Source organism: Pseudomonas sp. LB3P14 (assembly GCF_054898045.1).
This window is the reverse complement of the sequence record NZ_CM142714.1, coordinates 1,118,084-1,348,769: the sequence shown is the minus strand read 5'-3', so window position 1 is coordinate 1,348,769 and position 230,686 is coordinate 1,118,084. Positions and strand designations below refer to the sequence as shown.

General features: G+C 59.5%; 186 protein-coding genes, 13 pseudogenes and 1 riboswitch (2 of these 200 cut by a window edge). Of the genes and pseudogenes, 73 read left to right on the top strand and 126 right to left on the bottom strand.

Annotated elements, in window-relative coordinates; translation table 11 throughout:
• The 4 genes and pseudogenes from ACYZT5_RS06240 to ACYZT5_RS06225 all read left to right on the top strand — a co-directional run.
• Positions 1-53: the final stretch of an energy transducer TonB gene (locus ACYZT5_RS06240; RefSeq protein ID WP_462050291.1), read on the top strand. Its footprint begins 757 nt before the window's first position; the window shows 53 of its 810 coding nt (coding positions 758-810); the start codon falls outside the window, past its left edge; the stop codon is at positions 51-53.
• A gap of 84 nt (positions 54-137) precedes the next feature.
• On the top strand, positions 138-863 hold the full coding sequence (locus ACYZT5_RS06235; RefSeq protein WP_462050290.1) for a MotA/TolQ/ExbB proton channel family protein: 726 nt from the start codon (positions 138-140) through the stop codon (positions 861-863).
• Position 864: 1 nt separating this feature from the next.
• A complete protein-coding gene (locus tag ACYZT5_RS06230) occupies positions 865-1,266 on the top strand; it encodes an ExbD/TolR family protein (protein WP_462050289.1) in 402 nt (133 codons plus the stop codon).
• A 66-nt stretch (positions 1,267-1,332) separates the two neighbouring features.
• A pseudogene (locus tag ACYZT5_RS06225) lies at positions 1,333-1,959 on the top strand (sigma 54-interacting transcriptional regulator).
• A 104-nt stretch (positions 1,960-2,063) separates the two neighbouring features.
• Here the strand turns inward: ACYZT5_RS06225 and ACYZT5_RS06220 are convergent.
• The 18 genes from ACYZT5_RS06220 to ACYZT5_RS06135 all read right to left on the bottom strand — a co-directional run bounded on the left by ACYZT5_RS06220 (position 2,064) and on the right by ACYZT5_RS06135 (position 26,728).
• Entirely contained in the window at positions 2,064-2,426 is a 363-nt protein-coding gene (locus tag ACYZT5_RS06220) for a DUF6124 family protein (RefSeq protein WP_462050288.1), read from the bottom strand.
• 505 nt (positions 2,427-2,931) lie between these two features.
• Positions 2,932-4,758, bottom strand: coding sequence for an ABC transporter ATP-binding protein (locus ACYZT5_RS06215; protein WP_462050287.1), 1,827 nt, complete (start codon positions 4,756-4,758; stop codon positions 2,932-2,934).
• Positions 4,759-4,880: 122 nt separating this feature from the next.
• Positions 4,881-6,245, bottom strand: a complete 1,365-nt coding sequence (locus tag ACYZT5_RS06210) for an MFS transporter (RefSeq protein ID WP_462052200.1) — start codon at positions 6,243-6,245, stop codon at positions 4,881-4,883.
• Positions 6,246-6,333: 88 nt separating this feature from the next.
• A complete protein-coding gene (locus ACYZT5_RS06205; RefSeq protein ID WP_462050286.1) occupies positions 6,334-7,542 on the bottom strand; it encodes an acyl-CoA dehydrogenase family protein in 1,209 nt (402 codons plus the stop codon).
• 26 nt (positions 7,543-7,568) lie between these two features.
• Positions 7,569-9,281 (bottom strand): dipeptide ABC transporter ATP-binding protein, encoded by a 1,713-nt coding sequence (locus ACYZT5_RS06200; RefSeq protein ID WP_462050285.1) that lies wholly within the window; start codon positions 9,279-9,281, stop codon positions 7,569-7,571.
• Positions 9,278-10,141 (bottom strand): ABC transporter permease, encoded by an 864-nt coding sequence (locus ACYZT5_RS06195; protein ID WP_462050284.1) that lies wholly within the window; start codon positions 10,139-10,141, stop codon positions 9,278-9,280. Before ACYZT5_RS06195 ends, ACYZT5_RS06200 begins: the two co-directional genes overlap by 4 nt.
• A complete protein-coding gene (locus ACYZT5_RS06190) occupies positions 10,138-11,130 on the bottom strand; it encodes an ABC transporter permease (protein WP_462050283.1) in 993 nt (330 codons plus the stop codon). Before ACYZT5_RS06190 ends, ACYZT5_RS06195 begins: the two co-directional genes overlap by 4 nt.
• Positions 11,127-12,743: an ABC transporter substrate-binding protein gene (locus ACYZT5_RS06185; protein ID WP_462050282.1), complete on the bottom strand. Its 1,617-nt coding sequence runs from the start codon at positions 12,741-12,743 to the stop codon at positions 11,127-11,129. Before ACYZT5_RS06185 ends, ACYZT5_RS06190 begins: the two co-directional genes overlap by 4 nt.
• A 680-nt stretch (positions 12,744-13,423) precedes the next feature.
• Complete coding sequence (locus ACYZT5_RS06180; RefSeq protein ID WP_462050281.1) at positions 13,424-13,906, bottom strand: hypothetical protein; 483 nt, start codon at positions 13,904-13,906, stop codon at positions 13,424-13,426.
• Entirely contained in the window at positions 13,824-15,527 is a 1,704-nt protein-coding gene (locus ACYZT5_RS06175; RefSeq protein WP_462050280.1) for a dipeptide ABC transporter ATP-binding protein, read from the bottom strand. Before ACYZT5_RS06175 ends, ACYZT5_RS06180 begins: the two co-directional genes overlap by 83 nt.
• Positions 15,524-16,399 carry an ABC transporter permease gene (locus tag ACYZT5_RS06170; protein ID WP_462050279.1) on the bottom strand — a complete coding sequence of 292 codons (876 nt, stop codon included), beginning with the start codon at positions 16,397-16,399 and terminating at the stop codon, positions 15,524-15,526. The genes ACYZT5_RS06175 and ACYZT5_RS06170 overlap by 4 nt, the downstream gene beginning before the upstream one ends.
• 33 nt (positions 16,400-16,432) lie before the next feature.
• The gene (locus ACYZT5_RS06165; RefSeq protein ID WP_462050278.1) at positions 16,433-17,482 is read right to left on the bottom strand and encodes an NADP(H)-dependent aldo-keto reductase; all 1,050 of its coding nucleotides are present in this window, start codon (positions 17,480-17,482) and stop codon (positions 16,433-16,435) included.
• A gap of 43 nt (positions 17,483-17,525) precedes the next feature.
• The gene (locus tag ACYZT5_RS06160) at positions 17,526-18,875 is read right to left on the bottom strand and encodes an LLM class flavin-dependent oxidoreductase (protein WP_462050277.1); all 1,350 of its coding nucleotides are present in this window, start codon (positions 18,873-18,875) and stop codon (positions 17,526-17,528) included.
• Positions 18,872-20,185, bottom strand: a complete 1,314-nt coding sequence (locus ACYZT5_RS06155; protein ID WP_462050276.1) for an acyl-CoA dehydrogenase family protein — start codon at positions 20,183-20,185, stop codon at positions 18,872-18,874. The genes ACYZT5_RS06160 and ACYZT5_RS06155 overlap by 4 nt, the downstream gene beginning before the upstream one ends.
• A 25-nt stretch (positions 20,186-20,210) precedes the next feature.
• Positions 20,211-21,143: an ABC transporter permease gene (locus tag ACYZT5_RS06150; RefSeq protein ID WP_462050275.1), complete on the bottom strand. Its 933-nt coding sequence runs from the start codon at positions 21,141-21,143 to the stop codon at positions 20,211-20,213.
• Positions 21,140-22,837, bottom strand: a complete 1,698-nt coding sequence (locus tag ACYZT5_RS06145; RefSeq protein ID WP_462050274.1) for an ABC transporter substrate-binding protein — start codon at positions 22,835-22,837, stop codon at positions 21,140-21,142. The genes ACYZT5_RS06150 and ACYZT5_RS06145 overlap by 4 nt, the downstream gene beginning before the upstream one ends.
• Entirely contained in the window at positions 22,834-24,528 is a 1,695-nt protein-coding gene (locus tag ACYZT5_RS06140; RefSeq protein WP_462050273.1) for an ABC transporter substrate-binding protein, read from the bottom strand. Before ACYZT5_RS06140 ends, ACYZT5_RS06145 begins: the two co-directional genes overlap by 4 nt.
• A gap of 76 nt (positions 24,529-24,604) precedes the next feature.
• Positions 24,605-26,728, bottom strand: a complete 2,124-nt coding sequence (locus ACYZT5_RS06135) for a TonB-dependent receptor family protein (RefSeq protein WP_462052199.1) — start codon at positions 26,726-26,728, stop codon at positions 24,605-24,607.
• Between the two features lie 455 nt (positions 26,729-27,183).
• Here ACYZT5_RS06135 and ACYZT5_RS06130 point away from each other — a divergent pair, with 455 nt between their 5' ends.
• The 4 genes and pseudogenes from ACYZT5_RS06130 to ACYZT5_RS06115 all read left to right on the top strand — a co-directional run.
• Entirely contained in the window at positions 27,184-27,912 is a 729-nt protein-coding gene (locus ACYZT5_RS06130) for a class I SAM-dependent methyltransferase (RefSeq protein ID WP_462050272.1), read from the top strand.
• Between the two features lie 60 nt (positions 27,913-27,972).
• A riboswitch (cobalamin riboswitch) is annotated at positions 27,973-28,168 on the top strand.
• 140 nt (positions 28,169-28,308) lie between these two features.
• A complete protein-coding gene (locus ACYZT5_RS06125) occupies positions 28,309-29,322 on the top strand; it encodes an ABC transporter substrate-binding protein (RefSeq protein ID WP_462050271.1) in 1,014 nt (337 codons plus the stop codon).
• Positions 29,319-30,335 carry a FecCD family ABC transporter permease gene (locus ACYZT5_RS06120; RefSeq protein ID WP_462050270.1) on the top strand — a complete coding sequence of 339 codons (1,017 nt, stop codon included), beginning with the start codon at positions 29,319-29,321 and terminating at the stop codon, positions 30,333-30,335. Before ACYZT5_RS06125 ends, ACYZT5_RS06120 begins: the two co-directional genes overlap by 4 nt.
• A gap of 116 nt (positions 30,336-30,451) precedes the next feature.
• Positions 30,452-30,875 (top strand): annotated as a pseudogene (locus tag ACYZT5_RS06115) (ABC transporter ATP-binding protein); the annotation flags it as partial.
• Between the two features lie 263 nt (positions 30,876-31,138).
• On the opposite strand, the pseudogene ACYZT5_RS06110 reads toward ACYZT5_RS06115, so the two are convergent.
• The 7 genes and pseudogenes from ACYZT5_RS06110 to ACYZT5_RS06080 form a co-directional block, all read right to left on the bottom strand.
• A pseudogene (locus tag ACYZT5_RS06110) lies at positions 31,139-31,735 on the bottom strand (methyl-accepting chemotaxis protein); the annotation flags it as partial.
• Positions 31,736-32,044: 309 nt separating this feature from the next.
• Positions 32,045-32,779 (bottom strand): annotated as a pseudogene (locus tag ACYZT5_RS06105) (MCP four helix bundle domain-containing protein); the annotation flags it as partial.
• Between the two features lie 188 nt (positions 32,780-32,967).
• On the bottom strand, positions 32,968-34,287 hold the full coding sequence (locus ACYZT5_RS06100) for an outer membrane protein transport protein (protein ID WP_462050269.1): 1,320 nt from the start codon (positions 34,285-34,287) through the stop codon (positions 32,968-32,970).
• A 137-nt stretch (positions 34,288-34,424) separates the two neighbouring features.
• The gene (locus ACYZT5_RS06095; protein WP_462050268.1) at positions 34,425-36,326 is read right to left on the bottom strand and encodes an acyl-CoA synthetase; all 1,902 of its coding nucleotides are present in this window, start codon (positions 36,324-36,326) and stop codon (positions 34,425-34,427) included.
• Entirely contained in the window at positions 36,326-37,282 is a 957-nt protein-coding gene (locus ACYZT5_RS06090) for a fumarylacetoacetate hydrolase family protein (RefSeq protein ID WP_462050267.1), read from the bottom strand. Before ACYZT5_RS06090 ends, ACYZT5_RS06095 begins: the two co-directional genes overlap by 1 nt.
• A gap of 175 nt (positions 37,283-37,457) precedes the next feature.
• Positions 37,458-38,549, bottom strand: coding sequence for a VOC family protein (locus ACYZT5_RS06085; RefSeq protein WP_462050266.1), 1,092 nt, complete (start codon positions 38,547-38,549; stop codon positions 37,458-37,460).
• 88 nt (positions 38,550-38,637) lie between these two features.
• A complete protein-coding gene (locus tag ACYZT5_RS06080; protein WP_462050265.1) occupies positions 38,638-39,252 on the bottom strand; it encodes a TetR/AcrR family transcriptional regulator in 615 nt (204 codons plus the stop codon).
• Between the two features lie 231 nt (positions 39,253-39,483).
• Between ACYZT5_RS06080 and ACYZT5_RS06075 the strand changes: the two genes are divergently transcribed.
• On the top strand, positions 39,484-40,734 hold the full coding sequence (locus ACYZT5_RS06075) for an NADH:flavin oxidoreductase/NADH oxidase family protein (protein WP_462050264.1): 1,251 nt from the start codon (positions 39,484-39,486) through the stop codon (positions 40,732-40,734).
• A 6-nt stretch (positions 40,735-40,740) separates the two neighbouring features.
• Here the strand turns inward: ACYZT5_RS06075 and ACYZT5_RS06070 are convergent, their stop codons facing one another.
• Positions 40,741-41,388 (bottom strand): TetR/AcrR family transcriptional regulator, encoded by a 648-nt coding sequence (locus ACYZT5_RS06070; protein WP_462050263.1) that lies wholly within the window; start codon positions 41,386-41,388, stop codon positions 40,741-40,743.
• Between the two features lie 2 nt (positions 41,389-41,390).
• Complete coding sequence (gene mhpA, locus ACYZT5_RS06065) at positions 41,391-43,049, bottom strand: bifunctional 3-(3-hydroxy-phenyl)propionate/3-hydroxycinnamic acid hydroxylase MhpA (RefSeq protein ID WP_462050262.1); 1,659 nt, start codon at positions 43,047-43,049, stop codon at positions 41,391-41,393.
• Positions 43,050-43,521: 472 nt separating this feature from the next.
• Here mhpA and ACYZT5_RS06060 point away from each other — a divergent pair, with 472 nt between their 5' ends.
• From ACYZT5_RS06060 to ACYZT5_RS06040, 5 genes are all read left to right on the top strand, one after another.
• The gene (locus ACYZT5_RS06060; protein WP_462050261.1) at positions 43,522-46,419 is read left to right on the top strand and encodes an AAA family ATPase; all 2,898 of its coding nucleotides are present in this window, start codon (positions 43,522-43,524) and stop codon (positions 46,417-46,419) included.
• 120 nt (positions 46,420-46,539) lie between these two features.
• Positions 46,540-46,755, top strand: a complete 216-nt coding sequence (locus ACYZT5_RS06055; protein WP_462052198.1) for a hypothetical protein — start codon at positions 46,540-46,542, stop codon at positions 46,753-46,755.
• A 117-nt stretch (positions 46,756-46,872) separates the two neighbouring features.
• Positions 46,873-48,390: a TolC family protein gene (locus ACYZT5_RS06050; RefSeq protein WP_462052197.1), complete on the top strand. Its 1,518-nt coding sequence runs from the start codon at positions 46,873-46,875 to the stop codon at positions 48,388-48,390.
• Between the two features lie 29 nt (positions 48,391-48,419).
• The gene (locus tag ACYZT5_RS06045) at positions 48,420-49,532 is read left to right on the top strand and encodes an efflux RND transporter periplasmic adaptor subunit (RefSeq protein WP_462050260.1); all 1,113 of its coding nucleotides are present in this window, start codon (positions 48,420-48,422) and stop codon (positions 49,530-49,532) included.
• Positions 49,529-52,624 (top strand): efflux RND transporter permease subunit, encoded by a 3,096-nt coding sequence (locus ACYZT5_RS06040; protein WP_462050259.1) that lies wholly within the window; start codon positions 49,529-49,531, stop codon positions 52,622-52,624. Before ACYZT5_RS06045 ends, ACYZT5_RS06040 begins: the two co-directional genes overlap by 4 nt.
• A 103-nt stretch (positions 52,625-52,727) precedes the next feature.
• Here the strand turns inward: ACYZT5_RS06040 and ACYZT5_RS06035 are convergent, their stop codons facing one another.
• Together ACYZT5_RS06035 and ACYZT5_RS06030 are read right to left on the bottom strand one after the other, a co-directional pair.
• A complete protein-coding gene (locus ACYZT5_RS06035; protein WP_462052196.1) occupies positions 52,728-52,868 on the bottom strand; it encodes a hypothetical protein in 141 nt (46 codons plus the stop codon).
• A gap of 108 nt (positions 52,869-52,976) precedes the next feature.
• Positions 52,977-53,096: pseudogene (locus ACYZT5_RS06030) on the bottom strand (4-hydroxy-2-oxovalerate aldolase); the annotation flags it as partial.
• On the opposite strand from ACYZT5_RS06030, the pseudogene ACYZT5_RS06025 reads away from it, so the two are divergent.
• The 4 genes and pseudogenes from ACYZT5_RS06025 to ACYZT5_RS06010 form a co-directional block, all read left to right on the top strand.
• A pseudogene (locus ACYZT5_RS06025) lies at positions 53,085-53,177 on the top strand (hypothetical protein); the annotation flags it as partial. The pseudogenes ACYZT5_RS06030 and ACYZT5_RS06025 sit on opposite strands and share 12 nt — an antisense overlap.
• A gap of 198 nt (positions 53,178-53,375) precedes the next feature.
• Positions 53,376-54,209: a GntR family transcriptional regulator gene (locus ACYZT5_RS06020; RefSeq protein ID WP_462050258.1), complete on the top strand. Its 834-nt coding sequence runs from the start codon at positions 53,376-53,378 to the stop codon at positions 54,207-54,209.
• Between the two features lie 331 nt (positions 54,210-54,540).
• Positions 54,541-54,867, top strand: a complete 327-nt coding sequence (locus ACYZT5_RS06015; protein WP_462050257.1) for a cupin domain-containing protein — start codon at positions 54,541-54,543, stop codon at positions 54,865-54,867.
• A gap of 60 nt (positions 54,868-54,927) precedes the next feature.
• Positions 54,928-55,422: a YbhB/YbcL family Raf kinase inhibitor-like protein gene (locus ACYZT5_RS06010; protein WP_462050256.1), complete on the top strand. Its 495-nt coding sequence runs from the start codon at positions 54,928-54,930 to the stop codon at positions 55,420-55,422.
• Positions 55,423-55,765: 343 nt separating this feature from the next.
• On the opposite strand, the pseudogene ACYZT5_RS06005 reads toward ACYZT5_RS06010, so the two are convergent.
• From ACYZT5_RS06005 to ACYZT5_RS05960, 10 genes and pseudogenes are all read right to left on the bottom strand, one after another.
• Positions 55,766-57,132 (bottom strand): annotated as a pseudogene (locus ACYZT5_RS06005) (DUF1329 domain-containing protein).
• A 27-nt stretch (positions 57,133-57,159) separates the two neighbouring features.
• Positions 57,160-59,052, bottom strand: coding sequence for a DUF1302 domain-containing protein (locus ACYZT5_RS06000; protein WP_462050255.1), 1,893 nt, complete (start codon positions 59,050-59,052; stop codon positions 57,160-57,162).
• A 165-nt stretch (positions 59,053-59,217) separates the two neighbouring features.
• Complete coding sequence (locus ACYZT5_RS05995; RefSeq protein ID WP_462050254.1) at positions 59,218-60,318, bottom strand: SMP-30/gluconolactonase/LRE family protein; 1,101 nt, start codon at positions 60,316-60,318, stop codon at positions 59,218-59,220.
• A 169-nt stretch (positions 60,319-60,487) separates the two neighbouring features.
• Positions 60,488-61,648 carry an acyl-CoA dehydrogenase family protein gene (locus ACYZT5_RS05990; RefSeq protein ID WP_462050253.1) on the bottom strand — a complete coding sequence of 387 codons (1,161 nt, stop codon included), beginning with the start codon at positions 61,646-61,648 and terminating at the stop codon, positions 60,488-60,490.
• Positions 61,645-63,453 carry an acyclic terpene utilization AtuA family protein gene (locus tag ACYZT5_RS05985; protein WP_462050252.1) on the bottom strand — a complete coding sequence of 603 codons (1,809 nt, stop codon included), beginning with the start codon at positions 63,451-63,453 and terminating at the stop codon, positions 61,645-61,647. The genes ACYZT5_RS05990 and ACYZT5_RS05985 overlap by 4 nt, the downstream gene beginning before the upstream one ends.
• A complete protein-coding gene (locus tag ACYZT5_RS05980; protein ID WP_462050251.1) occupies positions 63,438-64,202 on the bottom strand; it encodes an enoyl-CoA hydratase-related protein in 765 nt (254 codons plus the stop codon). The genes ACYZT5_RS05985 and ACYZT5_RS05980 overlap by 16 nt, the downstream gene beginning before the upstream one ends.
• Entirely contained in the window at positions 64,199-65,446 is a 1,248-nt protein-coding gene (locus ACYZT5_RS05975; protein ID WP_462050250.1) for a CaiB/BaiF CoA transferase family protein, read from the bottom strand. The genes ACYZT5_RS05980 and ACYZT5_RS05975 overlap by 4 nt, the downstream gene beginning before the upstream one ends.
• 22 nt (positions 65,447-65,468) lie before the next feature.
• Complete coding sequence (locus tag ACYZT5_RS05970; RefSeq protein ID WP_150643081.1) at positions 65,469-66,017, bottom strand: 2,4'-dihydroxyacetophenone dioxygenase family protein; 549 nt, start codon at positions 66,015-66,017, stop codon at positions 65,469-65,471.
• A gap of 50 nt (positions 66,018-66,067) precedes the next feature.
• On the bottom strand, positions 66,068-66,793 hold the full coding sequence (locus ACYZT5_RS05965) for a cupin domain-containing protein (RefSeq protein WP_462050249.1): 726 nt from the start codon (positions 66,791-66,793) through the stop codon (positions 66,068-66,070).
• A gap of 618 nt (positions 66,794-67,411) precedes the next feature.
• Positions 67,412-67,543 carry a hypothetical protein gene (locus ACYZT5_RS05960; protein ID WP_462050248.1) on the bottom strand — a complete coding sequence of 44 codons (132 nt, stop codon included), beginning with the start codon at positions 67,541-67,543 and terminating at the stop codon, positions 67,412-67,414.
• A gap of 327 nt (positions 67,544-67,870) precedes the next feature.
• On the opposite strand from ACYZT5_RS05960, the gene ACYZT5_RS05955 reads away from it, so the two are divergent.
• Positions 67,871-68,758, top strand: coding sequence for an alpha/beta fold hydrolase (locus tag ACYZT5_RS05955; protein ID WP_462050247.1), 888 nt, complete (start codon positions 67,871-67,873; stop codon positions 68,756-68,758).
• Here ACYZT5_RS05955 and ACYZT5_RS05950 read toward each other — a convergent pair.
• Complete coding sequence (locus tag ACYZT5_RS05950) at positions 68,745-69,836, bottom strand: DUF3616 domain-containing protein (RefSeq protein ID WP_462050246.1); 1,092 nt, start codon at positions 69,834-69,836, stop codon at positions 68,745-68,747. The two genes, ACYZT5_RS05955 and ACYZT5_RS05950, sit on opposite strands and share 14 nt — an antisense overlap.
• 352 nt (positions 69,837-70,188) lie before the next feature.
• On the opposite strand from ACYZT5_RS05950, the gene ACYZT5_RS05945 reads away from it, so the two are divergent.
• From ACYZT5_RS05945 to ACYZT5_RS05930, 4 genes and pseudogenes are all read left to right on the top strand, one after another.
• The gene (locus tag ACYZT5_RS05945; protein WP_462050245.1) at positions 70,189-70,857 is read left to right on the top strand and encodes a polysaccharide lyase family 7 protein; all 669 of its coding nucleotides are present in this window, start codon (positions 70,189-70,191) and stop codon (positions 70,855-70,857) included.
• A gap of 254 nt (positions 70,858-71,111) precedes the next feature.
• The gene (locus ACYZT5_RS05940) at positions 71,112-71,513 is read left to right on the top strand and encodes a GFA family protein (protein ID WP_462050244.1); all 402 of its coding nucleotides are present in this window, start codon (positions 71,112-71,114) and stop codon (positions 71,511-71,513) included.
• A gap of 55 nt (positions 71,514-71,568) precedes the next feature.
• Positions 71,569-71,775: pseudogene (locus ACYZT5_RS05935) on the top strand (LysE family translocator); the annotation flags it as partial.
• 73 nt (positions 71,776-71,848) lie between these two features.
• Positions 71,849-71,971, top strand: a pseudogene (locus ACYZT5_RS05930) (transposase); the annotation flags it as partial.
• Between the two features lie 18 nt (positions 71,972-71,989).
• Here the strand turns inward: ACYZT5_RS05930 and ACYZT5_RS05925 are convergent.
• From ACYZT5_RS05925 to ACYZT5_RS05880, 10 genes and pseudogenes are all read right to left on the bottom strand, one after another.
• Positions 71,990-73,630 (bottom strand): annotated as a pseudogene (locus tag ACYZT5_RS05925) (potassium transporter Kup); the annotation flags it as partial.
• Between the two features lie 256 nt (positions 73,631-73,886).
• On the bottom strand, positions 73,887-75,107 hold the full coding sequence (gene arsJ / locus ACYZT5_RS05920) for an organoarsenical effux MFS transporter ArsJ (RefSeq protein ID WP_462050243.1): 1,221 nt from the start codon (positions 75,105-75,107) through the stop codon (positions 73,887-73,889).
• A gap of 9 nt (positions 75,108-75,116) precedes the next feature.
• Entirely contained in the window at positions 75,117-76,121 is a 1,005-nt protein-coding gene (locus ACYZT5_RS05915; RefSeq protein ID WP_462050242.1) for an ArsJ-associated glyceraldehyde-3-phosphate dehydrogenase, read from the bottom strand.
• Positions 76,122-76,144: 23 nt separating this feature from the next.
• On the bottom strand, positions 76,145-76,657 hold the full coding sequence (locus ACYZT5_RS05910) for a cyclin-dependent kinase inhibitor 3 family protein (protein ID WP_462050241.1): 513 nt from the start codon (positions 76,655-76,657) through the stop codon (positions 76,145-76,147).
• 12 nt (positions 76,658-76,669) lie between these two features.
• Positions 76,670-77,386, bottom strand: a complete 717-nt coding sequence (gene arsH / locus ACYZT5_RS05905) for an arsenical resistance protein ArsH (RefSeq protein ID WP_462050240.1) — start codon at positions 77,384-77,386, stop codon at positions 76,670-76,672.
• A complete protein-coding gene (arsB, locus tag ACYZT5_RS05900) occupies positions 77,379-78,452 on the bottom strand; it encodes an ACR3 family arsenite efflux transporter (RefSeq protein ID WP_462050239.1) in 1,074 nt (357 codons plus the stop codon). The genes arsH and arsB overlap by 8 nt, the downstream gene beginning before the upstream one ends.
• Before the next feature lie 17 nt (positions 78,453-78,469).
• Positions 78,470-78,940, bottom strand: a complete 471-nt coding sequence (locus ACYZT5_RS05895) for an arsenate reductase ArsC (protein WP_462050238.1) — start codon at positions 78,938-78,940, stop codon at positions 78,470-78,472.
• Between the two features lie 36 nt (positions 78,941-78,976).
• A complete protein-coding gene (locus ACYZT5_RS05890; protein WP_030131004.1) occupies positions 78,977-79,339 on the bottom strand; it encodes a metalloregulator ArsR/SmtB family transcription factor in 363 nt (120 codons plus the stop codon).
• An 8-nt stretch (positions 79,340-79,347) separates the two neighbouring features.
• On the bottom strand, positions 79,348-79,761 hold the full coding sequence (locus tag ACYZT5_RS05885; protein WP_462050237.1) for an arsenate reductase ArsC: 414 nt from the start codon (positions 79,759-79,761) through the stop codon (positions 79,348-79,350).
• Positions 79,762-80,181: 420 nt separating this feature from the next.
• On the bottom strand, positions 80,182-80,679 hold the full coding sequence (locus tag ACYZT5_RS05880; RefSeq protein WP_462050236.1) for a MarR family winged helix-turn-helix transcriptional regulator: 498 nt from the start codon (positions 80,677-80,679) through the stop codon (positions 80,182-80,184).
• Between the two features lie 194 nt (positions 80,680-80,873).
• On the opposite strand from ACYZT5_RS05880, the gene ACYZT5_RS05875 reads away from it, so the two are divergent.
• The gene (locus ACYZT5_RS05875; protein WP_462050234.1) at positions 80,874-82,016 is read left to right on the top strand and encodes an MFS transporter; all 1,143 of its coding nucleotides are present in this window, start codon (positions 80,874-80,876) and stop codon (positions 82,014-82,016) included.
• A gap of 27 nt (positions 82,017-82,043) precedes the next feature.
• Here ACYZT5_RS05875 and ACYZT5_RS05870 read toward each other — a convergent pair whose 3' ends face one another.
• The 10 genes from ACYZT5_RS05870 to ACYZT5_RS05825 form a co-directional block, all read right to left on the bottom strand.
• Positions 82,044-83,465: a mannose-1-phosphate guanylyltransferase/mannose-6-phosphate isomerase gene (locus tag ACYZT5_RS05870; protein ID WP_462050233.1), complete on the bottom strand. Its 1,422-nt coding sequence runs from the start codon at positions 83,463-83,465 to the stop codon at positions 82,044-82,046.
• Between the two features lie 132 nt (positions 83,466-83,597).
• Positions 83,598-84,644, bottom strand: a complete 1,047-nt coding sequence (locus ACYZT5_RS05865) for a mannuronate-specific alginate lyase (protein ID WP_462052195.1) — start codon at positions 84,642-84,644, stop codon at positions 83,598-83,600.
• Between the two features lie 44 nt (positions 84,645-84,688).
• Positions 84,689-86,086 (bottom strand): alginate O-acetyltransferase AlgX-related protein, encoded by a 1,398-nt coding sequence (locus ACYZT5_RS05860; protein ID WP_462050232.1) that lies wholly within the window; start codon positions 86,084-86,086, stop codon positions 84,689-84,691.
• Positions 86,087-86,097: 11 nt separating this feature from the next.
• Entirely contained in the window at positions 86,098-87,615 is a 1,518-nt protein-coding gene (algG, locus tag ACYZT5_RS05855; protein WP_462050231.1) for a mannuronan 5-epimerase AlgG, read from the bottom strand.
• 86 nt (positions 87,616-87,701) lie between these two features.
• The gene (locus ACYZT5_RS05850; protein WP_462052194.1) at positions 87,702-89,090 is read right to left on the bottom strand and encodes an alginate export family protein; all 1,389 of its coding nucleotides are present in this window, start codon (positions 89,088-89,090) and stop codon (positions 87,702-87,704) included.
• 41 nt (positions 89,091-89,131) lie between these two features.
• Positions 89,132-90,532 carry an alginate biosynthesis protein AlgK gene (locus ACYZT5_RS05845; protein WP_462050230.1) on the bottom strand — a complete coding sequence of 467 codons (1,401 nt, stop codon included), beginning with the start codon at positions 90,530-90,532 and terminating at the stop codon, positions 89,132-89,134.
• Entirely contained in the window at positions 90,529-91,743 is a 1,215-nt protein-coding gene (locus tag ACYZT5_RS05840) for a PilZ domain-containing protein (protein WP_462050229.1), read from the bottom strand. The genes ACYZT5_RS05845 and ACYZT5_RS05840 overlap by 4 nt, the downstream gene beginning before the upstream one ends.
• A gap of 117 nt (positions 91,744-91,860) precedes the next feature.
• Entirely contained in the window at positions 91,861-93,342 is a 1,482-nt protein-coding gene (locus tag ACYZT5_RS05835; RefSeq protein WP_462050228.1) for a glycosyltransferase family 2 protein, read from the bottom strand.
• Between the two features lie 63 nt (positions 93,343-93,405).
• Entirely contained in the window at positions 93,406-94,716 is a 1,311-nt protein-coding gene (locus ACYZT5_RS05830) for a nucleotide sugar dehydrogenase (RefSeq protein WP_462050227.1), read from the bottom strand.
• A gap of 553 nt (positions 94,717-95,269) precedes the next feature.
• Positions 95,270-96,226 (bottom strand): AraC family transcriptional regulator, encoded by a 957-nt coding sequence (locus tag ACYZT5_RS05825; RefSeq protein WP_462050226.1) that lies wholly within the window; start codon positions 96,224-96,226, stop codon positions 95,270-95,272.
• 199 nt (positions 96,227-96,425) lie between these two features.
• Between ACYZT5_RS05825 and ACYZT5_RS05820 the strand changes: the two genes are divergently transcribed.
• The 3 genes from ACYZT5_RS05820 to ACYZT5_RS05810 all read left to right on the top strand — a co-directional run bounded on the left by ACYZT5_RS05820 (position 96,426) and on the right by ACYZT5_RS05810 (position 98,511).
• Positions 96,426-97,379 carry a diiron oxygenase gene (locus ACYZT5_RS05820; RefSeq protein WP_462050225.1) on the top strand — a complete coding sequence of 318 codons (954 nt, stop codon included), beginning with the start codon at positions 96,426-96,428 and terminating at the stop codon, positions 97,377-97,379.
• Positions 97,380-97,460: 81 nt separating this feature from the next.
• Entirely contained in the window at positions 97,461-97,892 is a 432-nt protein-coding gene (locus ACYZT5_RS05815) for an MAPEG family protein (RefSeq protein ID WP_462050224.1), read from the top strand.
• Positions 97,893-98,133: 241 nt separating this feature from the next.
• The gene (locus ACYZT5_RS05810; protein ID WP_462050223.1) at positions 98,134-98,511 is read left to right on the top strand and encodes a type 1 fimbrial protein; all 378 of its coding nucleotides are present in this window, start codon (positions 98,134-98,136) and stop codon (positions 98,509-98,511) included.
• Between the two features lie 76 nt (positions 98,512-98,587).
• On the opposite strand, the gene ACYZT5_RS05805 is transcribed toward ACYZT5_RS05810, so the two are convergent.
• The 14 genes from ACYZT5_RS05805 to ACYZT5_RS05740 form a co-directional block, all read right to left on the bottom strand.
• Positions 98,588-98,890 (bottom strand): hypothetical protein, encoded by a 303-nt coding sequence (locus ACYZT5_RS05805; protein ID WP_462050222.1) that lies wholly within the window; start codon positions 98,888-98,890, stop codon positions 98,588-98,590.
• A gap of 841 nt (positions 98,891-99,731) precedes the next feature.
• Positions 99,732-102,143 carry an ATP-binding protein gene (locus ACYZT5_RS05800; RefSeq protein WP_462050221.1) on the bottom strand — a complete coding sequence of 804 codons (2,412 nt, stop codon included), beginning with the start codon at positions 102,141-102,143 and terminating at the stop codon, positions 99,732-99,734.
• Entirely contained in the window at positions 102,140-104,539 is a 2,400-nt protein-coding gene (locus ACYZT5_RS05795) for an ATP-binding protein (protein WP_462050220.1), read from the bottom strand. Before ACYZT5_RS05795 ends, ACYZT5_RS05800 begins: the two co-directional genes overlap by 4 nt.
• Positions 104,536-105,360, bottom strand: coding sequence for a response regulator (locus ACYZT5_RS05790; RefSeq protein WP_462050219.1), 825 nt, complete (start codon positions 105,358-105,360; stop codon positions 104,536-104,538). The genes ACYZT5_RS05795 and ACYZT5_RS05790 overlap by 4 nt, the downstream gene beginning before the upstream one ends.
• 57 nt (positions 105,361-105,417) lie before the next feature.
• Positions 105,418-106,782 (bottom strand): EAL domain-containing protein, encoded by a 1,365-nt coding sequence (locus ACYZT5_RS05785; RefSeq protein WP_462050218.1) that lies wholly within the window; start codon positions 106,780-106,782, stop codon positions 105,418-105,420.
• Between the two features lie 216 nt (positions 106,783-106,998).
• A complete protein-coding gene (locus ACYZT5_RS05780; protein WP_462050217.1) occupies positions 106,999-108,126 on the bottom strand; it encodes a fimbrial protein in 1,128 nt (375 codons plus the stop codon).
• The gene (locus tag ACYZT5_RS05775) at positions 108,123-110,606 is read right to left on the bottom strand and encodes a fimbria/pilus outer membrane usher protein (protein WP_462050216.1); all 2,484 of its coding nucleotides are present in this window, start codon (positions 110,604-110,606) and stop codon (positions 108,123-108,125) included. The genes ACYZT5_RS05780 and ACYZT5_RS05775 overlap by 4 nt, the downstream gene beginning before the upstream one ends.
• A 150-nt stretch (positions 110,607-110,756) precedes the next feature.
• Positions 110,757-111,503: a fimbrial biogenesis chaperone gene (locus ACYZT5_RS05770; RefSeq protein WP_462050215.1), complete on the bottom strand. Its 747-nt coding sequence runs from the start codon at positions 111,501-111,503 to the stop codon at positions 110,757-110,759.
• A gap of 72 nt (positions 111,504-111,575) precedes the next feature.
• The gene (locus ACYZT5_RS05765; protein ID WP_462050214.1) at positions 111,576-112,109 is read right to left on the bottom strand and encodes a fimbrial protein; all 534 of its coding nucleotides are present in this window, start codon (positions 112,107-112,109) and stop codon (positions 111,576-111,578) included.
• Positions 112,110-112,304: 195 nt separating this feature from the next.
• Entirely contained in the window at positions 112,305-113,618 is a 1,314-nt protein-coding gene (locus ACYZT5_RS05760) for a purine-cytosine permease family protein (protein ID WP_462050213.1), read from the bottom strand.
• Positions 113,619-113,910: 292 nt separating this feature from the next.
• Positions 113,911-115,188, bottom strand: a complete 1,278-nt coding sequence (locus ACYZT5_RS05755) for an OprD family porin (RefSeq protein WP_462050212.1) — start codon at positions 115,186-115,188, stop codon at positions 113,911-113,913.
• Between the two features lie 272 nt (positions 115,189-115,460).
• Complete coding sequence (locus tag ACYZT5_RS05750; RefSeq protein WP_462050211.1) at positions 115,461-116,471, bottom strand: ABC transporter substrate-binding protein; 1,011 nt, start codon at positions 116,469-116,471, stop codon at positions 115,461-115,463.
• Between the two features lie 183 nt (positions 116,472-116,654).
• Complete coding sequence (locus ACYZT5_RS05745; protein WP_462050210.1) at positions 116,655-117,962, bottom strand: Rieske 2Fe-2S domain-containing protein; 1,308 nt, start codon at positions 117,960-117,962, stop codon at positions 116,655-116,657.
• 296 nt (positions 117,963-118,258) lie between these two features.
• On the bottom strand, positions 118,259-119,218 hold the full coding sequence (locus tag ACYZT5_RS05740) for a PDR/VanB family oxidoreductase (protein WP_462050209.1): 960 nt from the start codon (positions 119,216-119,218) through the stop codon (positions 118,259-118,261).
• A 291-nt stretch (positions 119,219-119,509) separates the two neighbouring features.
• Between ACYZT5_RS05740 and ACYZT5_RS05735 the strand changes: the two genes are divergently transcribed.
• The gene (locus tag ACYZT5_RS05735) at positions 119,510-120,250 is read left to right on the top strand and encodes a TetR family transcriptional regulator (RefSeq protein WP_462050208.1); all 741 of its coding nucleotides are present in this window, start codon (positions 119,510-119,512) and stop codon (positions 120,248-120,250) included.
• Between the two features lie 470 nt (positions 120,251-120,720).
• Here the strand turns inward: ACYZT5_RS05735 and ACYZT5_RS05730 are convergent, their stop codons facing one another.
• Positions 120,721-121,809, bottom strand: a complete 1,089-nt coding sequence (locus ACYZT5_RS05730; RefSeq protein WP_462050207.1) for a helix-turn-helix transcriptional regulator — start codon at positions 121,807-121,809, stop codon at positions 120,721-120,723.
• A 102-nt stretch (positions 121,810-121,911) separates the two neighbouring features.
• Between ACYZT5_RS05730 and ACYZT5_RS05725 the strand changes: the two genes are divergently transcribed.
• Positions 121,912-122,796, top strand: a complete 885-nt coding sequence (locus ACYZT5_RS05725; RefSeq protein WP_462050206.1) for a hypothetical protein — start codon at positions 121,912-121,914, stop codon at positions 122,794-122,796.
• A 37-nt stretch (positions 122,797-122,833) separates the two neighbouring features.
• A complete protein-coding gene (locus ACYZT5_RS05720; protein WP_462050205.1) occupies positions 122,834-123,196 on the top strand; it encodes a hypothetical protein in 363 nt (120 codons plus the stop codon).
• A 236-nt stretch (positions 123,197-123,432) separates the two neighbouring features.
• On the opposite strand, the gene ACYZT5_RS05715 is transcribed toward ACYZT5_RS05720, so the two are convergent.
• The 5 genes from ACYZT5_RS05715 to ACYZT5_RS05695 all read right to left on the bottom strand — a co-directional run bounded on the left by ACYZT5_RS05715 (position 123,433) and on the right by ACYZT5_RS05695 (position 128,215).
• The gene (locus tag ACYZT5_RS05715) at positions 123,433-124,668 is read right to left on the bottom strand and encodes a saccharopine dehydrogenase family protein (RefSeq protein WP_462050204.1); all 1,236 of its coding nucleotides are present in this window, start codon (positions 124,666-124,668) and stop codon (positions 123,433-123,435) included.
• A 27-nt stretch (positions 124,669-124,695) separates the two neighbouring features.
• Positions 124,696-125,793 (bottom strand): carboxynorspermidine decarboxylase, encoded by a 1,098-nt coding sequence (locus tag ACYZT5_RS05710; RefSeq protein ID WP_462050203.1) that lies wholly within the window; start codon positions 125,791-125,793, stop codon positions 124,696-124,698.
• Between the two features lie 126 nt (positions 125,794-125,919).
• The gene (locus ACYZT5_RS05705; RefSeq protein ID WP_462050202.1) at positions 125,920-126,333 is read right to left on the bottom strand and encodes an arsenate reductase ArsC; all 414 of its coding nucleotides are present in this window, start codon (positions 126,331-126,333) and stop codon (positions 125,920-125,922) included.
• A gap of 63 nt (positions 126,334-126,396) precedes the next feature.
• The gene (locus tag ACYZT5_RS05700; RefSeq protein ID WP_462050201.1) at positions 126,397-127,170 is read right to left on the bottom strand and encodes a ParA family protein; all 774 of its coding nucleotides are present in this window, start codon (positions 127,168-127,170) and stop codon (positions 126,397-126,399) included.
• A gap of 109 nt (positions 127,171-127,279) precedes the next feature.
• Complete coding sequence (locus ACYZT5_RS05695; RefSeq protein WP_462050200.1) at positions 127,280-128,215, bottom strand: Ppx/GppA phosphatase family protein; 936 nt, start codon at positions 128,213-128,215, stop codon at positions 127,280-127,282.
• Positions 128,216-128,702: 487 nt separating this feature from the next.
• Between ACYZT5_RS05695 and ACYZT5_RS05690 the strand changes: the two genes are divergently transcribed.
• Both ACYZT5_RS05690 and ACYZT5_RS05685 read left to right on the top strand, forming a co-directional pair.
• Complete coding sequence (locus ACYZT5_RS05690) at positions 128,703-129,914, top strand: MFS transporter (protein WP_462050199.1); 1,212 nt, start codon at positions 128,703-128,705, stop codon at positions 129,912-129,914.
• A gap of 15 nt (positions 129,915-129,929) precedes the next feature.
• Positions 129,930-131,030 carry a Gfo/Idh/MocA family protein gene (locus ACYZT5_RS05685; protein WP_462050198.1) on the top strand — a complete coding sequence of 367 codons (1,101 nt, stop codon included), beginning with the start codon at positions 129,930-129,932 and terminating at the stop codon, positions 131,028-131,030.
• A 4-nt stretch (positions 131,031-131,034) separates the two neighbouring features.
• Here the strand turns inward: ACYZT5_RS05685 and ACYZT5_RS05680 are convergent, their stop codons facing one another.
• Positions 131,035-131,919 carry a LysR family transcriptional regulator gene (locus ACYZT5_RS05680; RefSeq protein WP_462050197.1) on the bottom strand — a complete coding sequence of 295 codons (885 nt, stop codon included), beginning with the start codon at positions 131,917-131,919 and terminating at the stop codon, positions 131,035-131,037.
• Between the two features lie 168 nt (positions 131,920-132,087).
• Between ACYZT5_RS05680 and ACYZT5_RS05675 the strand changes: the two genes are divergently transcribed.
• The 8 genes from ACYZT5_RS05675 (at position 132,088) to ACYZT5_RS05640 (ending at position 138,676) form a co-directional block, all read left to right on the top strand.
• Positions 132,088-133,188, top strand: coding sequence for an alkene reductase (locus ACYZT5_RS05675; protein ID WP_462050196.1), 1,101 nt, complete (start codon positions 132,088-132,090; stop codon positions 133,186-133,188).
• A gap of 93 nt (positions 133,189-133,281) precedes the next feature.
• Complete coding sequence (locus ACYZT5_RS05670) at positions 133,282-133,905, top strand: cysteine hydrolase family protein (RefSeq protein ID WP_462050195.1); 624 nt, start codon at positions 133,282-133,284, stop codon at positions 133,903-133,905.
• A 66-nt stretch (positions 133,906-133,971) separates the two neighbouring features.
• On the top strand, positions 133,972-134,364 hold the full coding sequence (locus ACYZT5_RS05665) for a tautomerase family protein (RefSeq protein ID WP_462050194.1): 393 nt from the start codon (positions 133,972-133,974) through the stop codon (positions 134,362-134,364).
• A gap of 153 nt (positions 134,365-134,517) precedes the next feature.
• Positions 134,518-135,423, top strand: a complete 906-nt coding sequence (locus tag ACYZT5_RS05660; RefSeq protein WP_462050193.1) for a LysR family transcriptional regulator — start codon at positions 134,518-134,520, stop codon at positions 135,421-135,423.
• Positions 135,424-135,600: 177 nt separating this feature from the next.
• On the top strand, positions 135,601-136,359 hold the full coding sequence (locus ACYZT5_RS05655; RefSeq protein ID WP_462050192.1) for an SDR family oxidoreductase: 759 nt from the start codon (positions 135,601-135,603) through the stop codon (positions 136,357-136,359).
• Between the two features lie 79 nt (positions 136,360-136,438).
• Positions 136,439-136,840 (top strand): nuclear transport factor 2 family protein, encoded by a 402-nt coding sequence (locus tag ACYZT5_RS05650; RefSeq protein WP_462050191.1) that lies wholly within the window; start codon positions 136,439-136,441, stop codon positions 136,838-136,840.
• 160 nt (positions 136,841-137,000) lie between these two features.
• Positions 137,001-137,246, top strand: coding sequence for a cysteine hydrolase family protein (locus ACYZT5_RS05645; protein ID WP_462050190.1), 246 nt, complete (start codon positions 137,001-137,003; stop codon positions 137,244-137,246).
• Positions 137,247-137,542: 296 nt separating this feature from the next.
• A complete protein-coding gene (locus ACYZT5_RS05640) occupies positions 137,543-138,676 on the top strand; it encodes a saccharopine dehydrogenase family protein (protein WP_462050189.1) in 1,134 nt (377 codons plus the stop codon).
• Positions 138,677-138,788: 112 nt separating this feature from the next.
• On the opposite strand, the gene ACYZT5_RS05635 is transcribed toward ACYZT5_RS05640, so the two are convergent.
• Positions 138,789-141,392 carry a helix-turn-helix transcriptional regulator gene (locus ACYZT5_RS05635; protein ID WP_462050188.1) on the bottom strand — a complete coding sequence of 868 codons (2,604 nt, stop codon included), beginning with the start codon at positions 141,390-141,392 and terminating at the stop codon, positions 138,789-138,791.
• Positions 141,393-141,635: 243 nt separating this feature from the next.
• Positions 141,636-142,394, bottom strand: a complete 759-nt coding sequence (locus ACYZT5_RS05630) for an SDR family NAD(P)-dependent oxidoreductase (protein ID WP_462050187.1) — start codon at positions 142,392-142,394, stop codon at positions 141,636-141,638.
• A gap of 230 nt (positions 142,395-142,624) precedes the next feature.
• Here ACYZT5_RS05630 and ACYZT5_RS05625 point away from each other — a divergent pair, with 230 nt between their 5' ends.
• The 3 genes from ACYZT5_RS05625 (at position 142,625) to ACYZT5_RS05615 (ending at position 145,027) form a co-directional block, all read left to right on the top strand.
• On the top strand, positions 142,625-143,812 hold the full coding sequence (locus ACYZT5_RS05625) for a thiolase C-terminal domain-containing protein (RefSeq protein ID WP_462050186.1): 1,188 nt from the start codon (positions 142,625-142,627) through the stop codon (positions 143,810-143,812).
• Between the two features lie 18 nt (positions 143,813-143,830).
• Entirely contained in the window at positions 143,831-144,088 is a 258-nt protein-coding gene (locus tag ACYZT5_RS05620; RefSeq protein ID WP_462050185.1) for a hypothetical protein, read from the top strand.
• 75 nt (positions 144,089-144,163) lie between these two features.
• Positions 144,164-145,027, top strand: coding sequence for an MBL fold metallo-hydrolase (locus tag ACYZT5_RS05615; protein ID WP_462050184.1), 864 nt, complete (start codon positions 144,164-144,166; stop codon positions 145,025-145,027).
• A 26-nt stretch (positions 145,028-145,053) separates the two neighbouring features.
• Here the strand turns inward: ACYZT5_RS05615 and ACYZT5_RS05610 are convergent, their stop codons facing one another.
• Entirely contained in the window at positions 145,054-146,208 is a 1,155-nt protein-coding gene (locus tag ACYZT5_RS05610; RefSeq protein WP_462050183.1) for a helix-turn-helix transcriptional regulator, read from the bottom strand.
• Positions 146,209-146,304: 96 nt separating this feature from the next.
• Here ACYZT5_RS05610 and ACYZT5_RS05605 point away from each other — a divergent pair, with 96 nt between their 5' ends.
• The 7 genes from ACYZT5_RS05605 to ACYZT5_RS05575 all read left to right on the top strand — a co-directional run bounded on the left by ACYZT5_RS05605 (position 146,305) and on the right by ACYZT5_RS05575 (position 154,913).
• On the top strand, positions 146,305-147,321 hold the full coding sequence (locus tag ACYZT5_RS05605) for an AraC family transcriptional regulator (protein ID WP_462050182.1): 1,017 nt from the start codon (positions 146,305-146,307) through the stop codon (positions 147,319-147,321).
• A 114-nt stretch (positions 147,322-147,435) separates the two neighbouring features.
• Entirely contained in the window at positions 147,436-148,971 is a 1,536-nt protein-coding gene (locus ACYZT5_RS05600; RefSeq protein WP_462050181.1) for a DUF1254 domain-containing protein, read from the top strand.
• Positions 148,972-149,005: 34 nt separating this feature from the next.
• Positions 149,006-150,499, top strand: coding sequence for a DUF1254 domain-containing protein (locus ACYZT5_RS05595; RefSeq protein ID WP_462050180.1), 1,494 nt, complete (start codon positions 149,006-149,008; stop codon positions 150,497-150,499).
• A gap of 142 nt (positions 150,500-150,641) precedes the next feature.
• Positions 150,642-151,916 carry an acyl-CoA dehydrogenase family protein gene (locus tag ACYZT5_RS05590; protein WP_462050179.1) on the top strand — a complete coding sequence of 425 codons (1,275 nt, stop codon included), beginning with the start codon at positions 150,642-150,644 and terminating at the stop codon, positions 151,914-151,916.
• A 115-nt stretch (positions 151,917-152,031) separates the two neighbouring features.
• A complete protein-coding gene (locus tag ACYZT5_RS05585; protein WP_462050178.1) occupies positions 152,032-153,600 on the top strand; it encodes an AMP-binding protein in 1,569 nt (522 codons plus the stop codon).
• Positions 153,601-153,655: 55 nt separating this feature from the next.
• Complete coding sequence (locus tag ACYZT5_RS05580) at positions 153,656-154,507, top strand: SDR family NAD(P)-dependent oxidoreductase (protein ID WP_462050177.1); 852 nt, start codon at positions 153,656-153,658, stop codon at positions 154,505-154,507.
• Positions 154,508-154,625: 118 nt separating this feature from the next.
• Positions 154,626-154,913 (top strand): sulfatase-like hydrolase/transferase, encoded by a 288-nt coding sequence (locus ACYZT5_RS05575; protein ID WP_462050176.1) that lies wholly within the window; start codon positions 154,626-154,628, stop codon positions 154,911-154,913.
• Between the two features lie 446 nt (positions 154,914-155,359).
• Here the strand turns inward: ACYZT5_RS05575 and ACYZT5_RS05570 are convergent, their stop codons facing one another.
• The 8 genes from ACYZT5_RS05570 to qhpR form a co-directional block, all read right to left on the bottom strand.
• Positions 155,360-156,328: a WD40/YVTN/BNR-like repeat-containing protein gene (locus tag ACYZT5_RS05570; RefSeq protein ID WP_462050175.1), complete on the bottom strand. Its 969-nt coding sequence runs from the start codon at positions 156,326-156,328 to the stop codon at positions 155,360-155,362.
• 14 nt (positions 156,329-156,342) lie between these two features.
• On the bottom strand, positions 156,343-158,703 hold the full coding sequence (locus tag ACYZT5_RS05565) for an efflux RND transporter permease subunit (protein WP_462050174.1): 2,361 nt from the start codon (positions 158,701-158,703) through the stop codon (positions 156,343-156,345).
• A 64-nt stretch (positions 158,704-158,767) separates the two neighbouring features.
• On the bottom strand, positions 158,768-160,621 hold the full coding sequence (locus ACYZT5_RS05560) for a DUF1302 domain-containing protein (RefSeq protein ID WP_462050173.1): 1,854 nt from the start codon (positions 160,619-160,621) through the stop codon (positions 158,768-158,770).
• Between the two features lie 30 nt (positions 160,622-160,651).
• Positions 160,652-162,016: a DUF1329 domain-containing protein gene (locus tag ACYZT5_RS05555; protein WP_462050172.1), complete on the bottom strand. Its 1,365-nt coding sequence runs from the start codon at positions 162,014-162,016 to the stop codon at positions 160,652-160,654.
• Positions 162,017-162,082: 66 nt separating this feature from the next.
• Positions 162,083-162,466 (bottom strand): hypothetical protein, encoded by a 384-nt coding sequence (locus ACYZT5_RS05550; protein WP_462050171.1) that lies wholly within the window; start codon positions 162,464-162,466, stop codon positions 162,083-162,085.
• Positions 162,463-162,855: a c-type cytochrome gene (locus tag ACYZT5_RS05545; RefSeq protein WP_462050170.1), complete on the bottom strand. Its 393-nt coding sequence runs from the start codon at positions 162,853-162,855 to the stop codon at positions 162,463-162,465. Before ACYZT5_RS05545 ends, ACYZT5_RS05550 begins: the two co-directional genes overlap by 4 nt.
• Positions 162,852-164,309, bottom strand: coding sequence for a flavin monoamine oxidase family protein (locus ACYZT5_RS05540; RefSeq protein ID WP_462050169.1), 1,458 nt, complete (start codon positions 164,307-164,309; stop codon positions 162,852-162,854). Before ACYZT5_RS05540 ends, ACYZT5_RS05545 begins: the two co-directional genes overlap by 4 nt.
• A gap of 190 nt (positions 164,310-164,499) precedes the next feature.
• Positions 164,500-165,510, bottom strand: coding sequence for an AraC-like transcriptional regulator QhpR (gene qhpR, locus ACYZT5_RS05535; protein ID WP_462050168.1), 1,011 nt, complete (start codon positions 165,508-165,510; stop codon positions 164,500-164,502).
• A 481-nt stretch (positions 165,511-165,991) separates the two neighbouring features.
• Here qhpR and ACYZT5_RS05530 point away from each other — a divergent pair, with 481 nt between their 5' ends.
• Entirely contained in the window at positions 165,992-166,540 is a 549-nt protein-coding gene (locus ACYZT5_RS05530; protein ID WP_462050167.1) for a hypothetical protein, read from the top strand.
• Between the two features lie 138 nt (positions 166,541-166,678).
• On the opposite strand, the gene ACYZT5_RS05525 is transcribed toward ACYZT5_RS05530, so the two are convergent.
• The 8 genes from ACYZT5_RS05525 to ACYZT5_RS05490 form a co-directional block, all read right to left on the bottom strand.
• Complete coding sequence (locus ACYZT5_RS05525; RefSeq protein WP_462050166.1) at positions 166,679-167,137, bottom strand: metallophosphoesterase family protein; 459 nt, start codon at positions 167,135-167,137, stop codon at positions 166,679-166,681.
• Positions 167,138-167,357: 220 nt separating this feature from the next.
• A complete protein-coding gene (locus ACYZT5_RS05520) occupies positions 167,358-169,793 on the bottom strand; it encodes an efflux RND transporter permease subunit (protein WP_462050165.1) in 2,436 nt (811 codons plus the stop codon).
• A 36-nt stretch (positions 169,794-169,829) separates the two neighbouring features.
• On the bottom strand, positions 169,830-170,906 hold the full coding sequence (locus ACYZT5_RS05515) for a WD40/YVTN/BNR-like repeat-containing protein (RefSeq protein WP_462050164.1): 1,077 nt from the start codon (positions 170,904-170,906) through the stop codon (positions 169,830-169,832).
• A 78-nt stretch (positions 170,907-170,984) separates the two neighbouring features.
• Positions 170,985-172,346: a DUF1329 domain-containing protein gene (locus ACYZT5_RS05510; protein WP_462050163.1), complete on the bottom strand. Its 1,362-nt coding sequence runs from the start codon at positions 172,344-172,346 to the stop codon at positions 170,985-170,987.
• A gap of 33 nt (positions 172,347-172,379) precedes the next feature.
• Complete coding sequence (locus ACYZT5_RS05505) at positions 172,380-174,209, bottom strand: DUF1302 domain-containing protein (protein WP_462050162.1); 1,830 nt, start codon at positions 174,207-174,209, stop codon at positions 172,380-172,382.
• A gap of 68 nt (positions 174,210-174,277) precedes the next feature.
• Entirely contained in the window at positions 174,278-175,441 is a 1,164-nt protein-coding gene (locus ACYZT5_RS05500) for a thiolase C-terminal domain-containing protein (protein WP_462050161.1), read from the bottom strand.
• A gap of 230 nt (positions 175,442-175,671) precedes the next feature.
• Positions 175,672-176,856, bottom strand: a complete 1,185-nt coding sequence (locus tag ACYZT5_RS05495; RefSeq protein ID WP_462050160.1) for a sugar transporter — start codon at positions 176,854-176,856, stop codon at positions 175,672-175,674.
• A 274-nt stretch (positions 176,857-177,130) separates the two neighbouring features.
• The gene (locus ACYZT5_RS05490) at positions 177,131-177,208 is read right to left on the bottom strand and encodes a hypothetical protein (RefSeq protein ID WP_462052193.1); all 78 of its coding nucleotides are present in this window, start codon (positions 177,206-177,208) and stop codon (positions 177,131-177,133) included.
• A gap of 137 nt (positions 177,209-177,345) precedes the next feature.
• Here ACYZT5_RS05490 and ACYZT5_RS05485 point away from each other — a divergent pair, with 137 nt between their 5' ends.
• On the top strand, positions 177,346-178,113 hold the full coding sequence (locus ACYZT5_RS05485; protein ID WP_462050159.1) for a substrate-binding domain-containing protein: 768 nt from the start codon (positions 177,346-177,348) through the stop codon (positions 178,111-178,113).
• A gap of 7 nt (positions 178,114-178,120) precedes the next feature.
• Here ACYZT5_RS05485 and aqpZ read toward each other — a convergent pair whose 3' ends face one another.
• The gene (gene aqpZ, locus ACYZT5_RS05480) at positions 178,121-178,810 is read right to left on the bottom strand and encodes an aquaporin Z (RefSeq protein ID WP_462050158.1); all 690 of its coding nucleotides are present in this window, start codon (positions 178,808-178,810) and stop codon (positions 178,121-178,123) included.
• 458 nt (positions 178,811-179,268) lie between these two features.
• On the opposite strand from aqpZ, the pseudogene ACYZT5_RS05475 reads away from it, so the two are divergent.
• Positions 179,269-179,406, top strand: a pseudogene (locus ACYZT5_RS05475) (hypothetical protein); the annotation flags it as partial.
• Positions 179,407-179,431: 25 nt separating this feature from the next.
• Here ACYZT5_RS05475 and ACYZT5_RS05470 read toward each other — a convergent pair.
• The 3 genes and pseudogenes from ACYZT5_RS05470 to ACYZT5_RS05460 all read right to left on the bottom strand — a co-directional run.
• Positions 179,432-179,562, bottom strand: a pseudogene (locus ACYZT5_RS05470) (DUF4154 domain-containing protein); the annotation flags it as partial.
• Positions 179,563-179,737: 175 nt separating this feature from the next.
• Positions 179,738-180,073, bottom strand: a complete 336-nt coding sequence (locus ACYZT5_RS05465; RefSeq protein WP_462050157.1) for a YegP family protein — start codon at positions 180,071-180,073, stop codon at positions 179,738-179,740.
• A gap of 698 nt (positions 180,074-180,771) precedes the next feature.
• Complete coding sequence (locus tag ACYZT5_RS05460; RefSeq protein WP_462050156.1) at positions 180,772-181,644, bottom strand: DNA/RNA non-specific endonuclease; 873 nt, start codon at positions 181,642-181,644, stop codon at positions 180,772-180,774.
• Between the two features lie 772 nt (positions 181,645-182,416).
• On the opposite strand from ACYZT5_RS05460, the pseudogene ACYZT5_RS05455 reads away from it, so the two are divergent.
• Positions 182,417-183,069 (top strand): annotated as a pseudogene (locus ACYZT5_RS05455) (glutathione S-transferase family protein).
• 128 nt (positions 183,070-183,197) lie between these two features.
• On the opposite strand, the gene ACYZT5_RS05450 reads toward ACYZT5_RS05455, so the two are convergent.
• Genes ACYZT5_RS05450 through ACYZT5_RS05440 form a run of 3 tightly spaced genes read right to left on the bottom strand, consistent with a single transcriptional unit; the run spans position 183,198 to position 185,745 of the window.
• On the bottom strand, positions 183,198-183,959 hold the full coding sequence (locus tag ACYZT5_RS05450) for a PAS domain-containing protein (protein WP_462050155.1): 762 nt from the start codon (positions 183,957-183,959) through the stop codon (positions 183,198-183,200).
• The gene (locus tag ACYZT5_RS05445) at positions 183,960-184,631 is read right to left on the bottom strand and encodes a response regulator (RefSeq protein ID WP_462050154.1); all 672 of its coding nucleotides are present in this window, start codon (positions 184,629-184,631) and stop codon (positions 183,960-183,962) included. It abuts the gene before it with no gap.
• Positions 184,600-185,745 carry an ATP-binding protein gene (locus ACYZT5_RS05440; RefSeq protein WP_462050153.1) on the bottom strand — a complete coding sequence of 382 codons (1,146 nt, stop codon included), beginning with the start codon at positions 185,743-185,745 and terminating at the stop codon, positions 184,600-184,602. Before ACYZT5_RS05440 ends, ACYZT5_RS05445 begins: the two co-directional genes overlap by 32 nt.
• Positions 185,746-185,968: 223 nt before the next feature.
• Between ACYZT5_RS05440 and ACYZT5_RS05435 the strand changes: the two genes are divergently transcribed.
• From ACYZT5_RS05435 to ACYZT5_RS05390, 10 genes are all read left to right on the top strand, one after another.
• Positions 185,969-186,481: a dimethylamine monooxygenase subunit DmmA family protein gene (locus ACYZT5_RS05435; protein WP_462050152.1), complete on the top strand. Its 513-nt coding sequence runs from the start codon at positions 185,969-185,971 to the stop codon at positions 186,479-186,481.
• On the top strand, positions 186,478-187,407 hold the full coding sequence (locus ACYZT5_RS05430; RefSeq protein WP_462050151.1) for a PDR/VanB family oxidoreductase: 930 nt from the start codon (positions 186,478-186,480) through the stop codon (positions 187,405-187,407). The genes ACYZT5_RS05435 and ACYZT5_RS05430 overlap by 4 nt, the downstream gene beginning before the upstream one ends.
• Before the next feature lie 9 nt (positions 187,408-187,416).
• The gene (locus ACYZT5_RS05425; protein WP_462050150.1) at positions 187,417-188,430 is read left to right on the top strand and encodes a heme-dependent oxidative N-demethylase family protein; all 1,014 of its coding nucleotides are present in this window, start codon (positions 187,417-187,419) and stop codon (positions 188,428-188,430) included.
• 34 nt (positions 188,431-188,464) lie between these two features.
• Positions 188,465-189,595 (top strand): aminomethyltransferase family protein, encoded by a 1,131-nt coding sequence (locus ACYZT5_RS05420; protein WP_462050149.1) that lies wholly within the window; start codon positions 188,465-188,467, stop codon positions 189,593-189,595.
• A 33-nt stretch (positions 189,596-189,628) separates the two neighbouring features.
• Complete coding sequence (gene purU / locus ACYZT5_RS05415; RefSeq protein WP_462050148.1) at positions 189,629-190,495, top strand: formyltetrahydrofolate deformylase; 867 nt, start codon at positions 189,629-189,631, stop codon at positions 190,493-190,495.
• Positions 190,496-190,547: 52 nt separating this feature from the next.
• Complete coding sequence (locus ACYZT5_RS05410; protein ID WP_462050147.1) at positions 190,548-191,915, top strand: NAD(P)-binding domain-containing protein; 1,368 nt, start codon at positions 190,548-190,550, stop codon at positions 191,913-191,915.
• Between the two features lie 15 nt (positions 191,916-191,930).
• Positions 191,931-194,273: a DUF1989 domain-containing protein gene (locus ACYZT5_RS05405; protein ID WP_462050146.1), complete on the top strand. Its 2,343-nt coding sequence runs from the start codon at positions 191,931-191,933 to the stop codon at positions 194,271-194,273.
• Between the two features lie 75 nt (positions 194,274-194,348).
• Entirely contained in the window at positions 194,349-196,028 is a 1,680-nt protein-coding gene (locus tag ACYZT5_RS05400) for an APC family permease (protein WP_462050145.1), read from the top strand.
• 75 nt (positions 196,029-196,103) lie between these two features.
• Positions 196,104-197,012, top strand: coding sequence for a bifunctional 5,10-methylenetetrahydrofolate dehydrogenase/5,10-methenyltetrahydrofolate cyclohydrolase (locus tag ACYZT5_RS05395; RefSeq protein WP_462050144.1), 909 nt, complete (start codon positions 196,104-196,106; stop codon positions 197,010-197,012).
• 123 nt (positions 197,013-197,135) lie between these two features.
• Positions 197,136-198,497 carry an IS4 family transposase gene (locus tag ACYZT5_RS05390; RefSeq protein ID WP_462050143.1) on the top strand — a complete coding sequence of 454 codons (1,362 nt, stop codon included), beginning with the start codon at positions 197,136-197,138 and terminating at the stop codon, positions 198,495-198,497.
• A gap of 180 nt (positions 198,498-198,677) precedes the next feature.
• On the opposite strand, the gene ACYZT5_RS05385 is transcribed toward ACYZT5_RS05390, so the two are convergent.
• A complete protein-coding gene (locus ACYZT5_RS05385; protein ID WP_462050141.1) occupies positions 198,678-200,003 on the bottom strand; it encodes an ammonium transporter in 1,326 nt (441 codons plus the stop codon).
• 280 nt (positions 200,004-200,283) lie between these two features.
• On the opposite strand from ACYZT5_RS05385, the gene ACYZT5_RS05380 reads away from it, so the two are divergent.
• Entirely contained in the window at positions 200,284-201,453 is a 1,170-nt protein-coding gene (locus ACYZT5_RS05380) for an IS4 family transposase (RefSeq protein WP_462046742.1), read from the top strand.
• A gap of 59 nt (positions 201,454-201,512) precedes the next feature.
• Here the strand turns inward: ACYZT5_RS05380 and ACYZT5_RS05375 are convergent, their stop codons facing one another.
• From ACYZT5_RS05375 to glnT, 4 genes are read right to left on the bottom strand one after another with little or no spacing between them, the layout of a single operon-like run.
• Positions 201,513-202,853, bottom strand: a complete 1,341-nt coding sequence (locus ACYZT5_RS05375; RefSeq protein WP_462050140.1) for an FMN-binding glutamate synthase family protein — start codon at positions 202,851-202,853, stop codon at positions 201,513-201,515.
• A 20-nt stretch (positions 202,854-202,873) separates the two neighbouring features.
• Complete coding sequence (locus ACYZT5_RS05370; protein WP_462050139.1) at positions 202,874-203,557, bottom strand: GltB/FmdC/FwdC-like GXGXG domain-containing protein; 684 nt, start codon at positions 203,555-203,557, stop codon at positions 202,874-202,876.
• Positions 203,558-203,568: 11 nt separating this feature from the next.
• Positions 203,569-204,474, bottom strand: coding sequence for a class II glutamine amidotransferase (locus ACYZT5_RS05365; protein WP_462050138.1), 906 nt, complete (start codon positions 204,472-204,474; stop codon positions 203,569-203,571).
• Positions 204,475-204,509: 35 nt separating this feature from the next.
• Positions 204,510-205,844, bottom strand: a complete 1,335-nt coding sequence (gene glnT / locus ACYZT5_RS05360) for a type III glutamate--ammonia ligase (RefSeq protein WP_462050137.1) — start codon at positions 205,842-205,844, stop codon at positions 204,510-204,512.
• Positions 205,845-206,126: 282 nt separating this feature from the next.
• Between glnT and ACYZT5_RS05355 the strand changes: the two genes are divergently transcribed.
• The 7 genes from ACYZT5_RS05355 to ACYZT5_RS05325 all read left to right on the top strand — a co-directional run bounded on the left by ACYZT5_RS05355 (position 206,127) and on the right by ACYZT5_RS05325 (position 213,769).
• Positions 206,127-206,726: a helix-turn-helix domain-containing protein gene (locus ACYZT5_RS05355; RefSeq protein ID WP_046052997.1), complete on the top strand. Its 600-nt coding sequence runs from the start codon at positions 206,127-206,129 to the stop codon at positions 206,724-206,726.
• A gap of 241 nt (positions 206,727-206,967) precedes the next feature.
• Positions 206,968-207,834 carry a formyltetrahydrofolate deformylase gene (purU, locus tag ACYZT5_RS05350; protein ID WP_462050136.1) on the top strand — a complete coding sequence of 289 codons (867 nt, stop codon included), beginning with the start codon at positions 206,968-206,970 and terminating at the stop codon, positions 207,832-207,834.
• Positions 207,831-208,736 carry a bifunctional methylenetetrahydrofolate dehydrogenase/methenyltetrahydrofolate cyclohydrolase FolD gene (folD, locus tag ACYZT5_RS05345; protein WP_462050135.1) on the top strand — a complete coding sequence of 302 codons (906 nt, stop codon included), beginning with the start codon at positions 207,831-207,833 and terminating at the stop codon, positions 208,734-208,736. Before purU (ACYZT5_RS05350) ends, folD begins: the two co-directional genes overlap by 4 nt.
• Positions 208,718-209,959 (top strand): FAD-dependent oxidoreductase, encoded by a 1,242-nt coding sequence (locus tag ACYZT5_RS05340; protein WP_462050134.1) that lies wholly within the window; start codon positions 208,718-208,720, stop codon positions 209,957-209,959. Before folD ends, ACYZT5_RS05340 begins: the two co-directional genes overlap by 19 nt.
• Before the next feature lie 13 nt (positions 209,960-209,972).
• On the top strand, positions 209,973-210,275 hold the full coding sequence (locus ACYZT5_RS05335) for a sarcosine oxidase subunit delta (protein WP_462050133.1): 303 nt from the start codon (positions 209,973-209,975) through the stop codon (positions 210,273-210,275).
• Positions 210,272-213,169 carry a 2Fe-2S iron-sulfur cluster-binding protein gene (locus ACYZT5_RS05330; protein ID WP_462050132.1) on the top strand — a complete coding sequence of 966 codons (2,898 nt, stop codon included), beginning with the start codon at positions 210,272-210,274 and terminating at the stop codon, positions 213,167-213,169. Before ACYZT5_RS05335 ends, ACYZT5_RS05330 begins: the two co-directional genes overlap by 4 nt.
• Before the next feature lie 3 nt (positions 213,170-213,172).
• Entirely contained in the window at positions 213,173-213,769 is a 597-nt protein-coding gene (locus ACYZT5_RS05325; protein WP_462050131.1) for a sarcosine oxidase subunit gamma, read from the top strand.
• 80 nt (positions 213,770-213,849) lie between these two features.
• Here ACYZT5_RS05325 and xylB read toward each other — a convergent pair whose 3' ends face one another.
• The 14 genes from xylB to ACYZT5_RS05255 form a co-directional block, all read right to left on the bottom strand.
• A complete protein-coding gene (xylB, locus tag ACYZT5_RS05320; RefSeq protein ID WP_462050130.1) occupies positions 213,850-215,334 on the bottom strand; it encodes a xylulokinase in 1,485 nt (494 codons plus the stop codon).
• A gap of 28 nt (positions 215,335-215,362) precedes the next feature.
• Positions 215,363-216,361 (bottom strand): LacI family DNA-binding transcriptional regulator, encoded by a 999-nt coding sequence (locus tag ACYZT5_RS05315; RefSeq protein WP_462050129.1) that lies wholly within the window; start codon positions 216,359-216,361, stop codon positions 215,363-215,365.
• Positions 216,362-216,387: 26 nt separating this feature from the next.
• On the bottom strand, positions 216,388-217,329 hold the full coding sequence (locus ACYZT5_RS05310) for an ABC transporter substrate-binding protein (RefSeq protein WP_462050128.1): 942 nt from the start codon (positions 217,327-217,329) through the stop codon (positions 216,388-216,390).
• A gap of 63 nt (positions 217,330-217,392) precedes the next feature.
• Complete coding sequence (locus tag ACYZT5_RS05305) at positions 217,393-218,385, bottom strand: ABC transporter permease subunit (RefSeq protein ID WP_462005785.1); 993 nt, start codon at positions 218,383-218,385, stop codon at positions 217,393-217,395.
• A 46-nt stretch (positions 218,386-218,431) separates the two neighbouring features.
• A complete protein-coding gene (locus tag ACYZT5_RS05300) occupies positions 218,432-219,976 on the bottom strand; it encodes a sugar ABC transporter ATP-binding protein (protein WP_462050127.1) in 1,545 nt (514 codons plus the stop codon).
• An 88-nt stretch (positions 219,977-220,064) separates the two neighbouring features.
• Positions 220,065-220,352, bottom strand: a complete 288-nt coding sequence (locus ACYZT5_RS05295) for a hypothetical protein (protein WP_462050126.1) — start codon at positions 220,350-220,352, stop codon at positions 220,065-220,067.
• 5 nt (positions 220,353-220,357) lie between these two features.
• Positions 220,358-220,498 (bottom strand): hypothetical protein, encoded by a 141-nt coding sequence (locus ACYZT5_RS05290; protein ID WP_462050125.1) that lies wholly within the window; start codon positions 220,496-220,498, stop codon positions 220,358-220,360.
• A 373-nt stretch (positions 220,499-220,871) separates the two neighbouring features.
• Positions 220,872-222,188 (bottom strand): MFS transporter, encoded by a 1,317-nt coding sequence (locus ACYZT5_RS05285; protein WP_462050124.1) that lies wholly within the window; start codon positions 222,186-222,188, stop codon positions 220,872-220,874.
• Between the two features lie 94 nt (positions 222,189-222,282).
• Entirely contained in the window at positions 222,283-223,500 is a 1,218-nt protein-coding gene (locus ACYZT5_RS05280) for a fumarylacetoacetate hydrolase family protein (protein ID WP_462050123.1), read from the bottom strand.
• Between the two features lie 26 nt (positions 223,501-223,526).
• A complete protein-coding gene (locus ACYZT5_RS05275; RefSeq protein WP_462050122.1) occupies positions 223,527-224,585 on the bottom strand; it encodes an Ldh family oxidoreductase in 1,059 nt (352 codons plus the stop codon).
• 16 nt (positions 224,586-224,601) lie between these two features.
• The gene (locus ACYZT5_RS05270) at positions 224,602-226,182 is read right to left on the bottom strand and encodes an aldehyde dehydrogenase (NADP(+)) (RefSeq protein ID WP_462050121.1); all 1,581 of its coding nucleotides are present in this window, start codon (positions 226,180-226,182) and stop codon (positions 224,602-224,604) included.
• A gap of 37 nt (positions 226,183-226,219) precedes the next feature.
• Entirely contained in the window at positions 226,220-227,767 is a 1,548-nt protein-coding gene (locus ACYZT5_RS05265; RefSeq protein ID WP_462050120.1) for a UxaA family hydrolase, read from the bottom strand.
• 164 nt (positions 227,768-227,931) lie between these two features.
• Positions 227,932-228,894 (bottom strand): LysR family transcriptional regulator, encoded by a 963-nt coding sequence (locus tag ACYZT5_RS05260; protein ID WP_462050119.1) that lies wholly within the window; start codon positions 228,892-228,894, stop codon positions 227,932-227,934.
• A 64-nt stretch (positions 228,895-228,958) separates the two neighbouring features.
• Positions 228,959-229,912, bottom strand: a complete 954-nt coding sequence (locus tag ACYZT5_RS05255) for a LysR family transcriptional regulator (RefSeq protein ID WP_462050118.1) — start codon at positions 229,910-229,912, stop codon at positions 228,959-228,961.
• A gap of 101 nt (positions 229,913-230,013) precedes the next feature.
• Here ACYZT5_RS05255 and ACYZT5_RS05250 point away from each other — a divergent pair, with 101 nt between their 5' ends.
• On the top strand, positions 230,014-230,686 hold the 5' portion of the coding sequence (locus ACYZT5_RS05250) for an L-fuconate dehydratase (RefSeq protein ID WP_462050117.1). Its footprint extends 644 nt past the window's final position; the window shows 673 of its 1,317 coding nt (coding positions 1-673); its start codon is at positions 230,014-230,016; the stop codon falls past the right edge of the window.

The following is a 230,686-nucleotide window of genomic DNA, read 5'->3' as shown; positions in this document are numbered from 1 at the left end:
ACGTCGCCCAGGACGGTTGGGTCAGCGTACCCATCGATTTCAAGATCCGATAACCCTCACTGTTCATTGACAACCGCGGGCCACCTGACAGAAGGCGCATCGCTACACGACCTACGTTTTGTTGGAGAGCCTAAACCATGAACCTCATCGCTTCCCCTTTCGATTCCATCGAACACGCCGTCATCTGGCTGCTGATTGTCTTCTCTGTCGCGACGTGGGGCCTGGCCCTGCTCAAGGGTGTGCAGTTCACGCGCCTGAAGACCCAGGATCGCCGATTCCACAAACAGTTCTGGGCTGCCTCGAGCCTCGATTCCGCCGCGGAACTGGCCCACAGCCAACCGGGTGCTGCCGCTCGCGTGGCACTGGCCGGTTACGCCGCGATCCAGGTGCCGGATGGCGCGCAAGCCACCGACCTGAGTCAGGCGATCAACCATCAGGACCGCCTCGAACGCGCCCTGCGCCAACAGATCGTGCGCGAGCGTCGCTCGTTGGAAACCGGTCTGGCGATTCTCGCCAGTATCGGCAGCACCTCGCCCTTCATCGGCCTGTTCGGCACGGTCTGGGGGATCATGTCGGCCTTGAAAGGCATTAGCGCAGCCGGTTCGGCAAGCCTGGAAACCGTGGCCGGCCCCATCGGTGCAGCGCTGGTCGCCACCGGTGTGGGGATCGCGGTCGCGGTGCCGGCGGTGCTGGTTTACAACTACTTCTTGCGGCGCCTGAAGCTGACCGCGGCGGACCTGGACGATTTCGCCCACGACTTCTACAGCCTGGCGCAAAAGAACGCATTCCGCGTGTTGCTGCATCCGGCGCAGAAAAAATCCGGCGCCACCGCGACCGGTCAGAAAGTGAAGGAGGCGTCCTGAGATGGCCTTCTCCACACAAGACAGCGATGAAGTGCTGAGCGAGATCAACGTCACGCCATTGGTGGACGTCATGTTGGTGTTGCTGGTGGTATTCATCGTCACCGCGCCGCTGCTGACCAATTCGATCCCGATCAACCTGCCGAAGACCGAATCGGTGGCGCCGGTTGAACAGAAAGACCCGCTGGTGGTGAGCATCGACGACAAGGGCAAGCTGTTCATCAACAAGGACGAAGTCCAGCCGGACCTGCTGGAGTCCAACCTGAAATCCGCCAAGGAAAAGAACGCCGATGTGCGCGTGCAATTGCAGGCGGACAACGGGGTGAATTACGGCGAGGTGGCCCGGGCTATGGCGTCGATCGAGCGAGCAGGAATCACCAAGCTGTCGGTGATTACCGCGAAGTAACTGATGGCTGGCGCCCTGAGGTTTCAGGGCGCTGAATCTCCCGGACTTCTACTCATAGGGATCAAGATGCAACTGCTGACCTTACCGCCCTCTCCCGCCCTGGCCACTTCAATCCGCGCGACGGCGCAAGTCTTTGAGGACCAAAAATCCAAATCCCTGCTCAAGCATCTGCAACAAGTAGCGCCCAGCGAGGCCAGCGTTTTGATCATTGGCGAAACCGGTACCGGAAAGGAGCTGGTGGCCCGTCACATCCACAACCTCAGCCCGCGCAGTGCACACCCGTTCGTTGCCGTGAACTGTGGTGCGTTCTCCGAATCGCTGGTGGAGGCTGAACTGTTCGGCCATGAAAAAGGTGCGTTTACCGGTGCGCTCACGGCCAAGGCCGGCTGGTTCGAGGAAGCCATGCAGGTCACTTTCGTGAAGACCTGTTTTACCGGCTGGATGTGGTCAATCTGAAGCTTGCGCCACTCAAAGAATGTCCAGGCGACATCGCCCCACTGACACAGCACTTCATCGACACCTACAGCCGCGTACCGGTTTTGCCATCACAACCAGGTGCATACGGCCAATCTGCTGGGGCTCACTCGCAACGGCACTCGGACACTGCTGATCAGCCAAGGCGAATTGACGGTCAACAAACGTCGACCTGCGCCAGCCCCGCAGGACCCACGGGCCATTCAATTGTCTATCTGAGTGCAAAATATTCGTTCCTACGCTCTGCGTCACATCCAGAAGCGGAACGCGGAGCGTCCCTAGCGGCATTCCCACGCAGGAGCGTGGGAACGATCAGGCATCCGTTAGCCCGGCGGATCGAGTTGATCCAGCGCCCGGTTCACCGCCAGCTCGCCGAGCATGATGACTTGCGCAATGCCCAACAGGGAATTGCGACTCGACCCCTCCATATGATCCGCTAGATCCATGGTCATGACATTGGCCGAGGCCAGTGACTCGCAAGCATGGGCCAGCAGGGTTTCGGTATCGAGCTCTGGGTTGACGATGAACATGGTGCCGGGAGTGCGCGGGGTGGCCTGAATGTTGGCAGCCGAATTGAGGTAGTGATCGAGGGCGCGGTCGACAGAATCGTGGAGTTTTTTCGAATCGAGGCTTTCGTACGGGGATGCCGGATCTGTTTCCGGCGGATTGGGTGTGACCTTGAACATAGATGAATCTCCTGGAATGAAAATGAGGAGCCATCACCCTCGCTACCAAACGAAGAGTGGCGGCCATACGCGGGTTGGTAGACCGGTCCAGGAACCCGGCGCGTCCGAAGACGCCCTGCGCATGGCCACCATAAAAAGCAGAGATTAGACAACTCTGCAAAAGGTGGCGCTATGCGCCTGGACATACCGGGCTACCAAACCCGTTCGCTGTTTTTCAGCGACCGGAAAACGATAGAGCCCAGGCCCAAGGCGCACAAGCCGGCGGATTCTGGCGTAACTGTAGGCAACGACGCAAGGTTGTGTAGCTTTCAGGAAGTAAACCTTACCGCCCTTAAACAAACAGGTTAAACAGACAGATTCCTCTCAAAAACACCGCCGTCCAACGATCGTTCCCACGCGCAGCAAAGGAATGCCTCAACGGACGCTCTGCGTTCGGCTCTTTGGGACGCGGAGCGTCCCGGGCTGCATTCCTTTGCTGCGCGTGGGAACGATCACACGTCAGTTACTACGCGGTCGTCACTTCCAGCACCTCATCAAACTGACGATTCCATAACCGATAATACTGCCCGCCCAAACGCAGAAGGTCGTCATGGCTGCCGTCCTCGATCACCCGCCCGTTGTCGAACACCAGAATCCGGTCTAGATGCGCCACCGTCGACAGCCGATGCGCAACCACCACCACAGTTTTGCCGTCCATGATTTCGTCCAGTTTGTCCTGGATGAATCGCTCGGTGATCGAATCCAGGCTTGAGGTCGCCTCATCCATCACCAGAATCGGGGCGTTCTTGAGCAGCACTCGCGCGATGGCAATACGTTGGCGCTGGCCACCGGATAACTTGACCCCACGCTCGCCGACCAGGGATTCATAACCGTGCTCCATGCTATCGATGAACTCACTGGCGCCCGCGCGATGAATGGCCTCGGCCAGCTCCTCCTGGGAGGCATCCAGACGACCGTAATGAATGTTCTCCCGGATGCTGCGATGGAACAGGCCGGGTTCCTGCGGAATCAGGCCGATCTGTTGGTGCAGGGAATGCTGGGTCACCTCTCGCACATTCACCCCGTCGATGAGCACCTCGCCCTGTTGCACGTCGTATAGCCGCAACAGCAAATTGACCAGCGTGGACTTGCCAGAACCGGATGAGCCCACGAGCCCCACTTTCTGCCCCGCCGGGATCACGATATTCAGGTGCTCGAAAATCGCCGGGCCCGAACCGTAGCTGAATCCGACATCGCGGAACTCGATATCACCTCGTTTGACCTGCAGTTTCTTCGCATGAGGACGGTCGATAACCTCATGCGGCCGAATCAGGGTGCGCACGCCGTTGGAAATGTTGCCGGTGGCCTCGAAGAACTCCAGGAATCGTCGTGACAGGTTGCCCACGTCACTGATGATCAGCAGCGACAGGCTGGTCGACATGACGAACGCGGCGATATCGATGCGTTGCGTGCGCCACAGATAAAGCGCCAGCAGGAGCAGGCCCAGTTTGAGCACGACGCCGCAGCTGGTCTGAAACCAGCGAATCTTCTCCATGTACCCGAGCGAGCGATAGGCCGCGGTCACTTCCTTGTCCAGAAAGGTGCCCAGGTAGTTGTGCTCGAAGGCGTGGCGGGCAAACAGCCGGATATTGGCCAGGTTGGACACGGCATCGACAACCTTGCCTGAACTGGTGCTTCGGGCGGCAGAGTACTGTTGCGCCAACGGGTGGCTGCGCCGGGCCAGCAGGTAGCAAACCGCGATGAACACCGCCGACCAGCCCGCCATGAACACCGCCAGCAAAGGTGAGGCCGTCCACAACAGGACCGTGGCCAGGCTCAGCGTCACGAGTAACGGGATGAGGTCGAACAACAGAATACTCAACGTCTGGTTGACGCCCAGTGCGATCTCGGACACCCGGTGCGCCAACGCGCCGGCAAATTCATTGCTGATAAATCGGTGGGAATGCCGTTGCAGATAGGCAAACACCACATGCGTCACGGTGCGCCGCTGCAACGGCAGTACGTGAATGTGGCACCCCGCAGCGGCACGGGTGAACAGGACCTCGAAGACCAGAAGCGTGCCGAACAACGTCAACGGCCACTGCAGCACTTCGAAAGCCCGCTCGGTATCCAGCCCGTTACTGACCGTTCGCGTGATTTGTCCCAACCCCCAGGGAATGAGAATGGTGCAGATCACCGCCGCGATCTGCAGCAGCAGAATCGCCAGATACCACCCCTTGAAATTGCCCACAAAAAACCGCACGAACGCTGCGGGCCTCGCCGGCAAATGCTGGACTTCCCATTGGCCTTGCCGGCGCTCTTGTGGCGCGGAAGACGAAAAAAATGAGCTCATTTAAGAATGTTTTCCTGGATGGCGCCTGTGGCCGCGCAGCTTCCAGGCAAGAATGGGCGCAGCAGCCGCCCGTTTAAAAAATGTGCTTGAAGGTTCCTGCGTAGCGTTTGCCACGTCTGCGATCATCGGGCGCGCCCGGCATATACCGCTGCGCCCGCCTGCGGCGAAAGCTGTCTGAACATCAGCCCCGACAAGGCGCAAACCACTCCGCCCATCACGATGACCAATGCCACATCGCTTTCACCGACGCTGACATGGCCACGCAGTGACATGATCAGGCTCAACAAGGCCGCCGCGATGCCCACCGACAGGCTCATGGTCAGCTGGATGGTCATGGCCGACAGACTGCTGGCGCGGCTTGACTGCTCAGGCGGTACATCGGCGTAGGTCAAAGCGCCGAGGGTGCTGAACTGCAGCGAGCGAATGATGCCGCTGCCGAACAACACCAGGACAACGATCCAGTAGGGCGTCGAAATATCGAATGCCGCACAGGCGATGATCGTCATCCCGGTGAACAGTGCATTGGCGGTCAAGGTACGTCTGAAGCCGAACCGGCTGACAATCCGCACCGCCAGCAGCTTCATCAGGAAGGCGCCGGCACCGCCGGCGAAACTCAACAGGCCGGCCTCCAGCGGATTGAGGCCAAAACATAGCTGGAACAGCAGCACCAGCAGAAACGGCTGCGAAGCACTGCCGATTCGCATCAGGTTACCGCCCCAGAAACTGACGCCGAACGTGGGTATTTTCAGCAACGAAAGATCGATCAGCGGATGCGCGACTCGCCTGGAATGCCTGACATACAACCAGGCACAGAGCAAACCGACGGCGATCAACAGCAGCGCCCAATGCCGTTCCAGCAGACCGTGGCCGAACGCCTCGAAACCGAATACCAGACCGCCCAGGCCAACGCCGCTGAGTATCAGGCCCAGCACATCGAGCGGCCGCCCGCGTACACCGGGATAGTCGGGTATGTAGCGCAGGACCAGGACCAGACCCAGAATCCCGATGGGCACATTGATCAGAAAGATCCAGTGCCAGGACAACAGGGTGACGAGCAAACCGCCCAACGGCGGCCCCAGCACCGGGCCGATCAACGCCGGGATGGTCAGGTAGGACATGGCGCGCAACAGGTTTTCCCGGGCTGACCATCGAAGCAGGATCACCTGCCCCACCGGCACCATCATCGCCCCCGCAGCCCCCTGCGCCATGCGCGCCAGTGACAACTGCAAGAGCGAAGCCGAGCTGGCACAGGCCACCGACGCCAGGGTGAACAGCACGATGGCGCTGACAAACACCCGTCGCGGTCCGAACCGGTCTGCCGCCCAGCCACTGACCGGCACAAACAGCGCGACGGCCAACAGGTACAGCGACACGACCAGGTTCATGCGCACGCTGGGTTCGTCAAAATCCCGCGCCATTTGTGGCAGTGCCGTCAGCACGGCCGTGGCGTCGATCAGCTCCATGAACAGCGCACAACCGATGATCATCGGCACCCGGCGAAAGCTGCTCTCCTTGAGCTTCAATGCGCGGGCATCGGACGGACCGATGACCGCGCCCAGTTCAAGGTGGGTCATGTCAGAACAATCCGGAGGTCGGTGGCGGCGTGCCTTTGAGATGCCAGGCGCCCACCGCGGCGGCTTTCCAGTGCCGAGGATTGTGGTTGGCCACGGTGCGCGCGTTGCGCCAGTGCCGATCGAGGTTATGCGCACGCCCCGTGGTAGAGGCGCCGCCAACGTCGAACACCAGCTCGGCCGCCTTGAGCGCTGACTCCGCCGCAATGTATTGAGCCTGTGCGACATCGACCGCCGCCTGATCCACCGCTTGAGGATCGAGATCCGCCGCCCAGGCCCGGCCGATGGATTCAGCTGCGCGCAACACCACTGCTTCGGCGGTGAATGCACGGGCAGCGATGTCACCGACACTCAGCTCCACATACGGATCATCAACGGAACGCGTGGCCGTGCTGTGCTTGATCGGACGCGCATGGTCGTTGGCAAATACCACGGCATCATTCAGCGCGTTGCGCGCGATACCGGCCTGCACAGCCGCCAGAAACAACTGCAAAAACGGAGTGACGATGGTGCGTTTGCCCTCCTCCACGGTCCGGGTGCGAATTTCATCGGCCTTGACCACCACATCATGCAGGTGCGTGGTGCCGCTCGCCGTCAGCCGCTGCCCCATGGCGTCGAAATCATCCAGCAACTCCAGCCCTTGTCGATCACGCGGCAGGATGAAGGACACCGGCTGGTCGTTTTCGTCCAGGGCAACCGCACTGACCCAGTCGGCATACAAGGATCCGGTGCTGTAGTACTTGCTGCCGCTGGCACGATAATGCGCACCGTCGCGCACGATGCGCGCACTGATCGAACCGTTGGCACCCCCGACCTCCCAACCGGCGTTGCCCAGCACGGCGCCCTTCAAGTAGCGCTCGAACCAGCGCTCACGCTCGCCCTCCGCGCCCTCGGCGCGTGACGCCAACAGACCTTCGACGAACCCGAAGCCGGGGCGCAGCGCCTGGGCCACGTTGGAGTCCACCGACGCGATGCGAATCAACAAGGCAATCACGTCTTTGACTGAGCCTCCGGAACCGCCGTAGCGGCGTGGAATCCGGCAGGTAAAAAAGCTCGCCTGCGCAATCTGCGCCACGGCGTCGAAAGGCAGCTCACGATCACGTTCGCGTTGCGCGGCGCCGGTGGCGATGCGCGGCAACAACTCGTCTGCTTGGGCATTGAGTTGTTCGACCGTGATGACAGGTCGTTCAGGTACAGCGGACAACTGACTCATGACAATTCCTTGTGCAAGGTTCGAACTTAGATGGCGATTTTCCACAAGCGGGTTTCGTCAAACAGCAACACCGCGCTTTCCGGCTCTATCGGCGGTACCACCAGCGTGGCCCCTGCGCCGGGCAGACGTGGCACGGCGCCCAGCAAACGACGGGTGTATTCATGTTGCGGGTTCTGGAACAGCGTCTCGACCGCTGCGCTTTCCACGACCTTGCCGTGCCGCATCACCAGCACCTCGTCGCTGACGTGGCGGATGACCCCCAGGTCATGGGAGATGAACAGGTACGCCAGGCCCAGCTCGGCTTGCAGGTCCGCCAGCAGATCCAGCACCTGGGCCTGCACCGAGACGTCCAGCGCCGAGACGGGCTCGTCGCAGATGATGACTTTCGGATTGCTGGCAATCGCACGGGCGATCGCCACGCGTTGACGCTGTCCACCCGACAGCTGCAATGGTCGTCGTGTCGCCAGCTCGGCCGGCAGGCGCACCTGATGCAACAGTTGAGCGATGCGTGCCGGTTGTTGCTCGGCGGCGATACCGGCGACATCGAGTGCGTCGGCCAGCACCTGCCCGACGCTCCAGCGCGGATCGAAGGAGCTCAGCGGGTCCTGGTAGATGACACTGATATCGCGCCGATACACACGGCGCGCCTTCTCCTCGACCCGGCCGCTGCCGACACCCGCCCAGGCCCAGTCGAGGAATGTCACTTGACCCGCATCCGGTTCCAGCAAACCGAGGACGATCCGCGCGACGGTGGTCTTGCCCGAGCCGGATTCGCCGACGATGCCCAGGGTGCGTCCGGCCCGAAGTTCGAAGCTGACATCGTCGACCACTTGCCGCGATTGCTGGTCAGGCCCGACATAACGCTTGCCCAGCCGTGACGCCCTTAACAGCACAGGTGAATCGACGCCGGGACGGGGCTGCACCGCCCCCGTATTGCGCTCTGGCGACAGACGCGTGCCACGGACATGTTCCGCGGGCACCGCATCAAGCAGCGCACGGGTGTAGGCGTGACGCGGGTCGCGCAAGACCTGCTCCATCGGTCCTTGCTCCACCACCTCGCCATGACGCAGTACCAACACTTCATCCGCGAGTTGGGCCACCACCGCCAGGTCGTGGCTGATGATCAGCAGCGAATCACCACGGGCCTTGATGTCTTGCAGCACGTCGAGAATCTGCGCTTGTACCGTGGCATCCAGCGCCGTGGTGGGCTCATCGGCGATGACCAGGCCGGGGGTCAGCGCCAGCGCACTGGCGATCAGTGCGCGTTGACGAAGTCCGCCCGAGAGTTGATCGGGGCGTTGTCGAGCGCGCAGTTGCGGCTCGGGTACGCCGACCTTTTCCAACAGCTCGATGACCCGTTCTGCGCGCCTGCGACGATCACCCCAACGATGGGTCTCGAGGACCTCGAGAATTTCCTTGCCCACCGGGCGCAGCGGATCGAGAGATACCAGCGCATCCTGCAACACAAAACCGATGCCCTTGCCCCGCAACTCACGCCAGCCACGCTCGGACAGGCTCAACAAATCGTGCCCGTCATAACTCAGGGTGCGGGCCGTCACCTGCGCTCCGGCACCCGCCAGACCGATCAAACTGCGAGCGGTGACGCTTTTACCCGAGCCAGACTCACCCACCAGCGCCAGGGTCTTGCCCGGGTCCAGTACAAACGACAGATTGCGCACCACAGACTGGCCGTCGAACTCGATGGTCAGGTCTTCAACGATCAAACGTTTATCGCTCATGTCAGGCGGCCCTCCAGGCGTTGTTGCAGATAACGGCCGGCGACCGTGGTTGAAAGCGTGGTCAGAACGATGAACAGCCCTGGGAAGAACGTCAGCCACCAGGCATTGGCGATGAAGTCCCGGCCCATCGACAGCATCGTCCCCCACTCCGGCGCGGGTGGACGTGCGCCCAGTCCGAGAAAACTCAGGGCCGAGGCCCAGACAATCGCCTGGCCCACGCCCATCGTCAGGGTCACGATCAGCGGACGCATGGCGTTGGGTAAAAGCTGCCGGAGGATGATCCGCAACGGTGGATGCCCCAATGCCCTGGCGGCTTCGATGTAGCCCGCATTGCGCACCGCCAGCACCTGGCCGCGGACCATGCGTGCGTACCCCGGCGCCCCGCCCAAACCGGTGGCGACGATCAGCGGGCCGATGCCACTGCCGAAGATCGCAACGAACAGCAGCGCCAGAATCAGGCTGGGGAACGCAAACAGCACTTCCAGAAACCAGCCGACACCGCGGTCGATGCGCGCACCGCCCAATCCGCCCAGCAAACCCAGAACGATCGCGATACTCATGGCCAGTGCGGTGGCCGCCAAACCGATCAACAAAGACTGGCGAGTGCCGTAAATCACCCGAGAGAAAATGTCGCGTCCGGATTGATCGGTGCCGAACCAATGCGCCCAACCCGGCGCTTGAAACGCATCGTGTGGAACGATCGCCAGTGGATCGCTATGGGCGAATAGTTGCGGAAGCAGCGCCGCGACGATCAGAAACAGCAGGAACGAGACGGCCAACAGTGGCCCCGGCCGAACTTTCCGCGCCGTGCGCTGGACCCGAAGCGTGGCCAGCGGTGCCTCTAGAGTAAGTTCGCTCATGCCGGATTCCCCTTTTGGCGAGGGTCGATCCACAGGTACAGCAGATCGACAAGAATGTTGGCCAGCACATACCCGGCCGCGACCACCAGACTGATGCCGATGGTCAACGGCAGGTCCTGGGCCTGCACGGCCTGGAATAACTGGCGCCCCAAGCCCTTGCGGGAAAAGATCACTTCGATCACCACGGCGCCGCTGATCAGCGCCCCGATCGCCCAGCCCGACAGGGAAATCCCCGGCAGCACCGCATGGCGCAACGCATGTTTGAAGCGCACAGCAAAATCGCTAAGGCCTCGGGTTCGGGCGGTCAGCACGAATGGTTGATCAAGGGTCAATTCGAGTGATTCACGGGTCACTTGAGCGATGAAGCCCGCCAGCGGAATGGCCAGCGCCACCGAGGGCAGCACCAACGTTCGCCAGCCGTCGCTGCCGGCGGGCGGAAATAGCCGCAGCCCGAAGGCGAATACCGCCAACAGCAAAATCCCGAGCCAGAAGTGCGGTAACGCAGCGGCCAGGGTCTCTGCCAGCGAAGCCAGGCTGCCCACCCAGCGTCGACGACCCGCCGTCAGCACCGTCAGCGCCAACACCAGCACCCACGCCAGCACCAAGGAGGTGAAGGTCAGTTCCAGCGTCGGCCAGGACTGTTCGGCAAGTACCCTGGTCACGGGCAAATGCTGGGAATAGGAAATGCCCAGATCCCCCTGGACCAGCCGCCCCAGATACAACGTGTACTGCACGGCCAGCGGCTTGTCGAGGCCATACTCGCGGGTGGCCTCGGCGATGGTTTCCGCCGTCGGGTTGCCGCTCGGGCCACCGAGAATGGCCAGCACCGGATCGCCGGGCATCAACCGCAAGGCAAAGAAGGTCAGCGTGGCGACCGCCCACAGCACCAGAATGCCGCCGGCAAGACGCCACAGCGCGCGTTGCCCCAACTGTGCAAAACGCTCACGTTGCGGATTGGGTAGTTGATTGGAAAGTGTCGAGCTACTCATTTGTTCACCCATGCGTCATAGAGGTAAGTCACCGCCAACGAAGGGTCCAGGCGGACGCCCTGAGTGGTTTTGTAGATGCCCAGCCGCGTGCTCTGCGGGTAAGTGGTCAGTTGCAGGTATTGCTGCGAGGCCACTTGCTGGGCCTTGTAATAAAGGGCCCGGCGCTGCTCCGTATCCTGCGTTGTCAGTGCCTGCTGGATAATCCCGTCGAAGGCCGGCTCGCTGAACCCGGCGGTGTTCTGGTGATACCCCCCGACCCCGGCCGGGCGAATGAACTCGGAGCTGAAAATGATCCGCAGCACATCGGCGGTATTGGTGTTCCAGTAGCCCAGGCGAATGTCGTAATCCCAGTCCGCCTGACGCTTGGTCGCTTGCACATCGCTCATCTGTTCGACGATCAACTCAAAACCGGCCAGGCGGGTGGTGGCCTGAACCTGCTCCCACAGCGTGTATTCCGACGGTGGCGTGCGATTGCCCATGACCACGTGGACCTGCAAACGCTTGCCGTCCTTGGTCCGATAACCTTCGCTGTCGCGTTGCGTCCAGCCTGCTGCGTCAAGCAGTCGCGCCGCTTTGGCGGGATCGTAATCCTGAGCCTTCTGGAAGTCCGGGCTGTAGAAACGCGTCGCCGGGCTGAGTGGTCCGCCGGCACGGGGGAACTCGTTGAAGTAAACGCTTTTCAGCGCGCCCTCGATGTCGGCGCTACGCACGAACGCTTCACGCACGTTCAGGTCATTGAACGGCGCACGGGTGATGTTCAGCGTGCCGTTGGTGGGGTTGCCCGGACGCTGGGCGATGATCAATGTCAGGTCCGGATTGCGCCGGGCCGCTTCATGGGATTCCGGTGGCAATGTCTCGATCACGTCCACTTCGCCCGCCTGCAAAGAGGCAAACCGCACCGAAGGCTCCTGAATGAATTTCCAGACGATGCGTTCCAGCCATGCCGGTCCCTGATGTTTGGCCGTGGGTGGCGCCGAGTTGTAGTCAGGGTTGCGCACCAGTTCAACGTGGCTTTGGCGATCCCAGCGGACGACCTTGAAAGGCCCGGTTCCGACCGGGCTTTCACAGTTCACATCACGCGGCCGGAGCAGCGCCGTGGGTGACTCGATGCCGAGAAACCCCTGGGCCAAGACCTCCAGAAACGCCGCATAGGGCGTGGCCAGATGGACCACGGCCGTGGATTCATCGAGCACATCGGTGCTGCGGTATTGGCGGATGTAACCACCTGCCGTACTGGACTGAGTTTTTGGGTTGGCCATGTGATCGAGGTTGGCCTTGACCGCAGTGGCGTTGAACGGTGTGCCGTCCGTGAATCGAACGTCATCGCGAAGATGGAAGGTGTAGCTCAGACCGTCGGCGGAGACTTCCCAGCTTTTGGCCAACCATGGGCCTATCCGGCCCTCTGCGTCCATCGACACCAGCGAATCGAGATACTGTTGCGCGATAAACACTTGGGGCATGTCCCCTGCAACATGAGGATCCAGGCACGTTGGCTCGCGGTCCGTGGCGTAGACCAGCGTGCCGCCGCTGACCGGCTGATCGCTGCGCACGACGGTCGAGGTGTCCTGGCCGCAACCGGCCAACACGCCGCAGATCGCGGCGATTCCAATCATTGGAGTGTTCTTGAGCAGCGATCTGTTTCGCGTGCCGTGGGGGCGCAACTGCTGGGGGAGTTCTCGCATGGGTCCTGATATGCCTTGAGTCCGGGAACAAGGTCATTGCACAAGGCATGCCGGGTTTTTCAGCCAATAAAACCGGGGGATTTAGCGATTGAGCGAGAGTGACAAGGGAGCAAATTGTTCAGGGTGTGTTGACTGAGCAACAGTGGCGTTGGCTTGGGATTATCTGTGACTGTGCCGGCCCCTTCGCGAGCCGGCTCGCTCCCACATAGGATCTCGGTCGTACACAGGTTCCGTGTTCACTGAAGATCAAATGTGGGAGCGAGCCTGCTCGCGATGAGGCCCGCACATCCAGCATTGATATCGACTGATACATCGCCATCGCGAGCAGGCTCACTCCCACAGGTTTTGTGGTTAGCTTGAGGTTCGGGTTGTCATACCGAACAGTGTGAGAGCGAGCTTGCTCGCGAAGAGGCCCGCACATTCAACATTAATATCGACTGACACATCGCCATCGCGAGCAAGCTCGCTCCCACAGGTTTTGCGGCCGACTCAATGTTCAGGTTGTCACACCGAACAGTGTGGGAGCGAGCTTGCTCGCGATGAGACCCGCACATTCAGCATGGATATCGACTGATACATCGCCATCGCGAGCAGGCTCACTCCCACAGGTTTCAGGCCTGGCTCAAATGATGTTTGTCAGGACGTTGGATGCGCAAAACGCAGCGGGCTCGCCGGTGAGCGCAATGCCGCCGGATCACGATAACGGGCGCCGAAATGGTCGTTCGGCAGACGTGCCTGCCCGGCTCCGAACAGGCGCTCGCGCAGCGTCTCACCGTCGTGTAGGTCTCGCGAAAGCGCCCTCGCCGGCGCAGTTCCGGTGTCACCAGTTCGATGAAATCACGGGCGGTTTCAAAGGACAGGTACTGACGCAGGTTGATGCCATCAATGCCGTCCTCATCCAGCCATTTTTCGATTTCATCCGCGACCACACTTGGTGTGCCGGCGACAAAAAAGCGCTCGCGGTTAAACCCTCCAAACTGTGCCAATACCGTGCCCACGGTGAACTCCGGGTTAACCCGATGCACCCACAGGCCGTGCACGATATGGCTCACGCAATTCATTTCGAACAGATTGACGTGCAACCGCTTGCTCATCGATGAGCGCTCCTGAGTGTTCGAATTGAGGGATGGCATTCAACAAGGCGCGGGTGTACGGGTGGCGAGGCTGGTCGAACACCTGGCGCACCGGGCCCGACTCGACGATTTCGCCGTCTTTCATCACCAGCACGTGATCGCTGACACTGTTGATCACACCCAGATCATGGGAAATGAACAGGCACGCCAGACCCAGACGTTTTTTGAGATCGGCCAGCAGCTCGAGAATCTGCGCCTGCACCGAAACGTCCAGCGCCGAGACCGGTTCATCGCACACCAACACGTGCGGTTTCGGCGCCAACGCCCGGGCGATGGCGACACGCTGACGCTGGCCGCCAGACAACTCGATCGGTCGGCGTATCAGGAAGCTTTCGTCGAGCCGGACCAGCTTCAACAACGCAACGGCCCGTTCACGACGCGAGCCTTGGTCGGCATGGCTCGTCGCGTCCAGCGCTTCATACAGAACGCGCTCAACGGTGTAGCGCGGATCGAAGGAGCTCAGTGGGTCTTGAAACACCACTTGAATACGCTGACGCTCCTCGCGCCGCTGGCGACTGTCGAGGCTCGACCAGGCTCGGCCACGCAGCAGCACGTCGCCGCTGTCGGGTGTTTCCAGCCCCAGCAACAGGCGCGTCAGGGTGGTTTTGCCCGAACCGGATTCGCCGACGATGCCCAGGGTTTGCCCCGCGCGCAGCTCAAAGGAGGCTTGCGCCACGGCCGTGCGTACTTTGCCGTCCGGCCCTTTGAACGCCTTGCGCAGTTGTTGCGCCTGAACCACTAGCGGCCGGTCAGCGTCGATCGCCTGGGAGGGTTCACTGCGCCGCACATGAACCGAGCGTCCGGCCGCCAGCAGCGATTGCGTGTAGGGGTGCTGAGGATGGTGCAGCACCGCATTCACCGAGCCCTGCTCGACGATGACGCCGTTGTGCATCACCGCGATCCTGTCGGCCAGACGCGCCACCACGGCCAAGTCATGGCTTACCACCAGCATCGCCGTATCGCTGCGGCGCAAGGACTCGAGCAACCGCAGCACTTGATCCTGCACCGTGGCATCCAGCGCGGTGGTCGGTTCATCGGCAATCAACAGGTCCGGTGCGCAGGCAATCGCCGAGGCAATCAACGCCCGTTGGCGCAAACCGCCGGAGAGTTGGTGAGGGTATTGCCTGGCCCGCAACTCGGGTTCCGGAACGCCGACCGAGCGCAACAGCTCCAGCACCTTGAGCTGGCGTTGTTGTTTTGTCAGGTGCTCATGCAAGCGCAACGGCTCATCGATTTCATCGCCCACCCGCCGTAACGGATCGAGGGAACCCAAGGCGTCCTGCATGACGAAGCCAATGCGCGCTCCACGAATGCGTCGCCAGGCGCGTTCGTCGAACGTGCGCAGGTCCAGCCCGTCAAAGTGCAACCGCTGCGCCTGAATGCTTGCGCCCTGCCCGGTCAAACCGGCCAAGGTGCGCGACGTCACGCTTTTACCGGAACCTGATTCGCCCACCAGCGCCAGGCATTCGCCGCGATGAAGGGTGAAGGAAATGCCGCCGATCACCGGTTGTGCCTGACCGGCAAAGTGCACGCGCAGGTCCTGGACGTCGATCAGCGCGGGCCCCTTCTCGAACTGGCTCATGTGCGCTTTCCTTCGCTGCGACGCAACAGCTCACGCCCCAGCGCAGTGATGGAAATCACCGTCAAGGTCACCGCCAGACCCGGCCAGGCCACCAGCCACCAACCATTGGCGAGGTAGTTGCGCCCTGCAGACAGCATCGCGCCCCATTCGGGAGACGGCGGCGGCGCGCCAAAACCGAGAAAACTCAAGGCCGCCCCGGCGGTGATGTTGCCGCCGATGCCGATGGTGGCCAGGACCAGAATCGGTTTGACCGCGTTAGGCAACACGTGGCGAAAGATAACGGCCGTTCGGTGAATGCCCAGGGTAGTCGCCGCCTCGACGTAGGGAGCTGAGCGAACGACCAGCGTCTGGGCCCGCACCATCCGCGCAAAGCGTGGTACACCGGCCACACCGACCGCGACCACCGCGTTGAACAGTCCCTCGCCCCAGAACGTAATGATGACCAGGGCCAACAGCAGATCGGGAAAGGCCAACAGCACGTCCACCAGGCGCATGATCGTGGCGTCGACAAGTCGCGGCCCCAGCCCTGCCAACAGACCCAGGGCGACACCGAAAGCCAGCGCGATGGCGGTCGCCGCCAGCCCCATCAACAAGGAAGGTCGCACCCCATGAATCAGCCGTGTATACAGGTCGCGTCCGTTCTCGTCGGTGCCCAACCAGTGAGCGCCGCCAGGCGGGTGAAACGCCTGGCGTGCGCTGGCTTCCAGCGGATCGCCCGGTGCCAGCAGACCGGGCACCAGCGCGGCGATGATCAGCAGCATCAGAAATACCCCGGCCAGCAGCAATCCGGGGCGCAACCGCCACACTCGCGGCGCGGCCCCCAAGGCCAGCGCGGGCATGTTGCTCAATAAGGTCTTGTTCGCGACAGTCATCCTTTCTCTCCTTCTGGCCTTGGGCGCTCGACGCTAAGGCGCCGGGTTCGGAATGCGCGAGTGAATAGCGTTGATGCGCCCGAGCAATTCGGCGTCGAGTGTCAGCGCCAGGCTGTCGAGGTTTTCCTCGAGTTGATCGAGTCGCGTCGCACCGGACAGCACACTGCTGACAAACGGACGACTCGTGACGAAGGCCAGCGCCAGCTGTACCGGTGACAGGCCGTATTCCCGTGCCAGTTCCACATACGCGGTGACCGCGCGCGTAGCCTCTTCACCGTCGTAGCGAGAGAAACGTCGATAAATCGAGGCCAGTCGCGAGCCCTCAGGCAAGGCGCCATTAAGGTATTTGCCGCTGAGTACCCCAAAGGCGATGGGTGAGTACGCCAACAAGCCCACCTGCTCCCGGTGGCTGAACTCGGCCAGTCCCACCTCGAACTGGCGGTTGAGCAAGCTGTAAGGGTTCTGGATGCTGACAATGCGCGGCAGTCCAAGGCGCTCCGATTGTTTGATGAATTCAGCCGTGCCCCATGCGGTTTCGTTGGAGATGCCGATATGGCGAATCTTGCCCGCCGTCACCAGCTCGGCCAGTACCGAGAGCGTCTCCTCGATGGCGACGCTCTGCTCGCCTTCGACCCAAGGGTATTCGGCGCGCCCGAAGAAGTTGGTGCTACGGTCCGGCCAGTGCAATTGATAGAGGTCGATGTAATCGGTCTGCAACCGGTCGAGGCTGCCCTCCAGCGCAGCAATGATGTTCTTGCGGTCATGCCGGGTCTCACCGTTACGAATATGCGTCTGCTGGGCCGAGCGTGGCGGGCCGATGATTTTGCTGGTGAGGACGATGTCCTGACGACGCCCGGTTTTCGCCAGCCAGGAGCCAATGAAACGCTCGGTGCTGCCCCACGTATCGGCATGGGTCGGCGTCGGGTACATCTCGGCGGTGTCGACTAGATTCACACCGCGTGACAGCGCGTAATCGAGCTGTTGATGGGCATCGGCCTCGCTGTTCTGATGGCCCCAGGTCATGGTGCCGAGGCCGATCAGGCTGACGTCGATATCGGTTTTGCCTAGCTTGCGGTATTGCATGGTGATGATCCTTGGGCGTTGAAGCTGAACGTTGATGGGTTTCTCAGGCACTTTCGCGCTGAGCACGGTTGGCATAACGACTGGTCACCGTCGGCAAGCCCAGGTGGCCGCGCAAGGTGGTTGAGCTGTACTCGTGGCGGAACACGCCGCGCTTGCGCAGCAACGGCACAACTTCGTCAACGAAGATCTCGACGCCCGACGGGAACATGTCCGGCATGATGTTGAAGCCATCGGCAGCCCCGGCCAGAAACCAGTGCTCCAGGGTGTCGGCGACTTGTTCAGGGGTGCCGACGACCAGGCGGTGGCCGACGAGGATGCGCTGCGACAATTGCCGCACGCTGAGGTTTTCCCGACGGGCGAGATTGAGTTGGGCCTCAAGAAAGCCATGGGAACCGGCTTCGAAACTCTCCACCGGGCCAATGCGATGCCAAGGCAGCGGGCCATCCAGATCGAGTTCGCTGGCCGGGATACCAATACGCCGCGCCACCTGATCGATCAGGCCGCCATCGCCATTGAAACCATTGAGCTGGTCGAAGCGGGCCTGGGATTCCGCCTCGGTGCTGCCGATCACCGTTGACAGGCCCGGCATGATTTTCAGGTGTTGAGGATTGCGGCCCCACTGCCGGGCACGGTTTTTCATTTCCTGATAAAACGCGAGGCCGTCTTCAAGCGTGGTCTGGGTGGTGAAAATCGCATCGGCGTAGCGAGAGCCCAGGGCCTTGCCGCCCTCGGATGAACCGGCCTGCACCAGCACCGGATGCCCCTGAGGGCTGCGCGGCACATTGAGCGGACCCTTGACCGAAAAATGCTCGCCCACGTGATCGACCACATGCACCTTGGACGGGTCGGCAAAGCGCCCGCTGATGCGGTCACCGATGATCGCGTCGTCCTCCCAGCTGTCCCACAGTTTGCGCACCACGTCGACGAACTCATCGGCCCTGCCGTAGCGATCGACATGCAGCGGCGCGCCGCGCAAACCGAAGTTCTGCGCCGCGGCATCACCGGCATTGGTCACCACATTCCAGGCCGCACGGCCTCCGCTGAGGTAGTCCACCGAAGCAAGTCGCCGCGCCAGGTTGTAGGGATCGTTATAGGTGCTCGACGCGGTGGCGATCACGCCAATGTGCTGGGTCGCCAGCGCCACCGCCGTGAGCAATACGGTGGGCTCCAGTCGCCCGGCCGGCGAGCTGGAAACGTCCCCGGCCAGGGCCGGGCCGTCGGCGAGGAAGATCGCGTCCAATGTACCGCGCTCGGAAATACGCGCGATGTTGCGGTAGTAATCCACGTCGAGGTAAGCGTCAGCCGCGACCTCACCGACACGCCAGGCCGCCGAATGCGCGCCGAACCCGAGGATGTTCATGCCAATGCTCATTTGCTTTTGCGACGCGCTCATTGCGTTTGCTCCTCGGTGGTTTGGGGGGTGGTTGTCAGGGTGGCGTCGGCGTCTTTTTCGGCCTTGTCTTTGGCCAGTCGCTCGGCCCACGCCTCACTCGGTGTGACGTCGTTCAAGTAGAAATCGCCCAGCGCCCGCTCGCGCAAAATGGCCGGGTTGTGCGAAGACACGGTGCGGGCGTTGCGCCAGTGACGGTCAAGGTGACGCGGCGTGCTGGTGGCCGAAGCCCCGCCGACTTCAAACAGCAACGTGGTGGCTTGCAGCACCAGATCGATCGCGACTTGCTGGCCCTGATAGGCTTTGATCTCTGCCGCGGCGTAAAGCGCTGGGTCGGCGGTGCCCGCCTGATGGGCCTGCCAGACTTCCTCGACACCCGCCGACACTCGATCCACCACGGCTTCGGCGGCGAACGACAGGCTCGACAGGCGACCGACGACGCGCTGGACTAAGGGGTCCTGACGCGGGCTGGACTGCCCTGGCACACCGAAGGTCCGGGTGCGTGCCTTGACGAAGTCCACGGCGTCACGCAACGCGGCCCGGGAAATGCCCGCCAACGTTGCCAGATGCACCAGTTGGTAAAACGCCGTGATGTAGCTCTGACCCTGCCCTTCGGCCGTCTTGAAGCGACGAATTACCTGGTCGTCGCTGATCTGTACGTTGTCGAAGCGCGTGGTACCGCTGCCGGTCAGGCGTTGACCAAAACCGTCCCAGTCATCGAGGCGCGTCACGCCGGCGGCGGTGGTGGAAATCACCACGCTGACATGGTCGTCGCCATCGGAGGTGGAAGCGGCGATCCAGTCGGCGTACAGGGTGCCGGTGCAGTAATACTTCTCGCCGTCGACGCGCCAGTCATCACCGTCTTTTTTCAGGGTCACGCTGTTGCGGGTTTCGCCGGTGCGCTCGGCCATCGCCGCACCGAACAACTCCCCCGCCACCACCCTTGGAAACCAGCGCTGGCGTTGCTCGTCTTCGCTGTCATTGAGTCGGCCTTCGACGAAGCCGAAATGCGCTCGAAGGATTTGTGGCAGATTCGAATCGGCCTCGCCCAGCAACGTCAGCAACCGAAACAGCTGCGGCACCGTCGCCCCGATGCCGCCATACGCGCGCGGCACACGCAGGGCGCCGAACCCGGCAGCACGTAGCCAGCCGACGACCTCGTAAGGCAACTCGCGACGTTCTTCGCGCTGCAGCGCGCCTGCGGCGATTCGGTCGAACACTGGCTGAAAACGGATGAGCAGTTCATCGTCCGTGGGCACGCCACTGACGTCGTGCTGATCCTGATCCACGAGGGAAGCGTTGATTGCGTTCATGGGCGTTTCCTTGAATAACGAAGTTTCATGACTCGACCACGCGGGGGTCGAGAAAACTGTTCAACAGGTCGACAAGCAGGTTCACCAGGACGTAGATCAACGCCACCAGCAACGTGATGCCCAGTACCAGCGGGATATCCTTGTTGGTGGTGGCTTCGATCATCAGTCGTCCAAGGCCCTGACGGGCGAACAGGGTTTCGGTGATCACCGCGCCGCCGAGCAGGCTGGCGAAAATGAAACCGGACAGCGTCACCAGCGGAATCAGCGCATGGGGCAGCGCATGACGCAGACGCACACCGGCTTCCGACATCCCGCGTGCACGGGCCATGCTGATGAAGGGCAGCTCAAGCACATCCTCCAGTTCCTGACGCAGTACCTGCGTCAACACCGCCATGACCGGAAGCGCCAGCGTCAGCGTCGGCAGGACCATGGTCTTCCAGCCTTGGGAGCCGGCCGGCGGGAGCAGATGAAACTGAAAAGAGAAGATCAGCAGCAGGACGATGCCCAGCACAAAGCTCGGCACTGACGTCAGTACCAGTTCGGAACCGGACGACAGTGAACGGATCCAGCGCGCGCGATGCGCAGTCAGCAAAGCCAGGACCAACGCTGCCAGAACCGCCAGCACCGCGGCGCACGCAGCCAGTTGCAACGTGGCGCCGATTTGCTGGGAAATCGCCTTCACCACCGGGATTCGCAACCGGTACGAATTGCCAAGATCGCCCTCGGCCAGACGCCCGAGATAGCGTCCGTATTGCACGATCAAGGGTTGATCGAGGCCGTATTCGGCGCGCACTTGTGCCAGCACTTGAGGTGTCGGCAGTGCATCGGGACCACCTAGGATTGCGAGCGCGGTATCGCCAGCGGTGACATTGAGCGTTACGAAAGACAGGGTCGCCGCGCCCCATAGCACCAAGGCGCCGGCCAGCAGGCGCCAGACAATACGCTTGAGAATTTTCATTTCGACTCCTTGCTGTCGAGCCAGACGCAGGTAAAGAACGGCGTGTTATGGGACGTGTCGAACACCACGCCGTTGACCGAACGCCGATAGGCCAGCAACGTGTGGTTTTCGTACACCGGCACCGCCGGCACCAACTCGGTCAGCCGCTGCTGCGCCTGGCTGTAGAGGACGCGCAGGCGTTCGGGGTCGCGGGTGCGACGGGCATCGCTGAGCCATTGATCGAGCTGAGGGTCCTGCAAGCGCGAGGTGTTCTGCCCGGTGTAGCGCTCAGAGTTGATTTGCAGGCGGTGGTACAGGATGTACAAACCATCCGGTGTGTTGGTGTGCCAGTACCCCGATCCCAAGGCCTGATAGCGATTGGCATTGCGCCGATCGAGCAGTTGCGTGACCGGTAATTGAGCGATCTTCAACTCGAAGCCGACTTTCTTCAGATCCGATTGCACCGCCACCAGATCGATGCCCGGCGACAAGGCTGTTTCGGTGCTCAGCACTTCGGCGCTCAGTCGTTGCCCGGCGCGGGTGCGGTAACCCTCGGTATCGCGTCCGGTCCAGCCCGCCTCGTCCAGAAGCTGGTTGGCGTGATTCACGTCATAGCGCAGCACATTGGCGAATGCCGGGTCATAGTCCGGCGTGGTGGCTGACAGGTAGTCAGTCTTGGTCCGGTACTCCCCGAAGCCGACGATCTGTGCGATGCCTTCCCGGTCAATGGCGAGCGCCACCGCTTTTCTGACACGCACATCGTCGAACGGGGCCTGGCTGACATTGAAGGTCAACACGCGGGTCGGATTACCCAGGTTTACCCGGCTCTTGAGCACCAGATCAGGGTCGTTGCGGATCGAGCCGGCCGTCTGCGGCGGCGCATCGATAGTGAAGTCATATTGCCCGGCAGCCAGCGACGAGTAGCGGATCATTGCTTCAGGCACAAAGCTCAATTCGACCCCCTGCAAGTACGCCGGGCCCTGGTGCTGGATCAGTTCTGGTGCCCAGTGATAGTCGTCGCGACGAGTAAAACTCACGCCTTGCTGGCGCACGTAACGGGTGACCACGAACGGACCGCTGCCCACCGGGTGCTCGGCGAGGGCCGCTGGATTGTCGAGAATGGCCCGCGGCGACATCATGCCCAGCCAGGACTGCGCCAGCACGTTAAGGAACGGCGTGTAGGGTTCGCTCAGGTGCGCTTCGAAGGTGAATTCATCAATCACTTTGCCATCCACGTAAGGCGCGATATACGCCGTGGTCATCGCCGCTTTGGTCGCCGGATCGCGAATTCTCTTGAGGTTGACGCGCACCGCTTCGGCGTTGAACTTGACGCCATCACTGAAGGTGACATCGTCACGCAAGTGAAAGGTGTAGGTCTTGCCGTCAGCGGAAATGTCCCAGGATTTCGCCAGCCAGGGGGTTGCGTTGCCCTTCTCGTCCAGATACACGAGGTTGTCGAAGAGCATGCGTCCCAACCACTTGGGGTTGGTGCCTGTGATCAGGTGAACGTCAAGGCTGCCCATGTCGATGGCAGCCGTAACGCGCAACACCCCGCCCGCCTCGCCCACGCTCTGTTCGCGGTAATCGGCGGCCGGGTAGCTGACCGGTTGGCTGCTGTCGAGGTCAGCCGCTTTCTGCTGCTGATCTGCCGGGGAGCAACCGGCCAGCGCCGCCGCCACGCCCAGTAAAATCAGCGAGCCAAGGAGCGATCTCATGACGCCTTCCCCAACCAGACCGTGGTGAACACCGGCGTGTTGTGCGAGGTGTCGTAGACGATGCCTTTGACACGTTGCCGGTGAGCGCTCAGCGAATAGTTCTCGTAGAGTGGCACCGCTGGAACCAACTCGGTCAGACGTTGCTGGACCTTGCTGTAAAGACCTTGCAGTTGCCCAGGGTCAGTGGCGTGGCGCGCCTGGGCCAGCCAGTCATCCAGCTGCGCATCACGCAAGCGAGCGGTGTTTTGCCCGATACGTTGTGGCGAGATGATTTCGCCGCTGTGATAAAGAATGTACAGACCGTCAGGCGTGTTGGTGTGCCAGACGCCGGAGCCCACCGCCTGAAAAAGGTTGGCGCTACGCCGCTCGGCCAGTTGCAAAGGTGGCAACTGGGCAATGCGCAGCTCGAAGCCAAGTTTCTTGACGTCCGACTGAATGGCGACTGTGTCGGCCACCGGGCTGATGCCTTCGGCCAGCAACACCTCGGCACTTAAACGGTGACCGTCGCGCACCCGATAGCCTTGCGCATCACGCTGACTCCAGCCGGCCTCGTCCAGCAGACGGTTGGCGGTGGCGGGGTCATAAGTCAGTGCGCCGGCAAACGCGGGATCGTAGTAACGCGTGTTGGCGGCAAGAAAATCGCTCTTGGGTGTGTACTCGCCGAAACCACTCATCTGCACGATGCCTTCACGATCGACACCCAGCGCAAAGGCCCTGCGCACCCTGACATCGTCGAACGGCGGTTTGGAGGTATTGAAGGTGATGCCGCGATTGGGGTTTCCCTGCCTGATCCTTCTGTCCATGACCAGTTCCGGGTCATTGCGCATCGCCAGGGCATTCTGCGCGGGCGCATCGACGGTCAGGTCATACTGCCCGGCGACGAGTGAGGAGTAGCGGATCATCGCCTCGGGTACGAAATCGATCTGAATCCGATCCAGATACGCCGGCCCCTGGTGATTGATGAAGTCCGCTGCCCAATGGTAGTCATTGCGCCGCACCAGGCTGATGCCTTGCTGACGGGTGTAACGCTCGACGACGAAGGGGCCTGAACCGACAGGCGCTTCACTCAGCCTGCGCGGATTGTCGGTGATTGCCTTGGGCGACATCATGGCCAGCCACGACTGCGCCAACACGTTGAGAAAAGCCGTGTAGGGTTCGCGCAGGTGCGCTTCAAAGGTGAAATCGTCGATGACCTTGCCGTCGACGTAGGGCGCAATGTACGCCGCCGCCAGGGGTGACTGGGTGGCAGGCGCACGCATGTGTTCCAGATTGATCTGCAAGGCCTTGGCATCGAAGCGCGAGCCGTCGCTGAAGGTCACGTCGTCGCGCAAGTGAAAGGTGTACGTCAGCCCGTCGGGAGAGATATCCCAGGATTTGGCGAGCCAGGGCGTGATGTTGCCCTGCTCATCCAGATACACCAGGTTGTCGTAGAGCAAACGCCCCAGCCACTGTGAATTGGTGTGGGAAATGGCATGCAGGTCCAGCGATCCGGTGTCGGCCGCCACGGACACCCGAAGCGTGCCACCGGACTCGCCCGGCGACTGCTCACGGTAGTCTCGTGCACTGTCGATTTCAGCGATGCTCGTTTGACTGCCGGGCGCTTTTGCAGCGTCGTCCGCCGGTGAGCAGCCACCCAGCATCAATCCAAGGCAAAGCGCCGCCACTGCGCGGAAATACCATTGATTATTCACGCGTTCATTCCATCAAAAAGTTGGGCGCCAGCGCCTGGCAGTGGGCGACCAGGTGGCTGCGCATCTGGGGTGTCAATCAGTTGAAGCGATAACTCACGCCACCGTAGATGCCGAAGCCGTCACTCGGATAAGAGCGTGCACGGTCAACGCCGCCATCGTCGTACGTCGGGCTGACGACCGTCGTGTAGTGGCGGTCGGTCAGGTTGCGTAGATCCAGATAGGTCGCCCAGGATTTCTTGGGCGAGTTCCATCCAATGGTCGCGCCGAAGACGTGATACGGCCTGGTGTAGAAGGAGTTGGCGTAGTCCACCGACATTTTCGAACCGATCTGCGTGTTGACCCCCACGTAAACACCATTGGCAAAGTCGTATTGCAGCTCGCCCTGGTAGTAATGTTTAGGAATGCCCGGCAATTCGTTGGCGTTGAACTTGTCGTCGTTGACGAAGTGGAAATCGCTGTAGGTATAAGCCTGGCGCAAGGTCAGCTTGTTGATATCGCTGCCCTGCCATAGCGTTGATTCGAGGCCGGCTTCCACGCCTTGGTGAATCGTCGCGCTGCCATTGGATTCAGCCGTGATCGCCGCCGTGGTAGTGGTCGCCGGTACGATTTCAACCGAGAGCAACTCATGGTTAACCCTGGAGTAGTAGTAACTCAGGCTCCAGACGTTATTGTCGAACTTGCCCCGTGTCCCCAGCTCAAAAGTGGTTGCCGTCTGATTGACCAGGTCCAGGCCTGCACGGGCGAGACCTCTGGCGGGCCCGCTGGTGAAGCTCGGCGGCGCGGTGAGGATCTGCCAGTCGCTTGGCGGCTCGACCGAACGGCTGATGTTGCCGTACACCTGAAAGTTCGGAGTGAAGTCGTAGCGCAGACCAATACGAGGTGCATAGTCCCAGTCATTCTTTTCAAAGCGATCGTTGGTAACCGGGTACTCCACTTCGGTTTCGCGCTTGGTGTAGATCATCGACAGACCCGTGGTGAGCCACAGGTCGTTGACCAGCTCTGTGTCATTACTGACATGGAAGACGTTATCCATGCCTTCGTAGCTCGCCTCACGGATCAGTGTGCCGACCGGTAACCCCGCCGTGGCGCCTGCCGGAATCCTCACATAGGTCTTCTGGAAGCCCTCACCCGGCAAATGCTTGGTCGACAGCAACCCGACGCGGGTCGTACTGGCATGGCCGAAAATTTCGTCGTCGCGCACGTACTGCACCGAAGCGGAAACATCCCTGTAACCCCATTTCGCGCGGTTCACCCCACCTCTGATGTCGATTGGGTAGTCGTGATACACCGCACCCAGTTCCAGCCGGGAATTGTCGTCCAGATGGATCGTGGTCTTGTTGGCGACCCAGGTCGAACCCGGCTGCTTGCGCGAAGCGTCCTGTGCAAGGTTGGTGGCATTGGCTCGACGTGGGTGATGCGCAATTTCATCGCGCGTCAGTAAGCCACCCGTGTCGTTATCGGTTTCGCGATAACGCAGGTAAAAGCGCGTTTCGATATTGGGATTAAATTTGTAGCCGAAGTTACCGGCGAAGCCCTTGCTCGATCCGTTCGTATGGTCCTGATAACCGTCCTGTTCCGAGTCCGTCAGGCTGAAGTAGTAATCGAAATCACCGAGCACCTGGCCTGACGCAATCTGACGCTTCTGATAGCCATAGCTGCCCGCCTCATAACGCACTTCCAGGGGCGCCGCGTCATAACCTGTTTTGGTGACATAGTTGACCGCGCCGCCCAGCGTCAGCGAGCCGTAATCGAAGCCGTTGGCGCCCCGCAGAATATCGGTGCGCGACAGTCCCAGCGGCTCGAACAACTCATAGGGCGTACCGCCAGGGCCACTGACCGGCAGCCCGTCGAACATTAAATACACACCGGAACGGAAGTAATTGACGCCCTTGTTGATGCCCGAGCCGCGGATGGACAGTTTGATCCCGTCAGCGCCGCCGACTGACTGAGCGTAAACACCCGGCTGGTAAGCCAACACATCCTGGTTGGTCGCGACGCGGCGTTTTTCCACGGTCGCGGAATCCACCTGCGCGGTACCGCCAGGGACTTCGTTGAGCACCTGCCTGGCCTGTTCTTTTTCGCTCAGCTGCTGACCCTGCACGACCACAGTAGCCAGACGTTTTGAATCAGCAGGCGCTGTATTTTCCTCACTTTCGCCCGTTGACGCGGCCCACACGCCCTGATGCGTCCCCAGCAACATAAGGCTCATGCTTAATGCACTAAATACACCCCGATGATTTTTGGGTCTTACGCTTGCGTAAGTTTGCCCCTTTACACGCAAAGATACTTCCAAAGCTCGACTCCCTTACTATGAATACGGGCGAGGCTTATTGATTTTTATATTCCTCAAGGGCGTCATTGCACACGCTATGCCAAACTTAATATTCGTTTTATTTCAATGACTTATTATTTTTAGTCGACAGAATTAAGTGTGATTCTGACGGCACTGTGTTCAGGTGATGTCTTCCAGGCAACAGTGAACACTTACTTATAATCAATGGGCCGTAAAAATGAACATCTGGTTATGAATAGTTGCGCACGGGCTTATAACGCTTTCCATGAAGGTCAAGCGATTCACACGCTTGCTCTAACCTGTCGCCTGCTCGTAGACTTTTTTACTTGAAGCCGACATGCACATACCCAGCGAGATCATCAGTGACCCAGAATATCTACGACAGCCCTGAGTTCTTCGACGGATACAGCCAACTGCCCCGCTCGCTCCAAGGACTGGCCGGTGCCCCGGAGTGGCCGGCGTTGAGATCGTTACTGCCGCAAATGTCCGGCCAGAAGGTCGTGGACCTGGGTTGCGGTTATGGCTGGTTTTGTCGATGGGCCGCCGACCAGGGCGCCGATCGCGTGCTGGGGCTGGATGTCTCGGAAAAGATGCTGGAGCGCGCTGTCGCCACCACACACGACTCACGGGTGATTTATAAGCGGGCCGACCTGGAGGGGCTCGAACTTGCCAAATCCGGTTTCACCCTGGCCTACAGCTCACTCGCGTTTCATTACATCAGTGACTTGGCAGGGCTATTGCGCAACGTACATGACGCACTGGTACCCGGTGCAAGGCTGGTGTTTTCCATTGAGCATCCCATCTATATGGCGTCACGCCGACCGGACTGGATCATAGACGCGCAAGGGCGCAAGTCATGGCCGGTAGACAGTTATCAGGTGGAAGGTCCCCGGTTGACGAACTGGCTCAGCGATGGCGTCGTCAAACAGCATCGAACGCTGGGCACGCTACTGAATCTGCTGATCCAGACCGGATTCACCCTCGATCACGTGAACGAATGGGGGCCGACCGAAGACGATCTTGCTGATCGCCCTGCACTTTCTGATGAAATCGAGCGACCCATGATGCTGATCGTGGCGGCCAGCCGTTGAGCGTCTGAACTGGTTGAATCCACGGCCAAAAGCGCTCAGTGGTGATATTCGGCATGATCGACTACCATGCCGGCCGCCGGTTTCCAAATGGGATTAATAGGGAATCCGAGATGCCTGACACGGCATCAAACGGAACTGCCCCCGCAACTGTAGGTGCTGAGCCTGCTCCTGAACTGCCACTGGGATCACTCCCGGGAAGGCTGGAGCCTGGCGACGACGCATCAGTCAGGAGACCTGCCGGCCAAGCAAATCACTAACCGGCGGGGTGTCCGGGAAGGACATCCTTGCGCCGGGCGTCACCTGAGTGACCGGCACTTCACTGCTTTATTGGCAGCGTTCGATGATGTGTTTCCAGTCCGTACCCCTGCTCTTGTACGGTCACATGGAGATTGCGTCATGCTGCTGTCCCGCCTTGCCACCCTCGTCACCGCCCTGGGTCTGTCCACCCTCGCCCATGCGGCCCCGACCCACTATCCCCTGACTGTCGAGAACTGTGGCAGCACGCTGACCTTTCAGCAGGCACCCAGCCGTGCCGTGACCATCGGCCAGGCGGGCACTGAAATGCTTTACGCCATGGGCCTTGGCAACAAGCTGGTCGGCACTTCGCTGTGGTTCAACGATGTGCTGACCAAGTACAAAACCGAGAACGACATGATCGAACGCCTGGCCGATAACGAGCCGAGTTTCGAGGCGGTGATCGGCAAGCGTCCACAGCTGGTGGCAGTGGAACTGGAGTGGATGATCGGCCCGCAAGGCGTGGTCGGTACTCGCGACCAGTTTCATGAACTGAAGATCCCGACCTACCTGATGCCCTCCGACTGCGAAGCCAAGGACAACCTGGTCGGTGCCGACGGCACACGGCTAGAGGCGTTTCGCATCAACAGCCTCTACAAAAGCATCAGCCAATTGGCTGAAATCTTCGATGTGCAGGAACGTGGCCAGCAGCTGAACGCCCAACTCAAGGCCAGCCTGGCCAAGTCCATTGCCACCGTACAGAACAAGGACCTGAAGCACACCAGTGCGCTGCTCTGGTTCTCCAGCGCCAGTCTGGATATCGACCCCTATGTCGCCGGGCACAAGGGCATCCCCGACTTCATGTTGAACACATTGGGTGTGCGCAACGTGGTGGAGTCCGATGAAGAATGGCCAACCGTCGGCTGGGAAACCATCGCCAAGGCCAACCCGACCTTCCTGGTCATCGCACGCATGGATCGCCGTCGCTTCCCGGCTGACGACTATCAAAAGAAACTGGAATTCCTGCGCAGCGACCCGGTGACCCGCAACATGGACGCCGTGAAAAACAACCGCATCATCATCCTCGACGCCATGGCCATGCAGGCCAGCGTGAGAATGTTCGACGGTCTTGAAACCCTGGCATCAGCCATCAACGGCTACGACCTGCCGAAATGACCGGGACGCTGATTCGTACGCTGCTGGCATTGCTGACACTGCTGTTGGCCGTGATTGCCGGTGTGGCCATCGGTGAAACGAGCATCGAACCGAGCGTGGTGTTCCAGGTGCTGGCCAACAAACTGTGGACGGCTGGTTATGTCCTCGACCCCATAGACGAAGGCATCGTCTGGAATTACCGCCTGACCCGCGCGCTGGTGGCAGCGGCCTGCGGTGCGGGCCTGGCCACCTGCGGGGTGATCCTGCAATCGCTGTTGCGCAACCCGCTGGCCGATCCTTATCTGCTCGGCATTTCCGCCGGCGCCTCGACGGGCGCTGTAATGGTGGCATTGCTGGGCCTCGGGGCGGGCCTGGTTTCGCTGTCGGTCGGGGCGTTTGCCGGCGCCGTTGCTGCCTTCGCCGTGGTTGTTTTGCTGGCCCGCGCCAGCGGTTCATCTGGCGGTACCGGGCAGATCATCCTGGCGGGGATTGCCGGGTCGCAGTTGTTCAATGCGCTCACGGCGTTTCTGATCACCAAGTCGGCCAGTTCCGAACAGGCCCGCGGCATCATGTTCTGGTTGCTCGGCAATCTCAGCGGTGTGCGCTGGCCGTCGGTGTGGCTGTCGGTGCCCGTGGCATTGACCGGTCTCGCGGTGTGCCTGTGGCACCGTCGGGCGCTGGATGCCTTCACCTTTGGCGCCGACTCAGCCGCCTCGCTCGGCATTCCGGTACGCCGAGTGCAATTTCTGCTGATTAGCTGCGCCGCACTGGTGACGGCAGTGATGGTGTCGATTGTCGGCTCCATCGGTTTCGTCGGACTGGTCATCCCCCATGCCGTGCGACTGCTGCTGGGCACCCGGCATGCGCGTCTGCTGCCGGCGAGTGCGCTGGGTGGTGCAGTGTTTCTGATCGCCGCCGATGTCCTCTCCCGGACGCTGATCAAAGGCCAGGTGATCCCGGTCGGCGTCATCACTGCACTGGTTGGAGCGCCGGTGTTCGCGTTGATCCTGATCGGTCGGAGGAATGCCCGATGAATGCTGCCTCGCCTGTTATCGGCGACTCCGTACTACATTGTTCCGGCCTCGGGTTCCATGTCCGCGACGCTGAGTTGCTGCACGGTATCCGCCTGGACATCCGTCGCGGTGAAACCCTTGGCCTTGTCGGGCCCAACGGTTCGGGAAAATCCACGCTGCTCAAACTGCTGGCCGGCGTGCGCGTCCCCAGCCGGGGAGACATCCACCTCAACGGCCAGCGCCTCAAGACACTGTCACGGCGAACCATCGCGCAAACCCTGGCGGTGGTTGAGCAACAGGCCGACACCTTGGATGCCATCAGTGTGTTTGACGCCGTAGCCCTGGGCCGAACGCCGTGGCTGTCGGCCTTGAGCCCGTGGTCGAGTGAGGACGATGCCATCGTCCTGCAGGCGCTGCGCGACGTCGATGCGGCGCACCTGAAAAACCGTACCTGGCAAAGCCTATCCGGCGGTGAACGTCAGCGAGTCCACATCGCTCGCGCCCTGGCCCAGCGCCCGCAGATTCTGTTGCTGGACGAACCGACCAATCACTTGGATATCCAGCATCAACTCGCCATTCTAAATGTTGTACAGGCGCTGCCGGTGACGACATTGATAGCCCTGCATGACCTGAATCAGGCGCTGACCTGTGATCGTTTGGCGGTACTGGAACGGGGGCGATTGGTGGCCCTCGGCAAGCCACTTGAGGTGCTGACACCGCAGCGCCTGCGGGACACGTTTGGCGTGCAGGCGCATTACCTGATCGACCCGTTCGACGGCGCGCAGATCCTGCGATTTCGCTCTGTTTAAGCCGTCCTCAGGACCTTATAGCTTGAACTGCGCTACCAGGGCATTGAAGGAGACGGCAAGCCGCGACAGTTCCTGGCTGGAAGCGCTGGTCTGGTTGGCACCCGCAGCGGTCTGGGTCGAGAGGTCCTGGATGTTCAGCAGATTACGGTCCACCTCACGGGCGACTTGGGCCTGTTCTTCGGACGCCGAAGCGATCACCAGATTGCGCTCGTTGATGGTGACGACCCTGTCTGTAATCTTCTCCAGCGCCGCCCCGGCGCTCTGGGCCAGTTCCTGAGTGTTGGTGGCCAGCGACAGGCTCTTGCCCATGGCAGTGACGGCCCCATTAGCGCCCGATTGCACGGTCCTGATCATGCCTTCGATTTCTACGGTCGAGGCTTGGGTGCGGTGGGCGAGCGCGCGCACTTCATCGGCCACCACCGCAAAACCGCGCCCTTGTTCGCCAGCACGGGCGGCTTCGATCGCAGCGTTGAGCGCCAGCAGGTTGGTCTGTTCGGCGATGCTGCGGATCACGTCCAGTACCTTGCTGACTTCCCGAATATGCCCGGCCAGTTCGGTCACCGTCTCGGTCGACTCGGTGATCTCTTCCACCATGGTGCTGATGCCCATGAGCGTATGGTGGACCTGACTGCGGCCATGAGCGGCGTCTTCGGTCGCGGCATTAGAGGCTTCGGAGGTCGACACGGCGTTGCGCGCCACTTCCTCGACTGCCGCTGTCATCTCATTGACAGCGGTGGCCGCCTGCTGGATTTCATCATTCTGCCGCGTCAGGCCCCGGGTACTTTCCTCGGTGACCGCGCTCAGCTCTTCGGCGGCGGAGGCCAACTGATCCGAGGCGCTGGCGATCTGCTGAAGGGTGTGCTTCAAGCCGCCCTGCATGTCCGCCAAGGCATTGAGCAGTTGCCCCGCTTCATCGCCACGGCGAGTGGAAATGCTCTGTGTCAGATCGCCACCGGCAATTCGCTGGGCACTAGCGACCGCCACCGCCAGTGGGCGAGTGATCATGCGCGTAATTAGAATGCCTAGAGCGACAGCCACCAGAAAGGCGATCACGATCCCGACCAGCAGGATCAGCGTGGAGCTGGCTTCGAGTTCCTGCGCCCCCTCGGCACCTTCTTTGATCTGCCGCTTGTTCGAATCGATCATCACCCGCAGGTAATCGCGGGCTTGAATAAACACGTCAACCGACAACGCGTTCAAACGATTGCGTGCCTGATCAAGATCACCGGCGTCTACCGACTCAAGGACCTTCCCGGCACCTGCCACATAACCGGGCCACAGTTCTTTGTACTTGTCCCCCGCTGTCCGCTCATCAACCGCCAGAGGTGTGGCACGGTAGGTCGCGAAGGCGTCTTCCGCCCGAGCCAGATCCTTCGCCAGGTTCTGGCGAACACGCGTCTTGTCCGCTTCGGACACGTCGCCGGCGTGAGCGTCAAGCAACCGGTAAAGCCCGCGGTTGTGAGCGACCAGGCTGGTCATGGTTTCGTTGATGTTGCCCACTGAGACCAGGCTGTTGGAAAAGGTCAAAGACAGCGCAGTCGCCAAACGGTTGATCCCGACCATCCCCAGCCCACCCACGATTAGGGTGATCAGGGCGCAGGTGACGAACGAGGTCAAAAGCTTGGTCGAAAATTTGGACTGATTCAGAAGGTTCACGTGGCAAACTCGATGGGATTAGAGGTAATAAAAATGGAGAACGACCACTACCGCGAAAGTGTTCGCGGTAGTGGTACTGATTGACAACAAAACTGCATCACCCCGTTGGGATAGTTGATTAAGGATTAAAGGTGAACCTTAAGAAAGGCTCGCGGAAATCGACTCCATTAAAAATGGAGTCCTGTCGCTTAGAACCGATAGGTTGCCTGCACGGAAGCCCCATTCGCACTATTGTCGTAATTGGCACTGTATTCAGGTTGAAGACCAGAGTTGTCCGCCTGCTTCACCGAGACTTTGGAATCCCAGAGATAGCCATAAGCAAAGTCTATCGTCAGGTCGGAATTCGGCGAATAAGCGCCACCCAAGGTCACGGCCTGGCGATTCCCGACCGGAATGCGCACGCTGCGATCGGCATTCCTGATGGGTGATGGATCATAGGCGTAGCCTGCGCGCAGCAGCCATTGCTGGTTCACTTGATAGGAGCCGCCAACTGCGGCGCTCCAAGTGTCGCGCCAGTTCATTTCTTCGATCACAGTTCCCATGCCAGCCGCCTGGCCCACGGGGGAAAGACCGCTGTTGACTGCCTCGACCTTCTGGATCCGGCTCCAACGTTTCCAGGTGGTTCCCAGGTATCCCTTCCAGCGACTATTGAAATGATGCGTGATAGACGTGTCCACGGATTCGGGCATCGTGAGGTCTATCTTGTTGTCATAATTTCCGTCCAGCGGGATAACGCTCGGGGAGCCAGAAACCTCAGTATGCCCCTTGAGTTCATAGTCCACCTTCGAGTGATAGTTAATCCCCCAACTGGTTGCCTCAGTAAAGTCAACCAGGATGCCGACGTTGTAGCCAAGTGCCGTGTCATCGCCTTTGACGGTGACCAGTGTGTCCTCGCCGTTGTTCAGGGCGCCGGTGGCCAGGTAATTCTGAAGCTTGGCATTGAATCGGTTTATGGTCGGTCCGCCACCAATGGACACGTAGTCATTGATCCGATAGGCAATGGTGGGCTGAAGGGTTATTTCCTTGGTCGTGCTATAGGAGCCATGGTAGCGGCCCTGAAAAGTGCTCTCGTAATCATTGATCAGACCACTCGGGGCATAGAGGCCCAGACCAATCGAAAAACGATCATCAAGGGGCGTCGACATGTAAGCAAAAGGTACGACCCCCAAAGGTACCGAATCCCCTTTATTCGTTCCTGCGACACCGCTCTGTGCATCACTGATGTCGTCGCTCACCGAGACGACCGCTGCCCCGCCGGAAATCTCAGGGCGTTTCAGCTTCGTCAAGCCTGCGGGATTTCCGTAGATGGTGCTGGCGTCCAGCGCGGAAGACGACCTTCCCGCATAAGCAGTCCCCGCGCTGCTTGCACTTTGTTCGTTTAATGCAATGCCATTGGCGCTTGCAATTGTAGAGGCGCTGAGGAGTGCCATGGCACTGCTGAATTTAATCCAGACAGCACACTTACGCTGAGTAGATAAACATGGGGTCACCCGGCTATTCAGTTTCATTTTCCACCTCTTGTTTATTGTTTTTGTTGATTGCACGCAGGCAAGGCTTCGCCTTCCCGTGCACTTTCAGTGCTGGTCGGAATTGATCGAAGTTGTGTAAAGGCCCTGACTGAACAGGACCTCGGTGAATCAGGAACTCAATTAAGCCACTCGACTTGAAAGCTATAGCGCCCCAAGAGCGGAGTCAGGACTTCCTGGTTAGCTCCGGCCCGGATGCTGGCGACCAACCCACGACGGTTGTCCTGCACGACTTCAACAGCAATATCCGAAAGCCCCAGGCGCTCCACTTCCTGCTGGACTACTTTGGCAATCTCGCGCTGCTGCAAAGCCGGCTTGAATATCTTGCCCACGGCAGTCAGTGGCAACGCTTCGAGGATTTCAATGCGCTTGGGAACGGCTGCCCGCTCGCTGATGTTGAGTTGAGCGAATGCCTCAAGTTCTTCGGCGCTGCAGGCTTGCCCGGGGCGCAGTTGAACGTAGGCGACCGGCACCTCGCCCGAGTAGGCATCGGGGCTGCCGATTGCAGCGGCCAACGCGACGGCGGGATGCCCCTGCAGAGCCTCTTCAATTTGCTTGGGATCGATGTTGTGGCCGCCGCGGATAATCAACTCCTTCTTGCGTCCGGTCAGCCAGAAGTAACCTTGCGCATCCTGGCGACCCAAATCGCCCGTATTCAACCAGCGCTGACCATCGATATCGATCCAGAGGCCCTGGTTATGACGCTCATCCAGATAGCCTTCGAAGAGGTTCGGACCACTGATCGTGATGAGGCCGATCTCATCCGCGTTGGCGTCGCGCAGGTACTCTCCAGAATCATTGAGCACGACCGCGCGCATGTTCTGGTAGGCGATCCGTATCCCGATGGAGCCAATATGGCGCTCACCATGGGGCGGATTGATTGAGGAAACGCAAGCGCCCTCGGTAAGACCATAACCTTCAAGAATCTTTACCCCGGTCCGGCGCTCGAACTCTCGGAAAAGCTCAGCCGGCATGGGTGCGGCGCCACAGATTGCATAGCGAAGACTGGAGAGGTCGCGGCCCTGCCATTCATTTTGTAAAAGTGCAGCATAGACAGTTGGCACGCCGGAAAAGAGGTTGATACCGAAGTGCTCGACCATCTCCCAGAATCGTGGGATCACCCCCTCACCACGATACCCATTAGGCGTCCCGAGGATCACATGGTCGCCTTGAGTCCATGGCATCAGTCCAGTCACCAGCTGGCCATTGACATGAAATAGCGGCAGGCCACAAAACAGAACCTGGACACCACTGCGTGGCTGCATGTGAGCGTCGATGGCCCATGCATTGAATACTTCAGAGCCATGGGTACGCGCGGCGATCTTGGGGAGCCCGGTGGTGCCGCCCGTGCAGATGTAAGAGGAGGACTCATCCTGACGGATTTGCCGACCGCTCTTCAGGTGTGTGTGCGGCTGAGCATTCATCAGCGATTGCCAATCGTGGATCGCGACGCCGCTGTGTAAGTCTCGTTCCTTCAGTGCCACGGCTTTAAGAGCCCCACGCACAGGTTCGTCGACATAGGGCTCCATGCTGACCCAAACGACAGACCTGATCCCGGGTAACTGATCCAGCTGCGAAGCCAGTTTTGGCCACAGATCGCTGCCTGGAGTCGGCGCGAGCGTCACCACCACGGATGCCTTTGCGGCATTCAACAAGCCAGTGATCTGCTTGGCCTCAAGCAGAGGGTTGATCGCCATGGCGATGCCCGCTGCCTCCCCGCCCCATATAGTGAAGTGGGTTTGCGGCAGGTTGGGCAGGATGAAGGCAATCACCTCACCCGGTTTTATGCCCAGGTCATGGAAGGCGTTTGCCGCGCGGGTGATATCCGCGAAAAGCTGGGAGTAGTTCCACTCGTGGGTGCGCTTGAAATCGCCGGCATCGGCGAAGAAGCTTAGCGCCGGTGCCTCGGGGGTGCGCTCGGCCGCCTGACGCAGCGCTTCATAAGTGCTGCAAGCCAGGCCACGCTCCGACAAGGGGACTCGTTCAAGACTTTCGATGTCATTCAGAGTCTGTACGACCATCAGGCTTCCCCCACGACTCGGTTGCGTTGCACGCCCAGGTCAATCACACCATCGGCGCTGCGAATACGCGCCTCGACCACGTCACCCGCCTTGAGATACTGCGTCCGGCCTTCCTGCGCCTTGAGGAAAAGCTTCCACTTGGTGGCTTCTGGCAACAGGGCTGCAATGCGCATTTTGGCAGGCGAAGGGATCGTCAGGGCACAGCCGGCAGGCGTACCGGTGGCGATCAGGTCGCCAACGGCGAGATCTTGCAAGGCGGAGAGTTCGGTCAGGGTTTCAGCGGGGCCGTAAACCAGGTTGGCCGTGCTGTCGTTCTGTCGCACCTGGTCGTTGACCGTCAGCTTCAGCTGCAGTGCCTTGAGGTAATGCATGTCCTTGGCATCCAGCAGGCACAGGTACGGGCCGACCGGGCCGAAAGTGCGGTAGCTCTTGCCCTTGTAGAACTGCATCTGGGGAATCTGAATGTCACGCGCCGAGTAGTCATTGACAATGACGACGCCTGCAATGAACTCATGCAAATTGGCGTCGGTGACAGCAATAGCGCCGGTGATCGCGCGTTTCATCACAAGGCCCAGTTCGATCTCGTAGTCAAGGAAGCGCACGTGGCGCGGCTTGATCAGGTCGCTGTCAGCCGCCACCAGGCAACTCGTTGCCTTGGTGAAGATCATGTTGAATTTCTTCGCATCCGGGTCCATGCCCGACTCGATCATGTGCTGACGGTAATTGGCGCCTTGGCAAACGAACTGCTGGTTACGGGTCACCGGCGACAGCAGTTTCACTTCGCCCTCCGCAAGCTCCGTACCTTTCAGTTGAGCGAGGTCGTCGATACTGTTCTGGCTAATGAAGTCACCGGTGGTTTCAAAAGTACCGGGGACAACTGTGATACGGCCCTGGCGTAGCACGCCCCAATGGATACCATTCTGAAATTCAAAGCGGACTACGTGTACTGCAGACATTGAAGGCACTCCTGGAGCAGTGTTTTTCCCGTGCTCGATGGCGCGAGAATTATGGTGTTGTTCTGAAGGGGGGCTGGCAACGCTGTAGACCAACGAGCCGCCGGCGATCACAGCGCCGGCTTTGAGCACATCGCGCCGGCCATATCTGGTTGAATTGCCCGACATGGCGGCAGCTCTACCCGAACATCCGCATGAGTGTTATCAACTTGCGAATGGATAAGTCCGGGCTGCGTCGCAGGTTGCGGATCAGCGCACGCACATTCGCGAGGCTCATCTTGGGTTTGGTAAAAGTCTTGGGCATGCGCTGCCCCCACTGCGCCATTGCCTCGGGGCTTACCGGATGAATGCCCGTCGGCCGAGCGGCCGTGAAAATATCCCCGTCGCAGTAATGCTCGTGCTTGTCGCCCCATGGGTCTTGCCAGTAATCGAAGATCTGACTGCCCAGAATGTGTCGGCCGATGCCCCATGAGTGCTCCCAACCGCGCTCGCGCAGGACGCGCTGCCCCATTCCCACGGCGTCTGCATCGACGACCTCATAGGCGCTATGGCTATAGGTCGCCATGAACCCTTGCGCTATCGCGAGCGTATGGTGAGCCGTGGGAGTTTCACCCAGGTCAAGGCGCATGAAGGTGACGATAGGTGTGCCGTCAGGAAGTACCTGCACATCGCTGGGAATAAGCCCGAAATGCTGCGTATACCAGGCACAGGTCGCCTGATAGTCGGCCACTTCGATGACGATGTGGCCCAGTCTAATGACTTCAGGCGGAGCAATTGGCGGGCGCTGCGTGGCGTTGATTCGCGGTTGCTCGTGCGCCAGATTCCAGTGGAGAGGAGCTCTATGCGCCAGCGTCTTGCCTGGAGTCTGGTCGCAAACAGCTTCCACAATGAAACCGGAAGGATCAGTCAGTCTGACGTAATACCCTTTGCCTGGATGTTCGGACGTCTCTAGCGATGACGCACCTGGGATTCGAGTGAGTTTTTTCAGATCCTCTAGAGACTGCACTGCAAGTCCGAACCCAACAAAACGTGCCTGTTCTGCACGATGGACACGGTAACAATATGAAGTGGCTTCGGTGGCACGTAGATAAAGCGTATCGGCGTCCTGCCGACTTACCGTCAGGCCGAAGTCAGTCAGAAAACGCGCCGCCTCGTTCAAGTCCGGCCTTTGAAAGATCAGGTGCGTCAGAGCCTGGGCCTTCACCGTCGGCTGCGGATGCCGGGCGGGTTGTGGTGTCGCCAACCGGTGCAATTCGATTTTGTTGTTCATTGTTCTTGTTTTCCGGGTTTTTAGGGCAAAGCTGTCCCGAACCCCTGAAAAAAAACCAGGGGTTTGTCCAGTCAAGTCAGTTACAAGCTCAGTCGAGAGACGGAAGTGCCGGCAACTCTTTGGTCGCCAGCGCACGAGCCTCCTCTGGCGGCACACCCAATGCCCGCAGTACCAGCTCGGCGGTGTCAGAGCCCGATTCGCGCCACGTTTTGTGCCCTTCCAGCACCAGGAAAATCGAGCCAAGAACACTGCTCGATATGAGCGTCAGTACAGAAAGCAGTTGCTCCTGCTGAAACGTGTACCGGCCACTGGAAAGCCCGCTCAGAAGATCCGTAGTCGCTTGGCTGCTGAACATTTCGCGCAACGAAGAGTTGCTCATGGCGAACTTATGTATGAACGCCCCCCATTGGGACTCCTCGTGCGCTCGACGAATGAAGAATCGAATGCCATTGGCAAGGCGCTGAGCCGGATCGGAGAGGGAATTGAAGCTCTTGTTGACGCGCTCATGCATCTCCCTCGCGAGATGGCTGGCGACCGCCTCGAACAGGCTTTCCATGCTGTCGATGTTGCTATAGACCGTTCCGCGCGCCACGCCGGCCTCTTGCGCGAGGTCGAGGATGTTCACTTGTGAGGTGCCTCTTTCAGCGAACAGGCGAAAGGCGGCTTGATGAATGCGGCGCTGTGTTGGATTTAGGGATTCCACGGTTCTCTCTCCAGGATTACCTTATGACTTGATTGAACACTTGTGTTCATTTTACGTCAACACTATTTTTTAGCCTGTTGGATTTTTTGTCCGAAAACCGGCCTGAAACCTGAAAAATATGGACACCATGATCGATGTCTCCTGGTCAATAAAAGTCCTAGACATTGACACAACTGAACACGCATGTTCAATTATGTGCTGGCCGACTTTATATCAGCTGAAGGACAGAACATGACCGGCTCAAAGCTCTTCAAACCGCTTCGATTGCCTAACGGCACGGTGATTCCAAACCGAATCGCCAAGGCTGCCATGGAAGAGAACCTTGCCAATGAGGATCACGCTCCAGGGGAGGCGCTGGTTAAGCTCTATCGGCGCTGGGCGGAGGGTGGTGCCGGCCTGATCATCACTGGCAACGTCATGGTTGACCGCCACGCCTTGACCGGACCCGCTGGCGTAGTGCTTGAGGACGATCAAAACCTGGCCAAATTCAGGCTATGGGCCGAGGTTTGCCGCAGTCGCGGAGCCCAGGCCTGGATGCAAATCAATCATCCCGGACGGCAGCTATTGGCTTCAATGGGGCAACCGGCAAGGGGCCCCTCCGCAGTTGCGGTCGATATCCCCGGACTATCAAAAGCTTTTGTGCCGCCCAGGGCCTTGAATGAGCAGGAGATCGAGGAGCTGATTGAGCGCTATACCCAAGCGGCGGTGCTGGCGGAGCGTGCCGGATTCACTGGCGTGGAGATTCATGCAGCGCATGGCTACCTGTTCAGCCAATTCCTTTCGCCATTGACCAATCGCCGTGACGACCGTTGGGGTGGCAGCCTGGAAAACCGCGCGCAAATTCTCCTGCAAACCATCGACGCAATACGTCAGCGAGTGGCACCGATCTTTTGCGTCGCTGTGAAGCTCAACTCCGCGGACTTTCAGCGTGGCGGTTTCGATGCTGCGGATGCGGCACGCGTGGTAGAGATGCTCAACGCCAAGGCGGTCGACATGGTCGAGTTGTCGGGTGGCAGCTACGAAAGCCCGGCAATGCAGGGACAGACCCGCGATGGCAGCAGCCTGGCTCGAGAAGCCTACTTTCTCGAATTCGCGGAGAAAATAGGAGAAATAGCGCGCATGCCGCTGATGGTCACCGGCGGCGTGCGTAGAAAGGAGGTCGCGGAGCGAGTGGTTAGCGGCTCAGTGTCGATGGTGGGGCTTGCCACTGCGTTGGCAATCGAGCCGACCCTGCCAAGCCAATGGATGGCAGGCCAGGACACCGAAGTGGAGCCCGTCGTCGTCCGCTGGAAGAACAAGGCGCTGGCCTCGCTTGCAGTGGCGTCGGTGGTCAAGAAGCAGCTCGGCTTGCTGAGTCAGGGGAAAGGGACAAAACCCGGGACGTCACCCCTCATGGCATTGATCGGCAATCAGTTGAAGTCTCGTCGCCAGGCGAAGAGCTATCGGCAATGGATTGATCAAGCCAGACAGATCAAGGATTAAATCAGTTCAGGCCGGTAGCGGCTTGCCGGCGATTCTCCTGGCTCTGGCAGGTGTTACGCCCAGAGCCTGGAGAATCATTTCGGCGACCCGCAGATCGTGCTCCGCCACTGCACGTCCCTCGACAACTGAGCGCATTGCTCCGGTTGTGCACGATAAGACTATGTCCAGGGCGACCCCTTCATCCTCGTAAGCAAGAGTGCCCGCACGCAGCCCCTCACGCAGATCGCCAAGTACATGGGCAGTCAAACGCGAGCGCATTGCCTGGTCGAAATGGATGATGCGCAGCAGCGCATTCGCCCATTGGTGGTCGGCGGCGGCCCGACACACAAACATGCGCACGCCGATCGAAAGCCGCTGAGCACCGCAGCTCACGTCCTTACTCATGGCGGAAATGGCATCGGAGAACTCGGCGGCCATGGCGATGCCCACCGCCTCCAGCACCTCGTCGCGAGTTCGAAAATAGTTGTAGATGGTACCGTTGGATACCGCTGCTTCCGCGGCCACCTCGAGCAGTGCGATCTCCCCCACCTCCTTACGTGCGATAAGACGCAATGCCGCGTCCACCAGACCGCGACGGGTGCGCTCACGCTTCTTGTGACCTCTCGTGAGAGGTTGTGGCGCAGTAGCATCTAAAGGAAGAATGGGGGAATGCATTATCAAGCTCGTAATCTAGTGGGCTCGTTGATGGTAACGGAAACGCTATTGGGAGTGGCGTCTTCGCTCGCTAGCAGGCCCCTGCAGTCTTGAAGGAGACTGCCTGCCTCTGCACCAGGGGCGTGGTGCATGATGATACGGTCGGGACGAACCGCGACGAGCGTTCCTTTGGGAGCCAACGGCAGGATGTCATGGTTCATGTCTTCGATGAAGTCACAGCTGCCGCCGGAGCGTTGGCCGCGTGTTCTGACCTCCAAGAAGTGGCCGCCCATCTTTTCCCAGGAAACGATCTGATCAGTGGTCAGCAGCGACAACGGGTCAACACCGAATCCAACCAGGGTCAGGTGGTCTCCAAGCGCATCGTCGCTCAGTTTGATCTGCTTTTGCATGTTGCGAATCCAGGTTTGGGGAAACAGGCTGCCACGTACCAGCTTGTCGCCCCGACGATGCTGTACGAACAGGCCGTGTTTGAAGGTGTTCTTCGGCTTGATGTCCAACTGTTCGAAGTACTTCCTGGTAGCAGGCGTCAACCCCAGCGAACGCATCAGGCCGTGGATAAAGAAAGCGGCGATCTTGTTCTTGGGCATGACCAGGCGGCCCATGAGTTTCGCCAGATTGATCATCGCCTGGGCATGGGGGCGGCGCTCTACGTCATAGGTATCGAGTATTGCAGGCGCGGCATGGCCGCGAAGGACCCAAGCGAGTTTCCAGGCAAGGTTGGCACCATCTCGAAGTCCCGCTACGAGACCTTGCCCGACAAAAGGAGGCGTGATGTGCGCCGCGTCGCCCGCGAGAAAGACGCGCCCCTTGCTGAATTTGTCGCAGCAGCGCGCGTGGAATCGATACACCGCCTTGCGCTCGATTTCCAGCTCCTGCGGGTTGATCCATGGCGAGATCAGTCGGGCGATGCTTTCCGGGCTTTCCAGCTCTTCCCGGGATTCGCCGGGGTGCAGCATGAACTCCCAACGTTCCCTGCCGCCGGGTGCAGGCATATGCGGCGTTGGGCGCCGCGGATCACAGAGAAACTCAACGTGATCAATCGCTGACTTGTGCCGGTTCTTGACATCGACAATCAGCCAATCCTCCGAATAGGTCTGCCCTTCGAACTCCTGGCCAATCAGTGCTCTGACCCTGGAGCTTGCGCCATCCGCACCGACCAGGTACTGGGCGCGAACGGAATGCGATTGCCCATGCTGATCTCGTACGGAGGCGACGACGCAATCCGACTCCTCGACCAGACTCTCAAGCTCGAAGCCACCAAGACTGGTTACTGACTTCAGCCGGGAGACCTGGCTGCGCATCGCGTGTTCGAGGTCGGGTTGATAGAACGTCACAAGTTTCGGATGGCCATCGATGCACCCCTCAGTATTGGCTCGACCGAACTGCCCGAGTACCGGGGAGTGCATTTTCACTTCAGGGATAACGATCTTCTCGAAAGCGTCTTCCGACAATCCTGCGAGTTGCAGAATGCGCAGCGCCTCGTTGTCCAGAGCAATGGCACGAGGCATCAGTAAGACCTCATGGGTCTTGTCCAGTACCAGGGTCGTTACCCCATAGCGGCCGAGCAGCGCCGCGATTGTCGCACCTACCGGACCATTACCGATGACCAGCACGTCAACGGCGGCGGGAGGCAATTCGGAAACTTTCTTGTTGTTGTTCATCTCGAGCCCTTGTTGTGATTGAAGTCGTGAGACGCGAGGTCTCATCGTCAGGCAATGTGAAAGGTATGCAATATTGAGAGATATTTCAATATTGATGTTTTTGTCATTATTTTTTGGGATCATTGGCAAGCCGCGATGGGCCTAGGGAATGAGGCGAAATGTCAGGCGTCAGCGGACCGCGTTCCGACCGAGTTGGCGAGTGCCGCAGGCGGGTGGCGTGAAGTTGGCGTATGCCAGTTTCCGACCGACGACGCTTGGCTTCAGAGCCGATCAGCGTTGTCATTGGAACAATGGCCAAGAACTGAAGAACGTGACTGGCGTCAAGGGCTCAAGGCGAGCCGAGGCTGGAGAACTGTTGAAAAAAAAGCTGGTCGATAGGACCAGGAAATCGGGCACACACCGGTTTTTAGTATCGAGCCCCATGTGAAGCTTCGCGGCGACATACCCCTGTTTTAGTCTTTAGGAATCAACCGTGGCACGTCCGCAGTCCCATCCGAACCCAGTCTTGCTCTGCTTCGTCGAGTTCGAGCTCGACGAATCCAACGCCTGTTTGTTGCGTAACGGGCAAGCGGTGGCGTTAGCGCCGACTCCCTTCACGTTGTTATGCGTGCTGGCACGCCAGCCAGGATCGCTGGTGACCAAGGATGCCTTGCTTGATGCCGTGTGGGGGCATCGGTTCGTCAGCGATTCGGTGCTGAAGACGGCCATCAGCGATCTGCGCAAGGTGCTGGGAGACGACCCCAGGCATCCTCGCTTCATCGAGACCGTGTCGCGGCGCGGCTATCGCTTCATCGCCCCGCCCTCCTCCGCACCTTCGATGCCGCCTGCATCCGCGACGGTGCCGGCGGCTGGCGCGCCCCCGTCACCGCCATTCATCGGTCGCACCGACGAGGTCTCCAGGCTGCAACGGGCGTGGGAGCGGGCGGATGGCGGCCAGCGTGCCGTGGTCTGGCTCGCTGGAGAACCGGGGATTGGCAAGACCACGTTAATCGAACATTTCCTCGCCAGCCTTGGCGGCATCGCCTGCGCACGCGGCCATTGCGTAGAACACTACGGCACCGGCGAGCCGTACCTGCCGGTGTTGGAGGCGTTAGCCAATCTGTGCCGCAGCGACCCGACCCTGCCGGCGCTGCTGCGCGCCGTGGCGCCGACCTGGCTACTGCAACTGCCGTGGCTGAGTACCGAGCAAGAGCGAGACGCGTTGCGGCGCGAACTTGCCGGCATCGGTCCGGACCGCATGCTGAGGGAAATGGGCGAACTGCTGGACCGCTACACGGAGCATCGACCGCTATTGCTGGTGACCGAAGACCTGCATTGGAGCGATCGGGCGACGGTCCAGTTGATCAACTATGTGGCGCGGCGACGTGGCCGCGCGCGGCTGATGTGGCTGTCGAGCTTCCGTCTCGCGGAGGTTGTGGCGCTCGAGCATCCGCTCAGCTCATTGCGTCATGAACTACGCCTGCAGCGTTTGTGCGAGGAAGTGGTGCTCGACCCATTCTCGGAAACCGAGGTCGCTGACTATATTGCGCTGCGTTCAGCCTCGCTAGCACACGATGAAGCCTTCGTGCGCGCCCTGCACGAGCGCACTGACGGTGTGCCGTTGTTCGTTTCGTCAATCATCAGTGAAGTGATGGACCCAAAGGACGACGAAGCCACCATCGAAGCTCGGCTTGCGGATCTGGCGGTTCCCGAAAACCTCGCGGCCATTATTGATCACTACATTGCCAGGCTTGGGCCGGAGCAGCGTGCACTGCTCTCGGCCGCAGCGGTGTGCGGGGTCGAATTCCGGGTTGAGACGGTTTCACTGGCCCTCGAGCGCGACCTCGCTTCGGTGGCCCACACCTGTGAGGAGCTGATACGCGAGCAGGTATGGCTCATACGGTCGCGGGCCACCGAAGTTGAAGAGACGGTCGAGCTACCCCACTCGTTCCGGCATGCCCTCTTTCGCCAGGTGCTGTATGACCGCACGCCGCGTTCATTGCGCACCCAACTCCATCGCCAGGTCGGCGCTGCCCTCGAACGCGAGCGCACGGCCGGCGTGCCGGTTGCTGCCTCGGAGCTGGCGATGCACTTCGACCGCGCTCGGCTGCCGATGATCGCGCTGCGCTACTACGCCGAGGCCGCAGAAGCCGCGCTACTGCACTTCAGCCCGGACTTGTGCATCGGTCTCACTGAGCGGGCAATGGTCCTGTTGACGCAGGCACCAGAAGGGACGGAGCGCAATGTCCTCGAAATTACCTTGGCCACGCTGCAGGGGGTGTCGGCTTTCCACACGTTCGGTGTCGGTAGCGAAGCCATGAACGCGTTCGAACGCGCGTACACGCTGCTAGCGGATGTACCCGAGCATCCAATGCGCGGGCGCCTGCTGCATGGTTTCGGCTATCTGCTCGGTCTGCGCGGCGACTATGCGCTGGCGCTGGAGGTGGCGGAACGCGCCGAAGCCCTCTCCTGCGACACAAACGATCCGGCGCTCATGCTGGCGGCGTGCATCGTGCAGGGCGAGGTGCATCACCTCCAGGGACGCACACAGACGACCCGCCGTTGGTTAGAGCGCGCCCTCGCGATCGCCGAGCCGCTGGACATCGGGGCAAACAATATCTTTGCGGCTGATCCCCAGGTGATGCTGCACGGCATGCTGGCTATAGAACTCTTGCGTTCTGGTCTGGTTGAGCAAGCTCGAGTCCACCTGCAGCAGGCACGGCTACGCGCGCAGGCGTTGCGCCAGCCCATGACCCAGCTGGTCGCCGCCTGGCAGGAGGTGTTGATCGAGGTGCGCATGGGAAACCACGTGCGTGTGGCTGCGCTGGCCGACGACATGCAGGCGCTGGTCGATGAGTATTCGCTCGCACTGGGGCGTACGGCTTGCCGCTGGTGGCACGGTTGGGCCGACGCGCGCAGCGGCTCCCCGAGCGACGGCTACCGTCGCATCCGCGAAGCCTACGAAGAACACACCGGGCTCGGCATGCGCTCCGGAGCCAGCGAGGTACTCGGCTACGCCGCCGAGGCGCTGCTGCTGGCAGGCGATTGCAATGCAGCACAAGTCGAGCTACAGGAAGCACTTCGGGTGGGCGAGGAACTGGGCGAGCGCGTATACCTGCCGCAGCTATTGCTGCTAGAGGCAGCGATCGCGCGAACGCAGGGTCAGCCCGACGCCGGCAACGCTGCGGTGCGGCGCGCGGTTGAGGAGGCTCGCGCCCAGGAAGCGCCGTGGCTGGAGCTGCTCGCGCTGGTCGAGCTGTGCGAGCACCATGACGCTACGGCCGAGGACCAACAGGCGTTGGCCACACTGGTTGACCAGCTGCCCGAAACTGACGGAACCGAGCTGGTGAAACGTGCGCGCTCGCTGATTCACGCTGCCAAGTTGGCTTGAAGCGACACGATTTCTGTGGGGGGCGGGTGCTGTCCCGACCGAAGTCTGACCTTTCGCTTACGACTCGACGCAAGGAGCCACCTACGCTGTCGTCGAACTTTCTTGAGCCCCTGGTCTGCGATGATCCTGAACCCTGAATCCAAATACCCGAGCCGCCGCTCGTACGTAGTAAAGCTGCGTAGCGATGCCGCGCCGGGGGCCCTGGTGGGCCGCCTCGAAAACCTGGTCACCGGACGACAGCGCGAGTTTTCGTCCGCCGAAGAGCTGCTGGAGTCGATCGCCTCGGACCTCGCGTTGTCAGCCGGCGAGCACACGGCAGATGCCGGCGGCGACTGACGTCTCCAACACGAATGAGCGCTCGATATGGCGACCGAACGGCGACCCTTCGCTGACGACTTCGCGCACACCGGGCCCTACGCTGATGCAACCTCGAATCTTCACGAGTCCAAACCGATGCCGCGACTTCCAACTTCCCATCTGTTGACCCGCAACGCCGGGCAGACGCCCCTGCAACATGCCGAACGCGTGGTCGGCGTCGTCATGGGGGCAGCGCTCGCCGCGTCTGTTGCCCTGATCTTGACCGGTTGCTCCACCGAGGTCCTTAAGCCATCGGTAGACCTGCCGAGCAACTTTTCCACGAGCACGGCCTCCGAAATGGAACCCGAGGCGGCATGGTGGGAGGTCTACCATGACCCGTTGCTGACGGATCTGGTGCGCCGAGCAGCGCGCGAGAATCGCGACGTCAAGATTGCCGCCGAGCGCCTGCGCGCCGCGCGTGCCGGCGAAACAGTCAGCAGTTCTTGGCTGTTCCCGAGTGTCGGCGCATCCGCCTCCGGCAGCGATCGAAGCAGCGGCTACAACTCGGCCACGAAACAGGGTTATCCGGATACCAAGACCACCAGTGTGGGCCTGGACGTCTCGTGGGAGCTCGACCTGAGCGGCCGCCTGCGCGCCGGCGCAGCGGCGGCCGACGCCGATGCGCTGGCCGCGGAGCACAGCATGCGCGGCGTACGCCTTCTGGTGATGAGCGACGTCGTCAGCAACTACTTCACACTAGTCGGCGCGCAACGCCAGGTCGCGACGCTGCGCGCCATCTCAGCGATGCAGGACGAGACGCTGCGTCTGGTTGCCGCTCGCCAGCAGGTGGGGCTGGCATCCGCCTTCGACGTCGAACGCGCACAGACCGACGCCTTGTCGGCGCGGGCGCAGATTCCGCCGCTGGAAACGCAGGTGGCTGTGTCGCGCCATCGTATCGCGGTGCTGATTGCCGACCAGTCCTTCAATACCGCGAACATCCAGACTTCGATTAGCGATGTGACAGTGGTGCCCGAGGCCAAGCCGGGCCAGCCCGCCGAGCTGCTGCAACGCCGCCCTGACGTGCTGGCGCTGATGGCGCAGCTCGATGCAGCCAATGCGCGCCGCAAGCAGGCCGCGGCCGAGTGGTTTCCGCGGTTGTTCCTCGATGCCTCCTTCGGCCGCCAGGGCTTGAGCCTGAACGGTGCCGATCTCGGCGTTGCGCGCTTCACCAACGTGGCGGGCCTGCTGGCGATGCCGCTCTTTAACGCCGGGCGCACGCAAGCGATCAACGACGCTGCCGAAAGTGCTCAAAAAGAGGCGCTGCTGCGCGCCGAAGACGGCATCGTACGAGCGCTCGAGGATGTGGAGAACGCCCTCGTCACGCTGGCGCAGGAGCGGCGCCGCGCCGGGTCGCTGCAATTGGCCGCCGCGTCCGCCGAGGCTGCGCAGAACCGCGCCCAGTCGCTCTATAGCCGCGGGCAGATCGACCTGTTGCCACTGCTGGATTCGCAGCGGGCGCGCTTGGCGGCACGCTTGAACTCCAACGAAAGCAACACCCGCCTGCTGATCGATAGCGTGCAGCTCTATAAGGCATTGGGCGGGGGCTGGCAGGTGTTCGAACAACCCGCTACCCCCACCGCAGCCACCAAAGCCGACCTGCCACCACTTTCCTGAAAAACTGCCGTTTTACTAGAGGAACCGCCTTGAAAACCTCCCTTACTGCGGCCGGCGCCCTGGCCGTCGCCGTCATGCTTTGCGCGTGTAGCCCGGACAAGCCTACCGTGCAGGCGCCACGACCTGTACGCACCGTTGAAATCAGCTACGACAATGCACGCAACATCAGTCGCTACGTGGGCACCGTGCAATCGCGGCATGAAGTCGACCAAGCGTTCCGCGTGGGCGGCAAGGTAGCCCAGCGCAAGGTCGATGTAGGCCAGTTTGTGCGCGAAGGCGAAATACTGGCTGTGCTGGATGACAGCGACTACCGCCTCGCTGAGGAAGCATCGCGACAACAGTGGACGGTTGCTGTCGAGCAGACGCGCCAAGCCGACTCGGACCACCAGCGCTTGACTGCGCTGAAGGCTGACGGCTCAGTCAGTGCGGCCGACGACGAGCGCGCGCATACCAATGCCCAAACAGCGCATGCGACCGCCGAGGCCGAGGCACGAAAGCTTGAGCTTGCACGCAACCGGCTCAAGTACACCGTGCTGCGTGCTTCGCGTAGCGGTGTCGTCACAGCTTTGCGCTTTGAGGCCGGCCAGGTCGTGGCGGAGGGTCAATCGGTTGTCTCGATTGCGAATCCGGATGAATCCGAGATCGTCATCGACGTGCCCGAGGATCAACTGGCCGTCTTTAAGGACGCGCGTTTCAAGGCCTCACTGGCCAGTGCGCCGAGCGAGGTTTTCGATGTCACGCTGCGCGAGCTATCGCCGCAGGCGGCAGCGCAGACGCGCACCTATCGCGCGCGGCTCAAGCCGGTGCAGGCGCTGCCGCTGGGCGCCACCGCCACGGTAATGGCCGAACGCGTGATGACAAGTGTCTCGGTAGCGGCGGTGCCAGCCACGGCACTGACGCAAAGCGGTGGCCAGCCGGCGCTGTGGGTGGTCACGCCCGCGGGCAAGGATCCGGCAGGCATCGTCGAACTGGAGCGTGTGGCCGTTTGGGGCTACCGCAACGACGAGGTGCTCGTCTCCGGGCCGCAGGCTGGCGTATTGGTCGTCACCGCCGGCGTCCAGAAGATGACGTCCGGACTGAAAGTCGCGCTTCCCGGCGCGGCGATTGTTGACGCGAACACCACGCAGCAGGCCGCCCGATGAATAACTTCAACCTCACCGACTGGGCGCTGCGTCATCGCGCCATCGTCCTGTTCATGCTCCTCATTGTCGCGGTGGCCGGCGTCTTCAGCTTCACCAGGCTCGGTCAGCTCGAGGATCCGAACTTTTCCGTGCCCTCCATGACCGCCATGGTCATCTGGCCGGGCGCTACTGCCCAGCAGTTGCAGGACCAGGTGCTCAACCGCATGGAAAAGAAATTCGAGCAGATCGACAATTTCGAGAAGGTGGTCACCTACGCGCGGCAAGGCTACGCAGGCATGACGCTCACCGTGCGTGGCGGCACTTCCAAGGCTGACCAGCGCGAGGCCTGGTACCAGGCGCGCAAAAAACTCAACGACCTGAGCCGCGAGATGCCTGACGGCGTGATCGGCCCGATCCTGAACGACGAGTACGGCGACGTGTATGGCCTGATGTACGCGGTCAAGGGCGACGGCGTCGGCCACGCCGACCTGTCGGACGCGGCCGAGGACATCAAGCGCCAGATGCTGAAGGTGCCGATGGTCAAGAAAATCGATCTCATCGGCAAACAGGCCAAGCGTGTCTACGTCGAGTTCTCGCACGAGCGCCTGGCAGCGCTGGGCATTACACCGCTGGCCATCGCCGAAAGCCTCAAGAGCCAGAACGCCATGTCGCCCGCCGGCCAGATCGACACCCATGGCGACCGCGTCATGGTGCGCGTGAGCGGCCAGTTCGACAGCGAAGACGCTATCCGCAACGTGCCCATCGCCGCGGGCGGCCGGACGATCAAACTCGGCGACATCGCAACCGTTGCGCGTGGCTTCGAGGATCCGCCCACCTACACGGTCCGCCACAACGGCCAGCCGGTGCTGATGCTGGGCATCACGATGACCAGCGACGGCAATATCGTGGACCTTGGCAAAGAAATGGACACGGCAGTCGCCAGGATCCAGTCGGAGCTCCCGCATGGCGTGGAACTGGAACTCGTGGCCGACCAGCCAACCACGGTGAAGGACGCCATCCTGGACTTCGGGCGTGCGCTGGTCGAGGCGCTGATCATCGTGATCGCTGTGAGCCTGGCCAGCCTGGGCTGGCGCGCAGGCCTCGTTGTCGCGGCCACGGTGCCGCTGGTGCTGGGCGGCGTGGCGCTGGTGATGCTGGCGATGGGCTGGAACCTCGAGCGCATCTCGCTCGGCTCACTGATTATCGCGCTGGGACTGCTGGTGGATGACGCCATCATCGCCATCGAGATGATGGTGGCGAAGATGGAAACCGGCATGGACCGCGTGAAGGCGGCCGCCTTCTCCTATCAGTCCACCGCCATGCCGCGCCTGACCGGCGCACTCATCACCGTCGTGGGCTTCCTGCCGATCGGCCTCTCGAAGTCCACCACCGGCGAGTACGCGGGTGGCATTTTCTGGATCGTCGGCGCCGCGGTGCTGTTCTCGTGGATCTGCTCCGGCATCTTCACGCCGTACCTGGCGGTCAAGATGCTGCCCAACGACTTGGGCAAGCACCAGCATGGTGATATGTACGACACGAAGTTCTACCGCAGCCTGCGCCGCCTGATCGACGCCGCCATCGAGCGCCGCTGGGTGGTCATCGGTGCGACGGTTGGTGCTCTGGTACTTGCTCTGGCCTGTATCAAGCTAGTGCCGCAGCAATTCTTCCCCAACAGTTCGCGTCCTGAACTGGTCATTGACCTGCGCGTAAAGGAAGGCTCCTCGTTCGCCGCGACGACCGAGCAGGTCAAGCACATGGAGGAGATCCTGGCGAAGGACGAGGACGTGCGTTTCTATACCGCCTACACCGGCGCCGGCGCACCGCGCTTCTATCTCTCGCTCAACCCCGAGTTGCCGAATCCGGGTTTTGCCCAGTTCGTTGTGATGACCAAGGACCTGGATGCACGCGAGCGGGTTCGTGCGCGGCTGGTGGCCTCGGCTGATCAACAATTCCCGCAGGCGTGGGTGCGCGTGACCCGGCTCGAGTTGGGGCCGCCTGTCGGCTATCCGGTGCAGTTCCGCGTCGTAGGCCCCGATACCCAGGTGGTGCGCAAGATAGCCCGCGACGTGGAGAAGGTGGTTGCGTCCAACCCGAAGGTGCGCGACCTCCAGCTCGACTGGAACGACCCGGTGCGCACGCTGAAAGTGCAGCTTGATCAGGACAAGGCGAGCGCGCTGGGCCTCACCCCGGCCGACGTGTCACTGGCGACCCAGACCGTGATGAACGGCGCAACCTTGTCGCAGCTACGTGAGCACGAGGACCTGATCGACATTGTGGCCCGTGCCGTGCCAGAGGAACGCTTGAACCTCGACACACTGAAAGACATCAATCTCTACACGCGCCAAGGCACGGTGGTGCCGCTGTCGCAGGTCGCACAGGTGCGCTCTGAACTGGAAGAGCCAGTACTGTGGCGCCGCAATCGCGACATGGCGATCACTGTGCGCGCCGACGTGAAAGATGGTGAGCAGGGTGTATCGGTGACGCAGGAAATCCAGCCGTTGCTTAAGGACATCGAAGCCAAGCTGCCGACGGGTTACCGCATAGATGTGGGCGGAGCCGTCGAGGAAAGTGACAAAGCCAACAAGGCGCTGCTCGCGGTGGCCCCGCTGATGCTGATCACCATCCTGCTGTTGCTCATGCTGCAACTGCAGAACTTTTCCCGCATGTGGATGGTGATGCTGACTGCACCGCTGGGCCTGATCGGCGTGGTGCCGGCGCTGCTGGTGTTCCAGTCGCCGTTGGGTTTCGTCGCGATCCTGGGCAACATCGCACTGGGTGGCATGATCATGCGCAACGCAGTGATCCTGATCGATCAAGTGCAAATCGAGATCGCCGAAGGGCGCGACCCGTGGAACGCTGTGCTGGATGCCGCCATTCACCGAGCCCGTCCGGTGATGCTGACGGCGCTGGCCACCGTGCTCGCAATGGTCCCGCTCACGCGCAGTGTATTTTGGGGGCCGATGGCGATCGCGATCATGGGTGGCCTCACCGTGGCGACGCTGCTGACGATTTTCTTCGTCCCGGCGTTGTACGCCGCATGGTTCAAGGTGGGTCGCCAGACGGCTGCTGACACTCAACAAGTGAGGGGTGACGCCGCGCTCGCTTCTGAGTGATGAGTACCGTGGCGTTGTGCCCCCGGACCTCACCGCTATTAGAAAGGCTTGCTCAGCGCCGTTCCTGAAAACAACCGAGGTCAGCCGCGAGGTCCTGCGAACGTTACTTTCTTTCGCCCCCTCGCGGCTCACAGGCCTGGTCTCCAGTAAATATTGCCTCTATCGCGACCTGGGCATGGGGCAGGTAGCGCTCGCCCTCCTCCGATAGCCTCAAGCTTCGGGTGGTCCGCACGAATAAGCGCACGTCAAGCTCGCGTTCAAGGCGCAACACCGAGTTACTGACGAACGACAGACGATGTGCACCCACCCAGTGCGGATGGGCGCACCTTAACCTCCAAACGCTTGCGATCTATTAGGTCTTCTTCACTAGATCCAGTGCCACATCGACAATCATGTCCTCCTGCCCGCCAACCATGCGCCGCTTACCCAGCTCAACGAGGATGTCGAGAGTCTTGAGCCCATATTTGGCGGCGGTGAACATCGAGACCAAAGCACCTTGCTTCCCGAAAGCCTCGACGACTACGTCATTGATACCAATCCGGTGCGTGTAGTCAGCGAGAGACTAGCGCAGCCCGATCAGCCCGATCAGCCCGCTACCCTTGGCGCCCTCGCGGATCGACAGCAGGCGGTCGAGCGCACGACGATGGCAATCCCGCCAAGGGCACGGTCAGCAACCTCACTGCACACAAATGACGGCCAACGCTGGCCCTGCTAACATAAACCTAATGTTAGGCATTTAGTGGAAGACGGCGTGAACAAGCGGATCAATCATGCAGACATCAGGACCGAGCGACCGGAGCTGGGGGCCGAACGCGGCGTTGCGCAATATCAAAGGTTAGCTTCCGTGCTGAGGCACCGGATCGCTAACGGCGAGTACCCGCTCGGCACGCAGCTGCCGCCGATCACGAAACTGGCGCACGACTTGGGCGTCGCTGTCGTGACTGTCCGGCAAGCGTACGAGCTGCTTTCCAAGGAAGGGCTGATCCGCAGCCAACGGGGTGTCGGCACCCACGTGGCTGCGCTGCCTGCCCCCACCATCGACATCGAACTGGCGATCAACGATCCGTTCGCCTCGCCGCAGGCGCTTTCTTTCGAGATACTCGAAGTCCGGCACCACATCCAGTTGCCCCAAGAACTGCTTGGGTCGGACGATCGGCCGGCGGACGACAACGTGTGCGTGCGCAAGCTGCACAGCTATTCCGGCGAGCCGTTCTGCTACGCCGAGATTTACGTGTCGACCGCGGTCTTCGAGTCGCTGCCCAAGGACATCGCCAGGAAAAGGAAGCTGCTCGCCGCAGTGCTCGACGAACTGGGCACGCGCGGCAAACGCGTGAGGCAACGCATTACCGTGATGCCCGCGGATTTTCCTCTGTGCGACCTGTTGAAAATCCCGTTTGCCTCTCCCGTGGCGAAAATGACACGGTGCCTGGTCGACGGCAAAAGCAACGTGCTGTACGCCGGTCTCACCTGGTATCGGGGCGACCGCTACGTCGCCGAGGTCGACTTCCCCGCGTCCACATTGAAGATTATGCCCGGGATGAGCGAACCCCAACGGGACGTGGTGGGTGATCACAAGCGCGATTAAAAGTGCTCGTGCAGACCTCAGCGTAAACCCGGCGCAGTCGCTTGCGCCTTCTTCTTTGAAAAGCAACCGCGAACTCGTCCTGCCGGGTACCCGAGATCTCGTACCGTCCGACCACGATCCTACGGTCACCCCCATGAGGCGCTTGACGAAGGTCTTCTTTCATGTCAAAAACTCCTAACATTAGGTTTTTAGGTTGACGTCATGTCGGAGGTTCGATGCTTACGCAAAACGTTCAGGATCCAGCCGCAATGAAACCCATCCTTATGGCGAGAACCCGGCGCAGACGATCACGGAACCCGACCCCGCGGTCGTTGAGGGCGGCGACGTCAGGATGCTGACCGTCGACGCGGCCGCCACCGGCAGGGTTCCACTTATCGACCGCGACACCGTCGGTGCGCAGTGGGTCGACATCTCGGCGCTGCGGATGCAGGCCGGCAGCGCATTGGCCTGCCCGACCGAGCCAGACGCCGAGCAGGTTCTCTACGTCGAAGACGGACGGATCGAGGCGCACGTCGACGGGCAGGACTTCCAGCTCGCGGCGGGCGACTTCCTGTTTCTTCCATGCGGGTTCGCCACAGCCCTGCGCTGCCCGCCGGAGCAGTCCGCATCCGGCTTTCTCATCAAAGGACGGCTTGCGTCCTCTACTTCAAACCAGTGAACCCTGGCTCCCGGTTGCGAGCTGCCAATCCACTACCAAGATCAAATGAAAGGAAACGGCATGGGTAACTTCACAGTAACATCGCCTGAATTTAAAGATCAGGAACCGCTACAACGGGTGCATGAGTTCGATGGCTTCTACGGCACCGGCCAGAATCGCTCGCCCGCGCTGCAATGGCAGGGCGCGCCGCAAGGCACCAAGAGCTTCGCGCTGACGGTGTACGACCCGGACGCGCCCACCGGCAGCGGCTTCTGGCACTGGATCCTGTTCGACATCGATTCGTCCGTCACCCAGCTCGCCGCGGGCCTGGGCTCCACCGACGCCACTGACCTGGGCGCCAGCGGCACTCAGGTCCCCAACGACTATGGCACCGCGGGCTACGGCGGTCCCTGCCCGCCCGCAGGCTTGCCCGCGCACCGCTACATCTTCACTGTGCACGCGCTGAGCGTGCCCAAGCTGGAGCTGCCGGCCAACCCGACCAACGCGGTGGTGCGCTTCCTGATCCACCAGAACACACTCGCCACGGCCACCCTGACCGGCCTTTACAAACGCTGAATGCACGCCGCCGGTGGTCACCCTGCGCGCGTCCATTCCCGCGCGCAGGGGCTGCGGTTAAGCCGGTTTATCGTATCCATTATCAAGACCCGTCCGAGTCAATCCCACAGCTTCTTCGATAGCGCCTGATTCATGTGTGGCGCTTCCTTCAGATCCGCAGTCACTCACGACACCCTTGCCTCTGGCTAACACTTCCCCTTGCGTGTAGAGAACTTGCACCTCCAAATCACCACTGTGGCTAGCCCAGCCAAGCTGGTTGGCTTGCGCGCAACGCGCCATGCCTGGCGCAATCAATAAAAAGCCGGCCCCGAAGGCCGGCTTCCTAACAAGGTATTGCGCAACGTTAGCGAACACCTTCCTGACGCAGCGCAGCCGGCGTGTAGTCGCTTTCACCAGCGGCGTAGCTGAAGTCGTAGGACTGTTTCTCCTCGTTCTTCATACCCAGCGCTACATAGCGGCCGGACACCAAATCGTAGAGGCTCTCCAGCGTGTACCACGGCACTTGCTTGTCGTAATAATACTGGGCGTGTCCCTCGGCCACGCGCCACAGGGTGCCACGCCCGTCGTAATGGTCGATGGCAGCGGCTTGCCAGGTATCTTCGTCGATGTAGAAGTCACGCTTCTCATAGATGTGGCGTTCGCCGGGCTTCAGGGTGGCCACCACGTGCCACACGCGGTGCAACTCGTAACGGGTCAGGTCCTGGTTGATATGGCCGGCCTTGATGATGTCGCTGTACTTGAGCTTCGGCGAGTCCAGTTTGTAGGCGTTGTAGGGGATGTAGATCTGCTTCTTGCCTTCCAGCTTCCAGTCGTAACGATCGGGAGCGCCGTTGTACATATCGAAGTTGTCGGAGGTACGCAGGCCGTCGGTAGCAGTACCCGGGCCGTCGTAGGAAACCTGCGGGGCACGACGCACACGACGCTGGCCAGCGTTGTAGAGCCAGGCCAGGCGCGGCTCCTTCACCTGGTTCAGGGTCTCGTGCACCAGCAAGACATTACCCGCCAGGCGCGCCGGTGCAGTCACGCGCTGCTTGAAGTAGAACAGCACGTTGCTCGGTTTGTTCGGGTCGTAGTCCTTCAACTGGTCGCTGAAGGTGAACTCATCCTGGAAGTACACCAGGCTGTAGGAGCCGTTTGTCTGCGGGGTCACCTGGGTCACAAAGCGGCTCACGCTGCCACCGCGATAACGGGTGATGTGGTTCCAGATTGCCTCGAGGCCGTCCTTCGGAATCGGGAAGGGGTTGGCGCTATGGAAGTTCTCCAGACCGTTGCCGCCCTCCACCAGTTTGGTGTGGGTGGCATTGTATTTGGTGGCTTCGATTACCTTGGCCGGAAGCGTGGCCGTGCGGTGGGTCTTGTACACCGGTATTTTGTAGGTTTCGGGGTAGCGTTTGAACATCGCCAGCTGGCCGGGGTCAGCTTGTCCTTGTACTGGTCGACGTTCTTCGCGGTGATGGTGAACAGCGGCTGCTCGCTGGCGAAGGGATCGGGCAGGAAGCCCGCGGCGTCGGCGCTACCGGCATTCTGCGGCAGGCCGCCGGTCCACTCAGGGATGGAGCCATCGGCGTTGCCGGCTTTTTCGGCACCTACCGGGGTCAGGCTGGCACCCAGTTTGGCCGCTTCATCGGCAGATACTGCGGCCATGACACTGGAGGCCATCAGGGTCAGCGCCAGGGCGCCGGTTTGCAGCAGACTCTTTGTTGTTTTCATTGTTGTTTCCTCAAGATTCCAGTCCATTTAGAAGTTCACGCCGAAGCTGAGCGCGAGGAAATCGCGGTCGATCGATGTGTTGTACCTGCCGCCGAAGAAGTCGGTGTAAGAGAGGCTCGTCGTGTAGGTATTGTTGTACTCGGCATCCAGGCCCAGGCTGGCTGCCTTGGCGCCTTCGGTGAACAGACCATTCGGACCGTAACCATCGACGTCATGGGACCAGGCAATGCTCGGTTTGAGGTTCACACCGGCGAACACGTCGTTGTAGTCCCACACGGCGCGCATGCGGTAACCCCAGGAAGTGCTGGTGACGAAACCATCGTCTTCGCAGTACTTGCTAACGTTCTGCGCAGTGGCGCTGCCCAGGTTGCTGGTGTTCAGAGCCACGCACGTATTGATTGACCCAGTGGCTGGCAGCGGGCCAGGACCGAAGACCGAGTCACGGCCATAACGGACATCGGAAGTGCTTTCCAGGCCGCCGACATGAACGACGCCGATCTCACCCACCAGGGTCAGACGGCTAGCCCCCATGACTTGGTCGAAGAAGTGCGTGAAGGTAGTCTGGAACTGGGTCACTTCCTTGCGGCGATAGCCGTGCAGGTCCTGCCCCGCAGGGCCTGGCAGCAGCGAAGCGTTGCCGAACAGTCCGCCAAGGGATTCAACGCCCGCGAAGAGGATGTCCGTGGTGTTCAACTGAACCGGCGCGTTCGGACGGTAGCTGAGCTCGCCGCTCCACGCAGTACCGGTGGGCAGCGTGGTGGAGAAGCTCAGGCCGTAGAGGCGAATGTCCTCTGGGTACTCGACGAAGTAGCTCGAGGATCCGGCGACGGCCAAGGAGCGAAGGTTGGCCGGGTTGCTGGCGCCAAGGGCTGGAACGTTCGGCAAACCGGCGTTGATGGCATTCAGCTGCGCCTGGGTAGCGCTCGTGCTGCTGAAAACCGGTGCCCGGCTGTGGTAGTTGATCAAATAGGCGCCGAATTCGGTATTCAACGGCTCGGCGAAGTAGCGCAGAGCCAGGCCGTATTGGCCATCGTCATCCGCATCGCGATCCGGACCGCGGCGAACCAGCACGCCTTCCTCGTTCGCAGTTACCCCAAACTGGCTCAGCCCCCCCAAGGCAGCAGGACTCAGGCTCGATGCCTTCCTCAGGACGCGCAGGTTATCGTCGCAGCCGTCGGCAATCCCGTCAGGCTGGGCGAAAAAGGTGCCGCAGTTGTCCACCACCGTCTGGTCCCACTCCAGCTGGTAGAAGGCCTCGGCCGACAGGTTTTCAGTCAGGCTCTGGGAGACATAGAACATGTTGACCGGAATCAGGCCTTCCTTGATCTCGGCACCCGGACGGCGGAATGCCGATACGTCGATCGGGTTGATCGTGTTGATGCCGCCGCCGATGAAGGTACTTTCACCCCAGCTCACGACCTGTTTGCCCAGACGCACGGAACCCGGCTGATCGGCAATGGCGTAGTTGTGGTAGACAAAGGCGTCGAGGATCTGGCCGCCAGCGGACTTCGCACCTTCCTTACGGTTGTGATCGTCGATGTCCTTGAACAGACGGTGCTCGTCCTTCAGCTCGAAGTCGTACCAATACTTGCCACGGACGAAAACGCCGGTGTCGCCGTACTTGAGTTCGAGGTCATGGATGCCCTTGAAGATCTTCGAAAAGGTCTCGCCTTTCTTGAAGTTCAGGTGGGAATCGTCGGTGGTCTGGGACAGGCCATCGCCACCGTTGTTGACCCCGATGAGGTCCGGATCGGCCCCACGCATGGACCAACTGGCGCCCACGGAAAGCGCGGAGTCGAACTGGCCCTCGATCTCCCCGATGTTGAAGGTAACTCCGAATGCCGGAGCAGCGAGTGTGGAAGCGAGGCTGACGGCCAAGGGCAATCTTGCCGGGCGCCAGAACCAGGTTGTTGTTGTCATCGACGCTACTCCATCTATGTTTTTTGTTATGGATTGGTACGCGCAATACTTTTGCTGGCAGCGCCGACTACGCTCACGACCTAGCCCTCAAATACTTGTTATGAAACTGTCCTCCTGGCTTTGGTCATACTCACGCCGCTCGCAACGCAGTGCGTGCAATGGTTGTCATTCTGTTTTCCCGGCGACGTCCATTCCTGCTGGTATCCGCTTCTTGATTTTCGAGATCGTGTGAACCTTCACCTGGCGAGCCCACGGTCCATCAATGGTCCGCAGAGTCTTGGGCACGAGATGCGTCAAGCCGAGCTCATCGCTAAGCTGCGATAGAACCGTCTCGATATCGAACGAGAGGTTGGTGACAAGAACGTCGTCACCGTGAAATACGAGGCTGTTCGACCAAAGAAAGCCGATGGGCGCCCCGTCGGGACTGATTCCACCGAAATCGCCGAGCTTGGCAATCACACGACCCTGGGTCGGCTCCAGCACGAGAATCTCGTTGGACTGGTTGCACGCGACCCAAAGGTTGTCGTGCTCATCGATGATCAGACCGTCGGGGCCGCCGCCGACACGGTTGACGAAGACTTCAGGCGTGCCAGGCTCGAGCGTTGGGCCTGTCACTGGTATCTTCACAATGGTGTCGTTCGCCGTATTGGCGACGAACACCGCCGTCTTCTGGTTATTGAACTTCATACCATTGGCGCCGATGGTTGGCGGTATACGCGTCGGTTTGAGCAGTGGGCTGCTGACCCATGCCGACGCTTCGCCGCCCTCGGGTCCGACTTTCCAGATGATGCCCTGATGCGCATCGGTCACGTACACGTTGCCGGCGGGGTCGAACGTTATTCCGTCGAGGCCGGGGTGCTGGCCCGTGACCGTCATGAACACGGACGAGGCACCCGACACGGGATCGACGCTCAGGACCTTCGCGGCCTTGAAGTCGACCACGAGCAACTGGCCGGTCCGGGGATGAAAGCCGAGGTCAAGCAACAATCTGCTCGATCCCTTGATGTCGACAGTGCGCAGATGCTTGCCCTGCGGGTCGAACACGAGAAGCGCTCCCTCGCTCGTACTGGGTTTGTCCGCCGCCACCGTGACGACATAGACGTTGCCCTCGCGGCCCACCGTAATCCCCTCGGGATGTGCCTCACCGGCGGGCAACGTGGCGAATGTCTCGACCTTGCCCCGCTCCCAGGCCATTGTGGCGAGCGGTGTCGCCAGGAACGCCAGCGCCAGCAATACCGGTATCGTCTTCGCTTTGTTCATTCTCATGTCGTTCTCATTGTTATATGCGTTTCTGGATGCGCTCCGGGGCCAATGCCGCCTGCGAGCGCTACGACACTTTGCGAGTCAAATCATGCGCACAGGTGCGCCGTAACCCGGGCGACGGCAGCGCCCGCGCACTCAAGCTCTGGATGCGGTTTATCTCGTGTTGCGCAGATCAATACGACTTCGGCAGGCCGAGCGCCTGCTCGGCGACGTAGCAGAGCGCGAGTTCCTGCGTCACCGGCGCGAGCAGTGACAGCACGCTTTCGCGCAAGCCGCGCTCGACGTGATACTCCGTGGCATAGCCGAATCCGCCGTGGGTGCGCACCGCACGCAATGACGTCTCGAAGCTGGCCTCGGCCGCCAAGTATTTCGCCGCCGTGGCCTCGACGCCGCAGGGCTTGCCGGCGTCGTAGAGCGCCGCCGCCTTCCACATCAGCAGCTCGGCCGCTTGCAGGCGCATCCAGCATTCGGCCAGCGGATGCTGGATCGCCTGGTTCATGCCGATCGGTCGCCCGAACACGACGCGTTCCCTGGCATAGTCCGTCGCACTCGTCAGTGCCGTCTGCGCGGCACCGAGCGCAGAGGCCGCGACGAGGATGCGCTCCGGGTTCAGGCCGTGCAGCAGGTACCTGAACCCCTGGCCTTCCTCGCCGATGCGATCCTCGACCGGGATCTCCAGCCCGCCGATGAACAGTTCGTTCGAGTCCACGGCCTTGCGCGCCATCTTCTCGATCTCGCAGATGTGCACATGCGCGCGGTCGAGGTTCGTATAAAACAGCGTGACACCGTCCATTGGCCTCGCACATTCCTCGATCGGCGTCGTCCGGGCCACCAACAGGATCTTGTTGGCGTGCTGCGCGGTCGAGGTCCAGACCTTCTGGCCGTTGACGATGTAACGGTCGCCCGCGCGGCGCGCGAAGGTTCTGATGCGCGTGGTATCAGAGCCGATGTTGGGCTCGGTCACGCCGAAGCAGGCGCGATCCGTGCCTTCGATCAATGGCGGCAGAAAGCGCCGCTTCTGCGCCTCGGTGCCGAATACGACCACGGGCTGCGGGCCGAACAGGTTCAGATGCACCGACGACACCGCCGCCGAGCCGAGCTTGCCGATGGTGCGCATCACCATTGCGGCTTCCGAGATGCCGAGGCCGGCGCCGCCATACTCCTTGGGCATGGTCATGCCGAACCAGCCGCCGCGGGCGATGGTGTCGCAGAATGCACTCGGCCAGCGCCCGTCGCGCTCGTGCTCGAGCCAGTAGTCGGCAGCGAAGTCGGCGCAGATCGCCTCGACGGCGTCGCGGATCGCGAGCTGGTCATCCGACAAATCGAAATTCATGCGGGCAGTTCCTGCAGCAGGCTTTCGGGCACTTCGACCGGCATGTCGAGCAGCATCTGCGCCATGCCCTTGCCGAGCGGGTCGTTGCGCAGCGACGCCATGCCGCCGCCGCCCAGCGCGCGCTCGCACAGGAGGTTGATGGCGTGAATGCCGGGCAGTTCGAATCGATGCACCGGCCCCTGCACCAGGTGGCCGAGGTAATCCTTCACGCGTTCGGGCGTCACCTGCTCGATCAGCACCGGCAACAGCGCCGGATGGCGGGCGATCAGGCCGATATTGGACGTGTCGCCCTTGTCGCCGCTTCGCCCGAGCGCGATGCTCACCAGCGGCACGGTCTGGCGTGGACCGGGGGGCAGCGCATCCTCGATGGGCGCCAGCTGTTCCGGCACCACCTTCGGTGGCGGCGGTGGCAGCGTCACGGTGAACGTCGTTTCACCGAGCGTGACCGTCGGTGTCACCTGCTCCTTCGCAATGAGCCAGGCGAACTGCCGCAAGACCGGCGACACGGAAGGACGGCCACCTGAACCGGTCGTGCCCGGCGACCATGACGTGCCGGGTGCGGCGAACTCGCGGCTGTACATCTCCAGCGCGCGCCGGTCGGCATGCGTTACGGTCAGGCGCAGCACGACTTCGCGCGTCGGAAACCGCCGGGCGAGTGGGCCGTAGGCCGACTCGGTGCCGAGCAGCTCGATGTGCGTCGCCAGGAAGTCCGCGAACCCGTGCTCGCGCAGCAACCGGCGGCCACGCTCGAGCAGCGCTTCGCCGGTGCGCTTGGCTTTTGCGGCGGCATCGATCCCGACGATGGTGAGCTGCCCGGACACCTTGAAGCCCGCCGGCGCAGTGGCGCTGACCTTGTAGGTAGTGGTCGGCGGCAGGCCGCGCGCACCGGTCACCAGCACGCAATGCGGCCCGACTTGCTCCAGGCGCACCTGGCGGAAGTCGCAGACAACATCCGGTAGCAGATAGCAGGCTGGATCGCCGATCTCATACAGGAGTTGCTCGCCGACCGTCCCGGGCGAGACAAGCCCGCCGGTGTCCGCGGGCTTGGTGACGACGAAGCTGCCGTCGTCGCGACACTCCACGATCGGATAACCGATGTTGGCCCAGTCGGGCACCGCGGCCCAATCGGTGTGCAAGCCGCCGGTGGCCTGGCAGCCGCATTCGATGATGTGGCCGGCGAGGCTGCCCGCGGCAAGCCGGTCGAAGTCGTCAGGCGCCCAGCCGAATTCGTGCATCAGCACGCCGAGGGTGACCGCACTGTCGACGCAGCGGCCGGTGATGACGATGTCGGCGCCCGCGTCCAGCGCCTGTGCGACCGGCAGCGCGCCAAGGTAAGCATTGGCCGTCACCAACCGTTCCGGCATCGGTTCGCCGTTGGACATTCCGACCGTGCCGGCCGCCCGCATGGCGGCCGCGAGTGGCAGCACGTCGTCGCCTTCGACGATCGCGATGCGCACCGCCACGCCGAGTTCGTCGGCCAGAGCCTGCACCGCCGTGGCGCAGCCCTTCGGGTTCACGCCGCCGGCGTTACTGACGATGCGGATGCCCTTCTCGACGGCCTGCTTCAGCACCGAGCGCAGCGCCACCGTGACGAAGTCGATGGCGTAGCCTTCCTCGGGACGCTTCATGCGTGCGCCGGCAAGGATCGACATCGTCAGCTCGGCGAGATAGTCGAACACCAGGTAGTCGATGTCGCCCTGGCGCACCAGTTGCATCGGTCCGAGGCAGCTGTCGCCCCAGAAGCCCGAGGCGCCGCCGATGCGCACGAGTTTGTTCGTGGCTTGCGGATTCACTTGTTGGTCCATTGCGGTTTCCTTTTTTCCTTGAATGCGGCGATGCCCTCGCGCGCATCCTGCGTCATGGCCAGCAGGCCGATCTGGCCTTCGCCGAAGGCGATCGCCTCTTCGAACGACATCGAGCGCATCGCTTTCATCGCATACAGGCCGCGGCGTAACGCAGTGGGCGAGTTGCCGAGCAGACGCGACAGCAGGCGCTCGAGCGCACCGTCGAGGTCGTCCGCCACCTCGTTGATCAGGCCGATTTCGCGCGCTCTCGCGGCATCGATCGGGTCACCTGTCAGGCAAAGTTGCACCAGGCAGCGCTGCGGCACCTGAGCCTGCAGCACGGCGAGCACCTGCATCGGGAACACGCCGATCTTCGCCTCTGGCAGGCCGAAGATCGCGTGCGGGGTAGCGATGGCGAGGTCACACATTGCGAGCAGGCCCATGCCGCCGGCCATGCAGGCGCCGTTGACCCGCGCGATGAGCGGCACGGCAAGCGTGCGGGCGGTACGCAGCAGGTCGGCATAGGCGATGGTCGGCGTGGCGTAGTCGAACGCGAAGGCGTCCGCGCCCAGGTCGGCACCGGCGCAGAACGCCTCGTCGCCCGTGCCGGTGAGCACGACAGCGCGGATCGAGTCGTCCGCCCGGGCGCGCTGCAGGGCTTGCTGCAGCGCCGCGATGACATCCGCGTTGAGCGCATTGCGGCGCTCCGGGCGGTCGATGGTGAGAATCAGCCGACCGTCCTGCCGGCTTTCTTGAAGAACCGTCGTCATGTCCTGACCTCCGTTTCCTTGGGTGCCGTCGTCACCTGGGTCACGCTGGTCAGCACCATCTCGCGGATCTGATCGCGCGAGTAGCCAGCCTCCGCAAGCACTTCCTCGCTGTGCTCACCCAAAAGCGGCGGCGGGCGCAACGGCGGCAGCGGCGATTGCGGCCATTCGCTCGGTACCGCCATGGTCCGCAACACGCCCTCGGTGGGATGCTCGAATTGTTGGAAGAAGCCGATGTCCCTCAGGTGCGGATCCTCCAGCAGGGACTCGAAGGTATGCGCCGGGAGCACCGGGATGCCGAGCGGCACCAGCAGCTCTTCCCATTCTTTCGTGGTCTTGGTTTTCAGGTTGTCGGAGAGAATTTCGTACAGCGCCTCGACATGCTGCGTGCGTGATTCACCGTCGGCAAACCGCGGGTCGCTCTCGAACCGCTCGGCCTCGCCGACCACGCGCATGAAGGCCTTCCACTGGTCATCGGTGTAGACGACCAGGCATACAAGACCGTCCTGCGTGGCGTATGGCCGCCGCTGCGGGTTGAGCAGCCGCGGATAGCCGAAGCCTCCGCGCGGCGGGATGAACGTGTGGCCGTAGAGGTGATCACCCAGCATCATCTGCGCGGTCGTCTCGAACATCGGCACATCGACCGACTGGCCGCGTCCCGTGCGTTCGCGCGCCAACAGCGCCGCGCAGATCACACCGAACGCGTACAGGCCCGTCGCCCGGTCCGAGAGGTTGAGCGGCGCATAGCGCGGTACTTCAGAGCCCGCCCGCACGCTGGCCTCGGGGATCGCGACGGCGGCCTGGATCAGATCGTCGAAGGCGCGCGAGGCCGCATAGCGACCACGCTGGCTGAAACCGAAGGTGCCGACATAGATAATGCGCGGGTTCACCTGCCGTACCGCTTCGTAATCCAGCCCGAGCCGCTGCATGGCCTGCGGCCGCACGTTGTAGATCAGCGCGTCGGCCGTCTGCGCCAGTTTCAGCAGCGCCTCCTTGCCGACAGGATTCTTAAGGTCCAGCACGATGCTGCGCTTGTTGCGGTTCAGGTTGAGGAACAGCGGACCGGCGCCAGCGCGGCCACCGGGCCCGGTGGCGCGCAGCATGTCGCCACCGGGCGGCTCCACCTTGATCACGTCGGCGCCAAGGTCAGCCAGCATCTGCGTGGCCGAAGGTCCCATGACGACTTCGGTGATGTCGATAATGCGTAGGCCGGCGAGTGGCCCGCCCTGGCTTGAATTGTTATTCATTGGTCCGTGCTCCTCATTTCGGTCAGGAACCGGCTATGTCGGCGCTGTTGCCGCGGATGTAGGGCACCGGTCCGAGGCCGCGCGCCGCTGCGAGGGTCTCGATCGCGTATTGGACCGACAGCGCGTCATTCATTGAGTGGAAGGTACCGTCCTCGTTGAAGCTGACCTGCGCGCCTTCGATCCAGGCGATGGTGATGGTGTCCTCGGTGTTTTCCTTGGGGGTGTAGAAGGTGTGCACCGAGCCGCCGGGCTCGAACAGGTAGGAACCCGCTGTCTGAGGTTGGTCGGGGTACTCGAGATACTTCCAGCAGCCCTGGATCGTCCACACCTGTGCAGTACCGGTGTGGTAGTGAATCGGCAGGGAGCAACCGGGTTCCACGATGGCCATGATGACCCACTCGCCGCGCTCCGGGTCCATGCGTAGCGGCCGGAGGTGGATGCCCGGGAATACATCCTTGATCAGCGGGATCTGCTCGAGGTTGACGGTCAGCAGAGTGTCCTGCGGGAGGCCGACCAACGGCAGCAACGCGCCGCTGGAAGTGGTTTGCTGCGTGGGAAATTTAGCGTTCATGCGTTGTTTCCTTTTGTTGTTGTGAGTAAAGCGGTGACGGAAGCTGTCCTTTACGGAAGCCGTCCTTTGATGAGAAAGCCAGATGCGGGCTGCTCCGGCGTGCAGCGCAGGGCTGTGGCGAACCCGCATGGAAGAAACAGGAAGTCGCCCGCCGCGAGCTGGAAGTCCTGCCCGTCGACGTGCGCCTCGATCCGTCCGTCTTCGACGTAGAGAACCTGCTCGGCGTCGGGCTCGGTCGGGCAGGCCAATGCGCTGCCGGCCTGCATCCGCAGCGCCGAGATGTCGACCCACTGCGCACCGACGGTGTCGCGGTCGATGAGCGGGACGATCGGGGTGGCGGCCTCTGCGGCGGCAAGCACGCGGACTTCGCCGCGCTCAGTGACCGCAGGGTCGGGTTCCGTGATCGTCTGCGCAGGGTTCTCGCCATAAGGCGGCGTATAGACAACCAGCACCCGTCCGGGCTGGTCGCTGGTCACGCGAAACGAATGGAACACGCCCGCCGGCCCGTAGGTCCAGGTGCCGGGGGCCATCACGTCGACGCGACCCTGGGCTTGCGACTCGCCGGTGCCTTCAATCATGTAGGCGCATTGCTCCAGGTGCGGATGCGCGTGGGGTTGGGCGCCATGGGATTTCACGATCGTGCCGATCAGCACTTCGAGCGCCGTCGCGCCCACGGTCTCGGGGCCGATCACGCGCACATTGGAGGTGCCGGTGTGGTTCGCCGGCGAGTAGGCGGCAAGGTCCGCCGCCCTGATCACAGTGGGGATGGGTTTCATTGCGGCTGGATCCTGAGCGTTTTGCGTAAGCATCGAACCTCCGACATGAAATAAACCTAAAGATCTAATGTTAGGATGTTTTGACATGAAAAAAGACCTTCGTCAAGCACCTCATGAATGTGATCGCGCAGATTCTGGCCGGACGGTATGAGCTCTCGCGTACCCGGCAGGACGAGTTCGCGGCGGCTGTCAAGAAGAAGGCGCAAGCGACCGGAAACTGACTCAGAAAAGGTACAAGGTCTATGCAGTGCCGCATATGACCACAGCTATTGGGCTGGCCAAAGAACCATCTGACGCTTAGTTTTAGGGGCAATGACTAGGCAGAGACGGATCTGTTTTTCCATGGCTTGAACGTCTCCTGTGGGTCGTTTTCTGCCCATCGTGACAGGCAGAAATCGGCCAGAAGCGGTCATCGAGTGTCTAGGAAATCCGGGGCGATTCACGGATTGATCCCGCCGGCCGCATCTCTGAGATGATCTCGGATCTCGGATCTCGGACCTCGGCATATCCGGCTTCTTGACCTGGAACCCCGTTGAGCCGCGCGGTATGAAGCCTTCGACAATTACTCCTGGAGGCAACTCCAAACGCACACCTAGACCACCGTCTGAGGCAGTCTGATTACCTCCCCATGTCACCGCCGCAGCAGACAATCCCCCGACTTACCAACTCGGCCTCGCAGAGACGCCCCACCAACTCTCGCAGATCGAGGTCGTTCAACTGATTAATTTCATCAGCGGTGATGTTGAACATTTTTCCTCGTCTAAGTGGCCAGGGATCATATGGTATTTGCAGTACGGTACCGGCTCACGAGCCCAAGCACCAAAGCAGTCGTGGCCTGGGAATGGGGGATGAGCTTGGGGGCGGATTCGTGTGCCATCACGACAGCAACGATGGCTCCTCGCCATTGGCAGTATGAACCGCGCCGCGCAGATGCCCAGCCCAACGGTACTTTTAAACCGCGCGGAGCCAATCGACGATATCTCGATGATTCGCAGAGCCATGCCAACAAATGTCACCCTTTTTTGCAACGCAAACGCCAGACGCTGTCTTAACAGCGGGTAGGCCAAGGGGGAAACCATGACAACGCACAAATTAACCATTAAAGACTTGCAGTTGAACGTTTCAATCCGCGGCCAAGGCTCACCGCTGCTCTTGCTCAACGGCCTGGGTGGTTTGATCCGTACCTTCGATCCCCTGCGCGATGAACTGGTGGACTACAGGACCATTACGTTGGACGTGCCCGGGGTCGGCAAATCGCAAATGCCCCGCTGGCCGATGCGTCTGCCGCGCCATGCCGACCTGATCGCCGAGATGCTCAAGCAATTGGGAATCGACAAGGTCGATGTGTTCGGCGTGAGTTGGGGCGGTGCGTTGGCGCAAGAATTCGCCCTGCGTTACCCGAGCATGGTGCGCCGGCTGATCCTCGCGGCGACCTCGGCCGGCCCGGCGATGCTGGTGAAGCCCGCCGACATCCTGGATTTTTTTGGCAGGAGCAAAAGCGCCAAACTGCGCAAACAAGAAGGCTCGCGCAATTCGATACAGACGCTGCTGCGCTTCGGTGTGGTGAACGGCATGCTCACGGTCAACCCGCGAACCTATTACCACCAGCTCACCGCCTTGGTCGGCTGGACCAGCCTGCTGCGGCTGTTCCGTTTGCGCCAGCGCACGCTGATCCTCACCGGCGAACGCGACACCCTGGTGCGGCTGTACAACGCGCATATCCTGCGCCGCACCATTCGCCGTGCCGAACTGCACGTCCTGCAGGGCGAGGGGCATTTTTTCGTGGTGACCAGCGCCAGGCGAACCGCCGAAGCGATACGCGAATTCCTCTGCCAGCAGCACGGCGATGAAGACCGACTCGAACTGCAGGGCCAGTGCTGCAAGTCCGAGGGTGGCGACCAGCAGCCCAGGCAAACTGATCTACAGGCCGCGTTGACGTCGATGTGCGTGGCTAATCCAGGATGAACAGGTCCCCTTCCACATCCGTATCGCCGTGTTTACGACTCTGCGCCGCAGAGTCGTAGACGATCATCAGAACCTCCCCAGGCTGCTCGCCCGATTGGAACAGACACATGCCCTCAGCGTGATCGTTGCCTTGCCCGAAAGGCACCTCCAGCACCTTCTCCAATTGATCGGTGAAGACCACGCTTTCCTCGTCGGACGCGAAACCGCCGCGCCAGCGGAAGACCGTTACCGGACCGTCCAGCTCCATGGTGGGGCCTGCCAGGATCAGTAGATCGTCACCGCGGGTGCACAGGTCACGCAAACCCAGGCCATTGAGCGCGAAGAAGTGCTTGCGGTAGCGGCGCCCATCCGGACCGATCTTCTTCAGCACCAGCGTGTCAGACGAGGCGTCGTTCAGCTCGGGTTCGATCTCCAACAACACGGCCCAGCCGCGTAGCACCGGTCCACGCAGCCCCAGCAGAAGGCGCGAGCCGATCATCACCAACCCTTCGATATCGAAGCCGTTGTCCTTACCCGGGATACGCAGGAAGTCGCGTAGCTGAGGATCTTCAGCAATGGCCGCGGTCAGGTCGTTACCGACTTCGTTGCCCTGCAGCTGCGCCGCTGTACGTCCATCGACATCCACTTTCCTGGCGAGTACATAGCTGTCGTTCTGCTGCACCACAGGGATGCGGGCCAGCAGAAAACGATTGCCGTCCGCCTCTACCGTCGACAGGCGCTTGATATTCTTCTGTGCAGAGGTGCCGGCCTCGGACTTCTTGCGCTTCAGGCTATGGGAGCCCACCACCCAGAGGTAACCACTGTCAGGGACATAGGCCAAGCCCTCGATATCGATCTCGGCGTCTTGTTTCGGTATGGGCAGATCCAGATATTCCAGGAGCGGAAACGATTGGTGCTCGTCGCACCTTACGACGCCGCCAGGCGCAGCATCCTGGATTTTCAGGCGTTCCAAGCTCGTGGTTTCGTCGTTCGCCACCCAGAGTGTGTCGTCAATCTGCTGAGCGACCGAAAGGCCATCGCGCAACGACGCAAACGCCGGATCAAAGCTCAACAGCGCAAAATTGCTTCGGTCGCTCATGAGCGGTCTCCTGTCTTTATGGCGCGGCGCGCCGGCTATTCAGAACCAGATTCTGCGCGTGTTCTTCGTCCAGCGCATGTATTCGTCCTGGCCGACCCGTCCACCGCTGATGGCTTAGGTCCCTTCGCTGCAGCAGCTAAGCAACCCGGATTAGTTCCATCAACTCCCAAAATAGCCGACTAACGGTGACCCCCGTAGGCACAAAGCCTGCAATAACCACCTCGACGAACATTTGACGTCAATCTACCGCCATACGGATTTCCTAATCAGCAGACCCAATTGACACAGCTCAATAGCGTCGGTTCGAGCGCAACTGTGGCCGCAACATTCCCCCGCATACAGGATTATTGACATGATCGACCTCGCCACCTGGAATTTAAGCATCCCTGAAGGCAGCCCACCGGCCACCATAGAAACGCCTCGACTGGCGCAAGGCTTCAAGGACCAGTATTTCAGTTCTGAAGCCGCTACCCTTTCCTTCTGGGCACCTGTGACCGGTTCCAGGACGGCCAACGCTATTTACCCGCGCAGCGAGTTGCGGGAAACCTATAGCGATGGAACGCTGCGCAACTGGCAGTATTCAGCGGCGGATAACATTCTGCGGGCGAGTCTGACCGTCAATCAGGTGCCCAGCACCGGCAAGATCGTGATTGGTCAGATTCACAACAAGGACAGCAACAACCCCATGGTGAAGCTGGAATACCAATACAAAACGTCGGCTTCGACGGGAAACATTGTCGCCAAGGTGCGCATGCGCCCCGACGATGAAGAGGGCCAGGTCATTATCATTGCGACGGGTGTGCCGCTCGACCGCAACTTTTCCTACCAGATCCACCTCAGCCCGAAGGGCGCGCTGGGCATCAGCGCAGCAGGATACAACTGGAGAACCACCATCGACCCGAGCTGGAAGACCAAACCACTGTATTTCAAAGCGGGTGCGTATGTGCAGGACAACACCGGCTATCCCACCGAGGGCGGAAAAGTGACGTTCAGGATGCTGGAGATCCAACACAACATTTAGTCGCTTCTTTAGGTCACTACCGTTGGCACGCCGATCCGAAGGGTGAAGACTTTAGTGGGCTTCCTCGTCGATCGGCTACCAAGTGGCTAGCTGTCAGTGAACTCAACCGCGCGGGCGGCAGATGCCCTCGAAGCCTTTCAAAACCATCGCGTGCGCATACAGTGGGATACGCTGCTATCGGCTGAAGCCGCCATTCGACACTGCGCCTGCTCACCGTTTAAATTGTCACGTCTATTTATCAGGCTGCGTAAACAATGACCGGCACGTTCCAAGGCAGTTGTCTCTGCCGCACAGTCAGATACGAAATCAAATCACGCCCCAAAGCACTTTCACATTGCCATTGCAGTCAATGTCGCAAAGGCCATGGAGCCGCGTTTTCCAGCTATGGAAGCGTACCGCGCGCTGATTTGCACCTCCTTCAGGGCGCAGAGCACATCAGTGCTTACCGCTCTTCTGAATCAGTACTTCGTCAGTTTTGCGGCCAATGCGGTTCGTCGCTGTTCTGGTCGAGAAGCCGAGGTGAATACGCTGACTGGATATCCATAGCGCTGGGCACCCTGGACACGTTTTTTACGTCCGATAAACAGCGGCATATCGAAGTGGCGTCCAAAGCTTCCTGGTACGAAATTCAGGATCAGTGGCCACAGTTTCAATGACTGCAATGGGTCGATTGCAGCCCTTGGTGACAGGCAGCAATCGGTCCAGAGTGTTTCAGCAGCAGCCCCCGCCCACGTTTCGCTAGGCACGTTTTCGTCGATGCTGGCAGTTGTAATGGTGGTTTCAATGACCTGGTATGGAATGGTCGCAATCGCTCTTTCGCAACCTAAGATTGCTTCCGCGTATCAAGGGAGGAAAAAAGCAATCGATCGATTGTGCGGTGGTTTGATTTTTTCTCTGGGGATCCGCCAGCTGGTTTAGCAATCCCACGATTGAGTATCTATCTGGATCGAAAGCCCTTGCTATGATTTCTGAGGATTTCATCGCAAGGATCGACCTGGTCACTCTGGGTTTTGACGGCGCTATTCCAGCTGCCACAGGACGTCCTGCTTACCACCCTTCGATCCTGCTGAAGATCTATATCTACGGCTATCTCAACCGCATTCAGTCGAATCGACATCGAACTGATGTGGCTGACCCGGAAGAACCCTTCGCCATAGGCTTCAACCTCAAACCGCCTGTCAGCACTCACGCGAGGACTGTCTTCGGACACCACGGTGAGCAGTACCACTTGCTCATGCAAAACCTGGTTATGCAGGAGATTGTGCAGTAGCGCATGCGGAACAGCATCTGCCCTGGCCGTCAGAAAAACCGCCGTGCCTTGTACGCGATGGGGAGGCTGCGTACGGATGCTGGCGATGAATAGCGGCAGTGGAAGCGCGGTTTCATCCAGCCGCTCAACAATAATCTTCCGGCCCCGCTTCCAGGTCGTCATCAAAATGAACAGACCAATGCCAGCGATCACCGGGAACGCACCGCCCTGAAAAATCTTCGGCGCATTGGCCGCGAAATACAGGCTGTCCACCAGCAAAAATCCGAGCAGCATCGGGATGGCCAGCCAGCGCGGCGTTTTCCAAAGGAGCAGGACGACGGCCGAGGATAAAATTGTCGTGATCAACATGGTGCCCGTCACCGCGACGCCATAAGCGGCGGCCAAGGCACTGGATGACTCGAAACCAATCACCAACAGCACGACACCGACCATCAACGCCCAGTTAACCGTGCCGATGTAGATCTGCCCCTGCTCTTGGCTGGAGGTGTGCTGGATAAACATACGAGGGACGTAACCCAGTTGAATGGCCTGGCGGGTCAGAGAGAAAGCTCCGGAGATCACAGCTTGAGAAGCGATGATGGTGGCCAGAGTGGAGAGCGCGACCATCGGCAACAGTGCCCAGTCAGGCGCTAGCAGATAGAACGGATTGCGCACAGCCTCCGGGTTCTCCAGGATCAAGGCACCCTGGCCAAAATAATTGAGTACCAGCCCCGGCAACACCAAAATGAACCAGGCACGAGAAATCGGTTTGCGACCAAAGTGGCCCATGTCGGCATACAGTGCTTCAGCACCCGTCAATGCCAACACGACAGCGCCCAAAATCGCCACCCCCATTCCCGGATGAACCACAAAGAACTGCATTGCCCAAGCAGGGTTAAGCGCTTGCAGCACTTCGGGACGCTGCAAAATACCGTAGACCCCAAGGGCACCCAACACCACAAACCACAGCACCATGACCGGGCCAAACAGGATGCCGATTCGGGCCGTGCCATGTTTCTGTATCAAGAACAGCGCCACCAGCACGATCACTGACAAGGGCACAACCCAGTGCTCTATTCCGTCAAACGCCAGCTGTAGTCCTTCAACCGCAGAGAGCACCGAAATAGCCGGGGTGATCATGCTGTCCCCGTAAAAAAGTGCCGCACCGAACAGACCGAGCAGAACCAGTACCTTGCTCATGTGCGGATAAGGTGCTGCTGCGCGTCGGGCTAACGCCGTCAACGCCATGATGCCGCCCTCCCCCTGGTTATTGGCACGCAGGATGAACAGAACGTATTTGATCGAGACTACCCAAATCAGTGACCAGAAGATCAACGACAGAATTCCCAGTACTCCATCGTGATTTACCTGAACGCCGTAGTGGCCGGAAAACACTTCTTTCAGCGTGTAGAGGGGGCTGGTGCCAATGTCCCCGTAAACCACCCCGACAGCAGCGACGAGCAAGCCCACTCCTGAGGTTTTGGATGGGGAGTCTTCGTTTGCAACGGTCGCTGTCTCACTCAAGGGGCGCTTCTCTCAATTAGCGGGGAGTCACTGCACGCCATCCTTGGGCAATACATTTTTCCAGGGCCATCGGAAAAGCAAGGCGCATGGACGATCTACAAAATCGCGGCCAGTATCGTTGCGGGCAAAAACACCTACCGTAAAGAAATCGTAAAAATATTACGGCAGATTTATAACTTGCCTCCAACACTGCCTGCCTTACATCAATTGCCTGACGGCTGATGGCGATTGGCTGCAAACCACTTTCAGTGTGGCTTCACATCGCATCGGCATGCCTCGGCAACCCGATAGAAATCAGTGCTGCGAGCAGCACGAAGGCGCTCGATATCCATAAGCACGCCCCCAGCCCATACACCTGATAAACCCAGCCGGAGAGCACCGTGCCGATCAACCGCCCCATGGCGTTGGACATGTAATAAAACCCCACATCCAATGACACGCCGTCTTCCTTGGCATAGGACACGATCAGGTAGCTGTGCAGCGAGGAGTTCACCGCGAACAGCGCACCAAAGACCATCAATCCGCCGAGCAGCACCACCTGTTGTGACAACTCGGTGTTCAGCCCGAGAGCAATTGCCGCAGGCAGGCCCGCCAGTGCAAGTGCCCACAGAAACGCCGCACGACCATCCGGTACATGCCCACGTTTCTTTCCGGTGATGTTGGGCGCGAAGGACTGCACGATGCCGTAGCCAATCACCCAGGCCGCCAGGAAGCCGCCAACCTTCCAGAAATCCCAGCCGAAGACACTGCTCAGGTATACCGGCAAGGCCACCACAAACCAGACATCGCGGGCACCGAACAGAAACATGCGCGCCGCCGAGAGAATATTGATCGCCCGGCTCTTGGATAGAATGTCGCGAAACTTTGGCTTGGCTTTGGCTTTGCCTAAGTCCTTCTTCAACAGGATCAGGCTGCTGATCCAGATCAGCGCCAGTACGCCGGCCATGGCCAGCAAGGCGCCTTTGAAGCCGATCAATGCCAGCAACGCTCCGCCGAGAAAGAAGCCAACACCCTTGAGTGCGTTCTTCGAGCCGGTGAGGATCGCCACCCACTGGTAGAGCTTGCCCTGCTGCCCGTCAGGAACCAGAAGCTTGATGGAGCTTTTGGCACTCATCTTGTTCAGGTCTTTGGCAATTCCCGACAGCGCCTGGGCCCCCATCACCCAAGGGATGGTTAACCAGGCTACCGGAACCGTCAGCATCAACAGCGCCGCGACCTGGAGGCCCAGCCCGATGTTCATGGTTCGGTTCAGCCCCAGCCGGGCGCCGAGGTAGCCGCCCACCAGGTTGGTGATCACACCAAAGAGTTCGTAGAACAGAAACAACGCCGCGATTTGAAGGGGGCTGTAACCCAACGCGTGAAAGTGCAGCACCACCAACATGCGCAAGGCGCCGTCGGTGAGGGTGAAGGCCCAGTAGTTGCCCGTGACGAGCAGGTACTGCCGAACTTCCGGAGCGAGGGCTGACAACGCTTTCATGACCGCTCCTTAGACTGCCAGACCGACCATTCTGGCCAGTTCGACGGTGCGATTGGCATAGCCCCATTCGTTGTCGTACCAGGCATAAAGTTTGACCTGGGTGCCGTTGATGACCATGGTCGACAGCGCATCAATGATCGACGAACGTGGATCGGTACGGTAGTCGATGGACACCAGTGGACGCTCCTCGAATCCGAGAATGTCTTTGAGCTCGTTCTCGGAAGCGTCCTTGAGGAGCTGATTGACCTCTTCGACAGTGGTGGCCCGCTCGACTTCAAAGACACAGTCAGTCAGCGAAGCGTTGGCCAGCGGCACGCGTACTGCGTGACCATTCAGGCGTCCACGCAGCTCCGGGAAGATTTCGGCAATGGCGGTGGCCGAGCCGGTACTGGTTGGAATCAGGCTCATGCCTGAAGCACGCGCACGGCGCAGATCCTTGTGCGGCTGATCGAGAATGCTTTGGGTGTTGGTCAGGTCGTGGATGGTGGTGATCGAACCGTGGCGGATGCCCAGCTTCTCGTGGATGACTTTCACCACGGGCGCCAGACAGTTGGTGGTGCACGAAGCGGCGGTGACGATGCGATGTTCAGCCGGTTTGAATAGCTGATGGTTGACGCCCATGACGATGTTGAGCGCGCCTTTTTCCTTTACCGGGGCGCTGACCACCACACGCTTCACGCCTTGGTCGAGGTAAGCCTGAAGCACAGCGACAGTCTTCATCTTGCCGCTGGCTTCAATTACCAGATCGCAGCCCGACCAATCAGTGTCGGCAATCGCCTTGTTGGCCGTTACCCTGATTCGTTTGCCGTCGATGACGATGCTGTTACCCTCAGAATCGGCCGAGTAATTCCAACGGCCATGAACCGAGTCGAAGTTCAGCAGGTGCGCATGAGTCGCCGCGTCACCTGCTGGATCGTTGATCTGCACGAATTCAAACTCTGGCCAGCTCCAGGCTGCTCGCAGAGCGAGGCGACCGATCCGACCGAAACCATTGATGCCAACTTTGATAGCCATATTGTTGTGCTCTGTATCTGCTGTCAGTGGGAGTTCGACTGGGTGTCGAACTGGCCGATGTATTCGATATGGGCTGGATGCTGAATGGCGCGTGGACGCAACGACTGAACATCGCGGATGGCATCGCTGAAGGGCACACCGCTCTCGATCAACAGTTGAGCGGCGACCAAACCGGTACGGCCCGAGCCGCCCTTGCAATGGATGGCAATGGTTTTCCCTTCGGTCAGCAATTGCTTGAGTCGCGGATGGTGCTGCGCCCATGCGGCTTTGAATGCTTCCCCAGGCGCTTGATCATCATCCACTGGCAGGTGAAACCACTCGATGCCGAGCATTTGGCACTCTTCGGGCAGCAGGTCGACCTCGTTCTGAAGCAGCTCCTCGGTCGGCATCAGCGTCAGCAACGCCGATGCACCTGCGTCCTTGAGGGTTTGCAACGCCTCGAAAGATCGGGTGCCCTTCGTGCCTGGGCACGGCGTGAAGATCAATTGGCCATTGAACTGTGTCAGGGGCAGTACGGAATAGGGGTGTTGTTGCACGGTAAAAAATCCTCAGATGGAGCGCTGATTGACACGTTTCATGAGTTCTTCCGCCGACTCCTTGCGCTCGGAATAACGATCGACCAAATAGTCCTGACGGTCGCGAAGCAGCAGCGTGAATTTCACCAACTCTTCCATCACATCCACGACACGGTCGTAGAACGGAGAAGGTTTCATCCGGCCGTTATCATCGAATTCCATATAGGCCTTCGGTACGGAGGATTGGTTGGGGATGGTGAACATGCGCATCCAACGTCCCAGCACTCGCAGTTGATTGACCACGTTGAACGACTGCGAGCCTCCGCACACCTGCATGACGGCAAGGGTTTTGCCTTGGGTCGGGCGTACCGCGCCCATCGCGAGTGGCACCCAGTCGATCTGCGCTTTGAACACTGCGCTCATGGAACCGTGACGTTCTGGAGAGCACCAGACCTGCCCCTCGGACCACAGCATCAGCTCGCGCAGTTCCTTCACACGGGGATGATCGTCGGGAGCGTCATCTGGCAGTGGTAAACCGGACGGATTGAAAATCCGCGCCTCGGCGCCGAAATGCTCCAGCAGTCGAGCGGCCTCCTCTACCATCAGGCGACTGAAGGAGCGCTCACGGGTCGATCCGTACAGCAGCAAAATGCGCGGTTTGTGGGTCGAGGTCTTCTCAATGCCTAGCTTGTCAGCCGACGGGAGATCAACCAGTTCGGTATTGAGTTGGGGGATAGGGTCATCAAACATAGTCTTTGTCCTGCGCAACGGCGCTCTTGGATTCATCGAACCAACGGCGTTTCAACCAGAGGGCAACACCGACCAGGGAAATCAGCACTGGCACTTCCACCAGCGGGCCAATCACCGTGGTGAAAGCGACCGGGGAAGCCAGGCCGAAGGTGGCAATGGCCACGGCAATCGCCAGTTCGAAGTTGTTGCTCGCGGCCGTGAAAGCCAATGCGGTGGTGCGTGGATAGTCAGCCTTGAGCAATTTGCCCATCCAGAAGCTGATGAAGAACATCACCACGAAGTAGATCGTCAGTGGGATCGCGATGCGCAAAACATCCAATGGCAATTGCAGTACCACGTCGCCCTTGAGGCTGAACATGGCCACGATGGTCAACAGCAGCGCCACCAGCGTCAGCGGGCTGATCCTTGGAATGAAGCGCTCCTGGAACCAGGCTTCACCTTTACGAGCGATGAGGATCTTGCGGGTCAGGAAGCCCGCCAGGAATGGCACACCCAGGTAGATCAGGACCGACTCGGCAATACTGACAAAGTTGGTCTCAATCACACTGCCTTCCAGCCCGAACAGCGGCGGCAACAGTCCAAGGAAGACCCAGGCATACACACTGAAAAACAGGATCTGGAAGATGCTGTTGAACGCCACCAGCCCGGCGACGTACTGATTGTTGCCACCCGCGATCTGATTCCAGACCAGCACCATCGCAATGCAACGAGCCAGGCCGATGAGGATCAGGCCCGTCATGTATTCCGGTTGGTCCCGAAGGAAAGTGATCGCCAGCGCAAACATCAACACCGGTCCGATGACCCAGTTCTGGACCAGTGACAATACGAGGATGCGCTTGTCCTTGAAGACCTCCGGCAGTTCCTCATAACGAACCTTGGCCAGAGGCGGATACATCATCACGATCAAGCCGATAGCGATGGGAATGTTGGTTGTACCCACAGAAAGACTGTTGAGCCACTGCGGCCAGCCTTCGAAAAGGCTCCCCAAACCGATGCCCAAGGCCATGGCGAGAAAAATCCACAGGGTCAGGTAACGGTCCAGGAAGGAAAGGCGGCTTTTACTCATGATCATTGCTCCTGTGGTTACAGCGTGCCAATCAGAGCCAGCTCTGCCTTGAGCTGTTCGGCATTCAGTAGGGAAAGCGGTAAAGCCAGGAAGGCTTCAATACGGGTTCTGATTTGCTCCAAGGTGGCTTCAAAAGCCGCCTCGATTTCTTCTTGAGTTCCGTGGTATTCCGAAGGGTCAGCCAGCCCCCAGTGGGCCTTGGTGGCCGGTCCGAAAAATACCGGGCAGGCTTCACCGGCAGCCTTGTCGCACACCGTGATGACGAAATCAGGAGCCAAGTTCACATGGACATCGCTGGATTTACTGAACAGCCCGAGCGTCGACATACCAGCGTTTTCCAAAGTCTTGAGACTCAGCGGATGCACTTCGCCTTTGGGTTGACTGCCTGCGCTGTAGGCTTTCATGCCTGCCGGTGCCAAGTGATTGAAGACCGCTTCACAGAGGATGCTGCGGCAGCTATTGGCAGTGCAGAGGAACAGGATTTTCATCGAGCGATCTCGTAGTCGAAGGCGGAATCAGGCGATCTAGCTTTCACAGCAGGCGAGTGCCCGTTCAGGACGGTCGCCCATTTCATCAAGACGCTTTGCATCAGGGCTCAACCAATGCTTGTTGCTTTCGAGCACAGTGGTCAGCACTTGATGGACCCAATCCGGGAGATTCGGGTGCAGTCGGTAATAAACCCATTGGCCTTGCCGACGGTCCGACAGCAAACCGCAACTGCGCAGCTGCGCCAGGTGTCTGGAGACTTTTGGCTGACTCTCATTCAACGCGCAGGTCAGCTCACAAACACATAGCTCTCCTTCACGGGTGATGAGCATCATCGTGCGGACCCGAGTGTCGTCAGCCAGGCATTTGAAAACAGTGGTCGGTGTCAGGTGGTCAGCCATATCGGTTCTCAGTGTTTGTTTTTGACCAAGACGAACATCTTGATGCGCTCATGAACTTCGTGAAGGGTGTGACGGAAGGCATCGGGTTTGATGCTGGTGACCGGGTCCTCAAAACTCCAGGCCAATGCCTCACCGGCTCCAGGTAAAGACAGGCATTCCGCTGCGGCTTTATCACACAAGGTGATGACGTAATCGAAACGCTCACCACGGAACTCGTCTATCGACTTGCTGCGCAATCCTTCGGTGCTCACCCCTATGTGTGAGAGCGCCTCAAAGGTGCGCGGATCGACCTGAGTCGGAGCTGTGCCGGCGCTGAACGCCTCGAAATGCTCTGAGTCGGTATGCCTCAGCAACGCTTGGGCCAACTGGGAGCGTGCAGCGTTGGCGGTACAGACGAACAGGACACGGGCTTTGCTGGTCATAGTGAAATCTCAGCTCATATGCGGTTTGCCGAATATATGTTTTTCCGCATGCAAGGTAAAGACTCAGCGGCAAATTAATCCATTAAAGCGATAGGGCTCCGCCGTTCACCTTCACTGAACGCCATGCAAAATGGCGTGATATACGTAAATTGCTTGGCGGGCCGCTGCAAAATATTTGAGGGGCTGTATATATGATTTTTGTAATGAATCTGTCATTCACGCAGAAAGTGTACGAGGTGCGACCTCAGGGATTGTCCCTCCAGTGCCGCAACAAGACGCCTGACTTACCGAAGCCTTCAAGCGATCATCGACTTCACCGAAATCCGAGTTGCATATGCCGGTCTCCGAACTCGCATTGTTAGAGCTTTTTTATGTTGGCAGTAACAACATTATTGGCAAAAAAAGGGAATTTCTTCCCTTTCAATCCTTGCTCTTCACGGCTGGGCAGCACTCACTCACAAGCCCGCAGCGAATCTCCGTGGCCCGCGTAATCTGCCTGAGTAAACTCAGCGCGCCCTGCCTGGCTTCAGCTGACAGGTTCTCAATCATCGCCCGCTCCTCAGTAATCAGGTCCGCTCTGATTTTCTCGTATAGTTCACGTCCAGCATCCGTTGCCTGGATCCGCACCGCACGCCGATCTTCCTCATCCTCAACTCGGGACACATACCCTTTGCGTTCCAGGGTATCGATCACTCGACTCGCCGTGCTCTTGTCCAAAAACATTTCTTCAGCCAAGACCTGAAGGCGCAGTGCGCCCCTTTTTACCAGCGTCTCGACCGCATAGCATTGGGTTACAGATACGTCGTAACAGCAGATCCGATCACGATCACGGAACTGATGAACGCGAACAAGCTGGTTCAACGCCTCGTGCAAGTCCTCGGAATCCTGAGTCAGCTGATCGTTTTTACGCTTCGTCATAACCGTCACAAATTAGTTGTTAGCTGCAACAGTAATCCTGATATCACGAAATCGTCAACTCCGATCTCTCGGTTGACGATAGCCAAAGGAAGGCGCTAGCTTGTTGTCACTGACAACAAAAAATGAGCGTGCGGGTCGTGACACTTCCAGAGCAGATTCACCCACCCATCAATCGCTCCAGGCTCGTATGGGCCATGGGTTTCACTCAGATTCTCGCCTGGGGTTCGACCTATTACTTGCCCGCAGTCCTTGCGTCTCCGATAGCCAAAGAGACGGGATGGTCCATCACCAGTGTGGTGGGCGGCCTGTCCTGGGGGCTGCTGGTAGCGGGAGCTTCCTCACCGGCAGTTGGTCGTCAGATTGATCGCCATGGCGGACGTTCTGTCCTTGCCGCCAGTTCACTGCTGCTTGCTCTCGGCATGCTACTGATGGGGCTGGCGGGCAACATTGCCACTTACTATGTCGCCTGGACGCTGATCGGTGTTGCCATGGCGGCGGGTTTGTACGACGCAGCCTTCTCAACCCTGGGACGACTTTTTGGCGAGGGGGCTCGAACATCTATTACCGGACTGACCCTGTTAGGCGGGTTCGCCAGCACCATAGGTTGGCCGGTGATCGCAGGGCTGGAAAGTTGGATCGGCTGGAGAAACGCCTGCTTTGCCCTCGCTGCGGCTCATCTCTTGATTGGGCTGCCCATCCATTCGCTATTGATTCCCGGAAGCACAAAACAACCGCCCCACCCCGTCATAACAGAATCACCCAATGCATCAGTGCTTCGCCCCAAGACCACCAATCATCTGTTCTTGTTGATTGGCGCCATGCTGACGATTCTGGCGCTGGTCGTGTCAGGTATCTCAGTACACCTGCTCAATGTCCTCAAGCAATTGGGGATCGCGACCTCTGTGGCCTTGGCCATCGGCATGGTGATTGGTCCCTCGCAAGTCGCGGCCCGGATGGCAGAGTTTTCCATAGGCAGAAATCTCCATCCGACCTGGTCGGCACGAGTCGGTATGTTGCTATGCCTGGTCGGGCTTGGATTGCTGATCTCAGGCCTGCCTTGGCTGGCCTTCGTTGCGATTGCACTTTACGGAGCAGGTAACGGCATCCTCACCATCGCTCGCGGCACGCTTCCATTGGCGCTGTTTGGGCCTCAGGGATATGGCGCACGAATGGGACTGCTCGCAAGGCCCGTCCTTGTTGCCCAAGCCTGCGGCCCCATCGCCGCAGCTTTCGCTTTAGAAAGCTTTGGAGCACCCGTACTGCTTGGCGTGATGTGCGGGTTTCTGTCGTTGTGCTTCATTGCCAGTTGGCGGCTACCGACGACTCTCCTTCGATAAACAAGCCAACGCTTCTGGTAAATGGGCTTAACTCTTGACCTGCTCGCTCCTGCCGTAGACATCTTCCAGGCGCTCGATATCGTCCTCGCCCAGGTAGCTGCCGGATTGCACCTCGATGACTTCCAGCGGGATTTTGCCGGGGTTGGACAGGCGATGCACCGAAGCGATCGGGATGTAGGTGGACTGGTTTTCAGTGAGCAGGAAGACCTTTTCGTTGCACGTCACCTGCGCGGTGCCGGAGACCACGATCCAGTGTTCGGCGCGGTGGTGATGCATTTGCAGGGAAAGTTGCGCGCCAGGTTTCACGGTGATGTGCTTGACCTGGTGGCGGGTGCCGCTGTCCACCGAATTGTAACTGCCCCAGGGGCGATACACCGCGCAGTGGTTCTGGGTTTCCGAGCGGCCTTGGGCATCGAGCGCATTAACCAGTTTTTTCACGTCCTGCACGGTGTCGCGGTGCGCGACCATCAGTGCATCCTGGGTTTCTATCACAACCAAATCGTCCAGCCCTAACAGGGTCACCAGTTTGCTGCTGCCATGCACGAAGCAATTGCGGCTGTTGTGGCTGACAACATCGCCCTTAAGCACATTGCCATTGGCGTCCTTGTCATGTACATCCCACAGCGAAGACCAGCAACCGACATCACTCCAGCCAACGCTTAGCGGGACGACCCAGGCGCGGCTGGTGCGCTCCATCACCGCATAGTCGATGGAGTTGTCCGGGCAGCACTCAAAGGTGACCCGATCGATACTGGTCACGCCTTCGCTGCTGCGGCTGCGCTCCAGGGCCAGCACGCAGGTGTCGTACATGTCGGGTTCATGAGTGCGCAACTCGTCGAGGTAGCGGCTGGCACGAAACAGGAACATGCCGCTGTTCCAGAAGTACTCGCCGGACCTGACAAATTCGCTGGCGGTTTGCTGGTCAGGTTTCTCGATAAACTTCTCGACCTTGAAGGCGCTGGCGCCAGCATCGCCGCAGGCGGCCTTGATATACCCAAAGCCGGTTTCCGGACGCGTCGCCGGAATGCCGAACAACACCATATTGCCTTTGAGCGCCTCTTCCTGTGCGTGTGACAGCGTGGCGCGCAAGGCGGGCACGTCGCTGATCACATGGTCGGCCGGAAGCACCAGCAGCAGCTCATCGCGGCCCTCGGCGATCAGTTTGAGGGCCGCCAGCGCCACCGCCGGCGCGGTATTGCGGCCGAAGGGTTCGAGCAGTATCGCCTGCGGTGTACAGCCGATGGCGGCGAGTTGTTCATTGACGATAAAGCGATGCTCCTGATTACAGACCACGATCGGCTTGCCGATACCATCGAGCGCCAGGCGCTGCAGGGTCTGCTGAAACAGCGATCCCTCGCCTGCCAGACTCAGGAATTGCTTGGGGTACAACTTGCGCGACAACGGCCACAACCGCGAACCACTGCCGCCGGACAGAATGACTGGAATCATTTCACTTTCCTCCCGCACCTTCATCACTCGACATGAAGGCGCTTCGAACAGCGAAGGACTGCCTTCCCTTTTACAACACAAGCCCAATTACGAATGGCCCCACCGGTATCCAGGGCGTGTTGGCTGTTGCATTTATTCTTTCTGGTCAGCAAATAGCTGGGTGACGTCGCCGCCCAGGCGATAGGTTTTCATCGGTTCGATCGATTGGCGCCAGCGGTTGGTTTGCACCGAGCAGTCGTACAGCGCGCAGTAAGGTTCCAGCCAGGCAAACTTGCCATCCTCGCTGAGGTCCTCGAGTGCTTGCTTGTAGCCGGTCTTGCGTTCAAACGAGCGTGGATCCTTGATCCCTTCCTCCACCCGTGCCGCCAGACGCCGCATGGCGCCGTGGTTTTCTTCGCGCAGGTCGATGTCATTGGCTCGGGCAAACGCAGCGATCATCATCAGCGGCCCCATCGCGTAGTTGTGGTAAGCCAGTGCGCGGGTTTCGCGGCTCAGTTCGTTAGGCAGGTAGCCGTCTGCATCGACCTGGGAAGCACCGATGCGAAACTGCGCTACCGACCAGTCGAACAGGTCGCGCCGGTCGACCACCACCGAGGCCGCCATGACGGCCCAGGCCGCCCAATACTGGTGATTGTTCAACCGGTCCAGCGGCTGGTCGCGCCAGTCCCGCACCACCTGATCGGCGACCTGGCCGATCCAGACCTCGATCGGCCGGGTCTGCGCCTCACGGCCCCTCAATGGCTGCGAGCGCGAATACTTGAGCCGCAGATAGGCCGAAGAAATACTGCCCAGCGCCCATTTGCGCATCGACTTGCCGGTATGGGTGTAGGTGGTACTCAGCAGCGCCTGCGCCTTGGCCCAATCGCCCAGCCAGCTCAGGGTGCATTCCACATGACCTACGCGGCCGAGCCGTAAATAGGCGGCGACTTGTTTGTTGACGCCCTTCTCCAGTTCGTTGATATCGGCTGACATTTGCTTGTAGCGTTGGTTGGATTGCGCGTTGAGCTGATCACGTGCCTTGCCCGAGCCCTCGTACTTACTGGGGATCAACAGGTCACCGGTATAGGGTTTGGGCGCCGTCGGACAGCTCGGCACGTCGCCCTTCTTGTCCACGGCCGGCGCGTAATAGCCCTGCGGCGGGCGCAGTTGAGCGGCCACCGCCTGCACGGTTGGCCCCATCAGAATGAAGGCCACGCCAAAGGCGGCCCAATGACCCTGACGCATCAGTGCCCCTCCGTCTGCGCGGTGCGCAGGGAAGGTGCTGCAGAGATGATTGGCTTGGCACACAAGCGGGCCGAGAGCTCTATGGAGGTCGGTCCAGGCGGTGGCTGCACGTCCATGGAAAGAAAAGTCAGTTCGTCCCAGTCCGCATCGGCGCGCAGTTCGAAGGCGAAGCGGCCCTGGGTATTGACCGTCGGCGAACGGCTCAAGCTTATGTTTTCCTGGCGACCGTTCATGTAGGTCAGGGTCGCGTTCATCAGGTGCACGCCGGGATCAGCGAACGTGAGGTCGACCTGATAACGATTGCCCTTGATCGGATACACATTGCCGCCCCCCCCGTTGAACAACACCTGATTGCGCCCGCTGTGCAGGGTCGAATGGCTTTTGAGCAGCGGCGCCTGGTTGTCGCAGCCATCGCTCAGCGCCGCCATCGCCTGCCGGTAGAAGCTGGATTTGCCGAGGCTGTCGAGATCATCGGTTTCCCATACCAGCACCGCCGGCGGGACTTTCTGGAAGTCGTCGCCGAGCAGGTAGGCGATCAACGAATCACCGTAGCCACCGCCCGGTACACTGAAGTTGCGGACCGGAGTCTCCAGATATTGTTCGAGGAAGCCGGCAAAGTTGAACGCCTCACCGCTGGCGCTGGTACCGATCAATGCGACCTTGGCGGGGACCTTGGAATCGCCCTGAGCCCGCGTTTGATAACGGGTGACAAACTGCGCTGCATAACCGTTGCCGCAGATCTGTGCGGCGGCTTTTTGCAACGTGCCAGAGCGTCCGAGCAGGCCGGCCGGCTGACTGGCGAAGACCTGATGCGGCAACACCTTGAGCACATCGTTGCCCTTGAGCGTCTGGGCCACCAACTGGGCGCTGCGTTCGGCGCCATAGGGCGTCCAGTTGTGGTCGCCCTTGAAGTAGAAGGGTTGCCCGGCCGGCTGCGGCGCACTCAGCAGGCTGGTAAAGTCGGGGACCAGAATACGTAAGTCGCGCACTCGGTCCAGCGTTTGCAAGTAGTTCTGTCGGGCCGTGGCCTGATCGAAGTTGGCCAGTTCCATCGGCGTCAGGCGGTCGGCGTGCAGCAAGCCGCGGCTGGGTGGCATCACCAGCACTAGCTCGACCCCGCGCTGGGCGAGCCCGTCGCGCAGGCGCATGAGGGCCTTGTAACCGCTCTCATCGAGGCCGAAGTCCGTGCGAAAATCGCTTTGGGTGCGAAAGAGCCACTGGTCCTTGGCCTCCACCAGGGTCGCGTAGTTTTTCAGCTCCGGCTGCTCGTAAAGTGTCGCCTGCGCCGCTCGTGGGCACAGCTGACAGCAGGCCTCGGCCGTGTACTCCGGCTGCGCCTGTCCCCACGTCGGCACAGACAGCAGGCACAGCGCGGCAAATCCAGGGAGGGTGTTCATCGGCAGGCTCCTCACAGTGTCTCGGGCAGAATCAACGCGGCTGCATGGCGGCGCAGGAGAATGTCCATCAAGTCGCCCTGCACGTCCCCCAGCAAACCGGTGAAGGCAAGGCCGTCCTGTTTCTGCGGCGCCAGAAAGGTCAAGTCATAAAGTTCCAGACGCGAGGGTGAAAACACGGTGATGGGGCTGGAACCGTTGCCGATCAACTTGCCGCCGACCACGGTGAGCGACAGCCTGGCTTCGTAGGGGTCTACCTTGAGATCGCGGTCGCTGCCGCGCAAATCCTTGATGTGACCGTAGATACCAGTCAGGGCATTGGCCATCAGCTCGTTTTCATACAGCCGCACACCGGTGCTGTTACGCACCCGGATTCCGTGCCGGTCATTGTCGACCGCGCGGTTGCGCCAGATCAGGTTATTGCCGCTCTCATACAGGGTCATGCCGTCGGAGCGGTTTTTGTAGGTTTCGTTGTAGGCCACCAGGTTATTGACGCTGGAACGGTCCAGGACGATGCCCGACAGGTGGTTGTTGTAGGCGCGGTTGTAGAGGATCCAGCTGTCGTTGACCTCGCGTGAGAGGATAATGCCGTGCTTCTTGCGGGTACCAAAGGCGTCGTTGTGGGCAATGATCAGCCGGCGCGAACGGTCGTGCGGGTCGATGCCATAGACGATGTTGTCGCGGTAGGCATTGCCGAGAATCACCACGTCGTCGGCCTCATAGCAATAGAAGCCGTACCAGTTGTCGACGAACTGCGAATTGAGCAGCCAGCCGGTCGGCCGCTTGCGCTTCATCTTCGGCGCCATGCTCGGGCTGTACTGGGAAATACTCACGCCATAACTCTTGCTCGCGGTGTAGCCGAAGCTGGTGATGGTGCTGTTGACGATGTAGGTCTCGGTGCCGCCCCAGGACACCAGGAAGGGCCGAAACTCCCCCTCTTTCTTGTACCAGGCCGGGCTGTCGTCCTTCTCGCTCCAGGCGCTGACCTTGGTGTCGGTGATAAACAGCTTGCCGTCATTGACCAGGAAGGAACCGCCCTCCTGGGACAATCGCAACTCCTTGACCGACTTGTCGATATGCAGGGTCCCGCCGGGCCGTATCACGATCGGCAAGCGCGCCAGAAACACCCCCGGCGCGGTTTCGCGCAAGGCCGTCGGTGGCAGGCTGCGCGCCAGTTGCGTCAGGCTCATGTAGCCACGGTCGATGAAGATCGCCACCGGCATTCGCTGCTGGCGCACCACCCATTCCTTGAGACGCTCCTTGCCGCCGATGAACTCGTCGAGCGAGTTTTCCTTGAGCATCGGCTGGATCAAGGCACGGCCGGCGGGCTTGTAGGCAATCTTCGCCATGGCTGCCTCGGCCGTATAGCCGGACAGGTCGGGGATCTTCGGCTCTTTGATCAGCAAGGGCTTTCCCGGAGTCTCGCTGATGGAATAGCGCGGCGCGAAGATGACACCCGCCGCGCTGACACCCGCGGTCTGCGCCAACAGCAGACCCGCGAGCAACAGCCCTATCTTGACGACACTGTCCATAAGCCTCACTCATCAAAATAAATGCAACCTGGTGTGATCAAGGCGCCGTTGCCCACGATGGCATCACTGCGGGCAATAACCTGGGCCTAGATTTTCCAGACGAAATCAATGAACGCCCGGTGCATGCTTGAGTCGGTGTCGCTGGCGTAGGCGTCACCCGGGAAGAACACGCCGAGGCGCAAGCGGATCAGCGCCGAGGGTTCGTCGACCCAATCCACCATGCTCGCGGGCAACAGGCCTTGCTTGAAGTACTTGGTCATGACCAGATCGACTTCCTGGCCCAGGTCCTTCTCACCGTCCACCAGCGCCGCATTGACGATCCCGTCGTCGCCGGTGTCCTGCTGGTCGTCGACCCGCCAGAAGCGGTGGTAGACGAGGCTGGCGTCGTAGTCCTCGCGCAACTGCCAGGAGCCGAACAGGGTAGCCACCTGGAGGTTGCTCAGTTCACCGCGAAAGGCTTCGCCGAAACGGTGTACGCGCGAACGCGTGCCGGTGTAGTTCGAGCGGTTGCTCTGCAGGCCGGTTTGCTGGAACTGATGCTCCTGGTCGTGACCGCCGCCGTCGCCGCGGGCTGCGGCAGCACCGAGGCGCCAGCTTTCATCGATGTTCCAGCGCAAGCCCAGGTCCGCGCCCCAGGCGTTGACGTCGCCACTGGTGTGGCCCGTCGCAACGCGATCGCCGTTAGCGTCGACCACGCTGGTGAGGTTGTCGCGATTGCCGGTCAGCCAGGTCGCGTTGAGCCAGTAATTGACAGGCATCGTCGAGCGAAAGTTGTAGCCGTCACCGTTCGCTTCGAGACCGACCCAGGTCAGGCTGCCGGTGTTGGTCTTGTCGAGCGCATCGAGCTGCTCGCCTGCATCGGGCAGGCTGCCGCTGTCCTCAACGTGATGCACACGCAGGCCGAACCAGTGATTGGGCGCCCATTGCGTAGAGATGTCGGCGAAGGCATGGGAGCGGTCTTTGTCTTCGGGCGCCAGGTCGCTCAAGTCAGTGCGGTAGTCGGAAAAGCGTTCAGCGGCGCCGAGGTGAGCGCGCAACAGAGTGGTGTCGAAGGTCCAGTTGAGCGCTTCGATGTTGGTGTCCATCCACTCTCCGGTGTCCTCGCGCAAACGCTGACGCCCCAAGCGCAAATGCTCGCCCGGATAAGAGGTGATACCCGAATAGTCGACCCAGAACTCGCGCATTGCCAGGTAGCTGTCATCGGTCCCACGGGCGTTACTTTCGTCGACGCCGTTGTTCACCGTATCGGTGTCGATGGTATCGGTCGCCGCCACCGCCTGCCCCATCAAATAAGCACTCCAGTCACCCCATTGGCCAAAGGCCCAGGGGCGCAAGTCGATGCCGATATCGTTGAGGGTGCCACCGGGTGCGGTGCCCAGGTCACGGTCGTCCTGCGACTCACCGGTAATCTTCACGTCCAGGCCGAAATTCTTCGGAGCCACCTCCGCCGCCAGCACCAGACCGGCACTGCACATCAGCGAAACACCCAGACCACAACCTGCCAACAATGTTTGCTTCATAGTAAGTCCTGTCCATTTTCCGGAGTTTGCAGTCTGGCTAGAGCCGCGCCCGCCAGACGGGCCTGGGCTTCCCCCTCAAGCAAAGGCTGCGCGATTTTCCTTTCTGCCGGGGTCAGCCCCGACCGCAGGGCCGACAGCACTGGCTCTGCATTTACCACGCCTTGGCGCTGCGCGAGTTGCGCAAAGACAAAGGCATTGATCCGATTGACCTTGACCCCGCGGGAGTCGGAAAACATGTGCGCCAGGGCCAGGTCGGCATTGGGCGAACCGTTGCGGGCCGCCAGCAACAAATGTTGCAGCGCCTTCTGCGGTTCGACCTCGCCCAGATAACCGCGCCGGTACAACTGGCCCAAGTAGTAATGCGCCCCGACTTCACCGGCCGCGGCCGCCTTGAGCAAATGCTCTTCAGCCAGGCGCGGATCTTGCGGCAACCATTTGCCGAGGTAATACAGCCGCCCGGTCAGCAGTTCCGCCCGTGGGTCGCCCGCCTCGCGCCCGCGCTGCAAGGCCGAGAGCAATTGCGGCGCATCGCCTTGCACGGGGTAGTCGTTGATCAACCGCGCCAGGCTGGTCCAGGCCGGCGCATAGACCGGTGCCAGTTCCTCGAGCAGGCGCTGGGCGCTTTGCGCGTCGGCCGGGCCTTCCAGGGTTGGCGACGACAGAACGCGCGCCACCGACTCGACCCGCAAAGGCGCTACTCGTCCCTCGCGCCAACCCTGGCGCAACTCCACCAGCAAGGCCGCTTGCGCCTTGGGCTGGTCGCGCATTCGGTTGAGGGTGGCCAGCTCCACATAACAGGCATCGAGTACCGCCAGCCGAGCCCGGCACATCTGCTCGATCTGCGGCAGGTGAGCCTTATAGGTGCCCTGATTGCGGTAAATCAGAATCTGCGCCAGATCCGCCTCGATAATGCCCTGGGCGCGCCAACTATCGACCTTCTGCTGCGGATCCACCCCAGGCGCCAGTTGCGGGTAGCCCAGGTACAACAACGTCAGCGGTACCACCGCACTGAACTCGCCTTTATCCAACGCGCCTTCCAACAATTGCTGGGCCTCGCGCACTTGCTTGGGATCAGTCGGTCCCTGACGCAGCAACAAGCGGCCCAGACGTGACTGCGCCTTGACCGACTCCGGCGCGGCCTGCCGGTATAAGGCTTCAGCCTCTTTCAGGCTCGCCGGGTCGCCCGCCGACGCCGTCAGGTCGCCCATCCCGGCCTGGGCATCGGCATAGCCGTCCTGGGCCAGCGCCGCATAGTGCTTGCGTGCCGTTTCATAATCGCCGCGCAACATGGCCTCGCGCGCCACCCCCTGATCCGGCAGGGTGCCGCAACCATGAATCATCGTCAGAGCAGCGGCCAGCGCAGAAAACCGCAACCCCGATCGCCATGCGCCGTTCATTTTTCGGCCGCCATGACTTTATTCTCCCAGGCGTTCTTCACCCAGGTATTGGCCGCCCAGGCATTCTTCACCCAGGCATTGCTCTGCAGGTTTTCGATACTGACCTCCACCGGACGCCCGGCGAGATCGGTCTGCAACGCGCTGTCAGGCTCAATGGTGACCCGCAGGTCGGAGGCCAGGCCGCCGTTGTCCAGCACCACCGTGGCGATTTTGCCCGTGCGTGGCTGTTCTTCACCGACCAGTTGGAAGCTCACTGCCTTGCCTGGCTGGATCTTGGCAAAGTTCTTATAGGGGAAGCGCGCCTCGATGGTCGCCACACCATCGATCGGCATCAGCTCGTATACCGTGGTGCCCTTGCCGACGACCTGGCCGTCCGGCACCAGCTGCGCCACCACTCGGCAATCGCAAGGGCTGGTCAGCGAACCTTGCAGGGTCCGGCTGAACAGGCGCTCGAGGTTCTCCGGGGTCGCCTGCCCGGGCGGCAGGTTGCCTTTCATCACATCCAGCAGCGAGGCGGAAAAGGTCGCCAGCGGGGCCCCCTTGGGCACCACCGCCCCCACCTTGACCAACGACTTGACGCTGCCGTCGCGCGGCAGGCCGATCAACTGGCCGGGCACGTTGACCCGCGCCGATTCGGCGTGAGTGACGAAATAAATGCCATACAACTGGTGCAGCACATAACCAAAGGCACCCAGCCCCACCAGGAAAATCAGCAGGCTCACCGTGGTCGCCCGCAAGCGTGCGAAAAAGCCCAGGCCGTTGCCGCTTTCGTGCTTTCGCGGCTTGGTGAAGTTGTCGCGCTGCTGGGTCGCGAGCATGTCACCCAGGCTGATCACCCCTCCCGAGAGGTAGGAGGTGATCAGATAACGCAATGCGGAGATCGCGCGCGGAGGCAGGTTGTGGAACTCGCAACCCACCCGCAGCCCCTCGCTGCATACCGAGCGCACGACAAACTCCACGTCGATGGCAAACCCAAGCGCATCGACCTGGAACACCAGTTTGCCTTTGTGCTGCTTGCCCGCGATCAGCGGTGGGTTCGGCTGACTCAGGCCGAAGCCACCGGCCGACAAGTCGATCAGCTCGCAATCGAACATCTCCCGGTTCGGCCAGTGAAACTTGATCCTCGCCGGTAGATTCAGCCGCGCATGCTGACGCTGCACCTCCGACTCATGCACGACATTGTCATCAACAGCAATACAGGCTGTGCTCATAACGCGCCCCTTCCCATCCACGATTGAGACCGATCCGGCAGGTCAGAGCCGGTGTTCACCTTTATCCTTTACCGCTGTGCAGACCGGCACGGCATGCCGACTGCCCTGACACCTGCGCTACACCACCCACATCAGCAGCGCGCAAAACACACTGCCGGCCGAAAAGGTCATGGCCCGCGACGACCAGGTATTGAACCAGCGCTGATAGCTGGCCAGCCCGCGGTCGAGTCTGGTTTTCTGGCGCGTCCACGATTGCCGGTCGAGACGGAAGAACACATAGATCTTCACCATGGCGCCGACCAACTGGTTGTAATAGAGAATCAGTGGATAGGCCGGCCCGACCGGGTGCCCCGAAGCCAGCAACAGCAGACTCAGGATCAAGCGAGTCAGGCCGATCCAGAGCACATAGATCAGCAGGTAGGCCATGCTGTATTTGAGACTGGCAATGATCGCCACTGAAGGACCGAGCAGGCTGGCCCACATCGATACGCGTTGGTCGAACAGCACCAGCGAGGTGAACCAGCCCAATCGCTGCACGCCCAGGTGCAGGGCCCGCGAGTTCTGCCGCAGGTTATTGCCATACCAGCGGAACATCAGCTTGCGGCTGGCCTTGAAGAAGCTCTTTCCCGGGGGGTGCTCGACCGTGTTGATCGCCGCATCGGGCACATAAAAGGTGTCGTAGCCCAGCCGCATCAGGCTGTACCAACTGGACTTGTCATCACCGGTCAGGAAGCGGAAACGCCCCAGGCGCCAGTGCTGCAGATAATCGCTCTCAACGTCTTGAATAAAGCCGGGGTCGGTCACCACCTGGGCACGGAACACCGACATCCGCCCGGTCATTGTCAGCACTCGCTTGCCCAGTGCCATCGAACACATATTGATGTGCCGCTGGGCGAACCGCAGCTTGTGCCATTGGCTCATCAGGTAGCTTCCGCGCACCTCGCAGAACTCATTGGTGGTCAGCCCGCCGACCTTCGGGAACAGCTTGAACCAGGGCACGGTCTGACGCACTAGCCCGGGCGAGAGCACGGTGTCGCCATCGACCACCGCCACCACCGCTTCGGCATCCGGCAAATGCCGGGAGATCGCCCGAAAACCATGGGCCAGGCCATCGCGCTTACCGGTGCCGGGTATCCGCACGAAGCTCAGCTTGACCTGCCCCGCCGGGGTATAGCTGTCCCAGAGCGCTTTGATCAGCAGTTCATCGGCCAGCTCGACGATGGAACAGACCACCGTGGTCGGGTAGCCACAACCGATGGCCTCTTCGATCACCGAGCGGTAGACCTGCGCCGTGGTCAACGCATCGATACGAAAACTGGTGACCAGCAAAAACACGTGCGACGGATCGGCACTGCTGCCCAGCCTGGTGACTCTGCGTCTGTAATAAGGGAACACCAGATAAAGGAACAGCATCCCCCGCAGGTAATGGATCGCGCCCATCGAATAACGCCAGATACCGACCGCCCCCAGCAACAGGAGAAAGTCCCTGGATTCGGGATCGAACACTGTGCGCGGCAGCAACAGTGCAAGCCCCATCAGCGCGGTGACGTAGAACAGCCAGCCCGCAGCTTCGCGCAAATAAACCCTGGAATCAGCCATACATGTGACCCCCCTGTTCGATAAACCCATGTTGCTTGGGGCGCGCCCGCTCGCGCGCCTCGCTTACCAGCAAATACCCTCGAGCCGATCGCCACTGGCGTGCGGCATGAAGCCCACCAGGTCGACCACCTGCTTGCCCTCGGGCACCTGAAGCGCAATGGCTTCGAAGGACTCGTCACTGTTACCCAGCACGATCACATCCGCCTGCTCGATCACCTTCGCAAGCTCAGGGCATAACAGCGAAGCCAGGTGCGGAATCTTCGACTCGATGTATTCCTTATTGGCCCCGTAGATACGCGCGTACTCAACGTTGCGGTCGAAGATATGCAGGTCGTAGCCCTTGCCTATCAACATCTCGGCCAACTCCACCAGCGGGCTTTCGCGCAGGTCATCGGTGCCCGCCTTGAAGCTCAGGCCGAGTAGCGCGACACGCCGCTTGCCGTAACTGCTGATAATGTCGAAGGCTCTCTGTACCTGCACCGCATTGCTGCGCATGATCGAGGCCAGTAGCGGGTGCTCGACGTCCATCTGCCCGGCGCGATAGTTCAGCGCACGTACATCCTTGGGCAGGCAGGAACCGCCGAACGCGAAGCCGGGACGCATGTAATAACGCGACAGGTTGAGTTTGGTGTCCTGGCAGATCACGTCCATCACATCGCGACCGTCCACGCCGACGGCCTTCGCGATATTGCCGATCTCATTGGCGAAGGTCACTTTGGTTGCGTGCCAGACGTTGCAGGTGTACTTGATCATCTCCGCCACTTCGATGCTCCTGCGCAGGAGCGGCGCGTCCAGCTCTTGATAGAGCGTGGCGAGCATGTCACCGCTGCGCTGGTCGAGCTCACCGATCACCGTCATGGGCGGACAGTTGTAATCCTTGATCGCGGTACTTTCGCGCAGGAACTCCGGGTTGATCGCCACGCCGAAGTCGACCCCGGCCTTCTTGCCGGAACAGTTTTCAAGTATCGGGATCACCACGTTCTTCACGGTGCCCGGCAGCACCGTGCTACGCACCACTACCGTATGCCAACTGTCCTTGTCGTGCAGGGCTTCGCCGATCTCGCGGCAGACCGACTCGATGTAGACCAAATCCAGATCGCCATTCTTCTTGCTGGGCGTACCGACGCAGAGGAACGACATCTCCGTGTCCATCACTGCCGCCTTCACATCACCGCCACCACGCAGCCGCCCAACATTCACCCCTTGCTCGAGCAATGGCTCCAGGCCCGGCTCAACGATGGGCGACTTACCCTGGTTGATCAGGTCGACCTTGACTTGCGAGACATCCACCCCGGTGACGTCATGACCGCGAGCACAGAGACAGCCCGCACAGACAGCGCCCACGTACCCCAAACCAAATATGCTGATTCGCATCGGTGAATACCCCCGTATACCCTGATTCAGGAAGGCCATCGGCATGCCGCGCAGGCCGACAGTCGCTCTACCGCGCCAACTAACCGGCAGTAAGGTACAACTTGATTCTCGACCACACTCGAAGAACTGGAGTGTAGACAACCATCACTTAGGCACTGTCTTTTTTTAACAGAAATCTCGAACGCTTCGCGCCGACAACATGTGTAGTTAGACCAGCAAAGCAAGTGCCAAAATCGACAACACGTTAACTTTTAAAAAAAACACTAATAAGATCAGCCAGATATAAAAGTTATCAAGACTGTAAACTTGAACAAAAAATATATCGACGCACCAAAAACAAGCAAACGCTTACAGTACTTGCCAGACAGACACGTCTAAAGCCCTGACACGGTGCAACGCCAATGTTACAACTTTGTAAGCGCAGTTATTAAATTCAATACACAGTGTAAAGCCAATGAAACATGTCAATTTTCTAATAACTATTTATTGGCGCTCGCACTACACGCAATAGTTAATACCTTTTAAACAACGGACGTTTCAGCACCGGACCTTCTCATGCTGATTGTCTGCGCCAAGTGCCGGGTGATGTGCCGAACTGGCGTTTGAATGCGCGACTGAACGCGGCTTCGGATTCGTAGCCAACTGCAAAGCCGATTTGCGCCACATTACCGCGACCTTCGCGCAGGTGTTGAGCCGCCACGTGCATACGCCAGAGCGTCAGGTATTGCATCGGTGGCTGTCCGACCAATGCCGTGAATCGCTCCGCGAATACCGAGCGCGACATGCCCACTTCAAGCGCCAGGGCTTCTGCAGTCCAGCCCTCGGTTGGACGAGCATGGAGCAGCGCCAGTGCGCGCCCGATATGCGGATCTCGCAAACCCGCCAGCCACCCGCGCCGCTCCGCGGGGAGGCTCGCGACATACTGGCTGACGGCTTCGACGAATAGCAATTCGGATAGCTTGGCGATGACCGTTGTCGAGCCGACGCGCCCCGCCGCGATCTCACTGACAGCAAAACGGAATGAGCTTTCAATCCAGGCTCCCGAAGCCGTCGCGCGCACGTCCAGTTTCAATAAGGATGGCAGCGACGAAAGCAACGGACTGAAGGGTGTTTCTGAGCCGAGGAATCCACACAATAACTGCGTGGCCTCACCGCCTCCGCCGTACTTGATGCGTGAAATGCCGCCGACTTCCGGCGGCTGAATAACTTCGCTCGCCGGCATGGGCGCAATGCTTAGGTCGCTGCCAAAAGAATGAGCGTCATTGCGAGGAAGCAGAATGAGTTCGCCTGCCCGCACGTCGAGGGTGGCACCACCGTCGATTCGTAATTGCATGTGCCCTGCGGCGACAAAATGCGACGCAATGATATGTCGAGGTGCTGCCAGGAACGGTTTGCAATCGTCCGCAGAGATTCTTCCGTTGAGGCACCAGGGCGCAGTGAATTCCGCCTCGAGAAAGACCCCTCCAGACAGCCGGATCACACGTAAGACATCAGAAAGCGCATCCAACAATTGCCAGCCCTCCTTTCCGGAGTCCGGAGCATGTAATCAGGCGCACTGGTCATTCGCCGCCTGAACTGCGAGGCCTAGATTAGCACCAACGTTGACTCAGTGATCGAGACGATCCCCGGATGCTTCACCCATGGTCATTGGCTCCGACGTTAACCGTAATTGCCCCATTCCAACTCGACCAGGAATGCAGGAGATCGATATGAACACCGTCGCTACCATGCCTAGCTCAGATTCGGGCAACGCCGCCCGTTATGCTCAACTTGTCAGATCATCGAAGAAAGCGGAATGGCAGATCGATCGCGATTTGCTACAGGACCGGAGTTTAGACTTTTCGCGCAAATTTTTGCCCGACGGACTATCGCGGATCGACCGCCTGACCTTTATCGCCGCGGACGAGGCGCGCCTGCTTAGTCAGATTCAGGGCCGAACCTATGCGTATATCTTTGGCTTGGTCGAGCGTTTTATCAGTGCCAAAATGCTCGATCAAGGTCGGGCGCATGTATTTGACGATCAGCTCGCACTCGAAGCGCTGGTGCGCTTTTCTAACGACGAGATCAAACACCAAGAGCTGTTCCGGCGCATAGAGATGATGATTGGTTCGCAATTGCCGGCGGGATATCGTCAAGTTGCCGATCCAAACGATGTGGCGCGCGTGGTACTTGCGGCCAGCACCTGGTCGGTGCTGGCGCTGACCTGTCATATCGAGCTGTTTGTTCAGGCGCACTACGCGCAAAGCATCGCTCCGCGAGAGGAGTTGTGCCCACTCTTCAAGGATGTCTTCAAATTTCACTGGAAGGATGAAAGCCGGCACGTCGTACTCGATGAGCTGGAGTGGAAGGCGGAGCACGCGAAACTCTCGCCAGCCGAGCGCGACCAGGCAGTGAACGATCTGATTGCGCTGGTGGCAGCCGTCGACGCAATCCTGCAGGCACAATCGGCATCCGATACCGACTACTTCATTCGAAATATTTCACGATCGTTCAGTGTCGATGAAACAGCGCAAATCAAGCCCTCCGTGCTGAGCGCCTACCGCTGGCAATACATTATCTCGGGCGTGCAGCATCCACACTTTGGCCGGCTGCTTGCGCGCATGACAACACCCGCACAGATGTCCAGGATTCAGGCCGCACTGGCCCCCATTATGAGCAACTGATCGACAGTGCGCGACCGACCGCGCGTCGGCCGCGCGGCTGTGGGATGACGTGCTGAAAATGACTTATTGAGGATGGCAGCCATGACGATACCGATGTGGATGTTGCTTGGATTTGCGACCTGGACGTTGCTGCTGTTGATGGCAACCGTCGGGGCGTATCGCTGGCTCAGAATCCTGTTCTCGAATGTTCCGATTGCCTCTTTCCGAAGCGATCAGCTCGAAGGCGAGGATTGGTATCGGCGCGGGACAAGAGCACACGCGAACTGTGTGGAAAATCTGCCTGTCTTTGGCGCCATCGTGTTCGTGATTTCAGCCCTTGGTGTCAACGGCCCTGCAGTGAGCTCCTTGTCCATATGCGTCCTGATCGCTCGCGTGTGCCAGTCTCTGGTTCACGTATCCCATGTGCAAACCGATACGTTCGTGGCGGTCCGGTTTACCTTCTTTTGCGTTCAGTTCATCTGTTTTCTCGCGCTCATTGTTATAGCCGCTTGTTACGGCGTATGGATATCTTAAATAGAGGGATGACTCTAGGCCTGGTCCTGCAAATCAACATTTCGGCGGACGCGCCCCTGGCGAGTCAGTGGTTGGATTCGATCCAGACAAGTCTTCGGCGCGACCGGCAGAGAACGGCCAGAAGCAGTCACTCGATCAATGTCTGAATGAGCTCTACAAAAAATACTTCGGGACAAACTTAAAGCCTCAAGTTTCGCCAATTATTGTCGACGTAGTCCTTACTATCCAAGGAGCGTGAGACATGAACGGTAAACGTATGTCGGTTTGCATTAGCCTTTTCTTCGCGCTGAATGGTACGTGCCTGGCAGCCGCCCTGACACCAGGCACCCTCCAGTTTCATGGCAGTATTGTCGAGCAGGGCTGTACCTCTCACGCGAGTACACACGCTACATTTGAGCTTAACGGTTGCCCTTCCCTTGGCCGCGCCGCTGCGATGAATGTGAGCAACATAAAGCCGGTTTCCAACGTCAGCGCCCCCGGACACTCCAGCATCAATGTCAAACTGCTCGCTGACAGTGGTCAGAAGGATCGTTATTACGATCAGCAGTATGAGTTGGTAGATGGTGCCGACAGACCGGTACGTTCCGGGATGTACCTCATTACGCTGAGCATGCCTTAGCGACCTGTGCTTTAGTCAGATGCCTGTCTTGAAGGCAGTCATTGCCTATCTGCGCCAACAACAGAATTGGCGTAGATTAAAGTCGTTGCATCTGTGAACCGGCACAACCGACTGCACGTGATTTGAGAAGCTCAAAAGCGTCTGTATAGCCGATTCGCGTTTTTCCAACAGACTTCGCTAGAGCCTCTTCGCCGGGCCTCTCCTCGGAGAGCGAACCGCCGTCAGCGTCGTACACACCTACGAAGCCTTCATCAACCAATCCTTGATACAGGCCGATTGCGATGGTCGAGCGCTTGCCATTCGCATGCTGGAACTCATGACGCTCCGCGTCGGGGTGTTTGGTGAAAAAATCGAAAAATACCTCTCCACGAACTTGCATGCGCACCCCATTAAATCAGCCAAATGCCGGCCAGCAATACCACGCACCAGAGCGTCGAGATCGAAACAGTGAAGCTCAACGGAAAAAATCAGGTGTCCGCCCACTGCGGCCCAATCCCGTGCGCCATGCTCCCTATGTGGGCGGACAGGGCAATCGTAATGGCTTAGCTCGCCTTCAGCTTTAAGACTATTCTGATTTTTCTCCATCTGACCATTAAAAGTCTCCCTTCTAAGGCGTCCGGCCTATCGCGCTAAACCTACCCACGCCCATATAAAAACTCCGCACCGATATCAGACTTCTCCTAAAGACACTCATGACGCAAGTCGCTCAAATGCATGGGCCGACATCCAGTCGGTTCTGATGCGATATTCCCCGTGGAGGGTTTACCTTGAGACGCGTCCTTATTGCTTGTGTCGTATTTTGCTGCTCGGCCGCCCATGGTGCCGAGATCAGTGTCCCGCCCTCCCAGCAAGCCCATCCCACCGCCCGACAATACTTGATTGTTTCAATCGACGGAGCTGACCACGCTCGAATCGTCGTCACGAAAAGAGACTTCGGTAGTTTCTCGATGTACATAACGCAGGAGTTCAATTGCAGGGAGTCAACGGTCCGTTACATTGGCTCAAGCACAAGCCCGAACGTTTTAAAAACTGGGGGTCAGGACAAGTACTTCACAAGAGCGGCTGACAATCTGGTGACCTTGGAGCTACTGACTGAGGTATGCAAGAAGACTCCGAATTCGCAGAAACCTCGTGGCGGTAAAGAGGCCATTTGAAACCTCTGCTCTCGTCCTGAAAATATGAGCACGAAAGCTCATGGGTGTGGGCTTGGCACTCAATAGCTAGCGGGGTAGCAACTCTTGAATGGGGGCTTCAGTCAGGCCGTACCAGTGGTCTACCAACGTCCCAAGAACTCGGACGTAAGCCTCGTCACTCCAATCGACCTGGTTGCGCAAAAGCTGTTCCAGAGATTCGGCCGATTGAGCCATATTCGTCCACTTCAAAACCAACGTCGCACCGTGCAGTCGATGCGCCGCACGTAATGCGGCATCGCTTTCACGTAGCGCCATAGCCTTGAACAGGTTGTTCAAGTCCAGATGCACCTCTTCATGCACGGCTGATAGTTCCAGCACTTGTGGAATCAGCGGTTGTACCTGCTGTACCACTGTCACGTTGCACCACAGCTCAATAATTTCCTGCAGTTGGCTCAGTCGGATTGGCTTGCTCAACGCTCCATCCATCCCAGCATCGAAACAGCGCTCAAGATGCTCGTCACCGGTCAGGGCCGAAATGGCGATTATTGGGCAGTGAGGCCAGTGGTGAGCCAGCTCCAGATCGCGAAATTCACAGGCCAGGCTGTAGCCGTCCTGATCCGGCAGGTTACAGTCCATCAACACCAGGTTGACCCGATTCGCAGCGAACAACGCCAGCCCTTGGGCACCATCGGCAGCTAGCAGCGCCTCGCAACTTAAGCCCTGGATCTGCGCGTGGAGAACTTCCAGGTTAGCCAAAGTATCTTCCACGACCAGAATTCGTGGGCCGCTGTCGACCAGAGGAATTTCAGCGGGCAGCTCAACTGCTTCAATCACAACCGGTGGTCCGAGATCCGGCGCCATGGCGACCCGCAAAGAGACCTCGACCGTGGTGCCTGCGCCGAGTTTGCTCTTCAGGGTTAGCTCGCCGTGCATCAGTTTGACCAGCTCACTGCAGATCGCCAAGCCCAGGCCGGTATCATCCGTTCGCGTGTCAAAGTGTTCGGTGTGGACATTCGGTTGAAATACCGAAATTTGCGCGTGTTCGGACAGACCGATGCCGCTGTCAATGACACGGATCACCAACTGCTGCGGACTCCCTGTCTGGTCCTTGAGGAGTTGCAAGTCGACCTCGACCCCGCCTGATTCTGTGAACTTGATCGCATTGGAAATAAGGTTGTGCAGGACTTGAGCCAGACGTGTGTCATCCAGCAATAACGCAGGTATGGCGCGCTCGCCGGTTATGTTCAGCGCCAAGGCTTTTTCCGTGACGCGCATCTGATGGAGGTCCACTACGTCCTGAACCAATGCGCGCACGTCCACGGGTTCCAGGTTGAGCTTCAGCTGCCCGGCTTCGAGTTTGGAAATATCCAGCACATCGTCCAGCAACCGCAGCAAGGTGTTGGCACCATTGTTAGCCAGGTCAGTGAAATGTCGTTGTTGCTCATCGAGCGGTGTGTGCCCCAATAGCTCAACAGCGGCCAGCACAGCATTCATGGGCGAGCGGATTTCATGGCTCATGACCGCCAAAAACATGGCCTTTTCCCGCTCGTTGCGTATGGCCCGGCGACGCTGCTGACGGTTTTGGTAGGCCACCGCCAACAACAGCACAATGACCACCATCAGCAGCAGCAACTCTCGGTCGAAATAGTCGGCAACTTGTTCCATGGACGGACTATCCAGGTCCATGTCAGCAAACCAGCTGTCATAGATCGCCTTGTTTTCGTCCACACTGATGGACCTCAATGCCTTCTGTAAAACCGACAGCAGGATCACTTGATCCGCACGCACGGCCATACCAATATCGGTATGTAGTGCCGGTACCCCTCCGGAAATTTGCAACTCCCCCTGAAACCGCCGATACAGATAGGGAATCAGCAACCCCTCGGAAGCCAGCGCTGCGTCAGCCCTGCCGTCCTTGACCATCGTCAGCATCTTGACTGAATCCCGGATACTGATGATCTTCACGCCAGGGGCTCGATCGCGCAGCACGTTTATGTATCGCTCAAACCCCGGAACGACTACGGTTTTACCGGCCAGTTGGACAAGATCAACGATGTCGGCATTACCGACCCGGGTGACAACGATCGCCGAAGTGGTGTGGTAAGCCGCGGTCAGCAAAAGCCCTGGAGCATTCTCCTTGCGTGCGGACGACACCAAGTCGACCTCGCCTTTCGCCAACAAGCCCATGTGAACACTGTCCTCGGGGTCCGCGACAAAAATAAAACTCAACCCTGTCTTGGATGCAATCACCTCCAGGTATTTGGACGACAGCCCATTCAACCTGCTGCCGCTCATGTACTCGAACGGCACCAGATTATTGAATACTGCGACACGCAGCACCGGGTGGGTGGCAATCCAATCGCGTTCCTCTTGGGTCAACGACAGATCCGGCGGCTCGCCCGCATTCAACGACCGTGAACCACCCAGCAAGAAGCACAGGAGCAGGAGCACCATCAACAAGCCACGATAAACAACACTCACAGCGGCGCTACCACTCATGGCCGGTACCGCGGCAATGCATCAAAAGACGGATCGCCGCCCAGAGCCTGCCAGTGTTGAACCAACTCCTTCAGCGCTCGCAGATAACCTGGATTGTCCCAGCAGGCTTCGGACCACAACAAGCCTGCAAGGGTTTCTCCGGCCGTGGCCATGCCCATCCAGTCAAGAATCAGTGCAGCGCTATGCAGGCGATGAACTGCGCGCAAGGCCGCCACGCGATCACGCAATGCGCTGGCTTTGATCAGGCTGCCCAAGTCGCGGGCCATTTCCCGGTTCACTGCCGACTGGTCGAGCACCACCTCTAACGAAGCCTCGCTGGGGGCCTCCAATGTCACTTCACACCACAATTCGATGACTTCTCGCAATTTGGCCACGGGGATGGGCTTGCTCAACACTCCATCCATCCCGGCGTCGAAACAGCGTTCAAGATGCTCGACATCGGCCAGGGCCGAAATGGCGATGATTGGGCAGTGTGTGCGGTGCAAATGCAGTTCGAGCTCACGCAGTTCGCAGACCAGGTTGTAGCCGTCCTGGTCCGGCAGGTTGCAGTCCATCAAAACCAAGTCGTAACGGGCTTCAGTGAACAGCGCCCGAGCTTGAGCGGCGGTCGAAACCACCACCGGTCGGCAGCCGAAGCTACAGATCTGCGCCCGCAGCACTTCCTGACTGGCGAGGGAATCTTCCACCACCAGCACCCGCAATCCGCGGTGGTGTGACGCCAACGGCTGCGCAAGTAGCGTCTCATCGACAAGCTCCAGATTGCGCTCCTGTGCAAATGCCACAGGCAAACTGATAGACACCGTCGTACCAATCCCAGGCTCACTGTTGAGCTCCAGCATGCCCCGCATCAGGCTGACCAATTGGCGACAGATCACCAATCCAAGACCGGTCCCGCCTGAGCGTTTGTAAGAATGGCTGGCCTGGGCATAGGGGTGGAAGAGAGACGCCTGAACCGATGCCGAAATACCAATGCCGGTATCCCGTACCTCGATCACCAATTGCCGGTCCTGGCCGATCTTTGCCTCAATCAGGTCAAGACTGATCTCGATGCCGCCGACATCGGTGAACTTGATGGCATTGGAAATCAGGTTATGGAAGATCTGCGCCAGGCGTGTGCCATCCAGCAACAACAGCGGCAGTTGCGCTTTGGCGCTGACATTCAGTTCCAGGTTTTTTGCCCGCGCTCGCAACCAATGCAGGTCGACCACGTCCTGGACCAGTGCCTGAATATCGACCGGTTCAACGTTAAGGCTCAGTTGCCCCGCCTCCAACCTGGACATGTCCAGCACATCGTCCAGCAATCGCAGCAAGGTATTGGCACAGCTGTTGGCGAGTTGTGCGTAACGCCGCTGTTGCTCATCGAGCGGGGTGTTCCCCAGTAACTCCACTGCGGCCAGCACGGCGTTCATGGGTGAGCGAATTTCATGGCTCATCATCGCCAGAAACATGGCCTTTTCCTGCTCGCTACGCACGGCCTGTCGACGCTGGCGATGGCTCTGGTAGACCAGTACAAAAAGTATGATCAACGCCACTCCACCCAAAATCATTACAGGTAAATAATGCCGGGTGATGGTCCGCATCGAAGGGATATCCAGGTCAAGCTCACGGAACCACTGTTGATAGATCCCCTTGCGTTGCTCAGTGGTAATAGCCTTTAGAGTCTTGTCGAGAATCGAATACAGCATTAACTGATCCGCACGCACAGCCATTCCCACGGACACTTGCTCGTTGCTGACGACACCCGACACATGCAGGATGCCCTGAAACTGCCGGTACAGATAAGGCATCAGGAAGGTTTCCGAATCTACGGCCGCATCCGCGGTACCATTCTTGACCATTGTCAGCATTTCCAGAGAGGAGCTGCTTTTTATCAAGCTCGCCTTGACTGCTTGCTCATTGAACATTGCCTGGTAGCTTTCCACATCCGGAATCGCCACGGTCTTGCCTGCTAATTGCTTAAGCTCGAGGACTTCGGGGCTACCGACTCGAGTGACAATGATCACCGAACTCGTACGATAGGGAGGCAGTGCCCGGACCGCAGGGGTCCGCGCATCCGAGTTGTCAGGATAGAAAGACAGCAGGTCCACCTGCCCTTCCAGTAATGCATTGACACGCGTTTTCGGCGTGCTGCCAGGAACAAAAATGAATTTAAGGCCAGTTTCCTGGGCAACGAAATCCAGGTACGTCGCCGACAACCCATGCAGCGTCGCCTCTCTCATGTATTCGAGCGGAATCAGCTTCTCAACCACCCCCACTCGCAGCGGCGGTTGCTGCTTGATCCATTCCTGCTCCTCGGGAGTCAGCTCGACGGACGCTACAGAGTCCTGCACCCCAGGCGGCAAGCCCCAAACCAGCAGCACCAGAAGTGGTGCCGCAAGCCGGGCCAGCCTGCTCATAACTGGCCTATTATTTTCTTGAGCTTGAACAGTTCGTTATTGGAGGTAACCCCCAATTTGCGAAATGCCGAGGCCTTCTGTGTGCTGATGGTCTTGATGCTGCGGTTGAATTTTTCGGCGATGTCGGTCACCGTCATGCCCGCCAGGTAACAACGGATCACTTCCTGTTCTCGAGCCGTCAGTTCAGCCTGTTGCATTGGGTCAGCCACCTGACTTTCCCCCTCGGCAGTGGCGCACACAACGGCCTCGGCCACTCGATAAGACATGTCAGGGCTCAAATACGCCGCACCGCTGGCGACGGTGCGGATTGCCTTAATCAATTGCCCTATCTCTTCCCCTTTACCGACAAACCCCCTGGCGCCAACACGCATGGCCAAGGCCACGGTGGCCGGGTCGTGATGGGTCGACAATACCAGGATGTGACAGTGTGCAAATTTGACCCGCAACGCGCGGATCAGGGACACCCCATCCAACTCGTCGGGGCCGAGCGAAAAGTCAAGCAGCAAAAGATCGGCGGGCGTCTTGGCCAGCCCGGCGATCAGGTCACGGCTTCTTTCATAGACGCCAACGACCTCGAGTCCCTTTTCGGCCGTAAGGCTATTCACTAATCCATGGCGCACAATAGCGTGGTCATCCAGTATTGCGATGCGGATGCTTTTCATAGCGCACAAATCCATTCGACGAAGCGCACAGGGCGCATGCCAGTAGCAAAAAGTATAAGCAATAAAATGCGAATGACAAAAAAGCGAAAAAGCTTCCCTCAATGCACGCTTAAAGTTACCAATAACGAAACCGCTATTTACGGCCTGCAACAAATACATTTCTTCCGTGCGAACACGCGTGAAATCTTAAAGTCGCGATTAGAGCCTCCAGCTTATTCATGAGGATAGGTTACTCACATCAGCATTTGATTTAACGATATCTTCCTGGACCAGAAAATCGAAAAAATCGTCCATTTCCATCGGTCGCGCCAAGGCGTAACCCTGCCCCACTCGACAGCCCAGACGAATCAACAACGCAATGGTCTGCTCGTCCTCGATACCTTCGGCGACCAGATTCAGGTTGAGCAACCGGGACCAACTGACAATACCGGCGATCACTTTGCGCGACGAAGCCGTCTGCTGAACTTCGCGAACAAACGAGCCATCAATTTTCATCTCGTCGAATGACAGATTCGTCAAAAGCTTCAGCGTCGCGGAACCCGTACCAAAATCATCCATCGACACCAGAAACCCCTTGGAGCGAATGGCGGTCAACGACGCTGACAAATGCAACTCATCCGCAGCCGGCACATCTTCGGTGAGCTCGATTTTCAGCAATTTGGCTGAGAGGCCCGCCTGGTGCATTCGCGCGGCTAAACGCTCAGCGAAATTCGGTGTACAGATGGTCTGGGCCGAGGCGTTCACAGCGATCGGAGTTTCTATGTGCGCCTTTTTCAATGCCACTAAGACCTTGATCGTCCAGGTTTCCACCAGACTGAACAACAACAAGTCCAACCCCAAGCGGTGGACCAAGGGTATGAGCACCGAAGGCGGAACTTCCCCGTGCTTCGGGTGGTGCCAACGCACGAATGCTTCGGCCCCTACCACCCGCCGGGTCCGCAAATCGAACTGGGGCTGGAACACAAAACGCAGTCCCTTGCCGGTGGTCAAGGCACTGATCACATCATCCTCGGCCAAGGCGTCAAACGCTGCCGTGTCCATTTGCGCTTTCTTTTGCGACTGTCGATTCACCAGCGCACGCAGGGCATCGCCCAAATCCATACCACCACCCTCGCGAAGGATCTCCACAACAATCCCGGCGGCCCGGGCCAATCGCGCATGGGACTCAAGCGAACTGATCGGCACGCCACCCATGCGCTTGATCCAGTGTTGGCCGGACACTGACTCGTGCAGCCGTGACGATGTTCTGTCGATCACTACCGGCGCCGGGTCCAGCGTGGTCTCACCGGTCCAGAAGACACTTGGAAACCGCGTCAGCGTGCCAGCCTCATGCAGACTCTTGAGCAGACTGGGCAACATCAGACCATCACCGCATTCAGAGCGAATCTCGCAGACGATGACATCGACATGGGCTTCACCCAATCGGGTGGTCACCGCGCTCAGACAATCGAAATTTTCCAATGCAGTGACACCCATGCCACGCAACGAGGAGGCAAGTCGATTCGCACAAAATGCGTCAGGGGCCAGCGTGATTACGCTCAATGCACTGAACTCGTGGGGCACAACAGCGTTTGCAAACATGACAAGGTGACTCCGGAATGTTTCTTCGTGGAGAAGCTTATCAGCGCAAAAAATGAAGCAAATAGGACTGGGACTAAAAAGGAATTATCGCGCTGGACGGTCGATAATTTCTGCCTTTTTCGCACGATTGTAGGCGTCAACTACTGAGTGCGCAGTTGCGCCGCCTTGAATCAAGCAGTCATGCATTTGACCGGGGCTTATCGCCCCTCCGCGAACTCACTGGTAAGTAAGAGTAAACGTCACCGACGCGTTGGCCGGGCCCGGCACCAGTGGTGTTGAAACTTGCGTGTAACGCGCACTCATAGGGATGTTATAGGAACCCATTGCGGCCTGTGTGTTCAGGCCGGTTTTGATGAGCGCATTCAGGGCTACCGGTGAATTATTGCTGTCGGCAAGCTGCATGCCAATGCCTTTGGCAGAGGTAGCCGGGGCATCGAGACCAAAAATCCCCTTGGCGGCGTCGATGGTGACACCGGTCGGGGTGAAAGTAATCGACAAGTTCGAGTCTACAACTCCAGGGGTGGCCGTTATTACAGGGGCGGCACCGGTCTCAGTCAAGATTGGGCCATTAGTGGCATACGATCTGGCGGCCGGGCAGTTGTTCAACGCGATATTAAAATTTTGCCACGCGGTACCACTGCCGACCCCATTGAACTCGCTAAGTTTGTGACTGCCCAAGGGGACACTGACGTTGGGCGTCTGACAGGTCTGGGCAACAATATTAATCTTTCCGGTAAATATCGGCGCGGAGTTATAAAACACAGACGGATTGGCTGTGTCGTAAATATTCACGTTGGTTCCCATAGTCGATAAATTGTACCCATCAAGTGTTCCAGGGGACACATTACCGATTTTGATCAATACCAAATCGACGTATGCCATGTCAGAAAAATCAATAGTACATTGGGATTGATTGGCACAAGGGTAGATCGTCCTATTCCATGTAGAGTTAGTATATGAAAATAAATTGAACTGGGGAATATCGAAACTCTGCCCTATTCCAGCAACATCAGTCCCATAGACCCTGTTAGCGTACGGACCTGTATTCCAGGAGATCAAGTCCGTCGTCCCGCCGGCCTGCCAAAGACTCTTTACCGCTCTGTAATTGGCCCAGGACGTGCATTTCACCTGCACGCCCGCGCTGGCTGTGTAGCGCTGGCGATATATCACCGTGCCCACCGGTACATTACTCCCCACAGCGAGACTGGATACTTGAAGTGGCGCGGACGTATACACACTACCGGTGTGACCTGGAACATAAGCACACGTGGCAAAAGCCGTGCTGGCCTGAATCCATAATACGACTGCCAGCAGCCCCAGCTTGATTAGGGAACGCATGTTCATAGTTTTACCTTTTGAGTGTTGGCAGAGAGTGCTCTATCAGCCACCTGCTTGCCTGTCGTGCAGATCGCGTCCACTTGTTGAAGTGGCTGGCCATTGTCTGGCGCAGGAGGAATGACCAGCGCGCATTGCTGACTGGCTTTATCACCCCAATTAATTAACAACTGATGCATCTCCGGCTTGACGCGTGCGTACAGCTGACCGCCCTGCCCCACCATTCCCACCGATGAGCCCTCGGCGTCCACTACGCCGGCACCGAACGGCAAGGCGCTGCCATCTTCCAGGCGCACGTTGAACACTACCGCGCGCCCATGGTTGGTGCCGTATGTCAGGTGCACCACTGCGCCAGCGCGTGGTGCCACTTGTTGGCTGGTTTCGCTCAACTCAACATCCATCGAACTGCCCAGTGGATCGATTGCCACCTCATTGAGTTCATACGGACGCAGATAGGGCACCACCGCGTTCCCCTGACTGTCGATTCGCAACCCCGCATACCCGGCCACTTTGGCCCCTTCAGCGCCCTCGGCGGTGACGATGGCCATGGTATCGCCGCGATACGGCGTCATGGTCACGCCATTCGCATGGGCAACCACCGCGCCGCTGGCACCCACAGACGTGCTGGTGTAACCCTCGCCACGATCCAGAGCGGCGCTCAGCATGGCGCGAGCCCCCGTGTATTGACCATTGAGCGACGATGTATTGGTATTACCCGCACCGTCGTGGCCGAAATTCGCGCCATAGCCGTACTGGCGATCCTCACCAGCACTGCCACTGATGCTCGCTTGCTCGCTGTAGTTGCCTTGGGCGTCGCGTCTGACCTGGGCGCTCAATTGCGGGCTGTTACCTTGGTTGCCAAACTCCAGCGGCATGCTCAGGGTAAACAACAGGGTGTCTTGCATCTCGCCCAGGCCCGCACGACTGCGGACGGCGTTGACGCTGAAAGCCACTCGATTGAACTGTTTGCTGTAGCTGAGTTGATACTGCAGGTCGCTGCCCGGGAGGTTCCAATAGTTCTGGGTAAAGCCGCTGACAGCGAACCGCCCCCAGCGCCCCAGTTCCTGGTCGGCAGTCACTGACAGGCGGCTGCGCGGCCGCCCCCACAGATTGGTGTCATAGCCGTTTTTCTCGGCATCGAGCATTTGCACGGCGTTGCTGAAGTCCAGGTAACCGCTGGTGGAGAAGCGGTAGGCGGCCACCGAAAAGTTGCTGCCCGTGCTGAGGATGTTCTTGCTGTAAGACACCCGCATACTTTGGCCTTTGGAGGCGCCAGCGGCCAGGTCGGTTTGGGCATGGGTCACATCCACCGCCAGGGCGCCGATAGGGGTTCCGAACGCCAGACCAGTGAGCACGGCCATGTAGTCTTCGCTCGACTGAACCCCACCGTAACCGGTGAAGGTATTGTTCAGACCGTACTGCAGAGTGCCCTGCAGTACCTTCGCCTGTTCGTCGACGTAATTGTCGCGGGTTTCACCGACGGTCACGCTATAACGCGAAGTAGCGGGGCGCAGCAATTGGCTGACCGAAGCATAGGGCACTATAAAGCTCTGCTCGGTCCCGTCCGCCTCGTGAACGATCACGCTCAGGTCACCACCGTAGCCCGTGGAATACAGGTCGTCGATGACGAAGGCGCCGGGGGCAACGGTAGTTTCCAGCAGTACATTACCTGCCTGGCTCACCGTCACCCGGGCATTGGTGCGGGCGATACCGCGGATCACCGGGGCATAACCCCGCATGGAGTCAGGCAACATGCGATCGTCACTGGCCAGCTGCACACCCCGGTAAGACACGGTGTCAAAGATGTCGCCGCTGGTGTTGGACTCGCCCACAGTCAGCTGGCTTTTTAATGAGGTGACATCGCGTTGGGCGTAGCTGTCCAGCGCCTGGTATTTGTTACCCAAAACTGGCTGCCAGCTCATCGAGCCGTCGTGACGCAGGCGCCAGTCACCCAGGTTGAGGCCGGCGTTAAGCCCTAGATAAGCTGAATCGTAGTGACCGGTTTGGGTTTGACTGCGGTTACCGTTGAAGCTGTAGCTGAGCATCCCAGCCGTGACGCCGCGATCCCACAGTTCAGGGCTGACATAACCGCGGGCATTACGTCGCAGCGCCGCTTGAGGAATGCTGATTTCGAGACGCTGATCCTCTGGCGAGAAGCTCGCCGTCGCCCCCGGAACCACGCTGGCCAGGGTCGGACAATGCTCACTGTCGAGCGCCAGATTAACCTCGGGCGGCAGGTGTGTCATGTCCACACCTATGCGCTCGAGCAGCGCGCGAGAGACGCAGATCACCGGCTTGCTGCCGTCTTTCGGACCCTCGATACGAGTGTCCTGGCGACTGCTTAAATTGCCGTTTAGCACCACGTCCGCCCGATATTCACCTGGCGTCACCGGGTTGCCGTTCTGATAAGCACCCAGGTCGAGGTTCCGGGAATCTGCCGGCAGAAACGCATCGTTGAACTGCACGTCTTCCGCCAGTGCGCTATTCATAACGAAGATGCATGGAGCGATAGCCAGCGTCTTGCGAATCAAGGCAGAGAGCAAATTCAAGACGAAGCACGGCTGTACCCGCAGGGAAGCCCTGCAGCTGGAAGAAGTCGTCATAAATTACTCGCGCATGTAAAAACGTCGGCTACAAAATCAAGGTTTGAGCGATTGCTCGGTCGGCAGCACAGCGCCGTAATCGTTGATCGCGCTGAACTCAACCCGAGCGCCAGCGCCGGGCATCGCCTTGAGAGTCGGCAAGGTGAATTGCCGAGTCTGGCCGGGTGCAACCATGCCTTCCTCACTAAGCCAACGCTGTGCGCCGGCCACCAACTTCAAGTCAATCAGCGAGACGTGAAAGGCCGAAGGGTTGTAGGCCTGCAGGGCAAACCCTTGACCGCCATTCGCCGATACGACCTTCCATTGCACCTGCCCGATCGCCTCGGTGGGCGTGCCTGGCAAGGCATCGGGTCGGTAAAAGATCTTGATGCGCGAGCGAAATGCCATTTGCAGCGTGTTGAGATCAGCATCCGCCTGCGATTTGGGTGGAATCTCCAGCATGTTGAACCAGAACACCGACTCCTGGTTCGCAGGCAACGCCGGGCCGGTGAACATCAGGCGCAGGCTCTGGCCCTTGCCCGGATCAATACGAGCCAGCGGTGGCGACAGTACGAAAGGCGCCTTGGAACTGGTAGGGGTTGAATCGGCGTTGCCGGTGTCAACCCATGCCTGCATCAACGCTGGCTGGCTACCGTTATTGTTGAGCTTGACAGTGATTTCTTGCTGGCCTGCCAGGTAGATCAAGCGAGTCCCGGTGATCACCACACCCGCCATGGCCTGAGAACAAGCCAGTAGCGCAAGGCCTGTCAGCAACAGTTGTTTTAATGGACGTGCATACAACATGAAAAAGTCCCGTTGCAGCCTGGAAGCACGCCCGTCCTAGCCGGATAGGGGCGTGTGTCCAGAGCGTGCGACTTACTGGTAGTTGAGGGAGTAGGTCACGGTGCCGAGTACGGTGCCCGCTGTCGCGAGGCCGGTGGCGTAGTACTGCACGGCGTACGGCAAGGTCGCAGCGTTGGAAGCGATGGTGGCGCGGCTGTTGCTGGTTACCTGTGCAGCATCACCGGCTTTGATCGCCAGACCATTGCTGGCGTCAACCAGTTGCAGTTGGACGTTGGTCGCGGTGCCGGTGTTTTTCAGGTTGCCACTCGCAGGATCCACGCCGCCGCCAGCTTCGAAAACGGCTGCAGCGGTGGTTGCGGTGCCTGTGCAGCCGGTCAGGTTAATGTTGAAATTGGTTTGACCTGCGACTTTACCCGCAGCGCTCAGCGAGCCCGCAGTGATGGACGGCAACGTTACGGTAGCCGGGTTGGTGGCACCGTTGACGGTAACGGCGCAGGTGGCAGCCAGCAGCTGACCGGTGAAATTGATCGTGCCATCCGACGCCATGGCGAAGGGGGTGATGGACGCTGTAGCTAATACAGCGAGTACGCGGGCTTTGTAATTCATGAGGCAACTCCGAGATAACTGTCTTTTTACGCCTGGTTGAGTCCTCATTCATTCGAGAACCCATGTGCTGTTGCGAGGCGAAGTGTAGAGACAGCGCTCGGCGCTAAATATAGGAGTGCTCCTAAAAACGGAACGGCTGGTACATTTACCGACACACAAACAAAGCAAGCTCAGGCACCGATTTTTGGAGCGGTCCTAAATCTCATGAGAGCGACTTCGCCAGCCCAAACCTGCCTGTAATGAAAACGCAAGCACCACAGTTGCAGGTGCGGAAAAACTGCTTAGATCGCCGCCGAAAAGCATCAATGCAAGTCCCAGCGCAGTGGCGCCAAACCAGGCGGTCAAGCCCACCGAATTGAACGCGGTCACTCGTTCGAGCGCCGCTGCGTCAAAGCGTCCGCAGCGAATCTGCGCCAGCGCCACACCGACCCAGGCCACCACGAAAACCCCCTGATAGGCCAATGCCTTGAGCAAATAGGCAAACACATCCGCGAGCATCAAGCCGTAAACGATTAACCCAACGGCGAGTGCCCACATCAGGTACGAACCGCGTAGGCCAAACCGTTTGAAGAACGCTTGCATGTTCATCGTCGCCAAATAGTAATTGGCGGTGTTGATACGAGTTTGTGTAGCCCAGATAAACAACAACCCCCACAAACCCATCAACTGCAGAATCGCTACCACCACCGATGCTTCGTTCAGTCCACCTTCGTGGCGAATGCTGCTGACCAGATAAATCCCCGCCGCTCCGTTCAGTAAAAACGTTACCGCGTAAAACGGCATGCCGAAGTTCCAGCGACCGTGATAGGTGGCGTCCTCAGGCTTACCGAGACGTGCATAGTCGAAGGTAAACAACATCAGCACCCAGACGCCCATATACGCAACAAAGCAATCCCACCAGCCAAATGCAGCGGGTGTTGTAGGTCCGAAATCCAGCCAGTGCGGTTGATAGCCATATCGATTAATCGACAATCCTACCGCCATCAACAAACCACCCAGATACACCGGCAACAGTACACCGTTAAGTTTATCCAGCCAGTGTTGCACGCCCCCCAGTATCAGCGGCACGCTGTACAGCACCACCGCCAACGCGGCCAGCGGATAGGTTATATCCGGGTATAGATAATTCAGCGCCATGGAAATCACCGCCCCCTCAAACACCGCGTAATAGATCGCAGTAGAAAAGAAGATCAAGGTTGCCAGGCTGGCGCCGAGATTGCCGAACAACAACCGCGAAAACACCGCCACCGATAAACCGCTGCGAATCGCGAAACGGCTGAGCACATTGTTGACCAGACCGTAACTGAACACCGACAACACCATTCCGATCATTGCATTGCGGGCGCCGTACGACAGGGCCAGTGAAGCACCGACCACGATGTAAAACATCGCGCTGCACACCGCCCACCAAGCCATGGTTAGAGACAGTCTGCCCATACGCGCTTGGGCCGGGACGCGGTAATTGACCGAGTCCTTCGCGGTTCTTTTGGATTGTGAAAAAACAGTCATAAACATGAAGCTCCAGAACCTGCCAAAGTTGAGACGCGGTCATCCGTCTCCACACCAACGCGCGGGGTTAGCTTACCGCTCTGCCTGTCTGGTGTGGCTGAGTTTCTGTTTTCAGCCCAGATCGTCTAGAAAACAGAAACTTGAAGTCTTTTTCAGGGCTTCCCTAAGGGTGCGCCATTGCGCTGGGCGAATTGCGATTCGTGGAACAAGCAACTCAGCGCTTGTACCACGACGCGCTCCCACCCTGAGGCCAGCTTGAAGGATGAGGGGCAGTAACCACTCGTTGGTGAACTCAGAGAAGGCCGAACGCGTACTCGATGTTGACGCGTAGTTCGTTGTCATCGCGGAAGTTGGCGGTCGGTGCGAAGTTGTTGCGGTACCAGGCGTGACGCAGGCGTAGAGCCAGGCCCTTGAGGCTGCCACTCTGCACTACGTAGGCCAGTGCTATCTGCCTCTCCGACTCTTCACGGTCCTTGCCGCCCAGGCGATCCGGCAGCTCGATGTCACTCCCTTTCACATAACGCAGGGTGCCGGTCAGGCCAGGCAGCCCCATGCCGGCGAAGTCGTAGTCGTAACGGACTTGCCCGACCTTCTCATTGGGATTGACAAAGTCGGAGCTGAGCAGCCCCTCGCTCATTACGTCGGGATCACCGCCAGCGATATAGGGCATTGCGCTATCGCCGCTTAGGCGCATGACACCGGCGCCAAAGCTGTGTGCTCCCTGCGAGTAGGTAAGGATCAGGTTGAGATTGCGGTTATCCACCACACCGGCTTTGGCCGAGCCGTCCTCGCGGGAGTCGAAGTAGCGGAAGTCGGTCTTCAGCTTGCCCGGCCCCAGTGGCAGTTTGTAGATAAATCCGAGGTATTGCTGCTCAAACAGGTCTTCAAGCTCTGAATTGAAATACTTGAGGGCGAGGTTCGGCGACCAGTCATAGATCCCGCCCAAGTAGCGGAAGTCGTTGGAGCGGGCTGTGCGGTCAAAGCGACTATTGGGGCTGGCCACGCCCATGCTCTCGTAGTCTGTGGAGTCGCGTAGGTTGACCTGGTCGAACTTCCCTGCATGTAGGGTCAGGCGGTCGATCTCGCTGGAGCGAACGGAACCGCCGTGAAAGGTCTGCGGAAACAGCCGGGAATAGGGGGTCAGGGCTATGGGCAGCATGGGGTACTGGGTACCCAGTAATAACTCCGTTTTGGACAGCTTGAACTTTGCGGTCAGGCCCAGCTCGGAATATTCGTCCGCCGCGCGGCCGTCCGCATGCAACGGCAGCAGTCCGGTGCCAGCGCGGTCCGGAGCGGAATCCAACTTCAAACCGTAGAAGGCCTGGGCATCGAGGCCAAAACCCAAGGTGCCCTGGGTATAGCCAGAGTTGTATTTGAGGATGAAACCCTGCGCCCATTCACGCTGGGCAGGGTGGGCACTCTCGTTCTTGTAGTCACGATCGAAGTAGTAGTTGCGTAGCAACAAGGCGGCATTCGAGTCTTCGATAAAGCCGCTGGCTAAAACACCTTGGCTGAGTATTGCGGTGATAACCGCTACGCTCAGCGAAGGTAATTTCAAATTGCTGATCATGACGTTAGCTCCAGATTTTTTTAATATTCTTATATAACGGGCGCATGTATGAACTTCTTACTGGCCGTTTTTTTCACGGAAAGTAAATTTTACGATCGATGGTTAGTTACGAAAATATTTATAAAGCATGACTTTAATATTTTGTTTACTATGCTTTAGAAGCTCTTCCTTAGTTTTAATGGAGGCGTAGATAATCGACAGCGGTGGGGAAACGTATCCAGACAACCTCATGCACCGGTTCGGAAGACCATCTGGACATGAAGCCTACCTGGCTAATGCTTGGCCAGTTCCTGTGTTGTTGCAGCATCTACAAACTGGTTAGTGAAATAGTTATCTACTGGTTCCACGTTGTTAATGATGCCTTCCGAAAGGTAGAAGTCCCTGGACTTGATTACTCGGTCGAGTTCTATTTTACCCAGGCGAGCCTGCTTGCCATATACATGTTCGATATACATAGCCATAGTGCGCTCTACCTTATCTTCCTTGCCGGCGTATGACGGTATCGCCTTAGTGAAGACTTGGGCGGCTGCCGCCGGGTCCTGGAGGATGTCGCGCAGTCCCATCAGGGTGCCGCTGACGATAGCCTGAACCAACTCCGGATGATCGGCGATGGCCTTGTCAGAGGCGATGACTCCCTGTGACATGGCGTCAAACAGTTGCTCGCGAGGTAACAGGACAAGCTCTCGACCGGTGTCTTGAATGTTTATCACCCAGTCAGCGGTTCCGGCCATAGCGTCGGCCTTGCCATCTGCGAACAACTGCCAGACACCGGCTGGGCCTGCCGCCTGGATGTTGACGTCGGACTTGCTCAGGCCGGCCTGGCGCAAAGAAGCTAACAGGGTGTAGTACATCGAGTCGGAGTAGGACATTACGCTGACTGTCTTGTTCTTGAGTTGCTCGATCGACTTAATGTTCTTTGTCGGATCCACTGCCAACAGGGTGTGAGCGTGCTCACCGATCATCGCTACTGATTTGACCGGCACCCCGTTGGCGCGCACGATGATTGGGATATCACCGCTGGCCACACCAAACATGGCATTGCCCGCACCTACCTGTTTAGCCACATCGGCGCCACCTTTGCCGGCAGTCATCTTGACTGTGATTCCGAACTGTTCGTAATAACCCTTTTCCTGGGCAATAATCCAAGGTGCAAATCCTGGCAAGTTCGGGGGGGCCGGCATCAATAGAATGACTTCTTTGGTTTGTGCGTGCAAAAGCGAGCTAGCACTAACAAGAAAGGCCAAAAGCCAGAAACGCACAACACAAGGCAACACCATTTTCATTGTTATATTTCCGTTCTAGTCGATACATGTCAGGTGTGTGAGGGAGTAGCCTTTGATTCTTCGGAATTCATTGCAACTCCATGCTGATCTGTCACTGCTTTCGATAAATTAGTGATCTAATTGTCGAAAGCAGGTTGTTCACCATTCAACTTCCAGGGTCAGTGGTCGTTGTTGAGTCTTTAGCTATTTACGACTGCCGTGCACAACGAAATGTTTGGCTCCCTCCATTTTCTGACCCACCGCCTCTTCGTAGGCTTCCCTGACCTCATCGGGCTGCCCTGCTTGACCGAAAAAGTCTTTCAAGTACGGACCTAGAAGTGGATGCGCGGCCAGTTTTTCCCGGGATAAACCATTGAGTAGTTCTTCACGACATGCCGAAGGTAGAACGATGTCATGGTTTTTTTCCGGGTCGATGATCAATCCCTTGGGCACATGTTCAGGATTTTCTCGGAGAGCATCCAACTCATCGAAAAACCGCCTGCGCATCATAACGATACCGCGATCACTCAAGCCTAAATGCTCGCGAGACCTATCAGTAATGGGGCCTTGTCCAACCCAGACGACAAAATCCTGATTCGCCACATGTGAGGTAATCCAACGACCTGTCTTGGGATCCTTGATAGGTCCGTACCAGGAAGGGATATGTTCCTGGACGTAGGGTTCCTGTTCGCTGGGTACCCGACTGAATACCCACAGTACGCTTAACGTACGGTAGTCATCGATAGGCACGCGCCATTCGAAATGGTGCCCGAGGTAAAATCCGTTGGGCCATAGCGTTACTCGCCCGACATCCCACATGATGTTGTTATCTTCAGGTTCCCCTTCGCGAAGTCGTCGATAAATGAAGCCATGCTCAAACTCTTCGAAGGCGAGCTTTTTATGCGTGCCAACATACTCCACGTCATCGCTTTGCTGACGCAATGCCCAGTTGTTATGGGTCCATTCGAAATGTACGGGATCGATAGAGTTTTCCTGGCATTGGAACCAGTTACAAGGTATTTCGGCGAAGACCACTTGAGCGAAACCATTTTTGTAATTGAACAGGTCCCAGTCTGGTAACTGCGGTGCTGGTGCAGGCCCCATATAGGCCCATAGCAACCCTGCCTTGGCTTGAACCGGATAGGCCTTGATCTGGGTTTTCTGGCGCATGCGCCCAGTTGGATCACAGCTATCTTCATAGGGCTGATGAAGGCATTGGCCGCCTTTGTCGAACTGCCACCCGTGATAACTACAACGCAAACCGGTTTGCTCGACGTAACCATAGGACATGTCAGCGTTGCGGTGTGGGCAATGTCGATCAACCAGACCGTAGTTGCCACTCAAATCCTTGAATAGCACTAAATTCTCACCCAAAATGGTAATGGCCTTGACTGAAGTTTCGTCAAATTCGCTTTCACCTGCGATGGGCTGCCAATACCTGCGCAGATAATCTCCCATTGGGGTGTCCGGGCCTACCTGGGTCAGGGTGCGGTTTTTTTCTTCACTCAACATTGCGAATTAATCTCCATCTGGACGAAGAAGACGCCGGTCATTTCCGACGTCATCATGCTTCGCTAGGTTGTTCACTCATTCGTTCTCACCCACGAAGCATTGTTTTATTTGTTGCTCGGGCAAGCTATTTGCCGTGTTTCATATTTTTGCAATCGAAATCAAACTTGCAAAACACACGACACTATTGGCACTCCGTAAAGTCCTGCGTGTACCCTTTTTAAAACAAATAAAAACATCACTACTCGTGCGGTTACCCAAAGCCGATGTTTAATACTGGCTATCAACGCTGGCAAGGCTTACAAGTCGAGAATCAAATGGCGACTTTTACAGCCCGATACACACACCATCATGGATTTATTGGCCGCCCGTTCGGCATTGGTAAGCACGCCGTCCCGGTGATCGACATCACCTTCCAGCACCCGTGTTTCACACGAACCGCAAACCCCTTCGCGACAGCTGTACTCAATGTCGCAGCCAGCTTCGAGCAACATGTCGAGCAATCTCAGGCCAGGCTCGATCGACAGCGTCGTGCCGGTTTTCTTCAGCTCGACGGTGTAGGTGCTCTGGGCATCTACGGACGGTGGCAGTTGCTTCGCTGCGAAACGCTCAATATGCGCATGGGGGTAACCGAGGCCTTCGCAGGTGCTTTCGAAAGCATCGAGCATCGGCGTCGGACCGCAGCAATAGAAGTGCGTATCGCCCGGTTGATCGGCCAGATAAGCCGTCAGATCCGGAGGTACGCCCTTTTCATCGTTGAAGTGGTAGCGAACTTTGGCACCCAAGCCACTGAGTTCTTCCACCAGCGCCGCTTCCTGTCGCGAACGAGCGCAGTAGATCAGCTCGGCGGATTTTCCCAGCGCCAACAGTTGACGGAACATGCAGTAGATCGGTGTGATACCGATACCGCCGGCCACCAGCACGCTGTGCCTGGCACTCAGGTCGAGCTGGAAGTTATTGCGCGGTGACGAGATCGTCATTTGCATGCCGACCCGCAGCTGTCCGTGCACATACTCCGAGCCGCCGCGGCTGTCGCGATCACGCAAAATACCGACCACATAACGGCCTTGATCGGTCGGCGAATTGAGCAGTGAGTAACTGCGCACCAAGCCGTTGGGCAGGTGCAGGTCGATGTGCGAGCCAGCCTCAAAAGGGGCGAACACAGTGTCGCCAAACGGTCGCAACTCCACGCTGATGATGCCTTGGGCTTCGTAGCGCAGGGTATGCACACGCGCAGTAGTAGAGGAGAAGTTCGACATATTCACAGCTCCGGAGCGAATTTCTTGCTGGTAATGCAACGACGGGAGCATGAATGATGCCAATTTATTTTCAAAATAATTAAATTAAAAATAACCAATTAAATCAATTAGTTATAAAAATAAAAATTAATGAACGTTGTTTCATATATAAAACAATGAGTTGCCTGTGATACATATCCGCACATTGAGTGTGCGGACCACCTTGACTGAAACTTGTAAATAGTGCTTTTCGGTAACGCCTGCGCGACCCCATTCGCAAGGTCGCACCACGGCCAGTGCGGCATTACGGCCTTGGTCGAACTGCAGTCCATCTCTATACTGGCCGCCGTGATATGTCGGATTGAATTATTTATGATCAAGAAAAACACTGACACGGCACTCATCAAAGAAGGCGGCCGTAGCAAGGGACGACCTGAACGTAACGACTCTGTCGGACGCGAGGCCTTGATCCAGGCCGCTATCGAGCTACTGCGTACCACCACTCCCGAGCGATTGATGCTCAAAGATGTGGCCGCCAAGGCCAACGCCCACCCTGCCTTGGTGCGCTATTACTTTGGGAGCAAGGAGGGTCTGATTCTGGCCAGTATCATGAGCCAGATTGAACAGGTCCAAACCTCGGCATTCGGCAATTTGGCTGATCACAGCACTATCAAGGAAAAGTTGAGCGAACGTTTGCGCTTGCTGCTCCATGTCGAACAGCAGAATCCGCATTTTCATAACCTGCTGATGGATCGGGTCTACCACACCTTACAGCCGGGCAGCGAAGACTTGCTGCGCAAAGTTAGCGAACGCGGCGTGCTTAATACAGTCAATTTGCTGCACTCGAATTCGGACATCCCTGCACGGGCCATCGATCCGCGCTTCCTGTATATCCTGCTGGTCGGCGCGTGCGAAATGTTTGCCGCTGGTGCGCCACTGGTGGAAAAGCTGTTCGATACGAACAAGGTCGATGATGATCTGAGTGCGCGTTACGTGCACTTCGTTACCGACCTCCTGCTCTATGGCTTGCTCGAGCGGCCCAAACAAGAATGATCGATTCACGACCGGAACGGTCTGCTCCAAAACAGAAAATGCTGCTGAATAGATCAATACTGCGATTTTAATTATTTAAAATATAATAAATTGCAGCCAAGCGATCGGCGGGATAGACGCCTTCTGTTCCAAGTGGTCGGTCTGCGCAGGGCTTTTGATTCTCTTGGTCGAATGGCTGAGCAACCTGAGCCCGTGGTGCAGAGGGTGGCGATAGCCGTGGGCGTCATCCAACTGATAGGTTTTTTCGTATTGCTAGGTCGCCGGAGCAGTGCTTAGGCGCTCACATTTTGCAGACTCCTAGGCCTACTAATTAGTCAATTCTTCCTGTGCTTGACTGGCGGCAATGGGTCGTTTGCTGCCCGTCGTGACGGACAGCAATCCCCAAAAGCGGTCAGTGCGCGTCCACGATACAAGGGGAAATTCACAGATCACTGCCTGGTCGATCGCGTTTCGCGGAGCCACCTTGGGCGTCAAAAATCGCGGTACTTCTCGACCGCTTCATTTAAGACACTGCGGATGTGCTCCCGCAGTTGAGCAGGCGCTAGAACTTGAATGTCCGCCGCGTTACTCAGCAGGAACAGGCGCAGCCCCTGCGAATCGTGCACTTGGCACTTAAGTATCCATTCCTTCCCACTGGACATCACAACCTGGTCAGCATTGAGCGGGTTCTCGCTCAACCGATTGTGCAGGTTATCGCTCAGACGGAGCTCTAGATCGATAACTCCATCCCCATGGATCGTCATCAAGTCCTTCTGGACATCAATGGCGTGAACATCGTAACCCGGTGGCTCGGGTATCTTTTCCCAGTGAGACCGGACATCCACCATCCGGTGCAGCATCAGGACGCACGTTTGGCCGCGGCCATTGCTGCTGTACTTACCCCGAGGGGCGCCCGCAGGTGGTTCCTGCCCCTCTGGCCACGTCTCGTCAGCGATAAGCGCTGAAAGGTAGATGTTGGAATCCTGATACGAGAGCGCGAGCGGCTTGAGCCGGTACGTGCATGTCTCAACGCCACTGGCGTCTCTTGGGCGATAGATTACGTCCAGGCTTTCATCACTAACCATTGCATCCTGAATGGTGGTGAGGTGGTCTGAGTTGTAATCGCCCGGCGTCAAAACCATAAACCGGGTACCGCTAGTTATCCGGCCCTCCGCGACCAAGTTGCGGGTGGATCGTGCCCAAACCTCCGACTCTGCATACTCCCTGAGCTTGGTCAGTTCTTCGGATTTAATCCGAAAGCCAAACCGGTCGGCGTGCTGGAAAATCGCGGTGAGCGTCATCGACTCTGCGGGTGACAGCGCAAGGTCAAGGCTTCCCCGCCCCAGAGTCCAATAGCATTTTTTATAATTAGGTCCTTTCGCCGGTTTTGCGAACTGGGGGCCGGCGGCCAGCGCCTCCAGATCACGGCGGGTGGTTCTGATGGAATAGTCTCCAAACCCTTGTTGCATGCCGTCGTGAAGCTCTTCAGTAGATTGTGCACCGCCTGCTTGCTGTAGCAATTTCCGCAAAAGTTTTCGACGTCTTTCACGATCCGGTGCGGTGTATTTGTTTGTGGCCAAAGCAGAGGCTCCTCGCGGACAAAAAGTGGTCTTGCCAGTAGATACCATCTCCTCGTTGGCACGCAATCTTGCAATCTGAATGGCCAACCCACTGGAGTATTTATGAAGACCAAACAAGCCTACGCAACCCTCCCTCACGTCACTGGTTTTATTGATTGGCTCGCGACAGAGCTCAATTCCAAAACGTTGTTCACTCATCAATACGTGGATCGCCGCAGCGGCAACAAGTGGTCGTGCGACAGCCTGTTTGGCGCTTACCAGTCCTACAGCTGGAACTTCCCAGGCAATGCTCGTTTGGCCTACAACCCCGGTTCTTGCTCCGCAAGCAACGCGAAGGCCCTCGATGCTCTGCGCCAAGACCTCATCGCCGCCGGCAGCAATGACGCCCTTGTGCAGCAGGCTGCTACAGACGTTATGGCTTGGGGCGGTGTGACTTCCCGCAATGTGGAATGGCTCAAGGCAAACAAGACCGGCCTTGGCCGCATGATTCAGGAAGTGAAAACTGCACTGATCCAAAAAGATCCCGACGCTCCCGTTTTGCGCTCGAAGTCGCTCCGTTTCAACTCGGGCATGACCAAGATTTACTCGCTGATCTGTCCCGAATTTCTGATCTACGACAGCCGCGTGGCCGCCGCACTCGGACTGCTGGTGGTTCAGTACTGCAAAGCCAAGGAGCTCATTCAGGTGCCTGATGCGCTCTGCTTCCCCTGGGCCGCCGCGAAAGAAAGCGAGAACGCCCTCGCCCCCAAGCGCCGTAATCCGAGCACCGGAACCCTCCTGTTCAAGCGCCTGCGTTCCGGGTCTCACCATGCACAATGGAACATTCGCGCCAGCTGGGTACTGAGCCAAGTCATTGCTCATGAGGCCGCCACTCATAGCCCCTTCCATCAGATCGACGCCCCTGCAAACGCGCTACGTGGCCTGGAACAATCCCTGTTCATGGTGGGTTACGACCTTGGCCATGCAGGCCTGATATCTAACGACTGATCATCTGCTTCTCAATCCCTTTGAATACGAGGTGTCCATGATCCCGTTGACTGAATTACAAACCCTGGTCGTGCGCCTCGCAGAGGGAGGAATTGCCGCCCCTGCACTGCGGCGCGAGGTGATGCGCCTTCATCCCGAGTTGACCGACGGCAAATACCTGTCTGAATTGCTGTCGCTTCAGGACCAGCGACGACTGTTCGGAGACGAAGTCACCGGTGTTTGGGTGTTCACTTCGGTATCCGATGAGGACATCAAGAACAGCGCACTCGAATACAGTCCGCAGTTTGCGGAAATGATTACCGCAGCTGACTGTGGCGAATGGCAGGACATCGACGCGGATGACATGATTGCGGAGTTGGAAGCAATGCTGAAAAAGGCACAGGCCCGAAAACACACCTGAACTGCCCCGGATTTTCAAGGCCGCACCGAACGTCAGTTGTTGTCTGGTCGCGATGAGCGATGACCGTCTGCTTTTGGACATGTCCGCTTCACGACCTGAGGAATTCACTCAACCTTGATCTCGCCCTCAACAAGACCAACACATTACGCACAAACCAAAACGCCGCTCAAAGAGCGGCGTTTTTGCGTTTAGAGCGGGAAACGAGATTCACCTGTCATTTGGGCTCCTCAGGCGTTTCAGCTCCAGGGACGGTCTCCATTCTCGTCCTTGATGCGGGTCGGCAGGCCCATCACATCCAGCGCCTTGAGGAACGGCTCAGCCGGTAACTCTTCGACGTTGGCCATGCGCTGCACGTCCCACTCGCCGCGGGCGACCAGCAGGGCTGCAGCCACGGGCGGCACGCCTGCGGTATAGGAAATGCCCTGGCTGTCAGTTTCTGCGTAGGCGTCTTCATGATCGGCCACGTTGTAGATGAACACCTCGCGCGGCTGACCATCCTTGGTGCCCTTGACCAGATCGCCGATGCAGGTCTTGCCGGTGTAGCCGGGGGCCAGCGAGCTCGGATCAGGCAGCACGGCCTTGACCACTTTCAGCGGCACGACTTCCAGGCCTTCAGCGGTCTTGACCGGTTGCTCGGAAAGCAGGCCAAGGTTCCTCAGTACGGTGAACACATTGATGTAGTGCTCGCCGAAGCTCATCCAGAAACGCACGTTGGGCACGTTGAGGTTCTTCGACAGAGAGTGCACTTCATCGTGGCCGGTCAGGTACAGGTTCTGCGCCCCTACGACCGGCAGGTCGTCGGTGCGTTTGACTTCGAACATTGTGTTGCTGGTCCACTGACTGTTCTGCCAGCTCCACACCTGTCCGGTGAATTCGCGGAAGTTGATTTCCGGGTCGAAATTGGTGGCGAAATACTTGCCATGGGAACCGGCGTTGACGTCGAGAATGTCGATCGAATCAATGTGGTCGAAATACTGTTGTTGCGCCAATGCTGCATAGGCGTTGACCACACCCGGGTCGAAGCCCACGCCGAGAATGGCCGTGATGTTCTTCTCTTTGCACTCCTCGAGGTGGTTCCACTCGTAGTTGCCATACCAGGGCGGCGTCTCGCAGATTTTGCCCGGTTCTTCGTGAATGGCGGTGTCCAGATAGGCCACGCCGGTATCGATGCAAGCACGCAGCACCGACATGTTGAGGAAAGCGGAACCGACGTTGATGACGATCTGCGATCCGGTTTCGCGGATCAGCGCCTTGGTCGCTTCGACATCCAGGGCGTTCAGCGAGAAGGCCTGGATATCGGCAGGCACTTTGAGGCTGCCCTTGGCCTTGACGCTGTCGATGATGGCCTGGCATTTGGAGATGCTGCGCGACGCGATAGCAATACGACCGAGTTCATCGTTGTGCTGCGCGCACTTGTGGGCCACCACCTTGGCGACACCTCCTGCACCAATGATAAGTACGTTCTTCTTCAATTTTTCTCTCTCTCCTTCTCAGCCAGCTTACGAAAGGCTGGACATGTAGTCGTTGTAACCAAACTCACGAACCACCTCGACACTACCGTCGAGTTGTTTCACCACGATGGACGGCATTTTCAGGCCGTTGAACCAATTCTTCTTGACCATGGTGTAACCCGCGGCGTCGATGAACGACAGCCGATCGCCGATGGCCAGCGGACGGTCAAATTGATACTCACCGAAAATGTCTCCGGCCAGGCAGGATTTGCCGCACACCATGTAGGTGTGCTCACCCTCGCTCGGGGCCAGCTTGGCATTCAGGCGATAGATCAGCAGATCGAGCATGTGGGCTTCGATGGAGCTGTCCACGACTGCCAGGTGCTTGCCGTTGTAGAGGGTGTCGAGCACGGTGACTTCCAGCGACGCGCTCTGTGTGATGGCGGCTTCGCCCGGCTCCAGATAGACCTGCACGCCGTATTTTTGCGAGAAGGCCTTGAGGCGCGCGCAGAATTCGTCCAGCGCGTAGCCTTCACCGGTGAAGTGAATGCCGCCACCGAGGCTGACCCACTCGACCTTGTGCAGCAGATGACCGAATCGCTCTTCGATGGTGCACAGCATTTGGTCGAACAGGCCGAAGTCGCCGTTCTCGCAGTTGTTGTGGAACATGAAGCCAGAGATCTGGCCGATGACCTGCTCGATCTTCACCGGGTCCCACTCGCCCAGACGGCTGAACGGCCGCGCCGGGTCGGCCAGCAGGTAATCCGAGCTGCTCACTTGCGGATTGACCCGCAGACCGCGCACCTTGCCTGCTGAAGCCTCGGTGTAGCGCTGCAACTGGCCAATGGAGTTGAAGATGATCTTGTCGCAGTTGTCGAGCATCTCCTCGATCTCGTCGTCGGCCCAGGCCACGCTGTAGGCGTGGGTCTCGCCAGCGAACTTCTGTCGACCGAGCTTGAGCTCGTAGAGCGACGACGACGTGGTGCCGTCCATGTATTGCTGCATCAGGTCGAACACCGACCAGGTGGCGAAGCACTTGAGTGCCAGCAGGGCCTTGGCCCCGGACTGTTCGCGCACATAGGCGATCTTCTGCATGTTCGCCAGCAGCTTTTGCTTGTCGATGAGGTAGTACGGCGTTTTGATCATTTCGAGGCGCCTCCGGCAAGGCCAACCAAAAAAGGATGCGCATTGTGCCTTCACTGACCGCATATCGAAAGAGCAGAGAGCGCTGCTTGTCGAGTCAACCTGAACGCGACCGAGGAGTCCGTAGTCTCACTGCCTGGTCTTCACGGTGACGAACATCTTAATACGGTCGTGAATTTCCTGGAGAGCATGGCGAAAAGGCTCATGCCTCTCACTGGTCGTCGGATCTTCAAAACTCCACACAATCATCTCGCCGGAAGATGGCATTCGAGAGGCCTCTTCGGACGATTTATCGCACAGAGTGATTACATAATCGAACGGCTGCCCCTCAAGTTCATCGATGGCTTTACTACGCAACCCCGTGCGATCTACGCCAATATGATCGAGAGACTCCAGGGTGCGTGAGTCGATCTCACTGGCCTCGAGGCCAGCGCTGTAGGCTTCGAAGTGTAACGAGTCAGTGTGTCGCAGCAGTGCCTCTGCCATGAGTGAACGAACGTCATTTTTTGCGCAAACGAACAGCACTCGAACTTTGTCAGCCATGACTTTCTCCCCCGATCTCAGCGTGTTGGACTAGTAATCTTAGCCGACGGGAAGCCGCCCCGTTCAGGCCTCGCTTTCAAGCAAGTTGAACAGCTCCACGAATTGCCGGGTCAGCTTGTGTTGCGGTTCCAGATTGATCAGTGGCCTGCAGGCTTGATGCGACTCACGCATCTTCACCGAACTCATCAGGTACGCCGGCAACACCGGCATGTTCTCGGCAATCAGCTCGTCGAGCAGTTGTTGCGGCAGGGCGTTGCGAGCCTGGAATTGGTTAACGACGATGCCCTCGACCTCCAGCCTCTCGTTATGATCACTTTTGATCTCCTCGATTTCTCTGAGCACACCGTAAATCGCTTGGCGAGAAAAGCTATCGCAATCGAAAGGGATCAAACAGCGGTCAGCGGCAATCAGCGCCGACACACTGTAAAAATTCAGACCCGGCGGTGTATCCATATAGATCCGCTCATAGTCTTCATCGAGCCTGTCCAGCAGCTTGCTGAGTTTCTGAATTTTGTAACGTGTCTCGAGCTTGGATTGCAGATCACTCAGCTCCGACGAGGCGGCGATTAAATGCAAGTTGGCGAAGCGGGTTTCATGGATATTGGCTTGCGCCTTCTTCGATGCAGGGCCTGGGAACAGAGTCTGTTTGAAGAAGTCGGCGATCCCGAGGGGAACATCTTCGCCGCTGAGTCCGGTCAAATAGTGAGTAGCATTGGCTTGGGCATCCAGATCAATCAGCAAGGTGCGATAGCCCTCATAGGCACTGATGGCCGCGAGGTTACACGCGATACTGGATTTACCGACGCCACCTTTTTGATTAAAAACCACACGTCTCATGAAATGTCCGAAAAATTAGCATAGGTGGACATCATGTCTTTCCCTGGGCTTTATACATGTTACGCGCTGTAAAAGCGGGTTCCTGCTCTGCAAGGTTGCTATGGGTTGATCAGTGTTGACACATCAGACCATGAAGAACACCGAACCTCAGACCCGGCTCGGAAGGCGTCATATGCGAGACACCAAACACCTTGAATGCCGCCAGCATCAGCACCAGACCGCCAGGCAAGATGCTCAGGCGATGGCTTTGCAAGCCCGCCAGTCTGAGCTGTTTGACATGCCCCACTTCAAGCAGGCGCAGCGACAAGCGCAACAGGCCGCTGTAAGTGATGCCGCTCTCACCGTAGTCGTTCAAACCATTGGCCTTGAGCACTTTGGCCAGCATCCGTGCTGTGCCTGAAGAGCCTATAACCTGCTGCCAACCCCGCGCGCGATAACGCCGCGCCACTTTTTCAAACTGCAGAGTGGCGACACGCTCAGCCTCCAGGAGCGCTTGAGCCGTGATACAGCCTCCCTGAAAGTAGCGCGCGCCGAAGGTGCCGCTGCCAATGGCAATACTTTCGGTCATCAGGGGCCGATCACCCTGCCCCAGAATCAATTCAGTGGAGCCGCCACCGATATCCAAGACCAGTCGCCTGTTTTCTGTACCGGGTATCGTATGGGCAACACCGGCGTACACCAGTCGGGCCTCTTCATGCCCAGAGATAACGTCAATACGAAACCCCAAGTGCCGCTCCGCGCTGGCCAAAAACAGTTGGGCATTGTCGGCTTCGCGCACGGCGCTGGTCGCCACCGCCCGCACACGACCGGCCTCGAAACCGCGTAGCTTTTTGCCAAATCGCGCGAGTGCTTGCCATCCTCGATCCAGAGCCAACTCGTCTAGCGCTCCGCCTTGAGACCCTTCCGCCAAACGGACAGGCTCACGCAAGGTTTTTACTTCCTGGATCACGAACCCCTGATTCCGTCTGACTGACTGGCCGATCATCATGCGAAACGCATTAGAACCAAGATCAATGGCTGCAAACAGGGAGGCGTCTCCTTTCATGGGGGATTCCTTGCAAATTCATCAACCAGCAGGTGGAACCTGCTGAACGCTCTAGACGGTTTGCGAGGATCTTGCCATGGGTTCGATGACGCTAAGATGACACCCTCTACCCTTTACGAATGGGCAGACACCAGGAACGGGGCCGCCTTGATCAACTGAAAGTTGAGGTGCTACGCAGTGGCAAGGCGCGTTACCGCATCGTGCCGGACGCCAGCAAAGACAGACTGGCGCCGCCTTCTACTGCTACTACAGCAAGCCCTGTTCATCGTCCCGAGCGGAGTAGGTACCGACCTCCCCGGTGATTCGCAAGATCAGTGTGATTTTGAAGCAGGCCGTTGACGAGCACCCACGATAAATCCTCGGATCAAACCCCCACGATGTCCGATCACGGACGTCTACGTCCGAAATGTTCGGACCTCTAGCGCATTTTTCCCGACCTTCTCTATTCCTACACTGGGTCCATCGACTTTTTTGCAGTAGGAATACCATGGACTCAACCCAATTCATCAAAGGCAAACGGCCGCTGTATTGGCTCGCTTTAGGCACTTTTGCCGTCGGTACCGAAAGCTTCATGATTGCAGGCTTGCTTCCCGGCATGGCGATAGATCTTGGCGTTAGCGTCGGCGTGGCGGGCCAGTTGGTCACTGTATTTGCACTGGCCTACGCACTGAGCTCTCCGGTGCTGGCTGCGCTGACCGGGAACCTGAATCGGCGCAGGCTGCTGATCGGTGCCATGGCGTTATTTGCGGTGGCCAATCTGCTGGCTTTTGCGGCCAGTGGCTATTGGTCGTTAATGGCCGCGCGGGTGGTGCTGGCACTCGCGGCGGCGGTGTATGTACCCGGCGCGAATGCGCTGGCCAGCGTGGTTGTGCCACCCGAGCAGCGTGGCCGCGCCATCGCCATCGTCAACGGCGGCCTGTCGCTCGCCATCGCTCTTGGTGTTCCGGCGGGCACCGTGCTGGGTGCGGCAATGGGCTGGCGTGCCACGTTCGGCAGCGTCGCGATCATTTCCGCGTTGGCCGTCGCCGGTTTGCTAATGGGACTGCCACGCGAGATAGGGGCCGGACTTGCCACCGCCAGCCTCCGCCAGCGCGTTTCAACCGCGGCCCAGCCAGCGGTATTGCGTACGCTGCTGATCACCACGTTGTGGGCGATGGCCAGCTACACCACTTACACCTACCTCGCTCCGCTTCTGGAAGCCACCACCCTCATAAATGGGCCGGCGATAGGTTTCGTGCTGTTTGGCTGGGGCGTTTCAGCCGCAATCGGCCTGGCCATCAGTGGCCCGGCGGTAGACCGCAAAGGACCACGCGCAGTGATCCTACCGGCGTTGGCGACATCCACTACGGCCTTCATCGTTCTGTCACTGGCGCCGCACTTTGTCGGCAAGCAGATCGTGATCGTGCCGATTGTCCTCGCCATCGCTGCCTGGGGCGTGGCGCACTGGGCTTTTTATCCTGCCCAGCAAACCACCCTGGTCGGTGTGGCTGGCGTTGCGAGCGCGCCGGTGGTGTTGTCGCTCAATGCCTCCTTCATGTACCTCGGTTTCTCACTGGGTGCGGGTCTCGGCTCCCTGACTTTGCGTTACAGCTCATTGGCCAACCTTGGCTTTGTCAGCGCCCTCTGCGCGGCGGCGGCCTTGACCTTGGCCTATGCCTTCGGCCGCCGACCAGCACCGCTACCTTACCCATCAAACTAAGCTCAGGAGCTTTGCATGACCATGCCATCTAAAATTCGAGTGGGCCTCATTGGCGTCGGTAATTGGGCCGAATACGGCCACTTACCCGCCCTCAAGCTGCTTCCCGACTATGAGCTGACGGCAGTCCACAGTCGCGACCCAGCCAAAGCCAACCAACTGGCGCAGCGCCACGGCATCCGCTTTGCGCTCGATTCCGTGCAAGCGTTGGTGAACCATCCGGAAGTGGACCTGGTGGTCGTGCTTAACACAGCACCGCAGCACGAGATCACCGTGCGGGCAGCCATCGCAGCCGGCAAAGATGTGTACTGCGAATGGCCGCTGACACCCAGTAAGGCCGTGTCGCAGGAACTGATGGAGCTTGCGCAGAAAGCCGGCGTTCGGCATCTCATCGGATTGCAGCGTCGACTAAACCCGGACTATCGCTACGTGCGCGACCTGTTAAAGGACGGCTACATCGGGGAACTGCGTTCGGTGCGGCTGCATATCAGCGTCGAATACTTCCAGCGGGAACGCAAAGCCGCCCTGCACTTCACCATCCCGCCGGAGAACTTCTCCAGCCTGCTCTCCATCTATGGCGGTCACTATTTCGATGCTGTGTTCACCCTGCTGGGCCATCCGGACAGCCTCAGCGCCCTGACCGTCAATCAGTTCCCGCAAGTGACGCTGATCGAGACCGGCGAAGTTCTGAAACACACAACGGCCGACCAGATCGTGGTCAACGGAACCTTCCCCAACGGGGCTGTGCTGACGGTCCATATCGAAGCAGGGAAACGCAACAACTACGGCATGCAACTGGACCTGACCGGCACCAAAGGCGATATCAAGATCTGGAACACGACCAGCTTCGGCAACGAATTCAACATCATCGATGCGGCCCAGGGAGACTCGCAGCCTATGCGCACCCTCAAGGTACCGCCACGCTACAACTGGCTGCCAGAAAACAACCTGGGAGGCAGCCAGCAGGAACTGGCCAATTTGTATGCCGCCTATGCAAAGGATGCGCGCGACGGTACACACCTGGCACCCACCTTCGCAGACGCCTTGCGCATGCACGAATTGATCGACGCCATCGAGATGTCCAACCGCGAAGGCGTGCGCCTAAGACTGGAGGCGTGAGGAATCAGATGCGCAAGTGCGCACTCATGTAGTCAATGAAAACGCGCAACTTGGGCGAGGCATAGCGGCTGGCTGGCCATAGCATCCAGAAGACGACTTCGCGGTCCAAGTAGTCGTCCAGCACGGTGACCAGTTGGCCGCTTTCCAGCGCTTCGCGCACCAGGAAGGTAGGCAGGAAGGCAATGCCCCTGCCCTGGATTGCGGCATAGGCAAGGGGCTCGACGGTGTTCGCCGTCATGGTCGCGGGTAGCACCAATTCGGACTCGGAGGCCTCGAGTTGCAGCGGCCAACGCTCCAGTTTTCCCGTGGCGGGAAACTTGTGTTGCAGGCAGAAATGGCTTTCCAGTTCACGCGGATGGACAGGTACGCCATGGCGCTTGAGATACGTGGGCGACGCCACCAGCACATGCGCGCAGGCACCCAAGCGGCGCGCGGACAAACGAGAATCGGTTTGCTCGCCGGTCCGGATCACCGCGTCGAAACCTTCTTCGATCACATCGACCATACGGTCGGACATATCGATATCCAGCTCTATCTCTGGATACCGCTCCATGAACCCGTCGAAGGCCGGCATTAGCAGGTCACCCAGTTGCGGCGTGCCCACGCGAAGCCGGCCACGCGGGTTGCCGGCCAGGCCTGACAGCTCGGACTCGGCTGCGGCAACTTCGCTCAAGATGCGGCGGCATCGCTCCAGGAACAACCCCCCCTCGGCAGTCAGCGTGACACTGCGTGTGCTGCGATGAAACAGCCGCACACGCAACCGCTCTTCCATCCTGGCGATGGCCTTGCCCACGGCCGAGGAGGAAACCCCCAGCTGCCGGCCGGCCTCGGTAAAGCTGCGCGTTTCGGCAACTTGCACGAACATTGAGATGCTACTCAGGCTGTCCATCACATTTCCTGTCGGCAAAACCGTCGATTTTTTAGCCCCACATAGTGCTCCACCAACAACGCTGGATTACGGAAAAACTGTCCGAAATGTTCGGCATCGCGAGATATTTTTCTTCAACCGTCCCGCGCCTATATTGCTCACATCCCACCTCAGACAGGAATTGATGACATGTCCAAGCTGCACACGAACATCCAAATAGGCCCTTATCAAATTGCCCATCGCGTCGTTTTAGCGCCGCTTACCCGCATGCGTGCCGAGCCGGGCGCCCTTCCCGGCCAAATGATGGCCGAGTACTACGCCCAGCGTACCACCGCCGGTGGACTGCTGATTGGTGAAGCCACCATCGCGGCACCCAACGGCAATGGTTACCTCGGTGCTCCTGGTCTGTATGACGACAGCCAGATCGCTGGCTGGAAGCTTGTGACCGACGCCGTCCATGCCAAGGGCGGGAAAATCTTCCTGCAGCTCTACCATGCAGGGCGACAGTCCAATAGCCAGCTGCAGCCGGACGGCAGTCAACCGGTGGCCCCTTCCGCCGTGGTCCACGGCGGTGTGGCCTACACCGAAGCCGGTTGGGTGCCCAATACCCCGGCGCGCGAACTGACTATCTCTGAAATCCGCAGGCTGGTGGACAGCTTCCGCGCCGCGGCCGAACGCGGTATTGCGGCGGGTTTCGACGGCGTGGAATTGCACTCGGCCAACGGCTACCTGTTTGACCAGTTCCTCCAGGACGGTAGCAACAAACGCACTGACATCTATGGTGGATCATTCGAAAACCGCAGCCGGTTCCTGCTGGAAACGGTAGAGGCCGTAACCTCCGTCTGGGGAAACAACCGGGTGGCAGTTCGTCTGGGTCCGAGCGGTACCTGGGGCGATATGTCCGATAGCGACCCGGATGGCTTGTTCACCCATGTCGCACTCGAGTTGGATAAACTGAATCTCGCCTATCTGCATCTGATTGAGCCGCGCATCGCTGGCAACGTCGAGGACGAGAGCAAGAACCAGAATCCGCTGGCGGCCCGACTCATCCGGCAGCACTACAAGGGCATCATCATTGCAGCGGGCGGCTTCGCTGGTGAATCGGCGAAGGCGATCCTGGAGGCAGGCGATGCCGACCTGGTCGCGTTTGGCCGCCACTTCATCGCCAACCCTGACTTGCCAGAGCGCCTGCGCAACGGCTGGCCGCTGAACCCGTACGACCGCGAGACGTTCTTCGGTGGCACAGAGGTGGGGTACACGGACTATCCTTTCCATACCGAAGCTGCCTGATAATCCGCACCGCTGACAGCTGGGGTCGTAGTACCCCAGCTATCCAAAAAACCTGTCCTCCAACCCCGCTCCAACTGAATAGCAGGCCTCCCAATGAGTACTCCTGTTTACCCCGTAGAAACGTCCGCTCTTATTCTCGTCGATGTTCTGAACGATTTTCTGGCTGACGACGGAAAGCTGAATGGCATGATCGAACCCATGCTGAAACAGTTGAATCTCAAGGAAAACCTGCAACGCCTTCTTGATGGAGCAAGAAGCGCCGGGGTGAAGATTTTCTTCTCTCCCCATGGCCTTGATGAACACAGCTTCGATGACGTCAAGCACCTCCATCCCCGTTTCAAGCAAGCGCTCGATAACAAGGTCTTTTGGAAAGGCAGCATTGGAGGACAGTTCTTCCCCCCCCTGCGTCCGCGCCCCAATGAGTTCGTGGTCAGCCACCACAGAATTTTCAGTTCCTTTCATGGCACTGACTTGCACAAGCAACTTCAGGAGCAAGGGATCGAGAAAGTCATTATTGCTGGACTGACGTCACAGACCTGCGTGGAAGGCACTGGGCGAGATGCCCTGGAGGCTGGTTATCACGTGACCTTTCTTAAGGACGCCGTGGCTGATTTCACTGAGGAGGCACATCGCGCAGCTCTTGAGATTTCCTACCCCACTTTTGGCCACGAGACATTGACCATCGACGAGTTTCTGAATGCAGTCCAGGGCGACTGATCTCACCTCTTTTATGCCCTTCGTTATGCCGGCCGTACTACCTATCTATTCAGTAAGGAATGTCCCATGCCATTAGCCAGAATCGATGTTGCTGCCCAAACCTCACCGGAAACTGTCGCTGCCATTGGTGATGTTGTTTATGAGGCGATGATCAACACGGCCAGCGTTCCTGAGCACGACAAATTCCAGATCATCACTCGCCACGCCAAGGATGAATTGGTCTACCCGCCCGAGGGTTATCTCGGCCTGACCTACACGCCAGGAATTGTTTTCATTCAGGTCACTTGGGTTGGCGGTCGGTCGATTGAAGTGAAAAAGGCTTTCTACAAGGCGATCGCAGACGGAATTCATTCAAAAACCGGACTGCGCAAGGAGGACGTCTGGATCAGCTTGATTGATGTGAAACGTGAAGATTGGTCGTTTGGCAACGGAGAAATGCAATACGAGCCGAAGGAATGATCTAAATCTTCAAATATTGGGGATGTAGCATCGAATGCTGCAGCTCCGCACCGCCGGCAACTGGGGCCATAGTGCCCCAGTTGTCCAGAAAACCTGACACAACGGGACCTGCCGGGCCCAAGGTGCATCTGGCTGATGGGAGGTGCTGAACAGATGAAAGACCTTTTCTCCTACAGGCTTTTCACCAGGGTGGCGCGACTGGGCAGTTTTTCGGCCGCGGCACGCGAAGTGGGTCTTTCTCAATCCCAGGTTTCCAGAATTGTGGCCGAACTCGAAGCTGATCTCGGCACCCTGCTTTTGGCAAGATCGACACGCGCAGTCGTGCCCACTGAGGCAGGGGCGGATTTTCTGTCGCGCATGGAGCCGATCCTTGCAGCGGTGGAAGAAGCTGAGCAGAGCGTTCGCGGAGGTGGAGAGCTGCGTGGCGTCGTGCGGATCAGCATGCCAACGAGCATCGGCGTCAGGGAAATCATTCCGCGTATAGCGCCGTTCGCAGCAATGCATCCCAACCTGCATATCCAGGTCCTGCTCGCCGATCACTGGCAGGATCTGATCCGCGAAAATATCGATGTTGCGATAAGGCTGGGGCGGCTCTTGGATTCCAGCGCAACGAGCCGTCAGATCATGACAATCAAGAGATTCATTCTCGCCTCCCCCTCCTACTTGCGCGCAGCCGGAGAGCCGACTACACCGGAGGACTTGCAATCACATCGAATCATTGCAGGTCCGGCCTCGACTGTTCCGAGTGGCTGGATGTTCACGCGCAATGGAGAGACCAGGACCATTCAGCTCGAGGCTCACTTCTCGACCGACGAAAATGAGGGCGCTGTCGCAGCCGCAGCCGCTGGGTTGGGGATCACGTCGACAACGGCCTGGGCGTGCCGGCGTGAGCTTGAAAGTGGTGAACTCGTCACACTGCTCACCGATTGGGAGACCGAATCCGTACCTGTTCATGCCTACTTCCCTCATGGCCCGCGTACCCGGAGTGCCGGCCGTTCCTTGATCGAGCATCTTGTTGCCAATCTTCTTGGTGAGGGCTGTAACACGTCGAGCGTGTAGGTTGATGACGTTCGATTTATGCATCCCTTACATAGAAGATAGCGAAAAAGAGTAGCTACTCAGATCCCGCCGAAGTTGCCAATTTAGTGCCACCACCCTGCACGACGCATCGGTCGACCTGTTCATCCGGGCGGCGCGCTGGACGGCCTTTATTTTCATCCATCCAGGAGAAGTGTCATGCGTATGACCGGCAATACTATATTCATCACCGGCGGCGGCTCCGGCATTGGCCGAGGCTTGGCCGTAGCCTTCCACAAACTCGGCAACAAGGTGATCATCTCTGGCCGGCGCAAGGAGCGGCTACAGGAGACGCTCGACGCCAATCCCGGCATGGCCGCCATTGATCTCGACATTACCGATCCGGGCAGCATCCAGGCGGCAGCGCAGACGCTCATCTCCAATTATCCGGACTTGAATGTGTTGATCAACAATGCCGGCATCATGATGTTGGATCACGCAGACAGTCCAGTGGACGATGCGATCGCGCTGTCGACCGTCACCACTAACCTGCTCGGCCCGATCCGCATGACCTCGGCTCTGGTCGAGCATCTGAAGGCACAGCCTGATGCGGTGATCGTCAACGTCTCCTCCGTTCTCGGCTTCGTGCCGATGGCCGTGACGGCGGTCTATTCGGCGACCAAGGCAGCACTCCACTCCTACACATTGTCACAGCGCTACCTGCTGCGGGGACATGGCATCCAACTGGTCGAAATCGCGCCGCCTTGGGTACGCACCGAGTTGCTCAATAGCAGTGAGGAAGAGCGCGCCATTCCTCTCGACCAGTTCATTACGGAAGCGATGAAGCAGTTCGAGAGCGGCGTGGATGAAATCCTCGTCTCTCCAGCCGAGGCTATGCGTGCCAACCCCGGCCCGAACGAGCATGGGTGGGTCAATCAGTTCAACGACATGATCGCAGCCGGGACGGCTTTGGGCTGATCGCGACTATGTCAGAACCGGCAACATCGGGCGACCCCAGTGGTCGCCTGCCCCTCACATTGCTGATAGGACCAAGACTATGACCGCACGCACACCAGACGAGAACAAGGCAATCGTTCTCGAAGGCTTCGAAACCCTATTCAATCGCAAGGATTTGGCTGCGGCCGAACACTTCTGGTCGCCCTCCTATATCCAACATAGTGCTCATGTGCCCCCAAGTCGCGAGGGCCTGTTCGGTCTGGTCGCCGCAGGGTCGGCCAACCTGCGTTACGAATGCCAGCTCGCTGTGGCGCAAGGCGATTTCGTCATGCTGCACGGCCGGTTTTCTGGCCTCGGCCAGCCGGCGAACTGGGTCGTGGTCGACATCGTGCGCCTCGAGGACGGCGTGATGGTCGAACATTGGGACGTCATCCAGGACGAGGCGACGCGCGAAAGCTCCGCCGGCGGCCATCCCATGTTCGGCGAAAACTTCCCGGGCTGACGCCCACTAGGGACAACGCGCAGGCTCTGCAAGGTGTTTGAGGTGCCGTCGGATATGCGGCACCGCTCCTTAGCGTCCTCATCCCGTTTTCCTCCCAAGTAGTCTGAAACTCCCACTGGTCAGCCACCATAGAATTTTCAGTTCCTTTCATGGCACTGACTTGCACAAGCCACTTCAGGAGCAAGGGATCGAGAAAGTCATTAGTGCTGGACTGACGTCACAGACCTGTGTGGAAGGCACTGGGCGAGATGCCCTGGAGGCTGGTTATCACGTGACCTTTCTCAAGGACGCCGTGGCTGATTTCACTGAGGAGGCACATCGCGCAGCTCTTGAGATTTCCTACCCCACTTTTGGCCGCGAGACATTGACCATCGAAGAGTTCCTGAATGCAGTCCAGGGCGACTGATCTGACCCTCTTTTATGCCACGATCCGATGCCGCTCAGCGAGTGTCACTCGCGGACGACCGCGATGGGATGAATGCTGCCCGATCAGACTACATTCGGCGCAAGCAGTCATTTGTTATCCCATTGCTTACCCCGTCTGATTCATTCAATGCCCCCCGGCGTGGGGGGGCGTCAAGGGTATCGAACTCACTACTTTTGAGCGGCGCCGCCTTTAACAGGTAGTTGATATCGCTCCCTGAAACTGTCGTGCATTGCTCCACCCGCCTCGCCTACCCAACAACATCTAGAGAATAAAAAATGGCTAAGTATCCCGTCGTTGTCTATGGCGCCAGTGGTTACACCGGCATGCTGATTATGGATTGGCTGATTGATCAGAACATCGCGTTTACCGCTGTGGCGCGCGATGCCGGGCGCACGCGTGAAATGATGGCGCAGCGCGTGGTGCGACTGGAGTCTGCGACTTACGAAATCATCGAAGTCGAGCACACGGTTGAATCGCTGACCCAGGCATTCAAGGGGGCCAAGGTCGTTTGCAATACCGTCGGCCCCTTCGCCAAATTCGGGCTCACCACGGTCGAAGCCGCGCTTAATGCCGGCTGCCACTACCTGGACACCACCGGCGAGCAATCGTATGTGCGCAATGTGCGCGACCAGTTTGGCGAACTCTATGCCAAGGCCGGCCTGCTGGTCTCGCCTTCACTGGCGTACATGAATACCTTCTCGGAAATCGCCGCCGAACTGGCGCTCGAACACCCCGGCATTGACGCACTGGAAACCTCGGCGTTGTGCCGTGGTCAGCGCGGTATCGGTGCCGGTGTAACGGTCGGCTCCACTGCTTCGATCTTCGAGATGTACCGTGCCGAGCATTGCTACCTGTGGGACAAGAAACTGGTGGCACACCCGGTCGATGCTTCGTTCTTGATCCCCTCGCCCCACTTCATGCAACCGGTATTCGCCTTGCCATGGGGCGGCACCTCGTTGCCGATCTATTTCGAGAATGATCCGCGCGTACGTTCCTGCGTCTCCTGCGTCGGTTTCTACGACAACGACGCGATGAAGATGGTGCATTCGCTCAACCAGAAATGGCAAGCCGAATACAAGCATCTTCCGCCCGAAGCTCAGGATGAGGTACTCAAGGACATCGTCCAGGCGACGACCCCGGCGATGCCGCCACGCGAGCGCACGACCTTGATGCGCACGGTTGACACCGCGATCGGTCGCGGCCAGCTTTCGGCCGTTCGCGCCGAAGTGTTCGGCACCACCGCCTACATTGCCACCGGTGCCTTGCAAGTTGCGGGCGTGATCAAGCTGCTCGACGGCGACACCGCCAAAGTGGGCTTTGCGTCGGGCTCCAAGGCATTCGGTCACCGCTACCTGCTGGGCTTCTGCGAAGAACGCGGTTTGGCTCGCGCTGTCGTCACCCCGCTCTGATCAGCAACCAGGGCACGTCGCGCCAGTCCACTGGCGCGATCCTGGCGGCCGGAGGGTTCGTTGAGGTGGGCAGGTACTCAGGACTGGATCAGTCAACACGGACGCTTCTGGCTCAACCAGACGTTTCGAGAATGCCCAGCATGTAGGCGCGGTCCACCACATGCTTGCGGGTGCCTGCATGAAATTTGCCGTACAGGTTTTTCAGATGCCATTTCACGGTTTCATCACCGACATTCAGTGCCAGGGCTATCTGTTTGTTCGTCAGGTTGCGAGCCAGCAACTGCAGCACTTCTCGCTCTTTGGGCGTCAGCAGTCGGCTGGGAGAAACGCCCGTGGCACCCGGCTCCTGCCGTCGAACCGGAACGGGCTGGCTGGTTTCTTGTGCCCGTATCTGAACATCCTTTTGGCGGATCTTCTGCGCCCACGTGACGAGATCGGGATGGGTGTCCTGCAGGACACGATGCATGCCGTAGGTGTCGGCCAGGCTGATCGCTTCGAGCAAACAGGACAGTCCATCCCCTCCTGAATCTTTGAGCACCAATGCCTTGAGCAATTTGACCTGAACGATTTCGCGACCACACTGCAGGCGCTCGGCAAGTTCGTTTGCCACGGCGAGCACGCTGAGCATGGCCTCCCAGTCGCGCTGAACGAGATAAACATAGGCGTTGCTCAGTCCGGCCAACAGGGCCAGTTCCTGCCCCAGCAGACCGCTCTGCTGGCGAGCGACGTCTGGCACCAGCGCATCCAGCCGTCTCCAGAGTGCCTGGCAAGAATCGCCTCGGCCGAGCAAGGCATTCAAGCGGATTTGTTCGCCCAGGGCCACCATGCAGAAACGCGCGATGCCCCGTTCTTCGCCGAGCGCGAACAATGCCGACAGCAAGTCATGACCGCGATGTGGCTGCCCCTGCAATGCAGCCAGACGTGCCGCCGTGAGAAACCCCATAGCAATCGCATCCGGCGACGCCAACCGCTCGACGACATCCAGCCGATTGGCGAGTACTGTCGTGGCCTCCTGGATCTCACCGCGTTCCAAAAGCACAGTAGCCAGTCCGCAGGCGAGCATCACCGCCACCGAACTGCGCCGGCCGATATCCTGCTCGGCGCGCAGCAAGCTCTTGCGAAAAGCGGCCTCGGCCGGCGGCATACGTCCTTCGTACAAGTAGGTCATGCCCACGACCCACTCGCCATAGCCACGGATTCCGTCGAGCCCTGCGGTCCACGAATAGTGCGGCGCACGCTGAAAGATGCGCCGGGCTTTTTCCGGTTGCCCCTGGAACAGCGTTATGCGGGCGACCAGATTGGCAACGATGGCTTGCAGCTTGATCGAACCGGAAGACAGTTTGTCCATCCACGGAGCGAGCAATGCCATTGATTCGTCTGGCCGGTCGGCAAAATAGGCTGCAGCTGCAGCTATGGCCGCCGCTTCGCAGCGCGTTTCGTCATCCGCGGCCGGGTCCTGTTCGATGCACGCGATCAACCGGGCCGCCTCGACATGTCGCTCGCTCATCGCCAGGGCCCAGGCCGCTGCCAGACAAAGACGCGGACGTGATTCCACTTCCTCGACAGGCAGCTCTTCGACCCACTCCAGCACCCGGCTGAACTGACCGCGCAACATGACCTCGTAGAGACACTGTTCGATCATCAGGTAGCCTTGAGTGGCCTGCCCGGCCAGCAAGTAATGCCGCGCCGCCTCCTCGAAAAAGGCATTCGCCTCCAGCCAGTTCGCAGCCCGTTCATGGAGGGTCTTTCGTTGCGCCTGCGGGAAGTCGCGAAAACGGCTCTGTAAAAACTCCCTGGCCAGGGGATGGAACCGAACCCAGTCGCTGTCGACCCCTTCGGCAAAGATCGGCGTCGAGGCGCATAACTCATGCAGCAGTTCCCCTGCCCGCTCGTTGCCGGTAAGCGCGGCGCAGAGTGAAGGATGAATGACTTCCAGCAGGGAAAGGCAGGTAATGAAATCAACCTGTTCTGCGGATAGACGGGTGACCAGTCTATCGACGAAATAACCCTGGATATCACCGGTACAGACCGAGAGCCCCTCAACGGCGGTTCCCAGATCGGCGCTCTTTTCGATCGCCGAAATCGCCAGTTGCAATCCGAGTGGCCAACCTTCAGTGATCTCATGCAGGCGCAGGCACAGATCAGCGTCGATGCGCGCACCGAAGCGATTGCTGAGCAGCGCAACGGTCTCCTCGGCACGGAATCTCAAGGCATCCTCCGTGACCCGGACATACAGTCCCCGGGCTAGAAGGTCAGCGGTGTTAAGGCTCAAGCGACGACGCGAAGACATGATAATGCGCAGGTTGGCCGGGGCATTGTGCAGCAGGTAAGTCAGACAATGGCGGACGGTGGGCTCGGGCAATGCGTCCGCCTCGTCGAGGATCATTACCGCCTCGCCGCCAAGGTCGGCCACCTCCGCCAGCCAGTGAGTCAGCCCTTCCAGCTCGTCGCGACCAGGGCCGGAGGATCCATCGCTGATACTGGTAAAGGACTGCCGGCCACTGCCCAGCGCCATAGCTGCCGATAGACCAAGGGCAAGACGGCCGCCATCGTCACGCGCATCCAGGGTCAGCCATGCAACCACTGCCCCTCGCGACAAAAACTCCCGCCGCCATTGCGCCAGCAGCATCGTCTTGCCGAAGCCGGCCGGCCCCTGCACGCTGATCGCCACCTTGTCCGCCAGTTCGGGGGCATCAATGCTCAGTCGATCGCGCAACTGCGCTCCCCTCTGGCTGCGCGGAGGGGTTGTCTTGAGCACCAGTTCAGGCTCTATGCGATCCACGTGGGCGATGCCTCTCTACAGTCCCGTGCACGGTGTGAAAGAGACGGGGTATTGAAGGTTGATACCATCAACGCCCCACTCATCTGCTGGTTCCAGGGTAGAAGCCTTGCGTATAGACGATAGCCCCGGAACGGCTTGCGCGGCTTCATTTTCTTCAGCCTGCTTGCGCCCTCAAACTCAATCCGGCAGCGCAAAGCCTGCGGTCAGCCCCCCGTCCACCGTATGGCACGATCCATTGATATAGGCGGCCTTGTCCGAGGCCAGCCATGTCACCAGGTTGGCGACATCCTCCGGCGTGCCCGCACGGCCACCTTGCGGCACCATGGCTTCTAGCATGGCCTGCTCGTTCTTGCTGAGGTTGTCCTCGGTCATGGCTGTGCGAATGTAACCGGGGGCGATGGCGACGCTGCGAATGTTCTGCCGTCCATGCTCCAGCGCACAGGCCTTGGTCAACCCGATGACGCCATGCTTGGCGGCCGTGTAGTGCGGCAGTGTCGCCATGCCCACCAGGCCATCCACCGACGCCGTGTTGATGATGACCCCACCGCCGTTGGCCAGCATGGCCGGAATCGCCGCCCTGGCGCAGAAGAAGACGCCGTTCAAATTAATGTCAATGACACGGCGCCAGTCGGCCACGGACACCTCGGCCGTCCGCCCGCGAACCCCGCAGATACCGGCGTTGCTGAACAGCACGTCAACCCGCCCGAACTTATCGATCGCACTGTCCACCATGGCCTGACAGGCGGCTTCATCCGCGACATTGGTGGGAACAACGATGGCGTTGTCGCCAATCACTTCAAGGGTCTCCTGCAACCCTCTTTCATCGACGTCCGCCAGGACCAGGTTCGCCCCCAGACGGGCAAACTGGATGGCTGAAGCACGACCAATGCCATTGGCGGCGCCCGTAACGATGACAACCTTTCCGGTAAATTCCACGGTAAATCTCCTCACTCATGCCAAATGGGTTTTTTCGTTCACCGTCAAACTATCCCGCTGTCTGCCCATGGGCTTGTCCTTGCAGGCAGAAGTCTTGTCCCAGGCAAGACGAACAGCCTCATGAGGTCGATTTGTCCCTGCGTGCCTGACTTGTTATCAGCTCGCGCCCCGTGCAATTACAAACGTCGAGCATTGTGGATACTGGCCATCACGTTGGCAGAGGAGTCGCTATGAGTACCGATATTGTTATCGCCGGAGTAGGCATGGTGCCCTTCCGCAAACCGGGTCAATCGGAAGGCTACGATGTCATGGGCGAAAAAACCGCACGGGCGGCGCTCAAGGATGCCGGCATCGACTATGCACTGATCGAGCAAGCATTTTGTGGCTACGTCTACGCCGATAGCTGCGCAGGACAGACAGCGCTCTATCGTGTGGGAATGAGCGGCATCCCGATTTTCAACGTCAACAACAATTGCGCCAGTGGCTCTTCGGCGTTTGCCCTGGCGGTCCAGGCCGTCCGTGGGCAGCAGGTCGAATGCGCACTGGCGCTTGGGTTCGAGCAGATGCCCGCAGGCGCGATCGATATGGTCTTTCCCGATAAGGTGAGCCCACTGGCGCGGCACTCGCAGGTCATCGCCAACCTCATGAACCTCAGTGACGAGGAGCGCGATACACCGCCGGCGGTCTGCATGTTCGGCGCCCAGGTCGACGCCATGCTGGAGATGGGCGTGACCGAAGAGACCCTGGCCTCGGTGTGCGTCAATTCGCGAAAGCACGCCGCCAATAATGAAAATGCCATCTTTCGTACGCCGTTGACGGTCGAAGAAATCCTGGCGACGAAACCCATTTTTCGTGGACTGCGCAAGAACTTCGCCTGCCCACCGAGCTGTGGCGCCGCCGCGGTGATTGTCTGTACTCCGGAATTTGCCCGCGCTCATGGCATTCGCTCTGATGTGCGCCTCGTAGGTCAGGGCTGGTGCAGTGACCAACGTAGCTTTTTCGAAGGCAGCGTCATGGATGTGATGTTTCAGGCACTGAGCCGGAATGCGGCCAACAAGGCCTATGAAGATGCCGGCATCGGTCCGATGGATGTCGACGTCATCGAGTTGCACGACTGTTTTGCCAGCAATGAATTGGCCACTTACGTCGCGCTGGGGCTGTGTAAGCAAGAAGAGTTAAACGATTTTATTGCTTCGGGACGCGGCACCTATGGCGGCCAATGGGTGATCAACCCGTCAGGCGGCCTGCTGGCGAAGGGACACCCGTTGGGTGCGACGGGGTTGGCCCAGCTGACAGAACTGACCTGGCAGCTACGCGGACAGGCTGGAGCACGGCAGGTCCCGGGGGCAAGGGTCGCGTTGCAGCACAACGGCGGACTGGGCAGCGCGGGATTCGTGCACATTCTCAAGAAATATTGAAACCCCGGAGGCAATCATTTGAACGCGCTACTGAAATTCTTGTGCATCGCAATCTACATCCTCGGCGTCGCTAGCACAGTGGGCTTGCTGCCCGCTACCTGGTCATTCTGGAAAACGATTGCAGCCGTATTGCTGGTCGCCCATCTACTTGAGGTCATCATCATGTTCAAGTACGTCAAGCGCTACCGGGGATCGCTGGGTGCAAGCCTGGTCCTGACGCTGCTCTTCGGTTTTCTTCACTGGAAGCCCTTGATGCACGCGAAAGGTCGTCCGTGAACATAGGCATGTCCATTTTCCGATGAGATCGCGCAGCGTCAATGTCATCGGTATGAGTTCGACGAGGTACGCATTGTGAATCGCACTATTTCCACGCTGGACGGCAAGCGACGCAAGCTCGACGGGGGTGTGATGTTTGGCAGTACCCCGCGTGAGTCGTGGGCCCGCTGGGCTACGCCTGATCACGACAACCGGGTGGAATTGGCCTCTCGCGGGTTATTGGTGCAGCAGGACGGGCGCAATGTCCTCGTGCTGGCCGGTGCCGATGCCCTGCTGGCTCCAGCGCCACGCACTTGTCGTTGCCAACCGGGGAGCCCTGGCCTGTTGGATAGCCTGGGTCGGTATGGCTTGAATGAGCACGACATCCATGTGGTGTTGCTGATTCATCTGCACGCTCAATTGCCGGCCGATCTCAGCGCGATGATCAAGGACGGCGAGACACCTCGCTTGCTGTTTCCCGCGGCGCGCTACATCACCAGCAAGCGCCACTGGACACGGGCACGCCAACCCCATCCGCGCGACCGGGCGCTGTTCGTGCCGCAGATATTACGGCAACTGGAAAGCAGTGGTCGGTTGGACCTGATCGAAGGCCCGGACTGCGACGAGCTCGGCGATGGCTGGCGCTTCCATGTCAGCGATGGTTACACCCCCGGGCAACTATTGCCGGAGATCGACATGCCTGGCGGCCCGGTGATATTTGCTGGTGACTTGGTGCCGGGAAGGCAATGGCTGCAACTGAATGTGACCAGCGCCTACGACCGCAACCCCGAATCCCTGATCGACGAGAAAGAACGCTTACTGGACTACCTGGTGGCCAGCGGTGGCCGGTTGATTCTGCCGCGTGACCCCGAGGTGGCGATGGTCAGCGTCGTGCGTGACCGGCAATCGCGTTATGTGCCATTCGACCCGTATCAGGTGCTCAATGGTTTCGACACTTGATCCCGATTACGCCCTGCCCTGCTCTATCAGCGCTCCAACCCAAGGCTCTGACGATATTGGCTCGGAGCCATGCCGGTCCATCGCTTGAAGGCACGGGTGAAATTGCTGACTTCGGAAAAACCCAGGGAAAAGGCCGCCTCCGTCACCGAAACCGAGCTGCGCGACATGAAGGCGAGCGCATTGGTGCGCCGTGTATGGTCGAGGATTTCCTGAAAACTGGTATCCCTGGCAGCGAGCTTCAATTGCAAACCACGGGTGCTGATGTGTAGCCGCTCAGCCACTCGATCCTTGTTCAGCGCACGCGAGGATAATTCACTGCTGACAATGGCCCGGACGCGATTGACGATATCGCCCCGTTCAATGCGCTGAAGGTATTCCATTACGGTGCGGTCATGGCTCAATGCAAGCTCCTCGTTGGCACCCGGGAGCCTCTTGTCCACCAGGTCGATATCCATTGTCATCACGATCTCGGGTCGGCCGAATTCGACATCGCATTGGAAATACTGGGTAAATTCCTGAGCCATACCTTCAAAGGCAGGTCGGATCAACTCGAGCTTCCTCAAACGGAATCGATTGCCGGAAATGGTCCGCAAAAGTGTAAAGATCAAGGCGATGTAGGCGTCGTGTGTTTCATGGCACACCTGCGCCCCCGGTACGCATGAAGTGATGAGCAGGAATGTGTTGTTTCGCTCTTCTACGCGGATGTTGGCATTCTGCGAAATGACACGGTAGAGCGAGCTCAACCGCTGCGCGAAGTCCCGTATCGAAATGCTGGCCAGCAGTGCAAATCCCATCGCATGGAGATTGGCGGGACGTAAGGTTTCGCCGGCCCGCAGGCCGAAACACGGATCTTGTGTAGCCAGTACGGCCGCGGCATACAGCTTTGCGATGGTTTGATTATCAATGCGCAGCATCGGATCCGTGGTGGCAGGCAACATCACCCCGCAGGAGAGAAAGACCTGTTTTGCGCATACACCTTGATTATCGAGCGCTTCGGCAATCGCAATGGCATAGGCACCAATGATCGATGAACCATGGCTTGAAGTGTCCGGCGCGACGCCGACTTTCAGCGTCTGCTGCGCTTCAATGGCATCGCTGTACTCATTGCTTGTCGTCACGGTAAAAACCTCTGATTGTCCAACTCGGCAACAAGCGCTATCGCCTCGACCGACGAGGTTCATTTTAGGCACCGGCGCAGGCGTTATTTTTGTTAATGCACGCCAAACATTTGTGATTGAATGCCGTTTATGGCAGCCACGTGGTCAAGGAGAGGTGGTATGACGCCGTACATGCGCGGCTGGGTGCTGCAGGGCTTTGCGAACCTGATAGAAGAACTGGGTGGCGACGTGGCGGGCTACGAAAAACGCTTCCAACTGCCGCTGCAAGGGCTTGATCAAAGTGAAGTACCGATTCCTGGCTCAGCGCTGATCCGCTTGATGGAAGCTTGCGCCGACGACCTGCAATGCCCGGATTTCGGCATTCGCCTCGGTACCGTGCAGGGTCGCGCTCCGCTCGGTCCGGTGATGCTGGCATTGACCCAATGCGCCACCGTAGGCGAGGCGATCGGCGCGGCTGCGCGCTTCATTAGCCTGCTGAACCCTGCCGTAGAACTCAAATGCGAAAGCCTCACCAGCGGGCTGCGTCTGACCTATCAGATCAAAGTGCCCAGAATTGGCATCGTTCGCCAGTTCGAACAATGGTGCCTCATGGCGGGCGTCAATGTTTTTCACATACTGGCCGGTGCCAATGCCCGGCCGCGGGCGATGTTCTTCACCCATGCTCCCTTGCAGCCGAAGGATTTCTATTCCCGCACTTTTGGTTGCCCGGTGAAATTTTCGCAGGTTGCTTTTGGCTTCGAATTTTCTGCCAGTGATGCCATGCACCCGATGGACGGCAACGATCCAGAGATGAAGGCGCTCGTCACCGACTATCTGGAGCGGATTGCAGACGAGTCCGGGCTCGACCTCGAACACCAGATGGACGCGTTGATTCGTAAACTTCTGCCGACTGGACGCTGCACGCTCGACACCATCGCCAGCCATTACTTCGTCAGCGTACGTACCTTGCAGCGTCGCCTGGATGATCAAGGGCTGGCATTCGAGCAGCAGGTGGACGCTATCCGCCGCGAACGTGCGGCCTTGTATCTCAACGATCCGATGCTGCGAGTCTCGCAGGTGGCGCTGTTGCTCGGTTATGCCGAGCAAAGCTCGTTATCCCACGCGTTCAAGCGTTGGTATGGGATGTCGCCCAGTGCCTGGCGCCGCGCTCACCCGGCCTCGCTTCAGGCGGGGTGACATCCAATCACAAATGTTTGTCGTGCAATAACAAACCATTGATGCGGTGCAGTTCCCAGAATAGGCCAGCCAAAAACGGCTGGATGACTTCGTCCGCATCAATGGAGAACAAGAATGACATTGCCCCAAACGAGCCGTGCAGGAAGAGCAGGCGTCACACGCAGACTTGAATCTTCCCTGATCATCGTGCTCGGTTTACTCGTGGCTTCGACGACAGTTGCCCAGACCTACAAGACTGACATCCCGCCGGCGATCGTGACACCCGACACCCTCGAGACACGCCTCGGCACCCTGCGCTTCACCGACGGTTTCCCGGACGAGGCGACCGTGCAGAAGGTCTACGACAACCTCGACTTCCAACGCGGCGTACAGGCCTTTCTCACGACAATTCCTGCGGCGTCGCAGGCGGCAATGCGCAAAGCCATCAGGACACTCGGTCCAGACAACGCAACGGTGTTCATCGCAGAGACGCTGCTGGACTCCCGATCGCTATTCCTGACCGGCAACAGCGAGAACGTCTACGCGTCGGGTTGGATCGATCTGAAGAACGGGCCGGTCGTGATCGAAAGCCCACCCAATACCCTCGGCGTGATCGATGATTTCTGGTACCGCTACGTCACCGACCTCGGCAATGCCGGGCCCGACAAGGGCCAGGGTGGCAAGTACCTGCTGCTCCCTCCGGACTACGAGGGGGATGTGCCGCAGGGTTACCACGTATTCAAGTCTCGTACGTTCAACAACTGGTTCATCAGCCGTGGTTTTCTGGTAAACGGTGATACGAAACCTGCGGTCGAGAGCTTCAAGCAGCAGTTGCGTATCTATCCACTGGCCCAGGCCGCCAATCCACCGGCGACGACCTTCGTCAACCTCTCCGGCAAAACGATCAACACCATCCACTCGATGGACTTCTCGTTCTTCGAAGAGGTCAACGAAGTGGTGCAGGAGGAGCCGAACGCGGCGCAAGATCCTGAGACACTCGGATTGCTTGCCGCCATCGGCATCGAGAAAGGCAAGCCATTCGCGCCCGACACGCGGATGAAAAAGATCCTCACCGAAGCAGCAGCAGTCGGCAGCGCCACGGCGCGCGCGAACGCCTACAAGGCCCGTTCGCAGGACGCGTATTTTTATCCGAACAGCGCGTGGCGCAAGCTTTTCTCCGGCGCTGACTATCAATTCCAGCACGACGGTATCCGCCAGCTCGACGCACGTTCGTTCTACTTCTTCTACGCCACCGTCAATACGCCCGCGCTGGTCAAGAAGATGGTCGGCGTCGGCTCGCAATACGCGGCGGCGTTTGTTGATGCCAAAGGTCAGCCACTCGATGGGGCCAAGAACTACCGGCTGCATTTGCCGCCAAACGTCCCGGCGAAGAATTTCTGGTCAGTCGTGCTCTATGACAATCAGACGCGCTCGATGCTGCAGACCGACCAGCAGTTCCCGAGTATCGGCAGCCAGAGGAAAGGCATCGTGTTCAACGATGACTCGTCGGTAGACCTGTACTTCGGCCCCAAGCCGCCGCCCGGCAAGGATAGCAATTGGGTGCAAACCCTCCCCGGCAAAGGCTGGAACACCCTATTCCGCCTCTATGGTCCGCTCGATGCCTGGTTCGACAAGACCTGGCAACCGGGTGAAATCGAAGAGATCAAGTGACCCCTTTGGCGCGGACAATGTAAGGAATAAATTGATGAACATTAGACTTGCGATGCTGATGCTGCTCGGTGCCTCCACGGTTTCGTCGGCATTCGCCCAGACTTACAAAACGGACATTCCGCCTTCGATCGTGACACCCGACAGCCTCGAGACGCGGCTCGGCACCCTCAGGTTCACCGACGGTTTCCCGGACGAGGCGACGGTGCAGAAGGTCTACGACAACCTCGACTTCCAGCGCGGCGTGCAGGCTTTCCTCACGGCCATGCCGGCGGCTTCGCTGTCGGCGATACGCAAGGGCATCAGCGAGTTCGGGCCGGCCAACCAGACCGTGGCGCTGTTCGAAAACCTGATGGACGCCAGGTCGCTGTTCCTCACGGGCAACAGCGAGAACATTTACGGATGGGCCTGGATCGACCTCAAGGACGGGCCAATCGTCATCGAAAGCCCGCCCAATTCACTGAGCATCGTTGACGACTTCTGGTTCCGTTACGTCGGCGACCTCGGCAATGCCGGACCCGACAAGGGCAAGGGTGGCAAGTACTTGCTGCTGCCGCCGGGATACGACGGCCCCGTGCCGGAAGGTTACTTCGTGCTGAGGTCACCGACCTTCGGTAACGTGTTCCTCACCCGAGGGTTTCAGGTCGATGGCGACACGAAACCTGGTGTCGAGAACATCAAGCAGCACCTGCGTATTTATTCGCTGGCGCGGGCCGCCAACCCGCCGGCGACGACCTTCGTCAATGTCTCCGGCAAGGCGTTCAACACCACCCACGCTCTGGACATCACCTACTTCGACGAGGTCAACGAAGTGGTGCAGGAAGAACCGAACGCGGCGATGGACCCGGAAACGCTCGGCCTGCTGGCCGCTATCGGCATCGAGAAAGGCAAGCCGTTCGCACCTGACGCGCGGATGAAAAAAATCCTCACAGAGTCCGCTGCCGTGGGCAGCGCCACGGCGCGCACCCTCACCTTTCGTACGCGCATCAAGGATTCCTATTTCTATCCGGACAGCGCCTGGGGTACGCCTTTCATCGGCGGCAGCCATCGTTTCGAACATGACGGCATCCGCCTGCTCGACGCACGCACGTATTTCTACTTCTACGCCACCGGCAACACACCGGCGATGACCACCAAAATGGTGGGCGTCGGATCGCAATACGCGACGGCATTTGTCGACGCCAACGGGCAGCCCTTCGATGGAGCCAAGTCCTATCGGCTGCACTTGCCACCCAATATTCCGGCGAAGAACTTCTGGTCGGTCGTGCTCTACGACAATCAGACGCGCTCGATGCTGCAGACCGACCAGCAGTTCCCCAGTATCGGCAGTCAGCGCAAAGGCATCGTGATGAACCCCGATACCTCGGTGGACCTGTACTTCGGACCCAAAGCGCCGCCCGGAAAGGAAAGCAACTGGGTACAAACCACGCCGGGCAAAGGCTGGAACACGCTGTTGCGTCTGTATGGCCCGCTTGAGCCGTGGTTCAACAAGACCTGGCGGCCGGGCGAGATCGAAGAAGTGAAGCCGTAACCCCAGCGTGCTGACCCCGGCCTGTCGAGCCCCGCAAATGAGGGTCGCAGGGACAAGCGCTGTGCCCGATGCGATAAGTCGGAGTTTTCGTTACGGATTACTCTCAATCAATCGATTGGGACAATAACAAGAGGAATCGTCGATGTTTGATTTGGAGAAAATTGTCGAGCCTGTTCTGGGCCTTTGCGGTCTGGAAAGCGACTTGACGGAAGAAGAGCGTGCCATTCAGGAAGTGGCGCACAACTTCGCCAAGGACGTCATGCGCCCGATCGGCGCCAAACTGGACAAAATGACTGCCGAGGAAGTGGTTGCTCCGGGCTCTCCCCTGTTCGACTACATGCGTCAGGTGCACGAATCGGGGCTGCTCGATCTCGGCGCATTGGCGGCGATGGACAGTCAGCAGAAATCGCGCATCATGCCGATCATCTTTGAAGAACTTGGCTGGGGCGATTCGGGGCTGGCTATCGCCACGCTGGCGTCCTCTTTCCCGGCGTATGCGGCGCACAATTGCGGGAACCCGGAAATCATCGAGCGATTTGGCAAACACCCTGGCTGCTGGCTCGCCACCCAGCCCGACCGTGGCAGCGATATCGTCGACATCGACGCCGACCTGGTCCCGCGTGGCACCAAGCAATCACGTGGCAACCTTTACGCGCGGGTCGTCGGCGATGAAGTGATCGTTCAAGGCCAGTCCTCGGCGTGGGTTTCGTATGCGCCACTGGCCCAGACTGCCTTGGCCTACATCCCTTGCGATTACGGCAATGGCCTGGAACATGAAAATGGCGCTGGGCTGAATCACATCGCCATTCTCATCCCCCTCGACCTGCCAGGCGTCTCGAAGGGCAAGCCGCTGGAAAAACTTGGCCAGCGTGCCCTGCCCCAGGGTGAGATCTATTTCAACGAAGTGCGTGTGCCGAGGAAATATGCCCTCGCCGAGGGTGAGGCGGCCATCACCAGCTTCTTCGGCGCCCTGGCGTTCGGCAACATGGAAATGGCGGCGACCTTCACCGGCGTGGCCCGCGCAGCCTTCGAACATGCGCTGGCGTATGTGCACGAGCGCAAGCAAGGCGGCACACCGATCATCAACCATCAGAGCGTGCAACTGCGGACCTTCGACTTGTGGCAGAAGGTCGAGCTCTCGCGCGCGATTGCGCATCGCGTGTTCGCCTACAACTACAGCGAAAAAGGCCCTCACCTGCTGGCGTCGATTACCAGCAAGACCTATGTCACCGAGACCGCGTTCCAGGTGGCCAGTGAAGCGCTGCAATTGTTCGGTGGCAACGGCCTGACCAAGGAATACCCGATCGAGAAGCTCATGCGCGACGCAAGGGCATCGATGATCGAGGATGGCGAAACCAACGTTCTCAAGCTTAAGGGCATGCGCTGGCTGAGCCGCGCCTACCAACGCGCCAACTGATTCCCCCCAACGACCCAATCAACCACATTCCCGGGCTGCCAGGTGCAGCCCGAGGATAACGCTGTGTCGAAAAAGCCAGTCGTTGTGGAAACCTGTTTAATGGAGTGCATTTGCCATGCGGATCATCGATCACTTCGATAACGCCGTACGTTTTTACCCGCACAATCTGGCCTTCGTCGACGTTGGCAACGATGCCAGCGCAGTGACTTACGCCCAAGCGGCGCCAGTGACGCAGGCCATTGCCGGCGCGATTGCCCATAACGGGTTCAGTGGCGGCGGCCATGTCGGCATTTTGGCACCTAATAGCACTGTTGCCTTCCTGGCGCTGCTGGGCGTGTTCCGCGCGCGTTGCGTCTGGCTACCGGTCAATCCGCGCAATACGGTGGCGGCCAATGCGGATCTGTTTAATGACTTTGAAGGCGAGTTGCTGCTGTTCCATAGCACCTACGCCACTGAGGCGGCGCAACTGAAGGCGCGTTGCCCCGGCCTTCGGGAGCTCGTTTGCATTGACGGCGATTGCGGCGTGGGGACTTCCCTCGCGGCGTGGTCGCAAGGTGCACCCACGAGCTACACCCCGGTCGTGGGAACGGGCAGCCTGGACGATACCTTTGCCTTGTACCCCACAGGTGGTACGACCGGAAAGTCGAAGGGGGTGATGATTACCCATCGCAATGTCCATACGTTCTTCAGCAACTTCTACGCGCACTTTGACTATCACGACACCACTTGCCATCTGGTGGTGGCGCCAATGACGCATACCGCCGGTCTCACCGGCTGCCTGCACTTCGCGCGCGGCGGGACCAACGCGATCATGGCCGCCGCCGTCCCTGAAGCGGTTGCCGACGCGATTGAACAATACAAGGTCACCCATCTTTTTCTGCCGCCGACCGTGCTGTACATGCTGCTGGCATTGCCCGACATCCGCCAGCGGGACTACCGCTCGCTGAAGCATTTCCTGGTCGGCGCTGCGCCGACGTCGCTGGAGAAGCTGAAGGAAGCCGTGCAGGTGTTCGGCCCGGTCATGTCCGAGGCGTTTGGTCAGTCCGAAGCACCGGCCGCGATTACCGCCAAGGCACCCTGGGACTACATCGACGCGGACGGCACCATCAATGAGGCACGCCTGCAATCCATTGGCCGGCCCTGTGTATTCAACACCGTCGCCATCCTGAATGACGAAGGTGAGGAAGTGGCGCGCGGTGAGTCGGGGGAGATCTGCATTCGCGGCGATCTGGTGACGCCGGGCTATTACAAGAATCCCCAGGCAACTGCCGAAGTCCGTCAGCAGGGCTGGCACCACACGGGTGACGTCGGGGTCATGGCTGAGGATGGCTATATCACGATTGTCGACCGCAAGAAGGACATGATCATCACTGGCGGATTCAACGTTTATCCGAACGAGATCGAACAAGTACTCACGACCCACGACGCTGTTCAGGATTGCTCTGTCATCGGTATTCCTGACGACAAATGGGGCGAAGCGGTGAAGGCGATTGTCCAGCTCAAGCCTGGCAAGCGCTGCACGGGAGACGACCTGATTGCACTGGTCAAGGAACGGCTGGGGAGCGTCAAGACCCCGAAGAGCGTCGATTTCACCGAGCAGTTGCCACGCAGCCCGGCGGGCAAGGTACTGAAAACCGAACTGCGTAAAGCGTATTGGCAGGGCAAGGACAGGGCTGTGCACTGAGTACATCCCCGTCTACCACCGGCTAATTTCAGCAACAACGGCATTGCGAGCAATCATGAAACTCGAACAGAAATACCCGGCAAAACGTGCCTTCGTGACAGGCGCCGCCAGCGGTTTCGGTCTGGCCATCTGCATGCATCTCGCAAGCAGAGGCTGGAAACTGCTGATCGCCGACATCAACGCGACAAGACTCGAGCAGGCCGAGGTGCAGCTACGCAAACGCGGTGCCGAGACCTTCAGCATGGTGTTGGATGTCACCCGGCAAGAGGCCTTGCAGGACGCGGCCAACACCGTCAAACAACTGTGGGGCGGAGTCGACCTGGTGTTCAACAACGCGGGCATCGCATCCGCCGGCATGATCGATGACCTTCCCCTTGAAGAGTGGGAAAAGGTCATCAACGTTGACCTGTGGAGTGTGATTTACGGCTGCCGGGCATTCGTGCCTTTGCTCAAGACCCAGGGCGGCGGCTGCATCATCAATACCGCATCCAGCGCCGGGACCTTGTCCGGGCCTGAAATGTCTCCCTACAACGTGGCCAAGGCTGGCGTCGTGTCCCTGTCGGAGACCCTCAAGTCCGAACTCAGCGGCTTTGATATCGGCGTCACCGTGGTGTGCCCGACCGTGTTTGCGACATCGCTGGGCGACTCGCTCACCAGCGAGCGCACCATGGAAAAGCGCCTGCTGGCCCAACTGAAAAAGTCCCGATTCACCTCCGAGCATATCGTCGACGATGTGATTCGCGCGCTCGAAAAGGGCCGCCTCTACGTCATGACCCAGCCTGACGCCAAATGGGCCTGGCGACTTAAACGCTGGATGCCGGAAACCTATTTCCGCCTGATTGCCTATCTGTACCGCAACCGCAAGTGGCTTTACGCCGAGCAGGAGGAAGCCGACCGATTGATTTGAACCTTGAAAGTCAACGCGCAACCTTTGAGAAAAAACAATGCAACGCATTCGGCTACTGTCGTTTCTGATCGCATTCATGGGCTGCGCGCATGCCTAGGAAAAACCCAACGTCGTCGTCATGCTGGCCGACAACGTCGGTTATGGTGACATTGGCGCCTATGGTGCGGGTGAGCTCCGGGGCATGCCTACCCCGCGTATCGACCAATTGGCCAGCGATGGCGTGAGCTTTACCCAGTTTCTGGTCGAGCCAGGTTGCACGCCCTCCCGCGCCGCACTGCAAACCGGGCGCTATTCGCCACGTTCAGGCCTTGGCAGCATCATCGTCGGGGGCACGCGGGGGTCCATTTTTGTTATGGGGGTTCGACCGACTGGGCTTCTTGAATGTATGTATTGGGTTGTGCGGTAGTGGCGGATTTGGATTTGGATGGACGGTGTACATATCCGTTTCTTCGGTAACGGCCACTTAGGGTTCCGCCTACAGGGGAACGAGTAAATCCGCGAAATCAGGTCGGCTGGCAGGCCGCCTTCGCGAGCAGGCTCGCTCCCACATTTGGATCGCAGACTGGCCCGTAACCAGGTCGGCTAACAGGCCGCCTCGCTTTGGCTGTTGTTTCTGCTTTTGATCTTCTAGCCCCCTCGAGGGGATGCCGAGCCACAGCGAGGCACCGAACGAAAGGGGCAAGAGCCTGGGCAAGAGCCCTTGGTTACTTGGGGCTTTTCCAAGTGACTCGCCGTAAGGGCGAAACCATTAGTCGCCATCACCTAAACAATGGATATACACCCAATCAATATGTGCGCCTGAAACACTAAGTGAACAGCGTCAGGGCATTGGCCGATCTGCACCGACGCCGATTAATGGCTATCCGACAGATCCAGCTCCAGCACACCTTGTGGGCCGAACAGTGCCAGTTGGCTTTCGCCCAGCGGCGCGAGTGCGGCGAGGTTCTGCCGGTCGGCGCGGACTCGCGCCTGGAAGCGCTGCAAGCCCTGATCGGCGACGGCCACCAGCCCGCCATTGCCCACCAGCGCTACGCGACCGTCGCTGAGTTGGCCGACCGCAGTGATGGCTTCCTGGCTGCCGCTGTCCTTGGTCTGCCAGGTATCGCCCAGGTCCTCGCTGACCAGCACCCGTCCGCTCATGCCCACCAACAGAACACGGCCGTCGCGCAGGCTCGCGCCACCCCACAACGAGCCGCTGACGCCGGTATCCAGGGTTTCCCAGGTCGTGCCATTGTCGGGAGACCGGTAGGCGCTGCCGCCCTCCCCGGCGATGAACAGGTGGCCATCGCGCCCGGCAAAGATCTGGTTGAGGTGGTGATCGTCGCCGTCGCTGCTCACGTTCAGGCGCTGCCAGCTGCGGCCGCCGTCGCGGGTTTCGCTGGCGTAGCCGTAGGCGCCGACGACAATGCCGTGCCGGGTGTTCTCGAACCACACCGACAGCAGCACCGGCTTGCCGTCCAGCGGCGGTTGCAGCGTCCAGGTTTCACCGCCGTCCTCGGTGCGCAGCAACACCCCGCCATGCCCCACGGCCCAGCCGTTTTGCCCATCGGCGAAACTCAGCGCTGTCAGCAATCCGTCTACCGGTACGGCTTTGGCCTGATGCCACAGCTTGCCATCGGCCGAAAGCACCACCACACCGTGATCACCCAGTGCGACAAGCCCCGAGCCCGCGTTGCTGACGGCCACCAGCGGTGCTTGTTGCGCCTGGGCCAGGCGCATGGCTGGCACCTCGGCACAATGGCCACGGAGCACTTGCCCGGCCAAACCCAAGAACGCGGCAGTGGCCATCAGTCGTGGCAGCGAAATCGTTCTGTTGGACATTTCACATCCCTCAATCAATGCGCGATCAAGGGCGCACGAACGGGCCCCCGCCGCGGAATCAGCACGTCCAGCATCACCGCGATTGCCGGGAGCAAGGTGATCGCCATCAGCATGTTGACCATGAACATGAAGGTCAGCAGCAACCCCATGTCGGCCTGGAATTTCAAGGCCGAGAACGACCAGGTCGCCACGCCGATGGACAAGGTGATGGCGGTGAAAATGGTCGCCACGCCGACCTCGCTCAGGGCTCCTTTGAACGCTGTGACGATGTCCTGCCCTTCGGCCAGGTGCAGTTGCAGGCGGTTGTAGATGTAGAACGCGTAATCCACACCGATGCCCACGGCCAGTACCATCACCGGCAAGGTGGCGACGGTCAGGCCGATGTCCAGCGATTTCATGAACCAGTAGCCGAGGAAGGTCGCCAGGGTCAGCGGCACACAGCACGCGACCATCGCCCGCCAGTCGCGGTAGACCAGGAACACCAACAGCACGATGGTCAGGTAGACGTAGAGCATCATCGGCAACTCGGAGCTTTCGACGATTTCGTTGGTGGCTGCCTGCACCCCGGCGTTGCCGCTGGCCAGGCGCACGGTGACGCCGTTCATGGGGTGTTCCGCCCGATACTGTTGCACCGCCGTCACCACGGTTTTCAGGGTGGTGGCCTTGTGGTCGGCCAGGTACAGGTTGATCGGCAGTACCGTGCAATCGGCGTTGTACAGGCGCAGCACTTCGGGCACCTGACGTACGGCTTCGCCGATGCTCAGTTCATCGGCCGGCAGCGCTGCCCATTTCGGATTGCCCTCGTTGACACCCGAGGCTGAGAGCTTGGTCAGTGCCGGCAACGATTGCGCCGACAACACGCCCGGCACGTTGGCCAGAAACCAGGTCAGGCGGTCGGTGTAGGCCATTACGTCATGCTGGTAGCAACCGTTCTTCGGTGTTTCCACCACCACGGTGAACAGGTCCAGCCCCAGGCCAAAATGACTGACCACGCTTTCCACGTCCAGGTTGTAGCGCGAGTCGCTGTGCAGCTCGGGCGCGCCCGGCAACACGTGGCCGACATGCCGACCCTGGCTCTGCCAGACGGCGATGCCGAGCAGCACCAGGCACAATACCGAGCCGATCGCCGCATTGCGGGTTTCGGCCAAGCGTCCCAGTTTGCTCATCACGCCATCGCGCCAGGCTTGAAGGCGTTTGACCCGGTTGACATAGGCCTGGTCAAAATGGAAGAAGCTGGCCAGCACCGGCAGCATGATCAGGTTGGTGACGATCTTGTAGGCGACCCCGACCGAAGCGGTAATCGCCAATTCTCGAATCATCGGAATCGGTACCAGCACCAGAGTGGCAAAGCCGACGAAGGCGGTAATCAATGCCAATGTGCCCGGAATCAACAAGCCGCCGAAACTGCGGCGAGCGGCGGTCATCGCATCGGCGCCGTTGCACACTTCCTTGGAAATGAAGTTGACCTGCTGCACGCCATGGGACACACCAATGGCGAACACCAGAAACGGCACCAGAATCGCCAGCGGATCAAGACCGAAGCCCAGCAAGGTGATGGTGCCGAACTGCCAGACCACCGACACCAGCGAACAGCACAGCGGCAGAAAAGTCAGCACCCAGGAGCGGGTGTACCAGTAGACCGCGGCCAAGGTCAGCAGGAAGGCCAGCGCGAAGAAGCCCATGACACTGGTCGCACCAGCGCCGATGTCACCCATTTGCTTGGCGAAACCGATGATCTGCACGTCGTAGGCACTGTCGGCGTACCTGGCGCGAACATCGTCTTCCAGGCGTTTGCTGAATTCCAGGTAGTCCAGGCGTTTGCCGGTCTGCGGGTCGGGGTCGGCGAGCTCGGCCACCACCATCGCCCCCGAGTAGTCGTTGGCCACCAGGCTGCCGACAAAGCCGCCCACGATGGTGCGATCACGGATGCCGACAATCGCCTGCTCATCAAGGGTACCGACCGTGACATCACCGCCGATTACATCCTCGGCCTTCATGCCCTCCTCGGTGATCTGCACCGCGCGGGTATTGGGCGTCCACAGCGAGGTGACCGTGCGCCGGTCGATGCCCGGCATAAAGAACAGCGTCTGGGTCAGGTCGTAGAGCCGGGTCATGGCCTGCGTGTTCCAGATGTCGCCGCTTTTGGCGTGCAGGACCACGATGACGCGGTTGGCACCGAACAGTACGTCCCGGTACTTGTTAAAGGTTTGAATGAATTCGTGCTGCTGAGGCAGCTGCTTGTCGAAACCGGCCGACATGCGCAGCTGCGAGGCGAAACCGGCCATGACCAGTGTGACTAGCACCAGCACCGTCAAGGTCGACAGACGACGCCGAAAAAACAACTGCTCGAGACCGAGCACCAGAGAAGCCAGCATGATGAGCCTTCCTGAAAAACGGGAATGAGCTTCCCTCAGCCAGTGGCCGAGGGAAGGCACGACATCAGAACGAGTAGGAAATGTTGCCGCTCAAGAAATCGCGGTCAGCCATCAGGTTGTTGTCCCCGCCACCCCAGTACTGCACCCACTGCAAACCGCCTTTCCAGCGGTCGCGGTAGTTGAACAGCAAAGCGCTGGTGAGCGACTTACGCCCTTCAACGAACGGCAAGGCGTTCGGTGAAGTGCCGTTGACGTCATGGGAGAAGTCCAGTTGCGGCGTGACCGTGATGCCGGTGCCGAAGACATTCGGGTAGTTGATGCCGAACTCAGTGACGTAGCCCCATGAGGTTCTATCCGGCACCGAATAGTCGGGCAGGAAGTAAGGCGTCTCACCCGAGGTATCCAAGTCCGGGTAATGAGTGACCACCGCCTCGGTCAGCAGGAATCCGTCGGAGGCGCCCAGTTCCCTGGGGATGAAACCCAGCGGATCATTGGCCGAGAAGGTGTAGATGGCATTCACATGGGCCTGCCATTTCTTCTCTTCGACAAAGCCTTTGCTGGTGCCGGTGTCGTACACACTGAACTTGTTGAACTCACCGGTGAATGCCCGGCCAAAGGGCACGGTGGGGTCAATGCCGACGCTGTCGTTGGGCCGATAGGACAACTCCGCTCCCACTGCCACCGGGCCAACCATGGTATTGAGCGACAGGCCGTACAGGTTCTTGTCTTCGCCGTAATTCCAGAAGTAGTTGTCGATCAACAGCCCATCCGGATTGGACGTAGCGGTGTAGCCGACGAAGGGCAGCTTGTCGTGATAGCGCTGGTAGAAGAAACCGAACTCGGTCGCGATCTCCTCCACCGTCCAACGCAGGGCGATACCATATTGGCCGCTGTTCTTGGCCGAGCGCTCACCGGCATAGGGAACCGCCAGGCCATTGGCGACCAACGTGGCGTCGTCCAGGCCGCTGATCGACGGCTCGCCGCAACGACCGGTGGGTGTCAGCGAGGCACAGGTACCGGCACCGAGAAGGCCGTCGACCGTACTGGTCGAATAGTAGATCGGCCGGTTGCCCTCGCCCACCACATCGGAGTTGGAATAGTAGGTGCCCACCGGGTCGATGCCGTACGCATTCCACTTGAACTGGTAGTAGGTCTCAAGGTTCAGGTTTTCACTCAGTCCCAGGTTGAACGAGGCCATGGGAGCCGGGACGAAGACCTCCTTCAACTGGGTGCCGGGCGTATGGTATTTCGTCAGGTTGAGGGCATTGATTTGGTTGATGCCGCCAGTGACGAAAATCTCTTCGCCCCAGCTGATCACCTGGTTACCGACCTTGACCTTGGCCGGCATCTCACCCAAGTCGAAGCTCTTGGCCACCCACAAGTCGAGCAGGTCGATGCGTTCGGTGGCTTCGCGATCGGCATTGTCATCGAGTTCGGTGCGCCGGGTGTTGTCCATCTTGAAGTCTTTCGACCAACTGACCCGACCCAGGGCGCTCCAGCCATCGCCGAACTTCAGGCTCAACTCGTGGGTGCCCTTCACGACCTCAGAGAACACATCGTGCTTGTTGTAGTTCTGATCGCCGTCGTCGGAGTTGGTGTAATTGATATCGGCATTGGCGTAGCCATTACCTCTGCTCAGGTTGTAGAACTCCCCCAACCCGGTGTTGGTGCCGTCGTTACAGCCACCGCTGTCACCGCCGAGCAAATGACAGTCACGCGATTGCATGCGCGTGGCGAAGCCGTATGACAGCGTGGAGTCGAAGCTGCCGGAGATGCCGTCTTCGGAACCAAAGCGCATGGCATGGCTGGCCTCCATCCACAGCAGGCTCGAGGCGGCCATTACCGCCAGAGTCAGACGTTTTTTTGCGCGAGCGAAGCCTGGCGCGGCCAGGGCCGCGCCTTTTTTATTGTTGTGCATAGCTCTACCTTTACGCGGAGTTATTGCTGCTTAACGTTCGCCGCTGCGACGCAGTTCGTTGGAGTTGAACAGTTTGTCGCTGACCCGGCCTTCGAGACCCGCGGTCAGGTCGAGCACCTCACCCTCTTGGGTGAAGCCGTCAGCGATGTAGCGCCGTGCGACGAGGTCGTAGCTCACGTACTCGAAGCCAGTGCAGGACTGGGTCTGAGGGTTGGCCCAGAGGCTGCCTTCTTGCACGCGCCAGAGATTGCCCTTGGCGTCGTACATGTCCACGTGCAACAGCGCCCAGCTGTCTTCGTCAACGAAAAACACACGCTTGGCGAATGAGTGGCGCTTGTCCGCCTTCACCGTGGCTTCCACCACCCAGACACGGTGCTGCTCATAACGTTGCGCGTCGCGATTGAGGTAGTCCTGGCCCATCAGGTTCTCGTACTTATTGCTCTTGTCGACCAACTTGTAGGAGTTGTAAGGCACCATCATTTCCTTCTTGCCGATCAGCTTGAAGTCATAACGGTCCATCGCCCCGGTAAACATGTTGATCTGGTCGACGAAGTACAGGCTGTCGGTGCCGGCAATCGGATTGTCGTAAGCGAAGGATGGCGCACGCCGCACACGACGTTGGCCGGGGAAATAGATCCACGAGTCCTGCGGCTTGTCCAGGTAACCGTGCACCAGATACATCTCGCCAGCCCGCGATGGCGGTGTCAGCACGTCATAAAGCATCTTGGCTTCGTAGTCGCCGGCATCGGCCGGACTTTTCACCGCCGCATCGTTGTAGGGGTAATACTCGCTGGCCCACTGCTTGAGCTCGGACAGCTCACCGCTCTTCTCGCGAAGCAGCATCGACACCTGGGCGCGGCGACCCTTGGCCATGTAGCGCAGCTTGTAGTTCCACATCACCTCGATGCCACTTTGAGGTACCGGGAAGGGAATCGCAGCGCCAGCCGCTTGCTCCAGGTTCCAGCCGTCGCTGCCGATCTTGCTCTGCGCGGCGAACGCTTTGGTGCGTTGGGCAATCTCCGTCGGGAAGGAACAGCTACGATGCGTCGGGTAGACGTCCAGGCGGTAGCCCGGATAGGTCTTGATCAGCTCCACCTGGCCGGGAGGTAACTGTGCCTGATATTGCGCGAGGTTCTTGCCATTGATGGAGTACAGCGGCTTGTCAGTGCCGTAGGGGTCGCCGTGGCCTGGCTTCCAACCCGCCGGAGCCTGGGTGAGTCCGCCGTTCCAGGCCGGAATGCTGCCGCTGGCATTACCGGCTTTTTCTGCACCGAACGGCGTCAGCTCGTTGCCTAACCTGGCCAGATCGGCCGAGGTTGCCGCCTGGGCGCTGCAAGCGCTGAACAGTGCCACCAAGGCGCTGCACAGCAGGGACTTCTTGAAATGAATACTCATGATCACTCTCCCATTGTAATTATTGTGCAGGAGCGCCCGGCGCATGACGCCGGGGCGAAACGTGGATCAGGCGCAGACTGGCCTGGCGGCAACCCGGCTGGCGCACCAGCCGAAGCCCAGGGCTGAACCCAGATAGACTGCTACCAGTCCCCAACCGAGCGGGTTCATCGCACCCGTCATGACCGCCTGAATGATGATGCCGGCACACACAAGATCGGAGCCGATCAGCAACAGCGCGTCACGGCGTGGCAGGTCTTCGAGACTGTGGATGAACCAGAAGCCCAGGCCGACAGCGAGATACGTAGCGCCGAGGAGACGGCCAAGGAGCATGCCGTCGGCCCCCAGTGGCATGCCCACCCAGCGGAAGATGAGGCTGGGGTCGACCAGCAGCAGCGCAGCGACACCTACGGTCAGCAGGCACTTGGGTTTGGTGTAGATCGTGATGCTCATGACGTGGGTCCTTGTTGACGGAGATAACAGGTAAGGGCCTGACGATCCTCTGCCTGGCGCAGGCCACCGAAGGCCATCGCGGTGCCGGGCAGGAACGTCATGGGTCCACTGAGAAAGACGTCGAGTTTTTCCGTATCCCAGGTGAAACCCGCCTGCTCCAGCGTCGGCGTATAGGTGAAGCCTGGGGCTGAACCGGCCTTGCGGCCGAATACATCACCGAGCTTTGGCCCGACTTTGTGTTCGGCGAGTGAATGGCAGGTTGTGCAACGGGTTTCGAAGAGCTTCTGACCGGCAGTCGGGTCGCAGGCTTCAGCGGCCTGCACGGGCAAACTGATCAGCCCCAACAGCCCGAATGCGGCGCACAGATGATTGGCGTAGCGGCCATTCATCCCAGCAGCTCCTTGGTCCGCAGAGCAGCCTTGCCGCCAGCGGCGATGGCTCCGTCGATGCAGCCGCGCCAGCCTTCACCATGGTCGCCTTGGCCGAAGAAGACGCGGCCGCTGTCCTTCTGGAAGTGCGCGTAGTACTTCTCGAACCATTCAGGTTTGTAGCTGGCGTAGGTGCCGAGGCTGTACGGGTCTAGGGTCCATTCGTAGCCGTGGGTGCTCTCGACCTGGATGCCCGGGAAGAGCGGTTCCAGAATCGACTGGACGGCCTTGATGTCGTAGATATCGACCTTGCCCGGATCGTTGCCGAAAGCGACGAACAGGGTGTAGTCGTCGCTCACGTAGTGCGCCATCACCAGGTTGACCGGGTAGTTGGAGTCGGCCATGGCGGTGACTTTCGCCGACTTGGTATACCCGCCCCTGGCCTTGATGTAGAACTTGATCCCCTGGCCACTGTGCTTTTGCTTGCCGGCTTCGACCAGCACCGGGTCCAGCGCAGGGGAAAACTCCAGGTTTGGCAGTACGTTCATTGGCAGCGCGATGATGACACTGGCAGCGACGATCTTTTCGCCCTTTTGAGTGGTCACCACGGTGTGGTCACCCTTGTCTTCGATTTTCTTGACCGGGGTCGACAGGCGCACTTCCGGCTTGCCGTCTTCGATCATCTTGTTGATCAGGCCAACGGTGCCGTCCTTGAGTTTGTAACGCACCACAGCGTCGTTGAAACCCTGCAGGTTCCAGCCAGAGAGCGCCCAGTAACGCAGCATGTCGACGTAGGACACTTGGTCCAGCGGGGCATGCGCCGTTGCGCCGACAAAGCTGTCGACCGCCACTCGCTGCACCGGGTTGAGCTTGAGCTCATCCAGGCGTTGACGGGCGGTCCGCTTGTCACGGTGGATGATTTCGTTCCAGGTGTATTGAGCGTCGTAGGGGCGGTCCCAGACCTGGCGCGCCTCGGCGTAGAAGGCATCCAAGGCTTCGTACAGCGGCAACAACTGCTCGCCGCTCAGCGTGTGGGTCGTGTCGCCGACCCTGAGCACATACTCTTCTTTGTTTAGCGCCACGCCGCTGACCGGAGTCTCCAGCACCTCCAGGCCATAGCGCTCTTTCTCGGTCCAGACGAAGGGCTGCGCCTGGTGAATCCAGGTGCCACCCATCTCGACTTTGTGGCCGTCGAACTCGGAGGTGAAGGTGCGTCCGCCCAGGCGATTACGTGCCTCCAGCAGCAGGGTCTTGTAGCCGTTCTTGCGGCTGTCACGAGCCGCCGTCACACCGGCGAAGCCACCGCCGATCACCACCACGTCATAGTCACAACCCGCGGTCTTGCAGTTATCGCCTGACGCCGCCGTGGCATGGGTCATAACGCCTGCCCCGGCGACAGCGACTGCGCCCACTCCGGCGCCGTGCAAAAACTTACGACGGCTGACGCCCTTGGTGCCGTTCTCATGCTCTGCCATTAGCCCACACCTCTTTTTTTTGTTATGGGTGGCGGGCATGCAGCGCAGCTAAAAGACCCCGGCCGAGCCAGACGACGCCAACCGGACAAGGTCATGCCCACCTCAGGGACAGAAGCTAACAGTGGAGATGCGCAGGGGCTTGCCAGCGTGCGTCAGAGCCGTTGACATCTGACGTCAGCCGCAAAAAAAATTACGAGTGGTTGGCCTTGGCTTGCAGGCGATATTGCTGCGGAGAGACTTGAGTCCAGCGACGAAAAGCCCGGCTGAATGAACTGCATTCGGCGTACCCGAGCAACAAGGCGACTTCAGTCAGGCTGTATTGAGCTTGCGCCACATAGGCTTCGGCCAGTGAACGGCGCACTTCCTCGACCAGCAGCCTGAATTCCACCTGGTGCTCGGCCAGGCGCCGTTGCAATGTGCGCGGGCCCATACCCATGCTTTGTGCCACCATTTCCAGGCTGGCCCCGCCGCTGCTCAGGCTGCTGGCGATATGACGTCCCAGTTGGGCGAGCAGATCGCTGACCGGCACCCTGATCTGCCGCTGCTGTTCGAGGAAGGGTTCCAGTGCCTGGAACAGGCGTGGGTCGGCGGTGCGTACCGGCATGTCCAACAGTGCAAGCGGGAAATACAGGCGATTGTCCGGTTGTTTGAAGTGCAGCGGGCACGCAAGCACCTCTCGGTGTAACGACAGATCGGCCGGCGTCTCATGCTCGAAGTCGGCCCGCTCCGGCGCCAATCGGGGGTTCTCGGTGATCTCCCGCAACAGGCTGAGGAAGAATCCAATCGTGAACTCAGAGTCCTGGCGACGCCGCACGATGGTCGGGTCGGTGACCTGGTAAGACAGAATGACCTGCCGACCGTCGATTTCGACATCCACCCGAATAGCATGAGCAAACACCACGGCGAAATGGCTCATGCAACGCAGTGCCAGAAGTATCGTCGGCGCACTGCGTATCGCTTGACCATAAGCGCCAAGGGCGACGCTAACGGTCTGGATGCCGATGCGCAGGCCGATCGACGCATTCACTCTGCGTCCGAGGATCTCCCAGAGCTCGACATAATTCGCCGCGGGAATCTCCACCTCGGGCGCGTGCAGAATACGCTCGTCCAGGCCGGCCTCGGCCAGGAATGGGGCGAACAGTTCTGCATTCACGCGAAAAAAACTTTCGGCGAAGATCGTGTGGGCACTGGATTTGGACATGCTGGACAACGCCGAATGACGCCCCTTTCAGGGCAGATAGTTCTTATAGGGTTCACGGCCTCTGTCCCGATGACATGACCGAAACTGAAGTCATCCTAAAGGCCATGAAACATTTTGCAAAGACTCTTCGGCCGGGCATCTACCAGTGATCTTTAATCAACCGTCGCCCCCCCCACCAAGGGGGGTGGAGTGGTTTTCAGCCCCGATAAAGTCAAGACACAACAGTACGTTCCCATCACTGAATGCTTTCGAGCAGGTGAACCGATGAAAATAATAATAATGCTGTGTGTCATTGCATCACTGACCGCGATGGTGACTGTCGTCATGACACGACTTGATGAAATCTCGCTGGAGTCGCTACGCCAGGCCCGGAATGAATGCCAGGCGTTGAATCCCTACGCCTGCCTCAAACCGTCGGTGAATTTCGCCTCACTGCATTGATCGTGTGCGTTGCTATCCCTTTGCGACAGGAGACATTCATATGAGCAACGCAACGGTGGCTATGGCCGGTGATGAAGTGATCGTCACGCCTGCCGAATTGGGCTGGACATTCATCCGTTGGGGGCTTGGCCTGTTCATCACCGGTTTCGTAGTTGGCTTCATCCCGATCCTGCACTACATGGTCGGCGCCCAGCAGGGAGATGTTGGCCCGATGTTCCTGAAGAACGTCACGCTGTGGTGGGGCTGCCCCGCAGTCCTGGCCGAGATGACGCTCAAAACCGGCAGCCTCGGCATGATCGCTATTGGATTGTGCTATCTGGCCACGATCCGCCAAGGAGCGTCGCCGATTGTTTCCAGCCTTGAGCGCATCGCGCCCAGGCTCTGCGCATACGGCCTTATCGCCGAACTCGCGACAGCCTGCGTGGGCTTTTACGTCTGCAACAGGATCTGGCCGAATTTCTATTTCGAACCGGTGCAGGCCGGAAAGAACCTGTGGCTCGCTGCGCAAGGACTTAGCATCCTCGTCTATTTCGTCGGCATTTGTTATGCGGTCGCCGGCATCCGCAGAGCGGCGGCGCAACAGCAATGACAAACTTTCTCGTGAGGTGGCTCCGGCTAAACGGACGTTGGCGAGCCATTGCCTGGGTCTGTGGCATCGCAGCGGCGGCATACTGGATCTATTCAGGCATGCCGATGATTTGCCATTGAGTGACTGACCTGGAAAGGGTCAGTCCAGTAGCGAGACCAGACGCGGCTCAATCGAGGTCTCAAGCACCTCAAGCAGAGCCAGCGTCACCGGCAGTTTGAAGCGCCGCCGTCCCGCGCTGCCTGGATTCAGGTAGAGCTGTTCGCCGCGCCATTCTATGCATGGCTTGTGCGAATGACCGGTGATCACCAGCTTGATGCCTGCATCGAGCACTGCCGGGACATCGGCGATGTCATGCACTAACAGAGTCTGCCATCCGTTGAGGTCAAAACGTAAAAGGTCGGCGATATTCTCTGCCCAGGGTGCGTCCAGGTCATTGTTCCCGCATACGACGTGCGGCGGGGCGATAGACTCCAGTTGAACGAGAATTTCGGGGTTGCCGATATCGCCCGCGTGAATGATCCGTTCACAGTCAACCAGGGCAGCACGAGCTTCGGCGCGGAGCAAGCCATGGGTATCGGAAATCACGCCAACTTTCATGCAAGGCTCCAGACCAGATTCAAGAATCAGAACTTTAGTGTAACCAGCATGCGCTCGCTGAAAGATTTAACCTCTGTTGCACAGTCGCTTGCGGTCCTCCCCAGTGGTCTGACGTACTCACTTGAAGCAACCGCCCCTCGACAAGGAGTGGATCGATCCATGCCAAACAAAGTAAAGCCCGGCAGCGCATCGCGTGCCGGGCTTCTTTTTTTATTGCATTTCAGGGTGCGCGCCGGAGCAAGAAATGCGACAGCGCCGGGATCAACACCAGCGCACCGATCATGTTCCAGACGAACATGAAGGTGAGCAGAATGCCCATGTCGGCCTGGAACTTGATCGGTGACCAGGCCCAGGTGATCACACCTGCCGCCAGGGTGATCCCCACCAGCGCCACGACCTTACCGGTGAACGCGACCGAGTTCTTGTAGGCTTCGGTCAACGACAGACCGGCACGCTGCTGCGCCAACTGAACGCTGAGCAGATACAGCGCGTAATCGACACCAATACCGACGCCCAAGGCAATCACCGGCAAGGTCGCGACCTTCACACCCATCCCCAACCAGACCATCAACGCTTCGCAGAGAATCGACGTCAGCATCAATGGAACGACTGCCACCACCACGGCGCGCCAGCTGCGGAACGTGATGAAACACAGCACAATCACCGCTCCATACACATAAAACAACATGGTGCGGTTAGCATCACGCACGACGATATTGGTGGCTGCTTCAATCCCGGCGCTGCCGGCAGCGAGCATGAACTGGCGGTCGCCGTTGCTATGTTCCCGGGCGAACTGATCAGCAATCTTCACCACGTGATCGAGGGTTTCAGCCTTGTGATCCGAGAGATAGGCGATCACCGGCATCATCGAGCAATCGTTGTCAAACAACTCCGGGTTGTTCACCGAGGCCTGTTGTGCCCCGTAATTGAGCACGTTCTGGTTGCGGGCGATGGTCAGCATTTTCGGGTTGCCCTCATAGGAACCCGCCGTGATCTGCCGCACGGCGTTGACCAGCGATACAGTGGTTTGAACGCCGGGTTGCTGCTGCAACAACCAGCCCAGGCGATCGGCTTCTACCAGGGTTTCGTACTTCAAGCAGCCTTCGCTGGGCGTTCTGACCATGACCGCGAACTGGTCGCTGGACAGCGAGTAGTTTGCGGTGATGTAGGCGTTATCCCGGTTGTACCGTGAGTCGGCACGCAGCTCCGGGGCTCCCGGATCGAGATCGCCGATCTTCAAGTGCGTGCTGACCATGAAGCCCCCGATCGCCAACAGCCCGGCAACCACCACCGCCACCGTCGCCCAGCGACGCTCGGTAAAACGGTCAAGCAAGCTCCACAGATTGCCCAATCCTTTACCTTTCAGCTCCTTGCTTTCCTGACGCAAACTGCGCGCCGCCGCTTTGGGACTGACACCCCAATAAGACAGCAGCACCGGCAGCAACACCAGGTTGGTGAAGATCAACACCGCCACACCGATACTCGCGGTGACGGCCAGGTCCTGGATCACCGGAATGTCGATCAGCATCAGCACCGCAAAGCCCACGGCATCGGCCAGCAACGCGGTCAGCCCGGCCAGGAACAGCCGGCGGAAGGTGTAGCGCGCAGCGACCAACTGATGGGTGCCGCGTCCGACGTCCTGCATGATCCCGTTCATTTTCTGCGCGCCGTGAGACACCCCGATAGCGAAGACCAGAAACGGCACGAGAATCGAAAACGGGTCGAGTGCATAACCGAACACCGTGATCAGCCCAAGTTGCCAGACCACGGCGACCACCGAGCACAGAATCACCAACGTGGTGCTGCGTACGCAACGGGTGAACAAGTAAATGATGCCGGTTGCAATCAGCGCAGCAGCACCGAAGTACATCATGATCAACATCAGCCCATCGATCAGATCGCCCACCAGTTTGGCGAAACCGATCACGCGGATTTTGATCGGGCCTTTACCCTCCTCTCCGCCCTTGTGCAGCGCGCTGCCATCCGCAAATTCGAATGTGTTGCGCAGCTGTTCCTCGAGCATCCGGGAAAAGCGGTGATAGTCGATGGCTTCTCCGGTGACCGGGTCCTTCTCCAGTAGCGGCACGACGATCATGCTCGACTTGAAGTTGTTGCCGACCAGGTTGCCAATGATGCCGGAACGGGCGATGTTCAAGCGCAGTTGCTCAACGCCGCTAGCCGAACCGTCGTAAGAATCCGGCATGACCGGGCCACCACGGAAACCCTCCTCCGTGACCTCCGTCCAGCGCACGGCGGGTGTCCACAATGACTTCATCCAGGCCCGGTCCACACCCGGCGTCAGGAACAAGGTGTCATTGACCTGCTTGAGCACCTCCAGGTATTTCGGGTCGTAGATATCGCCGTCCGTGTTCTCCACCACCACTCGAACCGTGTTGCCCAGCCCGCGTAGCGACTGGCGATTCTCAAGGTAGTTTTTGATGTACGGCTGACTTTGCGGAATCATCTTTTCGAAACTGGCATTGAGCGTCAGCCGAGTGGCCGCGAAATAGCTCAGCAATACCGTCACGATCAGGCAGGTCAGTACCACCAGCAGGCGGTTATTGAAAATCAGGCGTTCAAGGAAATTGCCGGAGCGTGCATCGAAGCCCTTGAGCTCTCGGATCACCGGCATCGTATCGAGGTTGTAGTTACCCATGACGTGGCTCGTCTCTTTTTATTATGTGAAGTGGGCTCATTCGAAGGGCAGCTGACGCAAACCCTGTGCGCCCGCGATCACCACGGAGCCTGACCCGACGGCCTGCGCCGCAGCGGCAGGTCCCAGGCGGTCTTGTGGCGTTTGCGTGAAGCTTGCACCGTTGTCAGTGCTGACAAGGACATGGCCAGCTTGACTGACCAGGATGATCTGGCCGTCTGCCGTTACCGTGCTCGCGGTGATGCTCGAGGACAGGCCCAGTTCAACCTTGTCCCAGTTCGCACCGTGATCGACGCTGCGATAAACATTGCCCCGCAGGCCATAAATGAGCACGGCGCCCGGCGTGCCAGTGACGCCGAAATAGCTGCCGCTGTAGGGGGTAGGCACATTGACGAAGCGCTGCGTTGCAGGGTCCAGTTTCAGCACCAGGCCTTGTTCGCCGACAATGAATAAGTCGTCGCCTATTGCACGCATTCCGTAGAAGTTCAGAGCGCCCGGGTTGTCGGTACGATCCATCAGCGCGACCCAAGTCTGGCCGCCGTCTTCGGTGCGAAAAATCAGGTTGAACGCACCGACGACGTAGCCGGTTTTCTCATCTGAGAACCACACGTCCAGAAAGGGCTTGTCCGCCCCTTCATCAATCATTCGTTGAGCTTCACCCAATAACAAAGCATTGGCGGCGTCATCCGGCTGTTGCGCCGCTTGCCGCTGATAGTGTTCGAGCATGATCTGCCCGACCTGACGTCCATCGAGCTGACGCTTCCAGGTTTCACCCTTGTTGTCGCTGTGCATCACAATGCCGTCATGACCGACAGCCCAGCCCTGTGTCGGGCTCGGGAACTGCACGGCCACCAGATCGGAGCTCACGGGCACTTCTGCCTGACGCCAGCGGGCGCCGCTATCATCGGAATAAAAAATATGCCCGCGCTGGCCCACGGCGATCAGACGTTTACCCGCACTGGCCAACCCGGTGAACATGGCGTTAATGGCTTTTTCACTCTGAATTGCCGGACTCGACAAGGTGTCTACAAAATCCGCGGCGACCACGGCTCTGGTAAAGGGCACGGCCAATGCCACGGCTAGCGCAGTGAGCGTTATCCATCTAAATGTATTCATGAGTTTTACTCGGCAAAAAAAGCCGCCGAACAGTGCGAGACACACTGTCGGCGACCAAAAAACACCTGCGTTTATGGCTTAGCGAATACCCGTGCCGGCCAGTGACTCAGGTGCCCACTGCGCTTTCGAAAGCGGGTCGATGTACTTGATGCCGCCATACGGGCCGTAGATGCCGGTAATGTTGTAGCTGCCGGAGACAAAGTCATAAATCATGTGGTTGTCGCAGTTCGGTGCCTGCACGTCGTAGCTGTAAGCCAGGTGCGCAAAGGAGCCGCGGTACAGCTTGCCGCTGGCGTCGTATTCATCCGAAGCCAGGGCGATCCAGCTGTCTTCGTCGAGGTAGAACGTGCGCTTGCTGTAGATGTGGCGTTTGCCCGGTTTCAGCGTTGCTTCAACGACCCACACACGGTGCAACTCCCAGCGCATCAAATCCGGATTGACGTGGTGTGCCGTGGTGATGTCCGCCGCTTCCTTGTGATAGTTCAGCTTGTAAGTGTTGTAAGGAATGATCATTTCCTTCTTGCCGACGAGTTTGAAGTCGTAACGGTCCATTGCGCCGTTGAACACCCAAGCATCGTCATAGGTCGAGGCACCGGCCGAGCCAGGGTTTGGCGTGTCGTAAGCGATGTCCGGCGCGAGTTTTATACGGCGCTGACCTGGCAGGTATTGCCAGCCACGACGCTCCATTTTCAGAGGGTTGACGGCATCCTGCACCAGGATGGCTTCACCTGCGCGGCGGGCCGGGGCCTGGTAATAGAGTTTGGTCTTGAAGAACAGATCGCTCTCTTTCGCCGGGTCCGTACGTTTCGGATCGTAGAGCGGGTATTCGAGATAGGCGTTACCGGTCGTGGCCAGAATCGCCTTGCCGGAACCGTCGACGTTCCAGGAATCGTATTTGAAGTTGGTGGCGTAACCCTGATAGCGAAGCAGGTGGTTCCACATGGCCTCATAGCCATCTTTCGGGATCGGGAACGGAATGCCCGGCAGCGCGTTTTCCAGTGCGACACCGCCTTCGAGCGTTTTGGTGCCGACGGCGTTTTTCGCGGTGTTATCCAGCAAGCGTTGAGGCAGAGCGACGCTGCGATGGGTCGGAAACACATCGACCCGGAACGTCGGGTAACGCTTGAGCAACTCTTGGGCGGTCGCTGTCAGTTTGTCGGCGTATTGACCGATGTTTTTGCCGTCAATGACGGCACGTGGCGTGTCGGCCTCGAAAGGGTCTGGACGAAAAGAACTGCCCGACTGGTAACTGGCTGGCGGTGTGGTGAGGCCGCCGGTGTAGGCCGGAATGGTGCTGTCGGCGTTGCCGGCCTTTTCAGCGCCGACGCCTGTCAGGCTGCTGCCAAGTTTGGCCGCTTCATCCGGGGAAACTGCTGCGTGTGCCGCGCCGGCAAAGGCGACGGTCAATGCAGTGAACAATAGAGAATTTACGAACTTCATGGAGTGACTCCTGCTATCAAGCAAAGACTTCGATCAAATAGTCGTTTTGAACGTCAAAGTGACCATGCCCCGATCCTTGAGCTGAGGCTGAGTACCGCCGAAAGCAGTGGTCTGCCCCGGTACGCAGTTGTACTGCCCGTTGGCACCTGGTGCGGCGCCCTGACCCTGTGCACCCGCACCTCCGGCTGAGCCGCAGGTGTCGAACGGGCCAAAGTTGTCCACGTATTTCAGGTCGAACCGATACTGGTTATGGACGTCCATGCCGACACCCACCGAATAACTGCCGGCGTCCTTGTTACCCCCCAGTTGGACCGCCGAGTTGCCCGAGAGCCCGACGTTGTAGGTCATCGGCATATACATATCGATGCCGGGGAACACCTGGTACCAGGTCGGGTTGAAATTGACGCCGACGATGTAGTTGTCCTTGGTGACCTTGTCGACACCGCGATACCAGTCTTCGCCCTTGAACAACTGTTTGTTATCGGTGACGTCCAGCCAGCGGCTGTAGGCGAGCTCAACCAGCAAGGACGAGCTGTCCCAGACCGGCGTGTCGCCAAAGGTGGTCAGACCGTTGAGCACCGCATGCACCGTGTTGCCTCGGGCTACGCCGTTTTCACCGTCAAAGCTGCTGATGAATCCTGGCAAACCGGCCGACCCGGCCGCCGGGCTGACCGTTGCCGGCACACTGGCCAACGGCATGTTGTGGCGGTAGTTCAAGTCGAAGCCGACGCTGACGCCTTCGAAGCTTTTCGACAGGCTGATGCCATAGATATCGATGTCATCGACGTAAAACTGGTTGTAGCTGCCGATGTTGCCGGAGATCAGTTGTGCAGGGCCTACAACGGTTGGCTGCAAGGCCAGGTTCGGCAGAATGTCGGAGGTCTTGCGGTAGTAGAAACCGAGGGTGCCTTGCAGCCACTCAGGGCTCCACTTGGCCATCAAACCGAAGTCGCCGTGCTTGTCCGGGGTGAAGGTGTGACCGTTGTTGAGCCGCAAAAACTGGTTGGCGCCCAATGGGCCCGGCGTACCAAAGCGGGGATTCTGTGCGCCAATCAACGATAGATTGTGCCCGCCACTCTGGATGCCGTCGTTAAAGCCAAGGTAGGTGCCTGATTCCGGCAGCCGTGCGGCGTCCCAATCCAGAAAGTACTGCGCGCCGAGCGTCAGTTCCGGGTTGAGCGTGAAGCTCGCGGACAATTGATTGCGCGGAATGAACAGCTCTTTAGCTTCGGTGCCGGGTACTGCCAGCGCCTTGGAAAGATCAAGCCCGGACTGCCCGTAACTATTGCCATGAGCAAAGGCCAAAAGGCTCTCGCCCCAGTAGAGGGTGTGCTTGCCGGCCTTGCCACTGAGTAGCGACTCATCACCGACTTCCGTACTGCCAAATACGAAGGCATCGAGAATTTCGGAAGAAGGACCGTTGTAATAACGATCGGCGTAACCGCTCTGGTGTCGGGAATCAGGCACACCATTGTTGAGCTGGTTGGTCGACGCATTGTCGCTGCCGACATCGTCGTAGGCATGGTCGTACCAGGTGTTGGCGCTGACGCGAAAGCCAGCCTTCTGCTTGTAAACCACGTCCAGTTCGGAAAGCACATCTATACGCTGGGAAACCGCACTGCCGGAGGAGAAATTGCGATCCCCGTCATTGTTATTCCAGGCATTAGCCAACTTGCTATTGGCTGATTCCACCCGCTGGGCGTAGTTGAGCTTCACAGTGTTGTCGAAGCGAACCGCCAGGTCTTCGTTCCCTGTGTCGATTTCCAGTGCGTGCGCCGGTGTTATGCCCAGACCCGCCAGGATGGCTGAAGTCAGCAACCCCTTGCGGAGGTTTGCATGGCAGATCTTATTATTTTTGTTCATCTAACTTGCCACCTGCTCTATGGTTTACGAAAAAACATGGGTGAATTCACAGCTCGCGAAGCCCCCTATCAAGTGCGCTGCAAAAGAGTGACCGACACGGATCGACCCAGTGCGGCACTGTGCTGGAGTGCCGTGCGGGCACCTGCAATCTGCCTGCCCTTGGCCGTGCCACGCAGTTGCCAGACCAGCTCGACCAATTGCGCCAACCCGGTGGCGCCTGGAGCGTGCCCACGTCCCAGTAGCCCGCCCGATGGGCACACCGCGTTCATCTGTCCTTTCAAGCGATGACCGAGCTGCACGAAACGATCGATCTCTTCCTCTCGGCAAAAGCCCAGTGCTGCACTGTTGACCATAAAGTCACCAACGCTTTGGTCGTGCAGCTCAACCACATCGATGTCTTCCGGCCCCAGGCCAGCCTGCTGATAGGCGTGTTGCGCCACGCGCCGAGTGGTTGCCCGCCCCAGCACATCAAGCACACAGCCGGATTCCTGTTCCGACGTGCAGTCGCTGCCCCTGACACTCGCCAGAACGCTGACGTCATTGCGAGCGCCAAAGCGCAGGGCGAAGGCCGGGGAGCAGATCAAGACCGCCGCCGCACCGCAGGCTGGCGGGCAAAGGTAGGGAGGGAGCCAGCCATCACGATCCGGAACGCGGTTCAAGAGCGCGTTGGGATTGACCGCGGCCTGGGCCCGCGCCCGACCGAGCACGTCATCGAAGCAACGCTCGGCGATGCCCATGCGGGTCAACAGCCAGCTTGTCTGGGCGGCGAAAAGTACGGCCGGATGCTCTCGACGCTCGAGTAAAACGATGGAATCCCTGGCTTGCCCTTCATGCCTGAACAGATCGCGAGCGGGATCCTTCAAGCCAAAAAACTCATGATTGGAAATCCGTGCGGGCATGCACTCGACGCCCACGACCAACACACATTCGGCTTCACCGCAAAGCACGCTGTGGCGGGCCAACTGAAAGGCACTGCTGGCCGACGCACATCCATCGCTGAGGCTGAAAATCGGAATGCCCGAATAGCCGATCCGGGACAGCATCTGTTCTCCGATAGCGGCGTCACCCTGCACGCACGAGGTAAAGACCTGATCAACCAGGTCATAGTCGATTCGTGCATCGTCCAGCGTCGAACGAATGGCCTGGCCCGCCAACGCCGCGTGACTGTCACAGCCACCCAGCGGCAGAAACGGTGCCATACCCACGCCGGCGATCAGCACTCTTTCACTCATATGCCCTGCTCCCCGCCAGCTGATACGCACCACACTCTTGTTGAGTCCAGACTATTGCGTAGCCGATCGACGTCCCCCCCATCGTCAGGGGGGGTGGCTTGAAATCGATTGGGGGAGTGAAGGATGGTCCGAACGGATCACCGGGTGGTTTACAACACTGGCAGTACCAGGTGCAACGTGCGTTAGGGTGAAACAGGTGTAAACCTATTTCAGGACCAGACACCCTGAGATCAAGTAGGAGTCCCGGGCTGAATGAAGCGATAAATTGACAGGCAGTAGAACAACAGCGCCAACGCCGCCAGCAATCCGCCAACCACCCCTATGTAGGCGAATCCGAACTGGCCGCCCACCCAACTCCCCAGGAGCGCGCCAGCACCTATGCCAACGTTGTAGATCCCCGAAAACAGCGCCATCGCCACATCGGTAGCGTCCGGAGCCAGCACCAGGATCTTCGACTGCAGAGCCAGCCCAAAGCCCATGATCGCCATCCCCCAGAACAGACTCAGCGTCCCCAGATAAGACACCTCGCCGCTCAAAGGCAACAGCAATGCCAGGCACAACGTGAGCAACACCACGGTCACGATCAGAAAGCGTCGCGGGTTATACCGGTGAAACCAGCTGAAAAGCAGCGACCCGAAGATGCCGGCACCACCAAACAACAGCAGAATGAGGGTCACTGCATCGCCACTCAAGCCGGCCACCACCTGAACGAAGGGCTCGATGTAGCTGTAGGCGGTAAACTGAGCGGTAACCACCACGGCCGTCAGAATATAGAGCGACACCAGCGCAGGCCGCCTGAACAACAGGGGAAGGCTTCTGAGAGAGCCCGAGTTCTGACTGGGCAACAACGGCAGGACTCTGGCCAGCCAGAACACCAGCAAAGCAGCCAGCACCGCGATCACGATAAAGGTGGTGCGCCAGCCCATGGCCTCGCCCAACAACCTGCCGAGGGGAATACCCAGCACCATCGCCAGGGAAGTACCGGTGGCCAGCAAGCCCAAGGCCTGAACTTGCTTGCCCGGTGGCGCCAGGCGCACTGCCAGAGATGCGGTGATAGACCAGAACAGCGCATGAGAGAGCGCCACGCCGATCCGACTCAGCAACAGGACACCGAAGCTTGTGGCCAGACTCGACAGGATGTGACTGGTGATGAATATCCCAAACAGCACGATCAACAGCTTGCGCCGCTCGATGTTACGGGTCAGCAGCATAATGGGAAGCGACGTCAGGGATACCACCCACGCATAGAGGGTAAGCATCAGACCGACCTGAGCCGTCGACATATCGAAACTGCTGCCAATCGAACTCAATAGACCGACAGGCACAAACTCGGTGGTGTTGAACACAAACGCGGCCAACGCCAGCGCCAGGACCGGTTGCCAATTACCGCCAGTTGTAGCCGCAGAGATGTTCATTTAACGATCGCACTCTCTATCGATGATCAAACGGACCCTGGACTCGATACACACCGCGCCAAACACCGCCTATACAATCAAGCGGCCCTGCAGGGCATCTCGAACCGGGACCAGACAGGAAAACGAGGGCCACCCACGAACCTTGCAACGCGCTGCATTCCCCCGGCGAATACCAGCAGGAACTATGCCAGAGCGTGCTGGACTACCCGCCGGGATTTTTTTACAGGCTTCTCGATCGCCTGTTCGTGATCATCGACTCAATCCCCCGGACATCTCAGCCGCATTGCCGGCGAAACGCTTCCTCGATGGATTCCAGACTACGTCCACGTGTTTCCGGAACGCAGATCTTCACAAATCCCAGAGACAGCAACCCCAGAGCCACAAAGATAAAGAATGTGTAGCCGATGCTCTCATATCAAGAAAATTGCATTTGTACTTTTGCGAAGCGCCTCACCTTTTTATCAGTTGCTTGCAGCCGCCCTCACAACGATGAGCATTTCAGTACCCGGAGTCCGCGGAGACTCCGAGGTATTCTTTCTCGATGATCGGTCTCCAACCAAAGTCGCCGAAACTTTGCTGGAGCTAGGCGAGAACTTCGACGCCATCGCCCTGGTGAGCGTTGATCATCCCGCCATCAACCAAGCGATCGATACCCTCTACGGACGTGGTATTCCGGTCTACGCCCTGATCACCGACCTTACCGCGACCCATCGCGCTGGCTATATCGGCCTGGACAACCGCAAGGCCGGACGCACTGCCGCTTGGGCAGTGGCAGGCCTGAGCCGGCGTTCTGGCAAGATCGGCATGCTGATAGGCGATCATCGCTTCCTTTGCCAGGAGTTATGCGAAATCAGCTTCCGCTCTTACATCCGGGAGCACGGCAATGATTTCCAGGTTCTGGAACCGCGCCTGGTTTACGAGGATGCCCAACGTGCCGCAGAGGCGACCCGCGCGCTGCTTGCCGAGCACCCGGATCTGGTAGGTCTGTACGTCAGCGGTGGCGGGATGGAGGGCGTGGTGGAGGCACTCAAGGAGAGTGGCCGTGCGCGCGAAATCGTCGTGGTCTGCCATGAACTGACCGACGTCACCCGCAGTGCATTGGTCGAAGGTAGCGTGGACGTAGCTTTGGCAATTCGCTGCGAGCAGTTGGCGCGCACATTGATGGAAACAATGACGCGCTCTGCGGATTCCCGTCAAAGTGGATCGGCAACCCAACAACTACTGCCCTTCGATATCATCAGTGCAGAGAACATCTGAGAGATGTTCAGTCGCGCCCGCCGGCAATCAGTCGATAAACCAACGCCCCCGCTACCGCCCCCAGAATCGGCGCGAGCCAGAACAGCCAGAGCTGCGACATCGCCCAGTCGCCCACATAGAATGCGACCGCCGTACTGCGCGCGGGGTTGACCGATGTATTGGTCACCGGAATGCTGATCAAGTGAATCAGGGTTAGCGCAAGCCCAATGGCCAGCGGTGCAAATTCAGTGGCGGCGCGCACCGAAGTAGCCCCCAAAATGATCAGCACGAACACCCCGGTCAACACGACCTCACAGATAAAGGCCGCCCACAACGAATAGCCCCCCGGCGAGTGTTCTCCATAACCATTGGCAGCAAAGCCCGCACTTACATCAAAACCGGCCTTGCCGCTAGCGATCAGAAAAAGTACGCCACCGGCAACAAGCCCACCCAATACTTGCGCCAGAATATAGGGCAACAGTTGGCGCGTGGGCAGCCGCCCACCGACCCAAACACCAATGGAAACCGCCGGATTGAGGTGGGCGCCGGAAATGGGCCCTATGGCATAGGCCATGGTCAACACACTCAAGCCAAATGCTAGGGATACACCGAGATAGCCGATGCCCACTGCCGGAACGCTGGCCGCGAGCACGGCACTGCCGCAGCCCCCCAGCACCAGCCAAAACGTACCGAGAAACTCTGCCCCGTATTGCTTCATCCACCACCCCTCACGACCCTGAGGTCGCAGAATAAAAAATCACGTTAGAGAAAGGCTGACGCGATGAGCGCCAGGAATTGAATGACACATCCGTGTGTCCAGTGCTCGTCTTATAGGTTGCAAGGCGCCGATCCAGAGCCCCTTGCGACTACGGCCAGAGCCAAAGATCTTCAGTCTGCAGCGTCCTGCGGTGGTATTGCCCCCCGTCGTCCCTGAACTCAACGGCCGGCAAACTAACAGCCGATTGTGCCGGTCGGGGTCAATTGCGATATTTGTTCAGAATTGCGTGAAGATTCGCTGCCACGCTAAAACACCTAGCCAGGCGTTTGTCGCGACAATCTGCTCTGCTGCCGAGAAACATCACACCAAAAAACCTCCACAATTATTCAGGTTTGAAGAGCGCTTTTTGGCCCAGTTACCGGGCTCCGCATGCCGGCAGGACCATTGGGCGATCCAACGACGCACGCTTAATGGCTACAAGTGGCCGAGGCTCCGGAACGGTCGGCTATAACGTACAAACAGCCGTCGACGACAAGCATCATCTGATCGTCGCGCATGAGGTAACCAACATTGGTAATGACCGGGCTCAACGAAGCAAACCTCGGTGACGAATGGACCGAAGACCTCTCCCCGGCAAACACGATCGCTGACCCGCAGACAGAAAGGCTGCTGACAGTGCACTGATCGCTGCCTTCGCTGATGCTCAACACCGATTGACCGATCAGCGAGGCGAACAAGCGGTTGCGCTCATCTCGGTAGCTGGGCCAATGTACTGATCAATTGGCTGCGGCTGGTTTTCTTGCGCAAGACCTGGTCATGAGAGATCCTCCGCCGAAAACGGGAAAAGCCCTGCAAGCGTAAACCTGCAGGGCTTCTCGCTAAGCCCGACAGGTAAACCTGTCGGGCTTTTTTGTTCACCGCTGAAAATCAGACGGTTTGGTCTTTAATGTTGGTGCTTGGACCGTTGGCCTTGACGCTTTCAATCCCTGCGGCGCGCGCCGCTTCAGACGAGTACCGCTGGCTATTGCCAATGACCTGATGGTTCGCTGCCTTGAGGTTGAAATAAGGCTTACCGTCCTTAGCCACTTCCTTGGCATAACGTGCGTCAACGGGGCTATTGGCCTGTACCGAAGCAATGCCTTTTTCGGCTGCGCTGCGAGTGGCATACCGCTCACTGGTCAAAATGATTTCAGCGTTGCCTGCCTTAAGGACGAAACGAAATTGTCCGTCAGTGCTTTTGCTCAACTCGTACCAACCTGCCATGGAGTAACTCCTTATAGTGTCCGAAATTGCTGTTACAGCTAAGCGACGAAGGTGGCGACTGGGACGCCAACCCTTGGGTCTGGGTCGTCGAGTTCAAGGAAAGTGAAGCCGTGCTCCTGAAGGCCATGACCGTAAGCACCTGCATCTGGGCGTCATCTTCCTCACTGTCGAGGAAAATCAAAAATAGGAGCTCACCCAATTAGGGCCTAGCGCTCCGTGCTTGGTAAAGAGCCAAAGCTGGGTGAGCGGTGATAACTCTATCTGGCGTTGCGGCATGCGTCCCGAACACAATTCTGAATAAATCTGAAGAGCGTGCCGGTGAACGGCGGGCAAGGAATTCGCATGCCCGAATTACAGCGGAACGCGGTGCTCTTTCCCGGCTTTCATTCGCGACGCCGGAATGGTCCATATCCCTGCAACGAGATCAATCTCCGCCCTCGTAGATAAGAGCACTTCGCTGATTCGGCAAGCAGTCAATATGGTGAAGCGACAGGCAGCAATCGGCCAGAATCCGGCGATCGGCCTTTACCCCATACGGTTGTTGATGTGTTTACCGAACCGGAAAAAAGACTGTTTAAGACGCGAGTAGCGTTTGCAAATCCGACGTCACGCAGCAACTTTTAAACCGCCGCTATTTATCCGTGAATGAAACACCCCATCGGCTGCATCCAGCCTTTGGAGCGCAATTCATCAAGCCATCAAGAGCGCCCGACGGAACCTGTGACCGGTAGATTGCCCAGTAACTTGAGCCCCGTACTTTTCACGAAAGCGTCATAGTCCATTGGTCTCTCGATACGGGTTTCTGCGTTGGGTAGTACGTAGGCCCAGGCCCGCTTGGACGAGGCGTCGTAAACCAGCTTGAACAGGCGGGTCGGCACCCAGACCTTGTTGCCGCCGATGGTGGTGTGGCCCGGGTCAAAGAGCGGGCCGGTAAAGACAAACACATTGCCATCGGCTCGCTTGGCAAACTTTCTGACATCGGACTCGACCTTGCTCCAGATCTTCCGGTTGTTGGTTGGGTCTTGCGGCACCATGTTCGACAGCGCAAAGGATTGGGCCATTGCATTGGAGTTCGGTGCATCGGCTGCCGGGGATTGATGACCACGGTCCACGGCCGGATGTTGGCTACGGTAGTCGCTCAACTCTGCCCGCCCACTCTTGGGGATGCGTGGGTCCGGATAGAACTGGTTGGTGCGTTCCTCCCCTTTGGCATCCTGCAGCTGGGCGGCATTAAGGCGTTCGACCACGACCAGCGGCGTCTTGCTGGTTTGCGAGAAAAGAACTGCGAAGTTGTCGGAACACAGGGCAAGGGGTTTCATGGTTGCGGGCACAGTGGCCGTATTGATCGGTTTCGTTGCCGGGAACAGATCTGCACAGCCGTCGAACGATGCCTGTTTCTGTTTGTTTGAATAGAGGTCCAGCGCCGCGTTCTGGCTGATCGAGCCCGAACGGGACACTTGTTCCTGATGCTGGGTAGGCGGCTTGAGGAGATCCAGCAGACTGCGGGCTTCGGCCCCGGTCGAGAGCAAAACAAGGGCCGACAGCCCAACTGCAATTTTGCGTAGGTGCATGCTTTAAATCTTCGAATTGGATTGAGGGATAAACGTATGGCGAGTCCCGATTCACGGAACCCTGTGGAGGCGTTTGCTGATTAAATTGCGGTGAGCATGCTTTCACTGTCCTTGATCAAATTGCCGATGCGGATCCGGTCGGCTCCGAGCAGGTCGACCGCTGACGGTCGTGCGGGATTTATTGACCATGACAAGTCACATTAGTGCTGAGCAGCGCTTGCATTCTATTCACCCATGCTCGTCGAAGAAGCGATAGGCAGAGTACGGCCAAAAAACAATGGGAAAGACTCCTCCTCACCTCGGCATCTTGAGCGCCAGACTGAAGGTGCGAACCACAGTCAACAGTGAGAAGGAGTCCACTTGCCTGACCGCTCAAGTCCCATCCGTACTTGTAGGGTGAAACGCGCAGCGAGTATTTTCAGCAGCCCGTTAAGCCTTGGGCAGGAAGGGTCTTGTCGCGGCGGCTGAAGTGTCCTTCGGCGTAAAACGTCGATTGAAGGTCGAACCGCCGATGTAGCGCTCAGCGATCTTCCAGCCATTCTCGGTCTTGCGAAGACGTTTACCAGAACGGAATCTTTAGCGGTGAGGACGGGGTTATCGGCGAAATCACCGGACAAGCGCCGCAAACGGTGGGTGACTTCGTACGCGCAAACCGGCAAGCATTCGAAGTGTGATCACTATGGGCGTATGCGCTTGGTCTTGAAGACATACGCATACGCCGCTTTTCACTTAGCATCCAATGATTGTCCATTCATTTCCAATGGAGTGCCTGATGAACCCCAAAATAGAGCTGTATGGCGCTCATACCGGCAACAGTCTGAGGGCTGCGATAGCCTTGGAAGAAGCAGGTATCCCCTACACGGCACGGAGACTGAATCTGCAAGCGAATGAGCAGCGCGACCTGGCGTACTTGGCGCTTAATCCGGCAGGAAAAGTCCCAACCCTGGTCGACCACACGTCGATACCGGCACTGGTCATCAACCAATCAAACGCAATCATTCAGTTCGCTGATGCCAAAGCTCCCGGTCGACTCGCACCAGCGCATCCTGGACCAGAGCGCAACAAGGTGTTTGATCGTTACTTCTTTTTCGTTACGACGTAATCGCGCCTAGCCATGCAGCATTCTTCCTGCGCCAAGCGGGATTAAATGATGCGGCCACGGTCATCGATCTGCGCGTCATTGAACAACTCGCCTATGCAGAACGGTTTCTTACCGACGACTTTATGGCCGGAGATCAGTTTTCCATGGCGGACATCTCTGCGTTCACTATGGCGGCATCAATTCGTGACCGGCTGGATTGGGCAGTGCTTTCACGCTTATCACGCTGGTTCGACGCGATCGAAGCCAGGCCCGCCGTGCAGCGAGGATTGAAAGCGTTCCAAAGTCACCAAGCGCTACCCCACAGACCTTTTTGTGTGCGCTAAAGAGCTCGACGACCTCCTGCCCCTGACGCCATAACGAGAGTTCGACCTGTGAGTCGCACTTCTTTCGCCTGATGTGCAAGTTTGAAGTCTGCTGCACCCGGCGTTGCGCTTCCCCTGAAATCCTGCATTCAGCGCGCCGGATTCTGGCCAGCCCTGCGCTCGAAAATCGCCCCCTCGATACCCAGCACTTCACGCGTGTCGGCATAGATCCCGACGCCCTTTTCCCAGACATGCTTGATCGACTGATCGGCACAGCGAATCCGGTAATTGAGTTCGAACGGCTCCTGCCGCGACAAGGCATATTGCACCTCGCGCCAGACGTAATCGGCATCCTGCGCCAGGATCAGGCTGTTGTAGGTGAATTCATGGTTGTCCACCAGCCGCTCCGGTGGATACCCGGTCAGTTGCAGGCAACCGGCACTGACGAATTCCATGGTCCAGTCGCGGTTGTTGCGGCCGCGATAGATCAGCCCCGGCATGCTGTCGAGCAAGCTCATGCTGCTGCGCTGGCTGGCCTGCAAGGCGATCTCGCGCCGCTTGTGCGCAGTGATGTCACCGGCCACCAGATAGAAACCTTGAAGCCCGCGCTTCAGGCTGACGTCGAACCAGCGCAGTTCCCCCGAAGGGTGAACAAAACGCAGCCGCTGGTTGAAGGAGATTTCGGGGTGACGACGCAGTTCATGCAGGGCCTGACGCCACAACGAACGGTCTTCCTGGTGCACATAGTCGATGAGGTTGCGTTCCGTACCCGGCAGATCCATCAGCTCGACCCAGGCCAGGTTGAAATGGGCGATCTGTCCGTTATCGCGCAGTTCGAGCAATGCCGCAGGAAAGCGATCCATCAGGTGCAAGGGCAGTGTCTGCACAAATGCCTCTGGCCGTTCCATCATCTAATGACGCTCCTCGTGTCTCACCGACGCGCCGTTGTGCACCCACGCAGCCAACTCCAGGCGCGAGTGCAGGCTGAGCTTCTGCAAGAGATTCCTCACATAGATTTTGACCGTGCCATCGCTGATCCCCAGTTCCCGGCCGATCTGTTTATTGCTCATGCCAGCGGCGATCAGGGCCAGGGTCTGTCCCTCGCGCTCGGTCAGGTTGCCGGTGTCGAGCGGATCCGAATCGTGCGCAGGCCGGCTCACTGACTCGCCCTGATCGGCCAGCAGCGCAATCAGGGTTGAATCCAGAACGATCGCGCCCTTGTGGCAATTGCGCATGTAGGCCAACAACGCATCAGGCTCGGTTTCCTTGAGCACATAACCACTGGCCCCCAGGCGCAGGGCCGTCAACAGCTCGGCACGATCCATCGATGCGGTGAGCACCACCACCTGACAGTCGAGGCGCAACTGACGCAGTTCATCGAGCACCTGCAAACCGCTCAAGCCGGGCATGTGCAGATCAAGCAAGACCTGCTGCGGCGCCAGGCTCACGGCCAGGTTGATGCCTTCGCGGCCACTGGCGGCCTGCCCCACCACTTCGAAGTCGTCGCTGGTGCCGAACAGCTGTGCCAGGCCTTTGCGAAACAACGGGTGATCATCGATCAGTAATAAGGTCGTGCAGTCCATCGAAACTCCCCTGTGGCAGGTCTTGGTGGCGGCGAAGGCCAAGGTGTACGCGGACCCCGTGCGGGCGGATCGCCTCAATGGTCAGTCGGGCGCCAATGCTCGCGGCGCGCTCGCGGATAATCGCCAGGCCGAAATGGTTTTCCTCCCCTGACGCCGGGCTCAGTCCGATGCCGTCATCCTCCACCGAAACAGAGGCATCACCGTCCTGGTTTTGCCGCAACTCGATGCGCACATGCCGTGCATGGGAATGGCGTACCGCGTTGGCCAGTGCCTCGCGAATGATCTGCAGAATCTGCAATTCTGTTTCCGGGCTCAAAGCATCATCAGCCAGGCGATTGTCCAGTTCAAAAACGATGATGCAGCGCCGTGAGAACTCGGCGACAGAGTCGGCCAGGGCCTGGCGCAGCGAGCGCCCGTCCATGGTCAGACGAGCGTTGGTGATCAGCTCGCGCACCTGACGCTGCAGCTGACTCAAGCCACCGCACAATTCCTGCAACGCGGCGGTGGCCTGCGCAGGCTCGCCCAACTGCAATTGCAGCAAACGCGCCTGGAACGACAGGTAACCCAACTGCTGAGCCACCGAATCATGCAGCTCGCGGGCCAGGGCGCCGTGCCGGGACGAGGCCTGTTTGCGCTGTTGCTCACGGGTGTAGCAGCGCAAGCGCACGGTGACGCCGACCGCCTGCGCCGCCTCTTCCAGCAACTGGCGCCAGCTTGCGTGGACCGGTTGTGGGGTATCGAGCAACAACACCCCTTTGCTCGAATCGTCACTGTGCGGCAAGGCACATAGCAGGCGATGTACACCCCGTTGACGGCAAGGGCCACAGACCTGAGCCGCATCAGCCAGGGTCGAGTCACGCCAAGGGCAGCGCTCCACGTCCTGGCAGCCCTCGATCAATCCGCGCCGCGCCGGCCCCTGGTCTTCGCCGCCCAGGATCAGATTCAGTTTGCAGTTCGGCAACAATGCTTCGAAACGGTCCAGAAAACCCGACAAGGCACCGTCAGCGTGCACCTGACACAAGGGCAATCCGGCCAGCAGATTGCGCACGCTGCGCGCCTGTTCGGGACGGATACGCCCCCACCAGAGCGGCCACCACTGCGGTCGTGTTCGCACTATCGATAACTCCCCGTCCGGTTGCTCAGCCCTGAGCAAAGACCAGCAACTTCCATGCCCCGAACAGGCGTTGCGCAGGACTTATCTCCAAAGACATAGCCCTTTTTCCGGATTGAGAAGATTTTCCCCATAGGAAAGTATCTTCCCCAACAGGAAACAAGTTCCCAGTCCAACGCCACCTTTCTCGCCCTTCGACAGGCGCGGATCAGCCAGGAAAGCCCACATGACGGATAGACGCAGCGCCGCCCCGGACCGACTTCACAGCCTCCCGCGCTATCGCCAGCCGCTGCCTCGTGAAGGCGTCACCCGGCACATCGTGGTCATGCAATCGGCGGCAATCTGTTCACCCTTTGTCGGGGACCTGGAACAGCCCTTGGTGCTGAATGCAGAGAGCCCCGACTTTTCCCGCCGCCTGCATCAGGTGCTGGTTAGCGCCACCGTCGGCAGCCATCTCTACATCATGGGCGACGAGGCCTTTATCTGGCGCATCCACGGCGAGGCCCGCAGCGCCGGACTGGAAAATGACGAGATCGACATCACCCGCACGATTGCCGGCCCGCGCCTGGTGTATTGCGTGCACTGCAGCCTGACTCAGGCTGCCGGGCCGGAGCCGCTGCTGACCTGCATCGGTTGCGCCGTCGGGCTGGAAGTCCGGGAGCACTTTTCCCGCCGCCTCGGGGCGTACCTCGGCGTCTGCACCAACCCCGACCAGCCTTACGCCGGAGTCCGGTCATGAGCGCCGTCATCGAAGTGCGGGTCAGCGCGGCGAGAATGCTTACCCCAGTGGTGCGCGAATTCACCCTGCAGACGTGCGCCGGACCGCTGCCAGCTTTCTCCCCCGGCAGTCATGTGCAGGTTCACCTGCCGCTGGCCGAGGGCAAGGTGCGCAATGCCTATTCACTGACCGGCGACCCGGTGGACATCCAGCAGTACCGCATCGCCGTACGCTTGCAGGAGGCCTCCCGCGGCGGCTCGCACTACCTGCATCGGCAGGTCCAGGTCGGCGACAGGCTGGAGATCTCGCCGCCGGCCAATCTGTTCGCCCTGCACTCGACCGCCAGCCTGCACATCCTGATCGCCGGAGGCATCGGCATCACGCCGTTCATGGCCTACATCGCGGCCCTGGAACAACGCCAGGCTCACTTCGAATTGCACTACCTGTGTCGTCCGGGCCTGAGCGATGCCTATGTCGAGGCGTTGCAACAGCGGCTGGGATCGCGCCTGCACACCTACGCCAGCCGCCCGGACCTGAGCCGGATCCTGCGTGATCGACCGCTGGGCAGCCACCTTTACACCTGCGGCCCGCAACCGTTGCTCGACGCGGTTCGGCAACAGGCCAAGGCCCTCGGCTGGCCGCCCAGCCGTGTGCACTGGGAAGCGTTCAATACCGCACAACCGGGCCAACCCTTCGATCTGGAACTGCTGCGCAGCGGCCGGCGACTGCGGGTCGGCACCGAACAAAGCCTGCTCGAAGCCCTGGAGTCCGCTGGGCTGCAGATCCCCAACCTGTGCCGTGGCGGGGTCTGCGGCCAATGCATGACCCGCCACGTGGGCGGCGACATCGAACACCGCGACAGTTTTCTGAGCCCCGCCGAGCGAGCCGACTTTCTCATGCCCTGTGTCTCCCGCGGCTGCGGCCCTTGCGTTTCGCTGGATCTTTAGGAGTCGACCATGACCATTCAATCAAGCCCCGTGCAGAGCTATCGAGACGATTTCAGCTTTCGCAACAGCCCCGCCGCCATCCGTCGTTTTCCCTTCCCCTTCACCGAGGACAGCTACCTGTATTCGGTGAACATTGAACCGGCGACCTCCCGGGATCCCGGCTCGATTTACCAGCACGGGTTCGACATCGACGAACACTACCGCTCGGAAATGGCCGAACGCGCCCTGGTGCTGGACAAGGATCCGCGCCGCTACCTGGTGCTGCCGCACATGCAAGTGGCGGCCTGGGATGCGCTGCAGATGCTCATGGAGCACCTGGCCGCCGACTATCCGCAGTGGTTCACCCTCGAGCGTGACGCTGAGCACTGGCATTGGCGCAACACGCTGCTGGATGTCGATCAGCGCTTTGTGTTCGGTGATGCCGCGACCCTGCCTTGCGAACCGCTGGAGTTCATTGGCCGACAGGTGCAGGGGGATTTCACCCTGCTCGATCAACGCGACGGCGATCTGTACATGGACGCCGGCCTGGTCACCAGCCCGGCCGACTGGTCCCTGGCCTTCGACGCCGGCATGAGTTTCAAGCAATGGCATTCACCGGTGCCCATGGCCCACCAGATGGGGGTGTTCGACCGCGCGCTGAAGTACCTGCTCAACTTGCAGGTGGGGCAGCCGGTGCGGCGTCTGAACTGGACGCTGACCATCAACCCACGCCTGGATTCCTCCCCCGAGACTTTCCATGAATGGGGCGCCGACCGCGGCCGCATCACCGCCGAGAACGTCGGGCAACAGGTTCACCTGCGGGTCGAGTTGCAAGTGATGGCCCGTCTGCCCCGCAGCAACGCGGTGATGTTCAGTATCCGCACCTACCTGATCAGCATGCAGGAGCTGGTTACCCAGCCCGGCTGGGGCTGCCGCCTGCACCGTGTGCTGCGCGACTTGCCCGAGCCGATCTCCGACTACAAGGGCATGAGCCGCTACCGACAGACCCTGGTCGAGTGGCTGAGCCGCTTCGACCAGGCCTGAACCCTGACCCACTTTCACCGACAAGGATCTTCACATGGCGCATTCATGGCGTATTTCTGCACTGGCCGAACGGCACCGCGCACTCGGCTCGAACCTCGAAGACTGGAACGGCATGGGCACTGCCTGGACCTACGACAGCGACCTGGCCGATCACCATCAGGCGATCCGCACCCGGGCCGGACTGATGGATGTGTCCGGGCTGAAAAAAGTCCATTACGTCGGCCCCCACGCCGAGAGCTTGCTGCAATGGGCGACCACCCGCGACATCGCCAAGCTCTACCCTGGCAAGTCGGTGTACGCCTCAATGCTCGACGAGGACGGCAAATTCGTTGATGACTGCATCGTCTACCGCACCGGTCCTAACGCGTTCATGGTGGTCCACGGCGCCGGCAGCGGTCACGAAATGCTGGTGCGTTCATCCCAGGGCCGGCAAGTGGCGGTGCTGTTCGATGACGACCTGCACGACCTGTCGCTGCAAGGACCGCTGGCGGTGGACTTTCTCGCCGAGCACGTCCCCGGAATCCGTCAACTGCCTTACTTCCATCACCTGCAAACCCGCCTGTTCGACCGCCCGGTGATGATCTCGCGCACCGGCTACACCGGTGAGCGCGGCTACGAGATTTTCTGCAAGGCCGCCGATGCCCCGGCGCTGTGGGACACGATCCTCGAACAGGGCGCGGGCCTGGGCATCATTCCTTGCGCCTTTACTGCCCTGGACTGGTTGCGGGTGGAAAGCTCGCTGATGTTCTTCCCCTACGACAACTCGCAGATGTACCCCTTCGCCGATCAGAAGGCCGGCGACACCCTGTGGGAAATGGGCCTGGATTTCACCGTCTCCCCGGACAAGCGCGAGTTCCGCGGCGCCGAAGAGCACTTTCGGCTGCGCGGCCAGGAGCGCTTCAAGATCACCGGTGTGTTGCTCGAAGGTGTGCGCGCCGCCGAGGCCGGCGACACCCTGTGGCAGGGCAACCAGCAAGTCGGGGTGATCACCTGCGGCATGTATTCGCGCCTGAGCAAACGCTCCATGGCCATCGCCCGAATGAGCGTCGCCTGCTCGATTCCCGGCATTGCCCTGCAAGTGCGCGGCAGCCAGGAAAGCGCCGCCGTGACACACGCCCTGCCCTTCGACGACCCGGAAAAAACCAAACGCACGGCCAAGGGCTGAGCCTCCCCTTCACTTGCAACCAGGGAACCTTCGATGGACACCTCCAACGAACATTACATTCTCAAGATCAACTGCCCGGCAGCGTCGGGCATCGTCGCCGCGATTACCGCGTGCCTGGCCCGGCAGCAGTGCTACATCAGCGAGCTGGCGCAATTCGACGACGAGTTCACCGGGCAGTTTTTCATGCGCGCGGTGTTCCGCTTCAACACCGGCGTGACCGGCGATGTCGGTGCCCTGCGCGAGGGTCTGGGCGAACTGGCCGGCGGCTTCGACATGCAGTGGCAGCTGTTCTGCAGCAGTCAGCCAACCCGGGTGCTGCTGATGGTCAGCAAGTTCGACCACTGCCTGACCGACCTGCTGTACCGACACCGCAAGGGCGAGATGGACATGCACATCACCGCAGTGGTCTCCAACCACCTGGACCTGCGAGCCATGGCCGAACGCGAAGGCATTCGCTTCATCTACCTGCCGGTCAACAAAGACAACAAGTCGCGCCAGGAAGCCGAACTGCTGCGCATCGTCGAAGAGACCGAGACCGACCTGGTGGTGCTCGCCCGCTATATGCAGATCCTTTCCGACGACCTGTGCAAACAGCTGTCCGGCCGGGCGATCAACATCCACCACTCGTTTTTGCCCGGTTTCAAAGGTGCCAAGCCCTATCACCAGGCTTACGAGCGCGGCGTGAAACTGATCGGCGCCACCGCCCACTACGTCACCTCGGACCTCGACGAAGGCCCGATCATCGAGCAGGAAATCCAGCGAGTCGATCACACCTACCTGCCCGATGCGCTGGTCGCCATCGGCCGCGACACCGAAACCGTAGCGCTTTCCAAAGCCCTGAAATACCACCTGGAACACCGGGTGTTTATCAACCAGGACAAGACGGTGATTTTTCGCTGAGCGAGCCCTTTTTCCGATCCACAGCCACGAGACACAGCCACGAGAAACGACCATGACCACACGCGTAGCAATCATCGGCGCCGGCCCTTGCGGCATGGCTCAACTGCGGGCATTTCAATCGGCCAGGGACCAGGGAACGCCCATCCCGGAACTGGTCTGCTACGAAAAACAGCAAGACTGGGGCGGCATGTGGAATTACACCTGGCGCACCGGCCTGGATGAAAACGGCGAACCGGTCCACGGCAGCATGTACCGCTATTTGTGGTCCAACGGCCCGAAAGAGTGCCTGGAGTTCGCCGACTACAGCTTCGAGGAACATTTCGGTCGCCCTATCGGCTCGTATCCGCCACGGGAAGTGCTGTGGGACTACATCAAGGGTCGCGTCGAAAAAGCCGGGGTTCGCGACTACATCCGTTTCAACAATGTGGTGCGCCAGGTCGCCTTTAACGAAGAGACTCGCCGCTTCACGGTGGTCGCCCACGACCACGGCAGCGATACCCAGACCTCGGAAGAGTTCGATTATGTGATCAACGCCTGCGGGCACTTTTCGACGCCGAAGATGCCGTACTTCCCCGGATTCGAGCAGTTCGGCGGGCGCATCCTGCACGCCCATGATTTCCGCGAGGCGCTGGAGTTCAAGGGCAAGGATTTGCTGATTGTCGGCAGTAGCTATTCCGCCGAAGACATCGGTTCCCAGTGCTACAAATACGGCGCCCGCAGCATCACCAGTTGCTACCGCACCGCGCCAATGGGCTATGACTGGCCCGCCAACTGGGAAGAAAAACCGCTGTTGCAGCGCCTGGAAAAAAACCGCGCGTACTTTATCGACGGCACCCACAAGCACATCGATGCGGTGATCCTCTGCACCGGCTACAAACATCACTTCCCCTTCCTGCCGGACGAACTGTGCCTCAAAACTGACAACCGGCTATGGCCGATGAACCTGTACAAGGGCATTTTCTGGGAGTCCAACCCGCAACTGATCTACCTCGGCATGCAGGACCAGTGGTACTCGTTCAACATGTTCGACGCCCAGGCCTGGTACGCCCGCGACGTGATCCTGCAACGCATCGCCCTACCTGACCAGACACAAAGGGCCGCCGATATCCAGCAATGGCATGCCCGCGAACAGCAGCTTGAAACCAACCAGCAGATGTTCGAATACCAGGGCGCCTATATCCAGCAACTGGTGGACGCCACCGACTACCCGAATTTCGATATCGCCGCGGTCAACGACACCTTCCTGCACTGGAAGCACGACAAGGCCCACAACATCATGGGTTACCGCGACAAGTCCTACCGATCGCTGATGACCGGCACCCAGTCGCCACCCCACCACACGCCTTGGCTGCATGCCCTTGACGATTCCATGGCGGCGTACCTCGCTGAACCGCCGACATCCATCAAGTCGATCGGTTGACCCGGGAGCCCCACCATGAACGCACCTCGTGTTTCCCGCCCGCGGGAGCCCGGACTCTTTGCCCGGACCCCGGCCCTGGAGCGCTATAGGGTGGCCGCCGGCGGCCTGACCCTTGTCGCGTTGCAGCCCGGCGACAGCCTGCAAGTGATCGACCTCGAAGGCCGGCAACCCTGCGAATTGCTGGCCATGGATACGCTCGGTCGCAGCGCCCTGGCGGCCTGGGCGCTGAGCGGTTCGACGGCCTGCGGGTTCATCGGCGCACGGCTCGCCGAACCTACCTTGCAGTCGCGTCGCATTGGCCAGGCGCTAACCCGACGTGCGATTGATCCACACCACCTGCCCAGCGCCGCCTCACTCTGGGACGAGGACAGCCCTGCCGACTTCAGCCGCCGCTTCGTCGCCAGCGATGAGCTACTGGTGATCGTCGCGGCACCCGCCGGGCCAACGGCCGTCGACCGCCAGTATCGGCCCAGCGAGCTGCGGCTGCTGGTGACACGGGCCAATCCCTCGCCCCTGCTGCTGCCACACCTGCCCGAACCGCTGGGTGAACTGCTGGACGAGTTCACCATCGGAGCCGGCACCGCCCACAGTTACACCATCGGCAAAGGTCAGTATGTACAAGTGCTGGACGTCACCGGTCGCCAGTGCTCGGACTTCGTCGCTCTGGACCGTCGGGCACTGGATCGCGGTCTGGAACTGGACCTGGACCAGACCGTGACCCGCACCTTGAACGGCAGCGCCTACCCGGCACCGGGACTGTTCTCAAAGTTTTTTGACCGGCAGATGCAACCGATGCTGGAGGTGGTGCGTGACACCGTCGGCCGCCACGACTCCTTCGCCCTGGCCTGCGCCGCGCGCTACTACGAGAGCCATGGCTACTTCGGGCACGACAACTGCAGCGACAACCTCAGCCGAGTGCTCGCGTCCCATGGGGTCAAGGCCCGCAATGGCTGGCCGGCGATCAATTTCTTTTTCAATACCGGGATCGACGCGCACCAGCAGATGACCCTGGATGAACCCTGGTCGCGTCCCGGCGACTACGTGCTGCTGCGGGCCATGACCGACTTGCTGTGCGGCAGTACCTCGTGCCCGGATGACATCGACCCGGCCAATGGCTGGAACCCGACCGATATCCATATCCGCATCTACAGCGAAAAGGAGCGTTTTTCCATCGCCATGAGCACTCGAACCACGGCCGATGCCGACCCGATTCTTACCCGTGAGTCCGCATTCCACTCACGCACCAGCGCCTTGACCGGCAGCTTCGTCGACTACCGCAACTGGTGGCTGCCGCTGCGCTACGACGGCTATGGCGCGGTCGAGGAATACCTCGGTTGCCGCGAGCGAGTGGCGGTGATGGACCTGACCGCCCTGCGCAAATTCGAAATCATCGGCCCCGACGCGGAAGCCTTGTTGCAGTACTGCCTGACCCGCGACGTGCGGCGCCTGGCAATTGGGCAAGTGGTGTACTCGGCGATGTGCCACGAGCACGGCGGCATGCTCGACGACGGCACCCTGCTGCGTCTGGGGCCGGATAATTTCCGCTGGATTTGCGGCGAGGACTACGCCGGGGTCTGGCTGCGTGAGCAGGCGCAAAAGCTCGGGATGAAGGTCTGGATCAAATCCGCCAGCGAGCAGATCCACAACCTGGCGGTGCAAGGCCCGATGAGCCGCGAGCTGCTCAAGCAAATGGTCTGGACCCCTCCCGGCCAACCGAGCCTCGAAACCCTGGGCTGGTTCCGTTTTCTGGTGGGCCGCCTGGACGGTTACGACGGTTGCCCGCTGATGATCTCGCGCACCGGCTACACCGGCGAACTGGGCTACGAAGTCTGGTGCCAGCCCGAGGATGCCGAGCGGGTCTGGGACCGGATCTGGCAACTGGGCCAACCGTTGGGCCTGGTGCCGCTGGGCCTGGAAGCGCTGGACATGCTGCGCATCGAAGCCGGGCTGATTTTTGCCGGCTACGAGTTCAGCGACCAGACCGATCCGTTCGAGGCCGGTATCGGCTTTTGCGTACCGCTGAAAGGCAAAACCGATGACTTCATCGGCCGCGACGCCCTACTACGGCGCAGCGCCCATCGCTCTCACAAACTGGTGGGCCTGCAACTGAGCGGCAACGAAGGCGCCCACCACGGTGACCCGGTGTACCGCGGCCGGGCCCAGGTCGGGGTCATCACCAGTGCCTGCCGCTCGCCGCTGCTGGCCAGCAATATCGCGCTGTGCCGGGTGGACGTGGCCTGCGCCGACGTCGGCACAGCGTTGGAGATCGGCAAAGTCGATGGCCTGCAGAAGCGCATCAGCGCCACGGTCACCGCAGCGATTTTCTACGACCCCGACAAGAGCCGGGTACGCAGTTGATCGATCACACGAGCCTGTGCGCCACCCGACTTTGACTGCCCCACTACAACTCTACTCAGACATGGGAATACGAAGATGGAAGCGACTACGTTCGAGGCCGTACCGCAGGCCGCCAGCTCAGTAGGCAGCCTGCACCGCAAGATTGATTGGCGCGGGGCTTTCTGGGTCGCCAGTGGCGTGCCCGCCCTGGTGCTGTTCTCTATCGGCGCGATTGCCGCAACGGTAGGCAAACCGGCCTGGATCGTCTGGATCGTGTCGATCCTGTTCGGCTTCATCCAGGCCTTCACCTATGCCGAAATCGCCGGGCTGTTCCCACACAAATCCGGTGGCGCCTCGGTCTACGGTGCAGTCGCCTGGGTGCGCTACAGCAAGCTGATCGCACCGGTCTCGGTGTGGTGTAACTGGCTGGCCTGGTCCCCGGTTTTGTCCATTGGCTCGGGGCTGGCAGCCGGTTACATCCTCACCGCATTGTTCCCCGCTGATGCGCTGATCAATACCTGGCAACTGACCCTGCTTGACCTGGGCTGGGTCAAGAGCGGCCTGTCGCTACGGATTAACGCGACGTTCGCCATCGGCCTGTTGATTTTACTGACGGTGTTCGCCGTGCAGCATGGCGGCATCTTGCGCTCGGCACGCCTGACCCTGGTGCTTGGCGTGACCTCGCTGATTCCTTTGTTGCTGGTGGGCGTGGTGCCGTTGTTCACGGGGGACGCGGCCCAGGCCAACTTTCTGCCCCTGTACCCGCTGGCCCATGACGCAGCCGGGCAAGTGATCGACGGGCCTTGGAATATTTCCGGGTGGTCATTGATGGCCGGCGGCCTGTTCATGGCGGCATGGTCCACTTACGGCTTCGAAACCGCGGTGTGCTACACCCGGGAATTCAAGGACCCCAAGCGTGACACGTTCAAGGCCATTTTTTACGCCGGCCTGCTGTGCATTCTGGTGTTCACCCTGGTGCCCCTGGCGTTTCAAGGCAGTCTGGGCCTCGGCCAACTGGCAACACCGGCGGTGCTGGACGCCAGCGGTGCAGTGGTTTCACCTGCGGTCTACAGCGGTCTGTTGTCACCCGCGATCTACAGCGGCATGGGCGTCGGCCAGGTCATGGCGGACAGCATCGGCGGCGGAAAGCTGGTGGCCAACATCGTGCTGATCATGTTGGTCCTGGCCACGCTGCTGGCGATCATGACCTCGATGTCCGGCTCCTCGCGCACACTGTATCAGGCGTCGGTGGATGGCTGGCTGCCGAAATACCTGGGGCGCACCAACGAACACGGCGCGCCTACCGCAGCGATGTGGACCGACTTGTCGTTCAACCTGCTGCTGTTGCTGATGTCCGATTATGTGTTCGTGCTGGCCGCGTCCAACGTCAGCTACATCATCTTCAACTTTCTCAACCTCAATGCCGGCTGGATCCATCGCCTGGACCGTCCCGACTGGATACGCCCGTACAAGGCCCCGACCGTGCTGTTGGCCGCGGGTGGCGTACTGAGCTTCGTCAACCTGGCGTGCATGGGGCTGGGAGCCGATATCTGGGGCGCCGGCACTCTGGGGACGGGCCTGTTGCTGGCGTTGTTGATCCTCCCGGTGTTCTGCTTCCGGCACTATGTGCAGGACAAGGGACGCTTCCCTGAAGCAATGCTCAACGACCTCTACGTTCAGGCCGATGCCGGGCTCAAGCGTGCGGGCTGGTTGCCCTATGCCACCCTGATCGCGGGCGTGCTGGTGGTGTATGGCTGCCATCAACTGATAGCCTGAGCCTCTTTGGCTTGAGGTTTCTATCAGACCCTCGAGGCGCTGTGGCGTCTCGAGGGTCACCTCGATGCTCTTTCAATGACGACGGTGATTCCTTTGATCAGTAGTGCCTCTCCACTCGCCCGCGATATCGACGGCAAAGCCATCGCGGCCAAGGTTCTGGAAGAAGTCCGCGAAGACGTTCTGCTACTGGCCGGGCAACAGATTTTCCCCGCCCTGGCCGTGTTGCTCGTCGGCGATGACCCGGCCAGCCATGTCTACGTGCGCAACAAACTGCTGCGGGCCAAGGAAGTCGGGATACGCTCCCTTGAGTATCGCCTGCCGGACACCGCCAGCCAGACACAAGTGCTGGAGCTGATCGCGCAATTGAACGCCGACGTCGCCGTGAACGGCATCCTGGTGCAGCTGCCATTGCCGGCCCATATCGACGAAGGAGCGGTGATTCATGCCATTGATCCGATCAAAGACGTGGACGGCTTTCATCGGGAAAACGTCGGCGGGCTGGTGCAAGGCATTGACGTACTGACGCCCTGCACACCCAGCGGCTGTATGCGCCTGCTACACGAAACCTGCGGTGACTTGAGCGGCTTGCACGCGGTGGTCATCGGTCGTTCGAACATTGTCGGCAAACCCATGGCGACCCTGTTGTTGCAGGCCGATTGTTCGGTCAGCGTGGTGCACTCGCGCAGCGTCGATGCACCGGCATTGTGCAGGTTGGCGGACATCGTGGTCGCGGCGGTGGGTCGTCCTGAGTTGATCGATGCCAGTTGGCTCAAGCCTGGGGCGGTGGTGATCGATGTCGGCATCAATCGCATTGCCAGTGAGTCCGGCAACCGGTTGGTAGGCGATGTCGATTACGCCAGTGCGCGCACCGTCGCCCGTGCGATCACGCCGGTTCCGGGAGGCGTGGGGCCGATGACCATCGCTTATTTGCTGAAGAACACGCTGATTGCCTGTCAGTTGCAGCGTACCGCTAGGGCGGCCTGATAGCCTGCCTTTGGTTTAGATCGCTCCCACGCTCCGCGCTCATCGTTCTACATAACTCTGTTTTCAAGTATTTTTGAAACTCGAAGAAATGGAGAACGAAGATTGAATTGGGCACAGGACGAAATGAAAACCGCCGACTTGGGTGATGGCCGTTTAAATGCCAGGCTCGCCAGCTTTTTAGGACGCCTAGCCGATCATCCCGGCAACAGCATCCCGACCGCTTGTCGAGGGCTGGCAGAAACCACGGCGGCCTATCGATTTCTTGATAATGAGAAAGTCACGTTCCAGAAGGTGTTGCGGCCCCATCAGGACGCGACCCTGCAACGGATGCAAAGCAGTCCCGTGGTGCTGTTGGCGCAAGACACGACCGAGATGGACAAATGGGTCAATCTCGGTCCCAAAGGGATGGGCACGATCAAGGCGCAGAAGAAGTTTTCTCGACGTCTGCACCCAACCATTGCCTTTACCCCCGAACGTATTTGTCTGGGCGTCGTCGATGCTCAGTGGTGGAGCCGCGATAAACCGAGCCCCCGCCATGAGCGCCGAGATAAAGGGATTGATGAGAAAGAGAGTCAGCGCTGGATTGACAGTTATCAAACCAGTTGCGCGATTCAGGGGCAGCTACCGCAGACCCTGGTGGTCAACCTCGCCGATGCTGAGGGTGATCTGTACGAATGGTTTGTTGATCATCAAGAGTTCAGTCCAGACACCCGGGCCCAATGGATCGTGCGGGCGGCTCAAGACAGGCGCTTGCTGGGGGCTGACAACGGGAAGTTGTGGCCGGCACTGGATCAGGCACCGTCCTTGGGAACACTCAAGGTTGAAGTCAAAGCTCGTCCCCAGCGCCCCGCCCGACTGGCTGATGTCACCTTGCGCGCGGCAACCGTGACCCTGCGTGCCCCCGACAGGTCGGGTTACAAATTGCCCAGTGTCTCGATCAATGCTGTGTTGGCCCGTGAAGAAAACGCCATAGACGGTGTTGAACCTCTGGAGTGGCTGCTGCTGACCAGTCTGCCGGTCACTAGCCTGGAGCAGGCGAGCACCGTGGTTGAGTGGTACGGGGTACGCTGGTCTATCGAAGTGTTTTTCAATGTGCTGAAGAATGGTTGTCAGGTCAGTCGATTGCAGCTGGAGACCGAGGAACGGTTGTTGCCCTGCATTGGTTTGTACCTGATCACGACCTGGCGTGTGCTGTACAGCCTGATGCTGGGACGTGCTTGTCCCGATCTAAGCTGCGAGATGGTGTTTGAGGCTTCGGAGTGGAAAGCAGCCTATATCGTGGTCAAACGGTGCCAACCGCCCACTGCGCCCCCTTCTTTAGGAGAAATGGTTTTACTGGTCACGAGCCTGGGAGGCTACTTGGGGCGTAAAAATGACGGGCCTCCCGGCCCCAAGGCCATGTGGATAGGGATGCAACGAATACGTGAGTTTGTTACCGCATTAGACGCCCAGCGTGCGCTCATCGAGAGTTGTGTAGAACGATGAGCGCTCCGCGTGGGAATGCATCCCCGTGACGCTCCGCGTCACTCATGCGCAGGACTCAAGCCCTAAGTCGATAGCGGGACGCGGAGCGTCCCCGGCGGCATTCCCACGCAGAGCGTGGGAACGATCAACTAAAAAGCACAACGCCGGCGTGAGCCGGCATTGTGCTGAAACAGACAAAGCTTAATGGTTGTAGGCACTCTCATTGTGCTCAGCCAGATCCAGCCCCAACTCCTCCACCGACTCGTCCGCACGCAAGCCGATCACCGCGTTGATCACCTTGAGAATGATCCAGCTGATGACAAAGCAGTACACCGTCGTCAACAACACGCCCTTGATTTGAGCCACGACCTGAGCACCCATGCTCACGCCTTCCACCAGCCCACCCAGGGACGGCACGCAGAACACGCCGGTCAATACCGCACCAATCATTCCGCCGATGCCGTGCAAGCCAAACACGTCGAGGCTGTCGTCATAACCGAAGCGGCGTTTCAGCACAGTGACGCTCAAGTAGCAGAACACCCCGCACAGCAGACCGATGGCCAACGCGCCGCCGACGCCCACATACGCACACGCCGGAGTAATGCCGACCAAACCGGCCAAAGCACCGCTGGCCAGGCCCAAAGCACTCGGCTTGCCGACCTTGAACCACTCGGTGAACATCCAGCCGAGAATCCCGGCGCAGGCACCCAACTGCGTATTGAGCATGACAATGCCCGAAGTGCCATTGAGACCGCCGCCCGAACCGATGTTGAAGCCGAACCAACCGACCCAGAGCATGGCCGCGCCGGCCATGGTCAAGCTCAAGTTGTGGGCGGGCATTGGCGTATTCTGGTAACCCTTGCGCTTGCCGAGAATCAGGCACGCGGCCAACGCGGCAACGCCAGCATTGATATGCACCGCAGTGCCGCCGGCAAAATCGAGGACACCCCAGTTATGCATCAAAGCACCCGAACCGCCCCATACCATATGCGCCACCGGGGCGTACACCAGGGTGAACCACAGGGCCATGAACCACAGCGCCGCCGAGAACTTCATGCGCTCGGCGAATGCACCGGCAATCAGCGCCGGGGTAATGATCGCGAAGGTCATCTGGAAGGTCACAAACACGCCTTCCGGGATGTCACCGACCAGGCTCTGCGGGGTCATGCCGGCCAGGAAGGCCCGGCTCAAACCACCGACAAAACTATTGAACGTCACCTGTCCCTCGACCATGCCGGTGCTGTCGACCACCATGCTGTAGCCATAGATCACCCACAGCACGCCGACCAGGCCGGCGATACCGAAGCACTGGGTGAACAGCGAGAGCATGTTTTTCGCCCGCACCAGACCACCGTAGAACAATGCGAGGCCCGGCAGACACATGAACAGCACCAGCACCGCTGCGGTCACCATCCAGGCAGTGCTGCCGGTGTTCAAGGTGGGTGCGTCGGCCGCCTGGGCGAGCGGCGTGAGCGCGCCGGCCGCCAATAAGACAAGAAGGGATTTGCCGAGAAGACGATTGACCATTTTCAAAGCTCCTGCAAAAGAATGGAAAGTGTCTGGCAGCGAGCAAAGTGAGTATGCACGGGCCTCTTGGTGGGCCCCTTGATCTGATCGTTCCCACACTCCTGCGTGGGAATGCAGCCCGTGACGCTCGGCGTCACAAAAGCGGGACGCAGAGCGTCCCAAGAGGCATTCCCACGCAGAGCGTCACTAGTGTCCGGTAAAACACGAGGGGGGAGCTTGCTCCCCCTTGCTGTTGGCGGCTGTGAGGCATAATCGGACTTTTCAGACTCGATTTTGACTTATGTTTTCCAGCACCCGTTTAACCCAACTACTCAGTGCGATCCCGCGCCAGTTTTTCCAGCAATCCATCGAAACACACCAAGCTGATCGCTACGTCAAACGCTGCACGACCTGGCAATTGCTGGTAACACTAATCAGCGGCCATTTGACCCAAGCCTCAAGCCTGCGGTCCTTGGCGACTATCTCCGAAAATTTCGGCCCGCATAGCTACCATCTCAAAGCCGGCCCTATTGCCCGCTCGACAATGTCCGATGCCTTGAACAAGCGTGACTACCGGCCATTACAGGACCTTTGCGGGTACCTGATGAGCGCCGTCAGCCGCCAGCAGCGCAAGGAGGTCGGGGCTATGGTTAGCCTGATTGACTCCACGTCGATCAGCTTGCGCGGACCTCACTTCGATGGCTGGACAGCCGCGACGAAAACCCGCATCACCCAAGGCCTCAAAGTGCATGTCGGGCTGGATCTGGCGCAACTGGCCCCGGTGTACGTGAACATTACGCCTGCCAACGTCAACGACCTGAGCGATGCACTGGAAATGCCGATCCAGGCCGGCATGACGTATGTTTTCGACAAGGGCTACTGCGATTACAACTGGTGGCACAAGTTGCAGACCAAAGGTGCTTTTTTCGTCACCCGCCTGAAGAAAAACGCCAATATCAAAGTGCTGCATGAGCACTCGACCGTGACTGAGCAAAGCTCGGTCATGACCGATGAAGTTGTCCAGTTTGGCAAAAAACATTTGGCCGGCAAACGCCTGAACGACTACTGGGAAAAGTCGGTAAGACGCGTCGTGGTTGAGCGCGAGGGGCATGCGACCCCATTAGTTCTGGTGACCAACGACTTCACGAGGACAGCTGAAGAAATCGCGTCCTTGTACAAAGATCGTTGGCAGATCGAGCTATTTTTCAAGTGGATCAAACAACATCTGAAGCTCAAACGCTTTTATGCCTACTCCGAAAATGCGGTGCGTTTGCAGATTTACAGTGCCTTGATCAGCTATCTGTTACTGCAAATATTCCATCGTCGCTCAGGATTTACCGGCTCGTTGTTCGAGCTGACGGTTCGCATAGTTCATGTCCTGTTTGAACGACCCGAAACCCCAGTATTGAGGGATCGACGAAGGCAGGAGCGAGAAAAGTTGAAGGCTGCCCAAGGCAGCCTTCCGCTATGAAGCATGTTTACCGGACACTAGTGACGCAGAGCGTGGGAACGAGCGTCATCAGCCCCGTTTCAGTAACCGGAACCAGAACCAGGAATCCAACTGGTTCCCGCCAGCGGCACCCGCGCCATGGCAGCCGACTCCACCGTCAGCGCTACCAAATCCTCGGGATCGAGGTTGTGCAGGTGCGACTTGCCGCAAGCCCGGGCCATGGTCTGCGCTTCCAGCACCAACACGCGCAGGTAGTTGGCCAGACGCCGACCACCTTCCACCGGGTCCAGACGCTTGGACAGCTCCGGGTCCTGCGTGGTGATCCCGGCCGGGTCGCGGCCGTTCTGCCAGTCGTCGTAGAAACCGGCGGCCGAGCCGATTTTCTTCAGTTCCTCGTCCAGGCGTGGATGGTTATCGCCCAAGGCAATCAGCGCCGCCGTCCCGATGGCCACCGCATCCGCACCCAGCGCCATCGCCTTGGCGACGTCGGCACCGTTGCGAATCCCTCCGGAAACGATCAGTTGAACCTTGCGATGCATGCCCATCTCTTGCAAAGCCTGTACCGCTTGCGGAATGGCCGACAAAATCGGGATCCCGACGTGTTCGATGAACACTTCCTGAGTCGCTGCAGTGCCGCCTTGCATGCCGTCGAGCACAATCACGTCAGCCCCGGCTTTTACCGCCAACTTGACGTCGTAGTACGGTCGGCTCGCACCGATTTTCACGTAGATGGGTTTTTCCCAGTCAGTAATTTCCCGCAGTTCGGCAATCTTGATCGCCAAGTCATCCGGGCCGGTCCAGTCCGGGTGACGGCAGGCGCTGCGCTGGTCGACACCGATCGGCAAGGTGCGCATGCCGGCCACCCGCTCGGTGACTTTCATGCCCAGCAACATTCCGCCGCCGCCGGGTTTGGCGCCCTGCCCCAGGACGATTTCAATGGCGTCGGCCTTGCGCAGATCGTCCGGGTTCATGCCATAGCGGGACGGCAAATACTGATACACCAAATGCTGCGACTGGCCGCGCTCTTCCGGGGTCATGCCGCCGTCACCGGTGGTGGTGCTGGTGCCAGCGATGGTTGCGCCACGGCCCAGAGCTTCCTTGGCATTGGCCGACAAAGCACCGAAGCTCATGCCGGCGATGGTCACCGGAATCTTCAGGTGAATCGGCTTCTTGGCGAAGCGGTTGCCGAGGATTACATCGGTGCCACACTTCTCCCGATAGCCTTCCAGCGGGTAGCGCGAAACGCTGGCGCCGAGCAGCAGCAAATCATCAAAATGTGGCAGCTTGCGCTTGGTGCCGCCACCACGAATGTCATAGATGCCTGTTTCTGCGGCACGCTGGATTTCCTGAATGGTCAGGCGGTCGAAGGTGGCTGACTCGCGCAGTACGGGAGGCGTTTTTTGGCTGATGGGGTCGCTCATATCTTTTCTCCTCGCGCGGATCAGTACGCGGACGCGTTATCGACTTTGAAGTTGTACAACTGACGAGCCGAACCGTAGCGCTTGAAGTCAGCCGCCTTGTGCTCGAAACCGGCGCGGTTGAGCAGCCCTTGCAGCTCTTCCAGGTGCTCGGCACGCATCTCTTTCTCGATGCAATCCGAGCCCAGGGACTCAACGGCCCCTTTCACGTAGATGTGGGTCTCGTACAACGAATCGCCCAGCGCATCGCCGGCGTCGCCGCAGACCACCAGGCGACCGGCCTGCCCCATGAAGCAGCTCATGTGGCCGATGCTGCCGCCAACAACGATGTCGATGCCCTTCATGGAAATCCCGCAACGCGCCCCGGCGTCGCCTTCAATCACCAGCAAACCGCCATGGGCCGTGGCACCAGCCGCCTGGGAGGCGCTGCCTTTGACCCGGACGTAGCCGGACATCATGTTCTCGGCACAACCGACACCGACGTTGCCGTGGACGGTGATCGAGGCCTTTTGATTCATCCCCGCGCAGTAGTAACCGGCGTGACCCTGGATATCGATGGACACCGCTTCATTCACCCCGACTGCGAGGTTGTGCTTGCCATCGGAGTGAGTCACCACCCACTCGTGATCGGTCACGTTATTGACCTGATCGTGCAGCGCCTGATTGAGGTCACGCACAGTGGCAGTGGAAAGATCGATGGTTTTCATGTGTGCGCTCCTTAAGCTGACTCGCGTTCCCAGATGTACAGGGTGGCCGGTGCGGGCTCCCAGATTCTGGCGTGTTCGATTCCCGGCAGGCTCGACAGCGCCTGATATTCGGAGGCCATGGCGACGTAGTCGTCCGTCTCGGCGAGGATCGCCGGCTTGCAGGCGACCGGGTCGCGGATCACCGCAAAACCGTTGCGGGTGCCGATGGCGAAGGTGAAGAAACCGTCGAGATCCTCCAGCGAATGATCCAGCGCTTCTTTCAGCGAGTCGCCTTGCTGCAGGCGCCAGGTCAGGTAGCCGGCGGCCACTTCGGTGTCGTTGTCGGTTTCGAAGTGGATGCCTTCACGCTTGAGTTCCTGACGCAGGCGGAAGTGGTTTGACAACGAGCCGTTGTGCACCAGGCACAGGTCGGCACCTGTGGAAAACGGATGGCTGCCTTCCATGGTCACCGCGCTTTCGGTGGCCATGCGGGTGTGGCCAATAATGTGGCTACCCTTCATGCCGGCCAGGCCGAAGCGTTGGGAAATTTCCTGGGGCAAGCCCATGCCTTTGAGGATTTCGATGCTCTGGCCGGCGCTCATGATGCGCAGGTTCGGTGCCAGTTCAGCGAGGGCCAGACGCACGGGCACCTCAGCGGCGTTGATCTTGAGCACGGCGGCGCTGGCGTTCTGGAACCAGTCCAGCGAACAGCCGAGACGCCCTTCCAATTCGCCCATCAGGGTTTTCCAGTCGAAGCCTTCGGTGGTCGCCTGCAAGGTCAGCTTGACCCAGCCGTCCGCCACTTCATCGCCGTAAATGGCGAAGCCGGCACTGTCCGGGCCACGATCGGTCATGGCCTGCAACATCGGTTCGAAGAGCTTGCCGAGCTGGGATTCCAGCTGCGGATTTTTCAGATAAAGACCTACGATTCCACACATATCAAGTCTCCTTCGGAGGCAGTCAAAACACAGAGTCAGAAAAATTCGGTGTAGCGCTGGATCTCCCAGTCGGAGACGTGGCGGCTGTATTCCACCCATTCCATGCGCTTGAGCTTGATGAACTCGCCAACGATCTGCGGGCCCAGCACCTCGGCGAACAACGGGTCGGCTTCAAGCGCGTCGCAGGCTTCCTTGAGCGATTGCGGCAGGGTCTTGATGCCCCGCGCGGCGATCTGCTCGAGGCTCAGGCTGTAGAGGTTTTCATTGCAGACGTGGTCGATTTCCAGCTGACGGTCGATGCCGTCCAGGCCCGCAGCGATGATCGCGGCGCTGACCAGATAGGGGTTGCAACCGGCGTCCGGCAGACGGAATTCGAGGCGGCCATAAGGCACCCGCACCATGGCTGAACGGTTGTTGGCACCGAAGGCGATAAAGGCTGGCGCCCAAGTCGCGCCGGACAACGAATTACCGACCACCAGACGCTTGTAGGAGTTGACCGTCGGCGCGGCGAAGGCACACAGCGCCGGGCCATGGGCAAGCAGGCCGGCGGCGAAGTGATAGGCCATTTTCGACAGCCCCATGCCGCTCGGATCGCTGGCGTCATGGAACAGGTTTTTGTTCTCGGCGCTGCTGATCGACAGGTGAAAGTGCATGCCATTACCAGCGCGTTTCGGGTCGGGCTTGGGCATGAACGAGCAGATCATGCCCAGGTCATTGGCGATTTCGCCGGCGGCCATGCGGAAAAACGTGAAGCGATCCGCCGAGGTCATGGCGTCGCTGTAGGTGTAGTTGATCTCGAACTGGCCGTTGGCGTCCTCGTGGTCGATTTGATAGACCTCGAAATCCACTGCCTGCAAGGCTTCGGTCAGCCGCTCAAGGAAAACGCGGGAGCGCGACAAGCCTTTATAGTCGTAGCAAGGCTTGTCGAGGTTGTCGCTGGGGTCAACCAATTGCAGCTTGCCCTGCTCGTCGCGCCGCATCAGGTTGAACTCGGGTTCCAGGCCGGTATTGAGGGTCCAGCCCTTTTCTTCCAGGCGTTGCACTTGTTGCTGCAACACATAACGGCTGTCATACGGATGCGGTTTACCGTCGACGTGACCGATGCACACCACCCGCCCATAACCCGGTTGCCAGGGCACCGGGGTCAGGGTGGACAAGTCGCCGCGGGCCATGAAGTCCGGACCATGGGGCTCCATGCCCATGCCGCTGATCGCAAACCCGGCAAAACCCGCCCCCTCTTCTGCGACGGTCTTGAGCCCACAGATCGGCACCGACTTGGTCTTGGCCGCACCGTGAATATCCACAAATTGCGCAAGCACGTACTTGATCCCGTGCTTGTCGATGATGCGCTGGGTTTCTGCTGGCAACATTGCTCGTCACTCCTCGCGAAAGGCAAAACATTCTGGATGGGCCTTGACCGTCTTTTTATTCCTAAAAAGAAAGTTATTTTCCCAATAGGAATGCAAAGCCCTTGCCAGATTCGCGAGTGAAAGGTCAAAACGCCGTGATAGGCGCTTTTGTACTGTATATATGGGAATATTCTTTTCCCTGTGGGAATACTGCCCCCAGGGCATGCGCCAAGCGTCGCCATTTGCACTTTCTCAGTGCGAAACTAATATTACTGAACGGAAAGTGTGCAGGATCTGATGACTATGTCGACCGAAACCGCCCCGCGCCTCAAGCTTGAGCAATATCTGGGATTGCAGATCAAGCGCCAGCGCCAGGCTCAGGATCTGAAATTGTCTGACGTGGCCAAGATTGCCGATATCAGTCAGGGCATGTTGAGCAAGATCGAAAACGCCCAGGTGTCCACCAGCCTCGATACCCTGAGCCGTCTGTGCGACGTACTCGGCCTGCCACTGTCCAAGTTGTTCAGCGAATACGACCAGCAAGACGGTAGTGCGCTATTGGTCAAGGCTGATCAGGGCATGGAAGTGGTGCGCCGTGGCACTGAGAAAGGTCATACCTACCATCTGCTCAACCACACCCGCGGGCCAAAGAAGAGCTTCGAGGCCTACATGGTCAGCATGGATGACGCCAGTGAGGAGTTTCCGACCTTCTCCCACCCCGGCACCGAATTCCTCCACCTGCTGGAAGGCGAACTGATCTATCGCCACGGCAATCAGCTGTACCGCATGGAAGCGGGTGACAGCCTGACGTTTGAAGGTGAAATCCCTCACGGTCCGGAGCAACTGGTGCACGTGCCGATCCGCCTGCTGTCGATCATGAATTACGGCAGCGATAAAGAGTAACGCCCCCCTCTTCCCCCGCTTTGCCCCGCCTTGAGGCCGACCCACGTCGGCCTCACGTATTTTCCTGCCAGTTAAAAAACTTTCTTAAAAGCTCTGGACGCAACGCGACCATTCCCCTATAAAGCCACCAACAGGAATAATTTATTCCCCACAAGAAAATGCGCTCATGGATGAGCCTGATGTCCGCTGATGATTTTTTTCGCTATGCGATGAGCTGCCGCCATCATCCCGAGGACGTGTCATGCAACACGAAAAAAACCATTTCATCATCAAGATCACTTGTCCCGCGGTGTCCGGCATCGTCGCTGCCGTCACCACCTACCTGGCGGACAACAGTTGCTACATCGGGGAGATGGCGCAATTCGACGACGACTTCAGCGGCCGTTTTTTCATGCGTGCGGTGTTCCGCTTCAACGACGGCCATCAGGGCGACATTCAACAGATCAAGGACGGTTTCGCCGACGTCGCCAAGGCGTTCGACATGACCTGGGAATTGCACGACACCCGCGAGCCGATGCGCGTGCTACTGATGGTCAGCAAGTTCGACCACTGCCTGACCGACCTGCTCTACCGCTACCACAAGGGCGAGATGGACATGACCATCACCGCCATCGTCTCCAACCACCTCGACTTGCGGCCCATGGCCGAACGCGAGGGTATTCGCTTCATCTACCTACCCGTGACGAAGGACACCAAGGCCCGGCAGGAAGCCGAGCTGATGAAGATTGTCGACGACACCGGCACCGAACTGGTGGTGTTGGCGCGCTACATGCAGATCCTCTCCGATGACTTGTGCAAGCAACTCTCGGGGCGGGCGATCAACATTCACCATTCGTTCTTGCCCGGCTTCAAAGGCGCCAAGCCTTATCACCAGGCCTACCAGCGTGGCGTGAAACTGATCGGCGCCACCGCCCATTACGTCACCAGCGACCTCGACGAGGGACCGATCATTGAGCAGGAAGTGCAGCGTGTCGATCACGTCTACCTGCCCGACGATCTGGTCGCCACCGGCCGCGACACCGAAACCGTGGCCCTGTCCAAGGCGGTCAAGTACCACCTGGAGCACCGGGTTTTCCTCAACCAGGACAGAACGGTGATCTTCCGGTGAGCGCGCACAAACTGATCGACGGCAAAGCCACCGCCGCCCGCGTGCTGGTGCAGGTCCGCGAGGACGTGGAGCGCCTGCGCGAGCAAGACATTCAACCGACGCTGGCAGTGATTCTGGTGGGCAGCGACCCGGCCAGCCAGGTGTACGTGCGCAACAAAATGCTGCGCGCCGAAGAAGTGGGTATCCGCTCGCTGGAGCATCGGCTGTCCACGGACACCAGCACTGAACAGTTACTCATTCTGATCGCCCGACTGAATGCCGATCGCTCGATCCACGGCATTCTTCTGCAACTGCCGCTGCCTGCGCATATCGATGAATTACGCGCACTGGAGGCTATCGCTCCGGACAAGGATGTAGACGGGTTCCACAGTCAGAACGTCGGCGGTCTCAGCCAGGGTCGCACGGTACTCGCGCCCTGCACCCCCAGTGGTTGTTTGTATTTGCTGGAGCAAACCTGCGGCGATCTGCGCGGCAAGCACGCGGTGGTGATCGGCCGCTCGAACATCGTCGGCAAACCCATGGCAGCGTTGTTGCTGCAGGCCGATTGCTCGGTGACCGTCCTGCATTCGCGCAGCCCGCATCCGCAGGCTCTGTGCCGGCAGGCAGACATCGTCATCGCCGCCGTGGGTCGCCCAAGGCTGATCGACGCCAGTTGGCTCAAGCCTGGCGCAGTGGTGATCGACGTCGGCATCAACCGTATCGAAGACGATGACCGCAGCCGTCTGGTGGGCGACGTCGACTTCGACAGCGCCCTGACCCAAGTTGCGGCGATCACGCCGGTACCCGGTGGCGTTGGCCCGATGACTATCGCCTTTCTGATGAAGAACACCGTGACCGCCGCCCTTAACCAACACCAGGCCCAACGCAGCCAATCGGAGGCCTTATGCCATTCAATCTATTGAAATACGGGCTGAGTTCGGAGTACCCGGTGGAAGTGGATTTACCGCCACCGAAGGAACTCAAATCGAGTTATGACGTGGTGATCATCGGTGCCGGCGGCCACGGTCTGGCCATCGCTTATTACCTGGCCAAGTACCACGGCATCACCCACATCGCGGTGTTGGAGAAGTCTTACCTGGGTGGCGGCAATACCGCGCGCAACACCGCGGTGATCCGCTCCAACTACCTGACCAGCGAAGGTGTGCGCTTTTATGCCGAGTCGGTGCGGATGTTCCAGTCGCTGTCCAACGAATTCGATTTCAACATCATGTACTCCGAGCGTGGCCAGCTGACCCTGGCCCACACCGATGCCACGGTGCGTTCGTTCCGTCAGCGCGCCGAGGTCAACAAACACTTCGGCGGCCGCACCGAGATGATCGACCGCCAGCAGATCCGCGAACTGGTGCCCAGCCTCAACCTCGATCCCGGCCATTTGCCGGTCATCGCCGGGCTCTGGCACCTCGACGGCGCCACCGCGCGCCATGACGCCGTGGCCTGGGGTTACGCCAAACAAGCCGCCAAGCGCGGCGTGGAAATCCATCAGCTCACCGAAGTCCAGGACCTGATCATCGAGAACGGCGCCATCACCGCCGTGAAAACCAATCGTGGCACCATCAAGTGCGGTTGTGCGGTGCAGGCGATTGCCGGGCACAGTTCGTTGCTGATGGCCAAGGCCGGGATCCGTTCGCCGATCCAGACCTTCCCGTTGCAAGCGATGGTCACCCAACCATTCAAACCATTTCTCGATCCACTGGTGAGCTCCTCCGCCCTGCACTGCTACGTGCAGCAAACCAGCCGTGGCGAGGTGGTATTCGGCGGCGGTTCCGATCCCTATCCGCTGTTCAACACCCGCTCGACGCTGGACCTCAAGGAAAGCCTGCTCGCCCATGCGATCGAGATGTTCCCGTTCCTGGCCAACGCCAAGCTGATGCGGCAATGGGCCGGCATCACCGACATGACCCCGGATTACAGCCCGATCATGGGCCTGTCGCCGGTGAAGAATTATTACCTCGACGCTGGCTGGGGCACTTGGGGTTTCAAAGCCACGCCGATCTGCGGCAAGACCATGGCCGAGTTGGTGGCCAGCGGCGGCAAGGTGCCGGAGCTGATCAAACCCTTCGGCCTTGAACGTTTTTCAACCTTCCAGCAAGTCAACGAAATGGGCGCCACGGCGGCCAGTCACTGACGGAGAGCGGACGATGAAAATCATGAATTGCCCGCTCAACGGGCCGCGCAATATCAGCGAGTTCACTTATGGCGGCGAATTCAAGCCGATGCCTGACCCGGTCAGTTGCAGCGATGCCGAATGGGCCGACTACGTGTTCAACACCGACAACCTCGCTGGCGTGGTGCGCGAGTGGTGGATGCACACGCCATCCAGCTACTGGTTTCTCGCGGAGCGTCACACCGTCAGCGATGAAATCCTGCGGACCTTCGACCCCAAAGAACTGTTCACCGCCCGTGTCGAATTCAGCGCAGTTGCCAAGGAGATCGCAGGATGAACCGCCTACCCGCCCCCATGGGCTTGCTGATCGACCGTGATCAGCCGCTGGATTTCAGCTTCGACGGCCACCGCTACCAAGGATTGCAAGGCGACAGCATCGCCAGCGCCCTGCTGGCCAACGGGCGTTTCCTGATCTCCCGTTCGTTCAAATACCATCGCCCGCGTGGCCCGCTGACCATGGCCGGCCAGGACGCCAATAGCCTGGTGCAGTTGCCCGAAGAACCCAACGTGCTGGCCGATGCCCACACATTGTCCGCCGAGTTGCAGGTGACGGCGCAGAACGTCAACGGCTCGCTGGACAATGACCGCGACGCCTACCTGGGCAAGTTCTCCAAATTCATGCCGGTGGGTTTCTACTACCGTTCTTTCTACAAGCCCAAAGGCATGTGGAAAGTCTGGGAACCGATCATTCGCAAGAAGGCCGGCCTCGGCGTGCTCGACCTGAAGTTCCAGCCGGAGTACTACGACAAGGCCTACTTGTTTACCGACGTCGCGGTAATCGGCGCCGGTCCCGCCGGGCTCCAGGCGGCGCTGACGGCAGCCAACGCGGGGGCCAAGGTGTTGCTCATCGAGCAACAGCCGGTTCTCGGCGGCTCGCTAACCTATGCCCGCTTCGATGTCGAAGGCAACAGGGCTGAAAACCTGCGCCGCGAACTGCTCGCTGCGGTAGAGCAACACGCCAATATCCAGATCCTGACCGACGCCACCTGCAACGCCTGGTTCACCGACAACTACCTGCCGGTGATTCAGGGCAAACGCATGTACAAGGTCCGCGCCCGCCAGTGCCTGGTGTGCAGCGGCGCTTTCGATCAGCCGGTGATCTTTCGCAACAACGACTTGCCCGGCGTGATGCTGACCAGCGCTGCGCAACGGCTGATGAAGCTGTATGCGGTCAAACCCGGCAAACGCGCCGTGGTGCTGACCGGCAACGATGACGGTTACCTCGCCGCGCTGGATCTGCATGACCAGGGCGTGGAGGTCGTCGCTGTGGTGGACCTGCGCCATGGTCCTTCGGACGAATCCCTGCTGCGCGCACTGGCGCAACGCAAGATCTACCGTCAGAGCAACAGCACCGTCTATGAAGCCCAGCATGAGAAAGGCATGCGCCATATCAACGGCGTCGACGTGCGCAAGATCACCGCACAAGGCCAGGTCGCCGAGAGCGGGCAACGCCTGGAGTGCGATTTACTGTGCATGTCCGCCGGATACATGCCGGTCTATCAACTGCTGTGCCAGGCCGGCGGCAAACTGGCCTACGACGATCAGCGTGCCGAGTTCACGCTCAGCGGCCTGCCAAAGAATCTGAATGTCGCCGGCTCGGTCAACGGTCGTCACCAGCTCGATAACGTGATTGCCGATGGCGTGAATGCCGGTGCCGAAGCCGCCCTCGCGCTGGGCCTGACAGTCGGCACGCAACGCGCGCCATTCAGCGGCGAGGCTCGGGTCAACTTTAATTGGCCAATCTTCCCGCACCCCAAAGGCAAGGACTTCGTCGACTTCGACGAAGATCTACAAGTGGCCGACATCGTCAACGCCACCCGCATCGGCTATCGCGACGTGCAACTGGTCAAGCGCTACTCCACCGTCGGCATGGGACCGTCTCAGGGTCGTCACTCGGCGCTGCCGACCGCGCGGTTGGTGGCCTGGGCCACCCAACGCAATATCAGTGAAACCGGCGTGACCACGGCGCGACCGCCGTTTGTTGCGGAAAAGCTGGCGCATGTCGCCGGTCGCGCATTCGACCCGTACCGGCAAACGCCGATGCACGCTCGTCACCTGCAAGCTGGCGCGAAGATGATGCCTGCGGGTATCTGGCAACGCCCGGCCTACTACGGCAACGCGAAGGATCGCGAGGCGTGCATGCAGGCCGAAGCCCTGCACGTGCGCAACAAGGTCGGCATCATCGATGTCTCGACCCTCGGTGGCCTTGATGTGCGCGGCCCGGACGCGGCCGAACTGCTCAATCGGATGTACACGTTCGCCTTTCTCAAGCAGCCGATCGGCCGCTCCCGTTATGCGCTGATGACCAGTGAGCACGGCGTGGTGATCGACGACGGTGTCTGTGCGCGGTTTGCCGAGAACCATTTCTACGTCACCGCCACCACCAGCGGTGTCGACCGGATCTATCAGCAAATGCTTAAGTGGAACGCGCAATGGCGCCTCGACGTGGACGTCGCCAACGTCACCGCGGCCATTTGCGCGGTGAACCTTGCCGGGCCGGACTCGCGCAAGGTGCTGGAACAGGTCTGCACCGACCTCGACCTGAGCGCCGAAGCCTTCCCTTATCTGGGCGTGCGTCAGGGCACGGTCGCGGGGATCAAAGCGCGCTTGCTGCGAGTCGGATTCGTAGGCGAACTGGGTTATGAAATCCACGTACCGGCGCGCCACGGGGTCAAGCTTTGGGACGCTCTGATGGACGCCGGCAAAGCCCATGACATCCGCCCCTTCGGCGTCGAAACTCAGCGCCTGTTGCGTCTGGAAAAAGGCCACGTGATCATCAGCCAGGACACCGACGGCATGACCCACCCGGCGGAAATCGACATGGGCTGGGCGGTCAGTCGCACCAAGCCGTTCTTCGTCGGCCGCCGCTCGGTGGACATCCTCGAAGCCCAGCCACTGAAACGCAAACTGGTGGGTTTCAGCCTGCCCAAAGGCAGCCTGCAACCGTTGGAAGGCCATCTGGTGCTTAACGGCCCGGACATCAGTGGCAACGTCACCTCCTGCGAGTATTCCGCCTCCCTGGGCAAGATCATCGGCCTGGCCTATGCCGGCATCGACCAGAGCACGCTTGGGCAACGGATTCCGATCCGCGTCGAAGGCGGCATCGTGGTCCAGGCCGAGGTGGTGCAGTTGCCCTTCTTCGATCCCGACAACCAACGCCAGGAGCTTTGAGTCATGACCAGTCTGAAAGAACAACACAGCATCACCCGGCAAGCCCTAACGCCGTTGCCGCGATGCTGCCTGGCGGACCTGACCGACCTGCCGCGGGTCGGTTTCCGCGGCGCCCACAGTGCCGAGTACCTGCGCAGCCGTGGCTTCGTCCTGCCGGATGCGCCCAACCGTGCGGTGATTCAAGCCGATGGCAGTCAGGTGGCGCGGCTGTCGCAGACCGAATACCTGCTGCTGGGCAGCCCAGAGGATCAGGGCCAACGAATGGCGGTTGAAGAGGCCCGTTGGGAACTCGATCATCAAGCCAACTATCTGCTGCCTCGTCAGGACAGCCATGCCTGTTTTCAGCTGACGGGGGATCATCTGAGCGAAGTGTTGGCCAAGCTCTGCGGGGTTGATCTGAGCCCGCAGGCGTTCGGCCCGGGAGCGGTGGCCCAGACGTCGGCGGCACGCATCAACGTGATCGTCATCAATTCCGGCACCGTGCAGCAGGCGAGCTTTCACATCCTCTGTGACCGGGCATCGCAGGCGTATTTTCGGGGGGCGTTAGAGGATGCAATGCAGGAGTATTCAGGTCTGGTTACGGCTGTGACAACGCGCTGACTCTGCCGCCCTGCTGGTCATGCATGCTGAGGCGAGATTCCGTTCTGAGCATGCATGGGCAGATGCCGACAGGCCTGAAGTCAACCGTGCAGCGTTTTCGCTGCTGACAGCAAACCGCGGAATTTCTGGTAACGGGCTTGTAACGCGGATTGTTGTTCGACCGCAGGAAAGTACCGCGTTTTGATCGGCATACCCGCCTGCAACAGATCGCAACCGCGCCCGTAAGCCAGGAAACCCAGCTTGGCGGCACCGATGCAGGCGCTGAGTTCGCTGCCGTGCAAGGTATATATTTCCCGCTGCAGAATATTGGCGAGCAACTGCGCCCAATAATCGCTGCGTGCGCCGCCTCCCACCAGTGCGCAATCCTCTACGGCGGCCCCGGCTGACTGCAGCGCATTCATCGCGTCCAGCAGACCGAAGCCGACCCCTTCCATCACCGCATAACCGAGCATCGCTGGCGTGCAGTCATGACCCAGGTTCATGAAGCCGCCGCGCAGCAAAGGATCATTGTGCGGGGTGCGCTCACCGGCGAGATAGGGTAGAAAAAGCGGGTTTGAAAGCGCCACCGATCGATCGATCGGTAGCGACGTCTGCACGTGCTGCAGCAGCGTTTGTTCATCCGCAAAACCCAACAGGCGAGTCACCCAACGCAAGCAACTGGCGCCCGCCAGCATGGCGCCCATGGTGTACCAACGGTGCGGGAGTGCGTGGCAAAAACTGTGCACGGCGCTGGCCGGATTGCCCGCAGGGTGATCGGTGATCGCGACAATCGCGGCGCTGGTGCCCAGGGTAATAAACGCATCGCCGGCATTGATGGCACCAATGCCGACCGCCGAGACGGGATTGTCACCGCCGCCACCGGCGATAACCAACCCTGCGGGCAAGCCCAATCGCATGGCTGCAGAGGCACTCAAGCTTGCACAGGCGGCGCCCCCCTCGACCAGCGCGGGCATCTGACCGGGCTCAAGACCGGTGGCGCGCACCATGGGTTCGAACCAGTCACGCCTGGCCACATCCAGCCATAACGTGCCAGCGGCGTCCGACACGTCGCTGATGCGCTCGCCGCTCAGTCGTAGCCGCAGGTAGTCCTTGGGCGACAAGACGCAGCCAATGGCGTTGAATACCTGCGGCTCATGCTGGTGCAGCCACATCAGCTTCGGCGCCGTCAGTCCCGCCATCGGCAAGCTGCCCGTCACCTCGGCAAAACCGGGGCATTGGCGACCCAGCGCGTCGGCCTGGGTGATGGCGCGGGAGTCATCCCACAGTATCGCCGGGTACAACACACGGTCGTCATCGCCCAACAGCACCGCACCATGCATCTGCCCCGACAACCCAATGCAGCGAATACGCGCATAGGCGTCTGGCTGACTGAGCCGTAATTGATCCAGCGCACTCAGGCAGGCCTGCCACCAGTCTTGCGGGTCTTGCTCGGACCAACCGCTGTGCAGCCGTGAAACCGTCAACCGGGCACCGGCATGGGCCAGCACTGTTCCGCTCTCATCCAGCAATATGGCCTTGAGTTCCGAGGTGCCGAGATCGATCCCGAGCGAGAGGGGACTGCTCATAAACATTCACTTCCATCAGCCGGACTGATCAGAGACAGCCACATGAGTTCCGAATCCGTAGCGTTGGTGCCATGCGTACGGTCTGTTTTTTACGCTCAGGGGATTCAATTCGCTCAAGCAGCAAGGAGACTGCGCGAGCGCCCAACGCCTTGACCGGCTGTGCGATCAACGTCAGGCGAGGGACAAAAAAATCAGCCCAGTCAAAATCATCGAAACCGACCAGCGCCATTTGCCCAGGCACCGCGATGTTCGCATCGCGCAAGGCATGCATGGCGCCAAGGGTCATGAGGTTGTTGGCCGCCATGATCGCTGTCGGTGGCGATTCCAGTGCCAGCAACTGCCGAGTGACTACCCGTGCCGGTTCACTGTTCGATTCACCATTGACCAGCAACACCGGATCAAAGGGCAGCCCCGCCGCCATCAACGCGGCTTGATAACCTTCGATCCGCTCGTCGGTGGTGCTGAATCCCGGGCGACCGGCAATCAACGCAATGCGTCGGTGCCCATGCCCGATCAGATGCGCCACCAGGGCCTGCGACGACTTTATATTTTCAACACCGACCTGATCAAAGCCTTTGGCGACGAGGCGGTCGACCAGCACTGTCGGAATATCATTGGCCTGCAGATAGTCCAGGGCCAGAGGCTGTTGCCCCATCGACGGCGCCAGCAAGATGCCGTCGACACGTCGATGGTGCAGGGCTTTGACGACGCGCAATTCCTGTTCGGGATCGTCGTGGGTATCGACGAACAGCATCATGATGCCGTGCTTGGCGCACTCGGTTTCAATCGCGTGCACCGTCTCGCTGAAGTACTGGTTGGAGAGCGCCGAGATCGCCACGCCAATGGTGTTGGTGGTCGAACGCGCCAACGAACGTGCCAGCGTATTCGGGATGTAGCCGAGTTCCTGGACCGCCATTTCGACCGCACGCGCCGTGGCCGGGCTGACTTTGCGCGTGCCGTTCAAAACGTGCGAAACCGTCGACGTCGATACCTGCGCAATCTTTGCCACATCATCCATCGTTACCACAGCACGCTCTCCACCCCTTCATCGGCTCAATGTTTGCTGGACCAGCCGCTATATGAGCCGACATTATCGCGGGTGATCAGCTTCGGCGTCAGCAAGGTGAGCACGTCGGCAGGCTTCCTGTCGTTGAGAATGTCATTGCCGATCACCACCGCATTCTGCGCCATGGCCCATGGGTCCTGGCTGGCGGACGCCTGGACCGAAGACTCGGTTTTCAGTGCGTTCTCGATGTCCGGCGCGCCGTCCACGGAAGTAATGATGATGCCACTGCGTTTCAGCTGTCTGGCGGCAAGATCGCTGCCGATGGCTTGCGGGTCATTGATGGCGAATAATCCGTCGATTTTCGGGAAGCGCGTCAGATAGCCCTGCATCGCATTCAGCCCGCCTTCACGGGAGCCTTTGGCGTCCTGATCATCGGACAGAACCTTGATGCCGGGCGCGGTGGCAAACGCTGTTTTACAGCCCGTGACCCGGTCGGTTACCGCGGTCACTTGCGGGCCGTTCTGGATGATCACGTTGCCCTTGCCGGACAGCTTGTCGACGATGAACTGACAGGCCAATTTGCCGGCCTCGACGTTGTCGGTCTGCACGGTAGCGTCCACGCCCTTGGCATTCACGTCCACGGCCACTACCACGATCCCGGCCTTGCGGGCTTTCTTGACAGCGGACTCGATGGCCGCCGGATCGACTGCGTTCAGCAGGATCAGGTCGACGCCAGCGGAAATGAAATTGTCGATCTGGGTGAATTGCTTGCTCAGGTCGTAATCGGCCGACACCGACATGACCTTGGCATTCGGGTTCAGCTCAAGCGCCCTGGCCTTGGCACCGTCGGCGAGGGTCACGAAATACGGGTTGCCCAACGAGCCGAGGCTGATGCCCATCGATTTCAGTTCACGGGCCTCGACACCCTGAGACAACAGCGTGACCAGGCACAGGGAGACGACAGCGGGAAACGTGCGTTTGAAGTTCATGATTTCTCTCTTGTGATTATGGATGGCTCTTTTTTGAATCGGTGTACGAGAACAGCGGTTGAATCAGGTTCGTGCACCGGACTGGCGATAACGATCGAGCGCCACCGCACCAATAATGACGAGGCCCTTGATGATGTATTGCCAGATGTCGGACACCCCCAGCAGCACCAGGCCATTGGTCAACACCGCGATGATCAACGCGCCGATCAGGGTTCCACCGATGGTGCCGACGCCGCCGGTAAAGCTGGTTCCGCCGAGGATCACCGCGGCGATGGCATCGAGTTCGTAAGATTGCCCGAGCTGCAGACCATTGGCCGCGAACAGTCGCGAAGCGCTCATCACGGCGCCCAGACCCGCCAGGGCACCGGACAGTGCATAGACGAACAGCAAGACTTTCCACACCTTGATCCCGGACAGGCGCGCCGCTTCCGGGTTGCCACCCACTGAATAGATCTGCACGCCAATCACCGTTCGCCGCAGGATGAACCAGGAGAGGCCGATGACGCATACCGCGATCACCACCAGCCACGGAACACCGAGGATCGAATCGTTGCCGATGAAGGCAAAGGGCAGTTCGGGATTGAATACGGTTTTGTCGTCGGCCAGCAGACGCGCCAACCCGCGCATGGCGGTCAAGGCGCCGAGGGTCACGATAAACGGCGGCAGGCGCATGAAGGCGATCAGCCCACCGTTGACCAGGCCCAGCAACAAGCCGAAGCCGACACCGGCAACGATGCCCAGCATGCCGTATTGCGGCGACATCGACGCCTGCAGCGCCACCACTGCCGAGGCCGCGAGAATCGCCCCCACGGAAAGGTCGATGCCGGCGGTCAGGATCACGAAGGTCATGCCCGCGGCCAGCACCACATTGACCGAGGCCTGCTGGGTAATGATCGACAGGTTCTGCAGGGTCAGGAAGTTTTCGCTCATCAAGGCGAAGCCCACCAGCAACAGCACCAACACCGGCAACATGCCCACCGTGCGCATCAGCTCACGTATCCGTTCGCGCTTGCCGATCGCCATCGCGGTCGCTGGATTATCCAGGGTCAGCCCCATAACGTTCGCCTCCACTTTCTTAGCTTGATGAATGTGCCCCCGGGAATCAGCCATGTGCGGCCACCTGCTCACCACCGGTGGCCAGATCGATAATGGCTTCCTGGGATATTTCGTTGCCGGACGCCCCGCCCACTTCAGCCACTAGCTGGCCTGCGCGCATGATCAGTACGCGGTCGCAGGTCCCGATGATTTCCGGCAGCTCACTGGAGATCACCACGATGCCCACTCCGGCCTTGGCCAGTTCGTTGATGATTCGATAGATTTCCGATTTGGAACCGATGTCCACGCCACGGGTGGGCTCATCGAGGATCAGCACATGGGGTTTGACTTCCAGCAGTCGCGCCAGCAGCACCTTCTGCTGATTACCACCAGACAACGTCCCGACGCTGACCTTGCCCGAGGCGACCCGGATCGACAGCGACTTGATGGCGGCGCCAGCCCGTTGCGCGCCACGATCACGGTCGAGCACGCCGCCGACATGGGCATCGGGGACGCAGGCACAGACGTTGATGTTGTCGCTCACGCTCATGTCCAGAAACAGGCCCTGAGCCTTGCGGTCTTCGGTGAGGTACACCACACCGGCACGAATCGCATCGGTCGGATTGCGCAGTTGCGTCAACGCCTTGCCTGCCACTTCCAGCGTGCCGGAGCTGCGCGGGTCGGCAGCAAAAATCAGCCGTGCCAGTTCGGTACGGCCAGCACCTACCAAACCGGCGATACCCAGCACTTCACCGGCATGCAGATCGAAACTGCAGTTGCGCACGCGCTTGCCGTCAGACATGTCGCGCACTCGCATCACCACGGCTCCCGGATCGTAGGCGGCGTGTTGTTTTTTGTAGAAGCCGCCAAGGTCACGCCCCACCATCATCTTGACCAGCACCTCGGCGGACAGGGCGTCGCGCTCCAGCATGCCGACGTACTCGCCATCACGCAGCACCGACACGCGATCCGACAGCTCGTATATCTCGGCCATTCGATGGCTGATGTAGATAATCGCCAAGCCCTGGGCGCGCAGCTGTTTGATCAATGCAAACAAGCGATCCGTCTCGCGCGATGACAATGGCGTCGTAGGCTCGTCCATCACCAGTATTTTCGCGTGGGCATGCAAGGCGCGGGCAATTTCCACCAACTGGCGTTCGGCGATTGAAAGCGTACTCACCCTGGTCGTGGGTTTGAACCCGGCACCCAGCCGCGTCAACACCTCAAGACAACCGGCCTCCATCGACTTGCGGTCGATGGTCCAGCCACGCCGCAGTTCGCGGCCGAGGTAGATGTTTTCGGCCACGCTCAAATTCGGGCACAGGCTCAATTCCTGATAGATGACAGCGATGCCATGCGCTTTGGAGGTGCCTGGGTTGTAGGTCGCGACGCGCTGCCCCTCGATGCGGATTTCACCCCCGTCATCGGCCTGATAGGCACCGGACAGAATCTTCATCAAGGTCGACTTGCCGGCGCCGTTCTCACCCATCAAGGCGTGGATTTCACCCGCATAGACTTTCAGGCCAACACTTTTCAGCACGCGTAGCCCATTGAAGGTCTTGGAGATCCCTTGCATTTCCAGAAGCGGAATTGGCGCCGAGTCGAGGCTCATGGATGAGCCCTCACATCAGCTGTCGACGTGGTTTTTTGAACGAAACGAAAGAGAAGGTGGATTATCTGGCCAGACAAGATGTCCATTTTTATCCCTGAGCTTTTTTTGTTTTTCTTCTTGGGTCACTGCCGATAATGGCGCCTCGGGTGACCTGATCGAAAAGGACTCTAGTCAGATAAATTTGTTTACGCAAGCGCTTGCGCATGCAATTTTTTGCTAGATGAAACGTTTCATTAAGCAACAATCTGCGTGAAAGGCTTTTGGCTCGAGGTTTGAAAAAGAGCTGGATTCCGCCCAGATTCAAGGTCGGTTGTGCCGCGGGCCCGGTGACCATGATCAGCGGTATGTTCTGATCCAGTTCACGAATCGTTTGCAACAGGCTTACACCGCCGGCATCAGGTGGATGGAGTCGGCCATTACCATCTGATAGTCACTCTGCTGCCAGGTATGCAAGGCGCCGGTAACATCGCCAACGCAATCGATTTTCGCAAGCGGGCGGATACGCAACACCAACTGCTTCAACAGCACCCATCCATTGTTTGAGCGCGTCTGAAGGGAAAGAAAAACTTTTCTTTGGACGAAAAAAAAGGACCTCTTTTCAGAGGTCCATTTTTTAATGCTTGGAGCGGGAAACGAGACTGAAATCCGTGCTCTTTCTCCTTGAAAATATTGAATTTTTTATGAATTCAACACTTTCGATGTACTGGAGGAAGTACATGTTTTTGAGCTTGCAAAGCATTAATTTTTTACAAATTGCTTCGGACACTGGTAACTCAGCATCGCCCTCCTCCAGTCCGTTCGATGGGCAGTTAGATCCCGCTGCTCGACTGCCTCAACGGATACGTTGAACCAGCGCGACCGTCAGGAACCCCCTGCCGCCGATGACTTAAGACCCTTACTCGGTCACACCAACGATGTGCTCAGGTGCAGGCTCGGCATTACTGATCGGCGCGTTGAGCAGCAGGAAGTACGCCAGGGCCGAACACAGCGCCACCACCGCACTGATCATGAACGCGGTATTGAACGAACCCGAGTACTGGATGCTGAAGCCGGTGACGATCGGCGCGACGGAACCGGCGATGTAGCCGCCGAAGTTCTGGATCGAACCAAACGAGGCCACCCGGCGGCTGTCGACGATGGTATTGACGATCATCCAGGCCGTGGCGCTGGCCATGTTGATGCTGAACAGCGCCAGGCACAGCAGGATAATGCAACCGGTAAGACCCGTGACATACGACAGCGGCAAGGTGAAGAGCGCAGCCAGCACCAGGCCCGTGATCACGCCGAATTTGCGGCTGGCCAGGATGCTCATGCCACGGCGCACCAACCTGTCGCAGAAGCGCCCGGCGACGATGGTGCCCACCGCGCCGAAGCCATAGGCCAACGACACCAGCCAGGCGGTCTTGTACAGGTTCATGCCATGCTCGCGCTCGAAGTAACCGGGCAGCCAGGTCAGGTGCAGCCACAGCATGTAGATCACGCCCATGAAGCCCAGGACTGCACCCCAGGTGCTGCGGTGCTTGAACAGGTCGAGCCAGCCGGCAAAGTAGGAGACCTTCGGTGCCTGCGAATTGGCCGCTTGCACTTGGGGCTTTTTCTCGGTCGGCAATGGTTTGCCTTCAGCCGCGAGCTCGGCCAGGTACTGCGCCTTGCTCTTGTAGAAGGTCAACCAGCACACGGCCAGGACGATACCAAGCGCACCGGTAATGATGAACATGCCGCGCCAGCCGAAGTTGACCATGAACAGTGTCAGCAAGGGCGGCGCCAGGCATGGGCCCAGACAGGTCGACGACCAGACGATCCCGGTCGGCGTGCCGCGCTCGTTGGCATCGAACCATTCGGACAGGGCCTTGGCCGCCGAGGGGAACATAGGTGCCTCGCCAATCCCCAGCAACACGCGCAGGCCCATGAAGCCGGCAAAGCTGTTGACCATGCCGAACGTCGACTGAGCCACCGACCAGGCCAGCAATGAGGCGCCCAGGGCGATCTTGCTGCCCAGGCGGTCGATGATCAGGCCCATCGGCAACTGCGCAAAGGCGTAGGCGATGGAGAAGGCCGACAACAGAATGCCCATCTGCGAGGGGCTGATCATCATGTCCTTCTGGATCGAGGTATTGGCGATCGACAGCGCACTACGGTCCAGGTAGTTGACCATGCCGATCAACAGCAAGAAGACAACGGTGATGCTTTGATACTTCTTCAGTGGGTTCATCTGATGGCCTTTATTATTGTTATTGCAGCGGTTTCAATGCCGGGGCGATCCTTCAACCGATGGCACACTCATCCCTGGGGTATAACGAAAAAAATCAGGGCTGGCGTGCCGTCACGGCCGCCTCGAGCAGGCCACGCCGACTCAGGCTGTCAATCAGCGAGCGCAAGCCGAAGTCCCACTGCGGCGCCTGGTCGCTGGTGGTCACACGGTTGCTCAGGGTGCCCAGTTGCGCGTTGCTGATGGCCACCATGTCGCCCAGCTTGTGGGTGAAACCGTTGCCCGGCTGGTCTCGATCCTGTTTGGGGGCGAACAGGGTACCGAGAAACAGCACCAGGCCGTCGGGATATTGATGGTTTTCATTGAGGGTCTGCTGGACCAGGTCGAGCGGGTCGCGGCTGATCTGGCGCATGGAACTGCGGCCTTCCAGGATGAAACCGTCCTGGCCTTCGACGCGCAAATCCACTTCCGCATTACGCACGTCATCCAGGTTGAAAGTCTCGTCGAACAGGCGCAGCAATGGCCCAAGCGAGGTGGAGGCGTTGTTGTCCTTGGCCTTGGACAGCAGCAAGGCGCTGCGCCCTTCGAAGTCGCGCAGGTTGACGTCGTTGCCGAGCATGGCACCCTGAATGTTACCGTTGCTCGACACCGCCAGCACCACTTCCGGTTCCGGGTTGTTCCAGCTCGACTTGGGGTGAATGCCGATGTCGGCGCCGTGGCCGACCGCCGACATCGGCTGGGCCTTGGTGAAGACTTCGGCGTCCGGGCCGATGCCCACTTCCAGATACTGGGACCACAGGCCCTGCTCCACCAGCACCTTGCGCAAGGCTTCGGCCTGGGCCGAGCCTGGGACGATTTGCGAAAGGTCGGCGCCAATGCGGCTGGCCAGGGTGTCGCGGATCGCGTCGGCCTTGGCCGGATCACCCTTGGCCTGCTCTTCGACCACACGCTCCAGCAGGCTGGCGGCGAAAGTCACGCCAGCGGCCTTGACCGCTTGCAGGTCGATTGGCGCCAGCAGCCATGGCAAGTTTTCATCGCGCAGGCTCGGGTCGCTGTTGTCCAGCAACGCGGGCAACTCAATCAGGGCCTGGGTCAAGGGTAATGCACGCAGATACGCCACAGGGTCAGCCACTTCAAGCAAGGCCGAGACCGTCGCCACATGGGCACTGATATCGTGCACGGCGCCGGCCTGGACCAGCACCACTGCCGGCCCCTGGCCGGGCAACCAGACGCGTCCGACCCAGCTGCCGGTATTGAATACGGCGGCGTTGTTGCTCAACTGCAGCGGTGCTTGTGCTCTCGATACGTTTGTCATGTCCGCACTCTTGTTGTCGTGTTCAGTCATTGAGAAAGTGCTGGCAGCTGCAACTGCCCGGCGGTCTGATTGAGTTCGTCGACCACCTTCTGCGACAGGCTCACGCCGTCGAGCAGGGCTTGCTCGCGCAGCTTCAGGCCGGCCTGGCCAGGCAAGCGCACCGGGCGCTCGGGGTCTACCGGACGGCTGGCCAGGATCAGCTTGCTCAGGAACGAACTTTCGTCGGTGAAGGCTTCCAGCCCGCCGAAGAAGCGCGGGTCAATCACCACGGCCGTGGCCGAGGCGCCCCACTGGTCCGGAGCGTCCTTGCGCCCATGGCCGGCCAACCCCGAGGTCAGGGCTTCGACCAGAATGGCCAGGGCAAAACCTTTGTGGCCGAAGGCCTGGCCGCCCAGGGGCAGAATGCTGCCCGGCGGAGTGGTAAAGAAGTCGGCCGGGTCGTTGCTCAGTTGACCCTCATTGCTCATCAGCACCGGGTGCGGCAGTGTGCTGCCAGCATCGCGGCACTGGCCGATCAGGCCCAGGGTTACGGTGGACATGCTCACATCCAGCAGAATCGGCTCGCCCCGGGTCGGGATACCGGCGGCAATCGGGTTGGGCGTGTAGATCGGGTCGATCCCGCCATGGGCGCACACCAGTCCCACCGACGGGTCCGAGGAGTACACCATCGCCACCAGGCCACGGTCAGTGAAGGGCTTCAGGTAAGCGGCCAGGCAACCGATGTGCGAGGCACGGCGCACCACGGCGATGCCGATGCCCTGCTCCGTGGCGCCCTTGGCCGCGCAGTCCAGGGCGCGGCTGACACAATAAGGGCCGAGCACATAGTGGCCGTCGAACAGGGCGGAAATGCCGCTGTCCGAGACCTGCTCGAGCAACTGGGCACTGGCCTTGACCTGCCCTGTCAGCATGCCGCCGATGTAGCGGCTCACCAGGTTGAGGCCGTGGGTGCGATGGCCCAGCAGCTCACCTTCGAGCAGCACCCGGGTCACCACCTGGGCGACCTCGACATCGGCACCGGCCTTTTCGAACAGTTGCTCGACGAACGTGGTGAGCGTTTGTGCGTCGTAGCGTTTGGCGTCAGTCATGCTTGCTGCTCCGTGATCAATCCAAGGTCGCTGTGCTGTGCTTGCCATCGACCAGGCGCTGTATGCCCAGTGGGTTGGCGTTCTTCAAGGCATCGGGCAGAAACGCATCGGGCACGTTCTGGTAGCACACCGGACGCAGGAAGCGATCGATAGCCAGCGTACCGACCGAGGTGCCGCGGGCATCGGAAGTAGCCGGGTATGGGCCACCGTGGACCATGGCATCGCACACCTCGACACCGGTCGGGTAGCCGTTGAGCAGCACTCGACCGACCTTCACTTCCAGCGCGCCGAACAGTTGACCGAATGCGGCCAGGTCATCGTTGTCGGCCAGCAGCGTGGCCGTGAGCTGACCACGCAAGGCGCCGACGGCGCGTAACAATTCAGCCTCGTCCGCCACCTGGACGACCACTGTGCAAGGGCCGAAGACCTCTTCCTGCAGCAGCTCATCCTGTTCCAGCAACAGGCTGATGTCGGCCTCGAACAGCTGTGGCTGCGCCTGGTTGCCCGTTTGCGCCAGGCCGCTCAAGCGTTTGATGCCCGGGTGAGCAAGCAACGCCTGCAAGCCTTTCCCGTAGCTGTTCAAGGTGCCGGCATTGAGCATGGTCTGCGGCGCCTGCTCGGCCATATGCCCGGTCAAGCGCTCAATAAAGGTGCTGAACGCCGGTGAGCGAATACCCAGCACCAGGCCAGGATTGGTGCAGAACTGGCCACAGCCCTGCACCACCGAGGCGGTCAGTTCCTTTGCCATCTGCGCGCCGCGGTTGGCCAGGGCCTGTGGCAAGACCACCACCGGATTGATGCTCGACATCTCGGCAAACACCGGGATCGGTTGCGGCCGAGCGGCCGCCATGTCGCACAGGGCACGGCCGCCCTTCAGCGAGCCGGTAAAGCCCACCGCCTGGATGCCCGGGTGCTTGACCAGCGCCTCGCCGACGCCGGCACCGAAGATCATGTTAAACACGCCGGCCGGCATGCCGGTGCGCTCGGCGGCGCGGATCAGCGCTTCGGCCACCCGCTCGGCCGTGGCCATGTGGCCGCTATGGGCCTTGAAGACCACCGGACAACCAGCGGCCAGGGCGGCGGCGGTATCACCTCCGGCCGTGGAGAACGCCAGGGGAAAGTTGCTGGCACCAAATACCGCCACCGGGCCGACACCGATGCGGTACTGGCGCAAGTCAGTGCGCGGCAAGGGCGTGCGTGCCGGCAGTTCCTGGTCGATGCGTGCACCATAGAAGTCGCCACGGCGCAGTACTTGGGCAAACAGGCGCATCTGGCCACTGGTACGACCGCGCTCACCCTGAATACGGGCGCTCGGCAGCGCCGTTTCCTGGCAGGTCAATGCGATAAAATCCTCGCCCAGGGCGTCGAGCTCGTCGGCGATGGCTTCAAGAAATTCCGCCCGGCGTACCGCCGACAGGTTGCGAAACAGTGGGAATGCCGCGCTGGCAGCCGCCACCGCCGTATCGACCTCCGCCAGGGTAGCCTGATGGAAAGCGCCTGGCAGTCGTTCGCCGGTAAAGGCGTCGACGCTGAAGACCAGGGTGTCGCCCAGGGCGCTGCGCTGCCCCGCGATAAAGTTGTATCCGGAAACTTGCATGTGCTTTTCGCCTCGTGAATGTTTGCAGGGCTGTCAATCAGGTCACGGCACCGATCTGCCAGGGCACGAACTCGTTCTGCCCATAACCGTGTTGTTCGCTTTTGCTGCGCTCGCCGGAAGCAATGCGCAGCATCTGTTCGAAGATGTAGGCGCCGCGCTCTTCAATGCTGGTAGAACCGTCGGCGATTCCGCCGCAGTTCACGTCCATGTCTTCTTCCTGGTGCTCGAACACCCGGTTGTTGGTCGCCAGCTTGATCGAAGGTGCCGGCGCGCAGCCGTAGGCCGAGCCCCGGCCGGTGGTGAAGGCGATCAGGTTGGCGCCGCCGGCGACCTGGCCGGTGGCCGAAACCGGGTCGTAGCCCGGGGTGTCCATGAACACCAGGCCCTTGGCCCGGACCGCTTCGGCGTACAGGTACACATCCACCAGGTTGCTGGAGCCGGCTTTGGCCACCGCGCCCAGGGATTTCTCGAGGATGGTAGTCAGGCCACCGGCCTTGTTGCCAGCCGAGGGGTTGTTGTTCAGTTCGGCGTTCATGCGCTGGCAGTAGTCTTCCCACCAGTGGATGCGCGCGATGAGTTTTTCCCCCACCTCGCGGCTCACGGCGCGGCGCGTCAGCAAATGCTCGGCGCCATAGATTTCCGGGGTTTCCGAGAGAATCGCGGTGCCACCCGCCGCCACTAGGCGGTCAACGGCATTACCGAGCGCCGGGTTTGCAGTGATGCCCGAGTAACCGTCCGAGCCGCCGCATTGCAGGCCGACGATCAAGTGGCGAGCGCTGACCGGCTCGCGCTGCACCTGGTTGGCCTTTGACAGCAATGCCTTGACCTGCTCGATGCCACTGGCGATGGTTTTCGAAGTGCCGCCTACGCCTTGTATGGTGAAGGCGCGCAACTGATCGCTGGCCTTGAGCCCCTGAGTCTCGAGCAGGCTCTCGATCTGGTTGGTTTCACAACCCAGGCCGATGATCAGCACCGCAGCAAAGTTAGGGTGTACGGCGTAGCCACCGAGCGTGCGGCGCAACAGACCCAAGGCCTCGCCGTTGGGGTCCACTGCGCAACCGGCGCCGTGGGTCAGCGCCACTACCCCGTCGATGTTCGGGAAGGCGGCCAGCGCCTCGGGGTGGATGTCCCGACGAAAATAATCGGCCACGGCCCGGGCCACGGTCGCCGAGCAATTTACCGAAGTAAGAATGCCTACGTAGTTGCGGGTCGCGACGCGGCCATCGGCACGCACGATGCCCTGGAAGACAGCTTCGGTGCTTGGCAGGGTGTGGGCGTCGACGCCGAAGGCGTAGTCACGGGCAAAGTCGCCCATCTCCACATTGTGCACATGCACGTGATCGCCGGCTTCGATGAGCTGCGAGGCAAAACCGATGATTTGCCCATAGCGGCGCAGGGGCTGGCCCTGCTCCACGCGTTGGGTAGCGACTTTGTGCCCGGAGGGAATCAGCTGGCGCACGGTGATCGCTTCGGCTTCCAGGCCCAGGCCTTCAGGCAGGGCCTGCCGTGCAATCACTACGTTGTCCAAGGGGTTGAGGCGGATCACGGCAGGGTCGCTGGTCCGAGTTCTGGCAATCAGTTGCATGGGACCTCTCAGGGCAGTACGGCTGACTTCTTGTTATGGCGTCGCCCGTTCTGTGACAGGCGAATCTGCGATAACTGTATGGACCCCGCCTGAACATTCCCAATGAGATGATCCGATCAATCGATAACCTCACGTTATCGAATTGCCTTATTGACCTCGGTGAATCAATCAGTCGCCCCTTCCTCCTCCCGTCGTTGACGCGCGAAATCGAGCAGGATGTCGGCGAACTCCCGGGCCGAACCCGTCAGCGGCTCGTACTTGCGGGTGATGATGCCGTACTCCAGTGGTGCCAGGCGCAGCGGGGTCTGCAGCTCTTTGAACTGGCCGCTGTCCAGCTGCGCTGCCACCATGGATCTGGGCAGCATGGCGATCAACGGACCCGAATGCAGCAATTGCAGGAACATCTGCATGGAGATGGTTTCGACGCTGTCCGCCGGTGAGGCGATGCCAGCGGCCTTGAACGCCAATTCCAGGCGATCGCGAATCGGCGTACCAACCGGGTACAGCACCCACGGCCACTGGCCCAGCGCTTCAAGCGGTGTGCAATCCAGCTCGTTTAGCGGATGGCTGCTGTTGACCACCAGGCTGAACGGCTCCGGCTCCAACGGCTCGAAGTCGAAGACCTGGCTGTAACGCTCTTCGGTGAAGCGGCCGATCATCAGGTCGAGCTTGTTTTGCTCAAGCATGGTGAGCAAATGATCGCTGGACTGCTCCACCACTTCGATCGACAGCAAAGGGCTGCGCGCCTTGATCGCGACGATAGCTTCGGGCAGCACCACCGAGGTTGCCGCGAAAATCCCGCCCACCTTGAGAAAGCCATGGCCGCCTTTGCGCAGCCGGTTGACCTGGTCGACGAATTTGTGTGAATCGGCCAACGCACCTTGGGCGTAGCGCACCACGTGCTCGCCTAGCTCCGTGGGCGGCATGCTGCGAGGCAGGCGCTGGAACAGGGCAAAACCGAACTGCTCCTCCAGGTCACGCAGCATCTTGCTCAAGGCTGGCTGGCTAAGGTTCATCCGTATGGCGGTGGCGTGCATGTTGCGCGTGCGCGCCAGGGTGTCGATCAGCACCAGGTGCTTGAAGCGCACCCAGTTGCAGAAGCTGGAATGGGTAATGTCCGACGGCATCGGGGTCAGTGCCTCTTGAAGGTGGTGTGCAGCGCCTGTCAGGTATTACGAGGTGCCTGTAAAGTCAAAGCGATTGCCCCCGCAAATACTGCAGCAGCGTATTCAACGCCACCGACCTTGGCCGGGAACGCAAGGTCAGCAGGCCGATATTGACCATGGAGATCGGCAGCTCGACCGGCAAGATAGCGACCATGCCATAGCGCGCATAATGCTCGGCAACGTCATTAGGCACCACCGCGATCATGTCCGAAGCCTCGAGCATCGCGGTGGTCGCCAGGATCGAAGCGGTTTCAACAATGTCCAGCGACTGCACCATACCGCCGGCCTGCAGGGCAGTTTCCACCCGGCGGCGCATGGGGCTGCCGATGGGGTGCAGGATCCAGGTCAATGCGATCAAGTCGGTCAACTGCAATGGCGAGGAACCCGCCAACGGGTGACCAATCCGGGCGATCACGCGCATCTGCTCGCCGTTGTCGAACAGCTCGATGTCCAGGTCCTGACTGTCGCTCTGGTCCGGCAAGCGCCCCAGCACCACATCGAAATCGCCGCGCAGCAAGGCCGGCAGCAAGGTGTCGCTGGTGCCCACCTCAATGGAAATCCGCACTTTGGGGTAATCGCGCTTGTACGCCAGCACCGCTTTGGTCAGCAGCCGGGGCACCGGCCCCATCACGCTGCCGACGCGCACCCGTCCCATCGCCCCGCGCTCCAGTTCCGCGATCTGCGCCTGGGCATGCTCGAACTCATGCAGCGCGCCTTGGGCGTAGCGGATCATCACCTCGCCATAAAGGGTCGGCTGCATGCCGCGCGGCAAGCGTTCGAACAGGCGCACACCGAGGCGCTCTTCCAGTTGCTGCAACAGCAGGCTGGCGGCCGGTTGCGTGGTGTGCATCGCCGTGGCCGCCCGGCGCAGGTTGCCGAACTCACCCAGGGCATTGAGCAAGGTGATCTGCCGGCTGGAAATTTTCAGGGCACCGAGGTTACGTGGCGTGAGCGTGGTGACTTCTGGATTGGGAGACATATCAAATCCGGTATCCCTACTTAGGAAACCGTGATTATGCATGTATCGCTTGGCGACCTACAGTCGAGTCTCCAACTGGTCATCGAGCACAAGAGCCCACCATGAGCATTCGAATCACCCAGCTGAGCGTTCGCGACATCCGTTTCCCCACGTCCCTGTCGCTGGACGGATCCGATGCGATGAATAGCGCGCCGGATTACTCCGCGTCCTACGTCGTGCTGCACACCGACGCCCCTGCCGGCCTTGAAGGCCACGGCCTGACGTTCACCATCGGCCGTGGCAACGAGATCTGTGTGGCGGCCGTGCAATCCCTGGCACCGATGGTGGTCGGCCTGACCCTGGAAGAGATCGTTGCCGACATGGGCGCCTTCTGGCACAACATCACCGTGGGCGACAGCCAACTGCGCTGGTTGGGCCCGGAAAAAGGTGTGATCCACCTGGCCACCGCGGCCATCGTCAACGCCGTCTGGGACCTGTGGGCCAAACATGAAGACAAGCCCGTGTGGAAGCTGTTGGCCGACATGACGCCGGAACAAGTGGTGCGCTGCCTGGACTTCAGCTACGTCACCGACGTGCTAACCCCCGAGGAAGCCATCGCCCTGCTGCGTCGCCAGATGCCGGGCAAGGCCCAGCGTGAGGCGCAAATGTTGCGCGAAGGCTACCCCGGTTACACCACCGCTCCGGGCTGGCTCGGCTACAGTGAAGAAAAAATGCGCCAACTGGCCCGCGAAGCGGTCGAGGATGGCTGGACCCACATCAAGCAGAAAATCGGCG

Coding starts and splice junctions, on each gene's coding strand:
- ACYZT5_RS05815 (WP_462050224.1), top strand. CDS start 97,461: ATGACGATACCGATGTGGATGTTGCTTGGATTTGCGACCTGGACGTTG.
- ACYZT5_RS05760 (WP_462050213.1), bottom strand. CDS start 113,618: ATGACTGTTTTTTCACAATCCAAAAGAACCGCGAAGGACTCGGTCAAT.
- ACYZT5_RS06155 (WP_462050276.1), bottom strand. CDS start 20,185: ATGAACGCAATCAACGCTTCCCTCGTGGATCAGGATCAGCACGACGTC.
- ACYZT5_RS05670 (WP_462050195.1), top strand. CDS start 133,282: ATGAGTACTCCTGTTTACCCCGTAGAAACGTCCGCTCTTATTCTCGTC.
- ACYZT5_RS06145 (WP_462050274.1), bottom strand. CDS start 22,837: ATGAGATCGCTCCTTGGCTCGCTGATTTTACTGGGCGTGGCGGCGGCG.
- algG (WP_462050231.1), bottom strand. CDS start 87,615: ATGGACAGTGTCGTCAAGATAGGGCTGTTGCTCGCGGGTCTGCTGTTG.
- ACYZT5_RS06100 (WP_462050269.1), bottom strand. CDS start 34,287: ATGAAACTGAATAGCCGGGTGACCCCATGTTTATCTACTCAGCGTAAG.
- ACYZT5_RS05575 (WP_462050176.1), top strand. CDS start 154,626: ATGCTGGCCGACAACGTCGGTTATGGTGACATTGGCGCCTATGGTGCG.
- ACYZT5_RS05495 (WP_462050160.1), bottom strand. CDS start 176,856: ATGAACATCTCTGCGGCTACAACTGGCGGTAATTGGCAACCGGTCCTG.
- ACYZT5_RS05395 (WP_462050144.1), top strand. CDS start 196,104: ATGACGACGGTGATTCCTTTGATCAGTAGTGCCTCTCCACTCGCCCGC.
- ACYZT5_RS06010 (WP_462050256.1), top strand. CDS start 54,928: ATGGGTAACTTCACAGTAACATCGCCTGAATTTAAAGATCAGGAACCG.
- ACYZT5_RS05265 (WP_462050120.1), bottom strand. CDS start 227,767: ATGCAACTGATTGCCAGAACTCGGACCAGCGACCCTGCCGTGATCCGC.
- mhpA (WP_462050262.1), bottom strand. CDS start 43,049: ATGAACAACAACAAGAAAGTTTCCGAATTGCCTCCCGCCGCCGTTGAC.
- ACYZT5_RS06235 (WP_462050290.1), top strand. CDS start 138: ATGAACCTCATCGCTTCCCCTTTCGATTCCATCGAACACGCCGTCATC.
- ACYZT5_RS06220 (WP_462050288.1), bottom strand. CDS start 2,426: ATGTTCAAGGTCACACCCAATCCGCCGGAAACAGATCCGGCATCCCCG.
- ACYZT5_RS05390 (WP_462050143.1), top strand. CDS start 197,136: ATGAAAACCGCCGACTTGGGTGATGGCCGTTTAAATGCCAGGCTCGCC.
- ACYZT5_RS05840 (WP_462050229.1), bottom strand. CDS start 91,743: ATGAGCACAGCCTGTATTGCTGTTGATGACAATGTCGTGCATGAGTCG.
- ACYZT5_RS05945 (WP_462050245.1), top strand. CDS start 70,189: ATGATCGACCTCGCCACCTGGAATTTAAGCATCCCTGAAGGCAGCCCA.
- ACYZT5_RS06165 (WP_462050278.1), bottom strand. CDS start 17,482: ATGCAATACCGCAAGCTAGGCAAAACCGATATCGACGTCAGCCTGATC.
- ACYZT5_RS05595 (WP_462050180.1), top strand. CDS start 149,006: ATGAACATTAGACTTGCGATGCTGATGCTGCTCGGTGCCTCCACGGTT.
- ACYZT5_RS05915 (WP_462050242.1), bottom strand. CDS start 76,121: ATGGCTATCAAAGTTGGCATCAATGGTTTCGGTCGGATCGGTCGCCTC.
- ACYZT5_RS05340 (WP_462050134.1), top strand. CDS start 208,718: ATGCCATTCAATCTATTGAAATACGGGCTGAGTTCGGAGTACCCGGTG.
- ACYZT5_RS05610 (WP_462050183.1), bottom strand. CDS start 146,208: ATGAACCTCGTCGGTCGAGGCGATAGCGCTTGTTGCCGAGTTGGACAA.
- ACYZT5_RS05400 (WP_462050145.1), top strand. CDS start 194,349: ATGGAAGCGACTACGTTCGAGGCCGTACCGCAGGCCGCCAGCTCAGTA.
- ACYZT5_RS05335 (WP_462050133.1), top strand. CDS start 209,973: ATGAAAATCATGAATTGCCCGCTCAACGGGCCGCGCAATATCAGCGAG.
- ACYZT5_RS05745 (WP_462050210.1), bottom strand. CDS start 117,962: ATGTTGAGTGAAGAAAAAAACCGCACCCTGACCCAGGTAGGCCCGGAC.
- arsJ (WP_462050243.1), bottom strand. CDS start 75,107: ATGAAAGCGTTGTCAGCCCTCGCTCCGGAAGTTCGGCAGTACCTGCTC.
- ACYZT5_RS05420 (WP_462050149.1), top strand. CDS start 188,465: ATGGCGCATTCATGGCGTATTTCTGCACTGGCCGAACGGCACCGCGCA.
- ACYZT5_RS05585 (WP_462050178.1), top strand. CDS start 152,032: ATGCGGATCATCGATCACTTCGATAACGCCGTACGTTTTTACCCGCAC.
- ACYZT5_RS05260 (WP_462050119.1), bottom strand. CDS start 228,894: ATGCCGTCGGACATTACCCATTCCAGCTTCTGCAACTGGGTGCGCTTC.
- ACYZT5_RS06215 (WP_462050287.1), bottom strand. CDS start 4,758: ATGAGCTCATTTTTTTCGTCTTCCGCGCCACAAGAGCGCCGGCAAGGC.
- ACYZT5_RS05590 (WP_462050179.1), top strand. CDS start 150,642: ATGTTTGATTTGGAGAAAATTGTCGAGCCTGTTCTGGGCCTTTGCGGT.
- ACYZT5_RS06070 (WP_462050263.1), bottom strand. CDS start 41,388: ATGCATTCCCCCATTCTTCCTTTAGATGCTACTGCGCCACAACCTCTC.
- ACYZT5_RS05740 (WP_462050209.1), bottom strand. CDS start 119,218: ATGTCGAACTTCTCCTCTACTACTGCGCGTGTGCATACCCTGCGCTAC.
- ACYZT5_RS06170 (WP_462050279.1), bottom strand. CDS start 16,399: ATGACTGTCGCGAACAAGACCTTATTGAGCAACATGCCCGCGCTGGCC.
- ACYZT5_RS05460 (WP_462050156.1), bottom strand. CDS start 181,644: ATGCACCTACGCAAAATTGCAGTTGGGCTGTCGGCCCTTGTTTTGCTC.
- ACYZT5_RS05310 (WP_462050128.1), bottom strand. CDS start 217,329: ATGAACTTCAAACGCACGTTTCCCGCTGTCGTCTCCCTGTGCCTGGTC.
- ACYZT5_RS06015 (WP_462050257.1), top strand. CDS start 54,541: ATGCTGACCGTCGACGCGGCCGCCACCGGCAGGGTTCCACTTATCGAC.
- ACYZT5_RS05555 (WP_462050172.1), bottom strand. CDS start 162,016: ATGAGTATTCATTTCAAGAAGTCCCTGCTGTGCAGCGCCTTGGTGGCA.
- ACYZT5_RS05890 (WP_030131004.1), bottom strand. CDS start 79,339: ATGGCTGACCACCTGACACCGACCACTGTTTTCAAATGCCTGGCTGAC.
- ACYZT5_RS06210 (WP_462052200.1), bottom strand. CDS start 6,245: ATGATCATCGGTTGTGCGCTGTTCATGGAGCTGATCGACGCCACGGCC.
- ACYZT5_RS05725 (WP_462050206.1), top strand. CDS start 121,912: ATGAAGACCAAACAAGCCTACGCAACCCTCCCTCACGTCACTGGTTTT.
- ACYZT5_RS06125 (WP_462050271.1), top strand. CDS start 28,309: ATGCTGCTGTCCCGCCTTGCCACCCTCGTCACCGCCCTGGGTCTGTCC.
- xylB (WP_462050130.1), bottom strand. CDS start 215,334: ATGAGCAGTCCCCTCTCGCTCGGGATCGATCTCGGCACCTCGGAACTC.
- ACYZT5_RS05625 (WP_462050186.1), top strand. CDS start 142,625: ATGAGTACCGATATTGTTATCGCCGGAGTAGGCATGGTGCCCTTCCGC.
- ACYZT5_RS06040 (WP_462050259.1), top strand. CDS start 49,529: ATGAATAACTTCAACCTCACCGACTGGGCGCTGCGTCATCGCGCCATC.
- ACYZT5_RS05410 (WP_462050147.1), top strand. CDS start 190,548: ATGACCACACGCGTAGCAATCATCGGCGCCGGCCCTTGCGGCATGGCT.
- ACYZT5_RS05780 (WP_462050217.1), bottom strand. CDS start 108,126: ATGAACATGCGTTCCCTAATCAAGCTGGGGCTGCTGGCAGTCGTATTA.
- ACYZT5_RS05870 (WP_462050233.1), bottom strand. CDS start 83,465: ATGATTCCAGTCATTCTGTCCGGCGGCAGTGGTTCGCGGTTGTGGCCG.
- ACYZT5_RS05880 (WP_462050236.1), bottom strand. CDS start 80,679: ATGACGAAGCGTAAAAACGATCAGCTGACTCAGGATTCCGAGGACTTG.
- glnT (WP_462050137.1), bottom strand. CDS start 205,844: ATGTTGCCAGCAGAAACCCAGCGCATCATCGACAAGCACGGGATCAAG.
- ACYZT5_RS05990 (WP_462050253.1), bottom strand. CDS start 61,648: ATGAATTTCGATTTGTCGGATGACCAGCTCGCGATCCGCGACGCCGTC.
- ACYZT5_RS05365 (WP_462050138.1), bottom strand. CDS start 204,474: ATGTGTGGAATCGTAGGTCTTTATCTGAAAAATCCGCAGCTGGAATCC.
- ACYZT5_RS05940 (WP_462050244.1), top strand. CDS start 71,112: ATGACCGGCACGTTCCAAGGCAGTTGTCTCTGCCGCACAGTCAGATAC.
- ACYZT5_RS05845 (WP_462050230.1), bottom strand. CDS start 90,532: ATGAACGGCGCATGGCGATCGGGGTTGCGGTTTTCTGCGCTGGCCGCT.
- ACYZT5_RS05505 (WP_462050162.1), bottom strand. CDS start 174,209: ATGAACAAAAATAATAAGATCTGCCATGCAAACCTCCGCAAGGGGTTG.
- ACYZT5_RS05405 (WP_462050146.1), top strand. CDS start 191,931: ATGAACGCACCTCGTGTTTCCCGCCCGCGGGAGCCCGGACTCTTTGCC.
- ACYZT5_RS05570 (WP_462050175.1), bottom strand. CDS start 156,328: ATGTCCAACAGAACGATTTCGCTGCCACGACTGATGGCCACTGCCGCG.
- ACYZT5_RS05500 (WP_462050161.1), bottom strand. CDS start 175,441: ATGAGTGAAAGAGTGCTGATCGCCGGCGTGGGTATGGCACCGTTTCTG.
- ACYZT5_RS06090 (WP_462050267.1), bottom strand. CDS start 37,282: ATGTCTGCAGTACACGTAGTCCGCTTTGAATTTCAGAATGGTATCCAT.
- ACYZT5_RS06195 (WP_462050284.1), bottom strand. CDS start 10,141: ATGAGCGAACTTACTCTAGAGGCACCGCTGGCCACGCTTCGGGTCCAG.
- ACYZT5_RS05950 (WP_462050246.1), bottom strand. CDS start 69,836: ATGAGCGACCGAAGCAATTTTGCGCTGTTGAGCTTTGATCCGGCGTTT.
- ACYZT5_RS06205 (WP_462050286.1), bottom strand. CDS start 7,542: ATGAGTCAGTTGTCCGCTGTACCTGAACGACCTGTCATCACGGTCGAA.
- ACYZT5_RS06160 (WP_462050277.1), bottom strand. CDS start 18,875: ATGAGCGCGTCGCAAAAGCAAATGAGCATTGGCATGAACATCCTCGGG.
- ACYZT5_RS05805 (WP_462050222.1), bottom strand. CDS start 98,890: ATGCAAGTTCGTGGAGAGGTATTTTTCGATTTTTTCACCAAACACCCC.
- ACYZT5_RS05275 (WP_462050122.1), bottom strand. CDS start 224,585: ATGACTGACGCCAAACGCTACGACGCACAAACGCTCACCACGTTCGTC.
- ACYZT5_RS05600 (WP_462050181.1), top strand. CDS start 147,436: ATGACATTGCCCCAAACGAGCCGTGCAGGAAGAGCAGGCGTCACACGC.
- ACYZT5_RS05525 (WP_462050166.1), bottom strand. CDS start 167,137: ATGAAAGTTGGCGTGATTTCCGATACCCATGGCTTGCTCCGCGCCGAA.
- ACYZT5_RS05960 (WP_462050248.1), bottom strand. CDS start 67,543: ATGTTCAACATCACCGCTGATGAAATTAATCAGTTGAACGACCTCGAT.
- aqpZ (WP_462050158.1), bottom strand. CDS start 178,810: ATGAAGCAATACGGGGCAGAGTTTCTCGGTACGTTTTGGCTGGTGCTG.
- ACYZT5_RS05655 (WP_462050192.1), top strand. CDS start 135,601: ATGCGTATGACCGGCAATACTATATTCATCACCGGCGGCGGCTCCGGC.
- ACYZT5_RS05995 (WP_462050254.1), bottom strand. CDS start 60,318: ATGAGAATGAACAAAGCGAAGACGATACCGGTATTGCTGGCGCTGGCG.
- ACYZT5_RS05510 (WP_462050163.1), bottom strand. CDS start 172,346: ATGAAGTTCGTAAATTCTCTATTGTTCACTGCATTGACCGTCGCCTTT.
- ACYZT5_RS05830 (WP_462050227.1), bottom strand. CDS start 94,716: ATGCGAATCAGCATATTTGGTTTGGGGTACGTGGGCGCTGTCTGTGCG.
- ACYZT5_RS05325 (WP_462050131.1), top strand. CDS start 213,173: ATGACCAGTCTGAAAGAACAACACAGCATCACCCGGCAAGCCCTAACG.
- ACYZT5_RS06190 (WP_462050283.1), bottom strand. CDS start 11,130: ATGAGTAGCTCGACACTTTCCAATCAACTACCCAATCCGCAACGTGAG.
- ACYZT5_RS05985 (WP_462050252.1), bottom strand. CDS start 63,453: ATGGACCAACAAGTGAATCCGCAAGCCACGAACAAACTCGTGCGCATC.
- ACYZT5_RS05720 (WP_462050205.1), top strand. CDS start 122,834: ATGATCCCGTTGACTGAATTACAAACCCTGGTCGTGCGCCTCGCAGAG.
- ACYZT5_RS05515 (WP_462050164.1), bottom strand. CDS start 170,906: ATGAATACATTTAGATGGATAACGCTCACTGCGCTAGCCGTGGCATTG.
- ACYZT5_RS06075 (WP_462050264.1), top strand. CDS start 39,484: ATGACCGGCTCAAAGCTCTTCAAACCGCTTCGATTGCCTAACGGCACG.
- ACYZT5_RS05795 (WP_462050220.1), bottom strand. CDS start 104,539: ATGAGCAGGCTGGCCCGGCTTGCGGCACCACTTCTGGTGCTGCTGGTT.
- ACYZT5_RS05520 (WP_462050165.1), bottom strand. CDS start 169,793: ATGGGTAACTACAACCTCGATACGATGCCGGTGATCCGAGAGCTCAAG.
- ACYZT5_RS05550 (WP_462050171.1), bottom strand. CDS start 162,466: ATGAGCATCACGATCTACACCAAACCCAAGTGCCTGCTGACCGTAGGT.
- ACYZT5_RS05770 (WP_462050215.1), bottom strand. CDS start 111,503: ATGTTGTATGCACGTCCATTAAAACAACTGTTGCTGACAGGCCTTGCG.
- ACYZT5_RS05385 (WP_462050141.1), bottom strand. CDS start 200,003: ATGGTCAATCGTCTTCTCGGCAAATCCCTTCTTGTCTTATTGGCGGCC.
- ACYZT5_RS05975 (WP_462050250.1), bottom strand. CDS start 65,446: ATGAATAACAATTCAAGCCAGGGCGGGCCACTCGCCGGCCTACGCATT.
- ACYZT5_RS05665 (WP_462050194.1), top strand. CDS start 133,972: ATGCCATTAGCCAGAATCGATGTTGCTGCCCAAACCTCACCGGAAACT.
- arsB (WP_462050239.1), bottom strand. CDS start 78,452: ATGAGTAAAAGCCGCCTTTCCTTCCTGGACCGTTACCTGACCCTGTGG.
- ACYZT5_RS05785 (WP_462050218.1), bottom strand. CDS start 106,782: ATGTTTGCAAACGCTGTTGTGCCCCACGAGTTCAGTGCATTGAGCGTA.
- ACYZT5_RS05810 (WP_462050223.1), top strand. CDS start 98,134: ATGAACGGTAAACGTATGTCGGTTTGCATTAGCCTTTTCTTCGCGCTG.
- ACYZT5_RS05965 (WP_462050249.1), bottom strand. CDS start 66,793: ATGAAACCCATCCCCACTGTGATCAGGGCGGCGGACCTTGCCGCCTAC.
- ACYZT5_RS05485 (WP_462050159.1), top strand. CDS start 177,346: ATGAGCATTTCAGTACCCGGAGTCCGCGGAGACTCCGAGGTATTCTTT.
- ACYZT5_RS06120 (WP_462050270.1), top strand. CDS start 29,319: ATGACCGGGACGCTGATTCGTACGCTGCTGGCATTGCTGACACTGCTG.
- ACYZT5_RS05640 (WP_462050189.1), top strand. CDS start 137,543: ATGGCTAAGTATCCCGTCGTTGTCTATGGCGCCAGTGGTTACACCGGC.
- ACYZT5_RS06200 (WP_462050285.1), bottom strand. CDS start 9,281: ATGAGCGATAAACGTTTGATCGTTGAAGACCTGACCATCGAGTTCGAC.
- ACYZT5_RS06185 (WP_462050282.1), bottom strand. CDS start 12,743: ATGATTGGAATCGCCGCGATCTGCGGCGTGTTGGCCGGTTGCGGCCAG.
- ACYZT5_RS05750 (WP_462050211.1), bottom strand. CDS start 116,471: ATGAAAATGGTGTTGCCTTGTGTTGTGCGTTTCTGGCTTTTGGCCTTT.
- ACYZT5_RS05775 (WP_462050216.1), bottom strand. CDS start 110,606: ATGAATAGCGCACTGGCGGAAGACGTGCAGTTCAACGATGCGTTTCTG.
- ACYZT5_RS05305 (WP_462005785.1), bottom strand. CDS start 218,385: ATGGGGCTGACCCTGGATAATCCAGCGACCGCGATGGCGATCGGCAAG.
- ACYZT5_RS05675 (WP_462050196.1), top strand. CDS start 132,088: ATGTCCAAGCTGCACACGAACATCCAAATAGGCCCTTATCAAATTGCC.
- ACYZT5_RS05860 (WP_462050232.1), bottom strand. CDS start 86,086: ATGAACACCCTCCCTGGATTTGCCGCGCTGTGCCTGCTGTCTGTGCCG.
- ACYZT5_RS05895 (WP_462050238.1), bottom strand. CDS start 78,940: ATGAAAATCCTGTTCCTCTGCACTGCCAATAGCTGCCGCAGCATCCTC.
- ACYZT5_RS05765 (WP_462050214.1), bottom strand. CDS start 112,109: ATGAATTACAAAGCCCGCGTACTCGCTGTATTAGCTACAGCGTCCATC.
- ACYZT5_RS06000 (WP_462050255.1), bottom strand. CDS start 59,052: ATGACAACAACAACCTGGTTCTGGCGCCCGGCAAGATTGCCCTTGGCC.
- ACYZT5_RS05800 (WP_462050221.1), bottom strand. CDS start 102,143: ATGAGTGGTAGCGCCGCTGTGAGTGTTGTTTATCGTGGCTTGTTGATG.
- ACYZT5_RS06180 (WP_462050281.1), bottom strand. CDS start 13,906: ATGAGCAAGCGGTTGCACGTCAATCTGTTCGAAATGAATTGCGTGAGC.
- ACYZT5_RS05280 (WP_462050123.1), bottom strand. CDS start 223,500: ATGACAAACGTATCGAGAGCACAAGCACCGCTGCAGTTGAGCAACAAC.
- ACYZT5_RS05680 (WP_462050197.1), bottom strand. CDS start 131,919: ATGGACAGCCTGAGTAGCATCTCAATGTTCGTGCAAGTTGCCGAAACG.
- ACYZT5_RS05650 (WP_462050191.1), top strand. CDS start 136,439: ATGACCGCACGCACACCAGACGAGAACAAGGCAATCGTTCTCGAAGGC.
- ACYZT5_RS06085 (WP_462050266.1), bottom strand. CDS start 38,549: ATGAACAACAAAATCGAATTGCACCGGTTGGCGACACCACAACCCGCC.
- ACYZT5_RS05560 (WP_462050173.1), bottom strand. CDS start 160,621: ATGCACAACAATAAAAAAGGCGCGGCCCTGGCCGCGCCAGGCTTCGCT.
- ACYZT5_RS05300 (WP_462050127.1), bottom strand. CDS start 219,976: ATGAGCCTCGACTCGGCGCCAATTCCGCTTCTGGAAATGCAAGGGATC.
- ACYZT5_RS05980 (WP_462050251.1), bottom strand. CDS start 64,202: ATGACGACGGTTCTTCAAGAAAGCCGGCAGGACGGTCGGCTGATTCTC.
- ACYZT5_RS05380 (WP_462046742.1), top strand. CDS start 200,284: ATGTTTTCCAGCACCCGTTTAACCCAACTACTCAGTGCGATCCCGCGC.
- ACYZT5_RS05355 (WP_046052997.1), top strand. CDS start 206,127: ATGTCGACCGAAACCGCCCCGCGCCTCAAGCTTGAGCAATATCTGGGA.
- ACYZT5_RS05450 (WP_462050155.1), bottom strand. CDS start 183,959: ATGATGGAACGGCCAGAGGCATTTGTGCAGACACTGCCCTTGCACCTG.
- ACYZT5_RS05465 (WP_462050157.1), bottom strand. CDS start 180,073: ATGGCAGGTTGGTACGAGTTGAGCAAAAGCACTGACGGACAATTTCGT.
- ACYZT5_RS05375 (WP_462050140.1), bottom strand. CDS start 202,853: ATGAGCGACCCCATCAGCCAAAAAACGCCTCCCGTACTGCGCGAGTCA.
- ACYZT5_RS05580 (WP_462050177.1), top strand. CDS start 153,656: ATGAAACTCGAACAGAAATACCCGGCAAAACGTGCCTTCGTGACAGGC.
- ACYZT5_RS05660 (WP_462050193.1), top strand. CDS start 134,518: ATGAAAGACCTTTTCTCCTACAGGCTTTTCACCAGGGTGGCGCGACTG.
- ACYZT5_RS05530 (WP_462050167.1), top strand. CDS start 165,992: ATGAGCAACGCAACGGTGGCTATGGCCGGTGATGAAGTGATCGTCACG.
- ACYZT5_RS05565 (WP_462050174.1), bottom strand. CDS start 158,703: ATGCTGGCTTCTCTGGTGCTCGGTCTCGAGCAGTTGTTTTTTCGGCGT.
- ACYZT5_RS05755 (WP_462050212.1), bottom strand. CDS start 115,188: ATGATCAGCAATTTGAAATTACCTTCGCTGAGCGTAGCGGTTATCACC.
- ACYZT5_RS05885 (WP_462050237.1), bottom strand. CDS start 79,761: ATGACCAGCAAAGCCCGTGTCCTGTTCGTCTGTACCGCCAACGCTGCA.
- ACYZT5_RS05955 (WP_462050247.1), top strand. CDS start 67,871: ATGACAACGCACAAATTAACCATTAAAGACTTGCAGTTGAACGTTTCA.
- ACYZT5_RS05705 (WP_462050202.1), bottom strand. CDS start 126,333: ATGGCTGACAAAGTTCGAGTGCTGTTCGTTTGCGCAAAAAATGACGTT.
- ACYZT5_RS05255 (WP_462050118.1), bottom strand. CDS start 229,912: ATGTCTCCCAATCCAGAAGTCACCACGCTCACGCCACGTAACCTCGGT.
- ACYZT5_RS05270 (WP_462050121.1), bottom strand. CDS start 226,182: ATGCAAGTTTCCGGATACAACTTTATCGCGGGGCAGCGCAGCGCCCTG.
- ACYZT5_RS05370 (WP_462050139.1), bottom strand. CDS start 203,557: ATGAAAACCATCGATCTTTCCACTGCCACTGTGCGTGACCTCAATCAG.
- ACYZT5_RS05445 (WP_462050154.1), bottom strand. CDS start 184,631: ATGGACTGCACGACCTTATTACTGATCGATGATCACCCGTTGTTTCGC.
- qhpR (WP_462050168.1), bottom strand. CDS start 165,510: ATGTCCAAATCCAGTGCCCACACGATCTTCGCCGAAAGTTTTTTTCGC.
- ACYZT5_RS05285 (WP_462050124.1), bottom strand. CDS start 222,188: ATGAACCCACTGAAGAAGTATCAAAGCATCACCGTTGTCTTCTTGCTG.
- ACYZT5_RS05605 (WP_462050182.1), top strand. CDS start 146,305: ATGACGCCGTACATGCGCGGCTGGGTGCTGCAGGGCTTTGCGAACCTG.
- ACYZT5_RS06095 (WP_462050268.1), bottom strand. CDS start 36,326: ATGGTCGTACAGACTCTGAATGACATCGAAAGTCTTGAACGAGTCCCC.
- ACYZT5_RS06230 (WP_462050289.1), top strand. CDS start 865: ATGGCCTTCTCCACACAAGACAGCGATGAAGTGCTGAGCGAGATCAAC.
- ACYZT5_RS05700 (WP_462050201.1), bottom strand. CDS start 127,170: ATGAGACGTGTGGTTTTTAATCAAAAAGGTGGCGTCGGTAAATCCAGT.
- ACYZT5_RS05545 (WP_462050170.1), bottom strand. CDS start 162,855: ATGAATGGCCGCTACGCCAATCATCTGTGCGCCGCATTCGGGCTGTTG.
- ACYZT5_RS06050 (WP_462052197.1), top strand. CDS start 46,873: ATGCCGCGACTTCCAACTTCCCATCTGTTGACCCGCAACGCCGGGCAG.
- ACYZT5_RS05850 (WP_462052194.1), bottom strand. CDS start 89,090: ATGTGCAGTGCCGGTCTGGTGCTGGCGGCGGAGGTGGCTCCGAAGAAT.
- ACYZT5_RS06175 (WP_462050280.1), bottom strand. CDS start 15,527: ATGAGCCAGTTCGAGAAGGGGCCCGCGCTGATCGACGTCCAGGACCTG.
- ACYZT5_RS05690 (WP_462050199.1), top strand. CDS start 128,703: ATGGACTCAACCCAATTCATCAAAGGCAAACGGCCGCTGTATTGGCTC.
- ACYZT5_RS06055 (WP_462052198.1), top strand. CDS start 46,540: ATGATCCTGAACCCTGAATCCAAATACCCGAGCCGCCGCTCGTACGTA.
- ACYZT5_RS05790 (WP_462050219.1), bottom strand. CDS start 105,360: ATGTATTTGTTGCAGGCCGTAAATAGCGGTTTCGTTATTGGTAACTTT.
- ACYZT5_RS05875 (WP_462050234.1), top strand. CDS start 80,874: ATGGGTTTCACTCAGATTCTCGCCTGGGGTTCGACCTATTACTTGCCC.
- ACYZT5_RS06150 (WP_462050275.1), bottom strand. CDS start 21,143: ATGAAAATTCTCAAGCGTATTGTCTGGCGCCTGCTGGCCGGCGCCTTG.
- ACYZT5_RS05685 (WP_462050198.1), top strand. CDS start 129,930: ATGACCATGCCATCTAAAATTCGAGTGGGCCTCATTGGCGTCGGTAAT.
- ACYZT5_RS05835 (WP_462050228.1), bottom strand. CDS start 93,342: ATGGCTGATTCCAGGGTTTATTTGCGCGAAGCTGCGGGCTGGCTGTTC.
- ACYZT5_RS05970 (WP_150643081.1), bottom strand. CDS start 66,017: ATGAACGCTAAATTTCCCACGCAGCAAACCACTTCCAGCGGCGCGTTG.
- ACYZT5_RS06135 (WP_462052199.1), bottom strand. CDS start 26,728: ATGTTGCTGGGGACGCATCAGGGCGTGTGGGCCGCGTCAACGGGCGAA.
- ACYZT5_RS05820 (WP_462050225.1), top strand. CDS start 96,426: ATGAACACCGTCGCTACCATGCCTAGCTCAGATTCGGGCAACGCCGCC.
- purU (WP_462050136.1), top strand. CDS start 206,968: ATGCAACACGAAAAAAACCATTTCATCATCAAGATCACTTGTCCCGCG.
- arsH (WP_462050240.1), bottom strand. CDS start 77,386: ATGTTTGATGACCCTATCCCCCAACTCAATACCGAACTGGTTGATCTC.
- ACYZT5_RS05435 (WP_462050152.1), top strand. CDS start 185,969: ATGACGGATAGACGCAGCGCCGCCCCGGACCGACTTCACAGCCTCCCG.
- ACYZT5_RS05425 (WP_462050150.1), top strand. CDS start 187,417: ATGACCATTCAATCAAGCCCCGTGCAGAGCTATCGAGACGATTTCAGC.
- ACYZT5_RS05430 (WP_462050151.1), top strand. CDS start 186,478: ATGAGCGCCGTCATCGAAGTGCGGGTCAGCGCGGCGAGAATGCTTACC.
- purU (WP_462050148.1), top strand. CDS start 189,629: ATGGACACCTCCAACGAACATTACATTCTCAAGATCAACTGCCCGGCA.
- ACYZT5_RS05540 (WP_462050169.1), bottom strand. CDS start 164,309: ATGGCAGAGCATGAGAACGGCACCAAGGGCGTCAGCCGTCGTAAGTTT.
- ACYZT5_RS05695 (WP_462050200.1), bottom strand. CDS start 128,215: ATGAAAGGAGACGCCTCCCTGTTTGCAGCCATTGATCTTGGTTCTAAT.
- ACYZT5_RS05710 (WP_462050203.1), bottom strand. CDS start 125,793: ATGATCAAAACGCCGTACTACCTCATCGACAAGCAAAAGCTGCTGGCG.
- ACYZT5_RS05865 (WP_462052195.1), bottom strand. CDS start 84,644: ATGGGGCCAACCGTGCAGGCGGTGGCCGCTCAACTGCGCCCGCCGCAG.
- ACYZT5_RS05330 (WP_462050132.1), top strand. CDS start 210,272: ATGAACCGCCTACCCGCCCCCATGGGCTTGCTGATCGACCGTGATCAG.